We start from the raw sequence: 230,686 nt of genomic DNA, 5'->3' as shown, positions 1-230,686 counted from the left end.
AGTCGCCGTCGAATGCCAGGCGCAGTGCGGCGTACCACCGGGTGAAGACGCCGACCAACGGCAGCTCGTACCGTTCGGCCAGGCGGTCGGCGGCACGCGCGTGCGCGTCGGCGGCGGGTCGGTCGGCCAGCGCACAGTTGGCCTGGACCAGAACGAGGTGGCCGAGCACCTCGAAGGTCACCAGGTGGTGCCGGGCGGCAAGCTCGACCAGTTCGAGGCCGATCCGGGCCCGCGTGTCGGCCAGACCGACGCGGTGGAAGGTGTGCATGAAGCGGGCGTTGAGCGCGAAGGCCACCAGCCCGGGATCGCCGATGTCGCGGGCGATCGTCTCGGCCTCGGCGGCGGCGCGGCGGCCACGATCGGTGGTGGTGCCGCGTAGCTCCAGCGCGAGGGTGCTCAGCAGCCGGCTGCGTTGCGCCGAGCCGGTCGGGCCGAGCGCGGTCAGGGCGTGTTCGGCGGCTCGGACGATGTGCCCGGAGAGCAGGTCGTCGTCGTTGCGCGTCCAACTGGCGGGCACGTCGAAGCCAGCCAGCGCCTGCTGCATCAGCAGGGGGTCGCCGGTGGTCTCGGCGACGGTGATCGCCTCGGCACGCCGTAGCCGCGCCTCGGCCAGCCGGCCCGTCACGGCCAGCGCCCGCCCCAGGCCGAGCAGCGCTGTCACCCGCCCACGCGGCTCGACACCGCCGGCCCTGTCGTACGCCTCGATCGCCTGGCCCCACAGGCGGGCGGCCTCGTGCGGGTTGCCGCCCCGTTCGGCCCGCTCGGCCGCCACCCGGGCGTACGTCGATGCCTCGGCGGCGTACACCGGCCCGCCGGCGCGCAGCAGGTGGTACGCGAGGGCCGCCGGCTCGACGGGTTCCCGCTGTCGCAACACCTCGGCGACGGCCGCGTGCCAGGCGGCGCGGCGCGGCGCGGACAGGTCGGCGTAGAGCGTGTCGCGGACCAGGATGTGGGTGAAGCGCAGCCGCCCGTCGGGCTCCCGTTCGGTGAGGAACCCGGCTGCCAGGGCGCCGTCCACGGCGTCCAGCGCTGTCGTCGGGTCACCGGCCAACACGCCCAGCACGTCCGGGTCGAGGTCCCGGCCGAACACTGCCGCCTGCCGCAGCACGGTACGGGTGGCGGCGGGTAGCTGCGCCAACCGGTGCCGGATCACGTCGCGTACCCCGGGCGGCACGGCGGCCAACCCCGCCTGCCCCGTGCTCTCGTAGAGCTGGGCCAGTTCGCGGACGAAGAACGGGTTACCGCCGCTGCGCTGGTGGATCGACCGGGCGGTGGCCGGGTCCAGTTCCGCCCCGACGATGGTGCCGGCCAGCTCGCCGGTCGCCGACGCGGGCAGGCCGGCAAGATACTCCCGGACCGGCTCCAGCCCTGCGGCGCGGGCCAGGGTGGCGGTCAGCTCCGGGCTGATCTCGGTGGCCCGGTAGCTGCCGAGGATCAGCACCGGCCCGCTGGCCGGCTGCGGGCCGGTGAGCAGTGCGGTCAGCAGGTCCAGGGTGTCGCCGTCGGCGCGGTGCAGGTCGTCGAGGACCAGCAGGACCGGCTTCCGGTCGGCGACCGCCGAGATCAGCGAGGCCACCGCGCGGTGTCGACGGAACCGCACTGTGGCGGGGTCAGCCGAGCCGTCAGCCGGGTCGGCGGCGGGGGCGGTTGGGGCGGCGACGGCGGGGGCGGGCCCGGCGAGCGCGTCGGTGATCTGGGTCCACGGCCACGCCGGTGGCGCGCCCTCGTACTCCGGGCTGCGCCCCCATGCCGTGGTCCAGCCCTCGGCCGCGAGCCATCGGGCCAGGGCCTCGGCCAGTGCCGTCTTGCCGGCGCCCGGGTCGCCGCTGAGCAGTACGAGCGTGGGCTGGCGGCGGCGGGACGCGGCCTCGGCGGCGCGCAGCAGCCGCTCCAACTCCGCGTCGCGGCCGACGAAGGGGCGCTGCTCGGCCTGGACGGGTCGAACGGGCTCCCCGAGCCCGGGGGTGGCGGCCCGGTCGAGGGCCGGGGCGAGGTGCGGCGCCTGGGCCAGGATGTCGGCTTCCAGTCGTCGCAGCTCGGGCCCCGGGTCCACGCCCAGCTCGGTGACCAGGACGTGGCGGGCCTCCCGCAGCGCGGCCAGCGCGTCGCCCTGCCGGCCGGCGCGGTACCGGGCCGTCGCGAGCAGCCGCCAGGCGTCCTCGCGCAGCGGATGGCTGGCCAGGTGTGCCGGTAGGTCCGCGGCGGCCTCGTCCGGTCGGCCCACCGCCAGGAGCGCCTCAGCCCGCCGCTCGACGGCGAGCATCCGCAGCTCGTCCAGCCTGTTGATCTCCGCGACCGCCCAGGACTCGTTGGCGCAGTCGGCGTACGCGGGCCCGCGCCAGAGCCCGAGCGCCGACTCGAGCGCGGCCAGGGCCGGCGCGGGACGCCCGGCCGCCAGCAGCCGGGCCGCCTCGCCGACGGCCGCCTCGAACTGTCCGGCGTCCACAGCGTCCGGGGCGGCCTTCAGCGCGTACCCGGGCGGCTCGGTGACCAGGATCCGGGGTGCCTGGCGGGGTGGCCGGTCGGGTTCCAGGGCCCGGCGCAGGTCGGCCACGAAGGTCCGGATCGCGCCGACCGCGCCGTCCGGTGCGACCTCCCACAGGTCGTCGACGAGACGATCCACCGGCACCACCCGACCGTGGGCGATCAACAGCCGGCCCAGCACCAGGCGCTGCCGGTGTCCCCGCAGCGGGAGCGGGCCGCGCTCGGTAGCGGCGGTCACCGGCCCGAGTACGCCGAAGGTCACCGCGACGGGCGCCGTCAGCTGCCTGGTCATGGCACCAATCTAGGCCCGTGGCCTGGCCGGCACTGATCCGACGCTGACCGGCTGCTGATCACCGCCGGGCAGGCTCGGTGAGGTACGACGGCGACGGGCCGCTGCCCCCGCCGGCACTGCTCACCAGGAAGGTTCCCCGTGGACCCGAAGATCAACGGATTCGACTACCGACGCGTCACCGTCGCCGACGGGGTGACGCTCAATGCCGCCGTGGGCGGTTCCGGACCGGCGATCGTGCTGTTGCACGGCTTTCCGCAGACCCACCTCATGTGGCGGCACGTCGCCGCCGATCTGTCCGCCGACCACACTGTCATCTGCCCCGACCTGCGCGGCTACGGCGACAGTGACAAGCCCCTCGACACCGACGGCACCGGGTACGCCAAGCGCACAATGGCCGCCGACATCGTGGCGCTGGCCGGCGCGCTCGGTCACGAACGGTTCGCGTTGGCCGGGCACGACCGGGGCGCCCTGGTCGCGTTCCGCGCCGGCCTCGACCATCCGGCGGCGATCAGTCACTTGGCCCTGCTCGACGTGCTACCCACACTGGACATGTGGGACGTGTTGCACGGCGCCAGCGCCGCTGTGGCGTTTCACCTCTATCTGATGGCGCAGCCACCCGGCCTGCCCGAAGAGCTGATCGCGGGCAGCCCGGACGCCTTCTTCGGTCACTTCCTGGACGTCTGGACCCGTGATCCGGGCGCCCTGTCGGCGGAGGTGCGGGCCGCGTACCTGCGCGCGTCCCGCGACGCCGTTCCCTCGATCGTCGCCGACTACCGGGCGTCCGCCGGGATCGACGTGACCCACGACGCCGCCGACCGGGCGGCCGGCAACCGGCTGCGGATGCCGGTGACGGTGCTCCAGCAGGACTGGGGTGCGGCGCTGGGCTACGACGCGGCGGCGGTGTGGCGGGCGTGGGTACCCGACCTGGACCACCAGACGGTCACCTGCGGACACTTCATGGCGGAGGAGGCCCCGGCGGAGGTGCTCCGGGCGCTGCGCGCCCTGCTCGCCCGTTGATCGATTGGCGACCCGGCCGCCGCCGTCACCCTGGGCAAGATATCCGACACTCATCGTCACCAGGTGGTCGTGCGGCCGGGTCGCCGCGCTGCACCCGTCCCACAGCCCCAAACCAGCCAGCAACGGACTCTGACCTGCGGGAATGCGACGTTACAGCAGGTGGACGCCAACCGGCCATCGGTGATACACAGGCAGATACCGGCAGCCAACGACGTCGAGTCCGCTCCATCTTCTCGCCCAACGACCGTCCACAGGCAACGCACCACTGGCCTCCGCCGCACGGACCGCAGCTCGACAGTCGCGACCCACCGAACGGCACTGGTCCACCGGGCGCTGCCGGACGCCGGTCCTCGACCAAGGAGTTGCCGTGGGAAACCTACGAATCCGATCCCGCCACCAGCCGTACGAGATCGCTGTCCTGGCCGCCGCACCGCTCTGCGGCATTCTCATGATGGCCCTCAACGTCCGGCCGACGTCCGTACAGACGTCGATGCCGCATCCCATCCAGGTCGCCTGGGAGTTGGGTCTGATCGCGGTGGGCGTGGGTGGACTACTGGGCATCCTCTGGCCCGGCCGGCTCTCCACCGGGCTCGGCCTCGAACTCGCGTCGGTACTGGTGCTCGGCACGCTCACCGGCATGTACTCGGTAGCCCTGTTGGTCATGTCGGGTCGAAATTCCATCGTCGCCACGTCGTTCGTGATCGCGGTGACGGTCGGGTCGCTCTGGCGGGCCGCGCAGATCGCCATCGATCTGCGTCGCCTGGCCCGAGCGTGCGAATTTGTGACCTACGAACAGTTGCAGGCAGGTGTCACGTGATTACCGCACCCGCACCGGCTGCACCCCACTGGGTGCAGGTGGCGCTCAGCGTGCTCGGCATCCTCGGCGGAGGCACCGGCTTGGCCGCCATCGCCACCGTCGTGGTGCAGCGCGGCAAGTTCAAGGCCGATGCCGCCGACACGCTCACCGAGGCCGCCCTCACGCTCGTGCAGCCGTTGCAGACACGGATCACCCAGTTGGAGGGCGAGGCGTTCAGCGCCCGGTCCGAGCTGGGCATGCTCCGCGAGCAGGTCAACCAGTTGCAGTTCGTGGTCCGGGTGCTCACCCGGACGCTGGACCGCTGGCGCGCCGCGATCCGTGCCCCCGACGCCACGCTCCGCAAGGTCCGAGCGGCGGTGGCGGAGTCCGACCGGATTCCCGGGATGGACCGTTGACCGCAGTGGGGTCCCCGTACCGCCCGGCCCGCGGCCGGCAGGCTCAGCCAGCACCACGAAGACGTTCGGCCAGTTCGCGCACCGCCGCCCGGAACTCGGGGTCGGTCTCGCCCGGATGGTGCCCCCGTAGCGGCGGCGCGGACCGCTCCCCCGGCGCCGGCAGCAGGTTCGGTGGGTCCCGCAACCGCCTGTCGACCTGGCCCGCCGGATCGGTCGGGTCCGGGGGTGGATCGCCGGGGCGGTGTGCGGCGAAGATCCAGCCACCGACCGGGTCGGTGTCCCGCCAGAGGTTGAGCCACCGCCACTCGACCCGCTCCCCTATCTCACGTAGCACCTTCTCATTGAGGTAGGCCGGGAAGAGCCGGGCGTACAGGCGGTCCAGCGGTGACCCGTAGGTGAGCAGCGCGACCCGTTGACGTACGCGCGGGGGCAGCCGCAGCACCGCGAGAGCGAGCAGCGCGGAGCCGTGGCTGTGCCCGCAGAGCAACACACCGACGTGCCGTTCGGCCAGTTGGCTGATCCGGTCGGCCAGTTCCGGCACCGCGCGGTCGGCGTAGCTCGGTGGTGCGAACGGGTGCGCGGCCCGGGGCCAGAAGGTGCCCAGGTCCCACAGGATGCCGACGTGCCGGCGGAACCACGCGGTCCGGTAGGCGAACACGCCGCCGGCCACCAGCGTGAGCAGCAACGCGGCGAGGAGAAAACTGCCCCCGCTGAGCCCCATCTGGACGGCGCCGGCCGGCAGCCCGAGCAGTTGCCGGGTCAACTCCTCCGGTTCGCGCCCGGTACGCCCCACCAGACTCGTGGCCAGTCCGACCACCGCGAGCACCGCGTACGCGGCGGCCAGCAGGCCCAACCACTCGGTGAACCGAGCCCGGGCGATCGTCTTCGTGGCCAGCCGTAGCCGCCCGACCGCCTCCGGTGGCACGACCGGAAAGTCACGGGCGGTGATCGCCGCCGCCGCACGCCGCCGGCGCCGCCGCGACACGACCGTCAACGCGCCACACACCAGCACCGCCGCGACCACGTGCAGGAAGAACGCCAGCAGCGTCCAGCGGTACGGCGACGGTGGCCCACCGTCACCGCGGTAGCCACCGAGCAACTCCCCCGTCTGGTAGACGAGGCCGGCGGAGAGCGCGCCGGTCAGGCCGACCGCGATGGCGGCGAGGACCGCCGCGCCCAGGCCACCCGGCAGCGCGGACCGGCCGCCCACCCGACCGCGCTGCCACAGCACCACCGCGCTGAGCAGCACCAGCAACATCATCTGGCCGAACAGCGCCACAGCCGCGAGCCCGTCGTAGCCGGGAAGCCCGGTCGCCGACGACCAGTCGCGCCGGTCGCTCGCCACCGTGGCGAGGGTCACCACGCTCAGGACGGCCGCCACGACGCCCGCCGTGCGGGCGGTCCAGGTGGCAGTTCGCGCGGTAGCCGCCCGGTCGATCAGTCCCGGAGCGGCGAGCAGACCGACGCAGGTCAGCAACACCGCCGCGCTGAGCGCCAGCAGCAGGGTCGTGGAGAACGTCGCGCCGCTGGCACGACGGGCCGTGAGCAGCACGACATCGAGTGCGGCGAGGGCTGCGGCCACGTGGATCGCGCGCAGCCGGTGCACCAGGGGCTCCACGGCCCACAGTGGGTTGTCGGCCGGGCCGGACCGACGGGTGCCGAGCAGGCGCAGGAGCGCTATGGCGGCGATCGGCAGGAACGCCAGCACTGCCAGTCGCTGCCCGACGTGCCGGCCGTCGAGCCCGGCCATGGTGTCGAAGGGCGGGCGGCAGCGGGCCGCACCGAGACACTGCCAGGCGAGCAGGTCGAGGGCGACTCCGGCGATGGACACCACGTACAGCACTGTGAGGTTGAGTGCGAGGAGCCGACACAGCACGCTGACCGCGGCGGCGCGGCGGCGACCGGTCGGGCGCATCCACACGGCCACGTTGCTGAGCATGAACGGCAGGAGGAAAACCATGGCGAGGGTCCGGCCGACGGTGCCCGAGGGCAGGTCCCCCCAGCGGTACGCCTCCAGCGTCACCCCGTCCGGGCCGACCCCGTCCGACCCGGCGGACCGGTGGAAGCCTCCGCTGCCGTCGCCGGCGACCTGCCGGACCTGCGGCTGGTCGAGGATGACCGTCGGGTCCGCCCCGGACACACCGTGCACCCGCAACTCCACCACGTCGTCTCGTCGCGGTTGGTCGCCGGCCATCGCCATCCTTCAGGCGATCAGGCCGGACGCCACGGTCCAGAGCCGCTCGGCGTTGCCCGGATCGACCGCGTACGCGGCCACGCCGCTGTAGTCGGCGGGCCGCTCGGTGACGACCGGGGCCTCGGCGCAGTCCTCGAAGTAGCGACCGCCGACGCCGTCCAGCAGCGGGGACGCCGCGAGCAACACCGAGGTCGCGGCGCCCTGTTGCGGGGTCTTGTGCATCTCCTTGGGCGACTTGAGCCCACCGGTGTGCTTCTGCAGGCCGGTCGCGATGGCGCCCGGGTTCAGCGCGTTGGAGTAGATGCCCTCGCCGGCCCAGCGGCGGGTGGCTTCCACGGCGAGCAGGGCCTCGGCGCTCTTGGACTGCCCGTAGGCCAGCAACGGGTCGTACGGCCGGAACGCGAAGTGCAGGTCGTCGAAGATCACCGGGGAGAAGAGGTTGCCGCTGGAGCTGACCGACACCACCCGGGCGCCGCCGGCTGCGGCGAGGGCGTCGTGCAGGCCGACTGTCAACGCGAAGTGCCCCATGAAGTTGGTGGCGAACTGCATCTCCCAGCCCTCGGCGGTGCGCTCCAGCTCGGGCAGCGCCATGATCCCCGCGTTGTTGACAAGGATGTGCAGCGGCTGGTCCCAACCGGCGACGAACTGGCGTACCGACGTCTGGTCGGCCAGGTCCAGCGCACGGACGGTGACCCGCTCCGCGCCGATGCTGGCCGCGATGTCGGCGGCGGCCTGCTCGCCCGCCGCGACCCGGCGGACCCCGAGCACGACCTCGGCGCCGGCGGCGGCGAGCGAACGGGCCGTCTCGATGCCGATACCGGCGGCGCCGCCGGTGATGATGGCCCGCTTGCCGCTCAGGTCGACCCCGGCGATGACCTCGTCGGCGGTCGAGGCGAAACCGAAGGGGGTCGTGATGCGCTCTGTCATTGCTGTCCCGTCTCTCGATCACGCTTACTCCGACACTGTCACCCCGACGGCAGGCGCTAGCCGGTTCCCTGTTTTTCCTGGTAGTGGCAGGACCAGGCTGGGCGGTCGGTGGCGGCTCCTACGATGGGCGGGTGAGCACGGCCGGCCCGCTGGGCGAATACCTGCGTGCCCGGCGCGAGCTGATCGGGCCGGGTGACGTCGGCTTGCCCGCGCACGGCCGTCGGCGGGTGCCGGGCCTGCGCCGCGAGGAGGCGGCGCTACTCGCCGGCATCAGCGCCGACTACTACCTCCGCTTGGAGCAGGGGCGCGACCGGCACCCGTCGACGCAGGTGGTCGAGGCGCTGGCGCGCGCGCTGATGCTGGACGCGGAGGCCGCGGCACACCTGCACGGCCTGGCCCGGCCGGTGCCGGCCCGCCGCGCGGCGCGACCCTCGGAGCGGGTGCCGGTGGGCATCCGGCAATTGGTCGGTTCGTGGGCTGAGACTCCCGCCTTCGTGCACGGTCGACACCTGGACGTGCTCTTCGCCAACCCCGCCGCGACCGCGCTGGCGCCGATCTTCACGACCGGGGTGAACCTGCTGCGCGCGGTCTTCCTGGACCCGAGCGTGCCGGCGCTCTATCCGGCTCTGACGGCGGTCGCGGCCAACGCGGTGGCTGGACTGCGCGCACAGGTCGGCCCCGAGGTGGACGACCCCCGCCTCATCGAGCTGGTAGAGGAGCTGACGGCCGGCAGTGAGCGGTTTCGCCGGTTGTGGGCCCGGCACGACGTCACGGCCCGTGCGGGCGGCGGGGTGCGGGTGTTCCAGCACCCGGAGCTGGGCGAGTTGGCGCTGCGCTACGAGAAGCTCACGATCAGCGGCACCACCCAGTCGCTGGTGGTCTATCACGCCGAGCCGGGCAGCCCGTCGGCGCGCTCGCTGGCCCGGCTGGCTCGACGGGCAGCACGCTAGGGCCGGCTATCGGTTGGCCGCCCGCTCGGCGACCACCACCGCGATCCCGTCGAGAACACGTTGCAGCCCGAACTCGAACGCGTACTCCGGGCCGTACGCGGCGCCGTGCTGCTGGCCGGCCGCAGTGCCGACCCGGGACGCGGTCGGGTAGGCGCCGGGCTTCAGGAAGGTCTCCAACCAGGGCGCGTGCGACTGCCACCACTGACCGTCGGTCATGCCCGTCTCGCGCTCCAGGTCGACCACCTCGGAGGCGGCCCGGGCTGCGCTCTTGACGTGACCCAGCACAAGGGTGAGCACCGCGTCGACCTCGACGTCGGTGAGCCCGATGTCGACGATCGCGCCGAGCTCGTAGTCGTACTTGGCCATCAGGTGCGGGCCGAGCACCGGTCGGGTCGTCTCGGCCCGCAGCATCCAGGGATGCCGCTGGTAGAGCGCCAGATTGTCGCGGGCGATCCGTTCCAGCCTGGTCCGCCAGTCGCCCTCGACGGTGGGGCGCGGCATCTCGCCGTACGCGGTGTCGATCATGACGGCGACGAGTTCGGTCTTGCCCGGCACGTAGGTGTAGACCGACATCGTGCCGACCCCCAGCGCCTCACCGACCCGACGCATGGTCAGCGCGTCGAGCCCCTCGGCGTCGGCGATGTCGATCGCGACCCGGACGATCCGGTCGACGCTGAGCGCCGGACCCGCGCTGCGGCTGGTCGGCTCCCGGGTGCGCCAGAGAAGGGCCAGGCTGCGGGCCGGGTCCGCTGTCGCCTTGCGCTCACTCGCCATGGTGCGGCCATCCTAACAACGCGGCCGTACGCAGTACGCCCTCGCCGGCCCGCTCCCGGGTGGTCCGCGCTGTCGCGCCAAGGCGTGCGTCAGAGCGCCTCGCGGTCGTCGGACAGCGTCGGACCGGCAGCGGCGGGCACCAGGTGTCGGACCTCCGGCTCCCCGTCGGTCAACTCCCGGGCCCGTTGCTCGGCCGCGCGGTCCTCACCGGTCAACCGGCCACCGTGCTGGCGCAGGTGCTCGTCCCAGGACGGCACGAGATACACCTCGACGAACCGGTCCACCGTCTCGGCCGGGCGGAACAGCCCCCAGCGCATCGCGCCGGTCCGCTGCCGCGCGCCACGCACCAGGTCCATCGCCGCCAGGAACCGTTGGGTCCGCTCCGGGCGGACGGTGTACTGCACCATCACCAGCACCGGTCCCACCCCCGGGTCCGGCTCGTGCGCCAGGTGCAGTTGCGGCCAGTAGGCCGCCGGTTCCCGGTCCACCGACCGCAGGTCCGGCAAGGGCCAGATCCGACTCGTCAGGGTGCCGACGAGCATCAGCGCCGCCGCCGCCAGGTACGCGAGGAGCAGCCCGGCCATCTCGGCCACCAGACCCCACAGCAGCGCGCCGGCGGCCTGTCCACCGGCGAAGCACACCTGGTAGACGGCCAGGCCCCGGGCCCGTACCCAGCTGGGCAGGAAGAGCTGCATCTCGGCGTTGACGTTGGCCAGCACCGTCACCCAGGCCATCCCGGCGGGCAGCAGGGCCAGCAGCACCAGCGGCACCACCCGCACGGTGCCGACCACTGTCAGCGCCACTGTGAACAGCGCCCCGGCGATCAGCAGGAGCTGGTTGGCCGACAGCCGGGCGCGGATCACGGCCAACAACACGCCACCCGCGATGGCGCCCACGCCGAGGGCGGCCAACAGCACCCCGTACCCGCCCGAGCCCAGCCCCAGCCGCCGACTCGCCACCAACGGCAGCAACGCCCACAGCGCGCTGGCCGGAACCACGAATACCAGCGCACGGCGCAACAGCCGGCGGACGGTTGGCGAGTGGCGTACGTAGCGGCTGCCGGCGCGCAACGCGGCGGTGAACCGCTCCGGCACCTCGACCGCGCGCGCGTTACCGGGACGCCAGCGCCACAACGCGTACGCGAAGATCCCGAAGGCGACCGCGTTGCTACCGAAGACCGGGGCGACGCCGGTACGGGCGATCAGCACGCCGGCCACCGCGGGCCCGACCGCCCTCGCCACGTTCACGCTTATCGAACCGAGCGCGGACGCCGACCGCAGTTGGTCCTGCGGCACCAGCTCCGGGATCACCGCCGCCCAGGCCGGCAGGGTCAGCGCCTGCCCGACCCCGAACGCGAAGGTGAGGGTCAGCAGCAGCGCCGGCGGCATCCGGCCGGTCAGGGTGAGCAGCGTCAACGCCACCGCCACCGCCACCAGGAAAAGCTGCACGGCGATCAGCAGGTGCCGGCGGTCGAAGCTGTCGGCCAGCACCCCGGCGGGCAACGCCAGCAGCAGCACCGGCAGCAGACTGGCGGTCTGCACCAGCGCGACAAGGGCGGAGGCGTTGGAGTGGTTGATCAGCAGCCACTGCGCGCCGACGGTCTGCATCCAGGTGCCGATGTTGGCGGCGAGCAGGGCAAGCCACAGGTTGCGGTAGACCGCCGTCCGCAGCGGCGCCCAGGCCGAGGCCGGACGGTCGGCGGGTCCGGCTGCGGCCGTCACCACCGCCCGTCCGCGCGCAGCACGCGCTCACCGGAGACGTAGAGGTCGTCGGGTTCGAGCAGCAGCAACCGGACGACCTCGGTGGCGACCTGTTCGGGCATGGCGTACACCTCGTCCAGGAACTCGGCGCCCACCCGTTCCTGTAGCCGCGTCGGCATCGGCCCGGGATGCAGCTGCATCACCTTGACCCGGTTGCTGTGCTGGGCCTCGGCCAGCGAGTCGACAAGGCTGTTGCCGTAGCTCTTGGTGGCCCGGTAGACGGGGATGCCGGGCCGGGGGGCCGCCAGCGCCAGAGCGCCGATGTAGACGACGTTGCCGTGGCCCTGTCGGTGCAGGTGCTGCACCGACTCCCGCAGCAGGTACGTGATGCCCAGAACGTTGATCTCCACGGCCCGGCGGATGTGTTCCACCGACAGGTCCCCCAGGTCGCCGCCCGCCCACATGGAGGCGCAGGCCGCCACCCCGTCGATCGTGCCGTAGCGCCCGACCACATCGGCGAACCCGTCGCGGACCTGCTCGTAGGAGGAGATGTCGCAGACGGCGCCGTCGCAACCCAGCTCGTCGGTCGCGGCGGCGACCTCGGCCGGCACGTCGCCGAACACCACTACCTGATGCTCGTCGACGAGCAGTCGGGCCACCGCGAGGCCGAGACCGCTGGTCCCGCCGACCACCACGAAGGTTCTGGCACCCATGTCTCTCCAGCCGCCGCCAGCACAGGTCACGCGGGCCGCGTGACGGCGCGTTCTTCCCGTTTCCGAACCCCGCACACCCGTTCGCGGGTATTGCTGGGCATACCCCGAAGAGTGGATCTGGACGGCTGGGGCACCCGGTCGCACCCGATTAGCGTCTTCTGCATGACCACGGAACACCCTTCGCACCTGGCCGAGGCGCTGCGCCGCCGCCGCTGGCTGATCTCCGCGTGGCCCTGGCGCGCGCTGGCCTACCTGGTGACCACAGTGCCGATCGCCGGCGTGCTCGGCGTCGGGCTGCTCGTCATCGGCGCGCCACTGCTGGCCGCCGTCAACGGGCTCCGCCAGCACGGCCGACCGCCGAGCATCGCACTGATGCTGTTCCTGGCGACCGGCAGCCTCACCCTGTTGGCGTTGGCCCCGCTGGTGAGCTTCCCGGTGGCCATCGTCGAGCGGTGGCGGGTCGGGCTCGTCGACGGTCGTCCACCGTCGCCGTCGCCGTGGCCGGGCCTGGTCGCCCGCTACCGCAGCGCCGCGACCTGGCGGGAGGTGGCGTACCTGTTCTGGCTGGGCGGGTTCGCTCCGGTCGCGTACTGGGTGTTCCTGGTGCTGGTGCTGCTCGACCTTGGAATGATCTCCAGCCCCTGGCTGGCCGGCGACGCCAACCAGCCGGTGGTGATCTGGCAGCCGATCGACAGCACCGGCGAGGCCATTCCGTACGCGATCGTGGGGGTGCTGCTCATCCCGGTTCTCTGGTATGCCGTCGGTCTGCTCGCCGCCGTCCAGGCAGCCGTGGCCCGGTGGTTGCTGGCCCACCCGGTGGACGCGGCGGCGCTGCGTGAGGTCACCCGCTCCCGCACCCGACTGGTCGGCGCGTACGAGGCCGAACGCCGCCGCATCGAGCGCGACCTGCACGACGGCGCACAGCCCCGGCTCACCAGCCTCACTCTCCAGCTGGGGCTGGCCCGGCTGGACGTACCCGAGGACTCCCCCGCCTCCCGACCACTAGCCGTGGCGCACGACCAGGCCCGGGGTCTGATGGTGATGCTGCGGCAGTTGGTGCACGGCATCCGCCCGCAGAGCCTCACCGACCTCGGCCTGGCCGGCGCGGTACGCGAGCTGGCCGACGCCGCCACCATCCCGGTCGCCGTGCACGCCGACCTGCACGACGAGTTGCCGGAGATCGTGGAGACCACCGCCTACTTCGTGATCTCCGAGGCGCTGGGCAACCTGGCTCGGCACGCCCGGGCGACCCGCGCCGACGTACGCCTCACCCGGGTCGGCGGTGACCTCGTCGTCGAGCTGACCGACGACGGCCACGGCGGTGCCGACCCGGCCCGGGGTACCGGCCTGACCGGGCTCGCCGACCGGGTCGCCGCCGTGGACGGCCGGCTGCTGCTCTCCAGCCCGCCCGGCGGGCCTACAGTGGTCCGGGTGGAGCTGCCATGTCGTCGGTGACCCGGGTCGTGCTCGCCGAGGACGAGGTGCTGCTGCGGGAGGGTCTGGTCGCGCTGCTGACCCGCTTCGACTTCACTGTGTGCGCGGCCGTCGGGTCCGCACCGGACCTGCTGGTGGCGGCCCGCGACCACAGACCGGACCTGGTGCTGACCGACATCCGGATGCCGCCGGGCCGCCGCGACGATGGGCTGCGCGCGGCCGTCGCGCTGCGCACCGAGCGACCTGACCTCCCGGTCGTGGTGCTCAGCCAGTTCGTGCAGACCGGGTACGCGGCGGCGCTGCTGGACAGCGGCGACGGCCAACGCGTCGGCTACCTGCTCAAGGACCGGGTCGCCGAGGTCGCCGAGTTCGTCGACACGCTGCGCCGGGTCGCCGATGGCGGCACCGCCATCGACCCGGACGTGGTCCGGCAACTGCTGCACCGCCCCCGCGACCCGCTCGCCGCGCTGTCCGCCCGGGAACGCGAGGTGTTGGCGCTGCTGGCCGAGGGGCGGTCCAACGCGTCGATCGCCGGCCGGTTGCACGTCAGCGAGGCGGCGGTCGGCAAGCACGTCGGCAACATCCTGCTGAAGCTCGACCTGCCCCCCAGCGACGACACCAACCGGCGGGTGCTCGCGGTCCTCACCTACCTGCGCGCCGACCCGGTGAGCTGACGGGCCGAGATCGGGCCCGACCGCCCCCGGCGTAGATTCCTTTCAGCGGTACCGGCGCCAGGTCAGGGCGCGGACCAGGGAGATGGGGGCACGGCATGGCGAAGGCGCTGCGGGTTGGTCTGCTGGGGTACGGGCTGGCGGGTCGGGTGTTCCACGCGCCGCTGATCGCCGCGACTCCAGGGCTGCGGCTCGACGCCATCGTGACCCGTGATCCGCAACGACGCGAGCAGGCGCGACAGCACTTCCCGGACGCCCGCCTGGTGGACGACGCCGACGATCTGTGGCGTACCCCGGACGCCCTGGACCTGGTCGTGGTGGCGACGCCGAACCGGCAGCACGTGCCGATGGCGCGCGCCGCGCTCGCCGCCGGCCTGCCGGTCGTCGTCGACAAGCCCCTCTCCCCGACCGCCGCGGAGGGCCGCGTGCTGATCGACGAGGCCACCGAGCGAGGGGTGCCGCTGACGGTCTTCCAGAACCGGCGCTGGGACGGCGACTTCCTGACCGTCCGCCGCCTGGTCGAGCAGGGCGAGTTGGGGCAGGTGCTGCGCTTCGAGTCCCGGTTCGAGCGGTTCCGTCCGACGATCAAGCCGGGCTGGCGGGAACTCGCCGGTCCGGAGGAGGCCGGCGGCGCCCTCTTCGACCTCGGCGCCCACCTCGTCGACCAGGCGGTGCAGTTGTTCGGTCGGGTCGAGCGGGTCTACGCGGAGGTGGACCGCCGCCGCGCGGGCGCGGCCGTCGACGACGACGCCTTCGTGGCGTTGACCCACGCCAACGGGGTCCACTCGCACCTGTGGATGGGCGCGGTGACCGCTCAGCTCGGGCCGCGCCTGCGGGTGCTGGGCGACCGGGCCGGCTACACCAGCTACGGGCTGGACGTGCAGGAGGCGGCGCTGCACGACGGTGGTCGACCGGACCAGCCGGGTTGGGGCGAGGTCCCGTCGGACCGCTACGGCCTGCTCGGCGTCGACGGTGACCTGCGGCCGGTGCCGACCGAACCTGGCGCGTACCAGAGCTTCTACGCCCAGGTGGCGGCTGCGCTGCGCGACGGCACGCCGATGCCGGTGGACCCCCGGGACTCGGTCCACACTGTCGAGTTGATCGAGCTGGCCCACCGGTCGGCGGCCGAGGGTGTGGTGCTGCCGGTCCCGACCGTCTGACCGGGCCGGAACACCCGGCCGGTCGGCACCTCCCGCCACCCGGGCTCCTGACGCGTACGCGAAAACCAGTGGAGCGGCGCCGTCGTGCGCCGTTACCGTGCTGCGCAACGTGGTCGTCTAGGCAAGGACGTGCCGTTGTACACCCTGTGAGACCTCCCGAGAGCTGATCTGTCGCGCGTCGCGCAGTTGCGCCGCGCTCCTTTTTGCTGCGGACTTCTCACTGAGACCGGTGTACTTCTGTGCTCAAAAATTGGGCCGTCGTGCCCACCTGCCTGCCCATCGTTCACCGCCGTTGCCACGCGTGCGCGTCCCACCGCCTTCGGGCGAGCGGCAAGTTCCGTGTCAACGCCAACCACAAGCTCCTCGACGTCTGGCTTCTCGCGCTCTGCACCGGGTGCGGGGAGACGGCCAAGCTCACAGTCCTGGAGCGGATGACGGTGCGCTCCATCCCACCCGAACTGCTGGACCGGCTCCATGCCAACGACCGGGGCCTGACCGCCGAACTGCTTCAGGATCCGGCCGTCCAGCACCGGAACCGGTTCGTCCTGGACTGGGACAACGCCTGGCGTCTCGACACCGGCGGATCGGAGCACCTGGACCTCGACGTGATCGACGTCGCGGTCCGCAACGCGGCACGGATCCCGGTCCGGCCGACCCGTCTGATCGCTGAGGGTTGCGGTCTGTCGCGGGGCGAGGTCGACCGACTGATCATGGATGGGACTGTCGTTTCGGCGTTCCGGTTGAGCGGCAAGCTCTCCGGCGACTTCACCTTCACGCTGAAGCGCTGAGCCCCTCGCTGGCCGACAGTGGGCCTGTCCGGCAGGACGCCGGGCAGGCCCTGTTGGCGGCGGGGTTGGGCGGCCAGCACGTTGATCGACTCGGTTTCCCTGAAAGCGCGGGGTCGGACCGCCTCCAGCACCGCAGTTTCACGGAAACCGAGTGGATCTTGCCTGCTGTCCGGTTCCGGTGGCCTCAGTCGGCGTTCTGCTCGGAGCGAGCGTCGTCCGGCGCGCGGGCGTCGTCGTCGGTCAAGGCGTCATCCGACGTCGTGGCCAGGTTGGCGAGCCGGCGCTCGGCCTCCCGGACCTCCTCGTCGAGCCTGGGGTTCTCCTCGTCGGGGCCCTGCGACATGTGCGACCTCCATCGGGCGCGACCGGCAGACCCACGTGTACCCGACCTGAGGGCGGAGACACGGAGGTAGCCACGACGCCTTGGTCACGTGATGGGAAGTAGCCGGGTGCTGGGCACGCACTGAAGGGCTCTGGAGAGGCCGTGGCGAGCTGGCGGCTGCCGTGTCGCGACAACTGCTCGCAACTGGATTCGGCATTGGTGCTTCTGGCCGACGTTGCTTCCGTCATGCTTCAGAAGCGGTGACCTGCGAGCTGGACATTCGGCAGCTGAACCACTGAGCGGTTGCGGCGGACCAACGTACCGAGCGCCGGGCCGGTCGGCGGGCGCGCCGGGCTGGAGCCCGGGAGCGTTGCCGACCCGGCCCGGTGCCGGATCAGCGCTGCTTTAGCTCGCGCCAGGATGGGTGGGTGCCGCGCCAGGCGTCGGCGAGGATGGCCGCCGAGGCCCGGCTTGGGCACTGCTGCACCCGCTCACGACCCGACGCCCCACCGATCTGGGCGCGGACCTCCCAACCCTGCCCGTCAGTACGGATGTACACGTCCCGGCGCCCGCGCGGGGTCGTGTCTCCGTTCCACCAGTGCTCCTCCACCTTCATTCGCCGACCGTATAGCAATTCCCGCGCCGAGGGTACGGCGCAGGTATGCCCGGACCGGGGCAAGGGCGACAATCCAGGCGCATTTCGGGCCAACCGTTGACGGTTCGAAACCATAACGGGCGGTTCTCCCGCTCCTGACTTGCGAATCAGGAACCCCGCCCCACTCTGCACCCTCCCCGCAACTCCCACCCCCAGACCTTGTTGATCAAGAGGTTCGCGTCACCAATCGCGTTCCCGGTGACGCGAACCTCTTGATCAACGCGAGACCGGCAGGGAGAGGGGGCGGCGCGGTCAGGTTTGGGTTGTCAGGAGGTAGTCGTCGGCTTCGGGGCTCCAACGCAGGTCCAGTACGCCGGCGGTGGCGGCGGCCTTGCAGAACTGCAGAAAGCTGCGGTAGCCGAGCTTCTTCTCGCTGAAGTCGGGGCGGGCCCGGCGTACCTGGTTCTTCAACCCGGACAACGCCACCGGGTTGCCGCCGCTACCCAGGTCCGCCACGACGCCCCGGAGTAGGCCGAACGCCACCTCGCGGTCGCCGTGCTCGGGCAGCGAGACCTCGGGGTCACCCTTCGCCGGGCCCTCGGCCAGCTCGATCACGTTGCGCTCGGCGAGGTGGCGCAGCAGTTCGCCGAAGGTGCGGAAGCCGTAGTCGGACTCGCTGAAGGTGGGGTCCTTGCGCAGCAGGGTGCGCTTGAGCCGGGAGGCGGTGACCTCACCGTTGGCACTGCCCTGCAACCCGGCGACCGACTGGGCGACGAGCACGGCGAGGGCGTCCACGTCGCGGCCGGGCTCCTCCCCCGCCGGCCGGCGGTCCACCTCCGGCTCGTGCTCCCGCTCCGGCTCGGGTGGGCGTTGCTCCGCGCCGGCCTGGCGGGTGGCGGGACGGGCGCGGCGACCACGGGCCGGCGGGATGTCCACGCCCTCCAGCCGGTCGTAGTACAGGAACTCGTCGCACGCCGGGGGAAGCAGTCCCGAGGTTGACCCCTCGACCCCGACGCCGATGACCCGCTTGTTCAGCTCGCGCAGCTTGTGCACCAGCGGGGTGAAGTCGCTGTCACCACTACAGATCACGAAGGTGGAGATGTAGTCGCGTTCGAACGCCAACTCGATAGCGTCGACGGCCATCTTGATGTCCGCGGCGTTCTTACGGGACGCGCCCATCCGCTGCGGGATCTCGATCAGCTCGACGTGGGACCGGGTGAGCATCCGGCGGTCCTCGTCGAAGTAGGACCAGTCGGCGTACGCCCGGCGGACCACCACCCGACCTCGTTCGGCCAGCGCGTCGGCGATGGGCCGGAAGTCGAAGGCCGCGCCACCGCGATGGTCGCGCGCCCCCAACGCGAGGTTCTCGTAGTCGAGGAAGAGGGCAATCCGGTCTTCTTGATCCACGCGGATCAGCCTACGCCGGGCGTGAGCTGGCTGGGGCGGGCGACGCGCGACACCTCAACTCGACGACCGTCCATTTCTTGCGGCCTGATAGTCGTTTATTTTCGTTGTTCGATAGGCGTCTTGCAGTGCCCTGTCTGGTGCTGCATCATGACGATCAATGTCGGGCGTCGGGGGAACGCCGGGCGGACCTCCACCACCACCCACCCAGGAGGGTCACCGATGTTTCGCAGCCTCACGCCGGCGCGGGGACGCCCCGGCCGGCCCAGCGGCACCGCCGTCGCGCTCGCGGCCGGTCTCGCCGTGCTGGTCGCCGGGCCCACCGCGGCCGCCGCCAGTCCACCCGGGTCCGCCGGCGCGCAGCCGGTGGTCACCCGGGCCGCCCTCGATCCGGCGCTGGTAGCCGGACGCGGCGCGGACGTCGACTTCCTCGAGCAGGAAGCGGAGAACGCCCGCACCAACGGCGAGATCATCGGGCCCGACCGGTCCGCCTACACGTTGCCCGCTGAGGCTTCCGGCCGCCGCGCGGTCCGGCTCACCCCCGGGGAGTACGTGGAGTTCGTCCTGCCCAGCGCGGCGAACGGGATCACCGTGCGGTACAGCATCCCGGACGCGCCGCAGGGCGGTGGGATCACCGCGCCGCTCAAGGTCGCCGTCAACGGCAAGCACCTGCGCACCATGACGCTGACCTCGCAGTACTCGTGGCTCTACAACCAGTACCCGTTCACAAACGACCCGCAGGCCGGGCTGCTGCACCCAGACTGGTGGATCACCGAGTGCCAGTGCGTGCCGTCGGCCACCACGCCGTACCCGAGCATCGACAAGCCGTTCCGGCCCACCCACTTCTACGACGAGCAGCGGCTGCTGCTCGGACGTACCTACCGGGCCGGCGACACGGTCCGGCTCACCGCGCCGCCCGGTAGCGCCGCCGCCTGGACCGTCATCGACCTGCTCGACTCCGAGTTGGTCGCGCCGCCGCACGTCCGGCTGCTTGCCGCGAACGTGCTCGCGTTCGGCGCCGACCCCACCGGCCGGCGGGACTCCGCCGACGCGCTGGACCGGGCCATCGCCTTCGCTCGGCGCGCCCACCTCAAGGTGTACATCCCGCCGGGCACCTACCAGGTCAACCGGCACATCATCGTCGACGACGTGAGCATCGAGGGCGCCGGCAACTGGTACACCACCATCAAGGGCCGCGAGGTCGCCCTGCCGACCCCCGCGCCGGATGGCTCGGTGCACACCGGAGTCGGGTTCTACGGACGGGACGCCGCCGACGGCGGAAGCCGTAACGTGCACCTCTCCGGCTTCGCCATCGAGGGCGACGTGCGGGAGCGCATCGACACCGACCAGGTCAACGCGATCGGTGGGGCGATGAGCGACTCCACCATCGACGGGCTCTACCTGCACCACACCAAGGCGGGCCTGTGGTTCGACGGCCCGATGCGCAACGTCCGGGTCACCAACAACATCATCGTCGACCAGATCGCCGACGCGCTCAACTTCCACACCGGCGTGACCGACTCCCTGGTTGCGCACAACTTCGTCCGCAACACCGGCGACGACGGCCTGGCGATGTGGTCGGAGAAGACGGCCAACGCGCGGAACACGTTCGACCACAACACAGTGCAGTCACCGACACTGGCCAACGGCATCGCCATCTATGGCGGCACCGACACCACCGTCTCGCACAACCTGGTCGCCGACCCGGTACGCGAGGGCAGCGGTCTGCACGCCGGGGCCCGCTTCGGCGCGGAGCCGTTCACCGGGTATCTGCGGTTCACCAACAACACCACAGCCCGCGCCGGCACGTACGAGCTGAACTGGAACATCGGGTTGGGCGCGATCTGGGTCTTCGCCCTGGATCGCAGCATCGAGGCGCCCATCGAGGTGACCGGCGACGCGTACCTGGACAACACGTACAACGCGATCATGCTGGTCAGCGACTGGCCCGTGAAGGATCTCTACTCGATCTCCGATGCGCGCTTCCGGGACGTCCGGGTCGACGGCACCGGCACCTCGGTGGTCAGCGCCCGCGCGGCCGGGTCCGCCTCGTTCGCCAACGTGGACGCCCGCAACGTTGGCGCGGTCGGCGTGAACAACTGCGGATCGTTCCACTTCACCCCGGCCGGTTCGGAGTTCACACTGACCGACCTCGGCGGCAACGACGGCGGGTGGCTCGCGCCGTGGCTGCTGCCCAACACCATCACCTGCGACGACCGGCCGCCCGTGTCGCCGCCCCCGCCTCCCGCGCAGTGGTGACAGCGGTGGGCGGCCCGAGCGATCGGGCCGCCCACCGCACACAGATCAGCGGGTCCTGACGTACGCCAGCGGCACGGTCGTGGACTGACCGTCCCACCTACCGCTCAGCATGCCCCCCGCCGGCCCGTCGACCCCGGTCCCCGGCCGGCGCACGACGACCAGCTCGACGGTGTCGGTGTCGATGAGCGTGCGGTCCTCGTCGACCACCCGCCGCACCGCGCCGACGGCCGGCACCTGGGCTTCGGCGGGGCCGTCGACGACGACGGTCACCGTCGGCTCACGCACCTCACGCCGGCCGTCGACCTCGAAGTACTGCTCCGCCTGGCCGCTGCCGGTGAGGATCGCGTGGGCGAGCGCGGCCGCGTACACCGGGTCGACGCAGCCGTCGTACACCCAGCGGCGGCCGAGCACCGAGTGCTCGGTGGTGCCGACCAACCAGCCGTCCGCACCGTCGAGGGGCGCGGCGCGGTAGGTGAGCGGAACATGGTGGACCGGCCCGTCGGCGACGCCGACCAACATCGTCTCGATGCCGACCTCGCCGGCCGGGTCGTCGAAGCGGTAGGCGCCCCGGCTCACCACCTCGACGCCAGCAGGTCCGGCGAACCACTGTCGGCCGGGCAGCCAGGCCGTTAGCAGGTCCAACTTCGTGGGGTGCAGGGTCGCCCTGTGCAGCAGTGCCATGACGGCAGCCTAGTCAGAGGCCCGCGCACTGTTGCCCGCCGATCGTGCAGCTCTCCGGCTCCCGGGCGTTCGGCCGGCTGTCGCGGACGTCGAAGCTGATCGTCTGCGATCCCCCGGCCGCCACGGCGGCTCCGGTGAAGGTGATCACCCGTCCGTCCTGTCGCCAGTTCGCGCCGTCGACGTCGTCGACCGTGGTGCCTTCGGCGAGGGTGACCACCACGGCCCAGTCCGACACCGGGGCGCCGCCGGGGTTGCGGACCACGATCTCGCCGGTGTAGCCGAACAGCCGGTCGGAGTCGGTCTCGTATCGGGCGGTGACGGGCGCCGGTGGTGGAGGTGGAGGTGGCGCGGCCGACGCGGCTGTCCGTGAGGGCTTCGCCGACGGGGTCCGACTCGGCGAGGTGGTCGCCGACGCGGTGGTCCGGGAGGGGCGCGTCGAGGGGCTCGCCGTGGGGGCGACTGTCACTGGGCCGGCCGTCACGGTAGGCGACGCGGTCGCGGTCGGTGCGGGCGCGGCGGCCGGCTTCGGGTCGGACGGCAACGTCACCCATGCCGCCGTCCCCGCCACCATCGCGGCCCCGACGACAACGGCGACGAGCGTACGACGCCGACGAGGGTTGCGGCCGGTCCTGCCGCGTACGCCGATCAGCGGCAGTTCCCTGGTCATCCCACCATCGGCCTGGCGCAGGTCGACCTGCTGGAAGGCGAGCCAGTCGAGGATGGCGGGCAGCCGTACCGTCAGCGCCTGCCGGAGCTGTTGCTCGCGCGGCTCGTGCTGCTCGGCGGACCACGCGCCGTGCGTGCTGACCTCCCGTAGCTCCAGCCGACAGCCCTGCTTCGTGGTTGTGACCGTGCAGGTCAGCTCGCTGAGCCGGCCGGCCTCGTCGCAGGCGAGCACGAGCAGGTCCGGCTCCTGCCGCTCGGTCACCTCGACCTCGACGTTGGCCTCGAAGCCGGGCAGGTCGGCGGTGTGCAGCAGCATCCGGTCCGGTACGCCCTCGACCACCTCGGCCTCGGCGAACCACCGGCCGAGCAACTCCCGATCGGTCAGAGCGCGCCAGACCCGCTCAGCCGGGTGGGACAGGTCAACCTGCGCACCGATCTCGATCACGGCGAGACTCTAACGGGTTGCCCGCCTAACCTGCCCCGCCCGCCCGAGCCGGTTGTCGGCGTCCTGGTCAGCCCCAGCGACTGGACCGCTCGACCACTGTGGCCAGCGCGGCCCGAGCGTCGGCGCTCACCTCGGCGATGACCTGCGCCGCCGGTACGTCCCGGGCCAGCGGGTGCGCCTGCCCGGCCCACAGGTTGGCCACCGACGCGTCCGCGTCGCGCCGGGCGGCGGCGAGCAGGGGACGGGTCAGGTGCAGCACCTGGGGGTAGCCGCTCGGTGCCGCCGCGTCATGCTGGCGCAGGAAGTCGTTGGCCACGCCACGGGCCCGCTTACCGGTGAATGCCCGGGTCAACGCGGTCGGCGCGGCACTGGCCACCGCCGCCCGGTGCATCGGCGAACTGCCCGCCTCCGGGCAGCGCAGGAAGGCAGTGCCGAGTTGCGCGGCGGCGGCGCCGGCAGCCAGCACGGCGGCCACCGAGGGGCCGTCGACGAGGCCACCCGCGGCCACCAACGGCCGGTCACAGCGGGCGGCGGTCAGCCGGAGCAGCGGCAGCAACCCGTAGTCGTCGTCGTCCGGCAGGCCGCCGCGATGCCCACCGGCCTCGGTGCCCTGCACCACCACCGCGTCCACACCCAGGTCGGCGGCGGCGGTCGCGGCCTCCGGTCGGGTGACTGTGGCCCACACCTCGGTGCCCCGTTCGCGCAGGGCGGTCACCGCCGCCCGGTCGGGCAGCCCGAACACGAAGGACACCACCGGGACCGGGTCCGCGAGCAACGCGGTCAGCTTCTCCGGGTACGAGTCGTCGCCGCCCACCGGCTCGCCCAGGCTCACGCCGCGTCGCGCGGCCTGCGGGGCGAGCCGTTCCGCGTACGCCCGGACGGCGGCCTCGTCGACGCCGCCGGGGTCGGGCAGGAAGAGGTTCACACCGAACGGCCGATCGGTACGCGCGCGGACGTCGGCGACGTCGGCGACCAGCCGATCGGTGTCGATCATCCCGGCGGCGAGGAAGCCCAGCCCACCCGCCGCGGACACTGCGGCCACCAGCGCGGGCGTGGACGGGCCACCAGCCATCGGGGCGGCGACGATCGGGTGGCGCAACGTGGACAGGACGGACATCCCCCCATCCTGCCGCAGGGCCGGCCCGCTCACCGGCGCGCGGTGTGCCTCCACCACAGCACGCCGGCCACCCCGAGCAGGACCAGCAGTGTTCCCGCGCCGAGGGCCAGCGGCCAGGTCCGCCCGCCCCCTCCGCCGACCTCTCCGGCGGCCGGACGGACCGCAGTGGGCGACACCGGGTCGACGGACTCCGTGGAGGGCGCCGCGGTGAGAGTGGTGGCAGTGGCCGGGTAGCGCAGGATCGTCGAGCGGGTGCCCGCTGGTTGACCGGCGGACTCGGAGACGGTGAGCAACGAGCGGCCGTCACGGCTGTAGGTGATCGACTCGCCCTGCGGCTCGTCCGGCAACGGGGTGATCCGCGGGGTGCCGGTGGTCAACGCGCGGACCACGTCGCCGTCGGGCACGTCGTACTCGAAGGCGTCGGCGTAGCTGCGCAGCACCACCCGCCGTCCGTCGGGCGCGCTCGCCGCGCCGGTGATCACGCCGCGCCCCAGGAACGAGAACGGGTTACTGGTCGTGGTCGACGGCACTGTCACCTGGCCGAGCGCGGTCAGAGGCGTCGACGCGTCCGGCCGCAACGCGGTGGCCGGCGCGTACAGGAAGACAGTGCCACTGCCGCCCTTGGTGACGATCAGCGGCCGACCGGACGCGTCGAGCAGCAGCGCCTCGGCGTCGTGCGGACGGTCCGGGTAGGTCATCCGGTGCAGCACCGGCTGCTTCGCCCCCGGCGCGAGCCGCCACACGCCGACCGTCGGCCGGGAGCGGTCGTTGTCGCCGATGTCGGCGACCCAGACGGTGCCGTCCGGGCCGATGGCCAGGTCCTCGGTGTCGCGGGGCCGGGACGGGAAGGAGACGGTGCGCACCACCGCGCAGCGCTGGTCGAGGAAGAAGATCCGGCGGCGGGCCTCGTCGTCGGCCCCGTCGTTGATCACCACGTACCCGTCGTCGGTGGCGACCATCCCGGAGATCTCGCGCAGCCGGTCGTCGCGCACCTGGCAGACCGCCGTCCCCGCTGCCGCGCCCGCCGTGGCAGCGCCCGGCACCAGCACCACGGCCGGCGTTAGCGTGCCCGCGAGCATCGCGGTCACCACCGCCCCCGCACGAGCGCGCCGCCCCCAGGTCAACCGTCCACGTACCCGCATCGCCCACCCTCCTCGTCGCGGCCGTGACCGGCCACCCGCCCATCCTGGCCGATCCCGGCCACGGTCGACGGCCATCGGGGGGACGCGCCGAAACCCCTGGTCGATGTACTGTCGCTCCGCCTGATCTTCAACCCGGGGGGTGGACATGTCCGTGAGCGACACCGCGCCGGCCACCCGGTTCGGACGGCGGCTGCTGCGCCGCCTCGGCCGCCCGGCCGGTCGCGCCGCCGTCGCGTGGGTGCCGCTCGCCGCGGTCGTCTGCGGCCTCTTCGCCGGCGCGCTGGCCAGCCGGGCCGCCTGGGAGACGTCCCGACCGCAACCCGACCGCGCCGAGGCCGCCGCCATCCTCACCGAGACCTTTCCCGGCCACGACCTCGGCGAGATCGACACCCCACCGGCGCTCTTCGTCGTCTACGGGCACGCGCTGCGCCTGGGGACCGTCAAGACCCTGGTGTTCGGTGACGGCGGCGAGTATCAGGAGAGCGCCACCGGCGCGGGCGCCCTCGGCGCGCCACCGGTGCCCGCCGAACAGATCGTCACGGTGGCCCGGGAGCGCCTGACCGGCTCCGGCTGGCGGGTGTACGACCCACAGGTGTCCGATCGCGTGAGCTGCGCGGACAAGATGTGCGCCACCCCGCGGGCGGTCGCCGACACCGCGCTGACCGCCCGACGTGGCGACACCATCCTGAACGCCTCGATCTCCTCGCAGACGGCAGTCGACGCCAGTTACCTCTCGGTCGAGCTGCACCGCGCGCCGCCGTCCCTTGTGGTCCCCGCCGGAGTGCTCGGCACTGTGCTGGGCGCGGTGGCCGGTTGGCTGGTCTTCGGCTGGGTCAGCCGACGCACCGAGGGACGCCGCAGCCGCGGCACTGTGAACGGCCTGATCGGTGTGGCAACGGTGCTGTGGTGGCTGCCGGTGCCGCTGGCCGCACCGCAACTGCTGCACCATCACCTCGGCGAGCCACACCCGGCCTGGCACCCGTACTGGGAGTGGCTGGGCCAGCCGGCCGCGTCGCTGCTCTTCCTGGTCGGCGCGGTGTGCGTGCTGCTGGCGCTGGGGCTGGCCGCCGGAACCCGCCGGCACACCGCCCCCGAGGCGACGGCCGACTGACCTGTCACGGTCCGCCCGGGGCCGGCCCCGTCGGGGTACGACGTGAACCGGCCCGGGCGGTCAGTCAGCGGACGGACCAGCGCTGTGCGCCGGTGCCGTTGCAGGGCCAGAGCTGCGTGGTAGTGCCGTTGGCAGTGCCGGCGGAGGTCACGTTGACGCACTTGCCGGCCGAGGTGAGCACGATCGAGCCGTCGGTGCGGAACGTGAAGCGCTGCGCGGCGGTGCCGTTGCAGGTCCAGATCTGCACCCTCGTGCCGTCGGCGCTCGCTCCGCCGTTCACGTCCAGGCACCGGTCGCCGTAGACCCGAAGCTCCCCGGCGGTCGTACGGGTCCAACGCTGGTTGGTTCCCCCGTGACAGTCCCAGATGATCGTGGCGGCGCCGGCGGTGGTGCTGGCGCCGTTCACGTCCAGGCAACGTCCGGAGGCGCTGTTGACCAGGCCGACGGCGGCGCCCACCGGCGGCCCGCCCGTCGGGACCAGGCTGCCGGGCACCGACTGCAGCGCGGCGTACCAGCGGGCCGCCATCTTGTCGTACCCGCCGCCGTTGGGGTGGACGCCGTCGGCGAGGTCGGCGGTGGTGAGCGCGGCGTGCATGTCGACGAGGTGCACCCGGCTGCCCTTCTGCGCCACGATTCCGGGGATCGCCGCGTTGTACGCCTGCACCCGCGCCTCCAGGTTCGGGTCGGACTCCGGAGTGATGGTGGCGACGAAGACGTCCGCCTCCGGAGCCGTCGACCTGATCTTGTCGATGAGACCGGAGAGCCGGGCCGGAGCGGTGGCGAGGTTGTAGTTCTGGTTCACGTCGTTGGTGCCGATGTGCAGCAGCACAGTACGCGGATCGGTGGCCCGCAACCAGGTGACGATGTTGGCGTCGAGCTGGTCGATGCGCCAACCGGAGTGGCCCTCGTGGTCGTGGTCACCGAGGCTGGCCGGCCCGTTGAACCCGGAACCGACGAAGTCGACCGTGTAGCCGCCGCCAGCCAGCCGCTGCCACAGGTTGATCCGGTACCCGCCGGGCACGTTGAACCCGTCGGTGATCGAGTCACCGAGTGGCATCACGCGTACGCCACCGTTCGACTCGGCCTGAGCGGGTGCGACCTGGGTTAGTGCCAGCGCGGCGCCGAGGACGAGCCCGAAGGCCCCGGCGGCGGCCCGTCGTGCGTTCCATCGCATTGTTGATCCCTCTCCTCGAAGGTAGCCCGGGACCGTCGGTGGTACGCCGTCCGCCGAAAACGACGACCACGCCCGGACAAGTCCATAGATGATGAGCGATGCATTGGCCTGGCTGGGTCGACCCCGGCACTGGCGCGAGCCGAACGCCGAGCTGGCTGCGCCGAGCGGTCCACGGGTCCGCGCTGCGTCGGGCACCGCCGCCGAACCTGTCGTACCCGTGGTCCATGATCGTGTCGTCGCAGCGGCGCCGGGAGGGGCCGACATGCGCATCACCCTGGGGATTCGATGGTGGGAGGGCGTGACGTGACGGACGCCGACAGCGCCGGATGGCGACGGCGCAGCGTGCTGGCGGTGGTGCCACCCGCACGGCCTCGCAAGCTGACCAAGGTGCCCTTCGTCGAGCTTGCCGACGGACGGTTGCAGGGCGTTGTCTCCAGCGGGTCGGACGTCGAGCGGGTCTACGTCTCGTCGGTCGCCGCCGGCACCCACGCGTACCAGTGCAGCACCAACAACAACCGGCCCTGCGGCGGTCTGCGCGGCGCCCCGTGCAAGCACCTGCAGGCGCTCACCGATGAGGCTCTGCTCCAATACGGTGTCGACCGGGTCGCCCGTTACCTCCGGGTCGACGTCGGCGACGGGGTGTCCGGCGGCACCGACCTGCTGGCCCGGCTGAACGGCCAACCCGAGCCGGCCTCGGCGGCGGTGGTGTTCAGTCGCTTCCTGCGCCACCTGTCCTATCTGGAGCTGCCGGGCAGTACGGCCACGCTGCCCGAGCTGCACTGGTTCCCGGCCACCGGGGCGGGCCGCTGATGCGCGGCGTCCAGGTCGCACAGCTGCGCGAGGTTCCGGCCGGGTTGGTCGACACGCTCGAGGTGGTCGCCGGCTTCGACGACGCGCTCGCGGGCGGCTTCGGCCGGGTCGGCGAGCGCGGCGCGACGGCGCTTGCCGCGTTCGCCAGCGCGCTGGCCGGCACCCCGCTCGCCGACCCGGTGGCCGCCGCGGTCGACGCGGTCATCGCCGGATCGGTCACCCCGGAGCACATCGCCGCGCTCGCCGGGGCGCGTTCGGCGTTGTTCGGCGCGGCGCACGACGCCCTGCTCGGGCAGCTCGACACCGCGCTGGGCCGGGCCCGGTCACCATGGACGGCGCCGGGCGTCCGGCCCGCCGAGACGCCGTCCGCCCTGGCCGGGGCGCGGGCGTGGTGGCACGAGGTGGCGGTCACCGGCTGGCACGGCGTCGACGACGAGCTACTCTCCGCCGCCGCCACAGTGATCGAGGCGACACTGGCCGTTCCGGAGCTTCGCCGCATCGCGGTGCTGCTCGACGGTTTCGCCGCGGAGCTGCGGGCCTGCGTGCCGATCGCCACCATGACCGAGGTGCCGGCCCGCCGGTGGGCCGATCTCTGGGCCCGCGGCGTGCTGCTCACCGAGGGCGTGCCGCCGCCCGAGGAAGCGCCACTGGTGTCCGGGCGGCTGCTGCCGCTCGGCGTGGACGTGCACACCCACGACACGGCAGTGCAGGTCCAGTTGCACGCCATCCTGGAACCGGCAGGCGGCGGGCCGACGCGGTTGGTGCGCGCCGCGGTCGCCGCCGCGAAGGTGGACACCATCATCGGTCCGGCGGTCTGGCGACTGCTGTCGGGGCACCCGACGCTACTCACCGCGTTGGCCGAGCGGCGGGCGCTGACAGTTACCGACCTGCCGCTGCACGGCGGCGACCTGGGCTGGGCAGACGATCGGGTCCGGCTCGACGAGCCTGCCGACCCGTTCGCCACCGCCCGGGTGGTGTTGCCCGCGGCGAGTACGGCAGCGACCGCTCCGCTGGACCGGCACCCGGCGAGCATCGCCGAGCCGGTCCTCATCGAGGGCGCCCCGGTGCGCGACGACGACGGCGGGCTCGCCGTCGAGGTGGACGGCGAACGGATTTCGCTGGCCGTCGACCGGTTGCCGGCCGCCGGTCCGCTCAACGCCGACCTGCTCGGCGCCGCGTCGGCCATGCTGGGCCTGCTGCGCTGGGACGACTGTCAGTGGCAGCTCCAGCCGTTGGCCGTGTCCACCACTGTGAAGCGGCGGGTCGTGCAGGCGCACAACGGCGACTGGGCGTGCGGCGTCACGGATCCGAAGATCGCCAAGGAGGAGGCCCGGACGGGCGACGCCGTGGCCGTGTTGCGCGAGCGCGCGGGACGGTTGCTGCGCCGATGAACGCGCCCATCCCCACCAGCGGGCTCGCTGACGCCAATCGCCGCCAGGTTCTCTACTGGCGATTGCTGTCCCGCCTGTTCGACAGAGACGAGCAACCCAGCCTGGAGTCGGCGAGCATGGCCGTGGTCGACGACCTCGATCTGCCGGCCGCACTGCTGGACCCGGCGGTCTCGGTGGACACCATCGTGCAACGCTTCCCGGCGCTCACCGCCGAGCTACGCGGGCTGCTCACCCCCGACGGCGCCCAGCCGGACGACGACGGGCCGGCCTACCGTCCCGGTGCGGCCGAGGTACGCCGGGCCGCGCTGGTGTCGAAGGTGCTGCTCAACGTCTTCGCCACCGGCTCTGGTCCGGTCAGCGCCACCCAACTGGCCCGTTGGCAGTCCGACGCCGGCTGGTTCGAGCAGGCCCTCGGGTGCGAGCCCGGCGACCTACGCCGCCAGGGCGGCGAACTGGCTGCCACCCTGGGAGGGCTGGAGGGCGACCTGGTCCGGCGGATGCACCTGCGGGAGGTGTTGGCGAACCCGGCGCTGGCCAGCAGGCTGACCCCGAGCATGTCACTGATCGAGCAACTGCTACGCGACAAGGCCAACCTCTCCGGAGTGGCCCTGGCCAACGCCAAGTCGCTGATCCGGCGCTTCGTCGACGAGGTCGCCGAAGCGCTCCGGACGCAGGTGCAGCAGACCAGTGTGGGGGCCCTGGACCGCTCGGTGCCACCCAAGCGGGTGTTCCGCAACCTGGACCTCGACCGCACCATCTGGCAGAACCTGACCAACTGGAGCCCGGAGGACGAGCGACTCTACGTCGATCGGCTCTACTACCGACACACCGCCCGGCGCACCACCCCGGCTCGGCTCATCGTCGTGGTCGACCAGTCCGGCTCCATGGTCGACTCGATGGTCAACTGCACGATCCTCGCGTCGATCTTCGCCGGGCTGCCGAAGGTGGACGTGCATCTGGTGGCCTACGACACCCGGGCACTGGATCTCACCCCGTGGGTGCACGACCCGTTCGAGGTGTTGCTGCGTACCCGGTTGGGGGGCGGCACCGACGGCACGGCAGCGCTGGCGCTGGCACGGCCGAAGATCGCCGAGCCGAAGAACACGGTGCTGGTGTGGATCTCCGACTTCTACGAGGCAAACAACCAGGCGGTCTTCGACGGTCTGCAGGCCGTCCACCGCTCCGGTGCACGGGTCATCCCGGTCGGCTCGGTCAGCAGTTCCGGGCAACAGAGCGTCAACCCCTGGTTTCGGCAGCGCCTCAAAGACCAGGGCACCCCGGTCATCTCCGGCCACATCCGCAAGCTCGTCGTCGAGCTGAAGAACTTCCTCACCTAGGAGACCCATCCCTCATGTCCGAGATGCTGCGCGCCCCCGCCGAGGTCACGTACGCCGACGAGCTGGATTTCCTCGAGTCGGTCGACACCGGCCCGAAGCCGTTCTCGTGGCGCCTGAGCCCGCGCATGGTCCGGCTGTTCGTCCTCGGCTCGGAACGGGCCGACGGCCTGTCCCGGGAGATCCCGCAGAAGTGGTTCGGCGACCGCAGTTTCGTCGAACGCGCCATCGTCACCCTTGCCTCGGATCGTGGGCTGCTGCTGATCGGCGACCCCGGCACCGGCAAGAGTTGGCTGGCCGAGCTGCTGGCCGCCGCGATCTGCCGCAACTCGACCCTGGTCGTGCAGGGCACCGCCGGCACTACCGAGGACCACATCAAGTACTCGTGGAACGTGTCCATGGTGATCGCCAAGGGGCAGTCCCGGGAGTCGATGATCCCGTCACCGATCATGACGGCGATGGAGCGCGGCGTGGTCGGCCGCTTCGAGGAGCTGACCCGCTCCACCAGCGACGTCCAGGACGCGCTGATCTCGATCCTGTCCGAGAAGTACGTCGCCATCCCCGAACTGGACCAGGACAACATCGTCTTCGCCCAGCCCGGCTTCTCGATCATCGCGACGGCGAACAGCCGCGACCGGGGCGTCAACGACCTCTCCTCGGCGCTCAAGCGACGGTTCAACTTCGTCCGCATACCGGTGGTGACAAACAAGCGCAGCGAGGCCGAGATCGTCCGTTTCCGCACCGAGGAGCTGCTGCGCCGGCACCGTATCGAGCTGGATGTGCCGCCCACCCTGCTGGACATCCTGTTGCAGAGCTTCGCCGACCTGCGAGCCGGCGCCGCCTCGGCGACCAGTGACGACGAGAAGCTGGAATCGGCGCTGTCCACCGCTGAGCAGATCGGTGTTCTGGAGGACGCCATCCTGCACAGCCAATTCTTCGGCGACCGCACACTGCGCGCCGCGACCCTCGCCGGGTCGCTGGTCGGCTCGCTGGCCCGCCGCAGCCCGGAGGACCTGGCGATCCTCAACAAGTACCTGCACGGTGTGGTCGAGCCGCGGGCACGCAAGGACGACGACGGGTGGGCGGGCTTCCTCGACGGCGGTCGCCAGGCGATCGCGTCCCTGTCGTGACCGCACCCACCGTCGCCGGTGCCTTCGGCGCGCTGCGCGAGCAGCTCACCGACGCGGCCGCCGCGTTCGCGGGCAGCCCCGACGCGCTCGGCGCGATCCTCTCCGGGATGGTCGAGGACGTCGACCGCGCACTCGGCGAGCGGCTGGAGATATTCCCGGTCTGCCACCACTCGCCGGCCTCCGCGCTCGCCATGGTGCGCCGGCTGCGGGCCAAGCAACCCCGGGTGATCTACCTCGAGTTGTGCGAGGACCTCCAGCCCCTGCTCGGGGAGCTGCGCAACTGCCGCCTCCCGGTAGCGGTGCAGGCGTTCGCCTCGGAGCTGTCCGGCTTCCCCGCCGACTGGGGGCCGCTCAGCGTCGTCGCGCCGGTAACCGAGGCGTCGGCGGAATACCAGGCCATCGCGTACGCGCTGGAGACCCCGGGCGTGGAGCTGGTCCTGGTGGACCGCTCCACCGACCACGTCTTCCAGTGGTCACCGAGGGCCCAGCCGGCCTCCGACGCGGGCCCGGCTGCCGAAGGCGGGGACGTGGCGACGGCTGCGGTCACGGGCGAGGAGTCCGCGCTGCACGGCGACGCCGTCGGGGTGGAGATCGGTGACCTGCGGCCCCGGTTCGCGGAGTTGGAGGCGTACCTGCTGCACCACGGCAAGGTGCGGCACTGGTCGGAGTGGTGGGACCAGTACATCGAACGCCCGCTGGCTGACGCCGACCACGACACCTACCGGCAGGTGATGGTGCTGATCGGCAGCCTGTTCCGGCGGCTACGCCCGGCCGGCTCCGACCGGCTGGACCGTGACGAGGACCGCGAGCGGTACATGTGGACGCGGATGCGTCAGCACCTGGCCACCTCCGGTGTCGATCCGACCGACTGCCTCTATGTCTGTGGCGCGTTCCATGCCGCCAGCCGGGTCGAGCAGTTCGGGTTGGGCGCCACGGCCGACGATTTCGAGATCACCCCGCGCACCGGTACCCGCTGGCGGTACGGGCTCATCCCGTCCAGCCATTCCGCTATCGAAACGCAGTTCGGCCTGGCGCCCGGCTCTGTGTCGATCGCGGCAGCGACCTGGACGAAGGCGGTGAGCAGGCACGGGCTGTCCCCGTACCGGCTCGACGGCCAGCGCACCTCGACCACCCGGAGGCGGCAGGGCCAGGCCCCAGCGGCACCTTCTCAGGCCGCCGGGCCGGTCAGCGACCGGCTCACCGGCTTCCTCGCCGCGCCGCCCGACCTGAACGGCCTGGACGAGGCGGAGCTGCGCGGCTGGTGCGTCGACATCGTCCGGTTGGCCCGGCGTAACGGGTACCTGGCCAGCACCGCCGACGCGATCGCCGTCTTCGAGACCTCGGTTCTGCTGGCCGGGCTGCGCAACCGGGCCCGACCCACCCCCTACGACTTCGCCGACGCGGCTGTCACCTGCATCGAGAAGGACGTGGTGCCGGGCCGGCGCGACGTCCGGCGGCTCTGCGAGATCCTGCTGGGCGGCGACCGGCTCGGTCAGGTCGGCTACGACGCCCTTCCGCCGTTGGCCCGCGACGTGCTCGACCGGCTTCAGCCGCTCGGCCTGGCCCTGGAGAAGCGAACCGTCCAGCGGGCGCTGCTGGATCTGGCCGGCCAGCCGGAGCTGGCCCGCTGCTCGGACCTTCTGTGGATCCTTCGGCACCTGCTGCCCCCGGACGCGGTCCGTCCGATCATGGGTGAGCGTCGGCTCGGGCACCGCTCGATCCAGGAGAGCTGGGACCTGGCACTCGGCCGCAACCAGCGCGCGCTGATCGAGCTGGGCTACGAGGGGGTGACCGTCGAGCAGGTCCTGGAGCAGCGGCTGCGCCGGGCGGTACGCGGCCCCGCCGCCACCGCCGCCGGTGCGCTCACCGCCGTCGAGGACGCCATCCGGCTGCTCGACAGCCCACGGCTGGTCGACGAGTTGGGCGCCCGGGCGGTCGACCTGCTCGCCGCCGAGCGCACCGTCGACGACGCCCCGGACGTCCTTCGCCGCGTCCGTCGCCTGCTGGCCCACTACCGGGCCACCTCGCCGACCCTGCCCGCCTGGTGCGAGGCGTTCGTGACCACCGGATACGCCCACTACTGCACCCTGCTGCCGACCGCCATCGCCGCCGAGGAGACGGAGGTACGGCAGGTCGCCGCGATGCTCGGCTTCCTGTTCTCCATGGAAGGCCTCGCCCTGTCGCTGGGTTGCGACCGGTCGCAGTTGGAGCTGGCGGTGGCACAGGCGCACCCGACGGCGCCGCCGAAAGTCGCCCTACTCTGGGCGGGTCAGCACCAGCTCGGGCTGCTGCCGCTGGCCGAACTGCGGGCCCGGTGCGCCGAACTGCTGGCCAATCCGCTGGTGCTGCCCGCCTTCCCGCAGTATCTGGCCGGCTTCGTGCACGCGCTGGAGCCGGTGCCCGGGCTGGCGCCGTTCGTCGTCGAGACGATGTCGAACGCCTTCGCCCGGCTGCCCGACCCGGTCCTGCTGCCCTGGCTGCCCACCCTGATCTCGACCCTGCGGGATCAGGGGCCGGAGCTGGTCCCGCTGCTGGTCCGCGAGGCGGGGCGCACCTTCCCGACCGCGCTGCCCGAGTTGGATTCCTGGGTGCCGCCGTGGGTGGCACCCTCGTCACCCGACCGGACGCTCACCGTCGCCGCGCCGCAGCGATCGGTCGGTACGCTGCTCGCCGCCCATCCGGAGCCGGTCGACGCTGTCGCCGCGCTGCTCGGCTGCCCGGGCGGGTGGCAACAGTTGCCCGATCCGCCCACTGACCGATCCGCGATGTCAGCCCTGCTGAACGGGCACCCCGACACCGCCGCGGCGGTGGCCGCACTCCTTGGGGTGTGACCGGCCCCGACGTCGATCGAAGACCGCCGAGGGTTACCTGTTGGTGCGCAGACCGGTACGGTCCGAGATGTCCACTGTCACGGCAGGCCCGGACGACGGCGCCACCGCCGGGTCCGGCACCCGGCGCCGACAGGCCGACCGGCGATGGAAGGGGCGCAGAGTGCGGATCAGAGCGGGGTTGTGTGTCGCGGCGCTCGTCGCGGCGGGACTGGCGGTCGCCACGCCGGCCGCCGCCACACCGGCCGCCGTGCCGGTGGCCAGCGCCACAGTGGTGCCGATCCAGGTCACCGGTGCCCCGACGACGCGGTTCAACCTGGTGCTGCTGGGCGACGGTTACACCGAGGCCGACCTGCCCACCTTCCGAGCACACGTGGACCGGCACCTCAACACCCTGTGGACGATCGAGCCGTTCAAGTCCTACCGCAGCTACTTCAACGTCTACGCGGTGGAGATCGTCTCGGCGGAGTCCGGGGTGGACTGCGACCCCGGCCTGTCCGCGCCGCGACGCGACACAGCGCTGGGCATGGGCTTCTGGGGTGGTTGCAACCCGGCGAGCGTGCAACGCCTGCTCACCGTCGACGGCACCGCCGCGAACGAGTACGCCGACCTGGCCGTCGGCACCAACCCCGGCAACCGGCAGTTGATCGCGCTGGCCAACAGCGGCACCTACGGCGGGGCCGGCGGCAGCAACGCCACCGCCTCCGGCGGCAACGCGCTCTCCGCGCTGATCAGCCCGCACGAGCTGGGGCACTCGCTCGGTGGCTTGCAGGACGAGTACGACTACTACGGCCGTGGGGTGCCGGGCGACACCTACAGCGGGTCCGAACCGGACTCGGTGCACCACACAGTGCTGACCGAGGAGCAGATGCGCGACACCCGGGCCAAGTGGTGGCGCTGGCTGGGTGAGCCGAGCGAGTCGGGCGGGACGATCGGCCGCTACGAGGGCGGCCTGTACCTCCAGCGTGGCGTGTGGCGACCGAGCCGGCACTCGATGATGAAGTCGCTGGGCTTCTACTTCGACCAGGTCGGACGGGAGCGGATGACCGAACGGATCGCCGCCCGGGTCGGCATCGTGCAGGGCGGCACGGCCACCGATCAAGCGGTTGGCGTGGACCGACTGCTCTGGGTGGACACCCTGCACCCGGTGAGCCACGCGCTGACAGTGACGTGGTCGGTGGACGGCACTGCGGTGCCGCGCACCGGCAACGCCCGCCACCTGGACCTGCGGAAACCACGGCTCTCCCCCGGCCGGCACACGGTGACCGCCACGGTGACCGACCCGACGGAGTTCGTCCGCGACCCGGCGATCCGCAGCTCACCGGCGCTGACCCGGACCCGCACCTGGACCGTGGACACCGCGCTGCGTACCCCGGCGGTGGCGTCGCCGCTGGCGATCACCGCCTCCACCGCTACCGACCGGCCGGTCGGCGCGCAGGACGTGGTGTACGTGGAGACCAACCAGCCCACCGATCGGGTGCCACGCGTGCGCTGGACGCTCGACGCCCGGCCGGTGGCCGACACCGGCACCGACCGGGACGTGGACCTGAGCACCCTGCGCCTGTCGCGGGGTACCCACCGGCTGACCGCCCGGGTCACCGATCCGGGCACCGGGAGGGCGGTGACCCGCACCTGGACGGTCGACGCGACGCGGCCGGAGGTGGCGTACGCCCTCTCCGAGCCGCTGCTCGCCGTCACCCGGCCCGGCCGACCCACCGAGTACGTGTACAACGGCCCGTTCACCATGGGGTTGACCGGCACCGACGACGGCGCCGGCCAGGTCACCTCGGAGTTCCGGCTCGACGGCGACGGGTGGCACAACTACTACGGTTGGCCTACCGACGCCCGATCGCCGTTCCTGTTCTCCGCCACCGGCACCGACGTGGACGGCCTGGTCTACGGCAACCTCGGCTCGGGCGGCCTCTCCGTGTCCCCGTTCGCCGAGCGGTCTCCCGGGTACGGCCGGCACCGCGTCGAGTACCGGGGTATCGACGCCGTCGGCAACATCGGGCCGGCCCGCGCGTTCGTGGCCACGCTGATCCCGCCACCACCGGCCTGCACCACGGTGGTCACTGGCCAATACGCCGGCCCGCTGGCCGTCACCGCCGGTGTCACCTGTCTGCGCGCGGCCACCGTGACCGGCCCGGTCACCGTCTCGCCGGGCGCCGCCCTGGTCGCCCAGGGCTCCTCGATCGCCGGAAACCTGACGGCGTCCCGCGCCACCGCCGTCGAGGTGCTGAACACCGAGGTACGCGGCGCGGTGGCGCTGACCGGCACCACCGACCACGTCACGATCGTGGGGGCGCGGATGGCCGGGCGGCTGACGATAACCGGTACGGCGTCGGCGCCCATCCTCGCCGGCGGCCAGGTGGGCATGTTGGCCTGCTCGGGCGGCCCGATGCCGGTCGACCTGGGGACGCCCACCACGGTACGGAATCCGGCAGCGGGCCACTGCCGCCGGGCGTGACGCCAGACCCTCTCTAGATCCGCGCAACTACCGGGAAGGTGCTGCCTCCACCGCTGCGGAGGCAGCACCTTCCCGGAAACTGCCCAGATCTTGACCGGCGTGGCGGCCTGACTGCGGCGGTGGCGGGTAGGCAGCGGCCCGGCGGCATGTCGACACCCGCCGGGTGGGAGGCTCCGATGAGCACATACCGGGATGAACAGGGCAACACGTTCCCTCCGCCGGAGGCGGATGCCCTGGAACAACGACAGGACGCGTTCGACGTCGGGCCGCCGGACCGGGTGTCGGGTGACGTGGACCCGGAGGCGTCCGAGGCCGACCTGGCCGAGCAGGGCGCCTTCCCGGCGGGCACGCTCGAGGAGGTGACGTCGCTGCCTGCCGACGCCAACCCGGCGGACGCCCTCGAACAGCGCCAGGAGATCCCGGCCCGCGACGAGGGGCGTCGCACCTGATCACACCCGCCCCGCTGGCCCAGCCGGCTCAACCGGCGACGCCGACCGGCCGGCTCAACCGGCGACGCCAACCAGCCGGCTCAACCGGCGACGCCAACCAGCCGGCTCAACCGGCGACGCCGACCGGCCGGCTCAACCGGCGACGACCTGCCAGAGGAGGAACGCGTTGAGCGCGACCACCAGCACTGCCACCACTGACGCGGCGGCGGTGGTGAGCGGGTGGTTGACCAGGTTGCCCATCAGGTCACGTCGGCGGGTGAAGGCGACCACCGGGATCAGCGCGAACGGGATGCCGAAGCTGAGGATGACCTGCGACAGCACGAGCGCCCGGGTCGGGTCGAGGCCGATGGCGAGCACTGCCAGGGCGGGCAGCAGGGTGACCAGCCGACGCAGCAGCAGCGGTACCCGCCGACGCAGGAAACCCTGCATGATCACCTCTCCGGCGTAGGTCCCGACGCTCGTGGAGGCGAGCCCCGAGACCAGCAGGGCGACGGCGAAGCCGAACGCGGCGGCGGTCCCGATGGTCTGGCCGAGCCCGGCGTGCACCCCTTCCAGGCTGTCCGCACCGCCCGGACCGCCGCCCCGGAAGCTGGCCGCGGCGATCAGCAGCATGGCGAGGTTGACCGCGCCGGCCGCGCTCAGGGCGAGCAGCACGTCGGTGCGCTGGCCGCGGAACAGGATCCGACGCTCGGTGTCGTCGGCGGCGGGAATGCGGTCGCGGGTGAGCGCGGAGTGCACGTAGATGACGTGCGGCATGACTGTCGCGCCGAGGATGCCGGCGGCCAACAGCACGCTGTCAGTGCCCTGTAGGCGCGGCACCATGCCGGCCATGGCCGAGCCGGGATCGGAGCCGGAGGCGAGCAGGTTGGCGGCGAAGGCCAGCACGATCACCCCGAGCAGGACGGCGATGGCGACCTCGAAGGCGCGGTACCCGCGTGAGCGCAGGGCGAGCACGGCGAACGCGGCGGTGCCGATGATGATCCCGCCGGGCAGCAGAGGGATGCCGAAGAGCAGGTACAGGGCGACCGCGCCACCGATCACCTCGGCCAGGTCGGTGGCCATGGCGACCAACTCGGCCTGGACCCACATCACCCGGTTCACCGGCCGGGGTAGGCGTTCCCGGCACAGCTCGGGAAGGCTGCGCCCGGTGGCCAGACCCAGCTTCGCGGTGAGCGTCTGCACCAGCATCGCCATCAGGTTGGCCACCACCACGACCCAGACCAGCAGGTAGCCGTAGCGGGCACCGGCGGCGGAGTTGGTGGCGAAGTTACCGGGGTCGACGTAGGCGACGGCGGCGACGAACGCCGGGCCGAGCAGGATCAACCGCCCGCGTACGCGGCCCCGGGCGCGAGCGGCCTGCAGTGGAGTCGCCCTCGACGTCGTCAGTTCGTTGGTGACCATCGAACACCTCCCCGTCCACGCGGATCGCTGCCGGTCCCTTCCCGTCGGGCTGACCCTTGGGTGCCAACCGGTGGCCTGCCGGTGCCAACGGGCTCCGCCCGCCGCGCCGGGCAGGACCTGCTGCGCCAGCCGGACAGCACGCGGCGCGCCGGCCGTGACGCGCCGTGCCCGGACAGAACCTGCCGCAGCGGGCTTGACAGCGGGTGGGTCACCGATGAAGCTGTCTATTAGTCCTACTGTCGTAGGACAACAGGAAGGATCATCGGGAGTGATCGAGTTCGTACTGGACAGCCGGTCGAAGGTGAACACCTACATGCAGCTCGTGCAGCAGGTGAAACAGGCGCTGCGAGTTGGCCTGCTGACACCGGGCGACCAGTTGCCGAAGGTCCGGGACGTCGCGCAATCCCTGGCGATCAACCCGAACACGGTGCTGAAGGCGTACCGGGAGTTGGAGATCGAGGGTCTGGTCGGCGGCCGACCCGGGGTGGGCACGTTCGTCCAGCGCACCCTGGCCAGCGCGTCGCTGCCCAACCAGGCCGAGCTACGCGACGACCTGGTCGCCTGGCTGCACCGGGCGCAAGTTGCCGGCCTCACGGCCGAGGACGTCATCGCCCTGGTGGAGACGACGCTGCGCGCCACCCTCGCCGACGACGCCCCGCACAAGGAGAACGCATGAGCGGAACGAGAGGACAACGGATGGACATGGTCTTGGAAGCAGACCGGCTCGGCAAGCGGTACGGCAGCACCTGGGCGTTACGGGACTGCTCGCTGCATCTGCCGGCCGGCCGGATCGCCGCGTTGGTCGGGCCGAACGGCGCGGGCAAGAGCACGCTGTTGCACCTGGCCGTCGGGCTGCTCAAGCCCGACGCGGGCGCGGTCCGGGTGTTCGGCCGGTCCCCCTACGGTGACACGGAGGGCCTGGCCGACATCGGCTTCGTCGCCCAGGACACCCCGCTGTACCGGGACTTCACGGCGTCCGAGTTGGTCGTCGCCGGCGGCAAGCTGAACAAGCGGTGGGACGCGGCGTTGGCCCGCCAGCGGCTGGCACAGCTCGGCATCCCGCCGGACAAGCCGGTCGGCAAGCTCTCCGGCGGTCAACGGGCCCAGGTGGCGCTTGCCCTGGCACTGGCGAAGCAGCCGCGGCTGCTGCTGCTCGACGAACCGGTCGCCAGCCTCGACCCATTGGCTCGACGGGAGTTCCTCCAGTCGTTGATGGGCAGCGTCGCGGAGTCGGGCACCACAGTCCTGCTCTCCTCGCACCTGCTGGCCGACCTGGAACGGGTCTGCGACTACCTGATCGTGCTCAACGCCTCCCAGGTGCAGCTCACCGGCGCGGTCGACGACCTAGTCGCCGAGCACCGGCAACTCGTCGGGCCGCGCCACGACGGCGGCGCAATCGGGGGCGTCGCCGCAGTGGTCCGGGCCAGCCACACCGATCGGCAGTCCACGTTGCTGGTCCGCACCGACGGGCCGGTCACCGATCCGGCCTGGACGGTCCGCGAGGTCAGCCTGGAGGACGTCGTGCTGGCCTATCTGGCCGACGGCACCACGAAGACCAATCACAGCGAGTGGGGGGTAGCGGCATGATCTGGTTGACCTGGCGGCAACACCGCAAGCAGGCGCTCTACACCCTGCTGGGGTTCGCGGTGCTGGCCGCCGTGCTGGTGCCGATCGGTTTGTCGATGCGGAACACCTTCGCCGACCTTGGGCTGACGGACTGCGTCAACCAGCTCGCCCGTGCCGATGTGGCGCAGACGACCCGCGAGACGTGCGATGCGGGCTTCCACCGCTTCACCAACCAGTACGGCAACCTCAACCTGCTGGCCGTACTCCTGATCACCCTGCCGGTGCTTGTCGGTCTGTTCTGGGGAGCCCCGCTGGTCGCCCGCGAGGTCGAGCAGGGCACGCACCGGTTCGTCTGGACCCAGGGTGTCGGCCGGAACCGGTGGGCCCTTGTGAAGTTCGGCCTGGTCGGCGCGGGCGTGCTGGTCCTCGCGGTCGGCTACGGGCTGGGCATGTCCTGGTGGGTCGAGCCGCTCACCCAGACCGCGCGCGAGGGCCGGTTCGGTCTGATCGTCTTCGACCTGCAGGGTGTCGTCCCGATCGGTTACACCCTCTTCGCCGTGGCGCTCGGCATCTTCGCCGGCACCGTGTGGAAACGGATGCTGCCTGCCATGGGCATCACCCTCGCCGGGTTCATCGGCGTTCGGGCGGCAATCGCCGTCCTGGCCCGACCGCACTACCAGCCGGCCCGCACCCAGACATTCCCGATCGACGGGGGCGGGATACCGGAGGGGAACCGGGGCGACTGGGTCCTCTCCGTGGGCATCCGTAACGCCGACGGGGCGATGGTGGCGGAGGACACCCGGATCCAGTGCCCGCCGGGTGGCAAGGGCCCGGACGGCCGTGCCTGCGGCGCCGAACTGGGCCTCAAGCCGGGCGCGTACAACTGGGAGCTGTACCAGCCGGCGGATCGGTTCTGGCTGTTCCAGGGCATCGAGACGGGCATCTTCGTCGCCCTCGCCCTGCTGTTGGTCTACCTGGCTGTGCGTCGGGTTCGCCGCATCGCCTAGGCAGGACGGGTGCTCGTCGGGGCGCGGGGGCCTCGGCGAGCATCCGTCAGCGCGGGCGCTCGACGGTCAGCGTGAGCCAGGACGCAAGGTCGTGCAGCTCCTCGTGCACGGCCCGGGTCACCTCCGGGGTGAAGGGCACGTCCTCGTGAACGGCGTGCACGGTGAGCGTGCCGCGCCGACGCTCGGCCGTGGCGTCCACCTTTCCGACCAGCCGATCACCGTGCAGGATCGGCAACGCGAAGTAGCCCCACCGTCGACTTGCCCTGGGCTTGTACATCTCCAGCACGTACTCGTACTCGAAGAGGTCCGCGAGGCGGACCCGGTCGTGCACCAGCCGGTCGAACGGCGACAGCAGCGCCGTACGCCCGGTGAAGGGCTGCCCGAGCGCGGCCTGGTCCACCCGCCACTCCCCCGCGACGCCCTCGATCACCGCGGGCTCGCCGGCGTCGCCGACCTCGGCCGGCTCGCCGGGCACGACCACCGCCTTCGCCCGAGCGATGCCCAGCGCCCGCAGCCGTCGCTCGTTACGGAGTCGGCGCGCCTGCTCCAGCTCGACGACGGGTGTGCCGGCTGGGTAGACCCGCTCGGCCACGTCCCAGAGCCGCTGTCGGCCCTGACGCCCGGCGATCGCGGCCTCGCCGCCCAGGACCAGGAACTCCAGCATCTGGGTGACGTTGCGGTTGTTTGTCCAGCCCGACGACGGCCACGGCACGGCGCTCGTGTCCGGGATGTCGCGGGAGAGCAGCGGACCGGAACGGCCGAGCAGGTCGAGCACGTCCCGCCGGAACGAGTCGTTGGCGCGCAGCCACTCGCGGTGGCGCTCGTGACCGGGCGACGCCGCCATCGCCGCGAGGAAGAGCCCCAGGTCGTCCATCGGTCGCACCATCGCCTGGTGCTCGAAGAGCGTCCGGTGTTGTTCGAGGGCCTCGCGCATCTGGGTGGGCTGGTACGACGAGCCGAGCCGGCTCCAGCAGACGAGGTCGGCGCTGGGGGCGACGGCGGCGGTCGGGTCGATCTGCACCAGGGTCAGCTGGCGGACCACGGTCAGCAGGTCGGTCGGACGCGGAGCGGCCAGCAGCTGGGCCCGGATGGCGATCCGCCGCGCCTGGGCCCGATCGAGTCGGTGCACACCCACGCCGGCGAGCCTAACGGCGACCACCGACAACGAGCGGACCCAGAGAGTTGGATCGCCATCCGGGCCGGGTCCGGGCCCCGAGACCTGGCCGCGGAAGTCCCGCCGGGCAGCGGCAACTCCGCAGAATTTCATGACAAGAGAGGCATTCCCGACACGCTCTGGGGTCGCGAAGCGTGCAGGACGCCAAAATTTGAGAAAATTGCATTACCCACATGACCAGCGGTAATGCCGGAGTTGGGTCGGGCGATTGGCCTCGGCAGTGATGACGGATTCGTCGGGACGGCGGTACAGTGAGATTCGTCATTAGCCGGAATGATCCAAGAGCCGACGCAAGGGAGCGCGGGGATGAGAAAATTCCAACAAGCTATGCTGGCTATGCTGATCACACTGACCGTGGCGATCGGGGGGGTCGCGAGTCAACCAGCACCGGCCGGTGCGGATCCGACCGGGCAGTACACCTCCTATTGCATTGGCACAAACGGAGTCAGTTTCTTGTGGACCACCGATTACTATCGGTGCAATGGTTGGATCGACCGGTACATCAACGGCAACCAGGTCGCGCATCTCGACTACCGGAATCATTACGCTGAATGGCAGCGAGGCATTCCCGGCGTGGTGATTTCCGTGGATTGCGCTGTTGCGGGTGCCCTCGTGGGGCTGACTCTGGCGTTCACACCGGTTGGCTGGGTCAGCGTGGGTCTAAGCCTCGTCGGGCTCGGCTGGTCCTGCAGAAACGGGTTTGAAGGTGCCGTGGAGGCTTAGCGCCTCACCGCTGGTCGCCGCGCGGACACCATCGCGCGGCGACCAGCCGCAGTTTCGGGACGAGCGGTCTCTTATGTCGCCCACTCCGGGGCGGACTGGCACATCCAACAGAACCGCCCGGCCGTTCGAGACGTCGTCGTCTCGGCGGCTCAATCGCTCACTCCCGATTACAGTTCACGGCACGAGCGGCGCTTCGCAATGGTAACTCGTGTCGCTGGCCGAGAATTGCGCCGCAGTCTCGGCCCGCCCCGAGCGGGCCCGACGCGCACCCGACCAACAAACAACTCTTGATATCGGCGCCTCATCGACGACTGGGCACTCCGGGACTGCTCCGGACATCGGACGGACACAATCACGATCTCGCGTTCGATTTTCGAACTGCGGCGACGGCCCTTTCACTCGTGAACCACTCGGCGATCCCGCGAGGTGAATGGGCTGTAGGCGTTCTCCCGCGCAGAGGAAGGAAGCACCAGCGTGAGGTAAAGCGGCGTGGTTCGCGAAAAGCCGCTCGTATAACGTGTACGAGTGGGTGCTGGGCCGTCACCGGAGGCGTTATGCCTCCGAAAAACAGTTCCGTCCTGTGCCCGTGCCAGTTCCTTGGCTCGGCGGCGCACTACTGCGGACCACGTCCGGCTCATCTGTTCGCACCTGGCCCGCCACGCCGACGTTCAGCGGATCGGCCAGCAGTTTGTCGAACGCCAACTCGGCGGCACCGATCAGGACCGCGTCGCGGCCAAGTGCCGCCGCGCGCAACCGCAGGTGCTCGCGGGAGGCGGGCAGTGGCATCGTGTCCAGTCGGTCCCGGACCACGTCCGCACCGGCGGTGAAGATGTCGCGCAGCGAGCCACCGAACACCACGGCGTCCGGGTTGACCACGTTGACCAGGTTCGCCACGCCGAAGCCGAGCCAGTCCGCCACCTGCTCGACGGCCGCGCGGGCGGTGGGGTCGCCGTCCGCCGCCGCGCGCAGCACCTCGGCCACCGCCGCGCGGTCGCTCGGGTCACGGCCGGCGTGCCGCAACAGCGCGGCTTCGGAGATCTCGGTCTCCCAGCAGCCGCGTGATCCGCAGCCGCAGGGCAGGCCGTTGGGGTTCACGACCATGTGGCCGACCTTGCCGCTGTGACCCCGGTGGCCGATCACCAGGCGGCCACCGACGATGATGCCGGCGCTGATGCCCAGGTCCCCGTGCAGGTAGATGACGTCGTCGATGCCGGCCGCGACGCCCCGGACGTGCTCGGCGAGGCCGGCGATGTCGGCCAGGTCACCGGCGACGAAACCGGGGCCGGCGCTGAACTCCGCCTCCAGGGCGGCGCCGAGCGTCTCGTCGATGCTGGCGATCCGGATCCTGCCGTCCGGGTCGCGGGTGGTGTCGGTGACCGCAGCGGCGCCGCCGACAAGCAGCGCGTCACCGGCCACCGAGCGTTCCATGTCGCGGACCAGGTCGGCGAGGGGCCCGACGGCGTCGATCGCCGACATGCCGCTGGGTCGGGGGATCTCCCGCAGGTCGAGGATCTGCCCGCCGAGGCCGACCCGTGCGGCACGCAGCCGGTCCGCGTCGATGCTCAACGCCTGTGTGTAGACCCGGTCGGAGCGAGGGCTGACCACCAGCGAGGGACGGCCGGCGCGGCGGGCTGTGGTCGGCGCCTCCTCGGTGACCAGGCCGCTGGTGACCAGGTCGGCCGCGAGGGCACCGATGGTGCTTCGGTTGAGGCCGAGCCTGCTGGTCAGCTCGGCGCGGGACGTCGGTCCGTGCAGGTGGACGTAGCGCAGTACAGCGCCGAGGTTCTGCCGCCGGATCTCCTCCTGGCTGGCGCCGGGGACCGGCGGCAGCGGGGACTCGGCGTTGCGGCCGACGCCGGCTGGCCTGGCCCGTACTGGTGTCGCCACGGTCAGACCTCCTTCCGGGTCGGTGCCGGTTGGTGCGGGGGTGCAGGGACGACGATGGGTCCCGGTAGAGGAGACCCGGGACCCATCGTCGTTACTACCTACCGTGCGGTGATTACTTGGTGAGCGGCGCGAGCTTCGGGTCGCTGGCGTACGCCTCCACCACGTTCGCCTTGGTGACGGCGACCGGCGGGAGCAGGAACGTGTCGACGACCTTGCTGCCGTTGTTGTAGGACTTGGTGTCGTTCACCTGCGGCTTGTCACCGGCCTGGAGAGCCTTGACCATGTTGATGGTCTCCTTCACCAGGTTGCGGGTGTCCTTGTTGATCGTCATGTACTGCTCACCCTTGACGATCGACTTGACCGACTCGACCTCGGAGTCCTGACCGGTGACGATCGGGGTCGGCTTGCCGGCGCCCTTGACCGAGGTCAGGATGGCGCGGGCCAGGGTGTCGTTCGGGGAGAGAACGCCGTCCAGCTCCTTGTTGCCGTACGTCGAGGTCAGCAGCTGGTCCATGCGGGCCTGCGCACCCTCGGCCTTCCAGCCCTGGATGGCGGTCTGCTTGACCTCCTTCTGACCGGAGGCGACGACCACGTTGCCCTTGTCGATCTCCGGCTTGAGCACGTCCATCGCGCCGTTGAAGAAGACACCGGCGTTGTTGTCGTCCGGCGAGCCGGAGAACAGCTCGATGTTGTACGGGCCGTTCGGCTTCTTGGCCTTCATGCCGTCCAGCAGGGCCTGGCCCTGGAGCTGGCCGACCTTGAAGTTGTCGAACGCGACGTAGTAGTCGAGGTCCGGCGTGTTGGTGATCAGCCGGTCGTAGGCGATGACCTTCACCCCGGCGGCGTGGGCCGCCGCGACCTGGGTGGACAGCTGCGCGGCGTCGGTCGCGCCGATGACGATGACCTTGGCCCCCTTGGTCACCATGGCGGTGATCTGGGCCTGCTGGTCGGCGACAGTGGTCGACGCGCCGGCGTACTGCACGTCACCCTGGAAGCCGGCCTCCTTGAGGCCGTTGCTGAACAGGTCACCGGCGAGGACCCAGTTCTCCGAGGTCTTGGCCGGCAGGGCCACGCCGATCAGCGAGTTGGCCGCGAAGCCCTTGGCGGCCTCGCCGCCGGAGCCGCTGTCGCCGTCGCGGCCGGAGCCGCAGCCGGCGAGGGCCAGCATGGCGGCGGCGCTGATGGCCACCACCGACGTGCCGAAGAATTTACGCATGGTGAGGACTTGCCTTTCTAGATGGTGAGGCGGGTAGAGAGGTCGGTGGCCGTCAGCCGGACACCGCTGCCTTGGCGGGCTCGCGCTCCGCGTCCGGCGGTGAGGCGGGTGGGACGGAGTCCTCGCGGCGGAACGGCCGCATCAGGCTCCCGACAATGGAGAAGCGCCCCTGGCTCTTGTTGTAAACGTCGATCGCGACGGCCAGCAGCAGGACCAGGCCCTTGATGATCTGAACCTTGTCGGTGCCCACGCCTTGGAGCTGGAGGCCGTTGTTGAGCACGGCCATGACGAGACCGCCGACGATCGAGCCGCTGATGGTGCCGATACCACCAGCGACGGCAGCTCCACCGATGAAGACCGCTGCGATGGCGTCCAGTTCCCAGCCGATGCCGTCCTGGCCACTGGAGGCCGCCGAGCGAGCCACGAAGATCATGCCGGCCAGCGCGGCCAGGATGGACATGTTCATCATGACGAAGAAGTTGACCCGCTTGAGCTTCACACCGGACAGCTCGGCCGCCCGGGAGTTGCCGCCCACCGCGTAGATGTGCCGGCCAGCGGCCGTGTTGCGGGTGTAGAAGGAGTAGGCGATGACCAGGACCAGCAGGATGATGCCGGAGATCGGGAAGCTGGTGCCGACGCGACCGCTGGCGAAGCGCAGCGCCGCGAAGGCGATCACGCCGACCATGATGGCCATCCGAAGGACCGAGATCCACATCGGCGTGGGGTCGGCGTCCATCGCCCGACGGGTCTTGCGGGCCCAGAGCTCGCGCCACACCACGGCCACCGCCGCGGCCAGACCGAGCAGCAGCGTCGCGTTGTTGTAGCCGGTGTTCGGCCCGAACTCGGGCAGGAAGCCGGAGCCGATCTCCCGGAAGCCCTCCGGCACCGGAATCGCCTGCGCGTTGCCGATGTACTGGTTGCCACCGCGGAACAGCAGCATGCCGGCCAGGGTGACGATGAACGCCGGCACCCCCATGTAGGCCACCCAGAAGCCCTGCCAGGCTCCGATGAGCGCACCGATGGCGAGGCCGAACAGGATGCCGACAGGCCACGGCAGACCCCACTCGGCCATCGACTTCGCCGCCAGGATGCCCGCGAAGGCCGCGACGGAGCCGACCGAGAGGTCGATATGCCCGGCGACGATCACCATGAGCATGCCGATGGCCAGGATCAGGATGTACGAGTTCTGCTGGAACAGCGCGATCAGGTTGTCCGACCGCAGGGTCAGCCCGTCAGTCCAGATCTGGAAGATCAGGACGATCGCCACCAGAGTGAAGATCATTCCAAACTGGCGAGCGTTGGAGGTGGTTCCTCCGAACAGGTTCTTCTGAAGGTCCTTCAATCGGCTCATCGTGTGGCCATCTTCTTCGTAGAGGTCATCTGCTTCATGAGGGTTTCCGGGGTGGCGTCCGCCCGGGCGATCTCGCCCGTGATGGCGCCTTCGAACACGGTGTAGATGCGGTCGCAGAGCCCGATCAGCTCAGGCAGCTCCGAGGAGATGACGATGACGCCCTTCCCCTGGTCGGCGAGCCGCTGGATGATGCCGTAGATCTCGTACTTGGCACCCACGTCGATGCCGCGTGTCGGCTCGTCGAGGATCAGCAGGTCGGGGTCGGTGAACATCCACTTGGCCAGGACGACCTTCTGCTGGTTGCCGCCGGAGAGCTTCGAGACGCTCTCGTCGACCGTCGGGGCCTTGGTCCGCAATTCCTTGCGGTACGCCTCAGCCGCCTGGTACTCCTCGACCTGGTTCAGGACGCCGTGGTGCGAGATCTTGGACAGCTTGGCGGCCACCGTCGACGTCTTGATGTCGTCGAGCAGGTTGAGGCCGATCGCCTTGCGGTCCTCGCTGACGTAGGCGAGACCGTTGTCGATCGCGTCGGCGACCGACTTCAAGACGATCTCCTTGCCGTCCTTGATGATCGTGCCCGACTCGAACACCCCGTAGGAGCGGCCGAAGACACTCATCGCGAGTTCGGTACGGCCCGCGCCCATGAGACCGGCGAAGCCGACGATCTCGCCGCGGCGCACCACGAAGCTCTCGTTCTTGCAGACCTGCCGGTCGGCGGAGATCGGGTGCCGGACGTTCCAGTCGCGAACCTCGAAGAAGATCTCACCGATCTTCGGCGTGTGTTCCGGGAACCGGCTGCTCAGCTCGCGGCCGACCATGCCCCGCACGATCCGGTCCTCGTCGACCCCGTCCGCCTTGACGTCGAGGGTCTCCACGGTCCGGCCGTCGCGCAGGATCGTGATCTGGTCGGCGATCGCCTCGATCTCGTTGAGCTTGTGCGAGATCATGATCGAGGTGATGCCACGGGAGCGGAACCCCCGCAGCAGGTCCAGCAGGTGCTTGGAGTCGGCCTCGTTGAGCGCCGCAGTGGGCTCGTCGAGGATGAGCAGCTTCACGTCCTTGGCGAACGCCTTCGCGATCTCGACGAGCTGCTGCTTGCCGACCCCGATGTCCTTGATCAGGGTGTCCGGGTCCTCTTCCAGGCCGACCCGGGCCATCAGGTCAAGCGCCATCCGGTTCGCGGCCTTCCAGTCGATCGCGCCCCGCTTGCGCGGTTCGTTGCCGAGGAAGATGTTCTCGGCGATCGACATTCCTGGAATGAGCGCGAGTTCCTGGTGGATGATCACGATGCCGGCGTTCTCGCTCGCCCGGATGTCGGAGAACTTGGTCTCCGACCCCTGGTAGACGATCTTGCCGTCGTAGGTGCCGTGCGGGTACACCCCGCTGAGCACCTTCATCAGGGTGGACTTGCCCGCGCCGTTCTCGCCGCAGATGGCATGGATCTCGCCGGCGCGAACCACCAGGTTGACGTCGGAGAGGGCCTTGACTCCGGGGAACTCCTTGGTGATGGAACGCATCTCAAGGAGGATGGGCACGTCGCTCATCGCTCGTACCACCTCGCCAACGTCATCGGTTACCTCCGGAAGGTTGAACCTTCACTTGGTTTTGTTGTTGACGGCAACGTATTGCGGCCGAAGGGCCATCCGCAAGGCGAGGGACTGTTGAAAAAGTAACAATCCGGTAATATAGATGTCGCACAGTGTTCGTCCGCCACAGCGGCAACGACAGCCCCTCGCGGTACCCCAGGCCTGACCGCAGCACCTGCGTCCACCTGCGTCAACGCGCCAATCGACCCCGGCCATTCCCGCAGCTTTCCCACCAGGAAAGATGCCTCAGGGACGGTGGATTCGGTAACGCAGCGCACACGTCACGCCATCGAGTGATGGGAATCGGGCGTCAGCCCAGCGCCGTACGCGAGGCGCACCACGGGCCTCTGGCGGCTGATGTGACCCACGCCTCTAACGGCCGCATGCATCGATGGTCACCATTCCGCAGCGATGTGCACCGGACGACGGGTCAGTGCCCTGAAGTCCCTTACGCGCAGTTCGTGACGGCACACCGCAACCCGCAGGCCGGGGGCGTCGACTGGTCAGCTCGGGTGCAGCACCGCCTTGATCACGCCGTGCTCCCGCCGGTCGAAGTGGCGATACAGCTCGGGGGCGTCGACCAGGGTGCCGTGGTGGGTGACGATCACACTGGGCCGAGCCCGGCCCGCGACGACCAGGTCCCGCAGCAGGACCGTGTAGCGGCGGTCGTGGGTGCGACCGAACCGGACGGCGACCCCCTTGCTGAACAACGCCCCCCAGGGCGCGACCAGGTCCTCGTGACCGTCCGCACCGGGCCCGGGGTGCGGGTCCCGGTCCGGGTACACACCCGCGACCGCGATCGCGCCGGCGGCGTTGACCAACCGGGCCGCGTCGGCGATGACCTGGTTCGGACGCTCCCGGTCGGGGTGCTCCCGATCGCGGGCCTGGAACCCGACCGCGTCGATGACCTTGTCGACCCCGCCCAGTTTCTCCTCGCCGAGCGGCAGCCCGGTCCGGGCCCGGTCGGCGCGGATCTGCTCGACCGGGTCGCCCCGGCGGAAGTCGATCGGCACGGCACCGATCTCGCCGGCCTTGTCGAGTCGGGCGTCGACCCCGTCGACGGAGTACACCACCCGGGCGCCGCGGAGCAGCGCCGCGTGGGCGCCGAGCAGGCCGACGGCGCCGGCGCCGAACACCGCCACAGTGTCACCGGGCCCGACCTCGGCGAGGGTGGCGGCGGCGTGCCACCCGGTGACGAACGCGTCGGCCAGCAGCACGAAGTCGTCCTCGTACGCGTCCCCCGGCTCGCCCGGCAGGGGTACGCAGTTGGCGTCGGCCCACGGCACCCGCAGCAGGTCGGCCTGCGCACCCCGGTACGGACCCATTCCCGCGTACCCGTACGCCGCGCCCGGCCCCTCGGCCCGGGCCCGCAGACAGGCCGCCGAGAGCCCGCGGCCACACATCACACACGTCCCGCAGAACAGGTGCGTGGGGATCACCACCCGGGTGCCCGGCCGGACGGTCTGCACCGCGGCGCCCACCTCCTGCACGATGCCAAGCGGTTCGTGACCGAGCACCAGGCCGGGCTCGGCGCTGGTCCGTCCGTCGTACATGTGCAGGTCGGTGCCGCACAGGGCGGTGGAGGTGACCCGCACGAGCGCGTCGGTCTCCGCCTCCAGTGTCGCGTCGGGCACCTCCCGCACCGCGACCGTCCGGACGTCCGCGTAGACGACGGCTCTCATCCCGGCTCTCCTGTTCGGCGGTGGAACGGCCGGTCTTCCCCCGACCGGGCCCTTCATGCCTGTCCGACCCCGCAGCCGGCGGCGATGACCGCGGTACCCGCTGCCTAGCCGAGCCGCCCGAGCACCTGACCGCCGTCAGCCCATCGAACGCACCCGGTCGGGCTCGATGGTCAGGATGATCCGGACCTGTTCCTGGCCACCGAACCACGGGTACGGCCCACCGAGGTAGCGCTGCGCCAACTGGTCGATGTGCTCGGCGGCGCCCTCGGTGCTGGTGCGCACCACCCGCCCCCGGACCTCGTGGTAGCGGCCCGGCTTCTGCGGGTCGGAGATCGCCACCGCCACCCGCGGGTCCCGCCGGACGTTTCGGGTCTTCTGGTGGGTCTCCACGGTGTTGATCAGGATGTGCGTGCCGTCGGTGTCCACCCAGGTCTGGGTGAGCTGTGGTGAGCCGTCGGGCATCAGCGTCGTGACGAAGCAGGTGCTCGGCTCGCGCAGCAACATGAGCAGCTCGTCGGGCAGATCCACGACAGGGTCTCCTTCCGGATGACCAACCTCGTGTTGATCACCCGCCAACGGTCGCACGAAATGATCAACGCCGCCGGCTGGCGGCGGCCGGTGATCCACCGGCGTGCGAGGCGGTAGCCGTGTCACCCACGTACCCCACGCGCGGGGTGTCTCACCGGCCGCCGGGCAGGATCCGCGACGGCGAAGATCCTGCCCGGCACATCGGTGTGGCGGTGGGATCAGTGACCGGCGTTCTGCCCGCCGTCGACGTGCAGGATCTCGCCGGTGACGAACGGGGCGGACTCGAGGTAGAGGACGGCGTCGACGACGTCGCTGGTCTCGCCCATCCGACCGACCGGGTGCAGGCCCGCGAGCGTCTCGTGCGTCTCGACCGGGTGCATCGGGGTCTTGATGATGCCGGGCGCGACGGCGTTGACCCGTACGCCGCGAGCCGCGTACTCGATGGCCAGGGACTTGGTGGCCGAGCTGAGGCCGCCCTTGGTCAGCGACGCGAGCACCGACGGAACGTGCGCACTGGGCTGGTCGACGAAGCTGGTCGTGATGCTGACGATGTGCCCCGCGCCCCCGGCCAGCAGGTGCGGCAGGACGCGTCGGGTGAGGTGGAAGAACCCGGCCAGGTTGACCCCGGTGACCAGGTCGAACTCCTCGTCGGTGTAGTCGGTGAACGGCTTGGCGACGAAGACGCCGGCGTTGTTCACCAGTGTGTCGATCCGCCCGAAGCGGTCCAGCGCGGCGCGCACCACCCGCTCGGCGGTGTCGGCCTCGGCGATGTCGCCCCGGACCGTGACGATCTCCGGGTCGTCGGACGCGCCGATCGAGCGCGAGGTCGCCACGACGCCGTAGCCGAGCTTGCGGTAGGCAGCCACGAGGTCGGCACCGATGCCCTGGGAGGCGCCGGTGATCACAACGACCTTCGGGCCCTGACTGCTGTTCATGGGGCTGCTGTTCATGAGGGAATCACCTTCACTAGACGACTGGTCTACTAAAAGCTAGCCGACCGGTCGTGTATCGTCGAGGCATGGGTCGGACCAGTGACGCGAAGAACAAGATCCTCGACGCGGCCGCCACGCTGATCGAGCAGCGCGGCTACACGGCGCTCGGCGTGGCCGAGATCTGCGCGGCGGCGGGCGTGCCGAAGGGCAGCTTCTACTACTTCTTCGAGTCCAAGCAGGCGCTCGCCCGCACGGTCATCGACGAGCACTGGGTCACCCAGCGACGCCAGTGGGAGCAGTTGCTCGGCAGCGAGCGCGACCCGCTACAGCGACTCCGGGACCTGTTCGAGGCCACCGAAGAGGTCCAGCGCGTCGGCCAGCAGAAGGCCGGCGTGGTCGCGGGCTGCCTGTTCGGCAACCTCGCCCTCGAACTCAGCAACCAGGCCGAGGAGATCCGCGGCCGGCTCCAGGAGATCTTCGAGGAGCAGATCAGTCTCATCGAGCAGGTCGTCGCCGAGGCGAAGGAGCGCGGCCTGGCGGGCCCCACGGTCGACAGCCGGGAGGCCGCCCGATCGATCGTCGCGCAGATCGAGGGGCGGGTCCTGCTCGCGAAGTTGCTCAACGATCCGACCCAGCTGGAGACGCTGTGGCGCAACTGCCTCGATCTCCTCCAGGTGCCGGCGCAGGCACGGACCACCACCGGCTGAACGGACGACTGTCGCTGACCGTCCACTCCGGGTGGACTGCGCGGCCCGCTCAGTAGCATCGGCGAGGCACGATATTCAGGCGGACCACTCCCCGACCGGATCGAGCACTCGACATGACTACCGAGCAGACCACGTCTCCCCCGCGTGCCGGTGTCGGCATCGCCGCTCAGGGGCTGGGCCAGAGCGTCCGGAGCGGTCGCCAGATCCTGACCGACATCTCAGTGAGCATCGCGCCGGGCGAGCTGGTCGCGATCATCGGCGCCAGCGGCGCCGGTAAGACCACACTGCTGGAGATCCTCGCCGGGGTACAGCGACCGGCATCGGGCACCGTGACGTACGACGGCACCACCGCGGCCGGCACCATCGGTGTCGTTCCGCAGGACGACATCATCCACCGCGAGCTGCCCCTGGCCCGCACCCTGCGGTACGCCGCCCGACTGCGCCTGCCCTCCACCGCCGGGCCGGCCGAGATCAGTGACCGGGTCGCGGAGGTGCTCGCCGAGCTGCGACTCACCGACCGGGCCACCACGCCGGTCGGCCTGCTCAGCGGCGGTGAACGCAAGCGCGCCAGCATCGCCGTCGAGCTGCTCACCCGGCCCGGCGTGTTCTTCCTGGACGAGCCCACCTCCGGACTGGACCCGGCGATCGCCGTGGAACTGCTCCGGGTGCTCCGGGCGCTCGCGGACACGGGCGCCACCGTCGTGCTGACCAGCCACCAGATCACCGACGTGGACCATTGCGACCGGGTCGTCGTGCTGACCCGTCAGGGCCGACTGGCGTTCACCGGCACCCCGGCCGCCGCCCGAGAGTTCTTCGGCGTGCGGTCCCTGGCCGAGGTGCACCTCCGGCTCGACGAAGCGACGCAACCCGCCGAGTGGCCCGATCGCTTCGCCGAGCAGCGCGCGGCCGCACAGCCGTCCCGCTCCTCCGACGACAACGACACTGACGTCGCCGCGACGCCGCCCCGGCGCGTCGGCCGGCTGCGCCAGTGGGCGGTCCTCACCGCGCGCAACACGGAGATCGTCGTCCGCAACCGGCTGACCCTGGCCATCCTGCTCGGATCGCCGCTGATGGTGCTCGGCATGTTCGCGCTGCTGTTTCGCCCGGGAGCGTTCGAGCCGACCAGACCCAGCCCGACGGTGACCGTGATGATCCTGTTCTGGATCGCGTTCGGCGGGTTCTTCTTCGGGCTGACCTATGGGCTCCTCCAGATCTGCACCGAGCTGCCGATCCTGCGCCGGGAGCGGCTCGCCGGTGTCCGGCTGGTGCCGTACCTGTTGGCGAAGGTCGCGGTGCTGCTGCCGCTGCTGGCCCTGGTGGACCTGGCCCTGCTCGGGGTGCTGCGCGGCATGGACCGGCTGCCGCCGGTCGGCGGTGCCGACTTCGCCGCCCTGTACGCGACCCTGCTGCTCTCCTCGGCGGCGGCGCTCGCCCTCGGTCTGCTCTGTTCGGCGGCCGTGTCCGACGCGGCCCAGGCGACGCTCATGCTGCCGATGCTCTGCTTCCCACAGGTGCTGTTCGTCGGCGCGATCCTGCCGGTGCCGGCCATGGCTGTCGGCGGTCAATGGCTCAGCTACGCGATGTCGAACCGGTGGGCGTTCGAGGGCCTCGGGCACACCGCCGGGGTGGAGCGGCTCTGGCGCGACGGCGGCTCCCCGCTCGGCCCGCCGCTGCTGGCCACGTACGGCGACAGCTTCTCCCGGCCGCTGTGGGTCGACTGGCTGGTGCTCGGCGGTTTCGTGCTGCTCTTCCTGGGCGCGGCCTGGGCGGTCCTGCTCCGACGGGATCCCCGTCGTGGGTCCTGACCCGACGCCGCCCGCCTCCCCCACGGCGCTGCCGGGATACGCCGCCACCGGCCGGATCGACGAGTTGCGCGCCACCGAGTACCGACACCTGGACACCGACGGACAGGTGTACCTCGACTACGCCGGAGCCGGGGTGGCCGCCCGGGCGCAGGTTCGCGCCCACCACGACCGGTTGCTCGCCGGCCTGTACAGCAACCCCCACTCGGAGAACCCCACGAGCGTGGCGGCGGGCTCGCTGGTGGAGTCGGCGCGACGCGCGGTGCTCGACTTCTTCCGCGCCGACCCGGCCGAGTACGCGGTCATCTTCACCCCGAACGCCAGTGGCGCCTGTCGGCTGGTCGGCGAGGCGTACGACTTCGGCCGGGCCGCGAAGCTGGTGCTCACCTGGGACAACCACAACTCGGTCAACGGCATCCGCGAGTACGCCCGGTCGGCCCGCGCGTCCGTACGCTACCTACCGCTGAACGGGCCGGAGCTGCGGGTCGCCGAGCCGGACCTGGTCGCGGCGCTCGACGCCGGCAGTGGCGGCCTGGCCCGTCGGTGGGGCCGGTCCGGTCGGCGCGGGCTGTTCGCCTATCCGGCGCAGAGCAACTTCTCCGGTGTGCAGCACCCGCTGGGCTGGGTGGAGCTCGCCCACCAGCGCGGCTACGACGTGCTGCTCGACGCTGCCGCCTTCGCGCCGACCAATCGCCTGGACCTCAGCGTCGTACGGCCGGATTTTGTCTGCCTGAGCTGGTACAAGCTCTTTGGCTACCCCACCGGTGTCGGGGCGCTGCTGGCCCGCCGTTCGGCGCTGGCCCGGTTGCGCCGGCCGTGGTTCGCCGGCGGCGCGATCCGCGCGGTGAGCGTGCAGGGCGACTGGCACCGGCCGATGGACGACGAGTCGGCGTTCGAGGACGGCACGCTCAACTTCCTGAGCATCCCGGACGTGGAGTTCGGGTTGCGCTGGCTCGACTCGATCGGCGTGGACCTCGTTCACGCCCGGGTCGGCCTGCTCACCGAGTGGCTGCTGGAGCGGCTGGCCACCCTGCGACACGACACGGGTGGGCCGCTGGTCCAGGTGTACGGGCCGGCGACGGGTGCGGGGCGCGGTGGCACTGTGACGTTCAACCTCCGCCACCCGGACGGCACGCTGGTCGACGAACGGCTCGTGGCGCGGGAGGCGGCGGTGGCCGGTCTCTCCCTGCGTACCGGCTGTTTCTGCAACCCGGGCGCGGCCGAGGGCGCGTTCGGGATGAGCCGGACGTCGATGCGGCAGCGGCTGTTGGCGGGCGTCGACACGATCGACCAGTACCTTGACGCGCTGGGGCTGCCGACGGGTGGTGCCGTCCGTGTCTCGTTCGGACTGGCCTCGATCGCGACCGACGCGGAGCGCCTCGTCGACTTCGTCCAGTCGACCTACCTCAACCGGGGCGCCGGTACGGAGTCACCGCTGCCACCTCGGCTGCGCTGCTGACCTCCCGCCCTCGCCGACTAGCTGACCTGGGCCACCGGTGCCGGGCGGTGCTTGATCTCCTCCATGAACGGGAACCGGGCGGTCAGCTCGGCGAACGTCAGGCCGGCCCGCCAGGCGGCGGCCACCTGGGCGACCTGCACCAGGTCCATGACGTCACCGCGGGCGAGAACCTCTCCCGAGACGCGCAGGTCAATCATGAAGTACCGGGCCTGCGAGCCCAGCCCCACGCAGACCACGCCCTCGTCGGAGTGCAGCTCGGCGCAGGTGAACCGGGCCCGCCCCTGCTCCGGCGCGGTCACCCGACCGACGTCGAGCCCGTGGCGGGCAGCGGTTTCGATCAGTGCGGGGGCCAGGCCACCCCGCTCGACCAGATCCGGGTAGAGGCGCACACCCAGCGCCGTCGACGCCTCGCTCATGACTGACTCCCACTTCCTTGTGACAGAGACCAGCAGCGCGCAGGTTACGGGAAAGTTTCCGGCACGCCTCGTCATCCTGTCCCGGGTGGACGCCCCACGGCAATAGGAAGGGTCGATTCGACCGCTATCGAGTAACCCTCGGCCGCGCCGAACTCCTTCGATGGGTCGGCGTCGTCCATCTCGGAGGCATCGAGCATTGCCATGGCGAGGACCGGCGTCGGCGCTCCGCCGCTCACTGGTCAGCATCGGGCGGTAACGGACGGTCGTGATATTGGAAACACTCTTGACAGAAAGACATGATATCGACATGCTTCGCTCTAGAGAGCGCTCTCTACCCTGGTAGACCGCCTCCACCACCACCCCCCAAGCTGAGGAGCCTCCCGTGTTCACAGCCCGGCCCAGCCTCCGCTTCCGCCCCCTCGTACTCCTGGCGGCCGCCCTCGTCGCGACAGCGACGGCGCTCGTCGTCCCGGCGCACCCCGACCGGGCCGAGGCCGCCATCGGCCCCATCAGCTGGCAGGACGAGTTCAACTCCGCCGCCGGCACGCCCGTCGACCAGAACAAGTGGCGGTTCGACACCGGCGGCGGCGGTTGGGGCAACAACGAGCGGCAGTACTACACGAGCAGCACCAGCAACGCCGTCCACGACGGCCAGGGCAACCTGGTCATCACCGCCCGCCGGGACAACCCCGCCAACTACCAGTGCCACTACGGGCGCTGCGAGTACACGTCGGCACGGTTGCTGACGGCGGCCACCTTCACCCAGACGTACGGGCGGTTCGAGGCCCGGATCAAGGTCCCACGTGGTCAGGGCATCTGGCCGGCCTTCTGGATGCTCGGCACCGGCGGCGGGTGGCCCGACGCCGGCGAGATCGACATCATGGAGAACATCGGCCGGGAGCCCAACACCGTCTACGGCACCGTGCACGGGCCTGGCTACTCCGGCGGCGGCGGCATCACGGGCAGCCGCACCCTCGGCGCGCCGCTCGCCGACACCTTTCACACCTACCGGGTGGACTGGGAACCGAACGTCATCACCTGGTACGTCGACGGGGTGCAGTACCACCGGGTCGATCCCGCTCGGCTCGGCGGCAACCGCTGGGTGTTCGACCACCCCTTCTTCATGATTCTCAACGTGGCGGTCGGTGGCAACTGGCCCGGCTACCCGGACGGCTCGACCCAGTTCCCGCAGCAGATGCTCGTCGACTACGTCCGGGTGTCCAGCTACACCTCGGGTGGCGGGGGTGACCCGACTCCCGGCACCAACCGCATCAGGGGTGCGCAGAGCGGTCGCTGCATCGACATCCCCGGTGCCAACCCGGTCGAGGGCGCCAAACTCCAGATCTGGGACTGCAACACCACTGCGGCCCAGAGCTGGACCTTCGCCTCCGACGGGACCATCCGCGCGATGGGCAAGTGCATGGACCCGGCCTGGGCCGGCACCGCCAACGGCACCGAGGTCAACCTGGTCAGTTGCAACGGCAACACCGCGCAACGCTTCACCCTCAACGCCGCCGGCGACCTGGTCAACCTCAACGCCAACAAGTGCGTGGACGTACGGGAGGCCAACCCCAACAACGGTGGCAAGCTGCACCTGTGGGACTGCCTCGGCGCGGCCAACCAGAAGTGGTCTCGCATCTGACGATCCGAGCTCGAAGGCGTGGGCCGTCCGAGGAGACTCGGGCGGCCCACCGCCGTCGGAGGGCTCCCGCTCACCTCGTGGAACCGAATTACCTCGATGGGCGGGGAGGCTCGGCTCATGACCACTATGTTCGGATTAGTCCAGAATCCGGCAGTTCCGGGAGTGAGCTCATGTCGCACCACCTCGATACGCCCCTGGCCGCCCAGGGTGGCCAGTTGTACATCGACGACCTGTACGTCTTCAACGGTGACCGCGCCACAGTCTTCGTCATGGACGTCAACAGCTCGGTGACCAAGGCCGACATCAAGCGCGGCTTCCACGCCGAGGCGCGTTACGAGATCAAGATTCACATCAACGGCACCGAGGTGGAGGACCTCACCTACCGGTTCGCCTTCGGCGAGCCGGACGGCGAGGCCCGGCAGGCCCTCCAGTTGTACGAGCTCACCGGAGCGGACGCCCGCGACGACGCCGCCATGGGCACCCCCATCGCCGAGGGGCGAACCGGCGAGGTGACGACCGGTGGCAACGTCCGGATCTGGGCCGGCCGGATCACCGACCCCTTCTACGTCGACCTCGACGAACTCGCCACCATCAACGGCGCGGTCAAGAGCGGTTCGCCTGTGGACCGCTCCGCGTGGCGGGTCGATCAGGCCAAGAACAGCTTCGCCGGCACCACAGTCGAGTCGATAGTCCTCGAGGTCTCCCACGACGAGCCACTGCTGCGCGACGGCACCGAGATCGGCGTGTGGTGTCGCACCATGCTCGCCACCGACGCCGGCGGATGGCGGCAGATCAACCGCGCCGGCCACCCCATGATGTGGCCGATCTTCTGGCCCCACGACACCGACTTCTCCGACCCCGCGAACTTCCGGCACCCCAGCAACGACCTCACCGAGGGCGGCGAGGAGATCGCGAACGCGGTCGCCGGGGTGGTCAAGGCGAACGGCACCGCACCGGACCCGCAGGCGTACGGCTGGAGCGTCGCCCGGCAGCTCTACCCCGACCTGCTGTCGTACAAGGTCGGCACGGCCGCGAACTTCGGCTTCGCGGTCCGCAACGGACGCACCCTGGCCGACAACGCGCCCGAGGTGATGTTCTCCCTGGTCCTCAACACCGGCACCACGGCCGGCCTCACCTCGGAGGTCACCAAGGCGGCCCGTTCCGCCACGTTCCCGTACGTGGTCGCGGCCTGAATCCGCTCTGGGGGCTCGGCGGCCGGCACGGGCGCCGATGCCCTTGCCGTGCGCGCCCTCCGTGACGGCCGAGCGGGCGTGACGGGCCCCTCCCGCGCACCCGACGCCACTACATCCAGCAACGAACACGATCATCGAACGCCCACCGGGTGATGCTCGCACCATTCGGTCACTTATGGGCGTTTTGCGTAGTTAGTCTTCTAAGTGCTTCCCAGGGTTCTTTAGGACAAAGGAGACTCGATGCGTAGAAAGATTCTCGCGGGCTTGGCCGGCGTCGCCGCCGTCGTCGCGCTCGCCGGACCGGCCGCCGCGGACACGACGGGCGACACGATCGTGACCCTCACCGTCGACGCCGCCGGCGGTCTGTCGATCACGGTGCCGGCGACGGCGAACATCGGGAACGGCGTGGAGGGCACGACGGTCTCCGGTCAGCTCGGCCCGGTCACCGTGCTGGACCAGCGCGGGGCGCTCACCCCCAACTGGACCGCCAACGTCGTCTCCACCGACTTCGTCACCGGCGGTGGCTCCTCCGGGGAGACGATCCCCAACATCAACGTCCAGTACTGGTCCGGCCCCGCCACGGCAACCGCCGGTGGCGGCACCTTCACACCGGGTCAGCCGACCGCCGCCCAGCAGGTGATCATCAACGTTCCCCGCACGGCGATGAGCCACACCGGCGGCACCGGCAACAACTTCGCCACCTGGAACCCGACCCTGGTGGTGGACGTGCCCGTCGGCACCGTCCAGGGTGTCTACACGGGAACGGTGACACATTCGGTGTTCTGAGCCGCTCGGCCGGCTGGTGCTGCTGGCCTCGGTCGCCCTCGTGGCGCTCGGGGTTTCGGCGGCACCAGCCGTTGCCGTGCGGGAGCAGCGACAGGACCCGGCAGAGGAAGCCGCGATCAGCATCCGGATGCTGGACATCCCGGCCAGTCGGGTACAGGACCCCCGGGCCCAGGTCTACATCGTGGATCACCTGAAGCCCGGGACGACGATCAACCGCCGGGTCGAGGTGCAGAACACCTCCACCGAGACGCAGAAGATCGAGTTCTATTCCGGCGCCGCGTCGGTCGAGAACAACGCCTTCACAGTGCCCCAGGGGCGTACGGGCAACGAACTGAGCGGATGGATCCGGCTGAAGACCGCCACCATGGAACTGGACCCGGGCGAGCGACAACCAGTCGAGGTCGAGCTCGCCGTGCCGAGGAAGGCATCCAAGGGCGAGCGGTACGCCGCGATCTGGGCGCAGGTCACCAGCGCGAAGGAACGCACCGGCAACGTCACCCAGATCCACCGGGTGGGCATCCGGGTCTACCTCGACGTCGGTCCGGGTGGTGAGCCGCCGACGGACTTCCGGATCGAAGGGTTGGCCGCCGAGCCGGGCACCGGTGAGTTCCCGGTGGTCACCGCGAAGGTCACCAATACCGGCGAACGCGCGCTGGACATGACCGGCACCCTGTCGCTGACGAAGGCGGCGGTCCAGGCCGGCCCCTTCAAGGTGACAAACGGCGTGACGATCCTGCCCGGCCAGAGCGGTCAGGTGCGGATCGAGGTCAACCAGGCCCTGCCCGCCGGGACCTGGGACGTGCACGCGAAGCTCGCCAGCGGCACCGTGGAGCGCACCGCGACCGGGAAGATCGTCCTCCCCGTGGCGGCGCCGATGACTGTCGCGACGTCCAGCGGGCCGAGTTGGCTGGTCTACACGGTCGGCGGCATCGCCGGGCTGGTGCTGGTCGCCCTTGGTGGCTGGTACCTCGTCCGGCGGCACCGGACCCAGCTGGCCTGACGTTTCCCGACCAGAGACTGCCCGGCCGTTCCCCCCGGAACGGCCGGGCAGCACCGTCTGACCGAGTTGATCATGGACTTGTGGTGGCCGACTTGGGAACAATCAGACTGATTTGTCCCCCACCACAACTCCGTGATCCACGAGGCGGGGCGGCGGGCGAGGGGTGTGGGCGGGAGTTAGATGACCGAGTGCGTCACGACCGCCACGTAGTCGCCGACCACCACCCCGGACGGGAGGGTCACCAACAACGTGGGGTTCCAGGTGGCGGAGTTCGGGCCTCCCGTTTCGCCGGACCACCCGGCGGCCGTACGCGGCGTGTTCAGCACCGCCCCGGGCTGTGGGACGAATGATCCGACCCCGGTGCTGGCAAGGGCGGGCCCGGAGGCGTAGGTGATGTTGCTGTTGGGGATGGTCTCGCCACCCGAGCCGGAGCCGGTGGTGAAGCTGGTGCTGGAGACGACGCTGACCCAGTTACCGGAGAACGGTCCACGATCGTCGGTGACGGTCACCGGGCCGAGTCGGCCCGAGACGCCTGTCGTGCCCGAGGTGACGGTGCCGAGCGCCGAGATCGCCGGGACGCTGATGGAGAGCCCACCGAGCGGGGTGATGACCAGGTCGACCGGGCGGCTCGCGGACTGGTCGAACGAGTCGGTCACCCGGACGGTGAACGGGAACGTCCCGGACACTGTGGGAGTGCCGGAGAGCAGGCCGGTGACCGGGTCGAGGGTCAGCCCGGCCGGCAGGCTCCCAGCGCTGACCGACCAGGTGAACGGGGCGGTGCCGCCGGTCACTGTGAGCTGGTACTGGTACGGCTCGTACGCCTTGCCGGGTGGGGGCGGTGGGAAGGTCAGCGTCGGCGACGCGTTCACGGTCACCGACCCGGAGGGGGCCGACTGCGGGCCGGTGCCGCCGGCGTTCGTCGCGGCCACCCGGAAGGTGTACGTGGCGCCGGCGGTCAGCCCGGTGACGATCTGGGTCGTGGCGGTTCCGCTGAAGACCCGAGGTGTCTGCGCCACCCCGCCGAGATACGGCGTCACTGTGTAACCGGTGATCGGCGATCCGCCGTTGGCCGGGGCCGTCCAGCTCACAGCGGCGGCGTTGGTTCCGGGGGTGGCCGCTGTGTTCGTCGGCGCTCCCGGGAGTGTGTAGGGGACCACCGCCGCCGAGGGCGGACTGGCCGCGCCGGTCCCGAACGCGTTCACCGCCGCCACCCGGAAGGTGTACGACGAGCCCGCGGTCAGCCCGGTCAGGGTGCGGCTGGTGGTGGAGGCGTCGAAGGTGAGTGTTGGTTGGGTGACGCCGTCCCGGATCGGGGTGATCAGGTAGCTGGTGATCGGGCTGCCGTTGTTCGCCGGCGCGGTCCAGCTCACTGTGGCGCTGGTGACGCCCGCGACAGCCGTGGGCGCTGTCGGTGTGCCCGGTGTGGACGCGTAGACGTAGTTCGCCGATCCGGCGGAGCCCCGGGTGACGACGCTGACGGTGACCGTCGCCGGGCTGGACCGGGCGGGCATGGCGGAGATGGCGAGGGTGCCGTCGGGGTTCACAGTGAAACAGCCGGCGGCCGGGCCGGAGGTGCACGGCACCAGCAGCACCGACGTGCCGGCCTGCTGCTCGGCGGCCGTACCGATGGTGATCGCTGTCGCTCCGGTGAGGTTGCTGCCGCCGACGGTCACCGGGATGCCCCCGGAGATCGAGCTCTGGGCCGGGGTGACTGTGACGCCGCTGGGTGCGGTGGCCGGCGCGATCGGTGTGGTGCTGGTGGCCAGGCCCGGGTTCGCGTCGATCGACGACGAGGTCGCCACCGTCGCGGTCTGGATCTGCGTCGGTGTCACGCCGGTGCCGATGACGGTCGCGACGACGGTGATGGGCGGCAGGGAGGTGCCGCCGGCGAACGGGCCGTTGCTGTTGGTGCAGGTGACGGTCTGTCCGGACGGTGCGGCGCAGACCCAGCCGGAGCCGTACGCGGCGCGTGGGACGACACCGGCGGGCACGGTCTGGGTGACCGAGATGGGTGACGTCTCGGTGGCGCCGGCATCGACCCCGGCGGTGATCGCGTAGGTGACCGGGTCACCGGGCTGCGGGGTGGCGCCGACCGCGCTGGTCTGCGTGACGTTCAGGTCCGGTACCGGGTTGAAGCTGACCGCCCGAGCGTCGTCGACCTCGTGGAAGTCGGTGACCGAGCCGGTCGAACCCACCCAGCCGAAGGCTAGTTGCCGGGGGTAACCGCTGGCGTTCAGCCAGGTCGGCGACGGGTAGAGGCCGGACGCCACGACCGGGAGGCTGCCGGCAAGCGTTCGTGCCGTTCCCCCGACCGGGGTGAACCTGATCCGGTACTGGCCGGCGGGAGTGGTGATTCCGGAGTCGGTGGTGAACGGCGAGGCGGTGGTGTTGATGACCACCTCGACCGGCACCACTGACGCGGCCCGGGTGGCGGCCCGCAGCGCGAGTGCCGCCGAGGATGTGGTGGTGGCGGTGCTGTTGATCGCGCAGTAACCGACAGCGTTGCGGCCCGGCCCCCGGACCACGACCTGGCCGGGGACCCGGCCGTTCGTGGTCGAGATGTACGGCGGGTTCGTACAGCCGGTCCCCTGGTAGGTGCTGTTGCTGAAGTTGCCGAAGACGTCCAGCCCGATGCCGAGGTAGCCGTTGGAGAGGCCCGCCGACACTCCGTTGAACGCCGCCGAGTAGCCCAGCGAGCCGCCCGGCTGGCCGAGGGTGGACGGGGGTCTCGGGTTGGCCGGGTCGACGGCGGCCAGGACGAAGGCGAGGCCGTCCGCCCCGGGGTTGATGCCGCCGTACTGGTAGGTGTTGAAGGTGACGTGCAACCCCTGCGAGGTAGGCACGCTCACCGCGCCGAACACTCCACCCTGGCGGGTGATGGCGGCGGGGGTGAGGCGCAGCTTGCCGGAGCCCTGCGGGTCGGTAGAGGTGGTGCAACTGAGCAGCGGGCCGATCGTGGAGTTGCCCGCCGCGCTCAGGCAGGCGGCGTTGGTGGCGAGGAGACCGGGCACTGCTGGCACCGCCACCGCGCCGACGCCATTCGCGGTGTTGTTGTGGAAGGGTTGGTCGAACAGCACCGAGCCGGCCGCCGAGGCCGGGAGCGGCGCTACCGCGAGAACTCCCACTGTCACGGCTACCGCCAGCGTTGCGATTCTGCTCGGACGACGCCGGCCCCGAAACGACATGCCCACCCCCAGCTTTCACTCCAGTCCCGAGCCGGACTATATCCGCCAAAACCACCCAAATTTCTCGTACGGGGATAAAGACGACTGGGGTGCTCGAGCACGCAAAAGCGGACCGACCCCCTCGGTCACGCCGGGGAGGTCGGTCCGCTGAGACTGGAAGCTGTCAGCCCTCGATGTCCCGAGGGTCGCGGCTGCGGGGGTAGGTGTTCTTCTCCCCGATAGTGCCGTCCTGCTTCTTGATCACGTGTTCGACGCCGCGGTCGGCCGCCATCTCGCGGCCCTGGGCCTGCGCGTCGGCCTTCACGTCATGCGTGCTGCTGGCGCGCTCCTGGCCCTCCGGCTTGTTCTTCCACTGCCCGTCCTCGTGGTACGTGTCGACGTCACCCTTGGCCATGGCCGGCTCCCTCCCTGCGTCTGCACTGTCCCCCCAATCAGTGCCCCGAGCCGGGCCGGGCAAACCGCCGTCCTCAGGAGACGGCGGGGCAGTTGTTGCTCACCCGCCGCAGGATCTGCTCGCGTTCGTCGGTGGTGATGCCCGACGGCGTGCCGTCGAAGTGAGTCTCGACCTTGTCCCAGCCGCGGCGCTGCTCGTAGTGCAGGTGCGGGGCCCCGGAGTTCCCGGTGCTGCCGAGCCGCCCGATCTGGTCACCCTGGGCGACCTTCTGACCGACGGTGACCAGCGGTGGTTCGAGCATGTGCAGGTACTGCGTCTCCCACTTGCCGCCGTGGTCGATCTTCACCCAGTAGCCGCCGCCGCGCCCCCGTGGACCCTCCGGGTTCTCCGGGGTCCGACCACCCAGCGAACCGTTGATGCCCGCCACAGCGACAGTGCCGGCGTACGAGGCGAGCACCGGCCGCCCCCACGTCTCACCCTCGACCGGGAAGAAGTCGACGTCGTAGTCGTCGTGACCGGGGTAGGTGCTGAGCTGCCACGTCTCGCCGCAGGTCACCGGCATCTGGAAGAGCGGGCGCGGCCCGGCCGGTCGCAGCATCGGCACCGCCACCACCGCGACACCCAGGACGGCCGCCGCCGCGACGAGCGCGAGCAGGACGCGGATGGCGCGGCTTCGAGGGCGGCGGTGGGAGCGGGATCTGGTGGGGCGACCGGTCGTCACCGGCCCGAGCATGGCAGATCCCGGCAACATCCCCGCTCCGAGGGCGCACCCCCACAGCCTTGACATTGCAGTCGCATCGCAAACGAGATACCGTCAGATGCAATGCAGTCGTATTGCAACGAGAGTGGGCTCCCATGCACGTGATCGCGTTGTCCGAGGTGACCGCCGCCATGACCGCCCTGGTCGGCGGTAAGGCGGCCGGGCTGGGCGAGCTGATCAGGCACGGCGAGCGGGTCCCCGACGGTTTCTGCGTCACCACCGAGGCACACCGGCTCGGCGTCGTGCCCACTGCCGAGGTCGTCGCCGCGTACCAGCGACTCGGCGCGGGCCCGGTGGCGGTGCGCTCCAGCTCGACCGCCGAGGACCTGCCGGACGCGAGCTTCGCCGGGCAGCAGGACACCGTCCTCAACGTCACCGGCACCGCCGAGCTGATCGCCGCCATCGAGAAATGCTGGGCATCGCTGCACGGTGACCGCGCGACCGCCTACCGCGACGCCCGCGGCATCGATCACCAGACGGTGCGAATGGCCGTCGTCGTGCAGCGCATGGTCACACCCGCGGTGGCGGGAGTGCTGTTCACAGCGAACCCGCTGACCGGGCGCCGCGACGAGATGGCCGTCGACGCCGCTGCCGGCCTCGGCACGACAGTGGTGGACGGCGCCGCCGCCGTCGACCACTACGTCCTCGACGACGTCGCGCGCACCGAGGCCGGTTGCCTGACGTCCGCGCAGCTGGCCCGCCTCCGCGCCACCGGCGAGCGGTTGCAGGCCCACTTCGGCGGCCCGCAGGATGTGGAGTGGGCGATCGACACGGACGACGTGCTGTGGCTCCTCCAGTCCCGGCCGATCACCAGCCTGTTCCCCGCCCCGCCGCTCAGCGAGAAGCCCCTCCCCCGCGTCTACCTGGAGTTCGGGCACGTTCAGGGCATGCTCCAACCGGTCACTCCGATGGGTATGTCGACACTGCGGACGCAGATCGCCGCGATGCTCGCCGCGCTCGGGGTACGGGTCGAGATCGTCGACATCGGCGGCCGCCTCTACGGTGACCTGACCGACCTCGCGCGCGACCGGTCGTCCCGCAAGCGACTGGTGAAGCTCCTGGCCGTCGACTTCGGGCCGCGCGCCCAGGCGGTGATGCAGCACGTGCTGGCGGATCCCCGGTTCGCCCCGACCAGCGGCGGCGCCCGGCGCGGTGGGGCACCGGGAGCCGCGTCGCTGCGGACGGCCCGCCGCGCGGTGGTGGGGATCCTGCGGGCGCTGGCCCGTCCCGAGGCCGCGCGGACCCGGATGTTCGAGGCGATCGAGCAGCTGAGGGTGAGCTCGGCAGCCCCCGCCGATCTGCGTACCACCGCCGACCGGCTGCGCTTCGTGCAGGCGCAGGACGACGACGCCGACGACAGCGCCGACGCGATCATGTGGCCGATCGTCGCCGGGATGCTCGCCGCCGCCCTGCCGACCGCGCTGCTCAAGGGCATCGCCGGCCCGGACGAGATCCACACTGTGCTCGGCGGCATGCCGCACAACGTCACCATCGAGATGGACCTGGCCCTGTGGCGGCTCGCCCAGGGCGTGGGCGACCACCGCCAGCTTCTCCTCGACACCCCGCCGGCCGAGTTGGCCGCACGCCACCTGCACGGGACGCTGCCCGACATCGGCATGGCGGCCTTCCTGGACACCTACGGGCACCGGGGCGTCGCCGAAGTCGACCTCGGAGTGCCGCGCTGGGCGGAGGACCCCACACCGGTCTTCGCCGCGGTCGTCAACTACCTGCGGGTGACCGATCCGCAACAGGGTCCCGACCAGCGCTTCCAGCGGGCCGCCTCAGCGGCGGAGACAGCGCTGGAGGAATTGGTCACCCGAGCTCGGCGTCGGCGGCCGGTGCGGGGCAGGATCGCCGGTTTCCTGTTGCGCCGGGCGCGGTCGTTGGCCGGCCTGCGCGAGGCCGGCAAGTTCGCCGGGCTGTACCCGCTGGGCGAGACCCGTCGCCAACTGCTGCTCATCGGCGCCGACCTGCACGCCCGCGGGTTGCTGGACCAGCCCGACGACATCATGTTCCTGACCCTCGACGAGGTGCACACGGTCGTACACCAGGGTGTTGACCTACGCGGCACCGTCACCGCCCGACGGGCCGTGCACGGCCGGGAGCTGCGGCGTCGGACGGTACCGGTGGCACTGCTCTCCGACGGTACGGATGTCGAGACCGTCCTGCCGGCGGCATCGACCGGCGACGGGACGCTCACTGGAGTGGGTGCGTCGGCGGGCCGGGTGACCGGCCCCGCCCGGGTGGTGCGCGACCCGGGCACCGCCCACGTCGAGCCCGGCGAAGTCCTGGTGGCCGCGACCACGGACCCGGGCTGGACCCCGCTGTTCCTCACCGCGTCGGCGCTCGTCACCGAGACCGGCGCGATCATGGCGCACGGCCCGACGGTGGCCCGTGAGTACGGCATTCCCGCCGTCATCTGCGTGCCGGACGCCACCCGGACCATCACCACCGGGCAGCTCGTCACGGTGGATGGCGGCGCCGGCACCGTCACGCTGCACCGACCCTCGGCCTCCGAGCGAGAAGGACGACAATGACCGACACGAAGACACCGACCAGGGCGCGGGTGGGCCCGCTGCTGCGCCGGGCGGCCGAGGCCGAGGCCGCGACGTGGCGCAGCCTGTACGTGTGGGCCCGGCGTCGTCCACTGCCGCTGGGGCCCGGCGACGAGCCGTTCGGCTACCTCGGGGTGGTCAGGCCGATCCTGGGCATCTTCATCGGCCTCTCGGTCGTGGAGATCCCGATCTTCGACGTGGTGGTCACCCACGTGGTGCCGTGGCGGCCCGCCCGCTGGATCGTGTTGGGCCTCGGCATCTGGGGTCTGCTCTGGATGATCGGCCTGTTCGCCAGCATGACGATCCACCCCCACGTCGTGGGTGACCGGGGCCTGCGGGTGCGGCTCAGCTGGGGCATCGACGTCTGGATCCCGTGGACCGAGGTCGAGGCGCTGCGCAAGCGCTACCGTTCGCTGCCGTCGAGCAAATCGGTGCAGGTCGAGCAGGAGGGCGACCGGCGGGTGGTGTCCATCTCGGTCGGCAGCCAGACCAGCATCGACGTCCTGCTGCGCCGGCCGCTGACCTTCGACCTGCCGAAGACCGGGTCCACGCCGGTCAGCGAGCTGCGACTGTACGCCGACGACCCGGACGGCCTGCTGCGCAGCGCGCGGGGCACTCCGGTGAGCCAGACCGTCAGCCGGTGACCGCCGCGCTGGCGGAGTCTCCGGGCCACCCACTGTGAAACGATCGAGGCCATGCCCAAGAAGGTCGATCACCAGGAGCGACGCACCCTCATCGCGGACGCGCTGATGCGGGTCGCCGCGGATCAGGGCCTGGAGGCCGTCAGCCTCCGACACGTGGCCGCCGAGGCCGGTGTGTCCGCCGGGATGGTCCAGCACTACTTCCGGACCAAGGACGAGATGATGGCGTTCGCGTTGAGCGTGGTGCGTGAGCGCAGCCAACTCCGGGTCACCGAGGCGGTGGCGCGGCTGGGCGAGAACCCCTCGCCTCGGCTGCTGCTGCGCACGATGCTCGCCGCGCTGCTGCCGCTCGACGAAGCCGCCCGCGACAACGGGCGGGTGGCGCTCGCGTTCCTCGCCTACACGGCGGTGCGACCGTCGGCCGCGCCCAGCCTGCACGAGGACACCGCGCAGTTCACCGGGTTCATCGCCAGCGTCCTGCCCGACCGCCACCGCGCCGCCGCCGCGGCCGGCCTGCTGGCGCTGATGGAAGGGCTCGGCGTCTACCTGCTGGGCGGGCAGTACACCGCCGAGCAGGCGCTGGGCGCGCTGGACGCCCACCTCGACCTGCTCTTCGACTGATCCCGTCGTAGCTGGCCGTTGGCCCCCGAACGAGGGGCGGCACCGACCAGGATGAGCGGATGAGCCGCGTCCACCGGGCCCGGCCGGTGCTGGTCGAGGAGGCACACCGGGCCACCACCTTCGAGATCTTCTTCGACCTGGTCCTGGTCTTCGCGCTGACGCGGCTCATCGGTTTCATGGCGGAGTCGCTGGGACCGCTCACCCTCTACCAGGGCCTGCTGCTCCTGCTCTGGTTCTGGTACGCGTGGAGCTGCTACGCCTGGCTGGGTAACCAGGTCCGCGCGGACAACGGCCCCGTGCTGGCCGGAATGCTCGCGGCGATGGCCGCCATCTTCGTGGCCGCCCTGGTGATCCCGGAGGCATGGCAGCGCCACGACGGCGCGTTGAGCCCGCCGCTCACACTGGCCATCGCCTACATCGTGGTCCGCGGGGTGCACCTCGCTCTGATGACCTACGCCTCGTCCGGCAACCCGCAGTACCGCCGGCAGACAGTGCGCTTCGCCGTGTCCACCACACTCGCCTGGGTTCCGCTCCTGGTGGGAGCCGTCCTCGGCGGGACCGCGCAGACAGTGCTGTGGACAGTGGCGTTCCTCGTCGACTACGGCGGCGGCCGGATCGCCACCGCCGCCAGCTTCGGCGAGGTCCGCAGCGGCGCCCACTTCGCCGAACGCCACGGTCTGGTGCTGATCATCGTGCTCGGTGAGTCCCTGCTGTCGGCCGGGGCCGGCGTGGGCCTGGCCATGATCGCCTGGCCGATGCTGGTGGCCGCGGTGTTCGGCTTCGCCGCGACCGTGTGCCTGTGGTGGCTCTACTTCGTGGGCGTCGCCCCGGAGGCCGCGAAGGTGCTGACCTCGGCCTCGCCGCGTACCCGACGCCGCCAGCAGTTGGCGTCGGACGCTTACACGCTGGCGCACCTGCCGCTGGTCGCCGGGGTCGTCTACTTCGCCCTGGGCATCCACCTGATCCTCGCAAGCCTGACGGATCAGCCTCGGCACCCCGCCGGGGAGCCGATGGGATGGCCGGCGACGACAGTGCTCTACGGCGGTGCCGCGCTCTACCTCATCGGTCGTCTGCTGTTCCTCCGGCTGACCGTCGGCGGCTCGCCGGGCCATCTCGTCGCGATCGGCGTCGTCCTCCTGCTGCTGCCGGTGTCCCGGATCCTGCCCGCGCTGGCCGCCCTCGGCCTGCTGACTGCCATCCTCACCGCCCTGGTCCTGTACGAGCGGCTGCCCCGGGCCGTCTGACCCCTCCCATGTCAGACGACCCGGGTCGACGTGTTCAGCTCGCCCTGGTGCCCCGCGCCTTCAGTCGGCGCAGCTCGTCGGCGGACATCAGCCAGGTGGAGTTCGTCGTGCCCAGGCCGAGGAGCACCTGGTCGAAGGTGTTGCCGTCGTTGTCGTCGGTGTAGCAGACGCTCACCTCGCCCCAGGGCGACGCGGCGACCGCGAAGTGCTCCTGGCGGCCCGTCGTGGTCTGGCTCAGCGCCTGGGCCGCCAGCCGGCCGGTGGACGTGCCGTCCGGGTTGAGGCCCCGCGCCCAGACGTCCGGATTGGCGCCGGACACCGTCCAGCCCACCACCACGTTGTCCTGGTCGTCGATGCCGACAGCGGGAGCGGTGGCGCCGGTGCCGGTGGAGACCGGAACCTCGTCGTGCCGGGCCGCGCCCGCGGCGGTGAACGATCGGGCCCAGACACCCCGGGTGCCGGTGTGGTCGGATTCCCACCCGACCGTGAAGCCACCGGCGAAGTTCGCCGCCACCGAGGCGCGCTGCTGCTGCCCGCCGCTCTGCGCGTTGGCCGTCCGCCGCGACAGCGCCACGGCACCGTTGGACCGGGCCAGCCGGGTCAGCCCGATGTTGTACGAGCCGTTCGCGTCGGCGTCCTCGTCCCAGACCACCAGCGCCTCGCCGGAGGCGGACACCGCGACGTCGGGACGGTGGTGCGCGCCAGTCGTCTGCGAGGCCGTCACCTCGTACGCCTTGGTGGTGGCGGTGGTGAAGCCGGCGGCCTTGACGGTGGCGGGAGCGGTGCCCTGCACGTCCTCCCAGACCACTGTGAAGCCGACGGCGGCGGCGTTGGTGGGCGCGCCGTCCGGGTCGACCGACACCTTCGGCCAGATCTGCTGCCCGGCGTCGCTGGCGTTGGCCTGCCCCGAGCCGAGCACCGCGCCGGTGGGTGACACCACCCGGTACTGGATGTTGAAGACGCCGTTGCCGTCACCGTCGGCGGCCCAGACCACCACGGCGTTGCCCCGGTCGTCGAGCCCGACGTCGGGGCTGAGGTGCCGCCAGGCGGCCCCGCTGGTTCCCCCGGTGGAGAGCTTCAACTCGTACGCGGGGGTGCCGTCGCGGAACAGCCGCAGGTAGGTCTCGCTGTGGGTGTCGTCCTCCGGTGCGGTGCTGTCCCGGTCGTCCTCCCAGACCACTGCGACGTGGCCGTTGCGGTTCATGGCGATGGACGGCAGGTCCTGGTCGCCCGTGGCGACGCTGTTCGCTGTGGTCCAGGTGACCGCCTCGGCGGTCATCGCGGTCGGGCCGAGAACCACGCTCGGGACCAGCAGGGACGCGGTGAACAGTGCGGTGATCGCTGTCATGGTGGCTCTCTCCCTTACCCGGCCTGCAGGCCGGGCTGGCCGTCGAGGATGACGAACGAACGCACCGTGGACGCCGCCGCGCCGTGCTCGGTCACGGAGTTCACAGCGCGGAAGTCCGCGCGGACCTGGCTGCGGCTGATCGTGGTACGGACGTAGCCGCGCCGGTCCGAGTAGAACTTCAGGTGCGGGTTGGCCGCCGCGTTCGGGACCGTGGTGCTGCCACTGCCGTTGCCGGTCGAGCTGATCGAGGTGCAGACCAGCTCGGTGCCGACGGTGGCCGAGGAGGGGTTGGCGTAGTCGGCCTTGAGGTCGTTGGCCCACGACCGGTGCACGTCGCCGGTGAGCACCAGCGGGTTGCGCACCCCACGCTGCTGCCAACCGTTCTGGATGCGGCTGCGGGAGGCCCGGTAGCCGTCCCACACGTCCATGCTCGCCGCCCCGTTCGCGTCGAGCTGCTGGGCGAAGAAGACCTGCTGGCCGAGGATGTCCCAGGTGCCGTAGCGCTGGGCCAGCCCGTCGAGCAGCCACGCCTCCTGGGTGGCGCCGGTCAGCGACCGGGAGGCCAGGTCCGCGTCGGCGCAGACCTTCCAACCATCGCCGCAGGCCTGGTCGTCGCGGAACTGGCGGGTGTCGAGCATGTGGAAGGTGGCGAGTTGTCCCCACCGGACCCGTCGGTACAGCGGGATGCTGTTGCCGATGGCGGCGGACGCCGGTCGCAGCGGCATGTTCTCGTAGTAGGCCCGGTACGCGGCGGTGCGCCGCGCGGTCCACTGGGCGGCGGTCAGCGTCGGGCTGCTGTCGTTGCGGACCATGTTGGCGTAGTTGTTCTCCACCTCGTGGTCGTCCGGGACCACCAGCCAGGGTGCCGCCGCGTGGGCCGCCTGCAGGTCGGGGTCGGACTTGTACAGCGCGTACCGGCGGCGATAGTCGGCCAGCGAGACGATCTCGGAGCCGACGTGCTGCCGCACAGTGGAGCTGCCGACGCCGCCCTCGTAGATGTAGTCACCGAGGTGCAGGATCAGGCCGGGGTTGTCCTCGGCCATCCTCCGGTACGCCGTGTAGTAGCCGGCCTCGTAGTGGGCGCAGGAAGCGAAGGCCATCACCAGGTCACGGCCGAAGGCGCTGGGCGCCGGGGCGGTCCGGGTCCGCCCGACCGGCGAGATCTGGCCCTGGGCCCGGAACCGGTAGTAGTAGTCGGAGTCGGCGGCGAGCCCGCCCGCGATGGCGTGCACGGAGTGCGCGTCGGCGTACCGGGCGACCACCGAGCCGGAGGCGACCAGCGAGGTGAACCGGTCGGTGGTGGACACCTGCCACTCCACTGTCACGTCGGCGTTGGCCATGCCGCCCTGCCCGTCGGCATTGAGCGGGGAGGGTGCCAGCCGGGTCCAGAGGACCACGCTGTCGGGAGCCGGATCACCGGAAGCGACACCAAGTTTGAAGGGGTACGGCACCGCGGCGCGGGCACCCTGGCGGGGTGTCACAGCGACTCCGGCGGTCACCAGTCCACCGAGGACGAAGATGCGACGGCTCAGCCTTTTCATGGTCAACAGCCTCGGGAACGTCGATGAACGGCAATGACTGCGGGGCGGAATCCGACATGACGGAATGCTGTCCACGCCAAGGCGTTCAGGTGTCCGGACCGCCGGGGGCGGGGATCGGACCGTCAGGTGAGCGGGGAGGGCGACTCCGCGCCGGGGATCACCAGCGTCGGCGTGCCGGACCCGTCCGCCGGAACGCTCCAGACGTCGGGCTGGCCGTCGTCCCGACGCAGCGCGTAGGCCAGTCTTCCGTCGTCCAGCCACGCGGCCTGGTCATCGACGCTACGGACCTCGGCGGTCGGGGTGACCCGCATGCTCGACAGGTCCAGGACCGACAGCCGCCAGCCCTTCGCCGGATCGGCGTCGACCGCCTCCTTGAACGCGAGCCGGGCGCCGTCCGGTGACAGCGACGGGCACTCGACGTTCTCCTTCAGCGTCTCGACAGTACGAGCCGCGAGGTCGCCCCGGACGAGGTACCGCCTACCACCGGTCGCCATCGTCGCGTAGAAGCTGTTGTCGTCGGCGGTGAAGGTGACGCCCCAGTAGTTGACGTCCGCGTTGCGATAGCCCCGGCCGTTCCGGGTGATCGCGAACTCTTCGAGCGAGGCCACAGTGGTGCCGGTACGGGTGTCGAGGATCCCGGTGCGGGTGGAGAAGCCACTGGAGGTGTACGAGTCGCCACCGACGAACGTCGTCCAGGAGACCATCCGGCCGGACGCCGAGACCCGGGCCCGGTTCGGCAGCCCTGGCACACTGACCGCCTTCGTCTGGCGCAGCGTCGCGTCGAGCACGACAACCTGGTACGACCACGCGGTCTCCGGCTTCAGACAGACCCCGGTGCCGGCCGCCGCGTACACCCGGAGGCACTCCAGGCCGGCGACGGTGCGCGGCCCGGCCGGGTCGGTCGCGGCGACCGTGGAGACGTGCCGGTCGGTGATCGCCAGCAGGCGGGGCCCGGGTGCCAGGGTGACCGCCTGCTCGCCGCTGGCGGGTGGCGGCGTCCGGGGAGCCTGCGCGGCAGTGGCGGCGTAGCCGGCCGCCACCGCGCCCAACAGCACGGCCGAGGCGACCACCACGCCGAGCTTCCCTCGGGTCGACATCGCGGTCATCGGGGCACCTTCCGGGTGGTGAGTCGGGACGGGGAGGCCAGCAGGAGCAGCGTGCCGACCAGGACGCCGGCGACGGCCACGGCCGCCACGCGAATCGCGTTCTCCGGCCCCCACGCCTGCCAGGCCAAACCGAACAGCACTGAGGAGACGAGGTACGCGAGGGCCTGCCCGGTCTGCACCAACGCGATTCCGGTGGTCCGCAGGCGCGCCGGCAGCACCGGACCGGCGAGCGCGATGAGCACGCCGTCGGTGGCCGCGTAGAAGGCCCCGTACAGAGTCAGCGCCAAGGCGATCAGCGGCCAACCGTCGACCGGGCCGGCCAGCAGCAGGTACGTCGCACCGAGGGCGGTGTAGCCGCCGATCACCACGGGCAGGCGACCGATCCGGTCGGCGAGTACGCCGAGCGGAGCGGCGAGCAGTAGGTACGCCAGGCTGGTCCCCACCGCGAGCAGCGGGAACCAGCGCAGGCCAAGGTCCATCCGGCGTTGCAGCAGCAGGTAGACGAAGCCGTCGCCGATGGTGGCCAGCCCGAGCATCGCGGCGGCCAGCACCAGCCGCCGGGCCGGGCCGTCGCGCAGCAGCCCGAACGCCTCGCGGACGGAGACCTTCGGGTCGTTGGTCTCGTCCGCCGTCTCGCCGTTCGCCGTCTCGCCGTCCGCCGTCTCGCCGGGCGGGTGCTCCCGGACGAAGAGCACGAGCACCACGACGGCCAGGGCCGCGATGCAGAAGCTGGTGACGAAGACCGCGTCGTACGACTGCCCGACGACCAGCAGGACCGCGAACGCGGCGAGCGGCCCGAGGAACGCGCCGACGCTGTCCATCGCCCGGTGCACCCCGAACGCCCGACCCAGCGCCTCGGGTGGCGTGGAGAGCGTGATCAGCGCGTCGCGCGGCGCGCTGCGAACACCCTTGCCGAGCCGGTCGACGGCGATGACGGCGCCGATCGCCGGGATCGAGCGACCGGCGAGCAGCAGGCCGAGCTTCGCGACCGCCGACAGCGCGTAGCCGATGCCGGCGATCAGCTTGCGCCGCCGGAACCGGTCGGCGGCGAAACCACCGACGACCCGCAGCAGTGCTGTGGCGCCGGTGTGGACGCCGTCCAGCACACCGAAGGCCACCGGGCTGAGGTGAAGGCCCAGCACCAGATAGAGCGGAAGGACCGCGGCCACCATCTCGGCCGACACGTCGGTGATCAGACTGACAGTGCCGAGCGCGACGACGTTGCCGCTGACCATCGCGAGCCGACGGCGTCGGGGCCCCGACCCGGGTTCCTCGGCGACCGGTCGGGAGACCGTCGACAGGTACACGAGCATCTCCTCTGATCGACAGTCGACGGGCAGCCATCGTCCGTACTCAGTGGAGAGGGCACAACGGACCGCGGGTGGCATCCGGGCGAGGGTCGGGTGAACGGGCTGACAACACCGAGGTGTTCGCCTGCCGGGACGCACTGTTCATCCGCCCGTCGCCCGCCGGCTCATCGACCTTCCTACATTCCTTGCGCTTCTCCCACGAGGTAAGGAGTCCTGGATGGACATTCGATTCCCCCGTCCGTCGCTGACGCTGGGGGTGGTCACGGTGATCGTCGCCGCGACCGCCGCCGTCGTCGTGACCGGCGCTGGCGCGGCGTCGGCGGCGAGCGTGACCTTCACGCCGGTCGCCGACACCTACGTCCAGAGCGACACGGCTGCCACCAACTACGGCACGTCCACGCAGGTGGTGGTCGACAACTCGCCAGTGCGGCGCTCGTTCCTGCGCTTCACGGTGAGCGGTGTGAGCGGCACGGTGACCGGCGCCAAGCTGCGACTGCGCACGATCAGCGGCAACAGCGGCAGCGACGCCGGTGGCACGTTCCGCCGGATGTCCAACACCACCTGGTCGGAGACCGGCACCACCTGGAACAACCAGCCGACCATCGACGGGGCCACGCTCGGCACGATCGGCGCGGTCAGCGGCAACAGCTGGTACGAGGTCGACGTCACGGCCGCCGTCACCGGCAACGGCACGTACAGCTTCGGTGCCACCTCGACCAGCGGTGACGGCGCCTACTACGACACCCGAGAGAGTGGCGCTGACGCTCCGCAGCTGGTGGTCACCACCGGGAGCACCACGCCGCCTCCGTCGGGCGACCCGGTGTTCGTCGGTGCAGGGGACATCGCCGACTCGGGCTCCGGCGACAGCGCCACCGCGACGCTGCTCGACAGCATCCCGGGAACTGTCTTCACCACCGGCGACAACGTCTACGACAGCGGGACGGCGTCGCAGTTCAACAGCTACTACGAGCCCACCTGGGGTCGGCACAAGTCCCGCACCCGCCCGTCGCCGGGCAACCACGACTACAACACGTCGGGCGCGACCGGCTACTACAACTACTTCGGTACGTCGGCCGGCCCGAGCGGTCGCGGCTACTACTCGTTCGACCTCGGCAACTGGCACGTCGTGTCGCTGAACTCGAACATCAGCATGTCGGCCGGATCGACGCAGGAGCAGTGGCTGCGCGCGGACCTGGCCGCCAGCAGCAAGCCGTGCACCATCGCGTACTGGCACCACCCGCTGTTCACGTCCAGCTCCAACCACGCGCCGTCGACGTCGACGCGTCCGCTGTACCAGGCCCTCTACGACTACAACGCAGACGTCGTGGTCTGGGGGCACAACCACGTGTACGAGCGGTTCGCCCCGATGAACCCGGCCGGTGGCGCCGATTCCAGCCGGGGTCTGCGCAGCTTCGTCGCGGGGATGGGCGGCGCCGGCCACTACGGCTTCGGCACCATCCAGCCCAACAGCGAGGCGCGTAACAGCTCAGCCTGGGGCGTCCTGAAGTTCACACTGCACTCCAACAGCTACGACTGGCAGTTCGTGCCAGTAGCCGGCCAAACCTACGCAGACACCGGCACCAACACCTGCCACTGACGGACGCGTGCCCCCTGTCCGCGAGGCGGGCAGGGGGCACGTGCGTACCGGCCGAGCGTCAGCGGGCGGTGCCGGCGCGACGCTTGTTGTAGACGTCGAAGGCGACCGCCACGAGCAGGACGAGACCCTTCACCACCGACTGGGTCGACTGGTCGATGCCCATGAGCTGCATGCCGTTGCTCATCACCGCCATGATCAGACCACCGACCATCGCGCCCACCACCGTGCCGACGCCACCGGTGACCGCCGCGCCGCCGATGAAGGCCGCGGCGATCGCGTCCAACTCGAACATGTTGCCGGCGGCGGGCTGGGCGCCGTTCGACCGCGACGAGTAGATGACGCCGGCCACCGCCGCCAGGAAGCCCATGTTGACGAACATCCAGAAGTTGACGGTGCGGACCTTCACCCCGGACAGCGCCGCCGCCGACAGGTTGCCGCCGATGGCGTAGACCTGGCGACCGAAGACGGTACGCCGGGTGAGCAGGCCATAGACCAGCACCAGGACCGCCAGGATGATCAGCACGATCGGCAGCCCTCGGGCGTGCGCCAGCTGCCAGGCGAAGTACATGAGGACCGCGCCAACCAGCACGACCCGGGCGACGAACAGCGGGAACGACTCGACGGGCTGCTGGTAGCGGATCCGCGCCACCCGGGTGCGGAAGCCACTGACCGCGTAGCCGGCCACGGCGACAGCGCCGATCAGCAACGTGAAGGCGTCGAAGCCCTGCCCACCGAGCAGGCCGTTGAGGAAGCCCGCCGCGACCTGCTGGTACTCGGACGGGAACGGCGACAGCGAGATGTTGTCGAGCACCCGCAGGGTCAGACCCCGGAACAGCAGCATGCCGGCCAGGGTCACGATGAACGCCGGAATGCCGGCGTACGCCACCCAGAACCCGTGCCACGCGCCGACCGCGACGCCGACGACCAGCGCGGCCACGACGCCGATCCACCAGGGGTGACCCTGCTGGATCACCAGGACGGCGGAGACCGCTCCGGTGAGCGCGACGACCGATCCGACCGACAGGTCGATGTGCCCGCCGATGATCAGGATGACCATCCCGATCGCGAGGACCAGGATGTACGAGTACTGGAGGACGATGTTGGTGATGTTGCCGGGGCTCAGCAACACCCCGTCGGTCAGGACCGCGAAGAGCGCGACGATGACGACCAGGGCGACGTAGATCCCGCTCTGCCGCAGGTTGTTCAACACCAGCGCCCGAAGGTCGCTCGTCCCGCTGTGCAGGGCGGCGGTGGGCGTGCTGTCCGGGGGCGTGGGGCGCTCCGTCGAAGGGGTCTTGATGCTGGTCATCCGACGAGCTCCTTGTCCTTGGTCATCAGCTCCATGAGGCTCTCCTGAGTCGCCTCGGCCACCGGCATCTCGCCGGTGATCCGGCCGGCGGCGAGGGTGTAGATGCGGTCGCACATGCCGAGCAGCTCCGGCAGCTCGGAGGAGATGACGATCACCGCCTTACCGGCGGCCACCAGGCGGTTGATGATCGTGTAGATCTCGTACTTGGCGCCGACGTCGATCCCGCGGGTGGGCTCGTCGAGGATCAGCACGTCCGGGTCGGTGAACAGCCACTTCGACAGCACGACCTTCTGCTGGTTGCCGCCGGAGAGCTTGCCGACCACCGCCATGACGCTCGGCGTGCGGATGTTCATCTCCTTGCGGCTGGCCTCGGCAACCTTGATCTCCTCGTTGCCGTTCACCCAGCCCAGGCGGGACAGCCGGTCCAACGCGGCGGCGGACACGTTGCGCCGCACGTCGTCGATGAGGTTGAGGCCGTAGCGCTTGCGGTCCTCGGTGACGTAGGCGATGCCGTTGTCGATCGCCTCGGCGACGGTGCGCGCCTGCACCTCCCGCCCGTGGACGAAGAGTCGGCCCCGGATGTCGCGCCCGTAGGACCGACCGAACACGCTCATGGCCAGCTCGGTCCGCCCGGCCCCCATGAGGCCCGCGATGCCGACGACCTCACCGGCGCGTACGGACAGCCCGACGCCCTCGACGACCATCCGGTCCTGGACCGGGTGCCGCACCGTCCAGTCCTCGATGCGCAGGACCTCGTCACCGGGGGACGACTCGCGGTCGGGGTAGAAGCTGTCCAGGTCGCGCCCGACCATGCCCCGGATGATCCGCTGCTGGGTCACCTCGTCGGACCTCATGTCGAGGGTCTCCACGGCGCGCCCGTCGCGGATGACTGTGGTCGAGTCGGCGATGGCGGTGATCTCGTTGAGCTTGTGCGAGATCATGATGCAGGTGATGCCCTGCTCCTTGAGGGCCCGCAACAGGTCGAGCAGGTGCGCCGAGTCGATGTCGTTGAGCGCGGCGGTGGGCTCGTCCAGGATGAGCAGGCGCACCTTCTTCGACAGCGCCTTGGCGATCTCCACGAGCTGCTGCTTGCCGACGCCGAGCTGGATGACCGGGGTGACCGGGTTCTCGTGCAGCCCGACGGACGCCAGCAGCTTCGCCGCTTCGGCGTTGGCGAAGTTCCAGTCGATGAGCCCGCTGCGGCCGCGCCGCTCGTTGCCGAGGAAGATGTTCTCCGCGATCGACAGGTACGGCACCAGGGCGAGCTCCTGGTGGATGATGACGATGCCGTTGGCCTCGCTGTCGCGGATGCCACGGAACTGCATCGGCTTGCCGTCGAAGAGGATCTCGCCGTCGTACGAGCCGGACGGGTAGACGCCGGACAGCACCTTCATCAGGGTGGACTTGCCGGCGCCGTTCTCACCACAGATGGCGTGGATCTCGCCGCGGCGCACTGCGAGGGTGACGTCCTCCAGCGCGGTCACGCCGGGGAAGGTCTTGGTGATGCGACGCATCTCGAGGATGGTGTCGTCCATTGTCACTGTCCTCCGTCAGGTCTGGACGGGTACACGCCCAGGCGTCGGGCCCGGCGGGTGACCGCCGGGCCCGACGAGTGGCTTACTTCTTGGCCTGACCGGCGGCGACCTCGTCCGCCGTCCAGTAGCCGGAGTCGATCAGCGTCGCCTTGATGTCGTCCTTGTAGACGGTAGCGATCGGCAGCAGGTACGCCGGGACGACCTTGACGCCGTTGTTGTACGTCTGGGTGTCGTTGGCCTGCGGCTGCTTCTTCTGCAGGAACGCCTCGGCCGCGTTCACGGCCTGCTCGGCCAGCAGCCGGGTGTCCTTGAAGACCGTGGAGCTCTGCACGCCGTCGTTGATCAGCTTGATCGAGGCGATCTCAGCGTCCTGGCCGGTCACCACGGGGAGCTTCTTCGCGCCCTTGCCGTAGCCGGCGTTCTGCAGGGCCGTGATGATGCCGCGGGAGATGCCGTCGTACGGCGAGAGCACCCCGTCGACCTTCGAGCCGTCGTTGTAGCTGGAGGTGAGCAGGTTCTCCATCCGCTTCTGCGCGGTCTCCTGCTGCCACCGCAGGATGGCTACCTGCTCGGGGGTGGTCTGCTTGGACTTGACGACCAGCGTGCCGTTCTCGATGAACGGCTTCAGCGTGTCCATCGCGCCACCGAAGAAGTACTGGGTGTTGTTGTCGTCCAGCGACCCGGCGAAGAGCTCGACGTTCAGCGGCCCCTTGGCCGTGCCCTTCGAGCCGTCCTTGTTCAGCAGGCCGAGACCGACGAGCAGCGCGGTGCCCTGGGCGACGCCAACCTTGTAGTTGTCGAAGCTGACGTAGAAGTCGACGTCCTTGCTGCCACGGATCAGTCGGTCGTAGGAGATGACCGGGATCTTCGCGGCGGCGGCGGCCTGCAGCTGGCTGCTGAGCGCGGTGCCGTCGATCGCCGCGAGGACCAGAACATCGGCACCCTGGGTGATCATCTGATCGACCTGCTGCGACTGCGTGGGGATGTCGTCGCCGGCGTACTGGAGGTCGACCTTGTAGCCCTTGGCCTCAAGCTTCGACTTCACCGCGTTGCCGTCGGCGATCCACCGCTCCGAGGTCTGGGTCGGCATCGAGACACCGATGGTCAGATCGCTCGGCTTCTCGTCGCCGGACTTCTCACCGCTGCCCGCACCCCCGCCGCTGCACGCCGCCAAACTCAGCGCGAGTGCCGCGCCGCCGAGAGCAACCAGGAATTTCCTGCCCACGGGCTTCTCCTCTCTGGACTCCCCCGCCGACTGCCGGGGCCAAGTGTCATCTTTCGGGTAGTGTTAGCGCTCACATAGACTGCGTCAACACCAGATCCGAAATACCGGTGTCACGGTCTCGTAACGGAGCATCCAGGCGAGCGTAGCCATGTGACCGATCCGCCGGAAGGGCAGGACGCGGCAACTCAGCGTGGTCGTCCGCAGCACTCTACAGACCGATGCCCGCGGACGACATCTGTCGTCCGCGGGCACTGGCACTACCGTCGGATCAGGTGGGTCGCCGCGACCTCGGCGGTCGGCGGTCCCGGTCGACTACCGCTGCGACCACCGCTGGTTCGCCGCCGCGGTGCAGGTCCAGAGGATCACCGTGGTGCCGTTGGCAGTGGCGTTGGCGTTGACGTCCAGGCAGAGCCCCGACTGCACGTTGCTGATCGTGCCGTTGGCGTTGACAGTCCATTGCTGGTTGGTCCCGCCGTTGCAGTCCCAGATCTGCACCTTGGCGCCGGCTGCGGCGTTCGGCGGCGCGTCCAGGCACTTGCCCAGGGCCTGCAGGGTCTGACCGTTGCTGGTCCAGCGCTGGTTGGCGGCGCCGTTGCAGTCCCAGATGACCGGCTGCGTGCCGTTGGTCGTGCTGCTGTTCGGCACGTCGAGGCAGCGGCCGGAGGCGGCGCTGGCGTACGCGCTCGACGTGGTCGGCGGCGGCGTCGTCGGAGGAGTCGTTCCGCCACCGCTGACCCGGTACACCACGGTGCCGTGCGCGGGGACGCTGGCGCTGATGGTACCGCTGCTGGTGCTGGTGCCACCGGTCCACGCGTCCACCAGGGTGAACGACGAGCCGGACTTGCCGATGGCCGCGGCCGTGGTCGAGATCGTGGTCGTCGAGCCGCCCTGGTTGAACAGGGCGACGGCGACGTCACCGTTGGCGAGCCGCTTGGCCAGCACCCGACGCGTGCCGTCGAACGACACCTGCGCCCCCTGCAACCCGAGCGAGTCCTGGTTGATCGCGATCAGGTTGGCGTTTTTGAGGATTGTCTGCGTCGCGGCGTTCATGTTCCGCACGTCGTTGCCGGCGATCAGCGGAGACGCCATGATCGCCCACATGGCGAAGTGGCTGCGCATCTCCGTGTCATTCATGCCGCCCCGGCCGACCTCCATCATGTCGGGGTCGTTGAACCCGCCCGGCCTCGCGTACGACGCCAGCGGAACCGTCACGTTGATGATGTTCTGGATGCCCATCGGGTAGCCGTTGCTCTGGCCGGTGTCCCACGCGTTGGTGATGTCCTCGGTGGTTCGCCACATGTTCGCCACGTCGCCCCAGTTGCGCTGCGGGCCGGTCTTGGCGTGGATGCTGTTGGAGTTGATGCTGTAGACGATCGGTCGGCCGGTGGCGGCCAGTGCGTCACGCATCTTGGCGAAGGTGGCCACCTGGTCGTTGATGCTGCCCTCCGGCGAGCACCAGTCGTACTTGAGGAAGTCGACACCCCAGGCGGCGAACTGGCGCGCGTCCTGCACCTCGTGGCCGCGGCTGCCGGTCGCGCCGGGGTAGGCGCCGAAGTACTGCGCGCAGGTCTTGTCGACCGGCACCTGGTAGAGGCCGAACTTCAGGTTGCGGGCGTGCAGGTAGTCGCCGAGCGCCTTCATCCCGCTGGGGAACCGGCTGGGGTCGCCCTGGATGTTGCCGGAGCTGTCCCGGTTGGGGTTGAACCAGCAGTCGTCGACCACTACGTAGTTGTAGCCCAGGTCCCGCATGCCGCTGCTGACGATCGCATCCGCCGTCTGCCGGATCAGCGCCTCGTTGATGTTGCAGCCGAACGAGTTCCACGAGTTCCAACCCATGGGGGGAGTGCGCGCCACGCCGTTGTCCAGTGCCTGCGCCGTCGGGGCGCGAAGGCCGACCAGGGCACCGGCGAGCAGAATTCCTGCCGCCAGTGCGCTCCCCCAGCGACGACCTCGGGTATTGCGGTTCATCGAGCCTCCTTGTCGGTGACGCCCGCCCGTGTTTACGATCGCTGGTCGGTACGCCGATAGTTGGACGCCAATTTTTGTTAGCGTTAACAGAGACGCCCATCATGTTACGGCGACATTTCACGAGGTTCAATACCTTCACCGCGTCGCATCGCTCGACATCGATTGGCTACGCTCAGCAACCCATCGAGTCGCGTCTTATTCGGCGACGAAGCCGAAAACGGGCGCGCGCTGGCGCGACCCCCGCGCGTGCACCGCTGGGCGGCGGCGGCAGCGGGACCGCTCCCCGCACTACGCTGGGGCGACCTCAGGTTGGTCCGACCGTCAGTGACGAGGTGGAGCGACGCTCTCGCGGGCGACCAGAGCCGGGGCGATTGTCTGCCGCAGCGCCTCACCGGTGCCCGACTCGATCTGGGACAGCAGCATCTGCAGGCTCGCTCGCGCCACCGCGTCGAAGTCCGGTCGGACGGTGGTCAGCGGCGGAATGAAGTACGCCGCCTCCGGTACGTCGTCGAAGCCGACCACACTGATCTCGTGCGGCACCCGTCGACCGAACTCGTGCAGCGCCCGCAGCACGCCCAGCGCGAGATGGTCGTTGGCGGTGAAGACGGCGGTGACCTCCGGCATCCGAGCCAACATCTGCCCGCACCGGTAACCCGACGCCGCGGACCAGTCCCCCGGCATCGGCGGCGGCGGATCCAGCCCGGCGGCCAGCAAAGCCTGCCGCCAGCCGTCGATCCGACCCACGCTGTCGAACCAGTCGGTCGGCCCGGAGACGTGCCAGACGGTGCGGTGCCCGGCGTCGAGCAGATGCTGCGTCGCCGCCCGGGCACCCGCCACCTGGTCGACAGTCACCAGCGGCACCGGCCGGCTCGGGTCACCGTCGACAGTGACCAGCGGGACGTCCTTGGGCAGGCGCTCCAGCGCCTCACCGGCCGACTCGACCGGGGCGATGACCACGATGCCGGCGACCCGGTGCGACAGGTGCCGCTCGACGGCCGCCGAGATGGAGCGGTGGTCCAGGTTTCGGACGCTGCCGACGCTGACCGCGAAGCCCTCTTCGGCGGCAGTCTGCTCGAGGGCGGCCAGCAGTGATGCCGGACCGTAGAGCGTCGTGTTCTGCGCGACCACACCGATGACCTGTGACCGACCGGTCACCAGGGCGCGTGCCGCGCCGTTGGGACGGTAGCCGAGTTCGGCGATCGCCGCGCGTACCCGAAGCCGGGTCTGCTCACGGACGTTGGGGTGCCCGTTGAGCACCCGCGACACCGTCTGATGGGAGACACCGGCGAGACGAGCAACGTCCGTCATCGCGGGACCGTGGACGGCCATTTCACTCCCCCCGCTACATCTCCGGCCCGCGGCCCGTCGACGTCGACTGGAGCGGCCCGGCCCGATCCCCCTCGCTCAGTCACCACGCCGGTGCTGAATCCCAGGTGACCAGCGCTGGATCGCCGACAGTCTACGCCAGCAACGGCCCCGAACACGGCACGCCTGTGCGGGGACCGCTTGAGGCGCCGAAGCCGTACAACGCGGTGCCCGTTGGAAGCCCCCAACCAGCTGGCACGGGACGCGGTCCGGATGTGGTGGTGCGCCGGCCTGCCCTCGCTCCTGGACAGAGCGTGGAACAGGCCGGCGAGGACCTGACGCGGTGGCGCGGACTTCACATGCCGCCAGGGCTGCGTCGCCAGCGCCACCGCTTAGATCGATCGTCGTGTGACCGGTGTCACGGAGTGGTCAGGTCGAAGCGCCGCACGGTGACCGCGCCACCGAGCGCCTGCGTCGCGTGGTTGAAGATGGCGAATCGGTACCCCATGAAGAACTGCCAGTTGTTCGCCAGCGTCAGGGCGTTGCCGAACGAGGTGAAGTTGACCCCGTCGGTGCTGTACGAGAAACGGGCCTGTCGGCCTGAGCCGGGTCTGATGTCGGCGTTGGCGCGCAACCAGATCCGGCCACCGGAGACGGCGGTGCTCGCCACCTCGCTGCCGGTGCTGGTGGTGTTCCAACTGCCGTCCATCGTCAGCCCGTTCTGCATGACCAGTCGGGTGGACCCGTTGTCCCGTCGGACTCCGATCCAGGCCGACGAGTTGCGCAGCACCGCCAGGCCGGTGCGATCACCGTCGCGCATGGTGGAGTAGTCCAACTCGATCGTCGCTGTCGAGGTGGGGCCCTGGATGCGGTGGGTCAGCGTGTTACGCGCCTTGTACAGGTCGCCGGTGACGGTGGCGGTCTGGAGGTTCAGCCCGTTGTTGACCGACCACTTGCTGTTGTCCGGGTTGTGGTTCCACTCCCACTGCGGGCCGAGCGTGGTGCCGGCGAACGTGTCGCTGCCGGTGAGCGGCTTGACCGCCCGGGGCGGCGCGGGCAGGTTCGGCTTCGGGTACGAGCTGCCCCACGTGCCGTTGACCGTCTGCAGCACGGGCCAGCCGTCGCCGGTCCAGGTGATCGGGGCCATGGCCGGCATCCGACCACCGGGGTACGCGTCGACGAAGGACATGTAGTACCAGTCGCCGTTCTGGGTCTGCACCAGCCCACCCTGGTGCGGCACACCGCCACCGGAGATCGGACCGGGCAGGTTGAGCAGCACCTGCCGCTGCTCGTACGGTCCGAACGGGCCGTTCGTCGACTTCAACACGTACTGGCCGTTGGCCGGGCGGGTGAGCCAGATGTAGTAGGCGCCGTTGCGCTTGTAGAAGCGGGCGCCCTCCAGCGTCCCGATGCTCGACGGCGTCTGGTACACCTGCTGGGCACGGACCTGGGACTTCCCGTCCGCGGACAGCTGCGCCACGCTGATGGTGCCGTTGCCGTACGCCACGTACATGGTGTCGTTGTCGTCGACCAGCATCCCCGCGTCGTAGTAGCAGTTGGGGATGGTGGCGTGCTTGCTCCAGGTGCCGTCGACGGCGGACGCGGTGTAGATGTGGGTCTGCGCGAAGTCGATGCACCCGGCCCAGTAGTACGTCCGGTTGCTCGGCCGGTAGTTCAGCGTCGACGCCCAGATGCCGTCGACGTAGGCGTTACCACCACTCATGTCGTACTTCGAGCCGAAGTCGAGCTTGGGTACGGAGTGCCCGGCGAACTCCCAGTTGACCAGGTCGTACGAGCGCAGGACCGGCGCGCCAGGCGAGTAGTGCATGGTGGACGCCGACATGTAGTAGGCGTTGTCCACCCGGATGATGTCGACGTCGGCGAAGTCCTGCCAGACCACGGGGTTCGGGTACGACGTGCCGGGGGTGCCCGGGTTCCCGCTGCCCACCTGGACGAGTTGCCACTGCTGGTTGGTGCCACCCCAGTCGGCGTACTGCACCACGTTCCCACCGTCAGCCGTGGACGCGCCCTGCACCTCCACCGCCTTGTTGCTGTTGCGGTTGATCAACCGAACATAACCACCGTCAGAGTCAGCCAACCGGAACTGCTGATTCGTCCCGTTCAGATCAGCCCACTGCACGATCGCCCCACCGTCAGCGGTCGAGAACCCACTGACGTCGAGCACCTTGCCCGAATGCCGCGACTTGATCCGGTAGTAACCACCCCCGGAATCCACGAACTGCCACTGCTGATTGACCCCGTTGTTACGCGTCCACTGACTGATCCGCGCCCCATCGTTCGTAGCCGAGGCATACAGATCCAACGCCTTACCACTGTTGCGATTCACCAGCACATAGGAGGCGTTGGTGTCGACAGTCGCCGCTGACGCGGCGGTCGGCGCGACAGCCGCCAGAGCGCCGCCGACCACCACCGCTACCGCGGCGGCGACGAGTCGCGACAGCCGACCACGCCCCCGCGCTGGTGTTGTCCAGGGAACCCGACCGATGGCAACCATGATCCTCCTCTGACGATGCGTTCCGAACGGCCCGGGTCGTCATCCGCGGCACTGGGCGGTGTGCCGAGCTGGCCTGATCGCAGAATGTGATCGCTAACATCACTCACCGTGGTCCACGGTCTTGATCTACGGAGCACGGGGAGAGAGATGATCGCGGCCGGGCCAGCCACAGACATCGACCGTCTTGGTTATAGACTGTGAGCGATAACACGGCCTTAGTCAAGACGTAACCCAATCAGCTCGCGGACGTGCTAACGGATACGCGAACGGGTGGTCCGCCCCTGCCCGAGGGATGTCAGGCAGGGACGGACCACCCGTCCGAGGTGCGGCCGAGCCGCGCGAATCAGAAGCCGCGGGCCAGCCGGTAGTAGGCCTGGTTCCAGCGCAGCTCGTCGGCGAAGCGGCGGGGCTCCGTGGCGGCGTCGATGACGACGAGCTCGGTACGGCTCATCTCCGCCAGGTCGTGCAGCTCCTCCACGCCCACCGCCTGCGACAGCACTGTGTGGTGCGGGGCGCCCGCGGTGATCCATGCCTCGGCCGAGACCGGCAGGTCGGGGCGCGGACGCCAGACGGCACGGGCGACCGGCAACCGGCGCAGCGGCTGCGGCGGCGCCACCACGTCGATCTCGTTGGCCACCAGCCGGAAACGCTCCCCCATGTCGGACAACCCGAGCACCACTGCCGGACCGGGTGCGGCGTCGAACACCAGCCGGACCGGGTCCTCCCGGCCACCGATGCTCAGCGGATGGATCTCCACGTTGGGCACGTCGGAGGCGATCGTCGGGCAGACCTCCAGCATGTGGGCGCCGAGCACCAACTCGTTGCCCGGGGTGAGGTCGTAGGTGTAGTCCTCCATGAACGACGTGCCGCCGCTCACGCCCACCGACATCGCCTTGAGGGTGCGGACCAGGACCGAGGTCTTCCAGTCGCCCTCACCGCCGAAGCCGTAGCCGTCCGCCATCAACCGCTGCACGGCGATGCCCGGCAGCTGACGCAGCCCCCCGAGGTCCTCGAAGTTCGTCGTGAACGCCCGGAACCCGCCCGCGTCCAGGAAGGCACGCATGCCCAACTCCACCCGCGCGGCGTACCGCAGCGAGTCGTGCTGCTCGCCGCCGGGCAGCAGCTCGCCGACGATGCGGTAGGTGTCCTCGTATTCCTTGACCAGGTCGTCCACCTGCGCGTCGGTGACCTCGCCGACCACCTCGACCAGGTCATTGACGCCGTAGGTGTTGACCGAGACCCCGAACCGCAGCTCGGCCTCGACCTTGTCGCCCTCGGTAACCGCGACGTCGCGCATGTTGTCACCGAAGCGGGCCAGGCGCAGCGACCGCATCGCCGACCAACCCAGCGCGGCACGGGCCCATGCCCCGATCCGAGTGGTCACCCGCGGATCGCTGACGTGTCCGGCCACCGTCTTACGGGCCACACCGAGACGCGTCTGGATGTACCCGAACTCACGGTCGCCGTGGGCGGCCTGGTTCAGGTTCATGAAGTCCATGTCGATGTCGTTCCACGGCAGCAGAACGTTGGCCTGGGTGTGCAGGTGCAGCAGCGGCGTCTGCAACGCGTCCAGACCGGAGATCCACATCTTGGCCGGCGAGAACGTGTGCATCCAGGCGATGACCCCGACGGCACCCTGAGCGGCCGCGTCCCGGCAGACCTGCAGAATCTCACCGCTGTTGGTCAGGACGGGCTTCCAGACCACGCGGGCGGGAATCTGCGGCGAGTCGTCGAGCGCTGCCGCGATCTGGCGAGACTGCTCGGCCACCTGGCGGAGCGTCTCCTCGCCGTACATGCCTTGGCTGCCGGTGAGGAACCAGATCTCGGGTTCGGTGTGTGGTGCCATGGAGTTGCCTTCCGCGAGAGGGGCGGTCACTTGTAACGGATTCCGATGAGGCGCTGGAGGAGGATGAACGCGAAGAGCAGACCACCAATCACGATCTTGGTCCACCAGGAGTTGAGGCTCCCGTCGAAGGTGATGAGAGTCTGGATCACGCCGAGGACCAGCACGCCGAGCACCGTGCCGAAGACGTAACCCGCGCCACCGGTGAGCACAGTGCCACCGATGACGACGGCGGCGATGACGTCCAGCTCCATCCCCACGGCGATCAGCGGCGCGCCGGAGAGGGTGTAGAACGACAGCAGGATCCCGCCGATGGCCGAGCACAGACCACTGATCGTGTAGACGGCGATCCGGGTCCGCCCCACGGGCAGGCCCATCAGCAGCGCCGACTGCGGGTTGCCGCCGATGGCGTACACGTTGCGTCCCAGCCGGGTGTAGGCCAGCGTGTACGCGGCGATGACGACCACCACGAAGGCGATCAACACGCTGATCGACACGAAGTTGCCCCGGGGATCCCCGATCCGCTCCTGCGACATCGAGGTCCAGAAACCGTCGGTGATCGGGATCGACGCGCCGGAGATGAAGGTGCACATGCCCCGGGCGAAGAACATCCCGGCGAGCGTGACGATGAACGGCTGGATCTCGAAGAAGTGGATGACGCAGCCCATCAACAGGCCGAGCGTCGGACCGATGAGAAGGGCGATGACCAGCACCAGCGCCGCCGGCATGCCGTCCTGCAGCAGCGCGGCCGACACCATCGCCGTCATCGCGACGACCGAACCGACCGACAGGTCGATGCCACCGGTGAGGATCACGAAGGTCATACCCACCGCGACGACGAGCAGGAAGCCGTTGTCGATGAAGACGTTGAAGATGACCTGGACGTTCGAGAACGCCGTGTACTGCGAGACACCGATGGCGTACATCACCAGCAGCAGAGCGAGCGTCGCCAGGACCGGTATCTGCTTCCTCGGCAGCCGGAACCGGGTACGACCGGCGGTAAGCGTTCCAGTGGTCATGCCGGCACCTGCTCCTTCGGCTTGTCGGCGATGGTGGCGGGCGGCGGGACGTTGCGCCTACGTCGGCTGAACCGGGCCCGGAAGGCCGGCGCCTGGATGAGGCAGACGGCGATGACGACGACCGCCTTGAACAGCAGCGAGGTCTGCGGTGAGATGTCCATGGCGTACACAGTGGTGGTCAGGGTCTGGATGATCAGCGCGCCGATGATCGTGCCACTCAGGAAGAACCGGCCGCCCGCGAGGGACGTACCGCCGATGACGACCGCGAGGATCGCGTCCAGCTCGACCCAGAGGCCGGCGGCGTTGCCGTCGGCGCTGGAGACGTTGGCCGTCATCATGAAACCGGCGACCGCGGCGCACGCGGCGCTGATCACGTACGCCAGGAAGATGACCCGACCGGACCGGATGCCGGCGAGCCGGCTGGCCATGGCGTTGCCGCCCACCGACTCGATGATCATGCCGAGTGCGGTGCGACGGGTGAACGCGGCGACCAGCAGGGCTGCGGCGAGCGCGATGAAGATGGCAAGCGGCAGGGTCAACGCGTGGCCCAGGCCGATCGCCCGGTACGGCTCGGAGTTGATGGTGATGATCTGACCCTCGGTGATCAGCTGGGCGAGACCCCGGCCGGCGACCATCAGGATCAGGGTGGCGATGATCGGTTGGATCCCGATCACGGCCACCAGCACCCCGTTCCAGGCACCGAGCACGAGCGAGACGCCCATCGCCATCGCAAGGGCGGTCACCACCACGCCGACGCTGTTCTGGTCGGGCTGCTTGCTGATGTACATGCAGGCGATCGCGCCGCTGATCGCACAGAGCGAGCCCACCGACAGGTCGATGCCGCCGGTGGAGATGACCAGGGTCATGCCCAGCGCGACGAGGATCAGCGGTGCGCTCAGCCGCAGGATGTCGATCGGCGTGCCGTACAGGTGCCCGTCCTTGAGCTCGATGGACAGGAACCCGGGCCGGTAGATCGTGTTAGCGGCGAGCATGACGAACAGCACGGCGGCGGGCCAGAACAGCCGGTGACCGATCATCGTCCGATAGCGGCTCATGGTGTCGTTCATCGGTCTGCCTCCTCCCGGTGGGATCCGCTGGCGATGGTCTGCATGATGCGGTCGGCGTCCAGGCTCTCGTCGTTGGCGAGCTGCGCGACCATCTGCCGGTCCCGCATGACGGCCACCTTGTGGCTGAGGCGCAGCACCTCCTCCAGCTCGGCGGAGATGAACAGCACCGCCATGCCCCCGTCGGACAGCTGCGTCACGAGCTTCTGGATCTCGGTCTTCGCCCCGATGTCGATGCCCCGGGTCGGCTCGTCGAGGATCAGCAGTCGCGGCTCGGTGATCAGCCACCGCGCCAGCAGCACCTTCTGCTGGTTACCGCCGGAGAGGTTGCGTACCGGCACCTCCGGGTCGGCGGGCCGGATGTTGAGGGCCTTGACGTACTTGTCGACCAGCTCGTCCTGACGGCGACGCGGAATCGGCCGCAGCCAGCCGCGGGCCGCCTGCATCGCGAGGATCATGTTCTCGCGGACCGACAGGTCCGCGACGATCCCCTCGGCCCGGCGGTTCTCCGAACAGAAGCCCACGCCGTGGTCGATGGCCTGCGCGGGGGTGCGCAGGCTGCTCGCCGTGCCGTCGATCGCGACCTGGCCGCCGTCGGTCCGGTCAGCGCCGAACAGCAACCGCGCGACCTCGGTACGCCCCGAGCCCAGCAGGCCGGCCAGGCCCACCACCTCGCCGGCGTGGATGGTGAGGCTGAACGGCTCGACCGCACCCGCCCGACCGAAGTTCGACACCGCCACCAGGGGGGTGCCCTCCTCCAGCGCGGCCAGGTCCCGCCGGGAGTGCTCCTCGATGCCCTCCAGGACGTCGAGCTCCTTGCCGATCATCTTCTCGACCAGGGAGAGCTGGGGCAGCTCGGTGGTGAGGTACTCGCCGACGAGCCCGCCGTTGCGCAGCACCGTGATCCGGTCGGCGATCTCGTAGACCTGGTCGAGGAAGTGGGTCACGAACAGGATCGCGATGCCCTCGTCGCGCAGTTGCCGCATGATGCGGAACAGTTGCGCCACCTCGCCGGCGTCGAGGCTGGACGTCGGCTCGTCCAGGATCAGCACCCGGGCCTTGATGTCGATGGCGCGGGCGATGGCGACCATCTGCTGGATCGCGAGCGAGTACGAGCCGAGTGGCGCACTGACGTCGAGGTCGAGGTCGAGGCGGGCCAGCAGGGCTCGGGCGCGGCGCCGAACCTCACCCCAGCGGACGGCGCCGAAGACCCGAGGCTCACGGCCGATGAAGATGTTCTCCGCCACCGAGAGGTTGGTGCAGAGGTTGACCTCCTGGAAAACGGTGCTCACGCCGGCGGCGGTCGCCTGCATCGGCCCGGTGAACGACACGGGCTCGCCGTCGAGGGTGATCGAGCCCCCATCGGTGTCGTAGACGCCGGTGAGCACCTTGATGAGGGTGGACTTGCCGGCGCCGTTCTCGCCCATCAGGGCGTGCACCTCGCCGGGGAAGAGCCGGAAGTTGACGTCGTGGAGTGCGCGCACCCCGGGGAAGGACTTGCTGATCCCGGTCATCGTCAGGACCGGACGGCTATCCGTCATCCCATCAGACCTCTTCTGGGTCGTCGACACGGAAGGGCCGCTACGCTCCCGCCACGCCCGCCCGGTCGTCCCTGGGAGGGCCGCTCGGGCGGGCGTGGTACGGGGTCGTCGCGGGCCAAGCCCGGTCCGTTTCGGGTAGGAAGGCGACGCGGCGGGGCCGCCACGCGAACGCGGCGACCCCGTCGTCGATCAGTACTTACGGTTGGGCAGAGCTTCCTTGGCCTGCTCGGTCGTGAAGGTGGTCTCCTCGGTCTCGATCCGAGGCGGCACCTCCTCGCCCGCGTGGACCTTCTTGGCCAGGTCCATCAGCTGCGGGCCGAGCAGCGGGCTGCACTCCGCGATGAAGTTGAACTTCCCGTCGGCGAGAGCCTGCATGCCGTCCTTGACAGCGTCGACAGTGATGATGGTGATGTCCTTGCCGGGCACCTTGCCGGCGGCGTTGATCGCCTCGAGCGCGCCCAGACCCATGTCGTCGTTGTGCGCGAACAACACGTCGATCTTCTTGTTGGCCTTGAGGAACTGCTCCATGACCTGCTTGCCGCCGGCCCGGGTGAAGTCACCCGGCTGGGAAGCGATGATCTTCAGGTTCGGGTTGGCGGCGATCGCCTCACCGAAGCCCTTCTTGCGATCGTTCGCCGGCGCCGCACCGGTGTTGCCCTGCAGCTCGACGATGTTCACCGGGCCCGAGGCGGTCTTCTTCTGCTCGACCAGCCACTCACCGGCGAGCCGGCCCTCCTTGACGAAGTCCGAGCCGAGGAAGGTCTTGTACAGCGTCTTGTCGGCCGAGTCCACCGAGCGGTCGGTCAGGATGACCGGGATGTCGGCGTCCTTGGCCTCCTTGAGCACGGTGTCCCACCCGGACTCCACCACCGGCGAGAAGGCGATCACGTCGACCTTCTGCTGGATGTAGTTGCGGATCGCCTTGATCTGGTTTTCCTGCTTCTGCTGGGCGTCGTCGAACTTCAGCTCGACACCCGCCGCAGCCGCGGACTCCTTGATCGAGGTGGTGTTCGCGGTACGCCACCCGCTCTCCGCACCGACCTGCGAGAAGCCCATCGTGATCTTGCCGTCGTCCTTGGTGCCGCCGCCGCCCGTGTCGCTATTGCCGCAGGCCGCCACGCCGCCGACCAGCAGCACGCTGGCGAGGACCGCGGCAGCGCGCCACGGAGCGGACTGCGTTCGCATCTTTCCCATCGAATCTCCTTGGCTGGATGTGGTGGGTAACCGCGCCAACCGCCGAGGTGCGAAAGAGCGGCGTACGCGGGTGGTGCGTGCTGGTGCGTCGTGGTGCAGACCGACGGGCCCTGGATGATCGGTGCAGGGTCAGGAACCCACCGGTGCGACTGGTTGTTGGCCGTAGACGTTCTGGTAGCGGTCGTAGAGCGAGTCGATGTCGGCCTGTGCCATCGGGACCGGTTGCCCGAGGGTGTGGGCCAGGTGCGCGGTGCGGGCCACGTCCTCGCACATGACGGCCGCCTTGACCGCCGCGCGGGCGTCGCGACCGATGGTGAAGACGCCGTGGTTGCGCATCAGCACCGCGGGCGAGCGGTGCCCGGCGAGCGTGGCGACGATGCCCTTGCCGATGTCGTCACCGCCGATCAGCGCGAACGGGCCGATCGGGATCTCCCCACCGAACTCGTCGGCCTGGGCGGTGAGGTGGCAGGGAATCGACTCCCCACACGCGGCCCAGGCGGTCGCGTACGAGCTGTGCGTGTGCACGACCCCACCGACCTCGGGCATGGCCCGGTAGACGTAGGCGTGGGCCGCGGTGTCGCTGGACGGGGCGAAGTCGCCCTCGACGAGAACGCCGTCGAGGTCGCACACCACCATCGTGGCCGCGGTGAGGTCGTCGTAGCTCACCCCACTCGGCTTGATCACCATCAGGTCCTGGCCGGGGACCCGCGCGGAGACGTTGCCGGACGTCCAGGCGACCAGGTTGTACCGGGTCAGCTCGGCGTGCAGGCGGGCGACGGTCTCGCGCAGCTCGGCGACCTGTCGGGTCACCTCGGCGTTCACGCCACCACCTCCAGCGGGGCCTCGTGGGTGGTGACGGCGGTCTCTACGGCCGCGTTGCGGATCGCCCGCAGGCGGAGCATGACGTCGTTGCCGCCACGACCGAAGTGGTCGTGCAGCGCCCGGTACTCGGCGTAGAGGGCGTCGTAGGCGCGGGCCCGCTCGGGGTCCGGACGGTAGACGGCCTCGTGCACCCGACCCATCGCCTGCGACGCCTCGTGGATCGAGGGGAACTCACCGGCGGCGACGGCGGCGTGGATCGCCGAGCCCAGCGCCGGCCCCTGCGCCGAGGCGATGATGTTCAGCGGTCGCCTGGTCACGTCGGCGTAGATCTGCATCAGCAACGCGTTGTTGGTCAGACCACCGGCGATCACCAGGTCGTTCACCGGGACCCCGGCGTCGACGAACGCCTCGATGATCATCCGGGTGCCGTACGCGGTGGACTCCAGCAGGGCCCGGTAGATGTCCGCTGGCCGGGTGGCCAGGGTCATGCCGACGATCATCCCGCTGAGGTCGTGGTTGACCAGCAGGGAACGGTTGCCGTTCCACCAGTCCAACGCGATCAGGCCGTGCGCGCCGACGGGCTGACTCGCGGCCAGCTCGGTGAGGCGCTCGTGCGAGTCGACACCGGCCGGAGCGGCGTGGTCGACGAACCAGCCGAAGATGTCGCCGACGCCGCTCTGCCCGGCCTCGTAACCCCAGGCGCCGGGGCTGATGCCGCCGTCCACCACACCGCACATGCCGGCCACCTCGGCGACCTCCGCGCCGTTGACGACATGGCAGGTCGAGGTGCCCATGATGGCGACCAGCCGACCGGGCTGCACCGCCTGCGCGGACGCCGCGGTGACGTGCGCGTCGACGTTGCCGACGGCCACCGCGATCCCCTCCGGCAGACCGGTCCAGGCGGCGGCCTGGGCGGTGAGCGCGCCGGCCCGGGCCCCGAGGGGCAGCAACGGGCCGTCCAGCTTGGCCACGAAGTCGCCGAAGTTGGGGTTGAGCGCGGTCAGGAAGCCCTCGGAGGGGTAGTGACCGTCCTGCAGGATGCCCTTGTACCCGGCAGTGCAGACGTTGCGGGTCTCGGTGCCGCAGAGCTGCCAGACGATCCAGTCGGCCGCCTCGATGAAGCGCTCGGCCCGGTCGTAGACCTCCGGATCCTCCTCCAGGATCTGCAGGCCCTTGGCGTACTGCCACTCGGCGGAGATCTTGCCGCCGTACCGGCCGATCCACGGCTCGGCCCGCTCATGGGCCAGCGCGTTGATCCGGTCGGCGTGCGGCTGCGCGGCGTGGTGCTTCCACAGCTTGACCCAGGCGTGCGGTCGGTCGCGCAGCTCGGGCGTCTCGCACAGCGGGGTGCCGTCGGCGAGCGTCGGCAGCACGGTGCAGGCGGTGAAGTCGATGCCGATGCCGACCACCGCCGCCGGGTCCACCCCCGCGGCGGACACCGCCGCCGGGACGGCGTACCGCAGAACGTCGCGGTAGTCCTGCGGGTTCTGCAGGGCCCAGTCCGGGGGAAGCGTTCGACCTCCCGGAAGCGCCGTGCTGATCACGCCATCGCCGTACTCGTGCACCGCGGTCCCCAACTCGGCACCATCGCCGACACGGACCACCAGAGCTCGCCCGGACAGGGTGCCGTAGTCGACACCGACGACGTAGCGGTCGTCAGCTCCGTCCACACGGTTCATGTTCACCTCCACCGTTAACGGGGATAGTGTTAACGCTCACATCCAGGCTCGTCAAGACATCTACCCGCAACAGCTCCGTAACGGAACGCGGAAGGCGGACCGACTTGGGAGGGTAGATAGCGGACCGGTCCAAACCTGGATATTCCCCCCTCAACTGCCGCAGCCATCCGACGAATGGGGCCCGCGTCCGGTACGACCGCCACCCGGAGACCCGCCATCAGGCGACGCGACAGGTCTAGTGCGCCGCATATTGCGGCATCGCCGTCCGATAGCGACCAGTTGTTCCCCCGTCGATGATGGCAGCGATAACATTCCCGGGTTGCAGCGGTCGCGTGCTCGGATCCGCCCGACAGCCATAGACGACCATGCGGGCTCATGGCTGAGCGCTCCGGAGGGCGATCCACCCGACGCGAAGCCGGACGGCGGCCCTGTGTTATCGATAACATTCAACGTCTTGGTGTGCCCGCGTCACCCGGTCGGCCCGCACGCCCAACGGCGCGTCGGGCGACCCCTGAAGCAAGATCCACTCGCGCTCCTTGACGTCGCGGGGTCCCCGGCGGCGTGATCGGGCGACTTCACGAAAGCCGAGTCGATCACGCACTCGCGCCGGCAATCCGCCGCCCTTTCACGCACTCGCCCCGCCGGCCCCACGACGCCTGACCACGCACTCGCGCCGCCGGCCCCACGACGCCGGACCACGCACTCGCGCCGCCGACCCTCCGGTCCCACGACGCCACGAGCCGGCGGCCCGACCCCCTGTGGGCCGAGTCGCCGGCTCTTTCTTGCGTTGGCAGGACCGAGCGCGCCGGTCGGATCAGGCCGTCCGGTTGCGGTTGTACAGGGCCTTGGCCCACAGGAAGCAGCCCACTGTGATGACGGCACACCAGGCGACCGCGATGATCCCGTTGGCGCCGATCCCGGTGCCCAGGAGCAGGCCGCGGAGGGTCTCCATGACGGGCGTGAAGGGCTGGTAGTCAGCGAACAACCGCACGGCGGTCGGCATCGAGTCGGTGGGGACGAACCCACTGCCGAGGAACGGCAGGAGGATCAGCGGCATGGGCAGGTTGCTGGCCGTCTCGACACTGTCACTGACCAGACCGAGGGCGACGGACAGCCAGGTCAGCGCAAAGGTGATCATGGCGAGCACGCCGATCGCCGCGAGCCACTCGACCGCGTTGGCAGTGGGCCGGAACCCGACCAGCAGCGCCACGACGGTGACGGCCGCGAGGCTGAGCATGGTCTGCACCAGGCTGCCCAGTACGTGACCCGTCAGGACCGACGGTCGGAAGATCGACATCGTGCGGAACCGGGCGATGATCCCCTCGGTCATGTCCATCGCGACCGAGATGGCGGTGCCCTGCGCGGCGCTGACCACTGTGATGAGCAGGATGCCGGGGGTGACGTAGTTGGCGTACTGGGAGCGGTCGCCGGACGGGCCGAGACCGGCGCCGAGCGTGCCGCCGAAGACGTAGACGAAGAGCAGCAGGATGATGATCGGGATGCCGATGAGCAGGAACGTCATCGACGGGTACCGCCGCATGTGCAGCAGGTTTCGCCGCAACATGGTGCTCGAGTCGCGGACGGCGAGGGAGAGGGTGCTCATCGCGCGGGAGCCCTTTCGTGGTCGGGTCGGCTGGCCCGGGTGTCGGGCTGACCGGTGAGGGTGAGGAAGACGTCGTCGAGGTCGGGGGTGTGCACGGAGAGCCCCGCCACGCTGATCGAGGCGCGGTCGAGCTGGTCGAGCAGAGATCGCAGCGACCCGACCCCGCCGTCACTCGGCACCTGGAGGGTGAGCGCCGCGTCGTCCCGGGTGGCGGCCTCGAACGTCCGGGCCGCCACGTCGAGCCCTTCCTGGTCGGCGAACTGCAACACGACGTGGCCGCCCGGGATGAGCCGCTTGAGTTCGCGCGGCGTGCCCTCGGCGATCAGCCGGCCGTGGTCGAGGAACGCCACCCGGTCGGCGAGCTGATCGGCCTCCTCCAGGTACTGCGTGGTGAGCAGGATGGTCACGCCCTCGGCGGCGAGCGCGCGGATGATGTGCCACATGGCCCGGCGGCTGCGCGGGTCGAGGCCGGTGGTCGGCTCGTCGAGGAAGATGACGCGGGGCTCGCCGACCAGGGTCATCGCGAGATCGAGCCGGCGGCGCATGCCGCCGGAGTACGTGGACACCGGTTTGCCCGCCGCCTCGGTCAGGTCGAACTGGTCGAGCAGGTCGGCGATGCGCCGCCGACCGGCGGCCCTGTCCAGGTGGCACAGGTCGGCCATCAGGGTCAGGTTCTCCCGGCCGGTGAGCAGGTTGTCGACGGCGGAGAACTGGCCGGTGACGCCGATCAGCGCGCGTACCGCGTCGGGTTCGCGGGTCAGGTCGTGGCCGAAGACGCGGGCGTTACCGCCGTCGGCGTCGATCAGGGTGGAGAGGATCTGCACTGTGGTGGTCTTGCCGGCGCCGTTCGGACCGAGCAACGCGAAGATGGTGCCCTCGGTGATCATCAGGTCGATGCCGTCCAGCACGACCTTGTCTCCGTAGGACTTGCGCAGGTCGGTGGCGACGATCGCGGGGTTCATGGAGCTGGTCATGGTCTCCTCATTTGTGGTCGCCGGGGCGGTGGGTCAGGCGCGGCGGATCATGATGTCGCCGTAGGAGGTGTTCGCCCGGACCTCGACCGTCTCGTCGGTCTGCGCCGGGCTGTCGGTCGACTCCAGCGCGTTGTGCACGCGGCCGTGCTTGGAACTGACGTCGAGCCAGGCGGCGGTCCCGCGACGGATGCCGACCTCGATCGCGCCGTAGGAGGTCTGTACGTCGACCGCGCCGCGGGTGACAGCGCCCAGCCGGAGGTTGCCGTAGGCGGTGCGCGCCGTCACCGAGGCCTGCGAAGCGTCCACTGTGATGTCGCCGTAGGCAGTGTTGATCCGGACGTCGCCACCGCTGTGACCGATCCAGCAGTCGCCGGACGAGTTCTTGATCTCGGCGGTGCCGTCGACAGCACCGATGCGCACCTTGCCGGATGATGCCTTCACCCGGGCGGGGCCCAGCACACGCTCGACCGCGACCTCGCCGTGGCTACTGTCGATCTCCAACGGCCCGGTCTCGTCGAGTCGGATGCCGCTGCCGGTCTTGATCCGACACTCGCCGAGCCGACCCTCGCAGCGGAACGCCGCCCACGCCGCCTCGGCGTACACCCGTGACCCGGTCGGCACCTCGATCTGGACGTCGACCGACGGACCGGGGCCGAACCCGTAACGGCGCCAGCTCTTCGGCACCCGGATCACCAGTCGCCCGGCGGCGAACTCGACGGTGCTCTGTTCGGCGGCGCTCACGTCGGCCTTGCTCGACGGGTCTCGGGGCCGCACCGTCACCACTGTGTCGGTGCGGTCGCTCGCGGCGATCCAGGCGTCGCCGATCGGCAGCTCGATCTGGACGGAAATCGGTTCTGGCGTCTCGAAAACAGGCATGGTGGTCTCCCGAGATGTGATCGGCGGAGGTCACCGCTGGTCAGCGGCGTGGTGGTGGGAGGGGTACGGGGAGTTAGCGGGCCCAGCCAGTGAAGTGCTGGCCGGAGGTCGGCTCCACCCGGCGGGGTGGACGACGCTGTGTGTCGCCCGCCCCGATGGCACCGGCGACGGCGCGCACAAGCCAGGCGTTGACCGAGAGCCCGGCGCGGCCGGCGGCGTCCTCGACGCTGGCCTTCAGGTGGTCGGGGAGCCGCAGGTTGATCCGCGAGGTGCCGCCCTCGTCACCGTCGGGCGCGGACACCGGCGCCGACAGCGGTGGCGGGCCACCGGGCTCGCTCGCCACCTCGACCGGCGGGCTGGCCGGCGTCACCACGAAGTCGGGCTCGCGCCCGCGCAACCGGACGTGCACCGAACCCGGTGCGAGGTCGCGGGTGATCTCGTCGGCCGCGTCGGACAGCGCTTCGAGCAACGTGAGACGGGTGGCCGCCTCCAACTGCGCGAAGAGTCGTTCGGCAAGCGCCCGGCCCTCCGGGTCCACGCCCTCCGCGGCCACGGCGAACTCGTTACGCAGGTTCTCGACGTATGACCTCAGCTCCATGGCACCATCATGGCACCATTTTGGCTCAGAGTGCAACCTTCATGGCTCAAAAGATGCCGCCACCTGGCTCCGCTGCGGGTCACCTGGCTCTCAGAGGTCCCCGAAAAGCCTCCTGACCAGGTGATTCGCGTCCTCCTGAAGCAACCCGGAGGCGACCAGGAGGTCACTGACGGTCGTCCGGACCTGTGCCACCACCACTGCACCCGAGAAGCCAACGCCGTCCCGATAGGCGTGCCCGGCCGTCCGGACCGCCCGCAGCGCCTGCTCCCGGGCCCGGTTCGGCTCGGCGCCGGCGGCGAACTGCCGCTCGAGCAGGCGGACCGCCTCGGCGAGATCGGCCACCGCCGTCGGCAACGACTCCGGCACCGGCTCGCCGTCCTCGATGAGCGTCACCGACCGTCGGATCAGGGTGCCGCTGTTGCGCATCGCCCGGTCGATCGGCTCCGCCGCCTGCGCGTAGCGGCCCACCGGCCCGTGCCGTTGATGCCAGTACACCGGCGACAGGGTGCTCGCCTCCCGGGCGCCCTGGGTCGCCTCGACGAATGCCTTCAACCGCCCCGCGCTCTGCCGCAGCTCACCCCGAGCGGCACGGGCCCGAGCGGCATCCCGCTCGGTCAGCGCCTCGGCGGTGGCGTCGAGCTGGGTCGCGAGGAGATCCAACGCCGGCCGCGCGGCTCGGTTGAGCACGCGCAGCGGGTTCAGCGGCAGCAATACGGCGGTGACCAGCAGCGCCACCCCTCCCCCGACGAGCGCGTCCACGAACCGGGGGATCTCCAGATCCCGGACGGCCGGGCTGAGCGTGGCGATGAGCACCGCCGTCGCTCCGGCCTGGACCACCACCGCCGCGCTACCCGCGAGGAAGAGCGCGACGACGATCGCCAGCGTGACGATCAGGGCGAGCTGCCACCACCCGGTGCCGATCACCAGGAGGAGCAGGTCGCCGATCAGCACTCCGACGGTGACACCGATGATCAGCTCGACGGTGCGACGCAACCGCTGGCCGACCGACGCGGCGAGCGTCGAGACGGCGGAGATCGGCGCGAAGACAGGCTGCGACACCTGCAGCAGCGAATGCGCCACGAACCAGGACAGCCCCGCGGCCAGGCCGGCCTGGAGGGCGAGCCCGCCGATGGTTCGTACCCGACGGACCCGGTCGCGCAACGCGGCCACCAAGCGGTCCCACCACCGGTCGACGGTCGACGGGCCCGCGTCCGCTCCGCGCCGACCGGCAGCGACCATGGCGGCACCTACCCCGCCACGACCGGATCAATCCTCGCCGGCACGACCCGGCCGTCCTCAGCGCGAGGCGAGCGCCTTCTCGGCGTACGCCCAGAGCCGGTCCGCCGCGGCCGGGTCCAGCGCGTGGGCGGCGACTCCGCCGGTGGCGTCGGGGCCACCGGGAACGACCTCGGCCTCCTGGTTGTCGTCGAAGTACCGGCCGCCGACGCCGTCGAGCAGTGGTGAGCCGGCGAGCAGCACCGTGGTCGACGCGCCCTGGTCGGGCTTCTTGTAGTACTCCGCCTCGATGAGGTTGCCCGCTTCGTCCATCGCGCCCATCGCCCGCATCGTGTCGTCGTCGATGTGGCGCTGGAGGTTGGTGAAGATGTATCCGGGGTTGAGGGCGTTCGCTGTGATCCCGTCCTCCGCCCACTGGCGGGTGATGCCGACCGCGAGCAGGACCTCCGCGGTCTTCGACTGGCCGTAGGCCGACCACGGGTCGTACGCGCGCCGCTCGAACTGTGGGTCGTCGAAGTCGAACGGCGCGGCAAGGTGTGCTCCGGAGCTGACCATCACGACCCGGGCCGCCTGGGCGGCCCGCAGGTTGTCGTGCAGCCCCCGGGCCAGCGCGAAGTGGCCGAGGTGATTCGTCGCGAGCTGGAGTTCCCAGCCCACGGCGGTCAACTGGCGGGTCGGGATCGCCATGATTCCGGCGTTGGCCACCAGCACGTCGAGCGGGCCCTGCCAGGCCGCGACGAAGGCGTCGACCGACGCCAGGTCGGAGAGATCGAGGGCGGACGACCGGATCGTGCCCGGGGTCGCATCGGTGGCGAACTCCTCGGCGAGCCGGTCGGCCGCTCGAGGATTCCGGGTCGCGATGGTGACCTCGGCGCCGGCCCCGGCCAGCGCGCGCACCGTCTCCACACCGATGCCGGAGGCACCCCCGGTGACGATCATCCGGCGTCCGGTGAGGTCGACACCGTCGAGGACCTCGGCGGCGGTGGTGCGCGCGTGGAACGGGGTGGTGAGGCGTGGGTTCGCTGTCATGAAACCCAGGCTACGAACGCTCGGATCGGACTGCCTATAGTCTGGAGTCCTTCATACTTTCGTGAGCGTCCAGAAGAGGTGGGGATGGATCCGTTGGAGGATGTCCTGGCCCTACTCGGCGCGACGAGCCACGTCTCCGCCGGCCTGGTCGGGGGCGGACGCTGGGCCGTCGGTTTCGAACCACCGGCCGGGGCCAAGTTCAACGCCGTCCGGCGGGGCCGATGCTCGCTGCGGGTCGACGGCCACGCCGAGCCGGTCAACCTCGGTACGGGCGACTGCTTCCTGCTGACCCGACCAGCGGCCTACACCCTCTACAGCGACCCCGACGTGCCGGTCCAGCCCGCGTACCCGATCTTCGCCGCCGCCACCGACGGTGTGGCGCACGTCGGCGACGGTGACGAGGTGTTCCTCATCGGCGGTGCCTTCGCCCTGGGCGGACGGGCGCGCAGCCTCCTGCTGGACAGCCTCCCGCCGGTCATCCACGTGCCCGCCGACACCCCGGAGGCCAGTACCGTCCAGTGGGCCCTCGGCGAGATCGACGCGGAACTGCGATCCACGCGACTCGGCTCCCACCTCGTCGCCGAGCACCTGGCGCTGGTCCTGCTGATCCGAGTCCTGCGGCTGCACCTGGCCCGCCACGAACAGCCCACCTCCGGGTGGCTGGCCGGTCTCACCGACCCGGTGGTCGCTCCCGCGCTACGGGCGATGCACGCACGACCCGCGCACGCGTGGACGGTGGACGAGGTCGCCCGGGCGGCCACCGTCTCCCGGTCGACGCTGGCGGCCCGATTCAAGAGGGTCGTCGGGGTGGGCCCACTGGAGTACCTGACCGGGTGGCGGATCGAACTCGCTGCCGACCGCATCCGGCGCAGCTCGGACACTGTCGCCACCATCGCCCAGGCCGTCGGTTACGGCTCGGAGAGCGCGCTCAGCGTGGCCTTCAAGCGCACCACCGGCCTCTCGCCGCGCGCTTACCGCACCGAGCTGGCGAAGGAGGGCCGGAACGACGTACCAGAACCGACGGTGACCGCCGGTCGGGCCCGGCCTGGGTGGTAGCGCCCCGGCCGGTCGGGATTGAGCGGGTCTGGTTCGGGTAGAACCCGCTGCCGTCACCGCGGTCGGCGACCCCGGCGCGTGCCGTCGAGGCTGGGTCGCGGGACGGACGGCGAGGCGCCTCGGGGGGACGTTGGATGGACCAGAGCGGTTGAGCGGGCCGAACGACTCCGGTGACGTCGTGGAGCTACGGGTGCACGGAGTCTCCGGCGCGAGCGCCGCGCAGGTGCTGGACCTGCAACAGATCGGGCAGGTCGCCGGTGACCGCAGTGGCGGGTTCTACCGGCCGCGCCCCCGGTACTTGGACAGCACCGGCTCGCACGGGGTGACGCTTGAGGCGTACCGCTGGGGTGACCTGCCCTCCGGGACCGTGCCCCGCACCCTGGCAGTGGTCTTCCTGCTCCCCTTCATGCTTGTCAACGTCGCGATCTGGATGCGCCCGGCGAACCCACGTTCCGAGGCGACGGTCAAGTCCCTGTGCCGGGTGCTGGCGCTCACCCTCACCGTGTTGTACGTGCTCGCCATCGCCGGCGTCGCCCTGGACCTCATCGGCTGGAAGTGCCTGGCCTCGCCGGACTGCCAGGCCGGACGCAGTTGGTTGTCCTGGTTGGGTGGACGCCCGGTCGGACTGCGGCTGGCGGTGCTCGCACTGGTCCCGGCCGCCGCGATCGGCCTGATCTGGCGGGTCAGCTGCCGTCCGGGGCGGACCTTCGAGGCTTTCCGGGCACCCGATCAGGGCACCTCCGCGTCTCGGCTCGGCACCGTCGGCCAGTGGGACGCCGAGCCGCTGGTGGGCCGCTTGCGCGCCATCCACGTCGCGGCGGCCTTCGCGACGCTGGACCTCGTCCTGCTGCTGGCCCGGGGCGCCAGTGACGCCTCGCCGGCCACGATCGCGCTGACGGCGATCACGGGGGTGATCCTGACGGGCTGCGTAGGGCTGCTCTGCACACCGCCGCTGATGGACCGGACACCCGGCGACCAGCGGCTCGATCGGGTCACCCGCACCCTCCGGAACGCTGCCATCGTCCTGACCGTTGTCGTCGTGGCACACGTGCCGACCACCTCGCAGCCGTGGCCGCAGGAGCACGGGCTCCCCGGCTACGACCCGACCCTGGCCGGCCTGTTCGTGGCGCAGACGACACTGTTGGCCGCCCTGGGCGTGGTGCTGCTCTGGCACCGGCGTCGGGAGCACGACGCCACCCCGCTGTTCGGGCTGGGCGCTCTCGTCGTCGCCGCCACCGGGATCAGCATGGCGGTGGCGTACTCGGCCGAACTGGTCGGCCGGGTGGCGGATTTCCTGGATCGCGACGTGCCAACCGCGGAGGGCATCGCCGCCGGCCCACCCCGGGCCTACACCTGGGCGATCTACGGCTTCTTCCGCGCGGTGCTGATCACCGCGATCATCGCCGGCCTCGTCATCCTGATCTCCCGTCGCGGTCGACGGCGGGCCGCCGCGGGGATCGTCGCGCGCGACTTCCCGAACCCGCCGGCCGAGGCAGGGCCCCGGTTGCGGCAGGTCCGAGACGCGATAGCCCGGGCTCGCTTCACCGAGAAGCTGGTGCCGTTGGCAGTGCTCTACGGCTGCCTCGCCGGACTCGGCACGGCCACCACCACCATCGGCCTGCTCGGGCAGGTCCCGAGCGACGTCATCGAGCGGAACATCGGACTGCCGGCGGACGTGATCACGTTCGCCATCGCGTTCGCTGGCTGGGTGGTCGCGGCGATCATCCTCGGCCTGATCATCGGCGGCATCTTCGCGTACCGGACCGAGCCGTACCGCCGGCACGTCGGTGTCCTCTGGGACCTCGGCACCTTCTGGCCCCGGGCCGCCCACCCGTTCGCGCCGCCCTGCTACTCCGAGCGAGCGGTGCCGGAACTGGCCCGCCGGATCACCTACCTCGTCGAGCGCGGCGACGCGGTGCTGCTCACCGGGCACAGCCACGGCTCGGTTCTGCTCGCCGCCACTGTGCTCCAACTGCCGCCGCAGGTCGGCGACCGGGTCGCCCTGCTCACCCACGGATCTCCGCTGCGCCGCCTCTACGCACGGCTCTTCCCCGCGTACGTCGACGACGCCGCACTGCACGAGATCGGCCGGCGGGTGGGTTGGCGCTGGGTGAACCTGTGGCGCGACACCGACCCCATCGGCGGCTGGATCTTCTCGCCGCGTCCCGCACCCGCGCCGGCCACCACCGGTGACCCGGCCGCCGCTGTGGATCGTCGACAGCGTGACCCCTGTGACGTGGTGACACCCGCCGGCGACAGCGTCGCCCCACCCATCCACGGACACTGGCCGGGCGAGTCCGACAAGCCGTTCACCGAGGCGGTACAGGAGTTGGTGCAACGCCTCGGTGGGCGGGCCGGCCCGTCCGGGACGCCGATGTAGCGGACCGGCTCAGTGTCCGCTGCCCGACCCGGTACGCCAGTCGTCCAGGGTGGTGCCGGCGAGGCGGGCACCGTCGGCCGGGACGAGCGAGCGTTCGCCCAGCTTGGCGCCGAAGTACCGGGCGTCGGGGTCGGCCACCACCGAACGACTGTCCTGTTTCTTGGTGAGGAGGGTTCGGCCCAGTTCGTCGAGGCGGAACTGCTCCGGGCCGGCGACCTCGACCACGGAGTTCGTCGGCGCGCCGAGCGCGACCTCGGCGACCGCGGCCGCGACGTCGTTCGCGGCCATCGGCTGGATGAGCACCGGCGCGAGGTGCACTGTGTCGCCCTCCGTGGCGGTGTCGATGATGCCCTGGAGGAACTCGAAGAACTGGGTGGCGTGCACCACCGAGTACGGGAGTCCGGACGCGACGATGAGCTTCTCCTGGGCGACCTTCGCGCGCATGTACCCGCTGTCCGGGATCCGGTCGCACCCCACGATGGAGAGCGCCACGTAGTGGTTCACCCCGGCGTCCGACGCGGCGGCGAGGAGCGTCCGGGTCGAGGTCTCGAAGAACTCCAGTACGGCGGCGGCCTCGAACGACGGCGAGTTCGACACGTCGACGACGACCTCGGCGTCGGTGAGCGCCCCGGCCACTCCCTCGCCGGTCAGGGTGTTCACGCCGGTCTTCGGCGATGCCGGCACCGCCTCGTGGCCCTGGGCCGCGAGGCGGTCCACGAGCTTGGAGCCGATGAGGCCGCTGCCCCCGATGACGACGATCTTCATGGTCGCACCACGTCCTGTCTGCACTGGGTTGAGTCGTGCTGCAAACCAGTAAGACGGAAAGCGTGCGCGGATGCAGGACAATCGCCAGAGAACAGTTCGACGGAGATCAGGAGGTCGACGTGGCCACGGTGTCCCACCCGGTGTTCGCTCGGGTCTACGAGCGGCTCAGCGTCGCCATGGACCGTGCCGGCACTGCGGCGTTCCGCCGGGACCTGGTCGCCGGCCTCTCCGGCCGGGTGATCGAGATCGGCGCGGGCAACGGACGGATGTTCGCCCACTACCCGCCGGGGGTGACCCAGGTCCTCGCTGTCGAACCGGAGCGGCGTCTGCGTGCCGCCGCCGAGCGCGCCGCGTCGGCCGCGCCGGTTCCGGTCACTGTCGTCGACGGTCTCGCCGAGGCGCTGCCCGCCGGGGACGGCGAGTTCGACGCGGCGGTGGTGGCGTTGGTGTTGTGCACAGTGCCCGATCAGGCGAGCGCGTTGGCCGAGATCAGCCGGGTGCTGCGCCCCGGAGGCGGGGTGCGGTTCTTCGAGCACGTGGCCGCCGAGGGGTCCAGCGGTCTGCACCGCGCCCAACGACTCCTCGACGCCACACTGTGGCCCAAGCTGTTCGCCGGCTGCCACACCAACCGCGACACCGTCGCCGCCATCGGCGCGGCCGGCTTCGAGGTCGAGGAACTGCGCAGGTTCCGTTTCCCGGCCACCAGCAACAGCCCCTCCTCCCCCTGCGTCCTCGGCCGCGCGATCAGGCCGCTCCCGGCCGTCCAGCGATAGACCGAGATTCGCTCGATCGTCTGCCGCCCCCGCCCGCCCGTCGCGGAAGCGGCGAACACGAACGCGAAGGTCGATCCAATTCAGAAAGCTACAACCTAGCTATTGTCCCGTTTTGCTGTCATTTGAACACCTGGCGTGATGTGGTGGTCAGCGCGCTCATCGGCGCCATACAGGCCGTATCACGCAGGACGCCACTCGCTGGCCGTCTCCTGCGAGTAGTACCCACGGAGGGTGTTCTGTGACAGCTAAACCCAAGAATTGGCTACGGCGGCGAGTTGTCCTGCCGTCGCTCGCGGCTGGCGCAGCCGCCACTGTGGCAGCCAGCCTGCTGCTCTTCAGCTCGACCGCCGCCAACGCCGCGGAGGCACCGGTCAATCTCGGAACGGCGGCCGACTTCTCCGTCCTGGCCGGAGCGGAGCCCACAAACACCGGAACCAGCTTCCTGGCCCAGAGCCTCGGACGGTACCCCGGAAACACCGCGGCCGGCTTCGGAACGGCAACCATCGGCGGCGAGGTGCACCTCGGCGACGCTGTCGCGCTACAGGCTCAGAGCGATCTGACCATCGCCTTCAACGACGCCGCCGGCCGAACCCCGTTCACCAACCTTCCGGCGGAACTCGGCGGCAACACGCTAAACGCCGGGGTCTACCGGATCGGAGCCGCCCAACTGACCGGACCGTTGACGCTCAACGGCCAGGGCGACCCGTCGGCCGTGTTCATCTTCCAGATCGACTCCTCGCTGACGACGGCGTCGGGCAGCAGCGTCGTCCTGACCAACGGGGCGTCGGCCTGCAACGTGTTCTGGAAGATCGGCAGCTCGGCGACGATCGGCACCGGCACCACCTTCGTGGGCACCATCATGGCTCAGGCCGCGATCACGATGGCCACGGGCGCGACCCTCCAGGGCCGCGCGCTGGCGCGCACCGAGGCCGTAACCCTGCAGACCAACACCATCACCGCACCGATCTGCGCCGGGCCGACGGGCCCGCCCGGACCGACCGGCCCACCCGGGCCCACCGGCCCGCCCGGCCCGTCCGGAAGCCCCGGAGCGCCTGGCAGCCCCGGAGCACCCGGCAGCCCCGGAGCACCCGGCAGCCCCGGAGCACCCGGCAGCCCCGGAGCACCTGGCGCACCCGGTAGTCCCGGAGCGCCCGGTAGCCCCGGAGCACCTGGTCCGTCCGGACCCCCCGGACCTCCCGGTCGACCTGGCGGCGGCGGCAAGCACCCCATCCTGCCTGTCACCGGCAGCGGCGCGGTCCCGGCCATGACCGGCGTCGGAAGTGTGCTTGTCGTGCTGGGCGCTGTCGCGTTCTTCCTGGCCCGGCGTCGACGCTTCGAGTCCTGATCGGTGGCCCGGCCGGTGTGATCCCGGCCGGGCCACGTCACGTCGCCGGCCCGCTCCCCACCGGGAGCGGGCCGGCGACGCGTTCGCAATGGAGGCTCAGCCGGTGAGACCCAACGTGCGCATGGCTTCGTCCTCGCGCTCGTGCGAGAGGTAGAGCAGGATCTGGGGCCGGGGGTCGCCGAGGCGTACCACGTAGGTCTGCGCGAACTGGGCGCTGCCGGCCTTGCCCCCGGGCGGCGCGAAGTCCAACGTCCACCTGGTCGGCACGAGGACGTACCCCGGTGCGAGATCGAGAACGTCCAGGACCGCCACGTTGGCTCCGGTCAGGCCAAACTGCTCGGTCATCGCCGCGTGGCGTTCGTCGAGAGCGGTCCGGTACCCGGCGTCGTTGGTGACGGCCGCCGCCCCGCCCGGGTCACCCTCGATGTACGTCTCGGCGTAGCTCGCGGCAACGGCGTCGTTGTCGCCGGTCTCGACGGCCCTCGCGTAGTCGTGCAGGAAGGCGACGATCTCGTCGCGTACCGGTGTCTCCGTCGACTTCATCCTCGGTCCTCTCAGTTCGGCGAGTGGCCGCGCGGCCTCATCGGCGGGGCAGCCCGGCCAGCCAGACGTCCAGCTCCGCTGGGGAGCGCAGTAACACCACTGGCGGCACGGACGGGTCGGCCTGCCAGGCCCGCATCCGCCGTCGGGCCCGGCCGAACGCGGTGACGTGCCACACCAGGATCGAGTCCGGGGACAGCACACTGCCCAGCGACTCGCGGTTGCCGTTGCAGATCACCTCGCCGGTGACGACCCGGCGGACGGTGCGGCGGAGCAACCGCCCGAACGACAGCCATCGTGGATAGTCCAGGCCGACGACCAGGTCGGCGCGGGCCATCGGGACGTCTCGCCAGCCGTGGTACGCCCCGTCGATGATCCAGCGGTCCCGTCGGCAGATCTCCTCGATCCGGCTGCGTTGCTGGGCGACCGGCACCTCGACCCAGCCCGGTTGCCAGAGCAGATCGTCCACCGGATACCAGGGCAGTCCGAGGTGTTCGGCCAGCCGCGCCGCGAGGGTGGACTTGCCGGAGCCGTACACCCCGTAGACCAGGATGCGACGCGGTGCGCTCATCGCGGCAGCGTACGTCGTGAAGGAAAATCGGTTGTCGTGCCTGGCGCGCCTCGGCCAGAGTGAGTCCATGACGTACTGACGGACTCCACCCCCTGCTCCGCGCCACCGGTGATGCCTCCCGGGGGCCGTGACGCCGTCCGCTTTCACGTTCGCAGCCAGAGATGAGCCTCCTTGTCCCAGCACCACCTCCCTCGGGAGCCCCTGCCCCCGTCCGCCCCGGCCACCGTCACGGTGTTCGCCTCTCCGGCGAGCTGGATCGAGTCCGATGCGCTGGCACAGTGCCAACAGGTCGCCGCCCTGGACGGCATGCGGCACGTCGCCGCGATGCCGGACCTGCACCCCGGCAAGGGTGCGCCCATCGGCGCGGCCATGGCGTCGACAGTGCTGTACCCGTTCCTGGTGGGCTCCGACATCGGCTGCGGCATCGCCGTGTTTCCGGTCAAGCTCAAGCGGGCCGTACCGGAACGGCTCGCCGCCCGGTTCCCCGACCTCGACCAGGCGCTCGACCCGGTACGCGACGCCGACGACCCCGCCTGGGCCGCAGTCGACTGTGACGTTCCGGCCAGTCACCTCGACGGCCTCGGGACGGTGGGCCGGGGCAACCACTTCGTGGAGCTGGCCCGCGTCGACACCGTCTTCGACGTACGGCACGCAGGCCGGCTCGGGCTCGACGCGGGCGATCTCGTGCTGATCGTGCACAGCGGTTCGCGTGGTCTGGGCGAGCGGATCCTGCGGGCGCACACCGAGGTCCACGGTGCCGGGGCGGCGCCCGACCCCGCCGCCTACCTGAGCATGCACGACGACGCCGTGCGCTGGGGTTCGCTCAACCGGCGGGTGCTGGCCGCCCGCGTGGCGCACGCGTTGGGGGCCGAGCCCACCGCGCCGATCGTCGACCAGTGCCACAACCTGGTCGAGGTCCGGGACGGGGCCTACCTGCACCGCAAGGGCGCGGCGCCGGGTGACGGGCGCGATGTCCTGATCGCCGGTACCCGGGGAACGGCGTCCTACCTGGTGGCCGCGCACGCCGGGCCGGAGGCCAACCATTCGGTGGCTCACGGCGCTGGCCGCAAGATGTCGCGGGCCGACGCCCTGCGGCGGGGCCGGGTCAAGCACACGGTCGAGGAGCTACGCCGTACCCCAGTGGGTTCGCTGGTGGTGTGTGGTGACCGGCAGCTCCTCTTCGAGGAGGCGCCCACCGCGTACAAGCGCATCGAGCAGGTGATCGCCGACCTGGTCGAACACCGGCTGGCCACGCCGGTGGTCAGCACGACGCCAGTGGTCACCTACAAGACGCCCGACCTCGGGTCCGCCGCACGGCCGGACCGGCGGGGCCACCGCGGCCGGCGAGGCCGCTCGTGACCGCGTTCCTGCTGATGTCGGCCGGGCGTGGGCCGCAGGAGTGCGCCTGGGCACTGGGTCAACTGCTGCACCGCCTGCGGGGCGAGGGCGTCCGCCGAGGTCTGACGATCCAGCAGGTCGAGGCGGTGCCCGGTGACCGCGCCGGCACCTACCGGTCGGTGCTGATCCGGATCTCCGGCGTCGACGCCGAGCCGTTCGCGGCCTCGTGGACCGGGACGCTGTGCTGGCAGGCCCCGAGCCCGTACCGGTCGAGTGTCGGCCGGAAGAACTGGTACGTCACCGCCCAGCCGCCCGAACGCGACGCTCGGCCGACGACGTTCCGCGAGGCGGACGTCGACATCGTCGCCTGCCGCACCGGCGGGCCGGGTGGTCAGCACCGGAACAAGGCCAGCACCGCGGTACGCGCGACGCACCGCCCCTCGGGCCTGGTGGTCGTGGTGGACGAGGAGCGGCAGTTCAGCCTCAACCGCCGGATCGCAGTGGACCTGCTGCGCCAACGCGTCGAGCAGGGCGACGAGGCGGCTCGGCGTGCCGTCACCACCGCCCGGTGGCGCATCCACGACGGGCTGGTTCGTGGCGATCCGGTGCGGGTGGAACGTCCGACGCCCAGGTGACCGGGAGGCCAGCGACTCAGACCTCCAGCACCGCGTCGGCGAATGCCTGCGGCGCCTCCTGCGGCAGGTTGTGCCCGACACCGCCCCCGACGGTCCGGTGCTCGTACGGGCCGGCGAACTGCTTGGCGTAGACGGTGGGTTCCAGGTGCGGCGCGCCGTTGGCGTCTCCCTCCAGGGAGATGCTGGGCACCGTGATCTTCGGCTTCGCGGCCAGGCGCTCCTCGATCTCCGCGTACTGCGGCTCGCCGTCGGCGAGGGCCAGCCGCCAGCGGTAGTTGTGGATGACGATGTCGACGTGGTCGGGGTTGTCGAACGCCGCCGCGCTGCGGTCGAACGTCGCGTCGTCGAACGTCCATTTGGGCGACGCGGTGTGCCAGATCAGCTTGGCGAAGTCGCGCCGATTCTTGTCGTACCCTTTCCGACCGCGCTCGGTGGCGAAGTAGTACTGGTACCACCACGCGAACTCCGCCTTCGGCGGCAACGGCACGGTGCCCGACTTCTGCCCGTCGATGAGGTAGCCGCTGACCGAGACCAGCCCCCGGCAGCGTTCGGGCCACAGCGCGGCGACGACATCGGCGGTCCGCGCGCCCCAGTCGAACCCGGCGAGCTTCGCGGTGTCGATGTTCAGGGCATCCATCAGGGCGATGAGGTCGAGCCCCATGGCCGCCGGTTCGCCGTTCCGCATGGCGTCGTCGGAGAGGAACCGGGTAGTGCCGTAGCCCCGCAGGTACGGGACGACGACCCGCTGACCGGCGGCGGTGAGCAGTGGCACGACGTCGGCGAAGCTGTGGATGTCGTAGGGCCACCCGTGCAGGAGGATCACCGCGTCCCCGTCGGGCGGCCCGGCGTCCACGTATCCGACGTTCAGCACTCCGGCCTCGACCTGTCGCAGGTCGGTGAACCCGCCAGCGGCCCTTGCCATCGACTTCTCCCCGCGTCCGGACCTGCTCGGGATGTGCTGATCACGCACGAATCTAGCGACCTGCCCGGAGCCTGAGCACCGTTCACACAAGGACCGCTCGACGGCTGCCGAACTGGGTAGGATGCCGGCTTCCGCGGACGTTCCCCGGTGGAGGTCGTAAGGCCGTAGCCGGATGACCGTAGGGTGATGGCATGGCTGAGCGACCTCTGACCCTGATGGCGGTGCACGCCCACCCCGACGACGAGGCGACGAGCACCGGCGGCGTGCTTGCCCGCTATGCCGCCGAGGGGGTCACCACAGTGCTCGTGACCTGTACCGACGGGCGGTGTGGGGACGGCCCGGGTGGGGTCAAGCCGGGCGAGGAGGGGCACGACCCGGCCGCCGTGGTGGCGATGCGCCAGGCCGAGCTGGAGGCCAGCTGCGCCACGCTGAACGTCACCCATCTGGAGACCCTCGGCTACGCCGACTCCGGGATGATGGGCTGGCCCACCAACGACCTGCCCGGCGCGTTCTGGACGACGCCGGTGTCGGAGGCGGCGGCCCGGCTCGCGGAGCTGATTCGGCAGTACCAGCCCGACGTGATCGTCACGTACGACGAGAACGGTTTCTACGGCCACCCGGACCACATCCAGGCCCATCGGATCACCATGGCCGCCGTCGAGCAGACGGACGTCCCGGCGAAGGTCTACTGGACCACGGTGCCGCGTACGGCGTTCGCCGAGTTCGGCCGGATCATGAAGGAGCTCGGCGTCGAGTGGGCCGAGCCGGACGCGGCGGCGGAGCCGGGGCCGCAGCTCGGCCTGCCCGACGACGAGATCAGCACCTGGGTCGACACGAGCAAGTACGGCGCGCAGAAGTTCGACGCGCTGGCCACGCACGCCAGTCAGACCGAGAACATCTTCTTCCTGCAACTCGGCCAGGAGCGGTTCACCGAGCTGATGGGCGTGGAGACCTTCGTACGGGTCCGGGACCGGACGGGCGCACCGACGCCGGAGGACGACCTCTTCGCCGGTCTGCGCTGATCACTGTTCCGTAGCGCCACCAGGCATCGTCGGCCACCGGGTCGACGATGCCTGCGGCGTGCGCCGCGATGACCTCTCCACGCGAACCAGTCGCCGGCCGCCAGCCGCCGGCCGCCGGCCGCCGGCCGCCGGCCGCCGAAAGTTTCGACCGCTGGCCACTCAGCGCCACGCAGGTCATGTGATGAATTTCCGGAAGTTTTCAGCGTTGACGCCCAGACATAGATCGGCTTAACGTTTCGAGCAAGTTTCCGGTTTCCGGCCGGAACTACCGGCGTCACCCACCAGCTTGCGCCTCCACCCGACCCACACCGGACCCTCACCTCCTAGATCGACATCTATCTATTGATCGTCTGGAAGGGAAGGCACATGAAGTTAAGACAGTGGTCGTCCGTCGGCCTGGTCGCCGTCGCGACCATCGCCACGCTGAACACGGTGCCGGCGACCGCGAGTCGACCGTACGACCCCACGACGCAGAGCCTCGGCACCCTCGGCCTGCGCCACGGCCTGCACGTCGGCACCGCGGTCAACATGGATGCCCTCAACGACGCCAGCGACCCGCAGTACCGCAAGCTGGTCGCCTCCGAGTTCGCCTCGGTCACCGCCGAGAACGTGATGAAGTGGGAGAGCCTGGAGCCGACCCGCGGCACCTACAACTGGGCGCCCGCCGACCAGTTCGTCGACTTCGCCAAGCGCAACCGGCAGAGCGTGCGCGGTCACGTGCTGGTCTGGCACAACCAGCTGCCCGCCTGGTTGACCAGCGGCGTCGCCGACGGCTCCATCAGCAAGCAGGAGTTGCGCGAGCTGCTGCGCAAGCACATCACCACAGTCGTCAACCGCTACAAGGGCAAGATCTGGCAGTGGGACGTGGTCAACGAGGCGGTCAGCGACCCGTGGGACACCCCGTCGACCCTGCACTACAAGGGCTTCTGGGCGCAGAACCTCGGTCCCGGCTACATCGCCGACGCGTTCCGCTGGGCGCGTTCGGCCGACCCGAAGGCCCTGCTGTTCTACAACGACTACAACATCGAGGCGTTCGGCTCGGGCAACCCGGCGGACGACAAGACCCAGTTCGTGTACGACATGACCAAGAGCCTGCGCGCCCAGGGCGTCCCGATCGACGGCGTCGGCTCCCAGGGTCACCTGGGCACCCAGTACGGCAACTTCGACACCCTCCAGGTGACCGCCGCGCTGAAGAAGTTCAGCGGGCTCGGCGTCGCGACAGCGTTCACCGAGGTCGACGTCCGCAGCCAGCTGACCGAGGGCGTCCAGGCGGGCAACGCGGAGGAGATCAACCCTCGGCTCCAGGCGTCGGCCGCGAACTTCAGCGTGCTGATGAAGGCGTGCCTCGCCGTGCGGAGCTGCCTGTCGTACACCGTCTGGGGCTTCAGTGACAACCATTCGTGGGTGCCGGGCTGGTTCGACGACCCGCCGGAGGGCCTGGCCACCATCTACGACGAGAACTACCAACCCAAGCGGGCGTACCAGGAGTTGAAGTCCGACCTGATCTTCGCAGGGCCGCCCTACGTCCTGCCCCGCATCGCACCCAGACCCCGCCGCTGACGCCCAGGGCCGTGTGGAGCTTCCCGAAGCTCCACACGGCCCGTGTGCCACCACGGACGTCGACGTTCGACTCACGTTCGGTGGTTCCGCTGTCGCCATCCGGACGCCATCGGAGGGCTGGTGCCGGATCTGCCGGTTTATTGATGGTGTTGGTGTCACTATGGCAGGCGTGGGAACTGCGAAAACTGCCATGCCTGCGATCTCGCCGCTCACCGGCGATCCCATCAAGCGGGCCGATGCCGAACGGCTAGCGGGGGTGCTGAAGGCCTTCGCCGATCCGGCGCGACTCCGGTTGCTCAGCCTGATCCAGTCCGCGCCGGAAGGTGAGGCGTCAGTGAGTGACCTCACCGCGGCGCTCAACCTCTCCCAGCCGACGGTGAGTCATCACCTTCGGATCCTCACCGAGGCCGGCCTCCTCGAACGCGACAAGCGCGGGGTCTGGGCGTACTACCGCCTGGTGCCCTCCGCGATCGCGCAGATCGCCGACCTGTTGACGCCGCCCAGGAAGCGGGCGACGAAGAGGGCCCGCTGACCGGGCCGGAAGGCGGCTCGTCACATCCGCTCCACTGTGCGGATGCCCAGCAGACGCAGCCCCTGCCGCAGGGTCCGGGCGGTCAACTCGGCCAGCAGCAGCCGACTCTCCCGCAGATCATCCGTGGCACGTAACACCGGGCAGCGCTCGTAGAACGCGTTGAACGCTGTCGCGAGTCGGTGCAGGTAACCGGCGAGCTGATGGAACTCGAGGCTCTGCTCCAGCTCGCCGACCACCGCCGCGAAGCCGAGCAGCTCGACCGCGAGCGCCCGCTCCGCCGGCTGCGCCACGACGATGGGGGCGTCCGGCCGCACGGCGGTCCCGGCCCGCCGCAGCACGGACCGGATCCGGGCGTACGCGTACTGGAGGTAGGGCGCGGTGTTGCCGTCCAGCGCCAGCATCCGCTCCCAGTCCAGGACGTAGTCCTTGGTCCGGTCGACGGACAGGTCGGCGTACTTGATGGCGCCGATGCCCACCGCGCGGCCGATCTCCTCGGCGGTCCCGGCGTCCAGATCCGGGTTCCTGCTCCGGGCCAGGTCGGTGGCACGGGCGACCGCCTCCTCCAACAGCCCGACCAGCTTCACCGACTCACCGGCCCGGCTGCGCAGCATCCGCCCGTCGGCACCGAGGATGGACCCGAAGCCGAGGTGCTCGGCCCGTGCCGGCGGGCAGAGCCAGCCGGCCGCCTCGGCGACGGCGAACACCATCGCGAAGTGCTGCCGCTGCGGTAGGCCGACGACGTACAGCAGCCGGGTGGCGCCCAACTCGCCGACGCGCTGCCGCAGCGCGGCCAGGTCGGTGGCCGGGTAGCCGTACCCACCGTCGCTCTTGCGCACTATCAGCGGCAACGGCTCGCCGTCGCGGCCGGTGAACCCGGGCGGAAAGACGCACTCGGCCCCGCCGCTGGGCAGCAGCAGCCCCAACCGGTCCAGGTCGTCGACGACGCCTGCGAGCAGGTCGTTGTAGGCGCTCTCGCCCCGAAAGTCGGCAGCGGACAACGTCACGTCGAGCAGGTCGTACACGGTCAGGAAGTACCGCTCTGACTGCGTCACCAGCAGCCGCCACAACCGGCGGGTCCGCTCGTCACCGCCCTGCAACGCGACCACCCGCAGCCGCGACCGTTCCTGGAACGCCTCGTCGGCGTCGAACGCCACCCGGGCCGCCCGGTAGAAGGTGTCCAGGTCCCCCATCGACAGGTTCTGCGCGGCTTCGGCCTCACCGAGGTCGATCAGGTGTTCGATCAGCATGCCGAACGGTGTCCCCCAGTCACCCAGGTGGTTGACCCGCACCACCCGGTGTCCGAGCCACTCCAGTAGCCGGACCGCAGCATCACCGATGACTGTGGAGCGGAGGTGCCCGACGTGCATCTCCTTGGCCACGTTGGGCGCCGAGTAGTCGACCACCACTGTCTGCGGCGTCGCGGTCGGCGGCACGCCGAGCCGGGGGTCACCGGCCAGCCCGGCGACCAGGTCGGCCAGGGCCTGGTCGGAAACCGTCAGGTTGAGGAAGCCCGGCCCGGAGACCTCCGCTGACACGCCGACGTCATCGAGCACCGCGTGCGCCAGCACCGCGGCGGCGATGTCGCGCGGCGGGCGGCCGAGCCGCCGGGCCAGCGCCAGCACCGCGTCGGACTGGAAGTCCGCGCGCGGGGACCGCCGCACGAGCGGGTCGACCGGGCCGCCGGCCACCGCCGCGAACGCCGGTGCCAGCCGGTCGGACAACAACTTTTCAAGATCCATGAGTACGCCGATCTCGCTCGGACCCACGCTGCCACGTGAGCCGTTGACGGGGAGATACGGGCGGACCGAGGACGACCAGCGAACAACCGGCGGCTCGATCCGCCGGTCGCAGGAAACAGGTCAGCGCGGGCGGGCGACGGATCGCCGGCGTCGCCCCGCACCGACCTGGACGTCACACGACAGTCCGGTGCACTGAGCGATCACGCTGGTCATGCGGGGCAGCCTAGCGGCCCGGCCGAGGCGACGACACGCCATTTCCGCGGTCCCGCCGATGCCCGAGGGGCCCCCTGTCGTTTCGGTCGACTCGGGGCAGGGAACGTCCTCGGGACAAACGAGGGGTGATGATGAGCCGATACACACCACTGTCGATGGCCCGTACGCGACGCGCGCTCGCGCTGCTCGGCACCGTCGCACTGGCCGCTGCCTGCACCGCCACCGAGGATCCGCCCGGCTCGGCCCCGGCGACCACCGCGCCGGCCACCGCGTCGGCATCAGCGCCCCCGACAGACCCGCCATCGCCGAGCGCGAGCACCCGGGTAACCATCCCGACCTCGGCCTTCGTCGAGCTGCCCGCCGAGCTGCGCAAGTCTCCGCGACGGACGACACCCGTCGAGGAGGCCCTGCCGAAGCTCTGCGGCAACGAGTTCGGCACCAGCGGCCGGCAGGTCACCGCGAGCGCTGCCATGACAGTCACCTACCAGAAGGCCGGCGAGCCCTCCAGCAACGTGCCGCAGGGGATGATCCATCAGACCATCTTCACCTTCGACGGCGACGGCGCCTCGGGTTACCTGGGCCGGCTCCGCACCGCCCTACAGGCGTGCCCCTCGTACGACCAGTCCGGAAGCCGCGTCACCGTCAAGAGCAAGGCGCTGCCCGGGGTCGGCGACGAGGCGTTGCTGCTGACCCGGACGTGGCCCGAGACGAGCCTGAACGGCGAACGCACCGGCGGCACCGCGTCCAGCCAGATCGCTGTGGCCCGCGTCGACAGCGCGGTGACGGTCTTCGACGACCAGGGGTGGGAGGGCACCAGCGGCAACCCCGCCATCCTGGACCGGGTCGTCCGCGACGGCGTAGGCACCATCGACGCCTGGCAGCGGTAACCCCGAGGCCGCCGCCACAACGGCTTCCACCGACCGGTTCTGTTCTCCGTCGGATCATGGACACCTGGACCCGAGCCGCCCTCGCGCCCGGAGACTAGAGGATCTCGGTCCACAGTGACGTCGACGACCTGGATGTGGCGGCTGATGAAGGTTTCTCCCCCGGGCAGTGGCGAGCACCGCGACGGTCCACCGCACGCCGGCGAGCTGTTCACCGACCGGGAGAGCGAGTCCCAGGCGTTCAAGTCGACACTGACCCGTTTTCGCCAGCTGCTCGACAGCGACGACGAGGTCGGGGTCGCCCGCCACAACGTACTGACCTTCTACGGCCTGGGCGGCATCGGCAAGACCGCGCTCTCGGAACGGTTGGAGGCCTGGGTCCGTCACGATCTCCCGCTCGTCAACGGCTGGGGTCCACCTCCGGCCACCACCGTCGACGCGACGGCCCGCATCGACCTGCACGGCTCTGCCGGTCGAATGGACCTTCCGGCCGCACTGCTCGCGTTGCGGGCCGGTGCGGCCGGCATCCGCCGCCGCTGGCCGGTCTTCGACCTGGCGTTCACCGCCTACTGGTCGGCCCTCCGTCCCGGTGAGCCGCTGCCACGCTTCCGGGGGCGGGACGAGCTGGAGAACTCCGTGGCGGAGACGGCGGGCGAGGTGCTCAAAGACCTCGGCTCGCTGGCGGACCTCGCCGGTGGCACGGCCGTCTCACTCGGAGTGCGTGGTGTCCGGAAGGTCGTCGGCGTACTTCGGCGCCGACGTGATCTGCGGCTCGCCGTCGACGGGTTCCCGGGCTTCGAGGATTTCCTGCTCCGCTGCGCCGACGAGCCGAGCCCCACCGAGCCTCGACCGGCCCTGGCCTGCGAACTCGCCGCGGCTCTGTCGTGGGAGCTGGCCCAGATCGTTCCGTCGCCCCTGGTGGCGGTGTTCGTCGACACGACCGAGCGGCTCGCCCTGGACCCGCGACGGGTCTCGGAGGGGCACCTCAACCGGCTGATCCACTGCATGCCGAACGTGTTGTTCGTGCTGACCGGGCGCGATCTGCTGGACTGGTACGACGAGAGCCGCGTCGACCTTCCGCACCGCGGTGCCTGGACCTGGCCGGGGCTCGTGCCGGGAGCCTCGGACAATCCCCGGCAGCATCTCGTGGGCAACCTCTCCCCCTCGGACACCCGGGCGCTGATCCTGCGCGGACGTACCCGACTCGACCTGCCGATGAGCGACGACGTCGTCGAGCACCTCGTCCGATCGTCGGCGGGGCTGCCGCAGTATCTGGAACTGGCCCGGCAGGTCGCCATCTCGATCAAGGATGCCGGGGTTGGACGCCAGGTGAAGGCCCAGGACGTCACGGGCTCCCTCGGTTCGCTGGTGATGCGCATCCTCGACGACGTTCCGGCCGACGAGCAACGGGCCATCCGGGCCGCGTGCCTGTTCCGGGTCTTCGACACGCACCTGATGGCGGCCGCGGCGGACGTCGACCACGGGTGCGCCGAGCGGGCCGTTCGGCGTCCGATGATCGACCACCACCACGGCGACCGCTTCCCGTACCGGATACACGACGCCGTCCGGGAGGCGATCCGCCGGTCCGACCACCAGATCTCCGGCGGCTGGGCCGAGCGCGACTGGGAACTGGCCGCCGGCCGGGCCGCCGCGACAGTCCGACGTCTGCATGACGATGCCAAGGATCGTGAGGACAATCGCGAGGTCCTGGACCTGATCGGTGTCGCGGTAGTGCTGGTGTGCGAGCAGAGCACGACGCTGGAGCCAGCTCCGAGCGAGAACTACGCGGACTGGTTGTCACGCGCGATCGTGTTCAGTCCTTCGGTGCAGGGCCTACGGTCCCGGGTGCCGGCCGCGAGCCGCACCGAGTACGGCCGCCTGGTCCTGAACTTCATCGCGGCCAAGTCCATCGAGACGCCCGTGGACGAGCGGCTCAGTCTGCTCCGCGAGATCTTCGACTCCGATCACCCGCTCTGGACGCCCGCGGGCCGGCATCTGGGCTACACCCTGCGGCTGCGCCAGCGTTGGGACGAGGCGCTCGCCGTCTTCGACGAGCTGGTCGCACGTAAGCCCACGCCACTGCACCTGGGGCAGCGTCCACAGGTGCTGAGCCTGGCGCGACGTTTCACAGATGCCGACCAGGCCGCGCACGGGCTCCCGGTGCGGAGCCACATCACAAGGGTGGCCGAGTATGCCCATGGCCGGCCGGAACGCTACTTCGCCGAGGTCCCCGACAACATGGCGAAGCTGCGCGGCGCCGGTCGCCAGCGGGAGTACCTGGAAGAGGTCGGCACACTGCTGATGCGGCGGGCGTTCTTCCGCGGCGATGTGAGCGCCGACGAGATGCTCGACTTCGCCGAGCAGGCCGACCTGTCCGGCCACCTGGTAGCTACCCGCTCGGCGCTGCTGACCACTGTCCTGCTGGGGCACTCGGCACCGACGGACATCGCGCTGGCCATCGACCGGCTACGAACCCTGGACGAGGCGTCGATGGGCGAGATCGGTTACCGCTACGGACTTGCCGAGTCCTGCACCGCACTGATCGACCGCGACCGCGACCGTCTGGAGCGACTACGAGACGAGCTCAGCCGGCTGACGTCGCGACCCCGTTCGATGATCCCGGTCGAGTGCTTCCTGGAGTCGGTCGGCCTACCACTGCCCGCCCAACCAACCCAGTGGCTCGAGCCCGCCGAGGTCGTCACCCGCCGCTGGGCCGATCACTTCGCGGCGTACGCCGCACGTCACAGGTAATGCCAACCCATCATCATCCGTCGCTACGGGAGGTTCACCATGTCGGACGGTCAGGCAACGAAGGCGCCGTGGCTTCCGCCGCGGTGGTTCATCCGGCTGGCCTGGTCGGTGCACCGGGGCCTGTACCGGGTCACCGGCAGCAGAGTGGGGCTGTGGCGACCGCGCGAGCACCGGTGGGGCACGCTGCGGCTGACCACTATCGGTCGCCGCACCGGTCAGCAGCGCAGCGTCATCATCGCGTACTTCGAGGATGGCCCCAACCTGGCCGGGGTGGCGATGAACGGGTGGGGCGAAGGCGCCCCGGCCTGGTGGCTCAACCTCCAGGCCAACCCGGACGCGTCAGTCGAGCTGGCCGACGGGCGGCGGCTGGTGCGCGGTCGCGCCGCCACCGACGACGAGCGGTCGCGACTGTGGCCACGCTGGCGCGAGGCCGACAAGAACTTCGACGCCCACGCGGTGCGGCGCCTCTCGGAGACCACAGTGGTGGTGCTGGAGCCCAGATCGGAGGGTGACTCCCCAACGTCAGGTCAACGGCCGAACGCGAGGTAGCGACCCAGGCCGAAGTTCACGACCAGGACGATCGCGCCGACAACGGCGCGGCTAGCTCGCGCGCCGAGGCCGCCAGCGCGAGTCCTCAACGGGAGGTCGGGTTGTGCCGGTGGCCCTCGGCCAGGTTCGCGTCGTAGCCGGCGGCCTGGAGGGCGAACAGTTCGGCGTACCGGCCGCCGGTGGCAACGAGGTCGGCGTGTGTGCCGGCCTCGACGAGCCGGCCGTGGTGCAGGACGAAGATCCGGTCGGCGTGCCGGACGTTGGCGAGCCGATGCGTGATGAGGATCGTGGTGGCACTACCTCTCCGATCCCGGATGGTCTGGAACAGGGCGTCCTCGGCGCGGGGGTCGAGCGCGGAGGACGGCTCGTCCATGATCAGCAGTTCGGCGTCGCGCAGGAACCCGCGAGCCGCTGTGATGCGCTGCCACTGCCCGCCGGAGAGGTCCTGGCCTCGCGCGAAGGTCCGGTCGAGCAGCGTCTCGTACCCGTGTGGAAGTTCGTTGATCATGTCGTGGGCGACGGCACGGCCGGCGGCGGCCTCGATGCGGTCCTGTTGGGCCTCGCTGTCGACGTCGCCGATGGCGATGTTCGTGGCCGCTGTGAACGGCCACTTGTGGTATTCCTGCGTCACCACAGCGATCCGGGCGCGCAGCCCGTCGACGTTCCAGTCCGACAACGGGCGGCCGTTCCACTCGATGCTGCCCTCGGTAGGGGCGCGAAGGCCGGCGATCATCGCGGCGAGGGTCGTCTTGCCCGAGCCGTTCTCCCCGACGAACGCGACAGTCTGGCCGGCCGTGATCGTCAACGTGACGCCGTCGACGGCGGAGTCGTCCCGATCGGGGTAGCGCAGGCTCACCTCGTTGACTGTCAACTCCCGCAGCCGGTCAGGATCGGCCGCCGCAACGGGTCCGGTGCTGGTCGGTAGGTAGGCGTCGGCGCGGGTCATGAAACCGGTGTAGTCGCCGAAGTGCTGCCCCTGGGTGTAGACGTGGTCGACCTGGAAGGTGGCGATGGACAGCGACCGCTGCGCGGACTGCACCGCGATGACGCAGGTCGCCGCGGCGGCGAGCGGGATCTGCCCGTCCAGGAGCAGCAACCCGAGCAGGGCGTAGACGGTGCCGGTCGCGAGACCGCCGACGATGGCTCCGACAGTGGTGGTAGTGGTGACCCGTCGGGCGAGGGCGAGCTGGATGTCGGTCTCCACCTGCATCACCCGGTCGTACTGGTCGAGCAGGAACCGGCGCAGCCCGTAGGAGCGCAACTCCGGGGCCGAGGCACGTTCGGCCATCAGCTTGTGCAGCAGCCACAGTCGACGCCGACGCACCGACCCGGCGTTGTACGTCTGGTAGCGCAGGTGACCGGCCCGCAGCGACGCCCACGCGTTGGGAACCGTGGCGACCAGCAGTGCCAGCAGCAGCAGCGGATGGATGACGATGACGGCAGCCGCAACGGCGAGCAGCCCGGCCAGCCCGGCGAGCAGGTTCATCGACGCCTGCACCAGCGCGATCGTCGACTCGGTGCCGCGCGAGGCGCGTTCCATGTCATCGGCGAACGCGTCGGCGTCGAACGCCTCCAACCGGACCGCTGTGGACACCTCGAACAGGCCCCGCTCCACCTCACGGCTCACCCGGGGTGTCAAGCCGTTCTGCGCGTACCCGGTGGCGATGCCCATCCCCGCGCGGAGCGCGACAGTCGCCGCCAGCACGGCCAGCGCGGGCAGCGCCGCCCGCACCTTGTCCGCGGTCGGTCCACCGGCGAACAGTTCCACCAACACCCGCTGGGTGGCCAGCAGGCCGAAGGCGGCCATCACGCCCGCGCCGACAGTGGCGGCGGCCACCACACCGGTACGGAGCCGGTCCGCGCGCCAACTGATGCCGAGGGCCGTCCGGACCAGCCTGGGCAGTTCCGCGAAGACGGCGAAGAGGCCGGCCTCCGCCCGTGCCCGCACCCCCGTCTCCCACCACATCTCCCGCAGCTCCGGCAGCACCGACTCCGTACGCCCAGGGCCCGGATGACCCGGTCGCACGCGGCGGGCCTCTGCGGTGGCGGTCTCGATCATGGTCGTACCTCCCGGGGGCGGCAGCCGTCGCCGTCTCAGCCAGGGCAGGCGGATTGGCGGGTTCCTGGAGGATTGGACCACCCGACCATGGCCCTTAGCAATTGACCGATCACCGACTGTCATGGATGACCTGGTGGCCGGATTCGGCGCTACTCCATCGCGTCAGACGCCCGTGCCATGATCGCGCTCACCTCACAGCAAGGAGCATGGCGGCATGGCCACGGCGATCGTTCGGGACGAGACAGCGACAGGGAAAGCCATCGACCACTGGCCGTTGACCGGGCTGCCGGAGCGCATCTCCGCTCGGGAGCTGGTCCGGCTGCGGGTCCGCGAGGAGGTCGCCCGGTTCAACGCCCAGCAGCCCGAGCACTTCCGGGGGTTGGTTCAGCCAACCGACACGGAGGCCACCCTGAACGGCTACCGGGTCACCTCGGGCCGGCGGCTCGACTGGGAGCAGCAGGCGGATGCCGCCTGCAAGGCCTTCGCCCGCAACGGTTTCCTGCTGCTGGTCGGGCACCGCCAGATCGATGACCTCGACGAGGAGATCGACCTGCTCGCCGACCCGGACGTGGCGTTCGTACGGCTCGTTCCGCTGGTGGGTGGCTGACATGGCCGACTGGGCAGGGCTCCTTCCCGCCCTGAGCGATGTGGACCGACGTCAGGTGGAGCGCGGTCTCACCGAGGCCGACGCTCGAATCAGGGCTGTTCTGCACGCCGCCCACACGTACCACTGGCGGTTCTCGGTGACCAACGTGCCGGAGTGGAGCGCGGTCGAGACGTGGCCCGTGGAGCTGCGCCGGAGCGCCGCCCTGGCCATGCACCTGGAGTCGGCGACCAGTTCGACTCCCACCGCGCTCAACGATGTGGTGCGGAGCCTCGCCGACGGCGACCTGCAGTGGACGCGGGAGGACCTCGTCTGGTGCCTGGAGGTCTGCGCGCGCGGAGAGTCCTACGACAACGGGGCGCACCTGGAGCTACCGGCCGTGATCGCCGCGCGTCTCTCGCCGGCCGAGGTGGCCGACCTGGTGCCCGCCCTCGACGCCCTCGTCAGCGAACTGGTCGGTGACCACTTCGTCGCAGCGGAGCCTCGACGACGCGCCTTCCACCTGATCGGTGCGTGCCTCGATCGCGCCACCGGCAGAGCCGTGCCGTCCTGGCTGCTCCACGACGGAGACGGGTTCGGGCCGCTCGCCCGCGCCGAGCTGGGTGACGTCCTCGCCGCGCCGGGCGTACCGGAGTTGCTGGCGCACTGCGCCGCACTGGAGAAGCCGACAGCGCCAGCGAGGTGGCAGCGCCGCGTCGACGACCTTCTCGCCGGCACACCGGGCGGCACCGCAGCCGTGCAATCGATCCTGGAAGCATTCGCCGCCTACGGTCTACCCCTGCATGAAGACACCGACCGCCTCCTCCGCGGCCTGGTCTGGGCGCTGTCGCGCCAGCCGGACAAACGGGCGACGGACCTGTTGGCGCGGGTCACCGCCGCAGCGGCGGCGGCACCACGACAGGCGCCGGGCTTCCCCCATGCGCAGAGGACGGCGGTGGCGGCCGTTCAACTGCTCGCGGGACGCGACGGCGAGGCGCCGGTACGCACGCTGGCGAGGCTGGCGGTAACGGTCCGGAACAAGGCGGTGCAGAGCCGCGTCCAGACCGCACTTGCCAACCTCGGGGCGCTGCGCGGGTGGTCGCTCAACGAGGTGATGGAGCTTGCCGTCGACGACCACGGGCTCGGCAAAGACGGTCGAGTGTGCACACGGGTCGGGCCGTACGAGGCGGCGGTCGAGGTGATCGGCGAGAAGGCGCGCCTGACCTTCGCCCGTGACGCCGTCCCGCTCAAGGGCGTTCCGGCAGCGGTGAAGCAGGCGTACGGCTCGGAACTCCAGCAACTGCGTGACCTCGCCAAACGCGTTGTCGCGACGCTCAGCGGCGAGCGCCAGCGGGTGGAAGGGCTGCTGTCCGAGGAGCGCACCTGGTCGTACTCGGACTGGTCGGTCCGATACCTCGAACACCCGATCACCGCTACCTACGGGCGGCGGTTGGTGTGGGAGACCAGCACCGACGGCCACCGGTGGACGGCGGGCCTGCCCCGACGCGACAGCGGCGGTTGGACGATCGCCGACCTGGAGGGTCGAGCCGTCCCCGGCGACAAGGTCCGGCTCTGGCATCCCGTCCGCGCGACGACGGACGAGGTTTTCGCCTGGCGGGAGCACGTCCTCGCCGCCGGTCTGACGCAGCCGTTCAAGCAGGCCTTCCGAGAGGTCTACCTGCTCACTCCCGCCGAGGAGCGGACGCACACCTATTCCAATCGGTTCGCCGCCCACATCCTGCGCTACCGGCAGGCGAACGCGCTGATCCGCGCCCGGGGCTGGCAGGCCGGATACCTCGGCACCTGGGACGGCGGCTACGAGAGCGAGGCCACCAAGCCTTTCGGTGGTGGCATGTGGCGGGCGTCGTTCCACCACCAACTGGTCGCCAACACTGATGAGCGCCGCTACGAGGTCGAGTTCTGCTCCACCGACCAGGTGCGCTTCGCCCGACGCGACGGCGCGACCTGGCAACCGACGCCGGTCGTCGAGGTGCCACCGCTGGTGTTCAGCGAGGCGATGCGTGACGTGGACCTGTTCGTCGGCGTCACCTCGATCGCCAGTGACCCGCAGTGGGCCGATCGCGGCGAGGATCGCTTCCACGCCTACTGGCACAGCACTGCCATCGCTGAGCTGACCCCGTCGGCGCAGGTGCGTAGGGACGCACTGGCTCGGCTGCTGCCCCGCACGAACATCGCCGATCGGGTGCGCCTCTCCGAGCGGTATCTACATGTCCGCGGCACCATCCGCAGTTACCGGATCCACCTCGGTTCCGGCAACATCATGATGGAGCCCGACGACGCCTATCTCTGCATCGTCGCGGCGCGCGACCGCACGGGCCGGCTGCACCTGCCCTTCGACGACGACCCCATGTTGTCGACGATCCTGTCCAAGGCGTTCATGCTGGCCGCCGACGACACGATCACCGACACCACTGTGCTCGGGCAGCTCGCCAGATGAGCGGAAAGCCCGGTGATCAGTCCTTGCCCAGGACGTCGAGCTGCGCTCGCAGCGCCGTGGCGATCTCGCCCGCCGCGACGATCTGCTCCGGCGTGAGGGCGTCGACGAAGAGCTCCCGGATGGCGCGCAGGTGGGGAAAGGTGGCTCCCCTGAACGCCTCGGTGCCGGCCGCCGTGAGCAGCACCTCCGCCCCGCGGGGAACCGTGGCGCACTCCTGGCGGCGGATGAGGCCGCGCCGCTCCATCCGCCCGAGATGGTGGGAGAGCCTGCTCCGCTCCCACCCGATGTGCGAGGCGAGTTCGGACGACCGCATCGACTCGCCCTCCGCCTCGCTGAGGGCGAGGAGCACTGCGTAGTCGCCGGTCGAGAGCGAGGAGTCGCCCTGTAGTCGGGACTCGAGCCGGGAGCCGAGCGCTGCCGTCGTCTCGATGAAGTCCCGCCAGATTCGCAGCTCGTCGGCGGTCGGGAGTTGGCGTCCGCCCCGCCGGCCTGGTGTGGCCTCCGTCATCTCACTCTCCCGGGAATTGACGTGTCAATCGCTAAGTTAGCATCATTGACACGTCAACCGGTAGGTCCGCTCCCGCGGGTCGCCGGCGGATTGCACCGAGGAGGAGACGATGGCAGCTGCAGACTTCGAGCTGGGGCTCAACTCGTTCGGGGAGGTGGCCACCGACGGCGACCGGGTTCTGAGCGACGCCGAGACCGTACGGCTACTCGTGGACGAGGCACGGCTCGCCGAGTCGGCCGGACTCGACGTGTTCAGCGTCGGTGAGCACTACCGCGAGGGCCACAACGACTCGGCGACACCAGTGCTCCTCGCCGCGGTAGCGACGGCGACCGAGCGAATTCGCCTCGGCACCTCGGTCACAGTGCTCAGCACCAACGACCCGGTACGGCTCTACCACGAGTTCTCCACCCTCGACGCCGTCTCCGACGGCCGCGCCCAGATCGTCCTCGGACGCGCATCGGCTACCGAGTCGTTCCCGCTGTTCGGTTACGACCTGGCCGACTACGAGCGGTTGTTCGAGGAGAAGCTGGACCTCTTCCTGCGGCTTCAGCAGGACGAACCGGTCACCTGGTCCGGGACGGTACGAAGCCCACTGACGGCGCAGCGGCTGCACCCACTGATGCAGCCGGGCGGCATCCCGACCTGGATCGGTGTCGGGGGAAGCCCGAACTCGGTCATCCGCGCCGCCCGGCACGGACTTCCGCTCATGCTCGCGATCATCGGCGGGCGCCCCCAGCGATTCGCCGGCCACGTCGACCTCTACACCAGGGCGCTCGAACAATTCGGGCATACCCTGCAGCCAATCGGGCAGCACTCACTCGGCCTTGTCGCGGACACCGACGAGGAGGCGGTGGAGACGTGGTGGCGATACTGGCAGCCGGTCGTGGCGGCCCTGGCCGCCGAACGCGGCTTCTACAAACCGGACCGCGCGCGCTACGAGGCCGAAATCGACCACGGAGCGCTCTTCGTCGGTTCGCCCGAAACGGTGGCGCAGAAGATCGCCACTGTCGCTCGCGACCTGCGGCTGAGCCGCTTCGACCTGAAGTACGACATTATGCACCTGCCCCGCGAGGCACGCGCGCGCACCATCCAACTGCTGGGCAGTGAGGTCGCGCCGCGGGTCCGGGAGCTGCTGGCTAAGGAGCCCAACCATGTCTGATCTGCTGTTCGGCCTGGACACGTTCGGCGACGTACCGGAGGACGACAACGGCAAGCTCGTCTCCCACGCGGCGGCGATCCGGCAGGTCGTCGACGAGGCAGTGCTCGCCGACCAACTCGGGGTCGACGTCATCGCCCTGGGAGAGCACCACCGACCGGAGTACTCGGTCTCCACACCGGAGACGGTGCTGGCCGGAATCGCCACCCGCACCTCGCGGATCCGGTTGGCCTCCGGCGTGACAGTGCTGAGTTCCGACGACCCGGTACGGGTGTTCCAGCGCTTCGCCACAGTGGACGCCCTGTCGAACGGCCGAGCCGAGGTCATCCTCGGTCGCGGCTCGTTCACCGAGTCGTTCCCGCTCTTCGGCTACGACCTGCGCGACTACGACACGCTGTTCGAGGAGAAGATCGAACTGTTCGTCAAGTTGCTGGACGAGAAGCCGGTCACCTGGAGCGGCACCCTGCGTGCCCCGCTGGAGAACGCCGACGTGTTCCCGAAGACCGAATCGGGTCACCTGGACACCTGGGTCGGTGTGGGTGGCTCGCCGCAGTCGGTCGTCCGCACCGCCCAGTACGGGCTGCCGCTCATGCTCGCCATCATCGGCGGCGCCCCCGAGCGCTTCGCGCCGTACATCGACCTGTACCGGCGGGCCGCCGACCAGCTCGGTACGACCGCGCACCCGGTCGGCATGCACTCGCCGGGCTTCATCGCCGACACCGACGAGCAGGCCAAGGAGATCTACTGGCCGCACTACCGGATCATGCGAGACCGGATCGGCAAACTGCGCGGCTGGCCACCGATCCGCCGTCAGGAGTTCGACTCCGAGGTGGAGAACGGCTCCCTCTACATCGGTTCACCGGAGACGGTGGCCCGCCGGATGGCCCGTGCGATCCGCAGCCTCGGCGTCGGCCGGTTCGACCTCATCTACTCGGCCGGAGCGCAACCGGCCAGCGCCCGGATGCGCGCCGTGGAACTCTACGGCTCGAAGGTGATCCCCATGGTCCGCGAACTGCTGGCCTGATCAGCACTTTCCCAGCGAGAGGACGACATGAACGACAACGACCGGAGCCAGCCGGCGACCCTCGGCATCCTCGGGGCCGGCAAGGTGGGCACGGTGCTGGCCCGGCTCGCCGTCGCCGCCGGCTACCGGGTACGGGTGGCCGGCTCCGGCGACCCGGCGAAGATCGCCCTGACCGTCGAGGTCCTCGCCCCGGGTGCCGAGGCCACGACGGCTGTCGACGCGGCGGCCGACGCCGACGTCGTCATCCTCGCCCTGCCACTGGGCAAGTACCGCAGCGTTCCCGCCGAGGCGTTGCGCGGCAAGCTCGTGGTCGATGCCATGAACTACTGGTGGGAGATCGACGGCATTCGCGACGACCTCACCAACCCGCGTACCTCGTCGAGCGAGACCGTCCAGGCGTTCCTGTCCGGCTCACGCGTCGTGAAGGCGTTCAACCACATGGGCTATCACGACCTGGAGGACGAGGCCCGGCCGGCGGGGGCGACAGGCCGCAAGGCCATCGCGGTCGCCGGCGACGACAACGCCGACCTCACCGAGGTCGCGGCCCTGGTGGACGCGCTCGGCTTCGATCCGGTCGTCGCCGGCCCGCTGGCCGAGGGGGTACGCCTCGAACCGGGCAGCGAGTTGTTCGGCGCCAACGTGAGCGCCGACGAGGTACGCGCCATGCTCGACCGCTTCGGAGAGTCGGAGCGGGGACGAACCATCACCGCTGCCCGCACGGCGTCGTAGCCGTCACCTGGGGCCGCTCAGGTCAGAGATGATCGGGTCGCGGGGAGTCTCCGAACCCGCCCGCCGACCCGATCATCGTCATCGTGCCCCGGAGCTAGTTGTTGTTACGCCACCAGGGCGACCATCCGGAGCAGCCCCAGGCGCCACAGGCCCGGAACCGCACCCGACTGCCTTGATCTTCGTAGCGGTGGGTCGTGCCGTCCTCGTAGAAGTCGTAGTTGCACACTCCCCAGGCACCCTCGCCTTCGAGGTTCTGGCAGTCGCCACTGCGGTAGTTGTGCCAGGTTCCGCCGTAGTAGAGCTGGTTCTGCCATTCCCCGATGGCCGCGTACGGCGTGTCGCGGTCGTAGACCCAGATCTGGTCACCGTAGGCCCGGAAGCAGGCTTGGGCTGGCGACGACGAGCTGGAGGAAGGGCCCGGTGCGTCGACGCAGTCCACGACGTCGGGCGGCCAGCCGGCCGGCGTCGCGATGGTAGCCGCCGCCGGTGCGCCGGCGAGTAGGACGAAGAGGGCCGCCAGGGCCACGATGAAAGCTGGTCGCGTTGCTCTCTTGACTGACATGAGGCGAATCCATCATCGCCACTCGAGCCCCACAAGCCATCAGGGTGTACGGAACAGTGCGGATTCGTTCCGAACGCTGGAAGACCGCTGTCGAACGACGGGCAACACTCCCCGCGGTTCAGCCGTTGCCGAACGCCGCCCGCGGTTCGAGGTGCTGGCCCACGGCGTACTGCTCGTCGAAGTCGGTCGGGCCGAGCGCCTCGGTCGCGGCGGCGCGCATCCGGGCGAGGTCCGCGGCGTCGTCCGGGTCCGGCACCTGGCCGAGCGCCGCGAACGCGGCGTCCGCGACACCGATCATCCGCGCCGCGCGGGAGTGTTCCCCCTCGGCAGTCGCGAGCGCGGCACCGGCGACGCAGACGTACGGCACGAAGTCCGCCCAGCCGTTGTGGAACACCCGCTCGCGGTTCTCGGCGAACAGTGTCCGGGCCACGTCCAGGTTGCCCAGCCCCAACTCGCAGAACGCGAGGTTGTGATATTCGGAGTTGACAGTCTTGGGTTGGCCGAGCGCCTCGTTGAGCGCGATGCTCTCCCGGTACAGGTCCCGAGCGCGGAGCAGGTCACCGGACATCCTCGCGACGCCGGCCAGCACGTGCCTCGGCCGTTCCTCCAGGGCCCGGTCGCCGGAGCGCAGCGCCACCGCGAGAGCCTCCCGGGCCCGTGCCTCTCCGCCCGGCAGGTCACCGCCGCGAATGGCGACCCGGGCGAGGCTGTACCGGGCCTCCACCTCGCCCGCCAGATCGCCGGCCGCCTGGGCCCGCTCGATCTCGGCCTCGCTCATCCGCACCACGGCGTCGGTCTCGCCTCGGCGAAACGCCGAGCGCACGCTCTCACTGAAGGTCATGACTCTCTCCCCCATACCTGACACCGCCCGGTCGACATCGTCAGTCACCGCGCGTGGAACATGGTCCAGGTCTCCACGAGCGTGAAGCCCATCGACTCGTAGAGCGGCCGACCCATCACGCTGGTGTGCAGGTAGGCGGCGTCCGCGCCAGCCGCGATGCCGTCCCGCAGAACCGTTTCGGTGATCATCCGGCCCAGGCCACGACCCCGGGCGGACGGAACGACGGCGATGTTGAACACGCCGACCACCCCGGAGGTCCGCATCCCGAGCCCGGTGCCGACGGGCCGGCCCGACTCCTCGGCCAGGTAGCCGGTGATGGGTTCGGCGTCGAGCACCGCACCACCCATCAGCGAGCCGAAGAGACCCTCGGGAACCTCGAAGCTCCGGGTGAGTGCGTCGGTGTAGAGGTCGTTCTCGGCGGCACCGACCTGACGCACCGAGGGACGCTCTGCCGAGCCGGCACGGAAGGTGAGGTCGTCCGCCGCGCAGGCCAGCAGTGGCAGCTCGGCGCGTTCGAGGAGGCCGTGCCGGGCCGCGAGGTCAGCGACCCGGTCGTCCGCCTCGCCCCTGACGATGATCGACCACTGCGGGGCCTGCCCGCCGACCTCGGTCGCCATCTCGTCGAGCGACCCGAGGTCGGGCTCGGTGGACCTGTCGTAGGCGGCGTTGAGCGTCGCGACGCCGGCCTGCGTCACCCCCGCGCGGGCGGTGCCCCGCTCGGCGTACCCGCCCTTCGGAGTCGCCCTGCACAGCGTCTCGAAGGCGTCGAAGTACGCCGCCGCCATCCGATCGGCGGTGATGTTCATGACGGGACTCCCTAGACCGGTCGTTCTGCTTCGGTCGACAACCTAGTCACCGATCACGCTGACCAGCAAATCACGGGTACGAGGACCGCCACCTGCTGTCCGGCTCCGAACCGATCAGGAATCGAGAAGCCCGACAGGGCCGTCCGGCCTAGCCTTTCCCCAGGTGAACGGCAGCACGACGACCTGGACGACGAGAGGGAGCCCGAGAATGTCCGCGAAGACCACTACCGTGTCCGACGGCTTCAGCCCCGAGGAGCGGGCCGCGATGAAGGAGCGCGCCGACGAGCTGCGCGCCGAGGGCAAGAAGGGCGCCAAGAAGGCGGACGGGCTGCAAGCGGTCCTCGACCGGATCGCGCAGATGGAGCCGGAGGACCGCGCGCTCGCCGAGCGCGTGCACGTGACGGTGACCGCCGCCGCCCCGGGCCTGATGCCGAAGACCTGGTACGGGATGCCCGCCTACGCGAAGGAGGACGGCAAGATCGTCGTCTTCTTCCAGGACTCCGGCAAGTTCAACTACCGGTACTCGACTCTGGGCTTCCAGGACCCGGCCAACCTCGACGACGGCGATCTCTGGCCGGTGGCGTACGCGTTGCGGCAGTGGAGCCCGGCCGTGGAGAAGAAGATCACCGAGCTGGTGCGGAGGGCGGTCTCCTGACCGACGCCCGCCCCCCCTCGTCGGCTCGCTCACGGTGCGATGATCGAGGGCCGTAGCCGACGGAGACAGGTGGTGCGGACGATGCGGTATGGGCCGCCGGCGGTACGACGAGTCGCCCGATGACCGCCCGGGCCGGTGAGGTGTTCGACAGCGGTCGGACGGTGTCCGACATCGAGTCCGTGCTCGCCACGGACCTGCCCACTGGCGGCGTACCGGTCAGCGAGGGAGATCCGGCCACCGGCGAGTGGACGGGCACCCGAGGCGAGGGCTTTCGGATCGTTCCGCTCTGGGAGAGCGACGCCCTGACGGGTGTGTACGGTGCCGAATGGAACCAGGCCGAGGAGGCCGCCGAGGCGAACCTGGCCCTCGTCGTGGCGGAGTTGGACCAGAGGTGGGGCGCGCACCGCACGGTCTCCATGCGGGTGCCGCTGTTTCGGCATCAGGCCGGTGAACCCATGCCGGCACTGTTCCAGTCACTCTGCGACCTGGACTGCTACGGCGACCTGACGGTCTGGGGGCCGACGGTGACCGAGGGTCGGTGGGTAGCGGTCTCGGTCAACCAGTGTGACGGCGACGCTCCCATGATCATCACGGCGGTCGTCAGTCAACCACCGATCATCGAACTGTCGGACTGACCTGCCCGGTGACCCATGGCCGGGCGCGGGGGCTGTCATCGACGTTGCCCACGGCTCCTATGGTTCGGGCATGTCGATCACAGACCAGGCCCTGGCCATCGAGGCGGCGGAAGCTGGAGCCGCGGTCGTCCGCTCCCGGTACGGCTCAACACTGACGCGCGTCATGAAGACCGCCGGCGACTTCGCCACCGCCGCCGACGTCGAGGCCGAGCAGGCCATCCTCGACGTCCTGCGGGCGGCGCGTCCGGACGACGCCGTGGTGGCCGAGGAGAGCGGGCGGACGGGTACCGGCGATAACGGGCGCACCTGGCTGGTCGATCCGCTGTGCGGAACGTTGAACTTCGCCGCGCGGACCATGCTGGCCTCGGTCAACGTCGCGCTGCGGGTCGGGTCGGACGTCACAGTGGCGGCCTCGGTGGACCCGTTCGCCGCAGAGGTGTTCTGGACCGACGGCACCGCCGCGTACGTCCGGGGCGCGGGGACGGACGAGCGACTCGTCCCGTCGGCCGAGTCAACGCTTGTCGACCTGAACCTCGACCCTCCCTTCCCCAACCGGGACGTCTTCCTGGCCGCCCGCATGCTCACCGACGAGGGCTTTCTCGAACAGTTCCGGCCCCGGGTGGTCTCCACCAGCCTGGCCGTGGCCTGGGTCGCCGCCGGTCGCCGCGCCGCCTATGTGACGGACCGCCGCGACCTGCGCAACAGCGTCCACTTCGCTGCCGGAATCGCGCTCTGTCAGGCGGCTGGCTGCGTGGTCACCGGGCTCGACGGCCAGCCGCTGCACGCCGGTGGGGACGGTCTCGTCGTGGCCGCGGACGAGCGGACGCACGCCGCCCTGCTGACGCTCATCCGGAAACAGCGCTCGCGATAGACCCGGCCTTGACATGAAGTGCGGTTGAGGTTCTAGCGTCCCTAGATGATCACGTCCGGGCGACAGTGCCCGGCCGTACGTCAGCCGAGCACCACCGTCGAAGGGATTCCGATGTTCCTGTCCCGCCTTCTCCGCCCGCGTACCGTCGCGAGCGCGCACTGCGACCTCCCCTGTGGCGTCTACGACCCGGCGCAGGCCCGCATCGAGGCCGAGTCGGTCAAGGCGATCTCCGAGAAGTACCAGGCCAGCGACGACCCGGAGTTTCGCACCCGCGCGTTGCTCATCAAGGAGCAGCGCGCCGAACTGGTGAAGCACCACCTCTGGGTGTTGTGGACCGACTACTTCAAGCAGCCGCACTTCGAGAACTACCCCCAGCTGCACGGCCTCTTCAACGAGGCGACGAAGCTGGCAGGTGCCGGCGGCGCGAAGGGCGCCGCGGACCCGGCTGTCGCCGAGCAGCTCCTCGGCAAGATCGAGGAGATCTCGAAGATCTTCTGGGAGACCAAGCAGAGCTGATCAGCCGGCACCGGGTGGCACCCGCCACCCGGTTCGGCGTACCGCGTTCGGGAGGAACCGCATGACGTCGCGCACCGACCTCGTCGAAGAGTTGATGGGCCGTTTCCCACACGTGCCGCGGGAGGCGATCCTCAAGGAGGACCTGCTGCGGGGCGGCCTCGCCTTCGACGACGCGGCACTGACCGACAACGAGCACGGCGACGTCAAGCCGAAGTCGTACTTCATCTTCTCCTTCGACCATCGGACGCTGCCGGAGTTGGGGACGGCGGCGCTGCGCCGGCCACCGGAGGAGATCGTGCTCACCGGGGGCCCGTACGACCTGCGTCGTACCGTCGTGTCGGTCCGCACCAATCCCAGCTCGCCGTACCGCGTCGGCACCGACAGCGACGGTCGACTGCGCCTGTTCCTGGACGGACGGCCGATCGCCGATGTCGGGCTGCCCCCCATGCCGGCGTACTACCGCCACACACTCGGCAACGGCAAGTCGGTGATGGAGGTCGCCCCGACGATCCAGTGGGGCTATCTCATCTACCTCACCGCGTTCCGGGTCTGCCAGTACTTCGGCGCCAAGGAGGAGTGCCAGTACTGCGACATCAACCACAACTGGCGGCAGCACAAGCAGGCTGGCCGGCCCTACACCGGGGTCAAGCCCGTCGACGAGGTCCTTGAGGCCCTGGAGATCATCAACCGGCACGACGTCGATCGCGCGTCGCAGGCGTACACGCTGACCGGCGGCAGCATCACCTCCCAGGTCAACGGGCTGGCCGAGGCCGACTTCTACGGCCAGTACGCGCAGGCGATCGAGGAGCGGTTTCCGGGACGGTGGATCGGCAAGGTCGTGGCACAGGCGCTACCCCGAGCCGATGTGCAGCGGTTCCACGACTACGGCATCCGCATCTACCACCCCAACTACGAGGTGTGGGACAAGCGGTTGTTCGAGTTGTACTGCCCGGGCAAGGAGCGGTACGTCGGTCGGGAGGAGTGGCACCGGCGCATCCTCGACTCGGCCGAGGTGTTCGGCCCGCGCAACGTGATCCCGAACTTCGTGGCGGGCGTCGAGATGGCCGCCCCGCACGGCTTCACCAGCGTCGACGAGGCGATCGTCTCCACCACCGAGGGGCTCGACTACTTCATGTCCCGGGGTATCACGCCCCGTTTCACCACCTGGTGCCCGGAGCCCACCACACCGCTGGGCCGGACGAACCCGCAGGGCGCGCCGCTCGAATACCACGTCCGCCTGCTGGAGGCCTACCGGGCGACAATGGACGCCCACGGTCTGTCCACCCCGCCCGGGTACGGCCCCGCCGGGCCGGGGCGAGCGGTCTTCTCGGTCAGCTCCTTCATGGACACCCTGCCGACCACGGATTCGTGATGGGCGCCCGCGGGCGGGGGCGGCAGACCGAGCCGCTCCCGCCCGCAAACACCTAGCTCGCGTACGTCTCGAACTCGCCGATCCGTGGCGTACCGCTGGAGCTGTTGATCTTGAAGTTGATCTTGCTCATCGCGGTGGCCGAGAAGGTGATCGAACCCGCCCCACTGCCGGATGCCAGGACGGCTCCGTTGTCGTTGTTGATCAGCTGCCAGGACCCGATGGAGCCCTGAGTGCCGGACGGCTCGCGGATCACCACCCGGGACACCTGGGTCGCGGAGCCCCACTTGATCGAGATCGTGCCGGTCGACCCGGCCGGCGACCAGTAGGTGCTCAGGTTGCCGTCGCGCACGTTGCCGTAGCTGGTTCCGCTGGCCTTGCTGGAGCCGTCGGCGCCGGCGCCGAGGCTGAGGTTGGTCCCGCCGGTGGGCGGGGGCGTCGTGGGCGGGGGCGTGGTGGGCGGGGGCGTGGTCGGCGGCGGGGTGGTCGGCGGCGGGGTCTGCGGCGAGCAACTGCCGTTGGACACCTTCAGGCCCGTGTTGGCGCCGACCGTCTGACGGACGATGTCCGGCACGCAGCTCGCCCCGTCGAGGCTGTACGAGTACGGGATGCTGACAGTGGTGGTGGAGGTCGGATTGGGGCCGGCGGGGTAGTTCTCGCTGCCGGCGCTGGACCAGGTCACGTTGTCGAAGACGTTGCCGGCGACCTGCCAGTAGCCGCGCTCGTTGGTGTAGAAGGTCCCCAGGACGTCCTTGGAGTTGCGGAAGTAGTTGTTCTCCACCTTGGCCCTGGCTCCGGCCCGGGAGTTGATTCCGGACTCGCGCAGGCTCACGTAGTGGTTGTTGTAGATGTGGGCGACCCCACCGCGCAGCAGCGGCGTCCGGGAGTCGATGTTCTCGTAGAGGTTGTGGTGGTACGTGATGAAGCCGTTCGACAGGTCGCTCTCGCTGGACCCGACCAGGCCGCCGCGACCGGAGTTGCGCAGGATGCTGTAGGACAGCGTCACGTACTGGGTGTTGTCCTTCATGTCGAAGAGGCCGTCGTACCCCTCGGACTCCCCGCCCGACGCCTCCAATGTGACGTGATCGACCCAGACGTTGCGGACCGTGCTCTCCATGCCGATGGCGTCCCCACCGTTGGAGGTGGGCGAGCCCGACTTCTTGACGTTCCGGATGGTCACGTTCTGGATGATGATGTTGCTGGAGTCGCGGATGTGGATGCCGAGCTGGTCGAAGACGGCGCTACCGACCCCGATGATGGTGACGTTGCTGATCTGCTTGAGTTCGATCACGCCCGCGGCGGTGTTGCAGCTCGACCCGGACACCTTGCTGGTGTTGCCGTGATTGATGGTCCCGGTCACCTCGATGGTGATCGGAGTGCTGCTGCTGGTCCGACCGCACAGCGCGGCGTGGATCGCAGTGCCCGTGGAGGCCCGTACCGTCTGCCCGCCCGCACCGCCGGTGGTCCCGCCGTTCTGGGTGGCGTAGCCGGTGGCGCTGCCGACCGCCGCCGATGCCTGCGGGGTCGGTAGGACCACCCCGACCGCGATCACCATCGCCGCCGCAGCCGCCGCGGCCAACACCGCCTGACGTCGCAGCACGACTGGTCGTCTCATGTCGCCTCACCTTCGCATTCGTCTCGTTCCAGGCTTCGCCCCGACGGACATCGCGACCACACCTACCGACGGACGTCATTCAGAAATTGGCGACAGTCAATCGCGAAGAGTTCATCGAGGTCTCTCGTGCCCTGGTGGAAGCAGGGTTGTGTCGTGCGAGCGGAGTGCGCCCGGTGCCATCGCTCGCCCGACCATCAAATGGAACATCGATGTAACGCAATCGTAGGAAAGCGGTTTCCCTGAAGGCAATAGCTGACGCTTGCAGGTTTGTTGCAGTGCTCGGTATTGACACCGCCAGGCCCGCCATCGATGCTCTGCTAAATCAGTTTAGCGACCGGCTCGCTCCGACCCGTCCCACTCCCGGTCCCCGGGCGGGATCGCTGGCTGAGAGCTCCACCCCCGAGAAAGGACACGCATGAGACTGCGAAGAGGACTGATCCCGCTCGCCGCCACCCTCGTCCTGGCCGGCGCCTCCGGCACGGCGTACGGCAGCGCGAGCGACAGCCGGGGCGCCACCGACGGAATCCGCAGCATCACCCCGATCACCACCGTCTACACCTACGGCCAGAAGGTCTCGGCGGTGGCGATCGAGTACGGGGCCACTGTCAACCCGCGCACCCTCGACACCGCGACGTTCTCGGTGACGGACACCATCTACAACTTCCGCTTCAACCCCATCGAGGACCTGCCGAAGCTCGCCGACCGGACCGTCACCCACACCTACACCAACGGAACACCGGGCACCCGTGCCGACCACCGATCGGCGCCGGGCCGGTACGTCATCGTCGAACTCGACCCCGCCGACACCGGCGGCTCGACGGTCATCGTCTCGAAGTGCCCGACCTTCCTCTGCACGGTGAAGGTCAACCCCGAGCTGCCGACCCGAGTCGTGCAACGCAAGGACGTGCACGGCCAGCCCGGCCGCGGGGCCGGCAAGGGGCCGGTGCTCGCCCGCGCCACCCCACGTGAATCCCGTCCCGTCACGGAGAAGCCGGTCAACGAACTGGTCGACGAGTTCACCTACGGCTCGTTCCTGAGTGGCGGAATGGTGCTGCCGTACCACTACCACCTGCCGAAGAACTACCAGCCGGGCCGCAAATACCCACTGATGGTCGTCCTGCCCGGTCACGGCATGGGCTGGGACGGTGACAACCTCGGCGTCCAACTCGCCGCCGACATCCCGGCGACCGCGTGGCTCCAACCGCTGTGGACCGGCACCGCCGAGGACGTCATCGTCCTGGCGCCCCAGCACCAGCGGGTCGGTGGGGTCGCCGAGGCGGACCTGCTGGTCAAGCTGCTCGACCAGTTCGCCGGCCAGTTCGCGGTGGACACCCGTCGGGTGTACGCGACCACCGTGTCGTACGGCTCGCAGCTGCTCTGGGAGGCGTTCGCCAAGCGTCCCGACCTGTTCGCCGGCGGGTTGGTGACCGGCGGTTTCCCGGTCAACGCCACCCAGGCGACCGCCATCGCGGCGGCCGAGGTGCCGGTGTGGATCACGCACGGCGAGCACGACCACCTGCTCAACGTCTCGGGCGCGCGCAACTCCACAGCGGTGCTGCGGCAGGCGTACGCCGCCCGGGGCAAGACGCCGGAGCAGGCAGCCGACCTGGTGCGCTACACCGAGTACGCCGACGCCGCGTTCTCGTTGCCGGACTACCACGCGGCGTTCGGGCCGACCTACGAGGACGCCAGCATCCTGCGCTGGCTGCTGGGCCGGTCCAAGCCCTGAGGCCGCGGACCGGGCGACGCCTCGCCGCGATCCGGCAGCGCGATTTCCTCGCGCCGACGGGCTATCGGCGGGCGTCGCCCGCGTCGGACTCGGCAGCAGCGGGCGCGCTCCCGACGAGCACGGACTGCCGGCCCTCCTGCCTCGCGCGGGCCAGCAGCCCGGCCAGCCGACGACGCCGGTGCCGGGCCGCCGCCCGCAGCCCCAGGAGCAGGCCGGCGAGCAGACCCAACAGTGCGAGCTGCGCCCACGGCACGACCCAGGTGGTGACGGTGGCGGAGGCCGGTCGGAGTGCGGCCCCGGCCTGGCCGTCACCGAGCAGCGTCGGCGACGTGCTGACTGTCGTACGGAGGCGCCCCAGGGCCCAGACGCCGTCGGCCCGGGTCTCCACCGTCCGAGCACCGCCGGGCAGCAACTCCTCCACGCCGCTGGTGGCGTCGTGGCTGCTCCGGCCCAGGAGGTCGGACATCGCCACCCGACTCGTTCCGCTGACCCAGACGTTGCCGTCGTTCTCGACTGTGTAGCGGACCCGCACCCTGCCACCGGCGAAGGGGTTCCACGACGGGGAGTACGTCGCGCCGAGGCCCCGGATGGCCAAAGCCGCCTGCGCGGAGCCGTTCACCCGCAGCATCACCCGGAAACCGACGCGGCTCTCGACGTTGACAGTGCCGCCGGTGCTGGTGACTGTCGCGGCGATGCCGGCCGGGTGGTCGCCCGGTGTGGCGCCCTCGGGCACCGTGATCGTGAACGGCACCACCCGTGTCTCGTTGGGACCGACGGTGACCTTCTCCTGCACGTCGATCCAGGTGCCGCCGTCGACCGAGGGACGGTCGGACGACAGCATGTTGAAGCGGCCCTTGTCGGTGAGATAGCCGTCGGCGGCCTTCAGGGAGAAGGCGACGGCGGTGCGGCTGAAGTTCCGTACCGCCAGGTGTTCGGTCACCGCCTGCCCCGGGTCGAGGCTGGCGTTGATCCATCGGCGTTGGTCCGGCCCGGTCGCGGTGGCCGGTTGGACCGTCCAGGTCAGGGCCTTCGGGTCCGGCTCCGCCGCCGCCGCGCTCGGCGCGGCCGCAACCGCGAGGGACGCGACGGCGAGGACCACGAGCGCCCGGCGCAGCGGGGTGACGGTCATGAAACGGCCCTTCGGCACGGGGCTGGGCGAGGGCCCGGTCCGGGCCCCCGCCCAGGCCACTACTCGAACAGTGAGAGCGTGAGCGTGGAGCTGTACTCGCCGGCGGCGACCTCCGCGGGGGTCCGCAGGTAGAGGTCGGCGTTGACCGAGTACGAGTCGCTGGCGACGGCCTCGGAGTCGAAGGCCGAGACCAACAGCTCCTGGTCGACGAGGCCGACATTGTTGCCCGGCTGGGTCGGCTCGTCCAGGCTGGTCACCACCTCCTCACCCTCGGTGACCAGGCCGGTCTCCCCGCCGTCGAGCAGGCGCGGCTTCCAGCCGAGGTGGTCGGCGGTGATCGGCGCCTGGCCGGCCCCGCCGGCGAAGTCGGTGGCGCTGCCGAGCACCGCCCAGTTGGCGCCGTCGGGTACCTCGTCGGCGACGCGGGTGTCGGTGACCGTCACCGTCGGCAGCGTGCCGACGAACTGGCGAACCAGCAGGGTCGAGCCGTCCTCGAACAGCGCGACGGCGTCGCCGGCGATCGACAGGGCGAGCACGCCCGGTTCCCTGATCTCGTCGATGTCGACGGTGACCCGCACGCTGGCGTCGTCGCCGGGTTCGGCCAGTGCGGGCGACGGCAGCACCGCCGCCCCGGTCAGCACGGCGCCGACGATGCCAGCCGCGAGTGTCTGCCGCCGTTTGTATGTGTTCATGTGATCTCCGTTCTCCGCCATCAGGGGTTATCCGCCGCAGGTGCCGGCGGGGTGTTGCACGGTGCGGACTGTCGTCACGTCGTGTCCACCGATCGCCCCGGTCACCCGGACCGTCGCCGAACCCGCCGACACCGACACGGCACGGGTGTTGAAGGACTGGTAGGCGTTCGCGCCCGGCGCGACGGCAGTGAACGACCGCTCGCCGTACGGCGTCTCGAGGGTGATGCCCACGGGCGCGTCGTGGTCGTTGCGCGCCTGCACCGCCACGTACGCGTTGCCGCCCACGCACCGCGCGGACGCGGTGAGCGTGACCGGCAGGTCGAGGCTGGCCGCCGCGAAGGCCCAGTTGTCGATCTCGAAGAGGTCGACGCCGGTCGGGCCGGTGTAGGTGAAGTAGACGTCGTGCACGCCGCTGACACCGTCGAGCTCGGCGGTCACCTCGGCCCATTGGCCGACGGCACTGTCCACAGTGGCCGTACCGACGACGGGACCGTTGACGTCGTCCAGCCGGACCTGGATCTGCCCGCCGGCGGCGAGCGCACGCACCCGCGCCGTCAGGCTCTGCGCGCCGTTGTCCCCGAAGTTCACCGAGGACAGCGCCGTCCAGTCGCCGTTGTCGATGTCGCGGACCACGAGGTTGGGTGCCGCGGCACCGAACTGGGCGGAGCTGCCGTCGACCTTCGTGGTCGCGACGCCCTTGCTCCAGCCGAAGGTCTCGGCCTCGAAGACGCGGTACGGGTCGAAGTCGCGGACCTGGTCCACACCGGCGTAGGTGCCGACGACCTGCTGGATGGTGCCGTCCGGGTTGAAGGTCAGTTCCTGGATGTGCGGGCTGCGGTACCCCTGGGTGGTGTTGCCGTTGATGCGCTTGTTCAGAGTCGGGGCGTGGTACGTGAAGTAGTACTTGCCGCCGAACTCGAACACCGACTGGTGGTTGTTGCCACCGGTACCGGCCCCGAAGAACTGCGACTGGTTCGGGAAGAGCACACCGGCGTAGGTCTCCTTCGGCCACGACATCGGCCCGTCGGAGATCATGTAGCCGATCTGGCCACCCCCGGGGTAACCGGGGAGCGGCTGCTGGCTGCCACCGAAGTCGTTCCCGCCGAAGTGCGACGAGTACGAGAAGTAGTACTTGCCCTGGCGCTTGAAGACGTGGCCCGCCTCGAAGGCGACCGGGGCGTCGACCACAGCGGCCGTTCCCTCGGTCGACACCATGTCGTCGCCGAGCTCGATCGACCGGATGTTCTTCGGGTTGTTGAAGCGCTCGGCCGGCGGCATGCTCGTCGACGCGGGGCCGCCACCGAAGTAGAGGTACGGCTGGCCGTCGTCGTCGACGAACGGGGCCGGATCGAACTTCCACGCGACGGCCTCGGCGCCGGGGGTACGACCGTCGATCAGCGTGCTGGTGCGCTCGCTGGTCCACGGGCCGAGCGGCGACGCACCCGTGATCACGTTGCTGGAGCCACCGCCGTTGGCGTAGTAGAGGAAGAACTTCTCCACCCCGTTCACCACCTTCTTGGTGATGCCCGGAGCCCACGAGTTGGCGGTGAACGGTGCCACCCCGTTCGGGCCGGCGACCTGGATCTCACCGTGGTCCGTCCAGTTCACGAGGTCCTCCGAGGAGATCACCGTGATCTGGTTGATGTCGCCGTAGTTGATCCCCGGCGAGACGCCGGTGGTCGGGTTCGGGGCGTAGCCCTGGGTGTCGTTGGTCATGTACATGTAGACCCGGCCGTCGTGCACGAGGCCGAAACCGTCAGCGCCGAACTTGTGCCCGATCAACGGGTTGTGTTCCCCGGGCAGCTTGCCGACGACCTCGATGGTCTTCGACGCGGGCGCGGGCGGCGCGGCGCCGACCACTGAGACGTCGTCGAGCTTGAAGTCCATCAGGTGCAGGGCCGGGTCGGTGGACGGCGTGCTCGTCCAGGGGGTCTCGAAGAACAGGCGCGCCGTCGACACGCTCTGCGTCGTCGGGATCGTGAAAGTGCCGTTGAACTGCGCCCACTGGCCCTTCGTCGCCGTCACGCTGACCAGGTTGGTGTAGGTGCCACCGCCGTAGTGCATGGTGGCGAAGAACTGCTTCGTGGCCGGTCCGCTCTCGTTCTCGTACTTGATGCGGGCCGTCAGGGTGTAGGCCTGACCGGCCTGCACCTTGCCGCTGAGGTCCTGCATCGGGCCGGAGCCGGTGGTCGTCCGACTGGTGACCAGCGCGGCGTTCGCGCCGGAGTAGGCGTCCGACGTGGCCGACAACTGGGCGCCGTCGGTGGCGTTTCCGTTGTTCACGAACCAGCTGGCCAGGCCGTCCTCGAACCCGCCGTTGACGACGAGGTTCGTGTCGGCGGCCTGGACCGGCGACGCCGGGGCGACGAACCCCGTGGCCAGCATCAGGCCGACCGTCGCGAGCGCTGCGACCCGTCCTCGGGTCGCCCGTCGCATTCGTTGTTCCACGAGACATCCTCCTTCATCTCTGACGTGCGGTCATCGGTGTACGGGGGATCGGTGGGTGCGCTTTCCGTGGGTGGTCCGGACATCAGGGGTCGACCGCCGCCACCGGTCCGACAGTGGCCGGCGGCGCGGGACAGGTCCGCTGTGCCGCGCCGCCCGGCCGGTCGCCGGTGGTGCTGGTCGGTGGGCCGAGGGCTCGTGGTGGAGTTATCCGCCGCAGGCGTTGGCGGGGTGCTGCACGGAGTGGACGGTGGTCACGTCCCGGGCGGCGACGGTGCCGCTGACCCGGACCGTCGCCGAGCCGGCCGCCACCGACGCCGCACGCGTGTTGAACGACTGGTAGACATTCGCTCCCGGCGCGACGGCCGCGAACGACCGGTTTCCGTACGGGGTCTCCAGGGTGATCTCGACCGGCTCGGTCGAGTCGTTGCGCGCCTGCACCGCCAGGTACGTCTTGCCGCTCAGGCAGCGCACCTGGGCGGTGGCCGTCACGGGCAGGGCCGCCAGCACTCCGAGTCGGGCCAGTTGATAGCTGAGTGCCCGCTCCGGTGCGTCGATCTGGTTCTGGGTGCCGAACTGGCCGGCCCGTGCCGACGTCGCCGCCGCGAGCGCGGACTGCGTCGCGGCCCAGGCGTCGGCCGGGTAGTGGCGCGCGTCGAGTGTCTGCCCGTGGGCGATGGCCGCGTCGAGGGCTGTGGTGTCCAGCGGCCGGGCCTGCGCGGTCAGCACGTCGCTGAGCAGGTAGTCGTCGAAGTCGACGTGGCCGCCGGTCTCCTGGGTCGCGTAGTTGAACAGGCCCACCCGGTGGCCCATGAAGTGGGCGAGGCTGCCGTCGAGCGCCTGCGGGCCCACCCGGTTGCCCAGCCGGGTCCACTGGACCCCGTCCAGGCTGTAGTAGAACGTCGTCCACAGTTGGCCCACCGGCGAGGAGAAGTCGAGGTCCGCCTTCACGTGCACCTCGGTCGCATCGCCCAGCGACACCGTCGTGCCGGCGATGAAGTTCTCCAGCGTGGACTGGTCGAGGTCGACAGCGAACGGCTGCGACCGGTTCACGACGCCGAGGGTGTTGACGTCACCGACGCGCTTGAGCGCCACGTACGAGAATCCGCGGTTGTAGGCCGCCAGGCCCGCGACGTCGCCGTTCTTCATCCCGGAGACGTCCATCCGGGTCTGGACCGACTGTCGTGGCCCGAACGTCCGCTGCGAGAGCGTGTTGCGTGCCTCCTCGAACCACGCCAGCTCGGCCCGGTTGGACAGCTTCGTGTAGACGTACTGGCCGGTGACCACCTTGCCGGCCGTCAACCGCAGCCAGCCGTCGCGGTCGGTGAGTGACCAGTATCGGTTGTCCGGGGCGTGGTTCCACTCCCACGCCAGGTCCAGCCGTGAGCCGTTGGGAGCGATCTCCGCCGGGTCGAGCGGCGCGGGGACGGTCCACTGCTCGTCCTGGTACGCCTTGTGCGGCGCGTCGTTGGCGAAGTCGTCCGAGGCGACGATGCTCTTCTGCCGCTCGAACAGCTCCTCGGCCGGGCTGAGCCGGATCGGCTTGTCGAACAGGCCGTTGACCGGCACGACCCCGTTGGTGCCGAAGGTCGGCCACCCGTTCTGCCAGGTGGCGGGGATGAGCGCCGGGATCCGGCCGTTCGGGAACGTGTCCCGGAAGAACATGCCGTGCCAGTCGGTCCCACCGCCAGCGCGGCTGATCGGCACCAGGCTGCCCTGCGCGAAGCCGTTGGAGTTGAGCACTCCGCGCGCCTCGTAGGTGTTCACCCCGCCGGCCGAGGTGTAGCGCCCGAGCAGGTCCTTCGACCGGAACATGACCACCTGACGCCCCTGACCGGACGGCCACGTGATGATGACGGCGTAGTACCAGCCGTCGATGTGGTACACCTGCGCGCCCTCGAACAGGCCGCCGATGAACGGCTGCCCGGCGTAGTTGTTGGCGGTGAAGATGTTCGGGTAGTCCTGCGCGATGGCGGTCAGGTCGGCGTTGAGGCGTACGGCGCTGGTGCCGCCGGAGCCGTAGAAGATGTACGGCGTGCCGTCGACGTCGAAGAAGAGCGACGGGTCGTGCAGACCACGGCCGAGGGCGGTGCGCTGCCACGGGCCGTTCTCGATGTCGTCGGTGCGGTAGAGGTACGCCCCGCTGAGGTTGTTGGTGTTGAAGACGGCGTAGAACGTGCCGTCGTGGTAGCGCAGCGACGACGCCCACTGGCCCTGGCCGTACGAGTTCTGGCCGTTGCGCAGTGAGAAGGAGTCGCCGATGCTCGCCCGGTCGAAGACGTAGTTGACGATCTCCCAGTTGACGAGGTCGTACGACTTCATGATCGGCGCACCGGGGCTCAGGTGCATTGTCGTGCTGATCATGTAGTAGAGGTCGCGGCCCTCGTCGTTCTCGGCGGCTGGCACCCGCTCGACGCTGATGTCCGGCACGTCGGCGTTGAGCAGCGGCACCGAGTAGGTGCCGGCACCGGTGTCGGTCGAGGTGTACGACGATCGGGGCGACCATCCGTCGGCGGCGTGCGCTCCGGCGGGGGTGGCCACCAGGCCCGCGCCGACGAGGACGGCCACGGATGCGAGCGCGCACAGTGAACGGAGACGATACGAGAGCACCGTGGACGTCACTCGGGTCATCGTGGTGGTGGCGTGGCGAGCGGCGGCGTTCAGGCTGTTCACAGCGGATGCGCGGGCGATGTTCAGGACACGCGAGCGGACCGACACGACCAAGGCGAGCTCCAAACGCGAGAGCGGCGTGAAGGCCATCGTGTTATCGCTAACAACCCCTGTCAAGACTATCGATGAAACGCGCCCGAAGTATCCCCGTAACACCGCCGGCCTTCCACAGTGGACGGTCACACCGCAGCTCCGACCCCGGTGATCATGAAGTTGTTGCCATGACACGCCGTCATTGACGGTAACAACTTCATGATCACCGGGGAGCGCGGCGGCTCGAGCGCCTCAGGCGGTCAGGCAGGCGCGGAGGGCGGCCGTTAGGCGGTTAGCGCGCTCGTCACCCATCCCGCGCATCTGGTTGACCACGTAGCCGAAGCCCACCTGATGCTCAGCGTCGGCGAAGGCCAGGTTCCCGCCCGCGCCGTCGTGGCCGAAGCTGCGCTCACCCAGCAGGGGCCGGGCCGGTGGCGAGTGCAGCAGGAAGCCGGTGCCCCAGCGTTGCCCAGTGTCCGGCGGCCCGTGCCGCTGCTGACCACGCGAGCGGACCACTACCGCGTCGTCCACCGACGCCGCCGCGAGCAGCGGTCCACGGTGGAGTTTCGACACACAGGCGGCGTAGAGGCGCGCGAGGCCCTCGGCGGTGCTCACCGCGCCCGCGCCGGGAACACCGGCGGCCCGGATGGCGTCGTCGTTGAAGCTGACCAGGCCGTCGGCGTCGGCGGGGAAGGCGAATGCGCCGCCCATGGTGATGCCCCGTTCGGCCACCGGGTCCACGAACGGGTCAGGGTCCGGGGGCGGTGCCAGGCCCCAGGCGACGGTGTCGCTCTGGGCGGCCGGGAGCCCCAGCCAGGTGTGCAGGCCGAGCGGGCCCGCGACGGTGTCGGCGAAGAACGCGCCAGGTAGTTGGCCGGTGATGCGGTGGATCACCTCCCCGACCAGCCAGCCGTAGGTCATCGAGTGGTAGCCGTGCGCCGTACCCGGCTCCCACAGCGGTGCCTGCGCCTCGATCGCCTTGATGACCGGATCCCACGCCAGCACCTCCTCGAGGGTCAGCGGGCGGTCCACAGCGGGCAGACCTGCCTGGTGCGTGAGCAGCCAGCGCACCGGGATGCCCGCCTTGCCGTGCTGTCCGAACTCCGGCCAGTAGCGCGTCACGGGAGCGTCGAGGTCGAGCCGGCCCTGCTGGGCCAACAGGTAGGCGCAGATCGCCAGGATCCCCTTGGTGCAGGAGAAGACGACGACCGGCGTGTGCGCGTCCCACTGTCGGCCGGTGCGGGTATCGGCCACCCCGCCGTACAGGTCGACGACCTTGCGGCCCCGGACGTAGACCGTAACCGCGGCGCCGACCTCGCCCCGGGAGGTGAAGTTGTCGCGGAAGACGTCGGCGACACGCCCGAAGTGATCGTCGACGTCGCCGTGGATCTGCGGCTGTGTGACCACTGCCTACCCCTTCACTGACCCTTGGATCAGGGCCTTGATGAACTGTCGCTGGAAGATCAGGAACACGATGAGGGTCGGAGTGAGGATCAGCAGCGACCCGGCGCACAGCAGCACCAGGTCGGTGCCCCACTGGCCCTGGAACGCTCCGAGCGCCCCGGCCATTGTGCGTTTGGTGGCGTCGTCCACGAGGACGATGGCGAGCAGGAACTGGTTCCACGTCCAGAGGAACATCAGGATCGTCAGCGAGGCGATCGCCGGCCGGGCGAGCGGCACCTGGACCCGCCAGAACAACTGCCACGTGCTGCTGCCGTCCACCCGGGCCGCCTCGGACAACTCGACCGGCACGTTGGTGAAGTGGGCCCGCATCCAGAACACCGCGAACGGCATGTACAGCCCGATCAGCGGCAGGATGATGGCCCAGCGGGTGTTGAGCAGGCCGAGGTCCTGCATCTGGTAGTAGAGCGGCGTGACCACTGCCTCGAACGGCAGGGTCAGACCCAGCAGGAAGAGACCGAAGACGAGTCGGCCACCGGGCACCCGCAGTTGACCGAGCCCGAAGCCGGCCATGGTCGCGATGAGCACCGACACCGGTACGACACCGGCCACGATGAGCAGGCTCGAGCGGAGCAGGGCGCCCATGTTCGCCGCGGTGAAGGCGTCGGCGAAGTTCCCCCACTGCGGGTCGGACGGCCACTCGAGCCCGCTGGGCACCGTGCCCCGGGGCTGCAACGCCGCCGAGAGCATGCTCACGAACGGCAGCAGGGTGACGACGATCAGGGCGATCAGGAAGACCCGGCCGGTCAGCTGTTCGCGTCGACTCAGGTTCACGGCTTCTCCCCTCGGCTCAGACGCTGGATGGGCAGCACGCACGCCAGCACGAGCAGCATGAGGACGACAGCGAGCGCAGAGGCGAGCCCCACCTGCCGCTGCGAGAAGGCCAGCCGGTAGATCTCCAGGCCCGGCACTGTGGTCTGGAGGCCGGGGCCGCCGCTGGTGGAGATGTAGACGATGTCGAAGCTCGCCAGCGCCGCGATGATCGTGACGGTGAGGCAGACGCCGATCTCCTGGCGCAGGCTGGGCAGGGTCACGGCGAGGAACTCGCGGACCGGACCGGCACCGTCGAGGCGGGCGGCCTCGTACAGCGCCGGATCGATCTTGCTCATGCCGGTGACCAGCAGGATCGTGCAGAGACCGAGCAGGACCCAGGCCCCGATGACGCCGACGGCGGGCAGCGCCGTGTCGAAGTCGCCGAGCCAGGCGCGGGCGACGCCACCCAGGCCGACCGCGCGCAGCGCCTGGTTGACCAGACCGTTCGACGAGAGCAGCCAGCTCCACGCGATGCCCGCCGCCACCAGGGGGATGACCTGCGGCAGGAACAGGATGGTACGGACGACGGTGCCGAACGCGCCGGTGGTGATCCGGCGAACCATGCTTGCCACCAACAGCCCGAGCGCGACAGGGATGAAGCTGAAGAAGACGATCAGCACCATCGCGTTGCCGATGATTTTCAGCAGGTCGCTGTCGGTGAAGACGGTGAGGTAGTTGTCCAGGCCCACCCAGCGGGCCACCCCGATGCCGTTCCAGTCGTAGAGCGAGTACTGGAGCGTCAGGACGAGCGGACGCAGGACGAACACCGCGTACATCACCAGGGCGGGCAGGACGTACAACCAGCCGGTCCCGGCCGCGCGGGCCCACCGGAATCGGTGGGCCCGCGTCGGGGTGGGGCGGGCACGACGATCGTCGCGCCCGGTTGGTGCGCTGCCGAGGGCAGACGTCATCGGGACAGTTCCTTCTGATACTCGGCCTGGACCGCCTTCACGTACCCCTCGGGCGTCTGCTGACCGGCGATCAGCTTCTGCATCTCCGGCGTGATCGCGGCGGCGAAGATGCCGCCGGTCGCGTTCGCTGTGAAGTCCACGGCGCCGTTCTCCGCACCGAGCTGCTGCGACGCCTTCAGGGTCTCAGCCAGCACCGTGTTCGGGGCGGCGCTCGGCACCGGCAGGTCACTCGGGCCGCCAGGGCTGGAGCCGCCGACGGTCACCGAGATCTCGCGGGCCTTGGCGTTGGTGTGCACCCAGTTCAGGAAGTACGCGGCGGCGTCCGGGCTCTTGGCCTTGGCGGAGACGCCGAAGGTGTTGGGGGCGGACATCGCCACGTGCTTTCCACCGGGAGACTCGGTGGGGAAGAGGAAGAAGCCGACGTTGCCGGGCATCGACTTGTCGAGGTTGGCTGACTCCCAGTCGCCGTTGAACATGAACAGGCCGTTGCCCTTCTGGAACTCCCCCACCATGCCCGCGTAGTCGAGGGCGTTCGCGTCCTTTGTGAAGTAGCCGGCCTGGGCCCACTTCTGGATGGTCTGGGTGGCCTTCAGGGCGGCCGGGGTGTCGAACGTGGCCCCCGGCTTCTGGAAGATCCAGTCGGCGACCTGGGTCGGGTCGCCGAACTGGTTCTGTAGCGCCTGGTGCGGGAAGTTGATGCCAGCGGTGTTCTTGTTGAACTGCATGATCGGCTGGACCCCGCCGGTCTTCGCCTTGGCCAGCAGCTCCTCGAACTCGGCGACAGTGGTCGGCGGCTGGGTCATGCCGATCTGGCTGGCCAGCTTCTTGTTGTAGAACACGCCGGTGACGCTGTAGCCGAGCCCCATCCCGTACAGCGAGCCGGTGCCCCGGGTGTTCTCGCCGACGCGCAGCTGCATGAGCTGCGAGGCGGGGAACTTGTCCCAGCCGTACGCGGTGAAGTACGGGTCGAGGTTCTTGAGCAGGTCGTCCTTGACCAGGTCGACCATGGTCGGGAGCCGGATGATGTCGGGCGAGTTGTCCGAGGCCATCACCCGGGGCGCGTTCTCCACGATCACAGTGAACTGGTCCTCGCGGATGTTGAACTTGACGTTCGAGTGCTGCTTGGAGAACTCGTCGGCCAACGCCTTGGCCAACGGGAAGCCGGTCTCCGCGTACATGTCCAGGGTGATCGGGTCGGTGCCCAGCTCCGTCTTGACGGCGGCATCGGACTTCTGGGTCGACGACCGGTCCTCGCCCGGCGCGCTGCATGCCGTCGCGGTCATCCCGACCGCCAGGAGCGACGCCAGGAGCAGCGTTCTCCGTCGCGGAAACTTTGTCAGTAATTCTGCCATTTCATGACTCCTTGACATCTCCACGCGTCCCGCGACCCATGGCCGCGCGACGGCTCCACCGGGACCACCGCGACCGCGCGACCGCCACGACACGTACGCCGTGACCTGTCGCCCGGGCGCAGCACCCGTACCGTCAGCAGAAAAGAACCCGGCACGGCCACCGAAGGCGCCTCTGGATGCACCAGAAGTGGTCGCTAAACTGATTTAGCAGAGCATGCGCGCGGCGCGGGGAGCTGTCAAGGACAACTTGGCAACGGTGCGGAAACGTCGGGTTCACACCACGCCGACGTGACCGGCGCTCGATCCCGGACGGCGACGCATCATGATGGGCGGGAGCGGCGCCTGTGGCACCGCGCCTGATTCGGAGGACTGATGGGCCGCAACAGAGCAACACTCGCCGACGTCGCGCGGAAAGCCGGGCTGTCCAAGACCGCCGCGTCGATGGTGCTCAACGGCAGGGAGGGCACCCGACTCTCGGCCGAGGCGCACCAGCGGGTGTTCGCCGCCGCCGAGGAGCTCGGCTACCGGCCCAACCTCGCCGCGCGCAGCCTTCGCACCCGCAAGACGGCCACCATCGCGTTCGTCTCCGACATCGTGGCCACCACCCGGTTCGCCGGTGACCTCATCCGCGGCGCCCTCGACGCGGCCCGCGAACGGGACCACGTCCTGCTCATCACCGAGACGCAGGGCGACGCCACCTTCGAGCAGTACGCCATCGAGGCCGTCCTGGACCGGCAGGTCGACGGGGTGATCTACGCGGCGATGGCGACCCGACGGCTGACGGTGCCCGCGGCCATCCTCGGCGGCCCGGTGGTGCTGCTCAACGCCACCAGCCCCGACGGCCTGCCCAGCGTGGTCCCCGACGACGAGGGGGCCGGCCGCTCCGTCGCCACCGCCCTGCTGGAGCTTGGCCACCGCGACGCGATAGCGCTGATCGGCCGCAACCGACTCAAGGAGGACGACCCGGAGGTCTCCCTCGCCGCCAGTGCCCGCCTGCACGGCATCCGGCAGACACTGGACGAGGCGAAGGTCGGCCTCCTGGCCGAGTGTTTCTGCACCGAGTGGTTGCCCGAGCACGGGTACGCCGCCATGCGCAGCCTGCTGAGCAAGCCGAAGCGACCCAGCGCGATCATCTGCATGAACGACCGGCTGGCCTTCGGGGCCTACCAGGCACTCGGCGAGGCGGGACTGACCGTCCCAGAGGACATCTCGGTCATCTCGTTCGACGACGACCCGATCGCCGCCTGGTTGCGTCCGAGCCTGGCCACCACGGCGCTGCCGCACGAGCAGATGGGGCGGCGAGCGGTCGAGCTGCTCCTGGACGGGGGCATCGCGGAACCCTCGCTCGTTCCGATGCCGCTGCGCCGACGCCGGTCCCTCGCGCCTCCGGTCGGCTGACCACCGGCTGTCCCGATCCGTGCCGACGGGTTGGCGTTGGCCGACGCTAAAACGGTTTAGTGCTAGGTTTCCGACCATGCTTCGCCTACCCGACCACTGGGTGTGGGACAGCTGGTACGCGCGGGACGACAACGGCCTCTGGCACGTGTTCTTCCTGCGCGCGTCCCGCGCCCTGCACGACCCGCACCGCCGCCACCGCCGGGCCACGATCGGCCACGCCGTCTCGGCGGACCTGCGCTCGTGGCGCCTGGTCGCCGACGCCGTGGTCCCCGCCGACGCGCCCGGCTGGGACGACCTGGCGACCTGGACGGGCTGCACGGTCCGCGGGCCGGACGGGCTGTGGTACCTGTTCTACACCGGGGTCGGTCACGCCGAGGACGGGCTCGTCCAACGCATCGGACTGGCCGTCTCCGACGACCTCATGACCTGGCACCGGCACGGCACCGAACCGATCGTCGAGGCGGACCCCACCTGGTACGAGCTGCTGGACAAGGAGCTGTGGTACGAGCAGGCGTGGCGTGACCCGTGGGTGTTTCCCGACCCCGACGGCGAGGGTTGGCACATGCTCATCACCGCCCGCGCCAACACCGGTCCGGCGGACACCCGTGGCGTCGTCGGCCACGCCACCTCCACCGACCTCGTCACCTGGACCGTCGCGCCGCCGTTGTCGACTCCGGCCGGCTTCGGTCACCTGGAGGTGCCCCAGGTAGCGGTCGTCGACGGGCAGCCGCTGCTGCTCTTCTCCGCCGAGGCCACCGGCAGCGCTCGGCGCGACGACCACCGGATCTGGGTGGTGACCGGCGAGACCACCCTCGGGCCGTGGGACATCGCCTCCGCCCAGCCGTTCGCCCACCCGCACCTGTACGCGCCCCGGCTGGTCCCCGGCCCCGCCCACGACTGGTCCCTCATCGGTTTCCTCGACCACGTCGACGGAACGTTCGTCGGGGAACTCACCGACCCAATCTCCGTCCGCTACCAGGCCGCGACCGGGCTGACAGTGGACCCGGCGAGGGCGAACCAGGCGCGGTAGACCAGACAGGCCCGGGTCGAGGCGTGTGTCGCCCCGACCCGGACCCGTCGGTGTCCAGCTACCGGATCAGCTGCGCACCTGCCACTGCTGGTTGGTGCCGCCGCTGCAGGCCCAGAGGATCAACTTCGTGCCGTTCGCCGTCGCAGCACCGTTCGCGTCGAGGCAGAGACCCGACTGCACGCCCGTGATCGTGCCGTTGGAGTTGATGTTCCACTGCTGGTTGACACCACCGTTGCAGTCCCAGATCACCACCTTCGTGCCGTTGACGGTGCCCTGGCCGGAGGCGTCCAGGCACTTGGTGCCGTAGATCATGAGCTGCCGGCTCGCAGTGTGGGTCCACCGCTGGTTGGCGACGTTACTGATGCAGTCCCAGATCTGAGCCTGCGTGCCATTGGTGGTGCTGGAGTTGCCGATCTCGGCGCACCGGCCCGACTGGGCACCCACGATCTGCACGTTCGTCGGGTTGGTGCTGCCACCGCTCTGCACGCCGGCCGTGTTGATCACCGTTTGCGCGCCCGACGGCCAGTTGCCGTTGCTGACCGTGACGTTGCTGTTGACCACGTTGCCGCGGTCGCCGTTGGTCACGTTCGTGCTGTTGTTCGTCGACCAGTTGTTGGTGACTGTGTAGTTGCCCATGTTCTCCGCGTACCAGTAGTTGGCGGTGGCCCAGGTGCCGGTGGAGGAGAACACATTGTTGCGGGCGGTGTAGTAGCGCGAGCCCTCGTCGAAGTAGAGCCCGAACCAGCCGTTGGTGCGCAGGCAGTAGTTCTCGGCGATCAACCCGCCCGGGTTCGCCGACAGCGAGTAGATGCACCCGCCGTCGGTCATCTGCTGCATGACGTCGTGCACATAGTTGCCGATGACCTGGTTGTTGGCCGCGGTGGTCGCCGTGGTGTAGCGCGGCTGGTAGTTGTACAGACCCCGGTTCGCGTAGTGCTGGCTGCCGCCGGCGTCGTTGGCGCCCCAGCCGTAGCCGACCGACAGGCCGGTGTACGGCATGTTGTAGACCTCGTTGTGCGAGACCAGCGAGGTGTTCACGTAGGTCGTGAGGATCGAGACGACGCCCCGGTACTCCAGACCGAGATCGTGCACCTTGTTGTTGCTGATGGTGACGTTGCGGTTGACCATCCGCTGGTCACTGGGGTGGTGGGCGTCGGCCCGCACGCCGCCGACCACGACGCCACCGGCCGAGTTGCGGGCGATCTCGGAGCGGGTGACGGTGATGTTGTTGGCGCCCAGGCCGACACCGCTGGCGTGGGCGTTGGCGTCGTTGCCGATGCCGATCGCGGTCTGCCCGAGGTTGACGAACTGGGAGTCGCTGAAGCTGATGGTGTTGGCGGCGGAGACCTGCACGGCGGCGGGCATCTGGTTCCAGTTCGGCCGGGTGGCCTCGAACTGGGGGCAGCCGGCCTGGCAGGAGGTCAGCGCGTCGGACGGACGGGACCAGGTGCCGGTGATGTGGGCGCCGGTCTGCTGGTCGGCGAAACCGTTGCTGCTGCTCGGGCCGAGCCAGCTGGTGCCGGTGAAGGTGATCCCGCTGAACGAGATGTGGTGCGCGGGCGCGTCGTAGGTGCCGCCGACGTTCACCAGGGACTGCAACTGCGGCAGCTCCACGCTGACCGAGCTCATGTTCTGTCCGGCGAGCGGGATGTAGTTGAGCTGGCCGTTGCTGGGATTGAGGTACCACTCCCCCGCCGAGTCCAGGAACTCGTACGCGTTGGTCAGGTAGAAGGGACCGGCGCGGTGCGGGCTGGAAAGGGTGTCGAACCCGAAGGTGTTGTTGTTCCACGCCGGCTGCTGCATCGTCAGGAAGTTCCCGCTGATGCTCTGCACCGGCGAGTACCGGTCGGTGAACGAGCCGACGCTCTCCACCTCGACCCGGTTCTGGTTGCCGAGGTTGTTCAGGTAGTTGAGCGCGCCGTTGGTGAACCGCATGCCGGACGTGGTGAAGGTGAAGTCGGAGCGGTTCACAGCGGTGCGCGCCCGGGTGGCGACGGCCCCGTTGACGTAGAGCTGACGGGAGTCGAGCCCGGCGCCGACGTTGGCCCGCCAGATGTTCTTCCCGGAGTCGACGAGCGACCAACCGGTGACAGCGCGGGCGCCGGTGACCGTCGGACGTGCGCCGGAGGCCGCCCGCCAGATCACCTGATAGCCGTTGTTGCCCGAGTCGGCCGCTGTGAACCGCAGCGGCGCCGAGAGGCGGTACGCGCCGTTGGCCAACTCCACGACGATGTCACCGGACATCGCGCTGTTGATCGCCCGCACCGCGGTCTGGGCGGCGGTCAGCGAACACGGTTGGCTGGCGGAACACGTGGTGCCGGTGCCGGAGGGTGACGCGTAGAGGGTGGTGGTGGCCGCGAGGGCCGGGGACGCCGAGGCGGTTACCGCGACCACTGCGGTCACCGCTGACGCGGCGGCGCCGGCCAGCAGTCGGCGCAGCGCCGGAAGGGACGAGGACACGGGACGGTGCTCCTGACGTGAGAACGGGGTGGGGGTGGCGGAACGGCCTCGACCAGCGCGGGGGTGGCGGGTCGAGGCGGTCATCCGAGGATCTCCCGGAGATAGCGCAGGCCGTCCGTGGCGAGACGGTCCTGCGAGGGGGCCAACGGACGCCAGATCGCCGCAGCGGTGGCGATCGCATCGTTCTCCGCGGTGAACGACTCGATGCAGATCGCGCCCTGATAGCCGGTGTCCCGCAGGACGGCGAAGAAGCGGGGCCAGTCGAAGTGGTCAGCACCGGGAGCGCCCCGGTTGGTGCCGCTGACCTGCACGTGCTTGATGTGCGGGCCAGCGACCGCGAGAGCCGCGTAGGGGTCGGCCTCCTCGATGTTCATGTGATAGGTATCGATCATGATGCCGACGTTCGACGGTAGCCCGTCGATCAACTCGATCGTCTGCTCGATCGTGTTGACGACGCTCGTCTCGTAGCGGTTCAACGCCTCGACACCGATGCTCACACCCACCTCGCCGGCCTGGTCGGCAACCGGCGCCAGGGCCCGCCGGAAGTCCGCGTAGCAGGCCGCCCGAGCCGCCGGCGACATCCGCCAGGTGCGGCCGACCGAGGCGTACGCGGGACCGCCGACGCATCCAGCGCCGACGGCCGCCGCGCTCGCCACGCAACCCTTGAGGTACGCCACCGTCGACTCGACGACCGCTGGTGGAGCGTCGACCAGTTCCCGCCCCGGCGAGGTGACCGCGCAGACGCCGGCGGCGACGAGGCCGTGCGCCGCCAACAGGTCCCGGGTACGGATCGGGTCCCAGTCGCCGGGCTGCTCGATCGGCAACTCGACAGCGTCGAAGCCGAACGAGGCGATCCGCGGGATCAGCTCGGCCAGGGCCTCGTCGTCGACCGGCGAGGCCCAGACCCAGGGGTTGACGCCGATGGCGTACATCAGGCCCTACTTCCAGCGCTGCGGGTAACCGGGCAGGTCGGTGCAGCCGCACATCGCGTAGTGCAGCGGCGGCATGCCCGCGTCGAGGTACTGGTCCAGGTTGTCCTGGGTGACTGTCGGCTGCGGCAGCTTCCACGGGCTGGAGACCTGCTGGCCGTCGAGGATCCGCAGCGCGGCGATGACCGGCGTACGCCACTGGTAGGTCGGGTAGGTCGGTGCGATGGCGGTGAGCTTCTTGTCCTTCCAGATCTTCAGGAAGTCGAGCTGGTCCTCACCGTTCATCGGCGGAACCGGCTTGCCCGCGTCCTGGAACGCCTCGACCGCCGCGACGGCCACCGCTCCGGCGTCCATCCAGACCCCGTCGATGGTGCCGTACCGCTGGATGTAGTCGTCGACGATCTTCTTGGTCTTGGCCGGGTCACCATCGGTGAACTCGACACCGACGACGTCGACCTTCGCCTTGTCGAACGCCACCTTCGCCGCCGACCAGCGGGTCTCCAGGACGTCGACGCCGGGCAGGATCCGCAGGGCGAGGACCTTGCCGCCGGGCTTCATCTTCTGGCTGACGAACTCGGCCCCGACGTGGCCGAACCCGTAACCGCCGATGGGGTTGATGAACGTCACCGGGCACTTCGTGTTGACACCACGGTCGAAGACGACGACCGGCAGCCCGGCCTTGCAGGCCGCCTCGACGGCCGGGGTGAGCGTGGCGGTGGTGTTCGGCGAGACGATGAGCGCGTCGCAGCCCTTGCCGAGCAGATCGTTGATGTCCGCGATCTGCTTCTGGTCCTTGCCCTCGGCGTCGACGTGCACGAACTCACTGATGCGGCTCTTCTGCGCCTCGACCTCCGCCTGCATGGTCTTGAACCCGACCTGCCGCCACGGGTTGTTCAGGGCCGCGTTCGAGAAGCAGATCTTGTGCGGGCCGCTCTTCTTGAACTTGGCGGTGTCGACCATCGTCGGGTTGAGCACCTGCTCCCACGGCTTGTCGGCCGGGCCTGTCGGTGCCGCGTCGAGCAGCGCAAGCTCGGCGTCGTAGTCGGCCTGCACGAAGAACTTCGACTGGTCCCCGGTGCCGGACCCGGCGGCGGCGGACGCACTACCCGACGGGCTCGCGGCCGGCTCGTCGGTCGCACAGGCGGCGAGGGACAGTACTGTGACAGCGGCAATGGCCGCCATGGATCGTCGCACTATGGTTTCCCCTTTATCTCGAAGAAGAACGCGTTGCCGAGACCGCCACGGCGAGCAGGATGATGCCGCCCTGGACGGTCGACCTGAGGGCGCCGGAGACGCCGTAGAAATTCATGAGGGCGAACAGCAGTTCAAGGGTCAGCGCGCCGAGCATCGCCCCGACGACCGCGCCGCGACCCCCGCCGAGCGCCACCCCGCCGAGGACGACAGCGGTGATCGCACCGAACTCCAGGCCCGCGCCGGCCTGGAACGACACGCCGCTGTAGCCGCCCAGCAGGATGGCCGCCACCGCCGCCGCGAGTCCGCTGAGGATGAAGGCGAAGGTCCGGGTACGCCACACGCGTACGCCGCTGAGCTCGGCGGTGCGTGGGTTGTCGCCGACGGCGACCAACGTCCGGCCGAAATCGGAGCGCATCAGCAGCACGGCCGCCACCGCCAGGACCACAAGGACCAGCAGCGCGTACGGCACGCGGCCCAGCACCGGCACGTCCTCGAAGGCCCGCCGGCCGAACCGCCGGAACTCCTCGGAGAGCCCGCCCTTCGGAGCGCCGTCGGACCACAGGTAGACCGCGCCGACGAGGATCAGGAACATGCCGAGGGTGGTGATGAACGACGGCACCCGCAGCCGTGTCGTGATCAGGCCGTTGACCAGCCCGACCAGGGCGCCGAAGGCGAGCAGGAGCAGCACCACCGGCCAGGTACGCGCCGGGTCGCTGTCGATCAGCCGGGCGGCGACCACCACCTGAGCGGTGACCAGGGAACCGACCGAGAGGTCGAACTCGCCGGACACGATCACGAAGTACTGGCCGGCGGCGAGCAGGATGATCGGCGCCGAACGACCGAGGAAGGACATCAGCGACTGCGGGGCCAGGAAGTCGGGCTGCCGGATGCCGACGAGCACCAACAGCACCGCGAGGATCGCGAGGATCGGCAGGACGCCGCCGGGACGAACCCGCGGCAGACGCAGCGGCAGGGAACGGGGCTGGACGGTCTGCATGGCTAGGCCGCCTTTCGCATGGCCCGGCGGGCGTAGACGGCGACCGCGGCGATGATGATGACGCCCCGGATCACCTGCTTGAAGAAGGCGTCGACCTCGAGCTGGTTGAAGATGGCGTCGATGCTGGCCAGCAGCAGCACCCCGCCGACAGTGCCGATGACGCCGCCGCGCCCACCGGCGAGGGCGGTACCACCGATCACTACCGCGGCGATCGACTCCAGGTCGTAGAGGCCCTCGGTGCCGACGCGCGGAGCGCCCGAGCCGAGCCGACTGGCGAGGTAGATGCCGGCGAGCCCCGCGCACATCGAGCACAGCATGTGGGCGGTGATGAGGACCCGGTCGTTGCGGACGCCGGAGAGCCGGGCCACCTCCGGATCCCCGCCGACGGCGACCAGGTGGTGGCCGAAGCGGGTCCGCGAGAGCGCGAACCAGGCCGCCGCGGTGACCGCCATCAGCAGCAGGAACGACACCGGCACCGGACCGACGCGCTGATAACCGAGCGCCTGCACCAGTGAGGGTGCTGTGGTGCCGGCCGGGCCGTCGTAGCCGTTGTCGAGGTAACCCTTGAGCAGCAGCCCGACGCCGAGGGTCGCGATGAACGCGTTGACCCGGAACCTGGTGACGAGGAGCCCGTTGAGCAGCCCGACGCCGGCGCTGACGACAAGCACCAGGCCGATCGCCGGCAGCACCGCGCCGTCGCTGCCGTTCATCGTCTCGGCCGCGACGAGGGTGCTGAGGCTGATCACGAACGCCACCGAGAGGTCGAGCGAGCCCCCCAGGATGACCAGGGTCTGGCCCACCGCGACCAGCCCGAGGCCGGCGGCGACATGCAGCAGACTCACCGTCGTGGACTGGTTGAAGAGCTGACCCCCGTCGAGCAGGACGACCAGCCAGCCGATCGTCAGGGTCAGGGTCAGGGCCACGAACACGCCCGGTACGGAACGCCGGGCCGGCAGCAGCGACAGTGCGCTCACTGGACGGTCTCCCGCACGGTGCCGACCGCCAACGCGACGACCTCCTCCTCGGTCGCGCCGGCGGGCAGCTCGCCCGCGACGTGGCCATCCCGCATGACGACGATCCGGTCACTCATCCCCAGCAGCTCCGGTAGATCGGACGAGATCATCAGCACGGCCGCGCCGTCACGGGCGAGGCGGCGGACGAGGTCGTGAATGGCTGACTTCGCGCCCACGTCGATGCCCCGGGTCGGCTCGTCGAAGAGCAGGATCCGCGGGTTGAGCGCGAGCCATCGGGCCAGCACGACCTTCTGCTGGTTGCCGCCGGACAGGAAGCGGATCTCCTGGTCGTCGCCGGCGCCGCGGATCTCCACGGCGGCCAGCAGCTCGCGTACGCGGGCGGTCCTCGCGGCCCGGCCGGACCGGGCGGCGAAGACGGCCCGGCTGGCGAGCAGCGCGTTGTCCAGCACCGACTGCCGGGGGACGATCCCCTCACCCTTGCGGTCCTCGGTGACGTAGGCGATGCCGGCCCGCATGGCGGTGCGGGGTGAGCGCAGTCGGATCGGCCGGTCGTCGAGCGTCACGTCGCCGGTCGTGAACGGCGACACCCCGAAGATCGCGCGGGCCAGCGCCGAGCGTCCAGAGCCCTGAAGGCCACCGATGCCGAGCACCTCGCCGGCGCGCAACTGGAGGTTGACGTCTCGCAGCTTCCGGTTTCCCGCGTCGCGAAGGTTGAGCCGCACCGGGCCCCGGTCCTCCGGGACGGCCCGGTCAGGGTAGTAGCTGGACAGTTCCCGGCCGACCATGTGCCGCACCAACGCGTCGGCGGTGGTGTCAGCGGTGTCCACTGTGGTGACACGACGGCCGTCCTTGAGCACTGTGATCCGACTGGACAGGTCGAAGACCTCGGCGAGCCGGTGTGAGACGTACAGCAGCCCGATGCCCCGCTCCTGGAGTCGACGCACCAGCCCGTAGAGCAACTCGACCTCGTGGTCGGCCAGCGCGGCGGTCGGCTCGTCCATGATGAGCAGCCGCGCGTCCAGGGCGAGCGCCTTGGCGATCTCGACGACTTGCTGCTGTGCGACACCCAACTGCCCCACCCGGGCGTCGGCCGGCAAGGTGGTCTCGCCGATCGAGGCGAGCAGCCGCGTGGTGCTGTCGAGCATCCCCCGACGATCGACGAGCCCGCGCCGGACCGGCTCGTGCCCCAGGTAGACGTTCTCGGCGACGGTGCGCTCCGGGAGCAGGTTGAACTCCTGGTGGATGATGCCGATGCCGGCCCGCTGCGCGTCGCGCGGGCCACGGAACGTGCGCGTCGCACCGGCGAACTCGACAGTGCCCCCGTCCGGGGCGTACCCGCCCGAGACGATCTTCATGAGGGTCGACTTCCCGGCGCCGTTCTCACCGACCACGGCGTGCACCTCGCCCGGTGCGACATCGAGGTCGACGTCGTCGAGGACGCGGACTCCGAGGAAGGACTTGCCGATGCCCCGAAGGGTGAGAAGTGGCGTCGGCGGCGGATCTGACATCCCGAAAGCCCTCACAGACAGTAGTCATCGACATGATTAAATGCCACACTACGGCGGCTTCGAGGCGCCGAACAACAAGCTTTCGTGCCAACAACGAGGACTTACGTTCTTGCGTTGCAAACATTTCCTTGACACCGGCGAAACATCACACGTATGAAGATAGATGTTTGGATGCGGGTCCGCAATCCTCGATCAAGCCCGACCGCCAGGCCGGGTCGCGATCGGCAGGCGGTGCCGCGTCAAGGGGGCCGAGCGCGACCGCCGTCCACCGGGCAGGACGTCGGACGTTACTTCGTGCATTGACAGTCTTCGATCTCTAGCTCATCCTGACCTCGTGGACCACGGGACGAGAACCACAGCCACCATCACGCTGTGTGACGTCCCGCAGGTCTGACTGCCGTTGCGGCGAACGGCATGAGGACAGACCAGCGCGCCCGTGTCCCTCGCGTGTCCAGGTCAACCTGACGCGTCGTAGGACCCGTGTCCGCAATCCCAACGCCCGCCCAACTAGGAGACGGCATGCGTCGTAACACATTGCTCATCTCAGTGATCGCCGGTCTGTTACTGGCGCTCGGACTCGCTCCACCCGCGTCGGCCGCCCCGGCCTTCCGCGCCCTGGTGTTCAGCAAGACCACCGGCTACCGGCACGACTCGATCCCCGCCGCGATCGCCATGGTCCAGCAGCAGGCCGCCGCGAACAACTTCGAGGTGGTGGCGACCGAAGACTCGAGCGTCTTCACCGCCGCCAACCTGGCGACCTTCGACGTGATCGTGATGCTCCAGACCTCCGGCATGGTCTGGACCTCGGCCGCCCAACGCCAGGCGGTGGAGGGCTACCTCGCCAGCGGCAAGGGCATCGTGGCGGTCCACAACGCCACCGACATGGGCATCGAGTCCGAGTACCCGTGGTGGGACAACACCATCAACGGCGGCGCCCACATGCCCGAGCACTCCCCCGGCGTGCTGCAGGGCACCGCCATCGTCGCCGACAAGAAGCACCCGTCGACGGCCAGCCTGCCGGATCGGTGGACCCGCAGCGAGGAGTGGTACAACTTCGACGCCAACCCGCGCGGCAAGGTGCACGTCCTGGTGACCGCCGACGAGCGCACCTACAACCCGGGATCCCGGGCGATGGGCCCGGACCACCCGATCTCCTGGTGTCGGGACACCGGCGGCGGGCGGGTGTGGGCCACCGCGATGGGCCACGCGATCGCCTCCTACAGCGAGACGAACTTCCAGAACCACGTCCTCGGTGGCATCAAGTGGGCCGCCGGGAACGCTGCCGGCGACTGCGGCGGCACCGTCTGGGGCAACTTCGAGAAGCGCACCCTGGACGACAACACGGTCGACCCGATGGCGATGGCCGTGGCCCCGGACGGGCGCGTGTTCTACGCCCAGCGCGGCGGGCAGCTGAAGATCTTCAAGCCCTCCACGAACAGCACGGTGACCGCCGGCACGCTGAGCGTCTACACCGGCGGTGAGGACGGCCTCACCGGCATGGCGCTGGACCCCAACTTCGCCACCAACGGGTACGTGTACCTCTACCACTCGCCGGCGAGCAGCTCGACCGACGTCAACCGGGTCTCCCGCTTCACGATGAGCGGCGACACGCTGAACACGTCCAGCGGGGTGACGATCATCGACATCCCGGCTTACCGCGACCGGACGTTCCCGGAGCCCGGCCACACCGGCGGTTACATCGAGTTCGGCCCGGACGGAAACCTCTACATCGGCACCGGCGACGACACGCCGCCGAACCTCGACCCCAACTGGCAGGGCTACGCCCCGCTGGACTGGCGCTCGGGCAAGTCCAACCTGGACGCCGCCCGGACCGCTGGCAACACCAACGACCTGCGCGGCAAGCTGCTGCGTATCCGTCCCGGGGCCAGTGGTAGTTACACCATCCCGAGCGGCAACCTCTACCCCCAGGGCACGGCGCAGACCAAGCCGGAAATCTACGCCATGGGCTTCCGCAACCCGTTCCGGTTCTCGATCGACGCGGCCACCGGCTGGGTCTACCTGGCCGACTACGGACCGGACCGCAACCCGCCCACCACCAACCGCGGCCCCGAGGGCCTGGTCGAGCTCAACGTGATCAAGACGCCCGGCAACTACGGCTGGCCGTTCTGCCACGGCAACAACCAGCCCTACGCGCCGTTCAACCCGGACACCGGCGCCGTCGGCTCGAAGTTCAACTGCTCGGCGCCTGTCAACAACTCGCCGAACAACACCGGCCTGACCAGTCTGAAGCCGGTCGTCATGCCGAACATCTGGTACGGCTACCCCACCTCGACGACCTTCCCGGAGCTGGGCTCCGGCGGCTCCGCCCCGATGGGCGGCCCGGTCTACCGGTACGACGCGTCGAACCCGTCCCAGACGAAGTTCCCGCCCTACTACGACGGCGTGCACTTCTTCTACGAGTGGTCGCGCAACTACATCAAGGAGGTGCACTTCGACTCCTCCACGGCGGTGACCCGCACCAACCCGTTCCTGCCCAGCGGTGGGTTCAACAAGCCGATGGACATGGAGTTCGGCAAGGACGGCTCGCTCTACCTGCTGGAGTGGGGCACCAACTTCGGTGGCGGCAACAGCGACTCCGGGCTCTACCGGATCGACTACATCCAGGGCGGCCGGTCACCGATCGTCAAGGCCACCGGCACACCCACCAGCGGCTCCTCGCCGCTGACCGTCCAGTTCAGCAGCGCGGGCACGTCCGACCCGGACGGCAACACGCTGAGCTACCTGTGGACGTTCGGCGACGGCACCACCTCGACGGCGGCCAACCCGTCGAAGACGTACACCTCCAACGGCAACTACACGGCCCAGTTGAAGGTCACCGACAGCACCGGCAAGACCGGCTTCGCCAACGTCCCGATCACCGTCGGCAACAGCGCCCCGGTGGTCACCATCACCACACCGGGCAACGGAGGCATGCTGACCTTCGGCGACAAGGTGTCGTACCAGATCACCGTGACCGATCCGGACGGCGGCACTGTCGACTGTTCGAAGGTCATCCTCAATCCGGCGCTGGGTCACGACGACCACGCGCACGAGACCACGGAGTACCCGGGCTGCTCGGGCACCATCTCCACCGACCTGCTCGGCGGTCACCCGGATGGCGCCAACCTGTTCTACGTGCTGAACGCGCGGTACACCGACAACGGCGGCTCGGGAGGCGGGTCCCCGCTCACCGGCACCGCGCAGGCGATCCTGCAACCGAAGCACAAGCAGTCCGAGTACTTCAGCAGCCAGTCCGGCATCCGGGTCGTCGACCAGGCCGCCGCGGAGAGCACCAAGCGCATCGGTGACATCTCCACCAACGACTGGATCGCGTTCAGCCCGATGAACCTGTCGGGCATCTCGACGGTCAGCTACCGGGTGTCGTCGCCTTCCGGCGGCGGTTCGATCGAGCTGCGCGCCGGCTCGCCGACCGGCACCCTGCTGGCCACCACCACGGTGCCCAATACGGGCGGCTGGGACAACTACCAGTCAACGACTCCGGTGAGCGTCGCCGCGCTCAGCGGGACACAGACGCTCTACATGGTGTTCAAGAACAGCAGCAACTCGTTCGATCTGGACTCGCACACCTTCGGCGGGAACGGCGTCGGGACACCCGGCACCGGTACCGGCGGTGGCCTGGCGGGCAAGACCTACACGGTCACGGCGCAGCACAGCAACAAGCTGATGGACGTCAGCGGTGTCTCCACCGCCGACGGCGCCCAGATCACCCAGTGGGCGAACACCGGTGCCAACAACCAGAGGTGGCAGGCCGTCGACGCCGGTAACGGCGCGCTCTACCTGAAGGCGGTGCACAGCGGCAAGTGCGTCGAGGTGGTCGGCAGTTCGACCGCGGCGGGTGCCTTCCTCCAGCAGGCCACCTGCAACAACGGCAACCAGCAGAAGTTCACCGCCACCGCGACTGGAACCTCCGGCGTGTACACGGTGAAGAGTGTGCTGAGCGGCCTCTGCGTGGACGTCAACGGTGCTGCCACCACCGACGGCGCCCGACTGTTGCAGTGGACCTGCCACAGCGCCGCCAACCAGCAGTGGCGGTTCACCGCAGTGTGACCCCACGGCTGTCGCGGTAACAGATGACGTCCCGGTCGGGACCGGTGTCCGAGTAACGGAACCGGTCCCGGCCGGGACGTCGTCGTCGGTCAGGCAGGCCGACCGGGCGGGGCGGCGAGCAGCCCGGCCGCGGCCAGGTCGTCCCACAGTTCCTCGGGTACGACGATCCCGGACCGTCGCACCGTCTCGACCGCCTGCGCCTCGTTGCGGACGCCGACCACCGTCGACACCACGGCCGGGTGCCTGCGGACGAAGGCGAGGGCCGCCTGCGGCAGGGTCACACCGTACGTCTCGCAGACAGTGGCGATCCGCCGCGCCCGCTCGATCAGCGCCTCCGGGGCCTGCTGGTAGTTGTAGACGGCGTCGGCCGGCGGCCGGTCCCGCGAGAGCAGCCCCGAGTTGTAGACGCCAGCGATGACCACGCCCACCCCCCGGTTCTCGGCGGCCGGCAGCAGGTCGGCTGCCGCGCCCTGTTCGAGCAGGGTGTACCGCCCGGCGCACATCATCACGTCGACGTCGGTCTCCCGGACGAACCGCGCCAGCATCGCCGACTGGTTCATGCCGGCGCCGATGGCGCCCACGACGCCCTCGTCCCGCAGGTCGATCAGGGCGGGTACGGCCTCGTGCGCGGCCTGCTCCCAGTGGTCGTCCGGGTCGTGCAGGTAGACGACGTCGATCCGGTCCAGCCCGGTCCGCTCCAGGCTGGCCTCGATGGAGCGGAGCACGCCGTCGCGGCTGAAGTCCCACACCCGCCGGTGGGTCGCTGCCACGTCGAACCCGTCGGAGTCCCGCAGGTGCGCGTCCTGGGGCGAGGGCACCAGGAGTCGCCCGACCTTCGTCGACACCACGTACTCGTCGCGCGGCCGTTGGCGCAGCGCGGCACCGAGGCGGCGCTCGGACAGCCCGAGACCGTAGTGCGGCGCGGTGTCGAAGTACCTGACGCCCGCCTCCCACGCGGCGTCGACCGCCGAGGCGAACTCCTCGTCCGTCGTCGTCCGGTACAGGTTGCCCGCCTGCGCCGCGCCGAAGCCCAGCTCGGTGAGCCGTAGCTGCGGGCGGCGCGGCAGTGCGCGCGCCATCATGACGGCCCCAGCCCGTAGACGCGGCGTGCCGTCCCGCCCCAGACCGACGCCTGGTCGGCCCCGTCCTGGCCCTTCAGCAGCTCCGCCAGGGTGTCGACCCACCGCTGGTACGAACTGGCGAGCAGACAGACCGGCCAGTCCGAGCCGAACATCAATCGGTCCGGCCCGAACGCGTCGAGGGCGTCCTCGACGGCCTGTCGGAGGTCGGCCGGCGTCCAGTGCGGGAGCGGCACCTCGGTCACCAGCCCGGAGAGCTTCGCTGTGGTGTTGGGCGAGGCCGCCAACGACCGCAGGTCCCGGCCCCACTCGGCCATCTCCGGACTGCCGAGTGCCGGCTTGCCCAGGTGGTCGAGGACGAAGTCCACCTCGGGCAGATCGCGCGTGAGACGCGCGGCCATGGGGAGCTGGTGTTGGCGTACCAACAGGTCGAAGACGAGGCCGGCGGCACCCACCGCCGCGATCCCCCGACGGACGTCGGGACGGTCCAGGTACGCCGGGTCGCTCTCGGACTGCACGAGGTGGCGGATGCCGACGAGGCGTTCCCCACCTCGGGCTGCCCGCAGAGCGTCGAGGCGCTCCGCGACGTCGGCGGCGGTCAGGTCCACCCAGCCGACGACCCCACTGACGACTGTGTCCTCGGCCGCCACTCCCAGCAGGTCGACCGTCTCCGTGTCGGAGGCGATGGACTGCACCACCACTGTCGCGGTGACCCCGGCCGCCCGGGCCAGCGGCGCGAGATCGGCGGGTTCGAAGTCGGCGTCGATGGCGGCCATGGTCACCGGGTCGATCCACGGCTGCGGGTGCCGGGCGCGGACCCAGAGGTGGTGGTGCGCGTCGACGATCCCGGTGTGCCCGGGCTCCTGTGCGCCAGTCATCGGCCCAGCCAGCCGCCGTCGACGGGCAGCACGACGCCGTTGACGTAGTCCGACGCGGTCGACGCCAGGAACACCGTTGCGCCGCCGAGATCGTCGGCCCGGCCCCACCGTCCGGCCGGGATCCGGCCGAGGATCGCCTGGTTGCGGTCGGGGTCGTCGCGCAGCGCCTGGGTGTTGTCGGTGGCGATGTAGCCGGGCGCGATGGCGTTGACGTTCACCCCGTGGGCAGCCCACTCGTTCGCGAGCGCCTTGGTGAGGCCGGCCACACCCGACTTCGACGCGGCGTAACCGGGGACGGTGATCCCGCCCTGGAAACTCAACAGCGACGCTGTGAAGATGATCTTCCCTCGGCCGCGCTCGACCATCGTCCGGCCAATCTCCCGGCTGAGGATGAACTGGCTGCTGAGGTTCACCTCGATCACGTGGTCCCACATCTCGTCCGGGTGCTCCGCGGCCGGGGTCCGGGCGATCGTGCCGCCGTTGTTCACCAGGATGTCGACCGGCCCGAGAGCGGTGATGTCGCTGGCCAACCGGTGCACGGCCGCCCGGTCACCGAGGTCCGCCCGCAGCGCTGTGAACCGGCGGCCGGTGGCGCGCACCCGGCGTTCGACCTCGCTGCCCTCCGCTTCGAGCTGGGCGGAGACGCCCACGATGTCGGCGCCGGCCAGGGCCAGCGCCTCGGCCATGGCGAGGCCGATACCGCGCCGCGCCCCGGTCACGACAGCGGTCTGGCCGGACAGGTCGAACAACGCCGTCACTGGTTGACCTCCCGCACATCGAGCAGCACCTTCATCACGCCGCCACCCTCCAGCGCCTCGAAGGCCGCGCTGGCCGCCTCGACCGGCTCGACCCGGGAGATCAACTGACGTGCCGGGATGGCACCCGAGGCTACCAACCGGATCGCCTCCACCATGTCGTCGCGCTGATACAGCCGGGCACCCAGGAGCTCCAGCTCACGCCAGAAGAACCGGTGCAGGTTGACCTCGCGGGGCTGAGGATGGATCGCCACCATGACCAGCCGCCCGCGAGTGGTGAGGACATCGACAGCCGTGGTGACACCGGCCGGTGAGCCGGACACCTCGAAGGCGATGTCGGCGCCCGCGCCATCGGTACGGTCGTTGACCAGCGCCACGACGTCGGTCGCTCGCGGGTCGACGGCCTCGATCCCGATGCCCTCCGCCACCTCGCGTCGGAACGGGTCCGGCTCGACGAGGAGCACCCGCGCGCCACGGCCCCGCGCGACGGTGGCGATGAGGACGCCCACCGGCCCACCACCGACCACTACCACCTGGTCGTCGGCGGTCACGTTGCCCCGGCGGACGTCGTGCACGGCGACCGCCACCGGCTCGACGAGCGCCGCGTGGTCGAGGGGCAACTCCTCCGGAAGCGGCAGAACCAGCTCCACCGGAACGGTCCAGGAGGACTGCATGGCACCCGGTGAGTCGATGCCCAGGAAGTTCATCGCGTGGCAGACGTGGGAGTTGCCCCGCTGGCAGGCGGCGCAGCGCCCGCAGGGCCGGGTCGGCATCACGGTGACGGCCTGACCGATGTTCCAGCCGGTCACGCCCTCGCCGATGGCCGCGATCCGCCCGGACATCTCGTGCCCGATGATCGCGGAGTCACCAACCCGGGCGTCCATGTCGCCGTGGTAGATGTGCAGATCCGTACCGCAGATGCCGGTGTACGCCACCTCGATCCGTACCTGGCCGGGGCCTGGTGGCTCCGGGTCGCGGTTCTCGATTCCGAGGTGTCGCGCTCCCCGGTAGACGACTGCCTTCATCGTTCCTCCGTCTCGACGGTCGGTACGTCGGTCGTGCCGACCGGGCATGGTCGTGGGTGCACCGCCGTCGCGATGCACCCACGCCTTACCTGTTCTGGTTGTCAGCTCAGTGCCGAACGGTCGGCGACACCTCGTTGTGGGAGTTCAGCGACACGACAGGCACCTGGCGGGTGGGGATCACCCCGTCGACCCCGGCCAGCAGCCGTCGTCCGGCCCGCTCCGGCCGGACGTTCGGGCTGTCGGCCGTCTGCGCCTGCGGACGGCGGTTGACCGCCCGGATCCGCTCCTCGTCCACCCGGACCCCGAGCCCGGGTGAGTTGCCGAGGATGAAGGCGCCATCCTCGACGTGCAGGTCGATGGAGACACCAACGGGTGAGTGCAGGTCCTGCAACTCGCTGGTCAGGTGGTTCGGCACCGAGGTCGCGGCGTGCAGCAGCCCGACCGGGCTGTTGCCGATCGGGCTGACCGGCAGATCGTGGGCGTGGGCCAGTGCGGACGCCCGCAGGAAGTGGGTGACCCCCCAGACAGCCGCCATCTGGACGATGTCGACCGCGCCGGCGGCGATCAGCGGACGGTACTGTTCGAGCCCGGTGAGGTTCTCACCGGTGGCGACCGACGCGGACACGCCTCGGCTGACCGCTGCGAGACCCTCGGCGTCCCAGCGCCGGACCGGCTCCTCGATCCAGATCAGATCCAGGGTGCGTTCCAGTTCGCAGACATGCCGGACCGCCTGCTTGCGGGTCCACGCCTCGTTGACGTCGAGCATCAGGCCCGGCCGTCGACCGTGCCCGGCCTCGGTCAGGACCTCCTTGACCAGGCTCAGGCGGTGCCGATCCCGCTCGATGTCGAGGCCGCCCTTGAGCTTGGCAGCTCGCAGGCCGTGGCTGGCGTAGACCTCGTACTCCGCGACGAGTTCGTCGTCGGTGAGCCCGATGTCCAGCCCGGACGCGTAGGCGGTGACCCGCCGGTCCCGTCCGCCCAGCAGCCGCCACAGCGGCTCGCCTGCGGCCTGCGCCTTGATGTCCCACAGCGCGGTGTCCAGAGCGCCGATGGTGCCGAACACCGGCCCCGCGTGGCCAGCCTTGAAGGTGTGCCGCAACATGCGGTCGTACAGGGACGTCACGGCCCGGGGGTCTTCACCCTCGATGGCTGGGAAGATCCGCTCGATCTCGACGTGCGGCCCGAGGCCGACTCCCGAGATGCCCTCGTCGGTGTCGACGATGACGATCGAGACCGGGACCACCCCGTCGGCGAACACACCGTTGGCGTCGCCGACTGGTCGGCCCCATTCCTGGACCGTGGAGAGCGTCCGATATCCCGTGATCCGCATGTCAACCCTTCGTGGAACCGGCGGCCACGCCGTCGGCAATTTGGCGCTGGAGGAACAGGTAGACCAACAGGACGGGTATCGCGGCGATCAGCACCCCTGAGGCGAAGGTGGGGATGTTGTCGGAGTACTGCCCGCGCAGCGAGGTCACCCCGATCATGAGCGTCCGGTGATCGGCCGAGGGCATCATCACCAGCGCCATGAGAACGTCGTTCCAGCAGAACAGGGCATTGAGGATGCCGACCGACAGCAGCGCCGGGGTGCCCAGCGGCAGCATGATCCGGCGGTACACGCCGTACACGGTGCTGCCGTCGATCCGTGCGGCGTCGACGATCTCCGGCGGAATGCCCTTGTAGTAGCTCGTCATGAGAAAGACCGTGAAGGGCAGGAACTGGGCCACGTAGACCAGGATCAGGCCCGGGTACGTGTCGATGAGCGCGGTGTCCGCCATGATCCGGGCGAGCGGCACCATGATCACCTGGAACGGGATGAAGAGCCCCGCGAGGCAACCCAGGAACAACGCCGACGAGCCACGGAACCGCAGTTGGCTCAGGGCGAAGCCGGCCATCGACCCGAACAGCAGCAGCAGGAGCACCGACACCGTCACCACGAACAGCGAGTTGACGAAGTAACGGCCCATGCCGACGCTGTTCCACGCCGTGCTGATGTTCTCGAAGCGCAGGGCGTCGGTCAGGCCGAACCGGTCGAGGATGTAGTCACGCCGGGTCTTCATCGCGACGTTGGCGGTGAACAGCAGGGGGTAGATCGTCGCCAGGGCGAGCAGCGACATGGGGATGGCGACCAGCCACCGTCCCAGGCGGAGGCGAGACATCAGTCCTCCTTTCCGGATCGTTCGAGCAGCTTGATCTGGAGAAGCCCCACGACAAGCATGATCATGAAGAGGATCGTCGAGGCTGCCGACGCGAGAGCCGGACGGTTCATCTGGCCCTGCTGCTTCCAGATGTAGAACTCCGGCAGGTACGTCGACCCTTCCGGCCCGCCACTGGTCATGATGTAGAGGAGGCCGAACATCGAGGTCAGCATCCCGATCATCGTGGTCACGAAGACGAACTGGATGGTGCGCGAGAGAGCCGGGATGATCACGTGCCAGACGACCTGGCGGAGCGTCGCCCCGTCCACCCGGGCGGCGTCCAGGAGCGCGGCGTCCAGCGTGGCGAAGCCGGCGAGAAACACCACCAGGGCCATCCCGAAGGTGGCCCAGATATGCACGCCCACCACCATGAACATCGCGATGTCCGGGTCACCGAGCCAGTCCACCGGACCGACACCGAACGACCCGAGCACGGCGTTGAGTGGGCCGTCAAAGGCGAGCAACAGGTTGAAGATCGCACCGACGATGACCGGCGACAGCACCGCCGGGAAGAAGTAGACGCTGCGGTAGAAGCGGTGGCCCGGCACCCGAAGGTAGATGAACGTCGCGAGCAGACCGGGGATCGCCACCGCCACCGGCAGCAGAAGCACCAGCAGGCCGACGTTCTTCAGCGCGGTCTGGAACAACGGGTCGGCGAAGAGCTCACGGTAGTTGCCGAAACCGACAGCCGTCCCGTTCTGCTCACCGTCGCCGGTGAAGGAGAAGTTGACGCCGAGGAGCAGCGGGTAGAGCCGCAGCAGCACGATGATCAGGACGGCCGGGAGGACCAGGATGTAGGGGGCGTATCGCTCGGCCCTCAGGCCACCACGGGTGCGACGGGGTCGTGCGCCACTCCGATGCGCGGCGGGGGTGACCGCCGCCCCGCCGGCCCGTCCGGCCGAAGCCGGACGGACCGACGGTTGCGTGTTTCCCATCGGCACGAGGTCAGCCCGCCTGGTCGGAAGCGGCCAACTGCTTCACCACCTCGTCGACGGTGATCGACCCGCTGAGCAGCTGCTGAGAGAGGCGCCCCATCAGGTCCAGCGTCTTCGAGGAGAGCGCCACGTGCAGAGCGGGCTTGCCACTCTTCAGCTCGCTGACGAGCGTGCCGACGGCCGGCCCGGCCTGCGACACGTCGATGGTGGTGTCGGCGGCGATCGCGCCGGCGTCGGCGTAGAAGGCCTTCAACGCGTCGGCCGAGCTCAGGGCGCGCACCAGGTCGGCCGCCACCTTCGGGTCCTTCGTCCACTTGGCGACCGCGTAGCCGATGCCACCGTCGTACGGGAGGGTCGGGGTCGTGCCGGCGGTGACGACCGGGGCCTTCATGACGCCGAGCTTCTCCGGGGTGAGGAACTCGTTGAAGTCCTGCCAGTGCCCCACGTCCGACATCAGACCCATGACGTGGGCGGCCTTGCCGGACTGGAAGAGCGCGAACGAGTCGTTGAACATGGCGGTCGAGTTGGCCCCGTCGCTGTTCATCTTCTTGTCGCCGGCCTCCTTCCAGGTCTGGAAGATCCGCTTGACGTTGGGCGAGTTCCAGTCGCGCTTGCCGGCGATCCAGGCGTCGTACTCCGCGGCGGTGAGGGTGGTCGAGCCCAGGCTGGAGAGCCAGAACTGGATGCCGACGCCCTCCTTGTTGCCGAGGGCGAAGCACTTGGCGCCGGCCTTGGCGATGGCGGCGCAGTCGGCGACGAACTTGTCCCACGTGGTGGCCGGGCTCGCCGGGTCGAGGTTCGCCTTCCGGTAGATCTCCTTGTTGTAGTAGATGGGGTAGCCCTGGAGCGTCACCGGGGAGGCGTAGGTCTTGCCGTCCTTGGCGAACGCCTCCCAGCCGGCCAACCGCTGCTTGTCCTCGGCCACGTAGTCGTCGAGGGGCACCAGCGCGTCCACCCGGTCGCGGATCTGGCCACCACCGTTGAACAGCATGACGTCCGGGCCCTTGCCGGACTGGATCGCCGCACCGAGCAGGGTGTAGTACTGGTCGAAGGGCTGCGCGACGAACTCGACCTCGACGTCGGCGTGCTTCTTCTTGAAGTCGGCCTTGGCCTTCTCCAGATAGGATTTGGCGAACGGCTCGCCGGACTTCCAGTCCCACACGACCAACTTGCCGTCCGAGCTGGTTGACTTGCCCGAATCGCTAGCACTTCCACAACCGGCCAGGGCCAGGCCCACAACGAGGACGGCCGACCATATTGCGCGCTGTCTCATCGATTGTCACCTCTATATGGGGGGTGGCCGGCGGGTGTCCCGCGAGCCAAATGTTGACCGGAAGGTAACTCGTATGACGTGTGACGTCAACAGTCGGCCGTACACTGACCCAGACGTCGTGCCACGGCGAGCCATTCGGAGGGGGACATGACGCCACCGCAGGAGACAGCCCTGAACAGCCCGGCTACCCCGGCGTGGGTGCGTCGGCCGACCAACCTCGCCAGGGCGGTCACCGCCGAGCTGGTGGAGCGCATCGTCCGCGGCGTACACCCGTCCGGGTCGTCCCTGCCTCCCGAACCGATCCTCTGCGAGACCTTCGGCGTGAGCCGGACCGTCGTCCGGGAAGCAGTGAAGATCCTTCAGGAGAAGGGGCTGGTGCAGGTCCGTCAGGGCGCCGGCACCATGGTCACCCCACCGTCACACTGGGACATGCTCGACGAGCTCGTCCTCGCGGCCACCATCGCCGTGGACGACAGCCTCGCCATACTCGACGACCTGGTCGTCACCCGGCGGGTGCTGGAATCCGACATGGCGAACGTCGCCGCCCGCCTCGCCGACAGCGGGACAGTCGATCGACTGCGGGCCATGGTGGACCGGATGGACGAACTCGTCGACGACCACGTGACCTACCACGACCACGACCGGGCCTTCCACGACACGATCATGCAGGCATCCGGGAACCGGATCGCCCGCGGCGTCGTACGCGCGCTGGAGAGCCAGGTCATCAACACCGCCCGGTACATGGGCCGGACCGAACGGGCGTTGTGCGTGGCGTCCAATCAGGGCCACCGACGCATCTACGAACGCATCGCGGCCCACGACCCCAACGGCGCCGCCGAGGCGATGTTCACCCACATCACCGAGGCCTGGTTGGTCCGTCGCAGTGGCTCGGGGAGCCCGGTCCGCCTCGAACGCTGATCATCGCGGGCAACGGACGGCGCCCGCCCCCGAGGTACGGGAGCAGGCGCCGCCAGCTGTGGCCGACAAGAGTCACGAGAACTGGGCGAAGAACCTCCAGATCTCACCCTTGGTCCAGGTGGTGATGCCGCTCTCGGCGTAGGTGCCGTCCACCGGGCCGGGCATGTGGCCGTTGTCGTACGCGGCCCACTGCACCGGGTAACCGGACCGGCAACCCGAGTACGTGGTCGTGACGTGCGTGCGGCTGCCGGCCGCCGGCTCGCGCGGGCTCTGCGCGGTGCAGCCGTTGTTCCGGACGAACGTGTCGCGCAACGCCCGGCCACCCGAGATGCCCAGGACATTGTCCGAGATGCCGTGCAGCCCGAAGTACGCGATGGGCTGCGTACCGCCACTGCAGCCGCTGATCTGCCCACCGGAGATGACGGCGACGGCGCGGAAGACGTTGGCCCGCGCACAGGCGACGGCGTAGCTCATGCCGCCACCCCAGCTGAAGCCGAGCGCGAACCGCTGCCTCGGGTTGACGCAGAGGCTGCTCTCGATCCGGCTGATCATGTCGTCGACGAAGACGATGTCCTCACCGCCGGAGTTGCCCCAGCCGTTGCCGAATCCCTGGGGCGCCACCAGGATCGCGCTGTTGTTCGACTGCTCCTGCTGCCCGTAGTAGGACCACGGGGTCCCGCTGGTGCCGCCGGAGGAGATCTCCTGCATGGTGCCGCCCCGCCAGTGGAAGGCGAAGATCAGCCGGTAGGGGTTGCTGTTGTTGTAGTTGGCGGGCACCCTCAGGATGAAGGTCCGGCTCTTGCCGTTGCTCTGGATCGTGTGCGTGCCGCTGGCCAGCGTCGGCGCCTTGCCGCACCCGCTACCACCCGACGGCGGCGGGTTACTGCCGCCCACCTGGACGAGTTGCCACTGCTGGTTGGTGCCACCCCAGTCGGCGTACTGCACCACGTTCCCACCGTCAGCCGTGGACGCGCCCTGCACCTCCACCGCCTTGTTGCTGTTGCGGTTGATCAACCGAACATAACCACCGTCAGAGTCAGCCAACCGGAACTGCTGATTCGTCCCGTTCAGATCAGCCCACTGCACGATCGCCCCACCGTCAGCGGTCGAGAACCCACTGACGTCGAGCACCTTGCCCGAATGCCGCGACTTGATCCGGTAGTAACCACCCCCGGAATCCACGAACTGCCACTGCTGATTGACCCCGTTGTTACGCGTCCACTGACTGATCCGCGCCCCATCGTTCGTAGCCGAGGCATACAGATCCAACGCCTTACCACTGTTGCGATTCACCAGCACATAGGAGGCGTTGGTGTCGACAGTCGCTGCCGCCGCGGGCGCCGCGTTGACCGCGACGAGTGTGCTGGCTGCCATGACCGCGGCCGCCGCCGCGGCCAACCCTGACCGCCAGCGAGATCTTTGTCGAGAGGCGGGACGAGCCTCACCGAGGGCTTTCATGGTCCACTCCTTCGATCGGGGTCACCCACGAGCGGGAGCGCCCGCGCGTGCCCTGGCGTGCGTGCCGGCGTCGTGGTGGTGGCGTCAGCACGTCTGGGGTGTTGTGCGGGCAGCTAGCGGCCAACGGCGCACGTCGATGGCGATGGCGATGCCACGATCCGGGCTTCGTGACAAGCCGCGCCGAACCCCCGCGGTGCGACGTCGTGGCTCCCGGTGACCGGGTGGCCCGCGGGGTGAAAATTAGCGGGTAAGACGTCATACGTCAAATGATTGGTGTCGATCCGAGGAGATGTCCGACAGTGGCAACCTGCCGGTCACGGCGGCCCGCCCCGTCCGGGGCGGGCCGCCACTCGTCACACCTCGCCTGGGCGGGCGCCGGCCGGATCCCGTACGGCCGGCAACTCCCCACTCCCCCAGTCGATGACGGCGATCGTCAGCCGATTCGGACCAGTTGCCACTGCTGGTTGTTGCCGCCCCAGTCGGCGTACTGGACGACGTTTCCACCGTCGGCGGTGGACGCGCCCTGCACCTCGACGGCCTTGTTGCTGTTGCGGTTGATCAGGCGTACGTAGCCGTCGGCCGAGTTCGCGAGTCGGAATTGCTGGTTCGTGCCGTTGAGGTCGGCCCACTGCACGATCGCGCCGCCGTCGGCGGTGGAGAAGCCGCTGACGTCGAGCACCTTGCTGGAGTTGCGCGCCTTCAGCCGGTAGTAGCCACTCCCCGAGTCGACGAACTGCCACTGCTGGTTGACGCCGTTGTTGCGCGTCCACTGGCTGATCCGCGCCCCGTCGTTGGTGGCCGAGGCGTAGACGTCCATCGCCTTGCCGCTGTTCCGGTTCAGCAACACGTACCAGGCACTGGTGTCCACCCCGGAGCCCGGCGGGGGCGTGGTGGGCGGGGTCGAGCCGCCGTTGAGGGCGTCCAGGACGGCGGTGTACGCGGCCTTCTTGTTGCCGTTGCAGTCGAACAGCAGTGCGTTGTCCGAGCCGCGCCACGAGTCGCAGTCCCGTACGCCCCAGGTGGTGATGCCGGTGCAGCGCGAGACGGCCAGGCAGGCGCGGGTGACGGCGCCGAAGATGTTGGCCTGGTTGCCACCGGTCATCACGTCCAGCTCGGTGATCTGCACATCAACACCGAGATCGGCGAACCGCTGCAGGTTGGCCTGGTAGTCACCGGCCAGCGAGGTGCCCAGGTGCGACTGGAAGCCCACGCAGTCGATCGGCACGCCACGGGACTTGAAGTCCCGCACCATGTTGTAGATGCCCGTCGACTTCGCGTTGATCCCGTCGGTGTTGTAGTCGTTGTAACACAACTTCGCACCCGGATCCGCCGCCCGCGCCGCCCGGAACGCCGCCTCGATCCAGTCATTACCGGTGCGCTGCAGATTCGAATCCCGACGCCCGCCGCTACCACCGTCGGCGAACGCCTCGTTCACCACATCCCACGAGTGGATCTTTCCCCGGTAGTACGAGGCGACCTGGGTGACGTGGTTGATCATCGCGCTGCGCAACGCGCTGCCCGACATGCTTTGCGCCCAGCCCGGCTCCTGTTGGTGCCACAACAACGCATGGCCTCGCACACTCATGCCATTGGCCTGCGCGTGACTGACCAGACGGTCACCACCGGTGTACCGGAACTGGCCCTGCTGCGGCTCGGTGGCGTCCCACTTCATCTCGTTCTCGGCCACGACACTGTTGAACTCACGGTTCAAGATCGTCGTGTAGGCGCTGGTGGAGAGCTTGCCGGTCGCGACGGCGGCGCCGAAGTAGCGGCCCTTCTCGGCGGCGGCCGCCTTCAAGGTCGTGCCGGCACCGGATGCGGGAGTCAGCGCCACCGTCATACCGGTGGTGAGGGCGACGGCGATGGTCGCCGCCGCCAGCATCGTTCTCATGGGTTTCATGGCGTTCCTTTTCAGTGGTTGCATCGGTGGTGGTGATGTGCCACTTCACTCGGGGCGACCGATCGGAACGGTCTTCCTGGCCACCCGGCATCAGCACGCGCGGTTGGTCCGAGAGGGCTGTCGCCGGCGACCGCCGGTCCCGAGGTGACGGCCGCATGCCCTTGCGGACGTCGTGATCCGAGGTACGACCCGTGCGGCTCGCCCGGTGAGCCACGGGAACGATCGTCCTCTATATCGAGAGTGAGCGATAACATGCCGTTCGTCAAGACGTAACGGGCCGTTCACGCCGATCTCCCGGAACGCCGCGTTTCGCCCGGCACCAAACGCCCAGTGCAACAGTGCTCAGCCGCCGCGCGACCAGCGGAAGAGTCGTACCACCGCACCGCTCGGGCCACGCCGGAGGGCAACCCTGTTATCGCTCACAGTCGTGGCCGCGACTCCTGACCGTTCACGAGCACCCGGTGTCGGAGCCACTCGGAGACGGCTGCGCCGGATCCACGTCGGCGCGCACTCCGGCGACCAGGTCGGCTGTGGTGTGGGCGGCGATGCCGGGCTGCGCGGCGTCGGCGAAGCGCTCGACGACCGCTCGGACGTGTCGCTCGGCGGGTGTGGCCAGGCCGTCGTAAACGGCCGCGAACAACTCCCGCGCCGGACGCCTGAGCCAGTCCCGTGGAAGCAGCTCCACTGGCAACTGCGGATCGAGGACGGGAAAACGCCGGAAGGTGTCCATCACCTCGGTACGGGCCCGCACCGCGGCGGCGCCGTCGATCTGCCCGGACAGCACCCCGGACAACAGCGGCGTCCAGCGCCGGAGGAACGCGTCGTAGCTGCGACCGATCGCCTCGATGTCCCAAGCCTCGATCGGCGCACGGTGAGTGGCCGAGGCGAGCGCGCTCTGCCGCCCGCGAAACACCGTCACGGCGCCGAGGGTGAGCCGGTCGAGCTCGGCCCGAGCCGCGGGAGTCAGCTCCTGCGGCGAGATCCAGAGACCGTCGTACAGCGGCGCGTAGCCGAGCCACCGGAGTTGCGCCCGCAGGGCTCGGCGCTGCGTACTGTGATCCTGCGGCAGCGAGAAGGCGACGATCGTCCAACACCCGTCCCACAGCGCCGTCGAGGTGCTGGCGGCGAGAATCCACTGCCCGCCGGCGGAAAGGTTGGCGGCGGCGGCGCGGCTGAGCCGGTAGGAGCTGCGCCGCCCCAGTCGACTGCCCTCCAACACACCACGGCGGGCCAACCGACTGATCGCGGTCCGCGCTCCGGCCGTCGTCACGCCGGTCTCCCCGAGCAGCGCGACGATGGCCGCGGACGGCAGGGCGACCCGGGTCCGCAGCGTGTAGTCCGCCAGCAGGGTCACCGCGACGCCTTGGGGCGAGCTACCGACCTGCCGGCGGGGCAGCCGCAGTGGCTGGTCTCCGTCGTCCGGATAGATGTCGTCAATGTCGAAAGGACTTGCCACAGGCGCTCCGCGCTGCTCGGGGACGGCACGACGACTGTAGACGGACGGCCACCACTCCCCGTAAATCGAAGGCTTTCGATTGACACTTCCTGGCTCGGCGGGAACACTAACTGCCACGCGACGCCATCCGAAGCCGGGCTGGGCGAGCCACAGGTAGCGGGCATCGTGCGATCACCGCGGGAGTCGGGCACACCGCGACCGGGTCGCACGGCCAATCCAGCCTGCACAGGCAATCGAAGGAGTCGTCCGTTGAGAATCAGAAGGAAACTGCTACTCGCCCTGGCCGCGGCACTGGTGGCGGCCGGCCTGGTGGCCCCCACCGTCGGGCCCGCGTATGCGGCGTCACTGACCGAGGTGACCAGCTTCGGTGACAACCCGGGCCGGATGCGCATGCACGTCTACGTGCCGGACAACCGCCCGGCCCGGCCGGCGGTCGTGGTGGCCATGCACGGCTGCGGCGGGTCCGGCCCCGGCTTCTACTCCGGGAGCGAGTTCGCCAGCCTCGCGGACCGCTACGGGTACATCGTGATCTACCCGTCCGCCACCCAGCAGGCCGGGTTCGGCAACTGCTTCGACGTCTGGTCGGAAGCCGCCAAGCGTCGTGGCGGCGGCAGCGACCCGGTGTCGATCGTCTCGATGGTCCGGTACGTGCAGCAGCAGTACGCGGCCGACCCGGAGCGGGTCTACGCCACCGGCAGCTCGTCCGGCGGCATGATGACCAACCACATGCTCGCCCTCCACCCCGACCTGTTCAAGGCCGGCGCCGCGTTCATGGGCGTGCCCTTCAACTGCTTCGCCAACGCGGCGGACTTTCCGCCCACCAGCAGCCAGTGCACCGGCGGAAACATGAACAGGACCCCGCAGCAGTGGGGCGACGCGGTCCGGCAGGCGTACCCCGGTTACTCAGGGCCCCGCCCGCGCGTGCAGCTGTGGCACGGCACCAACGACACGCTCGTGCCGTACTCGCTGTTGCAGGAGGCGATCGAGCAGTGGACCAACGTGTTCGGGCTGAGCCAGACACCCACCTCCACCGACACGCCCCAGGCCAACTGGAACCGGCGTCGGTACGCCGACAGCGGTGGCACCGTCCAGGTCGAGGCGTACAGCATCCAGGGGGCCGGACACAGCCTGCCCTCCGGCGGCATGGCCGCGTCCGCCATCGCGTTCTTCGGACTGACCGACCCCACGACGCCGCCCCCGACCACGCCGCCCCCGACCACGCCGCCCCCCACCACGCCACCGCCGACCACCCCGCCGCCGGCTTCCGGCGCCTGCCGGGTGACAGTCGCCGTCAACGCCTGGAACAGCGGTTTGACCGAGAACATCACGGTCACGAACACCGGCACCAGCGCCGTCAACGGCTGGTCAGTGGTCTTCACCCTGCCGGGTGGGCAGACCATCACCTCGGGCTGGAACGCCACCTACTCGCCCAGTTCGGGGCAGGTGACGGCCCGCAACGTCGCCTACAACGGCGGCATCCCCGCCAACGGCTCGGTGAGCTTCGGCTTCCAGGCCACCCACACCGGTGACAACGCCCGACCGTCCTCGTTCACTCTCAACGGCGCGTCCTGCACCGTCGTCTGAGACCCTGTCGACGTCCACGCGCGTGCGCCGGTCACCACCTGGTGGTGACCGGCGCACGACTCGTACGGCGTCGCCAGGATCAGCGGTAACCGGCGGTCACCACGCTGGCCTGCACGGCGCTCTCGGTCGCGTCGGACGGATAGCCCGCGACCATCGCTCCCTCGTAGAAGGTGCCGGCGCTTAGGTTCGCGCCGCCGTCGGGCTTGCAGCAGTCGCCGCCGCTGCCCAGGATGATGGCGCCCTGCTTCTTCATCGGGCTGTAGCCCGGCGGGAGCGAGCCGTCGTACAGCGTGTAGAGGCTGCCAGCCTGCGCGTCGCTGCCCTTGATGGCGAACCGGGTCGTGCCGTTGTTCTTCAGCGTCGCGGTGACGAACTTGCTGGTGAACGCGCGCTGGTTCGGGTTCCAGGAGCTGCTGCCGCCCGGGAAGAGACCCCACTCGAGGTCGGCCTGCACCCAGGGCCCGCTGCCGGAGCAGCCGCCGAACCAGCACTGCTTGCCGAAGTTGATGGCGTCCATCGCGCCGGCGGCGTCGGCCTTCCTGGTCGTCTCGCTGTTGCCGTAGTCGAAGCAGCAGCCGCTGTTGACGTGGGTCCCGCTGGTGACCATGTACATGCCCTCGGGTGCCGCGCCGGTCGGCACGCCGGTGAGGTGCCCGTCGCGCCAGTAGCTGTTACCGGGATTGATGTAGAGCGAGTACGCCTTCGCGCCGCCCACTGTCAGCGACTCCGAGGTTGCGATCGCCGGCTTGCTCTGCGGGGAGCCCGGAACGACGCTCGAACCCTGGTACCAGAGGTCGTTGCCGCGCCCGGACTGGTCGAAGACGACAGTGATCACGCAGGACGTGCCAGAGCAGAACGAGTCCTGCGTCGCCGCGTTGGCGGTGCCGCCGGTGCCCGTCAGCCCGATGTTGCGGGTCGTGTTGTCCGACGAGCGTCGGACCTGGTAGAGGTTTCCGGCGTACGCCTCGTAGAGCGCCCGCGTGGTGCTGTGCGCCGCGATGCACGGGGTGCCGCCGGAGGCGTAGATGTCGCACGGACGCGCGCCGGTCGGCGGGTTGGTCGGCGGCGGGGTGGTGGTCGGCGAGGCCCACTGCTGGTTCGCGCCGCCGTTGCAGGCCCAGAGGATGATTTTGGTGCCGTTCGCGGTGGCGGCGGCGTTGGCGTCGAGGCACAGCCCGGACTGCACGCCGGTGATGGTGCCGTTGCTGTTGACGTTCCACTGTTGGTTGTTCTGGCCGTTGCAGTCCCAGATGATCACCTGGGTGCCGTTGGCGGTGCCGCGGCCGGAGGCGTCCAGACACTTGTTGCCGTACGCCTGGATTTGCTTGGTGGACGTCCAGGTCCAGCTCTGGCCGGCGCTGCCGTTGCAGTCCCAGAGTTGCGTCTGGGTGCCGTTCGTGGTGCTGGAGTTGGGCACTTCGAGGCAGCGGCCGGACGGCGTACCGACGATCGGGGTGCTCTGACCGACGACGATGGCGGCAGCCGAGACGGGTGCCGCGGCGGCGGAAAGTGATGCGCCTTGTAGGGCGCCGACGCCGACGAGCACTCCGACCAGCGCGGCCGCCAGGGCGGCCAGACGTCGGGTGCGATGACGTCTCGGGACGAGATCACGGGCTGTTCCTGGCCCGGTGGGGGACGGGGTTCGCACGAGGTGGCTCCTCGGAGTCGTGGAAGCGCGGTGGGGGTGTCGACGCGCCACGGGGGTGATGGCGATGGCGAATCGATTCGCAGCGAATCGTATGACCTTTAATTAATTTATGTCAATGAATGCGGTGGCGAGGTGGTGTGCTGGCCATTGGGCGGACGGCCAGCACACCACCTCCCCCGGGACGCCTACCGCCCCAGGAGCCGCCACGTCTGGTTCAACGGGCTGCCCTGATTGACCGCCCTGCAGGTCCACTGGTGGACCAGCGCGCCGGCCGCCGTGGAGACCGCGTTGACATCGACGCACTTGCCACTGTGCCGGGCGACGAGTTGGTAGTCGTGCGAGTCGTTGCCCGAGTAGGTCACCTTTCGCAGCGTGAACTGCTGGTTGAGGCTGTTCAGGCAGGTCCACTGGTGCACCGCCGCACCGTCGGCGGTGGAGACGCCGCTGACGTCGAGGCACTTGCCGCTCTGCTGGTTGACCACCGTGAAGGTGTTCGCCACTCCGGTTACCGGGCGGAAGTTCCAGAGCTGCTGGTCACCACCGTCGCAGTAGTTCTGCTGTTGGACGTTGCCGTCGGCGGTGCTCAGGCCGGCGTTGTTCAGGCACTGCTGGGAGTGCTGGGCCACCGCCACCGACTGGAAGCCACCGTCCGAGGGAGGCAGCAGCGTGACGGTGTACGTGTCGGTCTGGTTGGTGTACGGCACCGTCACAGTGGCGTTGTTGTTCGACACCCCGACCACGCTGTTCGAGACCGTGACCGGCCCCGCCACCGCGCCGCCACCGTTGTGCGGGATGCGTTGGGTGAGGACCCGGACCTGGTTGTTCTGGACGATGCCGCTCGTGGTGTCCAGGCGTTGCAGGTTGACTGTCAGGTTCCCGGTGGTACGACCACCGCCGATGAGCACCTTCGCCACCCCGGCGGCCTTCGTGGCGTACGCGTCGTACGACTGGCTGGGGGTCACCGCGACGATCTCCCCGACCTGGGAGGCGTAGTAGCGGTAGTTCCACCACTCCCCCTTGGGCTGGTGCTGGCCGGCCGAGTTACGGATCAACAGGTTGCCGAGGTCGTTGTGCAGGCTGCCGCCGCTGGCCCAGTTCGCCCGCAGGCCGTCGGCCCGGGCCCGCTCCAGCCGTGCGATGTACCAGGCGCCGTCGGCCGGGTTCTGCTCGTCGGGCGCGCCGTACTCGTTGATCTGGTACGGACGCGGGTGGGCGATGCCACGCGGGTCGAGGGTGGCGTTGGCGGCGGCGACGTTCGCGACCGGGTCGCCGGGCAGCGAGTGCCAGCTGATGATGTCCGGCACCGTGTTCGTCGAGCGGACGAAGTCCAGGTACTGGTTCCAGAAGGCGTGGTTGGTCGACGGTACGCAGGCGCAGCTCGGCCCGACGATGAGCTGGCTGGGGAACTCCGCCCGGATGCGCTGGTAGGTCCGCCGCCACAGTTCGAGGTACTGGGAGATCGGCCTGTTCCAGAAGATGGTGATGTTGGGTTCGTTCCAGATGTCCCACTGCACCGACAGGCCCGAGGCCCGGACGTCGTTGATCAGGCGGGTCAGGAAGTTGTCGTAGTCGGTCCAGTTGCCGTTGTCACCGGGGAAGCGGGAGATTCCGGCGCCGTCGGCACCCCAGAGGTCGTGCGGCAGGATGATGAACTTCCCGCCGAGGGCTGTGGTGCGACGCGCCTGGGCGACTGTGGAGTTCCAGCGGCGGTCGTAGGTGCCGCCGACCCAGCCACTGCCCGGGAGCTGCGCGCCGCCGGCGCGCATGTACTGGAACTTGACGTCCCGGTAGAAGTGGTCGGCCGGACCGCTGGCGTTCTCGGTCATGCCGTAGATCCAGCCGGAGGCGCGGTAGGTCGGCGCACCGTTGGTGGTGGCGAAGTTGACGCTGATCGACTCGTCGGCGGCCTGCGCGGGGGACGGGACGACGGTGACTGCGGCAGCGGCGGCGAGCAGGCCGACGACGAGGCGGGCCACGAACACGCGGGCTCGTCCTGACCTGCTGCGGGACGGGGTTTTCACGGGCGGCTCCTTGGTGGGGCGCGGGGGACGCTCTCCGGAGGGCAGCACTTGCGAATCGATTCGCACGGATCGTAGGGCCGGGAACTGAACCATGTCAATGAAGTGCCGGCGCGGTGACGCCCGTGTTGCCCAGCGAACCTCCCGGATCGACCAACTGACCCTTGACCCCCGGGTATGGCCAGACCTATCTTCGGGCGAACCGATTCGTCGAATCGATTCGCCGCGTGGTTGGACTGTTTCGAGCCGCGACGATCACCGACACACCCCCACCTGACGATCGATGCGAAGTGAGGCACCACATGACCGGACTCAGTCGTCGGCGGCGCCTGGCCGCCGTCGCCGTGATAGCTCTCGCCGCCGTGACGGGCAGCGCCTGCTCGTCGTCAGCCGACGGTGGCGCCGACGGTGGCGCCTACCTCGTCTGGGACCCGTATCCGCAGTTCGCCGACGACTCCGAGTGGGTCGCGCTGCTCAAGAAGTGCGGCACCTCCGCCGGGGTGACTGTCGAGCGGACCGGCTACGACACCACCGACCTGACCAACAAGGCGCTGCTCGCCGCCCAGCAGGGAAACTCACCGGACGTGCTGATCGTGGACAACCCGGTCATCTCCACTCTTGCCGAAGCCGGTGCGCTCACCACCACCGACGACAACAAGCTGGACGTCTCGGCCATGGAAAAGAACCTGCTCGGCGCAGGCCAGAGCGGGGGCAAGACCTACGGGGTGCCGATCGGGGCGAACACCCTCGCCCTCTACTACAACAAGGATGTGCTCACCTCCGCCGGCGTCGATCCCGCCGCCGTCAAGGACTGGACCTCACTGACCGCGGCACTGACCAAGGTCAAGGCCAAGGGCAAGAAGGGCATCACCTTCTCCGCGATCGGCACCGAGGAGGGCAGCTTCCAGTTCCTGCCCTGGTTCTGGGGGTCGGGCGCCCAACTGACGAGTCTCGACTCGCCGCAGGCGGTGTCCGCGCTGACGCTCTGGACCGACTGGCTCAAGCAGGGCCACGCCCCGAACTCCGTCATCAACAACACCCAGACCACGAGCTGGCAGGAGTTCGCCACCGGCGACTACGCGTTCGCCGAGAACGGCACCTGGCAACTGGCCAACGCGGAGAAGCTCGGCTTCTCGTACGGCACTGTCGCGATCCCGGCCAGCGCGGGCGGCCCGGCCCCGGCGCCCACCGGCGGTGAGTTCGTCTCCATTCCGGTGCAGAAGAAGACCGGCCGGTACGAGACGTCGCAGAAGCTCGTCACCTGCCTGACCAACGCCGACAACCTCCTCACCACTGACACCACGCTCTCCTACGTCGCGCCCGTCGCCGCCGTACAGGATCGGCAGGCCACCGCGGACCCCAAGCTCAAGGTCTGGGTGGAGGCGGTCCGGGCAGCCAAGGGCCGCACCGGTGACGACCTCGGCACGAAGTACCCGAAGATCTCCGAGGCGCTGTGGACCGCTGTGCAGTCGGCACTCAGCGGCGGGAAGTCGCCACAGGAGGCGCTCGCCGCCGCGCAGACCGCCGCCACTACCAGGTAAGCGATCCGAAGCGACACCATGCCCTCCACGACAGAGACCAACACCGCCGTACGAGACCACTGTGGGGCGGCGACCGCCGCCCCACCCGGGCCTCCCCCGTCCCGTGCCCGCCGGCCCAGCCGATGGTGGGCTTGGGGCTTCCTGGCACCTGTGACCATCTACCTGGCGGCCTTCTACGCCTACCCGCTCTACCGCAACGTCGAGTTGAGCCTGCGCGAGTACACCGTCCGCTCGTTCGTGCAGGGCGGAGCACCCTTCGCCGGCCTCGACAACTACCGGACCGTCCTGACCGACCCGGCATTCGGGCCGACACTGACGCACACAGTGGTCTTCACAGTGGCCTCGCTCGCCTTCCAGTTCACCATCGGCATGGCCCTTGCCCTCTTCTTCTACAAGCACTTCCCCCTGTCGCGCACGCTGCGGGCACTGATCCTCGTACCGTGGCTGCTGCCGCTGATCGTCTCGGCATCGACCTGGTCGTGGCTGCTCAACAGCGACTCGGGGCTGGTCAACACGGCGCTCGGCGTCGTCGGGATCGACCCGGTCAACTGGCTCACCTCACCGGGCTGGTCACTCACCTCGGTGATCATCGCGAACGTCTGGATCGGCATCCCGTTCAACCTGGTGGTGCTCTACAGCGGCCTACAGGCGATCCCGACCGAGATGTACGAGGCGTCAGCACTCGACGGCGCGACGGGGTGGCAGCGGTTCTGGGGAATCACCTTTCCGTTGCTGCGTCCCGTCTCCCTGATCACGCTGCTGCTGGGGCTGATCTACACGCTGAAGGTCTTCGACATCATCTGGATCATGACGAAGGGCGGCCCGACCGGCTCCTCGGCAACGCTTGCCACCTGGTCGTACCGGCTCGGCTTCGGCAACCTGCTGCCCGAGTTCGGCCCGGGCGCGGCCATCGGCAACCTGCTCATCGTGCTGGCTCTGATCGCCGGCCTCGTCTACATCCGGATCGAGCGGAGGCAACAGCTGCGATGACCACCTCGACGCCTCGGGCCTGGTGGAAGACCGGCGTCGGCCTGGTGCTGACCGGGCTGATGCTCTTCCCCGTCTACTGGATGATCAATGTGTCCTTCACCCGGGACCAGGACATGCGGGCCAGTCCCCCGCACCTGTTCCCCACCAACGGCACCCTGGACGGCTACCGGGCGGTGCTCGACCAGCAACTGCCCTACCTCGGCACCAGCTTCCTGGTCGGCCTCGGCACCGTGGTGCTGACCGTGGCGCTGGCCGCCCCCGCCGGTTACGCGCTGGCGAAGCTCCGGCCACCCGGCGGCCCGGCGCTGAGTTTCCTGCTGCTGATCGCGCAGATGATCCCGGGAATCATCATGGCGATGGGCTTCTACGCCATCTACCTCACCCTCGGCGTCCTCAACACGCTGCCCGGCCTGATCCTGGCCGACACGACCCTCGCGGTGCCGTTCGCTGTCCTGATCTTCACGGCGTTCATGTCCGGCATCCCCGACGAGCTGCTCCAGGCCGCCGTGGTCGACGGCGCCAGTCGGCTGCGGGCCTTCTGGTCGGTAGTGCTGCCGGTCAGCCGCAACTCGATCGTCACTGTGTCGCTCTTCGCGTTCCTGTGGTCCTGGTCGGACTTCATCTTCGCCTCGACCCTGGCCGGCGGCGGCGACTACCAGCCGATCACCCTCGGCATCTACCACTACATCGGCAACAACAACCAGCAGTGGAACGCCATCATGGCCACCGCCGTCGTCGCCTCGATCCCCGCCGCCGTGCTGCTGATCCTGGCCCAGCGGTACGTCTCGATGGGCGTGACCGCCGGCGCCGTCAAGGACTGACCATCCGCGGCGGTCGAGGACCGACCACCCGCACCACAGAAAGGCACTCGCCACCCATGACCGTCGCCCCGTCCGGTCCGGAGTTCTCCATCCAGGACATCCCGTTCAGCTACCGCGGATCCTGGTTCAACATCTCCCCGGTGGTAGCCGAGAAGACGTATGCCGACGACCTGCACCTGGTCTCGCACCAGACCGGGCTGCACCCCGTGCTGCGGCTCACCCCCACCGTCGCCGGCACCACTGTCGTTGCCACGCCCGCGTTGCTGACCTGGCACAACGGGGCCGACCGGATCGAAGCCGTCTACGACGGGCCGGACACTCTGCGGATCCGGGGCCACCGGCTCGGCCTGCGGGTGGCCGCTGCCGCGCACACCCTCACCCCCTTCAGCGGCACCTACCTGTACGCCGACCCGGTCGACGGATCACACGTGTTCACCTCGTACGAGACCGGTCGCCGCTACCGGATCACCGTGCTCTCCGGCGCACTGCCGCGGACCGACGGCGCGCAGGCGCTCGGCAGCGCCGAAAGATCCCTGGACCTTCCCGGCGACCAGCCCTGGGAGATCGCGGTCGAGGAGTACGCCACTGCCCGCCGCCCGTACGCCGGTTCCGTCACCTTCGAGCAGTTGTGCCGCGATCGCTTCGCGGAGTTCACCGCGTTCGTCGACGCGATAGCGCCCTGGCGCGGCCCCGAGACCCCGGCCGCCGAGCTGGCCGCGTACGTCCTGTGGTCGGCCACTGTCGCCCCGGCGGGTTTCGTCACCCGGCCGGCCGTCCTGATGTCCAAGCACTGGATGGACAAGGTGTGGAGCTGGGACCACTGCTTCAACGCGATCGCCCTGGCGGCCGGCGAGCCGGAGTTGGCCTGGCACCAGTTCCAGTTGCCCTTCGACCACCAGGACGAGGCCGGCGCCCTCCCCGACTCGGTCACCCACTCGGAGGTCCTGCACAACTACGTCAAGCCTCCCATCCATGGCTGGGCCCTCCGGCACCTGCGCCGACGCCTTCCCCAGCCGCCGGACCGGGCGGCGCTGGCGCAGACGTACGACAGGCTCGCCCGCTGGACCGGGTTCTGGCTCGACGCGCGACGCGCCCCCGGCCACGACCTGCCGCACTACCAGCACGGCAACGACAGTGGCTGGGACAACGCCACCACCTTCGACGACAACAGGGTCCTCGAGACGGCTGATCTCGCCGCGTTCCTGGTCTCGCAGCTCCGCTGCCTCGCCGACCTCGCCACCGAGCTGGGTGAGCCCGCCACCCGCTGGTCGGAGGAGGCCGACCGGATCCACGGGGCGATGCTGCGCGACCTGTGGGACGGCGAACGCTTCTGCGCCCGGGACCCCCACACCGGGCAGCGGCGCACCAGCCGCAGCCTGCTCGACCTGATGCCCGTGGCACTCGGGGCCGACCTGCCCGCCCCGGTCGCCGCTGCGCTGGCGCGCGGCGTCGAAACGCACCTGACCACGCACGGGCTGGCCACCGAGCCGACCGACTCGGCGCACTACCTCGCCGACGGCTACTGGCGTGGCCCGATCTGGGCGCCCTCCACAGTCCTGGTCGAGGACGGCCTGCGCCGGGCCGGGCAGACCAGGATCGCCGACGACATCAGTCGGCGGTTCCTCGCGCTGTGCGAGAAGTCCGGCTTCGCGGAGAACTTCGACGCCGAGACCGGCACCGGGCTGCGGGACCGTGCCTACACCTGGACCGCCAGCAGCTACCTCATCCTCGCCGCCGCCCAGGAGGAACGGCGGGTCAGGGGCGGGTAGCGCCGTCGGATCAGCGGCCGCGGACCGGGCCGGTGCTGGAACGCAACGAGATGGGCGGGCTGTACAGGCGGTGTCGCGGCACGGCATCGGGTGCCGCGATGATCTCCAGAAGAAGCGACACCGCCTCGGCGCCCATCTCGACCATCGGCACGTCGGCGGCGGTCAGCGGCGGGCGGAAGTCCTCCGCCCAGTGCTGCGCGGCGACTCCGGTGACGGAGAAGTCGCGTGGCACTGACAACCCTGCGCCGGTCAACGCGCGCTGCATTCCGGGCAGTGCGGCCTCGTTGATGGTGGCCACCGCAGTGACCTCCGGATGCGTCGCCAGCAGTTGCTCCATACACGCCTCGCCGGAGGCGGTGTCGTCGCCGCTGCAGACCTCCACGCCGGTCAACCCCCGCTCCACCGCCGCTGCCCGAAAACCGGTCAGCGCGCGATGGCTGGGGCCGTACCCGGCGGCCACCAACTCGGCGGACCGGTTCACGAGTGCCACGTGCCGGTGCCCCAGGTCGGCCAGGTGCTGCACGCACCGGGCGATCAGCCCGGCGTAGTCGATGTCGATCCAGCTCATCCCGTGCGGCTCGGCAGTCCGGCCGATGGTGACGAACGGCAGCCCGGCCTTGGTCAGTCGGGTCACCCGGTCGTCGGCCAGCCGGATCTCCATGAGGACCACGCCGTCCACCCGACGCCCGGTGACGATCCGCTCGAACGACCGGTCATGGTCGCCACCGGAGGGGGACAGCAGCACGTCGAGGTCGTGGCGGGCCGCGGCCTCGACGACGCTGGCGACGAAGCCCAGCTGCATGTCGGTCAACCGCTGGCTCGCTGGCGGGATGACCAGCCCGAGGGTGCGGGTGCGCCCCTCCTTGAGAGCACGGGCGCTGGCGTTCGGCCGGTAGTCCAACTCGTCGATGACCGACTGGATCCGTTGCCGGGTCGCCTCCGACACGCTGCGTTTTCCGCTGAGCACGTAGGAAACGGTGCTGCGGGACACCCCCGCCCGGCGAGCGATCTCCCCGATGTTCATCAATCGCCCTCGAATCGATTTTTGCCCCGATACGGGGACGCACCGTGCTCCGCCGACCAGCATATCCGTCCTCAGGCTCGTCGATCGATGACCAACGCGTGCCAACTAGCGCTTATAGATGGACGACCATTAATGTCACAGGTATGACGTGTGACGTCAATTCCAGCACCGCACACCACTCCCGCCACGCACCCGAAAGGATCCGATGAACGTGAAGAGAAAACTGGGTCGCCTGATGGCCGCCGTCGGGACCCTGTTCGTCCTCGTCGTCGGCGCCGGCGCCTATGTGGTCTCGGACGCGCCGGGCGTCGCCCACGCCGCCGGCACGGGTCCGTGTGACATCTACGCCTCCGGCGGCACGCCGTGCGTGGCCGCGCACAGCACCACCCGCGCGCTGTACGGCGCGTACAACGGCCCGCTCTACCAGGTCCGACGATCGTCGGACAACACCACCCGCGACGTCGGCGTGCTCAGCGAGGGCGGCTACGCCAACGCCGCCACCCAGGACACGTTCTGCGCCAACACCAACTGCGTCATCACGATCATCTACGACCAGTCCGGCCGCAACAACCGTCTGACCCAGGCGCCCCCCGGCTACTTCGTCGGCCCTGCCCCCGGCGGATTCGACAATCTCGCCGACGCGAAGGCGGCACCGGTCACCGTCGGCGGCCAGAAGGCGTACGGCGTCTACATCGCCCCCGGCACCGGCTACCGCAACAACAACACAAACGGTGTCGCGACCGGCGACCAGCCCGAGGGCATCTACGCGGTCGTCGACGGCACGCACTACAACCAGTGGTGCTGCTTCGACTACGGCAATGCGCAGACCAACAACCTCGCCGACGAGCGCGCCATCATGGAGACCGTCTACTTCGGCGCCAACAAGCAGTGGGGCTACGGGGCGGGGGCCGGCCCGTGGATCATGGCCGACCTTGAGTGGGGGCTGTTCTCCGGCGTCAACGCGGGCTACAACAACATCGCGTCGATCAACCACCGGTTCGTCACCGCCATGGTCAAGGGCGAGCCGAACCACTGGGCGATCCGGGGCGGCAACGCCCAGTCGGGCAGCCTGACGACCTACTTCGACGGGCCACGCCCCAACGGCTATCACCCGATGAAGAAGGAAGGCGCCATCCTGCTCGGCATCGGCGGTGACAACAGCATCACCGGTCGCGGCACCTTCTTCGAGGGCGTGCTGACCTCCGGCTACCCGACGGCGGCCACCGAGAACGCCGTCCAGGCCAACATCAACGCCGCCGCCTACGCCCCGGCCGGCGGCGGCAACCCGCAACAGAACGTCCAGGTCGTCGGCGCCCAGTCCAGCCGCTGCATCGACGTGCCCAACGGCAGCACCACCAACGGCACCCAGGTCCAACTCTGGGACTGCGTCGGCAACACCGCGCAGCGCTGGACCTACACCGCCGGCAAACAACTCCAGGTGTACGGCAACAAGTGTCTCGACGCCTCCGGCCAGGGCACCGCCAACGGCACCCAGGCCATCATCTGGGACTGCCACAGCGGCACCAACCAACAGTGGAACCTCAACTCCAACGGCACCATCACCGGCGTCCAGTCCGGGCTCTGCCTCGACGCCAACGCTGCCGCCACCGCGAACGGCACCAAGCTCATCCTCTGGGCCTGCAACGGCGGCACCAACCAGCGGTGGTCCACCCGCAGCTGACCCACCGCTAGATCGGTCGGTCGTGCCACCCTCGCGAGCCGTGCGAGGGCGGCACGACCGGCGACCCCACTCCGCCGATGACGGCCCTGCCGCTCCATCGCGCAACGTCGTTGCTTTATATATCGTGGTGCGATATATATCGTGTATGGACATCAGTGAGCAGACGTTCCTGATCCTCTCCGCCCTCGCCGACCAACCCCGGCACGGCTACGCCGTGGTGACGGAGGTCGACGAGATGACCGACGGCCGGATCCGGTTACGCGCCGGCACCCTCTACGGTGCCCTCGACCGCCTCGTCACCCAAGGGTTCATCGCCCCCGACCACGACGAGGTGGAGAAGGGCCGGCTGCGCCGTTTCTACAGACTGACCGACGCGGGTGCAGACGCCATCCGCGCCGAGAGCCGACGGATGGCCGACGCCGTCCGGCTCGCCGAGGAGCGCCTCAACAAGCGTGCCGCCCGCAACGCCCCGCGTCTCGGGGCCACCGGATGAGCCCGGACATGAGCCCTCTGGAACGACGCTATCGACGTCTGCTGCGCCTGCTACCGGCCACGCATCGCACAGCCCGCGGTGAGGAACTGCTTGGACTGCTTCTGGACCTCGACGACGGCCGTCGACACCCGAGCCCGCACGAGACACTGAACATCATCGCCCTGGCGATCCGGCTGCGGCTCACGACGCCCGTCACCACCGCGGCCCTCACCACCGGGCTCAGTGCCCTGCTCGTCGCCGCCGGCACCCGGCCCGCCGGTGACACACTGGACCTGTTCACCGGGGCCGTCCTCGCCACCGACATGCCGGCCGTCATCTCCAGTTGGCCGGAGTTGGTCGCTCTCGGCCTGCTGCCCCTCGCACCGCTGATCGCCTGGCTGTGCGGCGCGACCCGGACCGCCCTCACCCTGCAGGCGATGTTCCTGACGGTCACCGTTGGTTGGTTCGTCATCGACACGCTCAACGGCGCCGGCATGGGCGCCAACCTCGGCCAACAGCTCTTCGCGTACGCCGTACCGGTCTCTATCCTCGTCCTGCTCGCGATCGCCGCCCGCGAGCGGTGGACCGCGCCCCGGCCGCGCCTGTTCTGGTGGGCCCTCGTCCCGCTCGGGATCCTCGCCTGGAAAGGCACCGGAGAATGGGGACGCCACGGCGTCTACGTTGTCGACGCCGTGCCGACGGTGATCGGGATCCTCGCCGCCACCACCGCCGCTGTCGCCGCCGCATTCGCGGTCCGCCGTCACCGGCCCGCCGTCATCGTCGGCGTCGCACTCACCGGCTTCCTCGCCGGATGGCTCATCCCCGACCCACTGCTCGTCAATGGGGCGATGCGGCACTTCGACGGTCAGCCGCTACCGCTGGCGGTCCTCATCGCGGTGGCCGCAGCCACCATGACGGGCATCGGCCACCTCGCCCGTCGACCGATGAGCTCGTGACGCGCTGAACACCGGCTCCGGTCAGACGAGTGGCTACCGCAGCAGAACACGATCCGCTGCGGTAGCCAGGTCGCGGCGGTGTCACGAACAGGCGATCACTCGCGGCCCGGGCCGGGTAGGTTTCTCGGGGCTGGGCGAAAAGCGGGGGTCGCATGGTCAAGGGTTGGCACGGCTGGCTCGGTACGTTCAACGGCGTCGTCCTCATCACGGCGATCGTCCTGCCGTTGGCCGCCCTTGCGGTGTGGGCCCTGGCGCGCCGCCGACGTGCCGTCGGCGCCACGTCGGCGTGGCGGACGTCGCTGGCCGACGTCGGCATCGTGTACGGCACCGTCCCCTGGGTCTGGATGATCATGTTGCCGGGTGAGCAGGCCGGCGCCGTCTCCGGCCGGGTGACACTGGTGCCGCTGCGCGACCTGCTCACGATCTTCTCCGATGGGGGTCCGGTGACGGCGACGTTCCAGATCGTCGGCAACCTGCTGGTCTTCGCGGCCCTGGGGTTCTTCGCCCCGCTGCGGTTCCCGGCGCTGGCATCGGTGCCGCGGATCCTGGCCCTCGCGGCCGGCTGCTCGGTCCTGGTCGAGACCGCCCAGTACGTCCTGCGGCTGGACCGGGTGTCGTCGGTAGACGACGTCCTGCTCAACGCCGCGGGCGCCGGGCTGGCGGCGCTGGTATCCCGCCGCTGGTGGCGCGACACACCCGACAGGTCCACTGATCGTCGACCTCAGCCGGCCCCGGCAGCGGGACGCTGAGCGTCGGAGGGGGGAGCTACCATCCGCTCGTGATCGAGGAATTGATCAGGAGAGCGGCGGACGAGGACGACGACGCGATCGAGGAGTTGAGCGAGATCGCCGCTGCCGATCCGGAGAGGCTGTCGCCGTACCACGGGGCCCTGCTCGACCTCGACCTGCTGTGGCCCGCGACGTTGTACCGGTCGGCGGGCGCCGACGTGGTCGGCCGGGTCATCGAGCAGGTCGACGGCGGGCAGACGCCGGACCGACTCAACAATCTGCTCCTCATCCTGGCCCACAGCGCTCACCCGCTCGCCGAGGACGCCCTGCGTCGCTGGTCGACCCGCCCTCCGGCCGGCGCGGACGACCTGCACGTGGGGGTGCTGAGCTACGCGGCCGAGGGCGGTTGGACGATCGGCCCGGACGGCAACCGACGGGGCCTGTGCGCTGACGTCGCGTACCGGTGGGTCATGCGGGACACGCCCGCACCGGCGGACCGATCCGCCTGCCCCTGGTGCGCGTCGCCGCTCTGGGTCGCCGCCGACCTCGACACCTCCGACCCCGCCGTCGGTGCCGCGCTCGCCCACACCGGTTGGTCCGGCCGCCTCGTCATCGAGACCTGCCACTTCTGCGCCTGCTACGCGACGTTGTACAGCCGGGTCACGCCGGCCGGCACCACCGGCTGGTGCGCCGACAACACCCGGCCGAGCTATCTGGGCGGCGATGCCGGGCCGGAGGACCCGCCGACACTGCTCCCGGTTGCGGGGCCGGCACTGGCGAGCCCGTACCAGGCCAGTGCCTGGCACCAGGGCGGTTCCACGCTGGGCGGCCGACCGGACTGGATCCAGGACGCCGAGCACGCCGACTGCCCCGGGTGCGGGGAGCCGATGGACTACGTGGGTCTGCTCGGCGGCGCGGACCTGGACGAGTTCGGCGAGGGCGCCTACTACCTGCACCTGCACCAGCCGTGCGGGTTCGCCGCGGTGAACTACCAACAGAGCTGACAGTCGATCAGGTGGACGGCTCTGCCAGCCGCTCCAGCCGCGCCAGACCATCCCAGCCGCGCTCGCGCATCAGACCCAGTAGTCGCTTCACCCGCGGGTCCGCCTCGACGGCCAGCGCATCCAGAAGGTCGAACGGTAGATCGTCCTGCGCCACCTCACCCAGGTCGATCTCGCCAGAGCGGTACGCCTGCTCGGGGAGGCTGGCCAAGATGTCGGCCGCCTCCACCAGACGCGCGTCGTCGGCCCTGAGGAGCGTGGCCAGGATCCTCACCACTGTGGTCTTGCCGGCACCGTTCGAGCCGAGCAGGGCGAAGATGCTGCCCCGCGCGACGTCGATGTCGACGCCGCGCAGCACCTTCAGCTGCTTGAACGACTTCTCCAGGCCGTGCACGTGGATCGCTGGCTGCTCGGCCTGAGCTGGCGTGTGCGAATTGCTCATGGCGGCAGCATGGAGGGTTGTCACCTCGTGTTGACCACCGTCGCGCACGCCGACCGCGGCACCGGCATCCCGCACTACGACAGCAAGCACCTGGTCGAGCGGCACCTGCGCACCTCGACAGTGCCCTGGACGATCATCGCGCCGGCCGCCTTCATGGACAATTACGCCAGTGGCTGGACGCTCGACGGTCTGGGCAGGGGCACCTTTGCCTGGCCGATGCCCGCCGACCGGCCGCTCACCCTCATCCCGGCTGTCGACATCGGCGCCTTCGCCACGCTCGCCCTCCAACGCTCGAGCGAGTTCGCCGGCCGACGCGTCGACATCGCCTCCGACGAACGCACACCCGCCCAGCTGGCCGAGATCCTCGCCGGCGCCATCGGCCGCCCGATCACCCACACGCAGGTGCCGCTGGCCCAGGTTCGACAGCGGTCCACCGACCTGGCGGCCATGTTCGACTACTTCAGCACGGTGGGCCTGACCGTCGACGTCGCCGCGCTGCGCCGCGACTACCCGGGGGTCGGCTGGCACAGCTTCGCGGACTGGGCCATCACCCAGGACTGGCCCGCCCTGCTGCCAGCGACGCGTGCGCGACCCTGACTCTTAACTCCGATGTCACCGCCCGATCCCACTGGTGACGTGTCGCTGTCCGCCCGAAGGAGTTGGCTGCCAGTCGTCGCACTACGTCTTGACCAGGAGTTGATCCACGTGCCTTCCTCTCGTCGTACCTTCCTCGCCAGCGGCGCCGCCGCCGGCGTCGGCCTTGCCGTCGCGGGCGGCCTGCCGTCCCTGGCCCAGGCCAGCCCGGCCCGGCCGCACCCGCCGGTGAAGCCCGGTAACGTGCCCTTCCCGCCGCTCGTGGACGACCCCAAGGGAATCCTGGCCCTGCCCAAGGGCTTCAGCTACACGGTGGTCACCCGTACCGGCGTCACCCGGCTCGACCGCGGCCAGGGCACCACCCCGTCGGACCATGACGGCATGGCCGTCTACGACGCCGGCCACGGCCGGTACACCTTGATCCAGAACCACGAGATCGACCCGGGCGCCGAGTTCGGCGTGCCGCACGTCAAGGGAACTGTCTACGACGCGGGCGCCGTCGACGCCGGCGGTTGCACCGTGATCAAGACCGACCTCGCCGGCCGCAACCTGGGTGAGTTCGTGGCACTTTCCGGCACCATCTCCAACTGCGCCGGCGGGCCGACCCAGTGGGGCACCTGGCTCACCTGCGAGGAGACCGAGGACCGGGCCGGCGACACGTGGGAAGAGGGCGGCCGGTCCGGCGTCTACCAGAAGGACCACGGCTACGTCTTCGAGGTGTGGGCCGACGGCAGCGCCGACCCGAAGCCGATCAAGTGCCTGGGCCGCTACTCCCACGAGGCCCTTGCCGTCGACAAGGACCGCACCCGGATCTACCTCTCCGAGGACGCCGACGAGCCCAACGGTCTCTTCTACCGCTGGACGGCGCCACACGGCGTCAAGCTGGGCCCGGGCGTGCTCACCCGCCTCGCGCCGAACGCCGGCGTTCTCGCCGCGATGCAGATCATCATGGATGACGGTTCGGTGCTGCCGGACGTCGCCTACCTGACCTCCGCCCAGCTGGGCCGCCCCTTCCCGGTCCGCTGGATCGAGGTACCGGACCGCGACGCGCGCACCAAGTCGGTACGCGAGCAGTTCGCCGACGGCCAGGTCACCCGCGGACGCAAGTTCGAGGGCGTGTGGGCCACCGACGAGGGCGTGTACGTGGTCAACTCCTACGCCTGGGACGAGGGTGACCTGCCGGCGGACGCGGCGCCGCACGACGGAATGGTCTGGTTCTACAACTACAAGAACCAGACCATCCAGCTGGTGACGTACTTCCCGCACCAGACCGCCTCGGAGGAGGGTGCGCCGGTCAAGTACACCGACCTCACCTTCGACGGCCCGGACAACGTGACGGTCACCCCGTGGGGAAGCCTCGTGCTCGCCGAGGACGGCACGGGAGCCTCGCACGTGCTCAGCACCATCCCGGGCGGGCCGACGTACGCGATCGCCCGCAACCAGCTCAACGACTCGGAGTTCTGCGGGCCGACCTTCAGCGCGGACGGCAAGGTGCTCTTCGTCAACATGCAGGACCCTGGCCTCACCCTGGCCATCACCGGTCCGTGGGAGAAGTACCTGGGCTGAGCGAGCCCGCAGGTGGGGGCCAGTCGATTTCGCCTGGCCCCCATCAGGCGCGGCCGCGCTCAGGAGACGCGCGGCAACGCCAGCCAGTCCTGCCAAGTGATGTCGCGGCCCAGATAGCGGGGCTGGCGGAACGGCCAGTCCGCGGCGATCCACTGCGGCACCAGCGCGTCGACGGCAGCCTCCACCTCGCTGCCCACCAGGTCGTCCACCACCCACCAGGAGACCTCGCCGTCGGAGCCGGTGCGCTCCGGCGGGTCGATGTAGACGCAGCCGAGGATCGCCGTCTCCCCCTCGTCCAGCAACGCGTAGTTGAACGACTGGTGCGCGGCTATCTCCTTCTCGTGCCGCAGCAGGTCGACGCGGTCCTCGTCGTACGTCATCGTCTCGCTGGGCCAGGCCCAGGCCGGGCCGAAGATCTCCCACAGGCGTTCGCGGGATCCCATCACGGCGGGGTAGTCGAGCGGGGTGTCCGCCTCGCGGATCGGCCGCAGGTGCAACGCGGTATCAGGCACCGGCACGTGGACGGGGTGGACGAACTCCTCGGGCAGCCAGGTCATGAGGGCCGAGGCTAGCGCCCCCGGCAGGAGCCCGGCAGCCTAGTCGAGACAGAACTCGTTGCCCTCGACGTCCTGCATGTTGAGGCACGACTCGTTCTCGCCGTCGGCGAGCAACAACTGCCCGCGTACCGCGCCGAGCGGGATCAGCCGTGCGCACTCGGCCTCGAGGACGGCCAGGCGCTCTTCGCCCACGAGCCCGGTGCCGACCCGCACGTCGAGGTGCACCCGGTTCTTGACGACCTTGCCCTCGGGCACCCGCTGGAAGTACAGCCGCGGGCCCACCCCCGACGGGTCACTGCACGCGAACCACGAACCCTGCTCGAAATTGACGTCGTCCCAGGTGGCTAACCCCTCCGGGGGCGGCGGCGGGACGTACCCCAACACCTCACACCAGAAACGACCGACGCGCACAGGCTCGGCGCAGTCGAAAGTCACTTGGACCTGCTTGACCGACATCCGTTCACCTTATGAGTCGCGCCGCCGCCGCTGTTTTCCGTACCCCTGCTCCTGACGCTAGGCGGTAGGGGTGACGCGCTGGCGTTGGTAGTGGCGGGCGGCCTTGGCGCGAGCGCCGCAGCCGTCCATCGAGCACCAGCGTCGGGTGCCGTTGCGCGACGTGTCGTAGAAGTGCAGGACACAGGCCGGGTTACCGCAGCGTCGGATGCGGTTGGGCTGCTGGCGTAGCAGGTCCAGGTAGTTGATGGCCGCTCGCCAGGAGGGTAGCCAGCCCGCGTCGACGTCAGGCTGCTCATGCACGGCACCCGCACGAAGCGTGTGGCGCGAGGCACCACGGGCGAGGATCGCGTTGACCCCCTGTTCGGCGGCCTCGTCGGGCTGTTCGAGGACGCGGCGCAGCGCCGAACGCGTCTCCCGCAACGGTGTCTCCACCGCTGCGGGGTCACCCTCCAGATGGTGTTCGGCGAGCCATCCCCGCAGCCCGTCCGGCTCGTCGAAGAGGTCGACCAGGCTGCCCCGCTCGACCCACTGGGTGTTGACCAGGTCCAGCGCGAGGGGTTCGCCCACCAGTGGCCGACGTGTCATGCCGCCAACCTTACCATCGTCCGCCGTTTGACAGGTTAGTCGTCGCGACGTATCTTCTTACCGGTAAAAGTCGTAACGATGGTTAGGTGACCCCTGGAAGGTACTCGTCATGCCACACCGCTACCTGCAGGAACTGACCACCGCGTCGGTGGTCGCCGCGCAACAGCGCTACGGCAGCCGGCCCGCCATCCAGCGCATGACCGCCAACTGGGACACGGATGCGACATTCAGTGACGAAGAGGCGGCTTTCATCACCGAACGCGACAGCTTCTACCTCGGCACTGTCGGCGAGAACGGTTGGCCGTACCTACAGCACCGCGGCGGCCCACCCGGCTTCCTGCACGTCCTCGACCCCGTCGACGGGCACAGCGTCCTCGGCTGGGCCGACCTGCGCGGCAATCGGCAGTACCTGTCGGTCGGCAACCTCGCCACGTCACCGCGGGTCTCGCTGCTGCTCATGGACTACGCCCACCAGCGCCGGCTCAAAATCATCGGCACGGCGCACGTCACCGACGCGCGGGACAGCGGGTTCGAGGGGCTGCTGGCAAGGCTGAGCGCGCCCGGACCAGCGGGCCGGGTCGAACGGTTGATCACCGTCAAGGTGCAGGGCTACGACTGGAACTGCCCCCAACACATCACGCCCCGCTTCACCGAGGCGGAACTCTCCGACGCGCTCGCGCCGGTACGCGACGAACTCGCTCGCCTGCGCGCCGAGAACCAGGCCCTGCGCGAGCAGGCGCGTCAACAACCAGGGAGAACACCATGAACAAGCTGACCGTACGCACCGTCGGCGGCCCCACTGCCGTCCTCGACTACGCGGGCCAACGCGTCGTGCTGGATCCGACCTTCGACGATCCGCGGACGTACCAGAACGGGCCGGTCACGGCCACCAAGTTCGCCGGCCCGAGCGCGGCGCCCACGGACCTCGACCCGGTCGACGTGGTGCTCGTGTCGCACGAACACCACATCGACAACCTCGACATCTCCGGGCGGGAGTACGCCCGCCGGGCCCGACGGGTGTTCACCACCACGGCGGGGGCGCCGAATCTCGGGCCACTGGCGACCGGCCTGCGGCCCTTCGAGTACGCCGAGGTCGGCGACGTGCGCGTCACAGCGGTTCCGGCGCTGCACGGTTCTCCGGAGATCGGCGTGGTCAACGGCCCGGTGATCGGGTTCGTGTTGGAGGCGGCCGGTTGGCCGACCGTCTATGTCAGCGGCGACAACGCCTCGCTGGATGTGGTGGCGGTCGTCGCGGAGCAGTTTCCGGCGATAGAGATCGCGATCCTCAACCTCGGCGCGGCCCAGATCGTGGCCCGCGGCGAGGCGTTCCTCACCCTGACCGCGGAACTGGCGGCCCGAGCGGCGACAGTGCTCGGCGTCCGGGCGGTCATCCCGGTCCATCAGGACGGCTGGGGGCACTACACCCAGGGCGCCGACGACGTCGTGCGGGCCTTCGAGGCCGCGGGCCTGACGGACGTGCTCGTCGACCTGCGACCCGGCGACTCAGCCACCGTCTGACCACGGCCTGCGGATATCTCACTCCACCTTGGTGAGAAGTGGTTTCCCCTTCTCGACGACGTACGTGGCCAGTTCGACAGCAACACCATCGCCGACGTTGCGGGCCTGGTGGTGCACACCGTACGGGACCGTGAGCGCGTCGCCGGGATTGCACACAATGGGTGGCTGCCCCTCCAGCCGATATTCGAGCGTTCCCTGCAGAACACAGATGATTTCCTCGCCGGGGTGGAAATGCTTGAACGGTGGCGAATCCGGGGTGAACTCCACCCGCGTCTGAATGACCTCTCGCCCGGGGATGCTGAGGTCGTGCCGTTGCAGATCGATCCGCCACAGCCCTGGTGCTGACTCCACCGCCGTGGGGCTGATCCCCTCGGGTCGATCCTTGGTGCTCATGACGGCCTCCTGTTAGCCGTCGGGCCGACGGCCATTACTCGGATTGGTGCATCCCCGTCGAGAATAGGGAGTCACAGACGATCGGGGGCGGGGATGCCGACACGGAGGTCCGCTTCCGCGAAGCGGGCCTGTGCCGGGCGCGTAATTCGGCTTGTGCTGTTCCCTGAGGACTGCTTCGCTGTTGCCCGTGACCGAGCTTCGTACGCCGCGACTGCGCCTGCACCCCATCGACACCGCAGAGGGGGAACGCATCGTCGGGCGGCGCGCCGGGGCCGGGGACGACTGGGCCGAGGACTTCCCTTTCGACGGCGACGTCCTCGGCGTGCGGGGCTTTCTCGCCGCCACCGCTGCCTACGGCGACCGACGTCCGTTCGGGCACTACCGGATCACCCGCACCGCCGACGGAAAAGCCATCGGAGGAATCGGTTTCAAGGGCCAGCCGGAGGACGGACGCATCGAGGTCGGTTACGGCCTCGCCGCGTCAGCCCGGGGAAACGGCTACGCGGCGGAGGCACTGGCCGCCCTGCTCGACCTCGCGACCGCGCACGGGCTGTCCTGCGTTGTCGCCGAGACCACCGGCGACAACGTCGCCTCCCGGCGGACCCTCGAACGTGCCGGCTTCCGGCACACCGGCACCAACGACGATCTCTACCGGTACGAGGTACTCCTCGGCGCCCCCTCGCGACCGACTCGGACGCGGTAGTCCGATCCGGCGGCGGCCCGCGGCAGCCGAGGTCACCGACGAGGCAGCAGCCCTCGATCGGTCATGTAGGCGCGCAACGTCTCGACATCCTCGGCGGACATCAGCCAGCGGGGGATCACGGTCGCCGGCATGCGGCCGACGTACACGACCCAGAAGTCTCCCGCGTCCCGCACCTGGGCAACCCCGTCCCAGGCGATGCCGCCGGACTCCGAGCCGCTGCGCATCATGATGTTGTCATCGGTGATGTCGTAGGCGCCCTCGACGGCGTAGCTGCCGGAACGGCGTCGGGCGCGAGCCAGCACCCACGGCCGGTACAGCATCGACAGCACGCCGGCCACTACCAGCGCGGTCCACAGCGGTGAACTCCGCTCGCCCCACCCGAAACCCCGCGAGACGACGAGACCGATGACCCCGACCGCCGTCAGGACCGCTCCGATGTAGCCGAATCTGCGGAGCCGGACGTTGCCGAGCGCAGCGGCCACCCGGCTCGGGTAGGCGGGATCGGCGGGGACGTCAAAACGGATGTGCACGCCAGAACGATAGTGCCTCCACCCGCCCCTGAAGTCGCCTTGCCCCGCCCCACCTGACAAGCCGCGGGCATCCTTGTGCGGCAGTCTGACGAGGTGAACGCCGACGACGTCCGAGTGCCCCGGGCCCAGGCGGGGTCGAGCCCGCAGCATTTGCTGACGACAGTGCTCGGCGAGTACCTCGACTCCTCCGACGCCGATCTGCCGTCGACGGCGGTCATCGCCATTCTGCGCGAGTTCGGGATCAGCGAGTCCAGCGCCCGTGCCGCGCTGTCCCGGCTGGTCAAGCGTGGTCTCATCGCGACGCGAAGGAAGGGCCGGTCGCCGGTCTACCACCTCACGCCGCAGGCGATCGCCAAGCACCGCTCCCGGATGCGGCACTTCCTGAACTTCGGCTCCCACCCGGCGCCCTGGACCGGCGAATGGGTGCTGGCCTCCTTCTCCGTTCCGAACGCCGGCCAGGCGTCTCGTCATGCGCTCCGCAGGTCGTTGACCGCACTGGGGTTCGTGGGCCTGTACGACAGTGTGTGGATCCGGCCGGGATCCGACGCGGCGCCGGCGCGGGAGGCGCTGCGCGATCTCCTGCACGACGTCGAGGGTGCCCGGTGGTCGGTCCTGCACGCCCGGTTCGACGAGGAGGCAGGACCACACGGGCCGGCCTCCGCGTACGACCTGACCAGTCTCGCCTCCGCGTACTCGATCTTCATCGAGCAGTACGCCGAGCTGCGGGCGGCCGCGCGCAACGGGGCGGTGGACCCGGCCCGGGCGCTGGTGGCTCGGACCTCCGCCATGGATTCCTGGCGTAAGTTCGCCGACGTCGACCCGGATCTCCCCCCGCACCTGCTGCCGGAGCCCTGGCCTCGCCAGGAGGCCAGGGAGACCTTCCTGGACATCCACACCACGCTCGGCTCGCTCGCTCAGGCGCGTCTGGTCGAGGTGGCGACGCCGCACTGGTCGGATGCCGGCTCGTGGATCACCCACTTCCAGGCGTCGAGGGATCCCTCGCGGCCGGAGCCGACCGGCGGAAAGCACGGCAACGGCCCACTCGCCGGCTGACGACGTCGCGGCCGGTCAGAGCCAGCAATGCATTGACACTTTTCGTTGCGACAGTGATAGTAACTGCACACAGCTCCCATCGGAGCGCCTGTAGGGACCGCGGCCGGGCGGTCGCCGGCGCCGAATGAGCGGGCAGTGGCGACCGAGGGCACGGCCGCCACCCAGGCCGCGACGCGCCCACGTCGACCAGACCCGTGGCCAGCGCTGACCACTCTCGTCGGGGCGCGAGTGACACCCCCGCCGCCGCTGGGAGCGCCACCGTGACCGTTCCTGGAGGGTTCAATGAGAAGGCGAGCAAAGATCTACGCGGGGCTGGCGGCCGCCATCGTCCCGGTCACCTCGGTGATCATGGCGCTGGGCGGGACACCGGCGTCCGCCGCCATCGGCGGTTCCGGCCCCTACCCCGCCGACTACGAAACCTCGACCACCCTGGCCAACCACACCATCTTCCGGCCGCAGACCCTCCCGTCCGAGCGCCTACCCATCGTCGTGTGGGGCAACGGCGGCTGCTCGGCCAACGGCCTATCCCAGGGCAACTTCCTGCGCGAAATCGCCTCCCACGGCTTCCTCGCCATCGCCAACGGCGCCCCGAACGGGTCCGGCTCCACCACCTCCCAGATGCTCACCCAGTCCATCGACTGGGCGGTCGCGGAGAACTCCCGGCAGGGCAGCAAGTACTACAACAAGATCGACACGAGCAAGGTCGCCGTCGCCGGCTTCTCCTGCGGAGGCCTGGAGGCGTACGCCGTCTCTAACGACCCGCGCGTCACCACGACCGGCATCTTCAGCAGCGGTCTGCTGAACGACGCCGACGACTACCAGCTCAGGAGACTGACCAAGCCGATCGCCTACTTCGTCGGCGGGCCCAGCGACATCGCCTACCCGAACGCCATCGACGACTGGGGCAAGCTGCCCGCCGGCCTGCCCGCCTTCATGGGCAACCTGAATGTCGGGCATGGCGGCACCTACGACCAGGCCAACGGCGGCGAGTTCGGCCGGGTGGCGACTCTCTACTTCAAATGGCGCCTGAAGGGCGACGCCACCGCCGGCCGCTCCTTCGTCGGCGCCGACTGCGGTCTGTGCCACAGCCAGTGGAGCGTCCAGCAGAAGAACCTGACGCTCGACGACGGCACGCCACCTCCCACCACCCCGCCTCCGACCACGCCGCCGCCCACCACCCCGCCGCCGACCGGCACACCCGGCTGCACCGCTGTCTACGCCGTCCAGGACCAGTGGAACGGAGGATTCGTCGCCAACGTCAGCGTCACCGCGGGAACAACCGCGCTGACCGGCTGGCGGGTGACCCTCACCCTGCCGAGCGGCGCATCGGTCAGCTCGCTCTGGAACGGGGTCAGCAGCGGCACCAGCGGGACCATCACTGTCGCGAACCAGAGCTACAACGGGCGACTGGCCGCAGGTCAGGCCACCAGTTTCGGCTTCCAGGGCACTGGCAGCGGCAGCGGGACCACAGCGAGTTGCACCGGAAGCTGACGCCCCGGGCAGATCGAGTCGTTCGGCGGTCCGGTGCCGGGGCACCGGACCGCCGAGGCACGGCGGGTAGGGAAGACTGGCGCGCATGGCTGATCTGAGCGATGCGAAGGCCGCGCTGCACAACTACCTCCGGGAGAACCGCGAAGACCTCATCTGGAAGCTCGAAGGACTCAGCGGACGGGAGGCCAGGCTGCCCCGCACGGCAACCGGCAACAACCTGCTGGGTGCGCTCAAGCATTGCCTCAATGTCGAAGCCGGCTACTTCGGGCCCACGTTCGGTCGCGAATTCCCGACGCCCGACGAGCTGGTCCCCATGGCGGCGTTCGACGAGGACCCGCAGGCAGACTGGTATGCCCGTGAGGACGAGACGAAGGACGGGCTGATCGACCTGTACCGCCGGGTCGGCGCGTTCGCCGACCAGACGATCGACGAGCTACCACTCGACGCCCCGGGGCAGGTGCCGTGGTGGCGGCCAGGTCGGCAGGACGTGACGCTACAGCGGATCATCATCCACGTGACCTGCGATCTGGCCCGGCACGCCGGTCACGCCGACATCATGCGCGAGCAGCACGACACAGCGGTCGGCCTCCGGCGGACCAACAGCAACATCCCCGACGACTACGACTGGCCGGCGTATGTCAGCAAGCTGACGAAGCTGGCCGACCACTTCGAATGATCGGCAAAGCTGTCCGCGTGCGAGACGACCTCGAGCAGATCGAAGCGGCCTTCCTGGGCACGCCACTGGCTGGCCTGCCGATCGGGCACGGCCCGTCGGGCACCATCCTCGTCGCCGGCGTCGACCCCGACCGTCTGTACGAGTTCTGGCAGGCCGCCGAGGCGCTGGTGCCGGTCATCGGACGCCGGCCCGTCATGGTCACCGACGACTTCGACGACGCACTGACGATCCGGTCCGAGCCCGAGCAGGGTCCGTCGGAGACGGAGCTGCACGCGTTCGTCGAGGCGGCGGCGTCTTCCGAACCCTGGCTGACCTACCGCCACTACAGCGAGGACCAGCAGGTCGACGAGGACGAGATCGAGTTCTACACGCGTGGCACGACCGGCATCGACCTGACCGCCCTGGTGCCGGACATGGTGCTGCCGACACCACTCCCGGTGCTGGAGCGGGCGCTGTACGACAGGCTGCTCGCCGACGCCGACCTGCACGCCCAGGTACTCGGCAACGTGCGGCTCGTGACGCAGACCGACTACTGGTACACGCCGGACAGCGTCCTGCTCATGTTGCTTCCCACCAGCGATGTCCGCGCCTCGACGTACTGGGTGGACTTCTACGGTGCGCTCACCGAGGAAGAGCGCCAGCAGCTCGCCGAGGTGCTGGCGCAGTGGCGGCACCGGTGGGACGCCCGCCTGGTCGCATCGTGGGACACCATGCTCCAGTTCCAGGTGGGTCGTCGCCCGACGCCGGGTGACGAGGCGTGGGTTGCCGCCGGACAGCTCAAGGCGCTCGCCCCGGATCTCGAACTGAGTCAATGGGAGGTCGCCGTCGCCCTACCGGCCGGTGACGCGTGGTTCGTCCACAACCGGCCCTGACGGACGTGGCTCGGTTACTGGCCTCGCGGTCTGTGTGACCCCTTCCTGACGTAGTTCGAGGACAAAGGGCTGATCATCGCTCCGGACGAACCGGATCTCCAGATCGAGGTCCGGGTGTCGGTAGCTACCGTCCGGCTCCGCCAGCAGGACAACCGGTTGCTGGGTCGAGGCGGCGAAGGTCAGTTGGCCGTCGGTGAGGGCGATGTCGATCGGGTAGTCGTCGCGCAGGACGTAGCGGCCCGTCACGTCGGCAGGCGGCGCGGGGGTGATCCTCGTGGTGGCGTACCGACGGTCCACGGCGGCGCGAACGCTGACCAACAGCTCCCAGCCATCCTCGGAGTTGGTCATCGCCGCGACGGCCGCGCCGCTGTCGGGCCAGACGTAGGAGAAGCAGGTGTAGCCGACGTTCAACCCGGTGTGGCCGAAACGCCGACGCTCGGCGCTGTCGTCGAGTTCGGTACCGAGCCCGTAGCTGCCGCCCGGAATCTGCGGTGTGCACATCTGGGTGGCCAGATCGCTGTCGAGCAGCTTCGAACGTCCCGAGACGGCTCGGGCGATTTCGAGGTCGAGCCGGAGCAGATCGGTAGGGGTGCTCCACAGTCCTGCCGCGGCCAGCTCCGGTTGCGTTCGCCAGCCGCCAGAAATCCTGGTGCCCCCGCCGTGGTGGCCATGCGCCACCTGATCCGGTCGCTGGCGCGGAAACTGCTGGTCGAAGCTGCTGTCGGTCATGGCCAGCGGTTCCAGCACCAGATCTCGCAGGAGATCCTCGAACGGAGTTCCGGTCGTGTCCGCCATCAGCTGCTGGAGCACCGAGTAGTGGCTGCCCGAATACCGGAAGCGGCTACCCGGTAACACTGTCGGCCGAACCGGTGGAGTGGTCGTCGCGCCGCTGCCTCGCAGGACCTGCAACAGCGATGGGGCGCGATCCGTGGCGTAGCCGCGGTACCAGGTGTCGGACAGCCCGGCAGTGTGCGCCAGCAGCTGTCGTACCGTGACCTCCTGCTGGTCCTCACGGCCGGGCAGGTGCCACGAGGTGAGGTACTCGCCGATGTCGGCGTCGAGGTCCAGGACACCGGTCTGGACCAGTCGCAGCGCTCCGAACGCCGCGACGTGCTTACTGATCGAACAGGCCGCGAAGGCGGTGCTCGCGGTCACCGGAGTCGACCTCCCGACCGCCGTGACGCCAAACCCTGCCGCCCACACCTGCCCGCTCACGTGGCCGACGGCGATGCTGACCCCCGGCACGTCGTAGCTACTCATCAGCTCGGGCAACGCCGCCGTGTCCGGTGAAAGCCGCCCGGACGACACCTGCCGGTCGAGCTCGCCCAGCAGCGAGACCCAGTCCTGAGGCAAATCCACGACGTCGATTCTCGACCGCGGCTACCGGTGGATCAACTCTCGTCAACCGGTGGGGCTCGTGACGGTGCGGGAGACTTCGCGGATCAGATCGAGCGGTTCTTCGGTCCAGTGGGAGGCGAGGACGAGTTCCCGGGCCGGGTCGACCCACAGCAGGTGTCGTCCGCCGTTGCCCCGGGCGCTGCGGCCGGTCGTCGGGGCTCCGGGCCACGGCACCTGTTCATCGTTGAGCCACCACAGATAGCCGTACTCCCGTTTCACCTGGCACGGAGCCCAGGACTGGTCGACCCATTCGGCGCTGAGCAGCCGGGTCCCGGCATGGGTCCCCCGGTCCAGGAAGAGCTGCCCGATCAGGGCCAGGTCCCGGGCCGGGACGATCAGTCCCCCGCCCCAGTGCGCGCCGCCGGAGACCACCTCGACCCGGCGGCCGTCCAGGTCGACGACGCTCGTCCGGTACCCGTGCCACGACCACCGGTCGGAGGCACCCAGCGGGTCCATGACCCGCTCCCGCAGCACCTCCGGCAGCGACCGGCGCAACAGCAGCGTCAGCGCGTACGCGAGCAGGTTCATCCGTACGTCGTTGTACGCCCACCCCTGTCCCGGGGGTGTGCCGTGCACCTCGGTCCGCTCGCGGAAGCTCTGCGCGTCGACGGCCGTCGGCTTGCTCCACAGCTCGCCCTCCCACTGGCTCGACTGCTGCAGCAGATGACGCCAGGTGATCTGCTCGTTGTGCGGCCCCCGGAACTCGGGAACGTCGACGACCTGGTGCACCGGTTGGTCCGGCACCAACAGCCCGTCGTCGAAGGCGAGACCGGCCACCACCGACACGACCGACTTGGTGACGCTGAACGCCATCTCCGGGACGTCCGGGTCGCCCCAGGCCGCGACCTCCCGATCGCCGACTCGGACGACACCACTGGCTCCACTGGCGGCACGTAGCGGGCCGACGACCTCACGGTGGCTGGCGTCGGAGACCTGTGCGGCGAGGTAGGTCTCGATGTCGGCGGCGTCTCTGGTCCACCGGGCACCGAACTCCTGGACGGTCCGCTCCAGCCGCTGCTGATCCACCGACATGTCACCCATGCCGAGCAGTGTCCATCACCCCAGCCGTCGGCAGGGCGAGCCGTAACCGACCACATAGGATCGGGCGACCCTCGTACGCCGGCCCTGAGGAGCGTCAGGTGACCCTGCTGGAGCGTCTGCGCCTGGCCGGTATGCGCGAGGTCGTCTCGGTGCAGCCGGTGTCCGGCGGGCTCGCGGCGCTCGCGGGCATCGCCACCCGCCGGGACGCCCCGCCGGTGTTCGTCAAGGCGTTCGACAACCCGCCGGCCGACGACGTCTTCGTCGCCGAGGCCGAAGGGCTGGCCGCCCTGCGCGAGTTGGGCGGTGTGGCGACACCCGAGGTCATCCTGGCGGATCGGGACGTCCTGGTGTTGTCGGTGTTGAGTGAGAGGCCGCGCAGCGAGGCATTCTGGGAGCAGTTCGCACACCTGCTCGCCCGCCTGCACCTGAGTACTACCCATCTCCGTTTCGGCTGGCACCACGACAACTGGTTGGGCCGTCGCCGCCAGGTCAACACGTGGAACGACGACGGCTTCGCCTTCTTCGCAGAGCACCGGCTGCTGCGTTGGCTCGACGAGCCGCGCGTCGAGGCGGCGCTCGACGCGGAGGACCGGTCGGCGTTGGAGCGGCTCTGCGACCGCCTGCCCGACCTGTTGCCGGAGCGTCCCGCCTGTCTAACGCACGGCGACCTGTGGGCACAGAACGTCCTGGCCACCGCGGAAGGAGAGCCGGCGCTGATCGACCCGGCCGTGTCGTACATGTGGGCCGAGGTCGACCTCGCGCACGTGTGGTCCACCTCGCCCCCGCCCGAGGCACGACGGATGTTCGAGGTCTACGCCGAACTGACCTCGCTCGACGCCGACTGGGAGGCCCGGATGCCGGTCATCCAGCTGCGACAACACCTCGCCGTGCTGGCCCAGTTCGACGACGACTGGGGCGCGGCCGACCAGATCCGCGCCGTCCTTGCCGCGTTCCGGACGCGATCCTGACCACAGGGCCGGCCGTCGACCGCGGCGATCGGCCCGGCCAGCCGATCCGGTCGACGGCAGCCGAGGCCCGCGCGCGGAGCGGGGGTAGGGCCCTCCATTACGGTGACCCCCTGGAATGGGGGGTGGGCCATGGCACCGGAGGTGTCGCCGCGAAGGGCCAGGGCCGTGCTCGTCACGCTCTCCCTCGCCGCGTTCGCGTTCATCACGACCGAGCTGCTGCCCGTCGGTCTGCTGACCCGCATCGCACCCGATCTGGACCGGTCCCGCTCACAGGTGGGCCTGCTGGTCAGTGGGTACGCAGTCGTGGTGGTGCTGGCATCCGTGCCGCTGACCCGACTGACTCAGCGGGTCCCCCGGCGGCACCTGCTCGGCGTCACGATGCTCCTGTTCGCCGCCGCGAACGCCGCTGCCGCGCTCGCGCCGACGTACGCCGTGCTGGCCGGCACCCGCCTGGTGACCGCCCTCGCCCAGGCGCTGTTCTGGTCCGTCGCCACGGCGACAGTGATCGGTCCGTTCCCGGTCGCGGTGCGCGGTCGGGCGGTGGCGCTGTTCGCGACCGGGGCGACGCTCGCCCCGGTGCTCGGCGTACCTCTCGGCACCTGGCTCGGGCAGCAAGCCGGCTGGCGCGCGGCGTTCGCGGTGCTGGCCGGTATCGGTGTGGCGATCGCCGCCGCTGTGCTGCTCCTTCTTCCCTCCTATCCCCCGGCCGCCGGCGGCGCCGCCCGGGGCACCGCACCGGACGGGCGGCGCTTCGCCGTCCTGCTGATCGCCACCGCCCTCGGCATCGGCGGCTTCATGACCCTGCAGACCTACGTGACACCGTTCCTGCTCGACGTCAGCGGCTTCGCCGACGCGGTGCTGGCGCCGCTGCTGTTCGTCTCCGGCGCGGCCGGCGTCGTCGGCACCCTGGTCGCGGCCCGGACTCTGGACACCCGACCGATCGGTTCGCTGCTGACGCCGCTGGCCATCGGGATGGCCTCGCTGCTCGGGCTCTACGCGCTCGGCGCGCTCAAGCCGGGCGTGGTGGCGCTTCTCGCCGGGATCGGCCTCGCGTACGCGGCGTTCGGCTCCGCGGTGCAGAACCGGATGCTGCACCTGGCCCCGGGCAGCACCGACATCGCGTCGGCCGGAGTCAGTATCGCCTTCAACGCCGGCATCGCCGGCGGATCACTGCTCGGCGGCGCCCTCCTGCCCACCTCGGGGGCACGCCCGCTGGCGCTCGCCGGCGGGCTGCTGGCGCTGGCCGCGCTCACGCTGCTCGCCGTGGACGCGCGTCGCGGCCGCGTCGTCGCGCCGGAGCCGACCGTCGCCCCGGCCCGGGTGGTAGGACCGCACTGACGTCCGTGCGGGTGAGCGGCGGGACAGCAGGTATCCGGTGCCCGCGGCGGCGAGGCCGGCAAGGCCAGCCGTCGCGAAACCGCCCGCCGGCACGGAGAGGTCGATCGCCACGCCGACGAGCGGGGCGCCGAGTGCGAACCCGGCGCTCTGCGCCGACGATTGCAGACCCGTCACCTCGCCGCGCACTCCGGGCGGCGCCAGGCGGCTCACCGTGTCGGCCACCGTGCCAAGGGTCGGCGCGGTGAGTAGTCCGCTGCCGACGACGGCCACGCACAACCACTGCCACTCGTGGGCCAGGCTGGCGGGGATCGTCACGAGCCCGAGCAGGGCGAGCAGCAGCCAGGTGGGCAGTGGTCGGGTCAACGCGCCGTAGATCAGCCCGCCGATGACCGACGAGACGCCGAACACCACGACGACCACGGCGGCCCAGGACACCTGACCTGCCTCCCGCAGGGTGGCGACGATGGCGAGATCGACGCCGCTGAGCAGCGTCGTCGTCCCGAACGCCATCGTCAGCGCGGCGATCATCCTGGCGTCCAGCCACTGCTGGCGTGGGGGTCGGTCCGCAGCGGCAGCGTCCGCCTCGTCCTTAGCGTGCATCGGTGGGTTGAGCGCGGCGATGCCGACACCGCCGGCCAGGATCGCGGCGCCGACCCCCCACGCCACCACGTCGGGGGACACCGTCGCCGCGCCCAGGATCACCACCGCGGGCCCCACGATGTACGACAGTTCGCCCTGCACCGATTCCAGCGCGAACGCGGCCCGGCGCTGCTGCGCCGTCGTCATCGCGGCGATCGCCTGTCTGCTCACCGCCTGGGCCGGCACCATCAACAGGCCCGCCGCGAAACTGGCGACCAGCAGGAACCCGTACGGCAGGACCGGCACGCCCAGCCAGAACACGACCTGCGCGGTGACGGTCACCAGCAGGACGAGGCGCAGGCCCCGTGAGTCGATCATGCGGCCGAGCAGCGGCCCGCCCAGCGCCACTCCAGCGGTCAGGGCCGCCGCGACCCCACCGGCTGCCGCGTAGCTCAGCTCCAGGCCGAGGACGACGACGAGGGTCAGCGCCATCACGTCGGCAGTTATCGCGGTGCGGGCGAGCAACGAGACACCCAGCAGCGGCGCCATCCCTGGCACGGCGAGCACCTGCCGGTAGCTGGTCACCCGATTGACGCTAGTTCCGCCAGCATGCCATAAGAAGACGTCATTTCGTTGAGGCTGGCATAATGATTGCTTATGGCAAGGGACTTGGAGACCGCCCTGCTGCGGTCGTTCGTCGCCGCCGTGCGGGAGGGCAGCATCAGCCGTGCCGCTACCGCTCTCGGGCAGACCCAGCCCGGTCTCAGCCAGCAGCTACGCAAGCTCGAAAGCGTCGTCGGTCGTCCGCTGCTGCACCGGTCGTCGTCTGGTGTCTCGCCGACAGGGGCGGGCGAAGAACTTCTGCCGTACGCCGAACGCATCCTCTCGCTCTCCGCACAGGCACTCGCCGAAACCGGACGCGCGCTCACCGGCCACTGTGGCGTCGGGTTGCTCGAAGACCTCGCCGCGGCCCACCTTCCGCAGGCCCTCGCCGACCTCGCCCGGCTGCATCCCGGGGCGACGCTGGAGGTGCTCAGCTGCTCCAACGCCGCCATGCGGGAGGCCTACGACGCAGGCCGCGTGCAACTCGTGCTCGACGCGGTACCGGACATTCCCGGGCCGCCGCGCTGGACGGTGCGCGCCCCGCTGGTCTGGGCGACCGGGCAGGGCGTGGACGTGACCGCCGATCCGCTGCCGGTGGTCCTCTTCTCCAACCCGTGCTCCTGGCGTACGTCGGTGCTGGACGCGCTGGAGCGTGCCGATCGACGTTGGCGGGTGGCCTTCGAGAGCAACAGCCTGGTCGGAGTGCTCGCCGCGGTACGGGCGGGGCTCGGCGTGGCGGCGCTGATGCCCGCGAACCTCGAACCGGTCATGATCTGCCGTGACACGGCTGCCCTGCCCGTCCTGCCGGACGTCGAGTTCGGTCTCGCCCGGCACCCACGGACCGAGGGTGATCCGCTGATCGACGCTGTGGAGACGGTGCTCCGTCGCATCGTCTGAGCACCTGGCCCGGAGTCGAGGGCGAAGACACCGTCCTGTTTTCCAACGGTGGGCGTGGTCATCGGCTCGCCCGTCCCGGGCGCGACCGGGGCAGACCGATGATGAGGACGACGCCGACGCTCAGGTGCAGCAGCGCGAGGGTAGCCTTCGCTCCCCCGCCGACGCCACTCGGCGGCCCAGTCACGAGTGACAGCAGCAGGACGACGACAGCGATCGAGGTCCACCAGACGCGGGAGCGGTTGGTACGGCGTTCCAGCACCGCGAGCAGTGCCCAGCCGGCCAGTGCCGCGACAGCGGTGGCCACGATGACAGCGGCCACAGTGACCTGCCGGGTCGAGTCTGCGGACCTGACCGCCAGGTCGACGCCGGCCGCCGAGTGCAGGAGCGCGAACTCGACCACCGCCACCACAATCGCGCCGGCCGCCACAGCGGCCCGTCCCAGGAGAAGGTTGTTCGTCATGGTCTGAGTCTCTGGACCGGGCCGGGCCGGACGCGTCGGTCCAGACGCCGCGGCGGGTACGTCCGCTGGCGGCTCGGCGTACTACCAAAGGAGGTGGTCCGGGCGGCCGTGAGCCCAGTAGCGTGCGCCGTGTGGATGCGGCGACGTGCGAGGTCAAGCCGCCGCGGACGTGGCGTTCCGTCCCGGTGGTAGTGACGACAGTGGCGATCGGCGCCCTCGTCGCGACCATGTTGTGGTCCGCCACCCGGTCCAGCTCCGCCGGCCTGGTCGGCGTCGACGTCGCGCTGGCGGTGGCCGCCCTGGCCCTCGTCCCGGTGGTCGTCCGCAGCCCGCAGATCGGTGGCGTGCTGGCCGGCCTGCTCGTCGCGCTGTCTCCGGTGGCCACGCCGGTGGCCAGCTTCGCGGTGCTGTTCATCGCCCGCAACCGCCCGTTTCGGCAGGCGGCGGCGGTGGCGGCGGTCGGCGTGGCGGGCGAGGCGGTGCAGGCGCTCTGGCGGCCGGTGTCCAGCCTGCCGTACGGGTGGCGGCTGGTGCTGATGACCATCGCCTACGCGGCCCTGCTCGGCTGGGGCACCTGGGCGCAGGCCCGCAACGCCCTGCTGGCGGCGCTGCGGGACCGGGCCCGGCGGGCCGAGCAGGAGCAGGAACGACGGGTCGACGAGGCGCGGGCGGCGGAACGCAACCGGATCGCGCGGGAGATGCACGACGTGCTTGCCCACCGGCTGTCCCTGCTGGCGGCTGCCGCTGGCGCGATGGAGTACCGGCCGGACGCGCCGCCCGAGCGGCTCAGCGCCGCCGCCGGGGTGATCCGGGCCAGCGCACACCATGCCCTCGACGAGCTGCGCGAGGTCATCACCCTGCTGCGCAGCGACGACACCGAGTCGCCGACCGACGCGCCACCCGGGCAGACCCTCGACGACCTGCCGCGCCTGGTCGACGAGGCGCGGGCTGCCGGGCAACAGATCGAGGTCGACGACCCGCTCGGCCCGCCGGTCGAGATCCCCCCGACGGTTGGACGCACCGCGTACCGGATCGCGCAGGAGGCACTGACCAACGCCCGCAAGCACGCCGCCGGTCAGCCGGTCCGGCTGGTGCTCGGCGGCGCGCCCGGCTCCGGCCTGAGCATCGCTGTGAGCAACCCGACCACGCCCGACTGCGGCGCTACCGGTAGCGCCGGTACCGGCCTGATCGGCCTCGCCGAACGGGCTGCGCTCACCGGTGGCCGGGTCACCCACCACGTCGACGCCGCGGGCCGGTTCCACCTCACCGCGTGGCTGCCGTGGCCGACGTGACGGGTCCGATCCGGGTCGTCATCGTCGACGACGATCCCCTCGTACGGGGGATGCTCACGCTGATGCTCGACGGCGCCGACGGGATCGTCGTGGTGGGCGAGGCCGCCGACGGTGCCACGGCGATCAGGGCGGTGGACCGGCACCTGCCGGACGTGGTGCTGATGGACATCAGGATGCCCGGCGTCAACGGCATCACCGCCACCGAGCGCCTGCGCCGCCGCCACCGGCCACCCGAGATCATCGTGCTCACCACGTTCGACACCGACGAGCACGTGGTGCGAGCCCTCCGGGCAGGCGCGAGCGGCTTCCTGCTCAAGGACACCCCGCCCGAGCAGATCAGTCAGGCGGTCCGTGCGGTGGCGGCCGGCAACCCGATGCTGTCTCCGGGCGTGACGCGCCGCCTGATGCAGCGGGTCGCGTCGGGGGCCGAGTCCTACGAGCAGGCGCACGAGCGGTTGGCAGTGCTCACGCCCCGGGAACGCGACGTCGTGCTGGCCATCGCGCAGGGGCGCTCCAACGCCGAGATCGCCAGCGAGCTGCTGATGAGCGTGACGACTGTGAAGGCCCACGTCTCGCACATCCTGACCAAGCTGGATTTCGACAACCGCACCCAGATAGCCCTGCTCGCCCACGACGGTCGGCTCCTCTGACCGGGGAGCCGCGGTCAGGCCAGCACCGCTGGCAGGACGAGCACTGCGAAACGGATCACCCGCCCGGAAAGGCAGGCGACGGCGAACTCCCAGCGTCGAAGGCCTGCGGTGCCGGCGGCGAGGCTGACGACGGCCAACGGTGGAACCCCGACCGCGGCGGAGGCCAGCACTGTCGGTAGGGCGGTGCGGCGGCGGGAGAGCCAGCGTCGGATCGGCTCGGTCCACCGCGCGGCCCGAGTCGCCGCGCGACCTTTCTTGCCCCGTTTCGCGACCTTCCGGGCCAGTCGCCCCGATCCGCGACGCGCCGACTCGAACAGCAGCAGCTTGCCGGCGGTCTGCCCGAGCGCCAGGGCGACCACCACGGCGACGAGAGCGTGGCCGCCGCGTTGCCCGGCGACCACGGCGAAGGCCTCGGCGTTGACGATCGGGACGAGCGCCGAAGCGACACCGTAGCCGAGCGCCACCACGGCCTCGACGAGGCTGCTCATGCCCGGCCGTCCCGTTCGAGCAGCCGGACCACCGCTGCGACCGACCACAGCTTGACCACGACGGCGGCGACGGCGACGCCCAGCGCGAGCAGGTACTGCCCGAACGCGATGGCGCTGATGACGCCGGCGGTGTTGGCGACCTTGGCCACTGGTGACCAGTTCAACGCCCACACCCGCCGGTCGACGAGGTGGAAGTAGTTGGGGCTGAGCACCGGCCAGCACAGGAACGCCAGCGACAGCATGGTGTCCAGCACCAGGAACGAGAGCAGGAAGACAACTGCCACGACAGCGACGTCCGGCACGAGGGAGACCAGGCCCACGCAGAGTACGGCGGTGCACGCGCGGTCACTCACGATGTCGAAGACGGCCCCTGCGCGGGTCTCCTGTCCGAGCCGGCGGGCGGCCCAGCCGTCGAGCACGTCACCGAGCCAGTAAATACCGTACGATATCGCCATCAATGCCACCGAACCGGAGACGAGGGCCACGATACCGACGGTGACAGCGGCGACCGTGCGAACGGCGGTGATGTAGTTGGGAACCGTACGAAGCGGGCCGACGGTGATGGCGGCGCGGGAGTCGACGAGAGTCACCTCTGAAGAGTCGTCCGGCAGGCGTTTTCGCGGAACATGCCGCGGTGCCGATCTGGTTCCGAGGGCGGTACCGGGGTGCCGGCCGATTCGGTACCTGGGTACTGGCCGGCCCTCCGGCTGGTCACGGAGACTGTGCGGATGACGACTGGAATCCGCGAACGGTTGCGCGACCCCGAGCGGGTGCGCCGGCTCGCGTACGGTGCGGTTGGTCTGATCATCGCCGCCGTGGTCACCACAGTCGAGGACGGCGTCTCCGTGCCGGCGGGCTGGGCGTGGCTGGTGCTGCCTGTCGGCCTCGGGGCCACGGCGCTGCGCCCCCACTACCGAACCCTGGTCTTCGCGGTCTGCGCGGGGTTCGTGGCGATCGTGAGCACCGGCGAGTCGGTGCAGTTGGGCCTCGCGGCCGCCGGCCTGGTGTTCGTCTCGGTCTGCGAGGACCCGGCCCGACACCCGTGGCTGGGGTGGGTGGGTGGCTTGATCGGCGCGGCGGGCGCCCTCACCACCGCACTGTTCAACGAGCGCGGGGTGTACGAGCAGCCGTTCTTCTTCGTGACGGCCGGCTACCTCCTGGCGATCCTGTTGCGATCGTGGTCACGCGGCCGCGCCCTGACCCGGGAAACGGACGACCTGCGCGGCCAGGCCGCCTGGCTCGAACAGCGCACCAACCTGGCCCGCGAGCTGCATGACGTGGTCGGCCACCACGTCACCGCGATGGTGGTGCAGGCCGAGGCGGGGCAGCTCAGTGACGACCCGGGGGCGGCGCTGCGGGCGATCGCGGGCAGTGGCCGCACCGCACTGAGCGAGCTGGACACGCTGGTCGTGCACCTGCGCGATCCGGACGCGTCGATAGCGGTGAGCGCACCCCCGCGCCTGTCCGACATCGACGAGTTGCTCGCCCAGCCGCTGCGCCAACAGGGCGTGACGGTGCGGGTCAAGTTGGACCCGGAGCCGGGCCTGGACGAGATCGGCGTCTTGACCGCCTACCGCATCGCCCAGGAGGCCCTCACCAACATCGCCCGCCACGCGAAAGCCCGAGAGGCGTGGGTCGAACTGGCCCGCGTCGGCGACCACGCCCGCCTGCGGATCAGCGACGACGGCGTCGGGCCGCCCCGCGCACCCACGAGCGGCTCGGGTCTGCTCGGCATCGGGGAGCGCGTTGCCGCGCGCGGCGGGAGCTGGGAGCTGAGCCAGCGCCCCGGCGGCGGCACCGTGGTGCAGGCCAACCTGCCGTTGACGACCAAATGATCCGCGTCGCGATCGCCGACGACCAGGAGTTGGTCCGGGACGGCTTCAGCCTGATCCTGCGGTCCCAACCCGACATCCAGGTCGCGGCCGAGGCGGCCGACGGCCGGCAGTTCCTCGACGCCGTACGTCGAGACTCCCGCATCGACGTCGCTCTCGTCGACATCCGCATGCCGGTGCTCGACGGCCTGCAAGCCACCCGCGAGCTGGCCACGATCCCGCACGCCCCGGCCGTCATCGTCGTCACCACCTTCGACGACGACGCCTACGTCCTGGACGCCATCGCCGCCGGAGCACGAGGGTTCCTGCTCAAACGGTCCAGCGCCCGCGACCTGATCGCCGCTGTGCGCACCGTCGCTGCCGGCGAGGCGGTCCTCTCCGCCGAGGTCACCGGTGCCGTGCTCGACCGGGTCCGCGCCACCGGGCCGGCCACCCGCGTGGAGTTGGCGGCCTACCAGCTGACCGCTCGGGAGACCGACGTGCTCGCCCTGATCGGCGCGGGGCTCAACAACAACGAGATCGCCGAACGCCTCTACCTGTCCATGAGCACCGTCAAGACCCACGTGACAAACGTGCTGGCCAAGACCGGCAGCCGCGATCGCGTACGAGCCGCCATCCTGGCGATCCAGGCCGGCCTGACGCCGTGAGTCAGGGATCGGTGCGCACCAGCCGACGCTGCGGGCTGGCCTGCCAACCCCCGAACAGCCCCTTCGCCACGAAGGCGATGAAGAGGGCCGACGCGATGGTCAGCACCACTGCCACAGGAGCGACGTGCTCGGCCTGCCACTCGAGATCGCCCGCCGTGATGGCCGTCTGGTCGATGCCGAAGACATCGAACCACGGCAGCAGCGAGGCCGGATACCACAACGGCGCGTATGAGTACGGCAGGCCGACACCACCGTTGAGCGTCCAATAACCGGCCCCGTCGTAGATCAACGCACTGTCGACGACGACCGCCACATCGCAGGCAACCAGGGCCGCAACGCACAGCAGCACAGTGGCACTCTTGCCGTGCCCCCACCTGGCCAACCTGCTCGACAGGATTGCGCCCGTGCCGAGGAGTGCGGCCCAGACGCTGCCGGTTAGCGCCTCGATCGGCAGGTACTCGACACGCAGTCCGTGCGCGAACAACACAAGCAGGAGCACCGTCGATATCCACATCAGGCTGAGCCGCATGGTCGTCGACGAGGTTGAACCCATGCCGCGAGGCTACCGTGGATCGCCTCGGGTTAGGGGCCACGGACTCTGCCGACGGCCCGGTCAGATCAGATCGGGCTCGGGAGCGCTAGCTGACGCGGTCAGCGGCCGATCGGTCGTAGGGTTGCGGTATGGCACAACGACTCGTCAGCGTGTGGCAACCGTTCTTCCTGGCCAGCGAGAGTCGGGGCGCGGCCATCGACGCCGCGACCGAGTTGGAGGATCTCGGCTACTCACGTATCTGGTTCTCCGGTGGTTTCGGTGAGAACGTCGCCCCCCGCTTCCGGGAACTCCTGGACGGGACCACGCGCATCGGGGTCGCAACCGGGATCGTGAGCATCTGGCATTCATCGCCACCCGAGGCGGCGGCGTTCGCGCAGGACGCGGAGCAGGCGCATCCCGGCCGGTTCCTGCTCGGTCTCGGCGCCAGCCACGCGGTGGTGGTGGAAAGTGGCGGCACCGACTATCGCAAGCCGTACTCGCGGATGGTGCAGTACCTCGACGGCCTCGACGCGGCCGGGCTTTCGCCCGAGCGACGCATCCTGGCGGCACTGGGCCCGCGAATGCTCGAACTCTCCCGCGACCGCTCCGCCGGGGCGCACCCGTACTTCGTCCCTGCCGAGCACACCGCGGAAGCCCGAGCGGCGATCGGGCCCGACCGGCTGCTCGCCCCCGAGGTCGCTGTGGTCCTCGACGCGGACGCCACCACCGCGCGCGCCACCGCCCGCCAGTACACGAGCGGGTACCTCGCACTGCCGAACTACACAAACAACCTGCGGCGATTCGGCTGGACCGACGAGGACTTCGCCGACGGCGGCAGTGACCGCCTCGTCGACGCCCTGATCCCGTGGGGCAGCGTCGAGAAGGTGGTGGCGGGGTTGGAGAAGCACTACCAGGCCGGCGCGGACGAGGTGGCGATCCAGGTGCTCAACGGCGGCGACGACAAGACGTTCCCCGCCGACGCGTTCCGCGCCCTCGCCGCAGCCCTGATCTGACCTCCGACTGGTGGCATCATCGAGCCATGCCTGTGGTCGAAGTTGTTCGTGGCGACATCACCAGCGAGGACGTCGACGCCGTCGTGACCGCAGCGAACGAGTCGCTGTTGGGTGGCGGCGGTGTCGACGGGGCGATTCACCGTGCGGCGGGGCCGCGTCTGGCCCAGGCGGGGGCAGCACTGGCTCCGTGTGATCCCGGCGATGCGGTTGCCACGCCAGCCTTTGACCTGGATCCACCAATACGTCATGTCATTCACACCGTTGGCCCGGTCTGGGAAGGCGGCGGCTACGGCGAGGCTGACGTCCTGGCGTCGTGCTATCGGCGCAGCCTTGAGGTTGCCGATGAGATTGGCGCTCGCAGCGTCGCCTTCCCCGCCATCGCCACCGGCGTGTACGGATTCCCGGCCGACCAGGCAGCGAAGATCGCAGTCTCGACCATCAGAGCAACGCCGACGAAGGTTGAGCGTGTTCGCCTTGTCGCCTTCGACGACGCCACGAGCGATCTGCTGACTGCGGCGCTTCAGGGTTGAGGTTGGTGGCTGTTCGGGCGACGGGTTGCGGTGCCTGGTTGGTGGGTAGGACCTGAAGGTCGGGCAGGTGGGTACGCTGCACCGGCGGTGGCCTCAGCCAACTCCCGCCGCACCGAGGCCCCCATCACCGACGGGTGACACCACCGGCGATCCCGTATGCGCAGACGAGAGGCGAGACCCACACCATGACCGCCGTACCAGGCCAACGGTCTACTGCTGCTGCGGGTTCGGCGGCTGCCGAGCAACCAGCGGAGGAGGACCTGCGGGCGTTGTTCGGGCAGTCCATCGCCGTCTTCGCGTCTCTGGCGGGGCCGTCGCACCTGGTGGAGACGGCGAACCCGGCGTTCTTCGCCAGCATCGGCGAAGAGCGGGCACGGGTCGGGGTGGCGATCGCCGAGCTGATGCCCGAACTGGCCGGTCAGGGATTCATCGCGCTCCTGGACCAGGTCTTTCAAACTGGTGAGCCGTACACCGGCCGTGACGTCCGGGTCGTGCTGGGCAGCGGCCCGCAGGCGCGGGAGGCGTTCTTCGACTTCACCTACGAGCCGCGGCGGGACGCCGACGGCAACGTGACCGGGATCCGTGTGCTCGGCGTGGAGACCACACAGGTCAAGCATGCCCAACGGCTGATGGCCGAACACCGTGCCCTGCTGGAGCAGATCGCCCGTCAGGCACCCCTGACCGAGGTGCTCGACGGGATGGCCCGCTGTATCGAGAACCTCGCACCGCAGGAGGTGCTGGTTTCCGTCCTGCTCGCCGATCCCGACGCCCGGCACCTGCGCCACGGCGCCGCACCGAGCCTGCCCGACTTCTACAACCAGGCCATCGACGGCATCGCGACCGGCGAAGGTGTCGGTTCGTGCGGCACCGCCGCCCACCGGCGCGAACCCGTCATCGTCACCGACATCGCCACCGATCCGTTCTGGGACGACTTCCGGGACCTGGCCGACCAGGCCGGACTGGCCGCCTGCTGGTCCACGCCGATCCTGGCCCGCGACGGCGGCCTGTTGGGCACCTTCGCGATGTATCACCGCACCCCGCGCGTCCCGCAGGACACCGACCTCGCCCTGACCCGGCTCTTCGCCGGCACCGCAGCCCTGGCCATCGAGCGCCACCACATCGAGCAGGCGAAGCTCGCCGCCGAGGCACGCGCCAAGTCGGCCAATGACGAACTGGCCAAGGTGCTGCGCGTGGAGCGGGAACTGCGCGCCGAGGCCGAGCAGCGCGCCGCTGCCGCCGCGGAACTCGCCACCCAGATGCGTGCCGCCGCGGTCGCGCAGGCCGCCGCGCCGCACCCCGAGCACTGCCAGCTCGGCGGCGCCGCCGGGTGCACCGCGCCGGCCGAGGTCAAGATCGCCGATTCGTGGGGCGACGCGGCGTGGGGCTGCCCCGCCCACGTCGAAGAGGCCATCCTCAACGTGCGGTCGGTGTTCATCGCCAGCGAGGAACTCGGTGGCCTGACCGCCTACCTCAACCGCTGATGGCACCCGACGCAGCGCTCGGCTTCGGCTACAAGATTGATTGGCTCGCCATACGTGACCGCGACGCCGATGCCGTCGCGGCCGCGCTGAACCTCAGCCGTCCCACTCCCGCCACCTGGCGTGATGCGGTCACCGCTGCGTATGACGACCAAGGCCAGTGGCTGCTCACGCCGCCGCTTGACCGGTGGACGCTCGCCGCTTCGAGGGACGTTCCCGTACCCGAAGACGACCGATTCACCCCTTGGCTGGCGGCGCTCAGCCAGTTGCTCGGTGAGGTGCAGTACTTCGGCACTCATCGCGTCGTCGAATATCACGGGTGGGGGCGCGCCAGGGGCGGCGTGGTGGAGCGAGCATTCGCCTACCTCGGCGAACGCGGCGAGGTGCTGTTCGACGTCGGCGAACGCACGCTGGAGGAGCAGGCGCTCGGAGTCGTGACTGTCTCCGACGACGAGGACGAACCGTGGGGCGACGATGACGAGACGTCGCCGTGGCCGGATGAGGAAACCGTGCTCACGCTCGCCGGTCAGTGGAGTATCGACCCACGGACGCTGGAGAGCGCCGTTGTCCCCGGGCATCCGTGGATCGCGTCAGCTCGGGATAGCCCGAGAGCGAGCGCGTACCCCCCCTTGTCACCCAGCAGGAGACGCACCTCGCGCGTCTCGATCCGCCTCACCGGTGACGACCTCTGCGCAACTAGGGACGCCACTCCTTGCGGTAGTCACCTGCTGATTCGCGCCCGCCGCCCGATAGGTGCTCGGCGACGGATCGTGGCCGCTGCCCGAGCGGTCTTGGCAGAGGCCAGGAACCGTCGCCGCGCGCCCGGCGCAGGGTCAGGGCGTCCACCGTACGCCCGGGTTCACCCGCCCGGACCAGTCGAAGACGGCCATGTTGTCCCACTGGTTTCCGGTGCCGTTGATGTTGGCCGGGTCCCAGCCGTTGCCGCGGACGGCGTACCAGGTGGGTTCCCAGTAGAAGACGCCGATGGCACCCGCGTTGCGGGCGGTGTTCTGCACCCAGTCGAACTCCTGGGCCTGCCCGGACCAGGTCGCGCTGATGCCGTCACAGGTCGCGTCGCCGATGGCGTTCGGCTCGCTGTCCGCGTTGTTCCGGGTGAAGGGGTACGCGGTCTCCACGATCACCACCGGCTTGCCGTAGCGAGTGCGCAGGTCGACGATGTTGTTGTAGAGGTTCGCCAGGCTGCCGTGCCACATGCAGTAGTACGACTGGGCGGTGATGTCCCACTGCACACCCTGGGCGCGGATGCCGTCGTAGAACCATCGGGCGTTGGCGTTGCTGTCGGCGTTTGCGGTATGGATCATCACCGGGATGCCGCTGCCGCACGCCTTGGTGGCGTTGTAGCCCTGCTTCAGCAGCCCGGCCAGCGGGGCGAAGTCGTTGTTGACGACCCTGCCCTCGTTCCACAGCATCCCGACGTTGATCTCGTTGCCGATCTGCACACTGTCCGGTGGGGTGCCCTGCCCCCGCAGGCTTGAGCAGACGTCGTAGGTGAAGGTGTAGACGTCGGTACGCAGTTGGCTCAGGCTGTGGCCGGCCCAGGCGGCTGGCTTGTACTGCTTGCCAGGGTCCGCCCAGGTGTCGGAGTAGTGGAAGTCGATGAGCACCTTGAGGCCCTTCGCCCTGGCCGCCCTCGCCTGACCCAACACCGCGCTCTTGTTGTTGTATCCGCTGATCGGGTTGTTCCAGACGCGCAGCCGGACGTAGTTGACGCCGACGGACTTCAGGATGTCCAGCGGGTCCCGAGCGACGCCGCCGGCGTCGTAGTACTTGGCGCCGAGATCCAGGCTGCGCTGCAACGAGGAGACGTCGGCACCCCGCATGGTGAGCGTGTTCGCTGCGGAGACGGGCGCGGGCCCAGCGGCGAGCGTGGTGGCGACGACGAGGAGGCCGGTCGCAATGGCCCCGAGCAGGGCACGCGCGCGGCGATGGTGGGGTGTGGCCGGATGTGTGTTCACGAGGCCCCTTCAGCCCACTGTGCAGGAAGCGCCGTTCAGCGAGAAGCCGGTCGGCGGCGCGTCGCTGACACTCCACCGTCCCTGGACGCCGAAGGTCGCGGAGCCGTTCGGCGCGAGGACGCGGTTCCAGTCGACGTTACGAGCGGTCACTGTGGTCCCGGTCTGGCCGATCGTGGCGTTCCACCCCGAGGTGACCTGCTGGTCTCCCGGGAAGCTGAAGGTGACGGCCCAGCCGTCGATCGGTGCCGCCCCGGCGTTGTGGACCGTCGCCGTGGCCACGAAACCGCCCTGCCACTCGGACTGGTTCCGGTAGGTCACCCGGCAGGTCGAGGGCGGCGGGGGCGTCGGAGTGGTCGTCGTCGTGGGCAGAGTGACAGTGTTCGACGCGATCGACACGTTGCCCACCGCGTCCCGCGCCCGCACGTAGTACAGGTTCCGCAGCGGCGTCGACGCGGGTAGCGGCGTCGTGTACGTCGTACCCGGCACTGTGGCGACCAGTTGCGAGGTGAACCAGCCGTCGAACCGGTAGACGTTGTACCCGAACACGCCGACGTCGTCCGTCGACGGCGACCAGGACAACGTGCCGGTCGAGGCGGTCACCTCGCCGACGGTCAGGTTCTGCGGCGCGGTCGGCGGGGTGGTGTCCGGGCCGGTGTCCGTCACCGGGGTGACCACTGTCAGCGCGTTCGACCAGTTCGAGCGTTGCCCGAGGCTGTCCCGGGCGATCAATCGGAACGTGTACTGCTGGCCCGCCCCGAGGGAGCGGGTGATCGTGGTGCTGGTGACGGCCCCGACGCTGGCGCTGAAGACGATGTCGCCGAACTCCTGGTAGTACGTGATGTCGTACCCGGCGATGGCGCAGCAGCCGGACGTGGCGGCCGTCCAGGTGAGGGTGACCGACGCGCTCCGGACCTCGCTGGCGGTCAGGTTCGTGGGCGCACTCGGCAGGACGGGCGAGGTGCTCGGCGTACTGGACGGCGTTGTCGGCGTCGGCGTTGGCGGTGCGGTTCCGGCCGGCGCTGCGACGGACACCGCGGCCCCTCCGGGCGCTGGGGCGACCCCCGGGTACGCGGCGGGCGTCATGGTGCCGGCGTCGGCCGCCGGTGCGCCGCTCAGAGCGGTGCCGAGCACCGCAGTCCACAGCCCGACGGCAGCCAGTAGGCCCGGCCGCAGACGGCGGAACAGCGAGGACGAGCGAACGCCTGTCATACGTCGACGATGCCGCAACAGATCGATGATCGCCAACGTGTCTCACGCCTCGGCCGGTGATCGGCGCGGCTCATGCCCGACTTCTTACCGAACCGTGACGTGCAGGGTGACCGCTGACCGTTGACCGCCCGTTGGCCCGTACCGAGGGGAGACAGCACAGCACCGGAGCCCTTTCCGGCTTTGAGGAGATTCCGATGAACCGCAGAAAGAACGGGACCGCACTGGTCCAGACCCGGCCGGCCCGAATCGCCATGGCCGCGCTCGTGCTGGCGGCCACCGGCGCGCTCACCGCCACCTTCGTCTCCAGTGGTGGCAAGGGCACCGCGGATGCCGCCACCAGCCTGGACCAGTTCGTGTCGATCGAGAACGTGCCGCCGAACGTGCAGAACCCGAGGCCGGCCGCCGGTGCGTCGACCGGCCGGTTCACCGTCGACTGCGGCACGAACGGCAACGGCAAGTTCAGCCCGGACAATCCGGTGGCGCAGCCCGGCATCCGCAACGGCGCCGAACACGTCCACGACTTCGTCGGCAACCTGGCCATCACCGCGAACTCCTCCGACGCCGATCTGGACGCCTCCGGCACCACCTGCCGCAACGGCGACAAGTCGTCCTACTTCTGGCCGGTGGTCCGTATCGACAAGACCGTCCGCGGCGGCAAGCAGGTCCAGCAGGCCCTCGCCCAGACCCAGCCGATGGTCGTCTGCCCCTCGGTCGGCAAACGGCTGCGGGCCATCCCCATCGGGGCCCGCGGCACCGTCGACCGTCTGCTGGCCGAGTTGGATCGCCAGCAGGCCGCCGCGAACCAGCGGATGACCGCCAGCCGGGGCCGCATCGACGCCGCATTCAACCGGGAGGTCATCGACTCTCTCCGGGCCCGCCGCGCCGCGATGATCAAGCAGATCAGCACCACGATCACCACCGCCGGCGGTAGCCAGCCTGGCCTGGTCTCGCTTGTCGACTGTGACGTCAGCTACGACGACATGCACGCCCGGATGCCCGGCAGCGCCCACCGGGAGAGCGTCGAGGCAGCCCAGGCCGCGAATCCGCGAATCCAGTGCCCGGCCGTGCGGGACAGGTTGCCCGGCGTACCCGATCGTGCGCTCGCCGAGGTGAACCGCAACCTCGACGACCTCGACCGGCAGATCTCCGAAGCCAACGAACGCCTCGTCACCAGTCGCGGCCAGGGCGGACCGGCGTTCGTCGACAACGCCATCCTCGGACCGCTACGCGCCAAGCGGGTCGCCGTGCTCAACCGGATCGCCACCGCGATCGGGCGGCAGGCCTCCCGCCCGCAGGGTCTCGAAGCGCTCGCCGGCTGCACGCTGGACCAGGCCCCCAGCACCCCGACGGCACCGAGTAGCGCGCCCACCACCGCCGCCGCTGCGCTCCCCGACCCGCAGGGACCCAACCTTGAGCTGCCCGGCAACACCGGCGGCATCGTCCGCCCGGCGCAGGTGCTGATCGAGTACCGCGGCAACCCCGTCAGCGCTGTGGTGCCGATGCCGAAGTTCCTCCGGGCCCTCACCGGCGACGCCAAGCCCACCAGCCGGGGCCCGGCCAACGCCCGTGCCACCTGGACCTGCTCGGGCTTCACCGACCGGCTCTCCGACAAGTACCCGATCTGCCCCGCCGGCAGTCAGGTGCAGCGCGTCCACGACTTCCCCGGCTGCTGGGACGGCCGGAACGTCGACAGCGACAACCACCGCAACCACGTCGCGTTCGCCGACAAGGCCACCGGCGCCTGCCCGCAGGGCTTCCGGGCGATCCCGCAACTGCGGATCACCGTGGCCTACGACATCGCCCGCGACGTGCAGGTCAAGGGCCAGTACGCCCTCGACTCCTTCCCCGAGGAGAACCACAACCCCTTCTCCGACCACAACGACTTCGTCAACGTCAACTCCGCCCAGACGATGCAGCGCATCGCCACCTGCATCAACAAGGGCAAGAACTGCTCCTGAGACCGGGGCCGCGTCGCTCGGGCGGGGCGGGTCGCGGTCGGCTGCCGGCCGCGACCCGGTGTGTCGCCAATACCGAGGGGACGATTCACTGGGAGCGATACCAGTGGGGCAAAATTCGATCCTCGCGATCGTTACACTCGCCGGAACGCCGGCACCGCCGCAGACCTCGACCTGCGCCAATCCCCATCGAACGGAGACGCCTGTGACCCGCGACAAGGCGGCACCCCCCGGTATCGACCCCAACATCCCCAGCGTGGCCCGGGTCTATGACTTCTTCCTAGGCGGCAAGGACAACTTCGAGGCCGACCGGAAGGTCGCCGAGCACGCTCTGCGGATCACACCGGACGGGCCGGCAGCCGGCCAGGCCAACCGGGCCTTTCTGCGTCGAGTGATTCGCTTCCTCGTCAGCGAGGCCGGCATCGACCAGTTCCTCGACATCGGTTCGGGGCTGCCCACCCAGGGCAACGTGCACGAGGTCGCCACCGAGCAGAACCCGAAGGCTCAGGTGGTCTATGTGGACAACGACCCGATAGTTCTGTCGCACGGACGGGCCCTGCTCGCCGCGGAGGGCACCGCGACGGTGATCCAGGCGGACATCCGTGAGCCTGATGCGATCCTCAACCACCCGGACGTACGCCGGTTCCTCGACTTCGACCGGCCGATCGGGCTGCTGCTCTTCGCGATCCTGCACCACCTCGGCGACGACGAGGACCCGAAGGCGGTGGCGGCCGCGTTGATCGACGCGCTGCCCTCCGGCAGCTACGTGGCCATCTCGCACTTCCGCGACCCGGGCGAGCGAGACCCGGAAGGCTCCCGCAAGGCCCGCGAGGTCGAGCGGGTCTTCAACGAGTCGCTGGGCACCGGCCGCTGGCGTACCGACGAGGAGATCCTCTCGTTCGCCGACGGGCTGACGGTGCTGGAGCCGGGGCTGGTGCCGCTGGCCGAGTGGCGCCCAGAGCCAGATGCACCGGCAACGGTGCAGACCGACACCTACCACACCTTCGTCGGGCTCCTCGCCCGCAAACCGTAGGCTCCGTCTGCCAATGAGGTCCGTGGGGGGGGGGGGGCCCCCCCCCGGGAGCAACCCAAAAAAAACATTTTAGGTGGAAAGCAAACCCCCGCGGTCACAGAAAAACACCCCGATAAAGCGGGGGGGGTTAAG

General features: G+C 70.0%; 195 protein-coding genes and 1 pseudogene (1 of these 196 cut by a window edge). 91 read left to right on the top strand and 105 right to left on the bottom strand.

The genetic code is table 11. From position 1 onward, the window contains the following. A protein-coding gene (locus tag AB0C19_RS09845; RefSeq protein WP_357182155.1) for a BTAD domain-containing putative transcriptional regulator crosses the window boundary here: on the bottom strand, positions 1-2,776 show its 5' portion. 566 nt of this gene lie to the left of the window's left edge; 2,776 of the gene's 3,342 nt are visible here — the first part of the coding sequence; the start codon lies at positions 2,774-2,776; its stop codon lies beyond the left edge, outside the window. 138 nt (positions 2,777-2,914) lie between these two features. Between AB0C19_RS09845 and AB0C19_RS09840 the strand changes: the two genes are divergently transcribed. The 3 genes from AB0C19_RS09840 to AB0C19_RS09830 all read left to right on the top strand — a co-directional run bounded on the left by AB0C19_RS09840 (position 2,915) and on the right by AB0C19_RS09830 (position 5,005). Further along, positions 2,915-3,793, top strand: coding sequence for an alpha/beta hydrolase (locus AB0C19_RS09840; protein WP_357182152.1), 879 nt, complete (start codon positions 2,915-2,917; stop codon positions 3,791-3,793). Between the two features lie 367 nt (positions 3,794-4,160). Further along, the gene (locus AB0C19_RS09835) at positions 4,161-4,610 is read left to right on the top strand and encodes a hypothetical protein (RefSeq protein ID WP_266303147.1); all 450 of its coding nucleotides are present in this window, start codon (positions 4,161-4,163) and stop codon (positions 4,608-4,610) included. Then, a complete protein-coding gene (locus AB0C19_RS09830; protein WP_357182148.1) occupies positions 4,607-5,005 on the top strand; it encodes a hypothetical protein in 399 nt (132 codons plus the stop codon). Before AB0C19_RS09835 ends, AB0C19_RS09830 begins: the two co-directional genes overlap by 4 nt. 43 nt (positions 5,006-5,048) lie before the next feature. Here AB0C19_RS09830 and AB0C19_RS09825 read toward each other — a convergent pair whose 3' ends face one another. Both AB0C19_RS09825 and AB0C19_RS09820 read right to left on the bottom strand, forming a co-directional pair. Continuing rightward, entirely contained in the window at positions 5,049-7,199 is a 2,151-nt protein-coding gene (locus AB0C19_RS09825) for a hypothetical protein (RefSeq protein ID WP_357182145.1), read from the bottom strand. 9 nt (positions 7,200-7,208) lie between these two features. Further along, on the bottom strand, positions 7,209-8,126 hold the full coding sequence (locus AB0C19_RS09820; protein WP_238686323.1) for an SDR family NAD(P)-dependent oxidoreductase: 918 nt from the start codon (positions 8,124-8,126) through the stop codon (positions 7,209-7,211). A gap of 131 nt (positions 8,127-8,257) precedes the next feature. On the opposite strand from AB0C19_RS09820, the gene AB0C19_RS09815 reads away from it, so the two are divergent. Then, positions 8,258-9,076, top strand: coding sequence for a helix-turn-helix transcriptional regulator (locus tag AB0C19_RS09815; protein ID WP_357182140.1), 819 nt, complete (start codon positions 8,258-8,260; stop codon positions 9,074-9,076). 6 nt (positions 9,077-9,082) lie between these two features. Here the strand turns inward: AB0C19_RS09815 and AB0C19_RS09810 are convergent, their stop codons facing one another. From AB0C19_RS09810 to AB0C19_RS09800, 3 genes are all read right to left on the bottom strand, one after another. Next, positions 9,083-9,850 carry a TetR/AcrR family transcriptional regulator gene (locus AB0C19_RS09810; RefSeq protein ID WP_357182137.1) on the bottom strand — a complete coding sequence of 256 codons (768 nt, stop codon included), beginning with the start codon at positions 9,848-9,850 and terminating at the stop codon, positions 9,083-9,085. A gap of 89 nt (positions 9,851-9,939) precedes the next feature. Continuing rightward, a complete protein-coding gene (locus tag AB0C19_RS09805; RefSeq protein ID WP_357182134.1) occupies positions 9,940-11,574 on the bottom strand; it encodes an MFS transporter in 1,635 nt (544 codons plus the stop codon). Then, the gene (locus AB0C19_RS09800; RefSeq protein WP_357182131.1) at positions 11,568-12,263 is read right to left on the bottom strand and encodes an SDR family oxidoreductase; all 696 of its coding nucleotides are present in this window, start codon (positions 12,261-12,263) and stop codon (positions 11,568-11,570) included. The genes AB0C19_RS09805 and AB0C19_RS09800 overlap by 7 nt, the downstream gene beginning before the upstream one ends. Before the next feature lie 162 nt (positions 12,264-12,425). Between AB0C19_RS09800 and AB0C19_RS09795 the strand changes: the two genes are divergently transcribed. From AB0C19_RS09795 to AB0C19_RS09780, 4 genes are all read left to right on the top strand, one after another. Next, on the top strand, positions 12,426-13,718 hold the full coding sequence (locus AB0C19_RS09795; RefSeq protein WP_357182127.1) for a sensor domain-containing protein: 1,293 nt from the start codon (positions 12,426-12,428) through the stop codon (positions 13,716-13,718). Continuing rightward, positions 13,706-14,371, top strand: a complete 666-nt coding sequence (locus AB0C19_RS09790; RefSeq protein ID WP_357182125.1) for a response regulator transcription factor — start codon at positions 13,706-13,708, stop codon at positions 14,369-14,371. Before AB0C19_RS09795 ends, AB0C19_RS09790 begins: the two co-directional genes overlap by 13 nt. Before the next feature lie 95 nt (positions 14,372-14,466). Then, positions 14,467-15,528: a Gfo/Idh/MocA family oxidoreductase gene (locus AB0C19_RS09785; protein WP_357182123.1), complete on the top strand. Its 1,062-nt coding sequence runs from the start codon at positions 14,467-14,469 to the stop codon at positions 15,526-15,528. 239 nt (positions 15,529-15,767) lie between these two features. Then, complete coding sequence (locus AB0C19_RS09780; protein ID WP_357182121.1) at positions 15,768-16,316, top strand: DUF1062 domain-containing protein; 549 nt, start codon at positions 15,768-15,770, stop codon at positions 16,314-16,316. Positions 16,317-16,500: 184 nt separating this feature from the next. On the opposite strand, the gene AB0C19_RS09775 is transcribed toward AB0C19_RS09780, so the two are convergent. The 3 genes from AB0C19_RS09775 to AB0C19_RS09765 all read right to left on the bottom strand — a co-directional run bounded on the left by AB0C19_RS09775 (position 16,501) and on the right by AB0C19_RS09765 (position 18,640). Beyond that, complete coding sequence (locus tag AB0C19_RS09775) at positions 16,501-16,659, bottom strand: hypothetical protein (RefSeq protein ID WP_357182118.1); 159 nt, start codon at positions 16,657-16,659, stop codon at positions 16,501-16,503. Positions 16,660-17,032: 373 nt separating this feature from the next. Further along, on the bottom strand, positions 17,033-17,254 hold the full coding sequence (locus tag AB0C19_RS09770) for a hypothetical protein (protein WP_030335934.1): 222 nt from the start codon (positions 17,252-17,254) through the stop codon (positions 17,033-17,035). 291 nt (positions 17,255-17,545) lie between these two features. After that, a complete protein-coding gene (locus tag AB0C19_RS09765; protein WP_210784064.1) occupies positions 17,546-18,640 on the bottom strand; it encodes a PIN domain-containing protein in 1,095 nt (364 codons plus the stop codon). A gap of 219 nt (positions 18,641-18,859) precedes the next feature. Between AB0C19_RS09765 and AB0C19_RS09760 the strand changes: the two genes are divergently transcribed. Further along, positions 18,860-20,896 carry a glycosyl hydrolase family 28-related protein gene (locus AB0C19_RS09760; protein WP_357182113.1) on the top strand — a complete coding sequence of 679 codons (2,037 nt, stop codon included), beginning with the start codon at positions 18,860-18,862 and terminating at the stop codon, positions 20,894-20,896. A gap of 45 nt (positions 20,897-20,941) precedes the next feature. Here AB0C19_RS09760 and AB0C19_RS09755 read toward each other — a convergent pair whose 3' ends face one another. The 4 genes from AB0C19_RS09755 to AB0C19_RS09740 form a co-directional block, all read right to left on the bottom strand. Then, positions 20,942-21,577: a hypothetical protein gene (locus AB0C19_RS09755; protein ID WP_357182110.1), complete on the bottom strand. Its 636-nt coding sequence runs from the start codon at positions 21,575-21,577 to the stop codon at positions 20,942-20,944. A gap of 13 nt (positions 21,578-21,590) precedes the next feature. Continuing rightward, on the bottom strand, positions 21,591-22,688 hold the full coding sequence (locus AB0C19_RS09750) for an SRPBCC domain-containing protein (RefSeq protein ID WP_357182106.1): 1,098 nt from the start codon (positions 22,686-22,688) through the stop codon (positions 21,591-21,593). Between the two features lie 67 nt (positions 22,689-22,755). Next, the gene (locus AB0C19_RS09745; RefSeq protein ID WP_357182103.1) at positions 22,756-23,805 is read right to left on the bottom strand and encodes a nitronate monooxygenase; all 1,050 of its coding nucleotides are present in this window, start codon (positions 23,803-23,805) and stop codon (positions 22,756-22,758) included. A gap of 29 nt (positions 23,806-23,834) precedes the next feature. Continuing rightward, complete coding sequence (locus tag AB0C19_RS09740; RefSeq protein WP_357182100.1) at positions 23,835-24,947, bottom strand: hypothetical protein; 1,113 nt, start codon at positions 24,945-24,947, stop codon at positions 23,835-23,837. A gap of 151 nt (positions 24,948-25,098) precedes the next feature. On the opposite strand from AB0C19_RS09740, the gene AB0C19_RS09735 reads away from it, so the two are divergent. Continuing rightward, positions 25,099-26,058 carry a hypothetical protein gene (locus AB0C19_RS09735; RefSeq protein WP_357182097.1) on the top strand — a complete coding sequence of 320 codons (960 nt, stop codon included), beginning with the start codon at positions 25,099-25,101 and terminating at the stop codon, positions 26,056-26,058. 64 nt (positions 26,059-26,122) lie between these two features. Here AB0C19_RS09735 and AB0C19_RS09730 read toward each other — a convergent pair whose 3' ends face one another. Next, positions 26,123-27,232 carry a ricin-type beta-trefoil lectin domain protein gene (locus AB0C19_RS09730; RefSeq protein ID WP_357182095.1) on the bottom strand — a complete coding sequence of 370 codons (1,110 nt, stop codon included), beginning with the start codon at positions 27,230-27,232 and terminating at the stop codon, positions 26,123-26,125. 342 nt (positions 27,233-27,574) lie between these two features. Between AB0C19_RS09730 and AB0C19_RS09725 the strand changes: the two genes are divergently transcribed. From AB0C19_RS09725 to AB0C19_RS09695, 7 genes are all read left to right on the top strand, one after another. Beyond that, a complete protein-coding gene (locus tag AB0C19_RS09725; protein WP_266305190.1) occupies positions 27,575-28,042 on the top strand; it encodes a hypothetical protein in 468 nt (155 codons plus the stop codon). After that, positions 28,042-29,433 (top strand): hypothetical protein, encoded by a 1,392-nt coding sequence (locus AB0C19_RS09720; RefSeq protein WP_357182093.1) that lies wholly within the window; start codon positions 28,042-28,044, stop codon positions 29,431-29,433. The genes AB0C19_RS09725 and AB0C19_RS09720 overlap by 1 nt, the downstream gene beginning before the upstream one ends. Continuing rightward, positions 29,430-30,770 (top strand): VWA domain-containing protein, encoded by a 1,341-nt coding sequence (locus AB0C19_RS09715; protein ID WP_357182090.1) that lies wholly within the window; start codon positions 29,430-29,432, stop codon positions 30,768-30,770. Before AB0C19_RS09720 ends, AB0C19_RS09715 begins: the two co-directional genes overlap by 4 nt. Positions 30,771-30,784: 14 nt before the next feature. Then, entirely contained in the window at positions 30,785-31,897 is a 1,113-nt protein-coding gene (locus AB0C19_RS09710) for an AAA family ATPase (RefSeq protein WP_091401268.1), read from the top strand. Continuing rightward, entirely contained in the window at positions 31,894-34,728 is a 2,835-nt protein-coding gene (locus AB0C19_RS09705) for a hypothetical protein (protein WP_357182087.1), read from the top strand. The genes AB0C19_RS09710 and AB0C19_RS09705 overlap by 4 nt, the downstream gene beginning before the upstream one ends. A 160-nt stretch (positions 34,729-34,888) precedes the next feature. Continuing rightward, complete coding sequence (locus AB0C19_RS09700) at positions 34,889-37,192, top strand: M64 family metallopeptidase (RefSeq protein WP_357182085.1); 2,304 nt, start codon at positions 34,889-34,891, stop codon at positions 37,190-37,192. Positions 37,193-37,368: 176 nt separating this feature from the next. Then, positions 37,369-37,641 (top strand): hypothetical protein, encoded by a 273-nt coding sequence (locus tag AB0C19_RS09695; RefSeq protein ID WP_357182082.1) that lies wholly within the window; start codon positions 37,369-37,371, stop codon positions 37,639-37,641. 132 nt (positions 37,642-37,773) lie between these two features. Here the strand turns inward: AB0C19_RS09695 and AB0C19_RS09690 are convergent, their stop codons facing one another. Next, complete coding sequence (locus AB0C19_RS09690) at positions 37,774-39,042, bottom strand: Nramp family divalent metal transporter (protein WP_357182079.1); 1,269 nt, start codon at positions 39,040-39,042, stop codon at positions 37,774-37,776. Positions 39,043-39,310: 268 nt separating this feature from the next. On the opposite strand from AB0C19_RS09690, the gene AB0C19_RS09685 reads away from it, so the two are divergent. The 3 genes from AB0C19_RS09685 to AB0C19_RS09675 are packed head-to-tail and all read left to right on the top strand — an operon-like array spanning position 39,311 to position 41,615. After that, complete coding sequence (locus tag AB0C19_RS09685) at positions 39,311-39,718, top strand: GntR family transcriptional regulator (protein WP_357182076.1); 408 nt, start codon at positions 39,311-39,313, stop codon at positions 39,716-39,718. Positions 39,719-39,738: 20 nt separating this feature from the next. Next, positions 39,739-40,629 (top strand): ABC transporter ATP-binding protein, encoded by an 891-nt coding sequence (locus AB0C19_RS09680; RefSeq protein ID WP_357182407.1) that lies wholly within the window; start codon positions 39,739-39,741, stop codon positions 40,627-40,629. Further along, a complete protein-coding gene (locus tag AB0C19_RS09675; RefSeq protein ID WP_357182073.1) occupies positions 40,626-41,615 on the top strand; it encodes a transporter in 990 nt (329 codons plus the stop codon). Before AB0C19_RS09680 ends, AB0C19_RS09675 begins: the two co-directional genes overlap by 4 nt. A 46-nt stretch (positions 41,616-41,661) precedes the next feature. Here AB0C19_RS09675 and AB0C19_RS09670 read toward each other — a convergent pair whose 3' ends face one another. Then, a complete protein-coding gene (locus tag AB0C19_RS09670) occupies positions 41,662-42,750 on the bottom strand; it encodes a crosslink repair DNA glycosylase YcaQ family protein (RefSeq protein ID WP_357182069.1) in 1,089 nt (362 codons plus the stop codon). A gap of 345 nt (positions 42,751-43,095) precedes the next feature. On the opposite strand from AB0C19_RS09670, the gene AB0C19_RS09665 reads away from it, so the two are divergent. Further along, the gene (locus tag AB0C19_RS09665) at positions 43,096-43,512 is read left to right on the top strand and encodes a hypothetical protein (protein ID WP_357182066.1); all 417 of its coding nucleotides are present in this window, start codon (positions 43,096-43,098) and stop codon (positions 43,510-43,512) included. Positions 43,513-44,064: 552 nt separating this feature from the next. On the opposite strand, the gene AB0C19_RS09660 is transcribed toward AB0C19_RS09665, so the two are convergent. The 7 genes from AB0C19_RS09660 to AB0C19_RS09630 all read right to left on the bottom strand — a co-directional run bounded on the left by AB0C19_RS09660 (position 44,065) and on the right by AB0C19_RS09630 (position 52,712). Next, entirely contained in the window at positions 44,065-45,399 is a 1,335-nt protein-coding gene (locus tag AB0C19_RS09660; protein WP_357182063.1) for an ROK family transcriptional regulator, read from the bottom strand. 112 nt (positions 45,400-45,511) lie between these two features. Continuing rightward, entirely contained in the window at positions 45,512-46,615 is a 1,104-nt protein-coding gene (locus AB0C19_RS09655; protein ID WP_327032033.1) for a sugar-binding protein, read from the bottom strand. 52 nt (positions 46,616-46,667) lie between these two features. Further along, on the bottom strand, positions 46,668-47,966 hold the full coding sequence (gene mmsB, locus AB0C19_RS09650) for a multiple monosaccharide ABC transporter permease (RefSeq protein ID WP_357182059.1): 1,299 nt from the start codon (positions 47,964-47,966) through the stop codon (positions 46,668-46,670). After that, the gene (gene mmsA / locus AB0C19_RS09645) at positions 47,963-49,510 is read right to left on the bottom strand and encodes a multiple monosaccharide ABC transporter ATP-binding protein (protein WP_357182056.1); all 1,548 of its coding nucleotides are present in this window, start codon (positions 49,508-49,510) and stop codon (positions 47,963-47,965) included. Before mmsA (AB0C19_RS09645) ends, mmsB (AB0C19_RS09650) begins: the two co-directional genes overlap by 4 nt. Before the next feature lie 545 nt (positions 49,511-50,055). Then, positions 50,056-51,234 (bottom strand): alcohol dehydrogenase catalytic domain-containing protein, encoded by a 1,179-nt coding sequence (locus AB0C19_RS09640; RefSeq protein WP_357182053.1) that lies wholly within the window; start codon positions 51,232-51,234, stop codon positions 50,056-50,058. Between the two features lie 135 nt (positions 51,235-51,369). Next, a complete protein-coding gene (locus AB0C19_RS09635) occupies positions 51,370-51,762 on the bottom strand; it encodes a PPOX class F420-dependent oxidoreductase (protein WP_357182050.1) in 393 nt (130 codons plus the stop codon). Positions 51,763-51,980: 218 nt separating this feature from the next. After that, positions 51,981-52,712 carry an SDR family oxidoreductase gene (locus tag AB0C19_RS09630; protein ID WP_357182047.1) on the bottom strand — a complete coding sequence of 244 codons (732 nt, stop codon included), beginning with the start codon at positions 52,710-52,712 and terminating at the stop codon, positions 51,981-51,983. 68 nt (positions 52,713-52,780) lie between these two features. Between AB0C19_RS09630 and AB0C19_RS09625 the strand changes: the two genes are divergently transcribed. The 3 genes from AB0C19_RS09625 (at position 52,781) to AB0C19_RS09615 (ending at position 56,662) form a co-directional block, all read left to right on the top strand. Beyond that, a complete protein-coding gene (locus tag AB0C19_RS09625) occupies positions 52,781-53,401 on the top strand; it encodes a TetR/AcrR family transcriptional regulator (protein WP_357182044.1) in 621 nt (206 codons plus the stop codon). A 113-nt stretch (positions 53,402-53,514) separates the two neighbouring features. Then, positions 53,515-55,206, top strand: coding sequence for an ATP-binding cassette domain-containing protein (locus AB0C19_RS09620; protein ID WP_357182041.1), 1,692 nt, complete (start codon positions 53,515-53,517; stop codon positions 55,204-55,206). Beyond that, positions 55,196-56,662 carry an aminotransferase class V-fold PLP-dependent enzyme gene (locus tag AB0C19_RS09615; protein ID WP_357182038.1) on the top strand — a complete coding sequence of 489 codons (1,467 nt, stop codon included), beginning with the start codon at positions 55,196-55,198 and terminating at the stop codon, positions 56,660-56,662. The genes AB0C19_RS09620 and AB0C19_RS09615 overlap by 11 nt, the downstream gene beginning before the upstream one ends. 17 nt (positions 56,663-56,679) lie before the next feature. On the opposite strand, the gene AB0C19_RS09610 is transcribed toward AB0C19_RS09615, so the two are convergent. Further along, positions 56,680-57,078, bottom strand: coding sequence for a hypothetical protein (locus AB0C19_RS09610; protein WP_112585399.1), 399 nt, complete (start codon positions 57,076-57,078; stop codon positions 56,680-56,682). A 382-nt stretch (positions 57,079-57,460) separates the two neighbouring features. Here AB0C19_RS09610 and AB0C19_RS09605 point away from each other — a divergent pair, with 382 nt between their 5' ends. The 4 genes from AB0C19_RS09605 (at position 57,461) to AB0C19_RS09590 (ending at position 61,699) form a co-directional block, all read left to right on the top strand. Next, positions 57,461-58,720 carry a family 16 glycosylhydrolase gene (locus tag AB0C19_RS09605; protein WP_357182035.1) on the top strand — a complete coding sequence of 420 codons (1,260 nt, stop codon included), beginning with the start codon at positions 57,461-57,463 and terminating at the stop codon, positions 58,718-58,720. A 170-nt stretch (positions 58,721-58,890) separates the two neighbouring features. Continuing rightward, a complete protein-coding gene (locus AB0C19_RS09600; RefSeq protein ID WP_357182032.1) occupies positions 58,891-59,913 on the top strand; it encodes a DUF4331 family protein in 1,023 nt (340 codons plus the stop codon). A gap of 240 nt (positions 59,914-60,153) precedes the next feature. Then, positions 60,154-60,699: a hypothetical protein gene (locus tag AB0C19_RS09595; RefSeq protein ID WP_357182029.1), complete on the top strand. Its 546-nt coding sequence runs from the start codon at positions 60,154-60,156 to the stop codon at positions 60,697-60,699. A 76-nt stretch (positions 60,700-60,775) separates the two neighbouring features. Further along, positions 60,776-61,699: a hypothetical protein gene (locus tag AB0C19_RS09590; protein WP_357182026.1), complete on the top strand. Its 924-nt coding sequence runs from the start codon at positions 60,776-60,778 to the stop codon at positions 61,697-61,699. Between the two features lie 176 nt (positions 61,700-61,875). Here the strand turns inward: AB0C19_RS09590 and AB0C19_RS09585 are convergent, their stop codons facing one another. The 3 genes from AB0C19_RS09585 to AB0C19_RS09575 form a co-directional block, all read right to left on the bottom strand. Then, complete coding sequence (locus tag AB0C19_RS09585) at positions 61,876-64,830, bottom strand: fibronectin type III domain-containing protein (RefSeq protein ID WP_357182023.1); 2,955 nt, start codon at positions 64,828-64,830, stop codon at positions 61,876-61,878. A gap of 217 nt (positions 64,831-65,047) precedes the next feature. Continuing rightward, positions 65,048-65,278 carry a DUF2188 domain-containing protein gene (locus tag AB0C19_RS09580; RefSeq protein WP_091401205.1) on the bottom strand — a complete coding sequence of 77 codons (231 nt, stop codon included), beginning with the start codon at positions 65,276-65,278 and terminating at the stop codon, positions 65,048-65,050. Positions 65,279-65,351: 73 nt separating this feature from the next. After that, positions 65,352-66,011 (bottom strand): M23 family metallopeptidase, encoded by a 660-nt coding sequence (locus AB0C19_RS09575; protein WP_357182019.1) that lies wholly within the window; start codon positions 66,009-66,011, stop codon positions 65,352-65,354. Positions 66,012-66,133: 122 nt separating this feature from the next. Here AB0C19_RS09575 and AB0C19_RS09570 point away from each other — a divergent pair, with 122 nt between their 5' ends. Genes AB0C19_RS09570 through AB0C19_RS09555 form a run of 4 tightly spaced genes read left to right on the top strand, consistent with a single transcriptional unit; the run spans position 66,134 to position 71,099 of the window. Further along, a complete protein-coding gene (locus AB0C19_RS09570) occupies positions 66,134-68,575 on the top strand; it encodes a PEP/pyruvate-binding domain-containing protein (protein WP_357182016.1) in 2,442 nt (813 codons plus the stop codon). Beyond that, complete coding sequence (locus tag AB0C19_RS09565) at positions 68,572-69,237, top strand: hypothetical protein (protein WP_357182013.1); 666 nt, start codon at positions 68,572-68,574, stop codon at positions 69,235-69,237. Before AB0C19_RS09570 ends, AB0C19_RS09565 begins: the two co-directional genes overlap by 4 nt. Positions 69,238-69,288: 51 nt before the next feature. Continuing rightward, a complete protein-coding gene (locus tag AB0C19_RS09560) occupies positions 69,289-69,855 on the top strand; it encodes a TetR family transcriptional regulator C-terminal domain-containing protein (protein WP_357182009.1) in 567 nt (188 codons plus the stop codon). 59 nt (positions 69,856-69,914) lie between these two features. Next, on the top strand, positions 69,915-71,099 hold the full coding sequence (locus AB0C19_RS09555; protein WP_357182006.1) for a low temperature requirement protein A: 1,185 nt from the start codon (positions 69,915-69,917) through the stop codon (positions 71,097-71,099). A 34-nt stretch (positions 71,100-71,133) separates the two neighbouring features. Here the strand turns inward: AB0C19_RS09555 and AB0C19_RS09550 are convergent, their stop codons facing one another. The 4 genes from AB0C19_RS09550 to AB0C19_RS09535 form a co-directional block, all read right to left on the bottom strand. After that, positions 71,134-72,447, bottom strand: coding sequence for a hypothetical protein (locus AB0C19_RS09550; protein ID WP_357182002.1), 1,314 nt, complete (start codon positions 72,445-72,447; stop codon positions 71,134-71,136). Between the two features lie 14 nt (positions 72,448-72,461). Then, positions 72,462-73,988: an alkaline phosphatase D family protein gene (locus AB0C19_RS09545; protein WP_357181999.1), complete on the bottom strand. Its 1,527-nt coding sequence runs from the start codon at positions 73,986-73,988 to the stop codon at positions 72,462-72,464. Between the two features lie 122 nt (positions 73,989-74,110). Further along, complete coding sequence (locus AB0C19_RS09540; RefSeq protein ID WP_357181996.1) at positions 74,111-75,094, bottom strand: hypothetical protein; 984 nt, start codon at positions 75,092-75,094, stop codon at positions 74,111-74,113. Further along, positions 75,091-76,401, bottom strand: coding sequence for an MFS transporter (locus tag AB0C19_RS09535; protein ID WP_357181993.1), 1,311 nt, complete (start codon positions 76,399-76,401; stop codon positions 75,091-75,093). Before AB0C19_RS09535 ends, AB0C19_RS09540 begins: the two co-directional genes overlap by 4 nt. Positions 76,402-76,621: 220 nt before the next feature. Here AB0C19_RS09535 and AB0C19_RS09530 point away from each other — a divergent pair, with 220 nt between their 5' ends. Then, the gene (locus AB0C19_RS09530; protein ID WP_357181990.1) at positions 76,622-78,001 is read left to right on the top strand and encodes a DNRLRE domain-containing protein; all 1,380 of its coding nucleotides are present in this window, start codon (positions 76,622-76,624) and stop codon (positions 77,999-78,001) included. A gap of 58 nt (positions 78,002-78,059) precedes the next feature. On the opposite strand, the gene mmsB (AB0C19_RS09525) is transcribed toward AB0C19_RS09530, so the two are convergent. From mmsB (AB0C19_RS09525) to AB0C19_RS09435, 19 genes are all read right to left on the bottom strand, one after another. Continuing rightward, a complete protein-coding gene (gene mmsB / locus AB0C19_RS09525) occupies positions 78,060-79,310 on the bottom strand; it encodes a multiple monosaccharide ABC transporter permease (RefSeq protein ID WP_238686374.1) in 1,251 nt (416 codons plus the stop codon). Continuing rightward, entirely contained in the window at positions 79,307-80,845 is a 1,539-nt protein-coding gene (gene mmsA / locus AB0C19_RS09520) for a multiple monosaccharide ABC transporter ATP-binding protein (protein ID WP_112585361.1), read from the bottom strand. Before mmsA (AB0C19_RS09520) ends, mmsB (AB0C19_RS09525) begins: the two co-directional genes overlap by 4 nt. A gap of 82 nt (positions 80,846-80,927) precedes the next feature. Next, positions 80,928-82,070, bottom strand: coding sequence for a multiple monosaccharide ABC transporter substrate-binding protein (gene chvE, locus AB0C19_RS09515; RefSeq protein WP_112624825.1), 1,143 nt, complete (start codon positions 82,068-82,070; stop codon positions 80,928-80,930). Positions 82,071-82,382: 312 nt separating this feature from the next. Continuing rightward, entirely contained in the window at positions 82,383-84,038 is a 1,656-nt protein-coding gene (locus AB0C19_RS09510; RefSeq protein ID WP_357181984.1) for a ricin-type beta-trefoil lectin domain protein, read from the bottom strand. Between the two features lie 321 nt (positions 84,039-84,359). Beyond that, positions 84,360-85,346, bottom strand: a complete 987-nt coding sequence (locus tag AB0C19_RS09505; protein WP_357181981.1) for a LacI family DNA-binding transcriptional regulator — start codon at positions 85,344-85,346, stop codon at positions 84,360-84,362. Positions 85,347-85,761: 415 nt separating this feature from the next. Continuing rightward, a complete protein-coding gene (locus AB0C19_RS09500; protein ID WP_357181978.1) occupies positions 85,762-87,858 on the bottom strand; it encodes an RICIN domain-containing protein in 2,097 nt (698 codons plus the stop codon). Between the two features lie 343 nt (positions 87,859-88,201). Then, the gene (araA, locus tag AB0C19_RS09495; protein ID WP_091401160.1) at positions 88,202-89,704 is read right to left on the bottom strand and encodes an L-arabinose isomerase; all 1,503 of its coding nucleotides are present in this window, start codon (positions 89,702-89,704) and stop codon (positions 88,202-88,204) included. A 26-nt stretch (positions 89,705-89,730) separates the two neighbouring features. Further along, positions 89,731-90,720 carry a galactofuranose ABC transporter, permease protein YjfF gene (gene yjfF / locus AB0C19_RS09490; RefSeq protein WP_357181975.1) on the bottom strand — a complete coding sequence of 330 codons (990 nt, stop codon included), beginning with the start codon at positions 90,718-90,720 and terminating at the stop codon, positions 89,731-89,733. After that, positions 90,717-91,787: an ABC transporter permease gene (locus AB0C19_RS09485; protein ID WP_357181972.1), complete on the bottom strand. Its 1,071-nt coding sequence runs from the start codon at positions 91,785-91,787 to the stop codon at positions 90,717-90,719. Before AB0C19_RS09485 ends, yjfF begins: the two co-directional genes overlap by 4 nt. Next, complete coding sequence (locus AB0C19_RS09480) at positions 91,784-93,325, bottom strand: sugar ABC transporter ATP-binding protein (protein ID WP_357181969.1); 1,542 nt, start codon at positions 93,323-93,325, stop codon at positions 91,784-91,786. Before AB0C19_RS09480 ends, AB0C19_RS09485 begins: the two co-directional genes overlap by 4 nt. A 189-nt stretch (positions 93,326-93,514) precedes the next feature. After that, entirely contained in the window at positions 93,515-94,510 is a 996-nt protein-coding gene (locus tag AB0C19_RS09475) for an ABC transporter substrate-binding protein (RefSeq protein ID WP_357182404.1), read from the bottom strand. Between the two features lie 138 nt (positions 94,511-94,648). Continuing rightward, complete coding sequence (locus tag AB0C19_RS09470) at positions 94,649-95,341, bottom strand: L-ribulose-5-phosphate 4-epimerase (protein WP_357181966.1); 693 nt, start codon at positions 95,339-95,341, stop codon at positions 94,649-94,651. Further along, a complete protein-coding gene (gene araB, locus AB0C19_RS09465; protein WP_357181963.1) occupies positions 95,338-97,020 on the bottom strand; it encodes a ribulokinase in 1,683 nt (560 codons plus the stop codon). Before araB ends, AB0C19_RS09470 begins: the two co-directional genes overlap by 4 nt. A gap of 814 nt (positions 97,021-97,834) precedes the next feature. Further along, positions 97,835-98,623 (bottom strand): ABC transporter permease, encoded by a 789-nt coding sequence (locus AB0C19_RS09460; protein WP_357181960.1) that lies wholly within the window; start codon positions 98,621-98,623, stop codon positions 97,835-97,837. After that, complete coding sequence (locus AB0C19_RS09455) at positions 98,620-99,597, bottom strand: ATP-binding cassette domain-containing protein (RefSeq protein WP_357181957.1); 978 nt, start codon at positions 99,595-99,597, stop codon at positions 98,620-98,622. The genes AB0C19_RS09460 and AB0C19_RS09455 overlap by 4 nt, the downstream gene beginning before the upstream one ends. Positions 99,598-99,630: 33 nt before the next feature. After that, on the bottom strand, positions 99,631-100,473 hold the full coding sequence (locus AB0C19_RS09450) for a DUF4097 family beta strand repeat-containing protein (RefSeq protein WP_357181954.1): 843 nt from the start codon (positions 100,471-100,473) through the stop codon (positions 99,631-99,633). A 73-nt stretch (positions 100,474-100,546) separates the two neighbouring features. Beyond that, positions 100,547-101,071, bottom strand: a complete 525-nt coding sequence (locus AB0C19_RS09445; protein ID WP_357181951.1) for a hypothetical protein — start codon at positions 101,069-101,071, stop codon at positions 100,547-100,549. Between the two features lie 90 nt (positions 101,072-101,161). Further along, positions 101,162-102,310: an FUSC family protein gene (locus tag AB0C19_RS09440; RefSeq protein WP_357181948.1), complete on the bottom strand. Its 1,149-nt coding sequence runs from the start codon at positions 102,308-102,310 to the stop codon at positions 101,162-101,164. A 57-nt stretch (positions 102,311-102,367) separates the two neighbouring features. Further along, positions 102,368-103,336 carry an SDR family NAD(P)-dependent oxidoreductase gene (locus AB0C19_RS09435; protein WP_357181945.1) on the bottom strand — a complete coding sequence of 323 codons (969 nt, stop codon included), beginning with the start codon at positions 103,334-103,336 and terminating at the stop codon, positions 102,368-102,370. Between the two features lie 84 nt (positions 103,337-103,420). On the opposite strand from AB0C19_RS09435, the gene AB0C19_RS09430 reads away from it, so the two are divergent. Both AB0C19_RS09430 and AB0C19_RS09425 read left to right on the top strand, forming a co-directional pair. Continuing rightward, entirely contained in the window at positions 103,421-104,392 is a 972-nt protein-coding gene (locus tag AB0C19_RS09430) for an AraC family transcriptional regulator (RefSeq protein WP_357181942.1), read from the top strand. Positions 104,393-104,540: 148 nt separating this feature from the next. Continuing rightward, positions 104,541-106,772 carry a hypothetical protein gene (locus tag AB0C19_RS09425; RefSeq protein WP_357181939.1) on the top strand — a complete coding sequence of 744 codons (2,232 nt, stop codon included), beginning with the start codon at positions 104,541-104,543 and terminating at the stop codon, positions 106,770-106,772. Positions 106,773-106,781: 9 nt separating this feature from the next. Here the strand turns inward: AB0C19_RS09425 and AB0C19_RS09420 are convergent, their stop codons facing one another. After that, a complete protein-coding gene (locus tag AB0C19_RS09420; RefSeq protein WP_357181937.1) occupies positions 106,782-107,537 on the bottom strand; it encodes an SDR family oxidoreductase in 756 nt (251 codons plus the stop codon). A gap of 119 nt (positions 107,538-107,656) precedes the next feature. Here AB0C19_RS09420 and AB0C19_RS09415 point away from each other — a divergent pair, with 119 nt between their 5' ends. Together AB0C19_RS09415 and AB0C19_RS09410 are read left to right on the top strand one after the other, a co-directional pair. Continuing rightward, positions 107,657-108,310, top strand: coding sequence for a methyltransferase domain-containing protein (locus tag AB0C19_RS09415; RefSeq protein ID WP_357181934.1), 654 nt, complete (start codon positions 107,657-107,659; stop codon positions 108,308-108,310). Positions 108,311-108,548: 238 nt separating this feature from the next. Then, on the top strand, positions 108,549-109,655 hold the full coding sequence (locus tag AB0C19_RS09410) for an ice-binding family protein (RefSeq protein ID WP_357181931.1): 1,107 nt from the start codon (positions 108,549-108,551) through the stop codon (positions 109,653-109,655). A 96-nt stretch (positions 109,656-109,751) separates the two neighbouring features. Here the strand turns inward: AB0C19_RS09410 and AB0C19_RS09405 are convergent, their stop codons facing one another. Both AB0C19_RS09405 and AB0C19_RS09400 read right to left on the bottom strand, forming a co-directional pair. Beyond that, positions 109,752-110,198 carry a hypothetical protein gene (locus AB0C19_RS09405; protein WP_357181928.1) on the bottom strand — a complete coding sequence of 149 codons (447 nt, stop codon included), beginning with the start codon at positions 110,196-110,198 and terminating at the stop codon, positions 109,752-109,754. A gap of 37 nt (positions 110,199-110,235) precedes the next feature. After that, positions 110,236-110,766 carry an adenylate kinase gene (locus AB0C19_RS09400; RefSeq protein ID WP_357181925.1) on the bottom strand — a complete coding sequence of 177 codons (531 nt, stop codon included), beginning with the start codon at positions 110,764-110,766 and terminating at the stop codon, positions 110,236-110,238. A 171-nt stretch (positions 110,767-110,937) separates the two neighbouring features. Here AB0C19_RS09400 and AB0C19_RS09395 point away from each other — a divergent pair, with 171 nt between their 5' ends. After that, positions 110,938-112,125 (top strand): RNA ligase RtcB family protein, encoded by a 1,188-nt coding sequence (locus AB0C19_RS09395; protein WP_357181922.1) that lies wholly within the window; start codon positions 110,938-110,940, stop codon positions 112,123-112,125. Then, positions 112,122-112,739 (top strand): peptide chain release factor H, encoded by a 618-nt coding sequence (gene prfH, locus AB0C19_RS09390; RefSeq protein WP_357181919.1) that lies wholly within the window; start codon positions 112,122-112,124, stop codon positions 112,737-112,739. Before AB0C19_RS09395 ends, prfH begins: the two co-directional genes overlap by 4 nt. 16 nt (positions 112,740-112,755) lie before the next feature. Here prfH and AB0C19_RS09385 read toward each other — a convergent pair whose 3' ends face one another. Continuing rightward, complete coding sequence (locus tag AB0C19_RS09385; protein ID WP_357181916.1) at positions 112,756-113,661, bottom strand: alpha/beta hydrolase; 906 nt, start codon at positions 113,659-113,661, stop codon at positions 112,756-112,758. A 191-nt stretch (positions 113,662-113,852) separates the two neighbouring features. On the opposite strand from AB0C19_RS09385, the gene AB0C19_RS09380 reads away from it, so the two are divergent. The 3 genes from AB0C19_RS09380 (at position 113,853) to AB0C19_RS09370 (ending at position 116,775) form a co-directional block, all read left to right on the top strand. Further along, complete coding sequence (locus AB0C19_RS09380) at positions 113,853-114,683, top strand: PIG-L family deacetylase (RefSeq protein ID WP_357181913.1); 831 nt, start codon at positions 113,853-113,855, stop codon at positions 114,681-114,683. Between the two features lie 366 nt (positions 114,684-115,049). Then, positions 115,050-116,243 (top strand): endo-1,4-beta-xylanase, encoded by a 1,194-nt coding sequence (locus AB0C19_RS09375; protein ID WP_357181910.1) that lies wholly within the window; start codon positions 115,050-115,052, stop codon positions 116,241-116,243. Positions 116,244-116,433: 190 nt separating this feature from the next. Beyond that, complete coding sequence (locus tag AB0C19_RS09370) at positions 116,434-116,775, top strand: metalloregulator ArsR/SmtB family transcription factor (protein WP_238686609.1); 342 nt, start codon at positions 116,434-116,436, stop codon at positions 116,773-116,775. A gap of 20 nt (positions 116,776-116,795) precedes the next feature. Here the strand turns inward: AB0C19_RS09370 and argS are convergent, their stop codons facing one another. After that, on the bottom strand, positions 116,796-118,514 hold the full coding sequence (gene argS / locus AB0C19_RS09365) for an arginine--tRNA ligase (protein WP_357182400.1): 1,719 nt from the start codon (positions 118,512-118,514) through the stop codon (positions 116,796-116,798). A 344-nt stretch (positions 118,515-118,858) separates the two neighbouring features. On the opposite strand from argS, the gene AB0C19_RS09360 reads away from it, so the two are divergent. The 3 genes from AB0C19_RS09360 (at position 118,859) to AB0C19_RS09350 (ending at position 122,911) form a co-directional block, all read left to right on the top strand. Beyond that, positions 118,859-119,614 carry a hypothetical protein gene (locus AB0C19_RS09360; protein ID WP_357181907.1) on the top strand — a complete coding sequence of 252 codons (756 nt, stop codon included), beginning with the start codon at positions 118,859-118,861 and terminating at the stop codon, positions 119,612-119,614. Positions 119,615-119,758: 144 nt separating this feature from the next. Continuing rightward, positions 119,759-122,362, top strand: coding sequence for a hypothetical protein (locus tag AB0C19_RS09355; RefSeq protein WP_357181904.1), 2,604 nt, complete (start codon positions 119,759-119,761; stop codon positions 122,360-122,362). Between the two features lie 39 nt (positions 122,363-122,401). Further along, positions 122,402-122,911, top strand: coding sequence for a nitroreductase/quinone reductase family protein (locus tag AB0C19_RS09350; protein WP_357181901.1), 510 nt, complete (start codon positions 122,402-122,404; stop codon positions 122,909-122,911). Positions 122,912-122,996: 85 nt separating this feature from the next. On the opposite strand, the gene AB0C19_RS09345 is transcribed toward AB0C19_RS09350, so the two are convergent. Next, positions 122,997-124,877 carry an ABC transporter ATP-binding protein gene (locus AB0C19_RS09345; RefSeq protein ID WP_357182397.1) on the bottom strand — a complete coding sequence of 627 codons (1,881 nt, stop codon included), beginning with the start codon at positions 124,875-124,877 and terminating at the stop codon, positions 122,997-122,999. Between the two features lie 307 nt (positions 124,878-125,184). Here AB0C19_RS09345 and AB0C19_RS09340 point away from each other — a divergent pair, with 307 nt between their 5' ends. Both AB0C19_RS09340 and AB0C19_RS09335 read left to right on the top strand, forming a co-directional pair. Then, complete coding sequence (locus AB0C19_RS09340; RefSeq protein ID WP_357181898.1) at positions 125,185-125,577, top strand: hypothetical protein; 393 nt, start codon at positions 125,185-125,187, stop codon at positions 125,575-125,577. A 1-nt stretch (position 125,578) separates the two neighbouring features. Beyond that, the gene (locus AB0C19_RS09335) at positions 125,579-128,011 is read left to right on the top strand and encodes a DUF4132 domain-containing protein (RefSeq protein ID WP_357181895.1); all 2,433 of its coding nucleotides are present in this window, start codon (positions 125,579-125,581) and stop codon (positions 128,009-128,011) included. 16 nt (positions 128,012-128,027) lie between these two features. Here AB0C19_RS09335 and AB0C19_RS09330 read toward each other — a convergent pair whose 3' ends face one another. Then, entirely contained in the window at positions 128,028-128,519 is a 492-nt protein-coding gene (locus AB0C19_RS09330; RefSeq protein WP_357181892.1) for a MarR family transcriptional regulator, read from the bottom strand. A gap of 109 nt (positions 128,520-128,628) precedes the next feature. On the opposite strand from AB0C19_RS09330, the gene AB0C19_RS09325 reads away from it, so the two are divergent. The 3 genes from AB0C19_RS09325 to AB0C19_RS09315 are packed head-to-tail and all read left to right on the top strand — an operon-like array spanning position 128,629 to position 131,428. Next, positions 128,629-129,678 carry an LLM class flavin-dependent oxidoreductase gene (locus AB0C19_RS09325; RefSeq protein ID WP_357181889.1) on the top strand — a complete coding sequence of 350 codons (1,050 nt, stop codon included), beginning with the start codon at positions 128,629-128,631 and terminating at the stop codon, positions 129,676-129,678. Further along, complete coding sequence (locus AB0C19_RS09320) at positions 129,671-130,699, top strand: LLM class flavin-dependent oxidoreductase (RefSeq protein ID WP_238686411.1); 1,029 nt, start codon at positions 129,671-129,673, stop codon at positions 130,697-130,699. The genes AB0C19_RS09325 and AB0C19_RS09320 overlap by 8 nt, the downstream gene beginning before the upstream one ends. 27 nt (positions 130,700-130,726) lie before the next feature. Continuing rightward, a complete protein-coding gene (locus AB0C19_RS09315) occupies positions 130,727-131,428 on the top strand; it encodes an NAD(P)-binding domain-containing protein (protein ID WP_357181885.1) in 702 nt (233 codons plus the stop codon). 94 nt (positions 131,429-131,522) lie between these two features. Here AB0C19_RS09315 and AB0C19_RS09310 read toward each other — a convergent pair whose 3' ends face one another. The 3 genes from AB0C19_RS09310 to AB0C19_RS09300 all read right to left on the bottom strand — a co-directional run bounded on the left by AB0C19_RS09310 (position 131,523) and on the right by AB0C19_RS09300 (position 133,637). Further along, positions 131,523-131,990: a hypothetical protein gene (locus tag AB0C19_RS09310; RefSeq protein WP_357181882.1), complete on the bottom strand. Its 468-nt coding sequence runs from the start codon at positions 131,988-131,990 to the stop codon at positions 131,523-131,525. Between the two features lie 118 nt (positions 131,991-132,108). After that, a complete protein-coding gene (locus AB0C19_RS09305; RefSeq protein ID WP_357181879.1) occupies positions 132,109-132,831 on the bottom strand; it encodes a tetratricopeptide repeat protein in 723 nt (240 codons plus the stop codon). Positions 132,832-132,875: 44 nt separating this feature from the next. Continuing rightward, entirely contained in the window at positions 132,876-133,637 is a 762-nt protein-coding gene (locus tag AB0C19_RS09300; protein ID WP_357181876.1) for a GNAT family N-acetyltransferase, read from the bottom strand. Between the two features lie 208 nt (positions 133,638-133,845). Between AB0C19_RS09300 and AB0C19_RS09295 the strand changes: the two genes are divergently transcribed. The 5 genes from AB0C19_RS09295 to AB0C19_RS09275 all read left to right on the top strand — a co-directional run bounded on the left by AB0C19_RS09295 (position 133,846) and on the right by AB0C19_RS09275 (position 137,686). Beyond that, positions 133,846-134,292, top strand: a complete 447-nt coding sequence (locus tag AB0C19_RS09295) for a hypothetical protein (protein WP_357181873.1) — start codon at positions 133,846-133,848, stop codon at positions 134,290-134,292. Between the two features lie 119 nt (positions 134,293-134,411). Beyond that, on the top strand, positions 134,412-134,927 hold the full coding sequence (locus AB0C19_RS09290; RefSeq protein WP_357181870.1) for a hypothetical protein: 516 nt from the start codon (positions 134,412-134,414) through the stop codon (positions 134,925-134,927). A gap of 70 nt (positions 134,928-134,997) precedes the next feature. Next, positions 134,998-135,798: an inositol monophosphatase family protein gene (locus AB0C19_RS09285; protein ID WP_357181867.1), complete on the top strand. Its 801-nt coding sequence runs from the start codon at positions 134,998-135,000 to the stop codon at positions 135,796-135,798. Positions 135,799-135,909: 111 nt separating this feature from the next. Next, the gene (sodN, locus tag AB0C19_RS09280; RefSeq protein WP_357182395.1) at positions 135,910-136,314 is read left to right on the top strand and encodes a superoxide dismutase, Ni; all 405 of its coding nucleotides are present in this window, start codon (positions 135,910-135,912) and stop codon (positions 136,312-136,314) included. Between the two features lie 61 nt (positions 136,315-136,375). After that, positions 136,376-137,686, top strand: a complete 1,311-nt coding sequence (locus AB0C19_RS09275; RefSeq protein ID WP_357181864.1) for a radical SAM protein — start codon at positions 136,376-136,378, stop codon at positions 137,684-137,686. A 52-nt stretch (positions 137,687-137,738) separates the two neighbouring features. On the opposite strand, the gene AB0C19_RS09270 is transcribed toward AB0C19_RS09275, so the two are convergent. After that, positions 137,739-139,298, bottom strand: coding sequence for a pectate lyase (locus AB0C19_RS09270; protein WP_357181861.1), 1,560 nt, complete (start codon positions 139,296-139,298; stop codon positions 137,739-137,741). A 415-nt stretch (positions 139,299-139,713) separates the two neighbouring features. Between AB0C19_RS09270 and AB0C19_RS09265 the strand changes: the two genes are divergently transcribed. Next, complete coding sequence (locus AB0C19_RS09265) at positions 139,714-141,027, top strand: hypothetical protein (protein WP_357181858.1); 1,314 nt, start codon at positions 139,714-139,716, stop codon at positions 141,025-141,027. Between the two features lie 61 nt (positions 141,028-141,088). Here AB0C19_RS09265 and AB0C19_RS09260 read toward each other — a convergent pair whose 3' ends face one another. The 8 genes from AB0C19_RS09260 to AB0C19_RS09225 form a co-directional block, all read right to left on the bottom strand. After that, complete coding sequence (locus AB0C19_RS09260; protein WP_357181855.1) at positions 141,089-142,156, bottom strand: hypothetical protein; 1,068 nt, start codon at positions 142,154-142,156, stop codon at positions 141,089-141,091. 59 nt (positions 142,157-142,215) lie between these two features. Further along, entirely contained in the window at positions 142,216-142,848 is a 633-nt protein-coding gene (locus tag AB0C19_RS09255) for a hypothetical protein (protein ID WP_357181852.1), read from the bottom strand. 27 nt (positions 142,849-142,875) lie between these two features. Continuing rightward, entirely contained in the window at positions 142,876-145,296 is a 2,421-nt protein-coding gene (locus AB0C19_RS09250) for a family 43 glycosylhydrolase (protein ID WP_357181849.1), read from the bottom strand. A gap of 204 nt (positions 145,297-145,500) precedes the next feature. Next, positions 145,501-147,861 (bottom strand): glycoside hydrolase 43 family protein, encoded by a 2,361-nt coding sequence (locus AB0C19_RS09245; RefSeq protein WP_357181846.1) that lies wholly within the window; start codon positions 147,859-147,861, stop codon positions 145,501-145,503. A 387-nt stretch (positions 147,862-148,248) separates the two neighbouring features. Then, entirely contained in the window at positions 148,249-149,403 is a 1,155-nt protein-coding gene (locus tag AB0C19_RS09240) for a serine hydrolase domain-containing protein (RefSeq protein WP_357181844.1), read from the bottom strand. Positions 149,404-149,406: 3 nt separating this feature from the next. Next, on the bottom strand, positions 149,407-150,231 hold the full coding sequence (locus tag AB0C19_RS09235; protein WP_124860646.1) for a carbohydrate ABC transporter permease: 825 nt from the start codon (positions 150,229-150,231) through the stop codon (positions 149,407-149,409). After that, the gene (locus AB0C19_RS09230; RefSeq protein ID WP_357181839.1) at positions 150,228-151,181 is read right to left on the bottom strand and encodes a sugar ABC transporter permease; all 954 of its coding nucleotides are present in this window, start codon (positions 151,179-151,181) and stop codon (positions 150,228-150,230) included. Before AB0C19_RS09230 ends, AB0C19_RS09235 begins: the two co-directional genes overlap by 4 nt. Then, the gene (locus AB0C19_RS09225) at positions 151,178-152,533 is read right to left on the bottom strand and encodes an extracellular solute-binding protein (protein ID WP_357181837.1); all 1,356 of its coding nucleotides are present in this window, start codon (positions 152,531-152,533) and stop codon (positions 151,178-151,180) included. The genes AB0C19_RS09230 and AB0C19_RS09225 overlap by 4 nt, the downstream gene beginning before the upstream one ends. Positions 152,534-152,905: 372 nt before the next feature. On the opposite strand from AB0C19_RS09225, the gene AB0C19_RS09220 reads away from it, so the two are divergent. Together AB0C19_RS09220 and AB0C19_RS09215 are read left to right on the top strand one after the other, a co-directional pair. Beyond that, on the top strand, positions 152,906-153,931 hold the full coding sequence (locus AB0C19_RS09220) for a LacI family DNA-binding transcriptional regulator (protein ID WP_357181833.1): 1,026 nt from the start codon (positions 152,906-152,908) through the stop codon (positions 153,929-153,931). Between the two features lie 19 nt (positions 153,932-153,950). Beyond that, a complete protein-coding gene (locus tag AB0C19_RS09215) occupies positions 153,951-154,961 on the top strand; it encodes a family 43 glycosylhydrolase (RefSeq protein WP_357181830.1) in 1,011 nt (336 codons plus the stop codon). A 66-nt stretch (positions 154,962-155,027) separates the two neighbouring features. Here the strand turns inward: AB0C19_RS09215 and AB0C19_RS09210 are convergent, their stop codons facing one another. The 6 genes from AB0C19_RS09210 to AB0C19_RS09185 all read right to left on the bottom strand — a co-directional run bounded on the left by AB0C19_RS09210 (position 155,028) and on the right by AB0C19_RS09185 (position 163,023). After that, positions 155,028-157,421 (bottom strand): RICIN domain-containing protein, encoded by a 2,394-nt coding sequence (locus tag AB0C19_RS09210; protein ID WP_357181827.1) that lies wholly within the window; start codon positions 157,419-157,421, stop codon positions 155,028-155,030. Positions 157,422-157,501: 80 nt separating this feature from the next. Next, complete coding sequence (locus AB0C19_RS09205) at positions 157,502-158,353, bottom strand: sugar phosphate isomerase/epimerase family protein (protein WP_357181824.1); 852 nt, start codon at positions 158,351-158,353, stop codon at positions 157,502-157,504. A 6-nt stretch (positions 158,354-158,359) separates the two neighbouring features. Next, on the bottom strand, positions 158,360-159,544 hold the full coding sequence (locus tag AB0C19_RS09200; RefSeq protein WP_357181821.1) for a substrate-binding domain-containing protein: 1,185 nt from the start codon (positions 159,542-159,544) through the stop codon (positions 158,360-158,362). Between the two features lie 13 nt (positions 159,545-159,557). Then, entirely contained in the window at positions 159,558-160,541 is a 984-nt protein-coding gene (locus AB0C19_RS09195; RefSeq protein ID WP_091401048.1) for an ABC transporter permease, read from the bottom strand. A 2-nt stretch (positions 160,542-160,543) separates the two neighbouring features. Beyond that, positions 160,544-161,515 (bottom strand): ABC transporter permease, encoded by a 972-nt coding sequence (locus AB0C19_RS09190; RefSeq protein WP_357181818.1) that lies wholly within the window; start codon positions 161,513-161,515, stop codon positions 160,544-160,546. Then, entirely contained in the window at positions 161,512-163,023 is a 1,512-nt protein-coding gene (locus tag AB0C19_RS09185; RefSeq protein ID WP_357181815.1) for a sugar ABC transporter ATP-binding protein, read from the bottom strand. The genes AB0C19_RS09190 and AB0C19_RS09185 overlap by 4 nt, the downstream gene beginning before the upstream one ends. Positions 163,024-163,542: 519 nt before the next feature. Between AB0C19_RS09185 and AB0C19_RS09180 the strand changes: the two genes are divergently transcribed. After that, entirely contained in the window at positions 163,543-167,091 is a 3,549-nt protein-coding gene (locus AB0C19_RS09180) for a ThuA domain-containing protein (protein WP_357181812.1), read from the top strand. Between the two features lie 89 nt (positions 167,092-167,180). Here the strand turns inward: AB0C19_RS09180 and AB0C19_RS09175 are convergent, their stop codons facing one another. From AB0C19_RS09175 to AB0C19_RS09140, 8 genes are all read right to left on the bottom strand, one after another. Further along, complete coding sequence (locus AB0C19_RS09175) at positions 167,181-168,173, bottom strand: aldo/keto reductase (protein WP_357181809.1); 993 nt, start codon at positions 168,171-168,173, stop codon at positions 167,181-167,183. Next, entirely contained in the window at positions 168,170-169,048 is an 879-nt protein-coding gene (locus AB0C19_RS09170) for an amidohydrolase family protein (protein ID WP_357181806.1), read from the bottom strand. The genes AB0C19_RS09175 and AB0C19_RS09170 overlap by 4 nt, the downstream gene beginning before the upstream one ends. Next, complete coding sequence (kduD, locus tag AB0C19_RS09165; RefSeq protein ID WP_357181803.1) at positions 169,045-169,806, bottom strand: 2-dehydro-3-deoxy-D-gluconate 5-dehydrogenase KduD; 762 nt, start codon at positions 169,804-169,806, stop codon at positions 169,045-169,047. Before kduD ends, AB0C19_RS09170 begins: the two co-directional genes overlap by 4 nt. Next, positions 169,803-170,828: an alcohol dehydrogenase catalytic domain-containing protein gene (locus tag AB0C19_RS09160; RefSeq protein WP_357181800.1), complete on the bottom strand. Its 1,026-nt coding sequence runs from the start codon at positions 170,826-170,828 to the stop codon at positions 169,803-169,805. Before AB0C19_RS09160 ends, kduD begins: the two co-directional genes overlap by 4 nt. 106 nt (positions 170,829-170,934) lie before the next feature. Then, complete coding sequence (locus tag AB0C19_RS09155; RefSeq protein WP_357181798.1) at positions 170,935-172,158, bottom strand: mandelate racemase/muconate lactonizing enzyme family protein; 1,224 nt, start codon at positions 172,156-172,158, stop codon at positions 170,935-170,937. A gap of 1 nt (position 172,159) precedes the next feature. Continuing rightward, on the bottom strand, positions 172,160-172,987 hold the full coding sequence (locus AB0C19_RS09150; protein ID WP_238682275.1) for a carbohydrate ABC transporter permease: 828 nt from the start codon (positions 172,985-172,987) through the stop codon (positions 172,160-172,162). Then, positions 172,987-173,961 (bottom strand): sugar ABC transporter permease, encoded by a 975-nt coding sequence (locus tag AB0C19_RS09145; protein WP_238686464.1) that lies wholly within the window; start codon positions 173,959-173,961, stop codon positions 172,987-172,989. The genes AB0C19_RS09150 and AB0C19_RS09145 overlap by 1 nt, the downstream gene beginning before the upstream one ends. Positions 173,962-173,971: 10 nt before the next feature. Next, positions 173,972-175,234: an extracellular solute-binding protein gene (locus AB0C19_RS09140; protein ID WP_357181795.1), complete on the bottom strand. Its 1,263-nt coding sequence runs from the start codon at positions 175,232-175,234 to the stop codon at positions 173,972-173,974. A 147-nt stretch (positions 175,235-175,381) separates the two neighbouring features. On the opposite strand from AB0C19_RS09140, the gene AB0C19_RS09135 reads away from it, so the two are divergent. After that, positions 175,382-176,152: a FadR/GntR family transcriptional regulator gene (locus tag AB0C19_RS09135; protein ID WP_210781643.1), complete on the top strand. Its 771-nt coding sequence runs from the start codon at positions 175,382-175,384 to the stop codon at positions 176,150-176,152. Between the two features lie 72 nt (positions 176,153-176,224). Here the strand turns inward: AB0C19_RS09135 and AB0C19_RS09130 are convergent, their stop codons facing one another. The 3 genes from AB0C19_RS09130 to AB0C19_RS09120 form a co-directional block, all read right to left on the bottom strand. Next, entirely contained in the window at positions 176,225-177,610 is a 1,386-nt protein-coding gene (locus AB0C19_RS09130) for an RICIN domain-containing protein (protein WP_357181791.1), read from the bottom strand. 433 nt (positions 177,611-178,043) lie between these two features. Then, entirely contained in the window at positions 178,044-179,501 is a 1,458-nt protein-coding gene (locus AB0C19_RS09125) for an endo-1,4-beta-xylanase (RefSeq protein WP_357182392.1), read from the bottom strand. A 457-nt stretch (positions 179,502-179,958) separates the two neighbouring features. Next, positions 179,959-180,966, bottom strand: coding sequence for a PaaX family transcriptional regulator C-terminal domain-containing protein (locus AB0C19_RS09120; protein WP_357181788.1), 1,008 nt, complete (start codon positions 180,964-180,966; stop codon positions 179,959-179,961). Between the two features lie 249 nt (positions 180,967-181,215). On the opposite strand from AB0C19_RS09120, the gene AB0C19_RS09115 reads away from it, so the two are divergent. Continuing rightward, entirely contained in the window at positions 181,216-182,550 is a 1,335-nt protein-coding gene (locus tag AB0C19_RS09115) for a PHB depolymerase family esterase (protein ID WP_357181785.1), read from the top strand. A 79-nt stretch (positions 182,551-182,629) separates the two neighbouring features. Here the strand turns inward: AB0C19_RS09115 and AB0C19_RS09110 are convergent, their stop codons facing one another. After that, entirely contained in the window at positions 182,630-184,198 is a 1,569-nt protein-coding gene (locus AB0C19_RS09110; RefSeq protein WP_357181782.1) for an arabinofuranosidase catalytic domain-containing protein, read from the bottom strand. A gap of 185 nt (positions 184,199-184,383) precedes the next feature. Continuing rightward, the gene (locus tag AB0C19_RS09105) at positions 184,384-186,219 is read right to left on the bottom strand and encodes an RICIN domain-containing protein (RefSeq protein WP_357181779.1); all 1,836 of its coding nucleotides are present in this window, start codon (positions 186,217-186,219) and stop codon (positions 184,384-184,386) included. A 299-nt stretch (positions 186,220-186,518) separates the two neighbouring features. Between AB0C19_RS09105 and AB0C19_RS09100 the strand changes: the two genes are divergently transcribed. The 4 genes from AB0C19_RS09100 to AB0C19_RS09085 all read left to right on the top strand — a co-directional run bounded on the left by AB0C19_RS09100 (position 186,519) and on the right by AB0C19_RS09085 (position 191,337). Then, a complete protein-coding gene (locus AB0C19_RS09100; RefSeq protein WP_357181776.1) occupies positions 186,519-187,757 on the top strand; it encodes an extracellular solute-binding protein in 1,239 nt (412 codons plus the stop codon). A 150-nt stretch (positions 187,758-187,907) separates the two neighbouring features. Continuing rightward, positions 187,908-188,747: a sugar ABC transporter permease gene (locus AB0C19_RS09095; RefSeq protein WP_357181772.1), complete on the top strand. Its 840-nt coding sequence runs from the start codon at positions 187,908-187,910 to the stop codon at positions 188,745-188,747. Continuing rightward, positions 188,744-189,568, top strand: a complete 825-nt coding sequence (locus tag AB0C19_RS09090) for a carbohydrate ABC transporter permease (protein WP_357181769.1) — start codon at positions 188,744-188,746, stop codon at positions 189,566-189,568. The genes AB0C19_RS09095 and AB0C19_RS09090 overlap by 4 nt, the downstream gene beginning before the upstream one ends. Positions 189,569-189,624: 56 nt before the next feature. Then, positions 189,625-191,337 (top strand): trehalase family glycosidase, encoded by a 1,713-nt coding sequence (locus tag AB0C19_RS09085; RefSeq protein ID WP_357181766.1) that lies wholly within the window; start codon positions 189,625-189,627, stop codon positions 191,335-191,337. Between the two features lie 10 nt (positions 191,338-191,347). On the opposite strand, the gene AB0C19_RS09080 is transcribed toward AB0C19_RS09085, so the two are convergent. Next, positions 191,348-192,361, bottom strand: a complete 1,014-nt coding sequence (locus AB0C19_RS09080; protein ID WP_357181762.1) for a LacI family DNA-binding transcriptional regulator — start codon at positions 192,359-192,361, stop codon at positions 191,348-191,350. A gap of 205 nt (positions 192,362-192,566) precedes the next feature. On the opposite strand from AB0C19_RS09080, the gene AB0C19_RS09075 reads away from it, so the two are divergent. The 5 genes from AB0C19_RS09075 (at position 192,567) to AB0C19_RS09055 (ending at position 197,202) form a co-directional block, all read left to right on the top strand. After that, the gene (locus tag AB0C19_RS09075) at positions 192,567-194,042 is read left to right on the top strand and encodes an arabinofuranosidase catalytic domain-containing protein (RefSeq protein ID WP_357181760.1); all 1,476 of its coding nucleotides are present in this window, start codon (positions 192,567-192,569) and stop codon (positions 194,040-194,042) included. A gap of 145 nt (positions 194,043-194,187) precedes the next feature. Continuing rightward, entirely contained in the window at positions 194,188-194,535 is a 348-nt protein-coding gene (locus AB0C19_RS09070) for a PadR family transcriptional regulator (RefSeq protein ID WP_357181757.1), read from the top strand. 8 nt (positions 194,536-194,543) lie between these two features. Beyond that, complete coding sequence (locus AB0C19_RS09065) at positions 194,544-195,470, top strand: hypothetical protein (protein WP_357181754.1); 927 nt, start codon at positions 194,544-194,546, stop codon at positions 195,468-195,470. A 152-nt stretch (positions 195,471-195,622) separates the two neighbouring features. Continuing rightward, positions 195,623-196,219 (top strand): VanZ family protein, encoded by a 597-nt coding sequence (locus tag AB0C19_RS09060; protein ID WP_357181751.1) that lies wholly within the window; start codon positions 195,623-195,625, stop codon positions 196,217-196,219. A 29-nt stretch (positions 196,220-196,248) separates the two neighbouring features. Next, complete coding sequence (locus AB0C19_RS09055) at positions 196,249-197,202, top strand: hypothetical protein (RefSeq protein ID WP_357181748.1); 954 nt, start codon at positions 196,249-196,251, stop codon at positions 197,200-197,202. A gap of 7 nt (positions 197,203-197,209) precedes the next feature. Here the strand turns inward: AB0C19_RS09055 and AB0C19_RS09050 are convergent, their stop codons facing one another. Beyond that, complete coding sequence (locus AB0C19_RS09050) at positions 197,210-197,641, bottom strand: ATP-binding cassette domain-containing protein (protein ID WP_357181746.1); 432 nt, start codon at positions 197,639-197,641, stop codon at positions 197,210-197,212. Between the two features lie 27 nt (positions 197,642-197,668). Here AB0C19_RS09050 and AB0C19_RS09045 point away from each other — a divergent pair, with 27 nt between their 5' ends. Then, positions 197,669-198,238 carry an NmrA family NAD(P)-binding protein gene (locus AB0C19_RS09045; protein ID WP_357181743.1) on the top strand — a complete coding sequence of 190 codons (570 nt, stop codon included), beginning with the start codon at positions 197,669-197,671 and terminating at the stop codon, positions 198,236-198,238. Between the two features lie 108 nt (positions 198,239-198,346). Further along, a complete protein-coding gene (locus tag AB0C19_RS09040) occupies positions 198,347-199,801 on the top strand; it encodes an alkaline phosphatase PhoX (RefSeq protein WP_357181740.1) in 1,455 nt (484 codons plus the stop codon). 59 nt (positions 199,802-199,860) lie between these two features. On the opposite strand, the gene AB0C19_RS09035 is transcribed toward AB0C19_RS09040, so the two are convergent. The 3 genes from AB0C19_RS09035 to AB0C19_RS09025 are packed head-to-tail and all read right to left on the bottom strand — an operon-like array spanning position 199,861 to position 201,399. Then, positions 199,861-200,358 carry an N-acetyltransferase gene (locus tag AB0C19_RS09035; protein ID WP_357181736.1) on the bottom strand — a complete coding sequence of 166 codons (498 nt, stop codon included), beginning with the start codon at positions 200,356-200,358 and terminating at the stop codon, positions 199,861-199,863. Positions 200,359-200,397: 39 nt separating this feature from the next. Then, on the bottom strand, positions 200,398-200,814 hold the full coding sequence (locus AB0C19_RS09030; protein WP_357181733.1) for a VOC family protein: 417 nt from the start codon (positions 200,812-200,814) through the stop codon (positions 200,398-200,400). Positions 200,815-200,871: 57 nt separating this feature from the next. Continuing rightward, a complete protein-coding gene (locus AB0C19_RS09025; RefSeq protein ID WP_357181730.1) occupies positions 200,872-201,399 on the bottom strand; it encodes a CGNR zinc finger domain-containing protein in 528 nt (175 codons plus the stop codon). 109 nt (positions 201,400-201,508) lie between these two features. Here AB0C19_RS09025 and AB0C19_RS09020 point away from each other — a divergent pair, with 109 nt between their 5' ends. After that, positions 201,509-202,165: a pyridoxamine 5'-phosphate oxidase family protein gene (locus AB0C19_RS09020; RefSeq protein ID WP_357181727.1), complete on the top strand. Its 657-nt coding sequence runs from the start codon at positions 201,509-201,511 to the stop codon at positions 202,163-202,165. Next, complete coding sequence (locus AB0C19_RS09015; RefSeq protein ID WP_357181724.1) at positions 202,162-202,917, top strand: MBL fold metallo-hydrolase; 756 nt, start codon at positions 202,162-202,164, stop codon at positions 202,915-202,917. Before AB0C19_RS09020 ends, AB0C19_RS09015 begins: the two co-directional genes overlap by 4 nt. Positions 202,918-202,935: 18 nt before the next feature. Here the strand turns inward: AB0C19_RS09015 and AB0C19_RS09010 are convergent, their stop codons facing one another. Further along, positions 202,936-203,310: a cupin domain-containing protein gene (locus tag AB0C19_RS09010; RefSeq protein ID WP_238686500.1), complete on the bottom strand. Its 375-nt coding sequence runs from the start codon at positions 203,308-203,310 to the stop codon at positions 202,936-202,938. A 187-nt stretch (positions 203,311-203,497) separates the two neighbouring features. On the opposite strand from AB0C19_RS09010, the gene AB0C19_RS09005 reads away from it, so the two are divergent. Next, a complete protein-coding gene (locus AB0C19_RS09005) occupies positions 203,498-204,013 on the top strand; it encodes a GNAT family protein (protein WP_357181719.1) in 516 nt (171 codons plus the stop codon). Between the two features lie 32 nt (positions 204,014-204,045). On the opposite strand, the gene AB0C19_RS09000 is transcribed toward AB0C19_RS09005, so the two are convergent. Beyond that, positions 204,046-204,543 (bottom strand): YcxB family protein, encoded by a 498-nt coding sequence (locus AB0C19_RS09000; protein ID WP_357181716.1) that lies wholly within the window; start codon positions 204,541-204,543, stop codon positions 204,046-204,048. Positions 204,544-204,636: 93 nt separating this feature from the next. Between AB0C19_RS09000 and AB0C19_RS08995 the strand changes: the two genes are divergently transcribed. From AB0C19_RS08995 to AB0C19_RS08980, 4 genes are all read left to right on the top strand, one after another. After that, on the top strand, positions 204,637-205,596 hold the full coding sequence (locus tag AB0C19_RS08995; RefSeq protein WP_357181713.1) for a PaaX family transcriptional regulator C-terminal domain-containing protein: 960 nt from the start codon (positions 204,637-204,639) through the stop codon (positions 205,594-205,596). Positions 205,597-205,878: 282 nt separating this feature from the next. Continuing rightward, on the top strand, positions 205,879-207,087 hold the full coding sequence (locus AB0C19_RS08990) for a cellulose binding domain-containing protein (protein ID WP_357181709.1): 1,209 nt from the start codon (positions 205,879-205,881) through the stop codon (positions 207,085-207,087). Positions 207,088-207,172: 85 nt separating this feature from the next. Further along, entirely contained in the window at positions 207,173-207,763 is a 591-nt protein-coding gene (locus AB0C19_RS08985; RefSeq protein WP_357181706.1) for a DinB family protein, read from the top strand. Positions 207,764-207,780: 17 nt separating this feature from the next. Further along, the gene (locus AB0C19_RS08980) at positions 207,781-208,635 is read left to right on the top strand and encodes a DUF4253 domain-containing protein (RefSeq protein WP_357181703.1); all 855 of its coding nucleotides are present in this window, start codon (positions 207,781-207,783) and stop codon (positions 208,633-208,635) included. Here the strand turns inward: AB0C19_RS08980 and AB0C19_RS08975 are convergent. Continuing rightward, positions 208,594-209,994 (bottom strand): serine hydrolase domain-containing protein, encoded by a 1,401-nt coding sequence (locus tag AB0C19_RS08975; protein WP_357181701.1) that lies wholly within the window; start codon positions 209,992-209,994, stop codon positions 208,594-208,596. The genes AB0C19_RS08980 and AB0C19_RS08975 overlap by 42 nt on opposite strands. A gap of 42 nt (positions 209,995-210,036) precedes the next feature. Beyond that, a complete protein-coding gene (locus AB0C19_RS08970; RefSeq protein WP_357181698.1) occupies positions 210,037-211,074 on the bottom strand; it encodes a serine hydrolase in 1,038 nt (345 codons plus the stop codon). Between the two features lie 98 nt (positions 211,075-211,172). Here AB0C19_RS08970 and AB0C19_RS08965 point away from each other — a divergent pair, with 98 nt between their 5' ends. After that, positions 211,173-212,042, top strand: a complete 870-nt coding sequence (locus AB0C19_RS08965; protein WP_357181695.1) for a fructosamine kinase family protein — start codon at positions 211,173-211,175, stop codon at positions 212,040-212,042. A gap of 129 nt (positions 212,043-212,171) precedes the next feature. After that, a complete protein-coding gene (locus AB0C19_RS08960; protein ID WP_357181692.1) occupies positions 212,172-213,380 on the top strand; it encodes an MFS transporter in 1,209 nt (402 codons plus the stop codon). A gap of 306 nt (positions 213,381-213,686) precedes the next feature. On the opposite strand, the pseudogene AB0C19_RS08955 reads toward AB0C19_RS08960, so the two are convergent. Next, positions 213,687-214,508 (bottom strand): annotated as a pseudogene (locus AB0C19_RS08955) (MFS transporter); the annotation flags it as partial. Positions 214,509-214,616: 108 nt separating this feature from the next. Here AB0C19_RS08955 and AB0C19_RS08950 point away from each other — a divergent pair. After that, positions 214,617-215,459 carry a LysR family transcriptional regulator gene (locus AB0C19_RS08950; RefSeq protein ID WP_357181689.1) on the top strand — a complete coding sequence of 281 codons (843 nt, stop codon included), beginning with the start codon at positions 214,617-214,619 and terminating at the stop codon, positions 215,457-215,459. A gap of 58 nt (positions 215,460-215,517) precedes the next feature. Here the strand turns inward: AB0C19_RS08950 and AB0C19_RS08945 are convergent, their stop codons facing one another. Continuing rightward, the gene (locus AB0C19_RS08945) at positions 215,518-215,919 is read right to left on the bottom strand and encodes a DUF6069 family protein (protein WP_357181686.1); all 402 of its coding nucleotides are present in this window, start codon (positions 215,917-215,919) and stop codon (positions 215,518-215,520) included. A 131-nt stretch (positions 215,920-216,050) separates the two neighbouring features. On the opposite strand from AB0C19_RS08945, the gene AB0C19_RS08940 reads away from it, so the two are divergent. Together AB0C19_RS08940 and AB0C19_RS08935 are read left to right on the top strand one after the other, a co-directional pair. Further along, a complete protein-coding gene (locus tag AB0C19_RS08940) occupies positions 216,051-217,211 on the top strand; it encodes a histidine kinase (RefSeq protein ID WP_357181683.1) in 1,161 nt (386 codons plus the stop codon). Further along, positions 217,199-217,861: a response regulator transcription factor gene (locus tag AB0C19_RS08935; protein ID WP_357181680.1), complete on the top strand. Its 663-nt coding sequence runs from the start codon at positions 217,199-217,201 to the stop codon at positions 217,859-217,861. The genes AB0C19_RS08940 and AB0C19_RS08935 overlap by 13 nt, the downstream gene beginning before the upstream one ends. A 14-nt stretch (positions 217,862-217,875) precedes the next feature. On the opposite strand, the gene AB0C19_RS08930 is transcribed toward AB0C19_RS08935, so the two are convergent. Then, positions 217,876-218,349 (bottom strand): VTT domain-containing protein, encoded by a 474-nt coding sequence (locus AB0C19_RS08930; protein WP_357181677.1) that lies wholly within the window; start codon positions 218,347-218,349, stop codon positions 217,876-217,878. Continuing rightward, the gene (locus AB0C19_RS08925) at positions 218,346-218,939 is read right to left on the bottom strand and encodes a CDP-alcohol phosphatidyltransferase family protein (RefSeq protein ID WP_357181675.1); all 594 of its coding nucleotides are present in this window, start codon (positions 218,937-218,939) and stop codon (positions 218,346-218,348) included. Before AB0C19_RS08925 ends, AB0C19_RS08930 begins: the two co-directional genes overlap by 4 nt. 138 nt (positions 218,940-219,077) lie before the next feature. Here AB0C19_RS08925 and AB0C19_RS08920 point away from each other — a divergent pair, with 138 nt between their 5' ends. Both AB0C19_RS08920 and AB0C19_RS08915 read left to right on the top strand, forming a co-directional pair. Then, entirely contained in the window at positions 219,078-220,184 is a 1,107-nt protein-coding gene (locus AB0C19_RS08920; protein WP_357181672.1) for a sensor histidine kinase, read from the top strand. Further along, positions 220,181-220,828, top strand: a complete 648-nt coding sequence (locus AB0C19_RS08915) for a response regulator transcription factor (RefSeq protein WP_112585182.1) — start codon at positions 220,181-220,183, stop codon at positions 220,826-220,828. Before AB0C19_RS08920 ends, AB0C19_RS08915 begins: the two co-directional genes overlap by 4 nt. Position 220,829: 1 nt before the next feature. Here AB0C19_RS08915 and AB0C19_RS08910 read toward each other — a convergent pair whose 3' ends face one another. Then, a complete protein-coding gene (locus AB0C19_RS08910) occupies positions 220,830-221,357 on the bottom strand; it encodes a hypothetical protein (RefSeq protein WP_357181669.1) in 528 nt (175 codons plus the stop codon). A 152-nt stretch (positions 221,358-221,509) separates the two neighbouring features. Between AB0C19_RS08910 and AB0C19_RS08905 the strand changes: the two genes are divergently transcribed. From AB0C19_RS08905 to AB0C19_RS08895, 3 genes are all read left to right on the top strand, one after another. Beyond that, a complete protein-coding gene (locus AB0C19_RS08905) occupies positions 221,510-222,373 on the top strand; it encodes a TIGR03620 family F420-dependent LLM class oxidoreductase (protein WP_357181666.1) in 864 nt (287 codons plus the stop codon). Positions 222,374-222,399: 26 nt separating this feature from the next. Then, positions 222,400-222,903 (top strand): O-acetyl-ADP-ribose deacetylase, encoded by a 504-nt coding sequence (locus AB0C19_RS08900; RefSeq protein ID WP_357181663.1) that lies wholly within the window; start codon positions 222,400-222,402, stop codon positions 222,901-222,903. Positions 222,904-223,088: 185 nt separating this feature from the next. After that, positions 223,089-224,384: a GAF domain-containing protein gene (locus tag AB0C19_RS08895; RefSeq protein ID WP_357181660.1), complete on the top strand. Its 1,296-nt coding sequence runs from the start codon at positions 223,089-223,091 to the stop codon at positions 224,382-224,384. On the opposite strand, the gene AB0C19_RS08890 is transcribed toward AB0C19_RS08895, so the two are convergent. The 3 genes from AB0C19_RS08890 to AB0C19_RS08880 form a co-directional block, all read right to left on the bottom strand. Beyond that, positions 224,369-224,959 (bottom strand): hypothetical protein, encoded by a 591-nt coding sequence (locus AB0C19_RS08890; protein ID WP_357181657.1) that lies wholly within the window; start codon positions 224,957-224,959, stop codon positions 224,369-224,371. The two genes, AB0C19_RS08895 and AB0C19_RS08890, sit on opposite strands and share 16 nt — an antisense overlap. A 255-nt stretch (positions 224,960-225,214) precedes the next feature. Beyond that, positions 225,215-226,357 carry a glycosyl hydrolase 53 family protein gene (locus AB0C19_RS08885; RefSeq protein WP_357181653.1) on the bottom strand — a complete coding sequence of 381 codons (1,143 nt, stop codon included), beginning with the start codon at positions 226,355-226,357 and terminating at the stop codon, positions 225,215-225,217. Between the two features lie 9 nt (positions 226,358-226,366). Further along, positions 226,367-227,566 carry a cellulose binding domain-containing protein gene (locus AB0C19_RS08880; RefSeq protein WP_357181650.1) on the bottom strand — a complete coding sequence of 400 codons (1,200 nt, stop codon included), beginning with the start codon at positions 227,564-227,566 and terminating at the stop codon, positions 226,367-226,369. A 194-nt stretch (positions 227,567-227,760) separates the two neighbouring features. Here AB0C19_RS08880 and AB0C19_RS08875 point away from each other — a divergent pair, with 194 nt between their 5' ends. Together AB0C19_RS08875 and AB0C19_RS08870 are read left to right on the top strand one after the other, a co-directional pair. After that, the gene (locus AB0C19_RS08875) at positions 227,761-229,524 is read left to right on the top strand and encodes a DUF1996 domain-containing protein (protein WP_357181647.1); all 1,764 of its coding nucleotides are present in this window, start codon (positions 227,761-227,763) and stop codon (positions 229,522-229,524) included. Between the two features lie 202 nt (positions 229,525-229,726). After that, the gene (locus AB0C19_RS08870) at positions 229,727-230,554 is read left to right on the top strand and encodes an SAM-dependent methyltransferase (RefSeq protein WP_357181644.1); all 828 of its coding nucleotides are present in this window, start codon (positions 229,727-229,729) and stop codon (positions 230,552-230,554) included. The last annotated feature ends 132 nt before the right edge of the window (positions 230,555-230,686 follow it).

Origin of the sequence: Micromonospora sp. NPDC048842 (genome assembly GCF_040649935.1) — a bacterium.
GTDB classification, from domain to species: domain Bacteria; phylum Actinomycetota; class Actinomycetes; order Mycobacteriales; family Micromonosporaceae; genus Micromonospora; species Micromonospora hortensis.
Note: the sequence above shows the minus strand (reverse complement) of the source record. Positions and strands in the feature narration are given on the sequence as shown.

Bases quoted from the DNA above. Each gene is read 5' to 3' on its own strand.
- AB0C19_RS09630 (WP_357182047.1), bottom strand. From the start codon at position 52,712: ATGAACAGCAGCCCCATGAACAGCAGTCAGGGCCCGAAGGTCGTTGTG.
- AB0C19_RS09610 (WP_112585399.1), bottom strand. From the start codon at position 57,078: ATGAGCGAGGCGTCGACGGCGCTGGGTGTGCGCCTCTACCCGGATCTG.
- AB0C19_RS08930 (WP_357181677.1), bottom strand. From the start codon at position 218,349: ATGAGCAGCCTCGTCGAGGCCGTGGTGGCGCTCGGCTACGGTGTCGCT.
- araA (WP_091401160.1), bottom strand. From the start codon at position 89,704: ATGGCACCACACACCGAACCCGAGATCTGGTTCCTCACCGGCAGCCAA.
- AB0C19_RS09270 (WP_357181861.1), bottom strand. From the start codon at position 139,298: ATGAGACGACCAGTCGTGCTGCGACGTCAGGCGGTGTTGGCCGCGGCG.
- AB0C19_RS09355 (WP_357181904.1), top strand. From the start codon at position 119,759: ATGAAGGTTTCTCCCCCGGGCAGTGGCGAGCACCGCGACGGTCCACCG.
- AB0C19_RS09785 (WP_357182123.1), top strand. From the start codon at position 14,467: ATGGCGAAGGCGCTGCGGGTTGGTCTGCTGGGGTACGGGCTGGCGGGT.
- araB (WP_357181963.1), bottom strand. From the start codon at position 97,020: ATGAACCGTGTGGACGGAGCTGACGACCGCTACGTCGTCGGTGTCGAC.
- AB0C19_RS09545 (WP_357181999.1), bottom strand. From the start codon at position 73,988: ATGAAAAGGCTGAGCCGTCGCATCTTCGTCCTCGGTGGACTGGTGACC.
- AB0C19_RS09015 (WP_357181724.1), top strand. From the start codon at position 202,162: ATGAACAAGCTGACCGTACGCACCGTCGGCGGCCCCACTGCCGTCCTC.
- AB0C19_RS09825 (WP_357182145.1), bottom strand. From the start codon at position 7,199: ATGGCCGGCGACCAACCGCGACGAGACGACGTGGTGGAGTTGCGGGTG.
- AB0C19_RS09745 (WP_357182103.1), bottom strand. From the start codon at position 23,805: ATGTCCGTCCTGTCCACGTTGCGCCACCCGATCGTCGCCGCCCCGATG.
- AB0C19_RS09370 (WP_238686609.1), top strand. From the start codon at position 116,434: ATGCCTGCGATCTCGCCGCTCACCGGCGATCCCATCAAGCGGGCCGAT.
- AB0C19_RS09565 (WP_357182013.1), top strand. From the start codon at position 68,572: ATGACCGACACGAAGACACCGACCAGGGCGCGGGTGGGCCCGCTGCTG.
- AB0C19_RS09100 (WP_357181776.1), top strand. From the start codon at position 186,519: ATGACCGGACTCAGTCGTCGGCGGCGCCTGGCCGCCGTCGCCGTGATA.
- AB0C19_RS09255 (WP_357181852.1), bottom strand. From the start codon at position 142,848: ATGAACACATACAAACGGCGGCAGACACTCGCGGCTGGCATCGTCGGC.
- AB0C19_RS08945 (WP_357181686.1), bottom strand. From the start codon at position 215,919: ATGACGAACAACCTTCTCCTGGGACGGGCCGCTGTGGCGGCCGGCGCG.
- AB0C19_RS09320 (WP_238686411.1), top strand. From the start codon at position 129,671: ATGTCTGATCTGCTGTTCGGCCTGGACACGTTCGGCGACGTACCGGAG.
- AB0C19_RS08950 (WP_357181689.1), top strand. From the start codon at position 214,617: ATGGCAAGGGACTTGGAGACCGCCCTGCTGCGGTCGTTCGTCGCCGCC.
- AB0C19_RS09385 (WP_357181916.1), bottom strand. From the start codon at position 113,661: ATGGCAAGGGCCGCTGGCGGGTTCACCGACCTGCGACAGGTCGAGGCC.
- AB0C19_RS09640 (WP_357182053.1), bottom strand. From the start codon at position 51,234: ATGAGAGCCGTCGTCTACGCGGACGTCCGGACGGTCGCGGTGCGGGAG.
- AB0C19_RS09675 (WP_357182073.1), top strand. From the start codon at position 40,626: ATGATCTGGTTGACCTGGCGGCAACACCGCAAGCAGGCGCTCTACACC.
- AB0C19_RS09575 (WP_357182019.1), bottom strand. From the start codon at position 66,011: ATGCTCGGGCCGGTGACGACCGGTCGCCCCACCAGATCCCGCTCCCAC.
- AB0C19_RS09290 (WP_357181870.1), top strand. From the start codon at position 134,412: ATGACCGCCCGGGCCGGTGAGGTGTTCGACAGCGGTCGGACGGTGTCC.
- AB0C19_RS09720 (WP_357182093.1), top strand. From the start codon at position 28,042: ATGCGCGGCGTCCAGGTCGCACAGCTGCGCGAGGTTCCGGCCGGGTTG.
- AB0C19_RS09160 (WP_357181800.1), bottom strand. From the start codon at position 170,828: ATGAAGGCAGTCGTCTACCGGGGAGCGCGACACCTCGGAATCGAGAAC.
- AB0C19_RS09455 (WP_357181957.1), bottom strand. From the start codon at position 99,597: ATGACCAGCTCCATGAACCCCGCGATCGTCGCCACCGACCTGCGCAAG.
- AB0C19_RS09170 (WP_357181806.1), bottom strand. From the start codon at position 169,048: ATGACTGGCGCACAGGAGCCCGGGCACACCGGGATCGTCGACGCGCAC.
- AB0C19_RS09295 (WP_357181873.1), top strand. From the start codon at position 133,846: ATGTCCGCGAAGACCACTACCGTGTCCGACGGCTTCAGCCCCGAGGAG.
- AB0C19_RS09050 (WP_357181746.1), bottom strand. From the start codon at position 197,641: ATGAGCAATTCGCACACGCCAGCTCAGGCCGAGCAGCCAGCGATCCAC.
- AB0C19_RS09760 (WP_357182113.1), top strand. From the start codon at position 18,860: ATGTTTCGCAGCCTCACGCCGGCGCGGGGACGCCCCGGCCGGCCCAGC.
- AB0C19_RS08880 (WP_357181650.1), bottom strand. From the start codon at position 227,566: ATGACAGGCGTTCGCTCGTCCTCGCTGTTCCGCCGTCTGCGGCCGGGC.
- AB0C19_RS09325 (WP_357181889.1), top strand. From the start codon at position 128,629: ATGGCAGCTGCAGACTTCGAGCTGGGGCTCAACTCGTTCGGGGAGGTG.
- AB0C19_RS09790 (WP_357182125.1), top strand. From the start codon at position 13,706: ATGTCGTCGGTGACCCGGGTCGTGCTCGCCGAGGACGAGGTGCTGCTG.
- AB0C19_RS09140 (WP_357181795.1), bottom strand. From the start codon at position 175,234: ATGAGACAGCGCGCAATATGGTCGGCCGTCCTCGTTGTGGGCCTGGCC.
- AB0C19_RS09505 (WP_357181981.1), bottom strand. From the start codon at position 85,346: ATGACGGACGTTGCTCGTCTCGCCGGTGTCTCCCATCAGACGGTGTCG.
- AB0C19_RS09230 (WP_357181839.1), bottom strand. From the start codon at position 151,181: ATGACGTCTGCCCTCGGCAGCGCACCAACCGGGCGCGACGATCGTCGT.
- AB0C19_RS09330 (WP_357181892.1), bottom strand. From the start codon at position 128,519: ATGACGGAGGCCACACCAGGCCGGCGGGGCGGACGCCAACTCCCGACC.
- AB0C19_RS08985 (WP_357181706.1), top strand. From the start codon at position 207,173: ATGGCTGATCTGAGCGATGCGAAGGCCGCGCTGCACAACTACCTCCGG.
- AB0C19_RS09485 (WP_357181972.1), bottom strand. From the start codon at position 91,787: ATGAACGACACCATGAGCCGCTATCGGACGATGATCGGTCACCGGCTG.
- AB0C19_RS09740 (WP_357182100.1), bottom strand. From the start codon at position 24,947: ATGCGGGTACGTGGACGGTTGACCTGGGGGCGGCGCGCTCGTGCGGGG.
- mmsA (WP_357182056.1), bottom strand. From the start codon at position 49,510: ATGAGCGACGTGCCCATCCTCCTTGAGATGCGTTCCATCACCAAGGAG.
- AB0C19_RS09800 (WP_357182131.1), bottom strand. From the start codon at position 12,263: ATGGGTGCCAGAACCTTCGTGGTGGTCGGCGGGACCAGCGGTCTCGGC.
- AB0C19_RS09305 (WP_357181879.1), bottom strand. From the start codon at position 132,831: ATGACCTTCAGTGAGAGCGTGCGCTCGGCGTTTCGCCGAGGCGAGACC.
- AB0C19_RS09405 (WP_357181928.1), bottom strand. From the start codon at position 110,198: ATGAAGTCGACGGAGACACCGGTACGCGACGAGATCGTCGCCTTCCTG.
- AB0C19_RS09715 (WP_357182090.1), top strand. From the start codon at position 29,430: ATGAACGCGCCCATCCCCACCAGCGGGCTCGCTGACGCCAATCGCCGC.
- AB0C19_RS09225 (WP_357181837.1), bottom strand. From the start codon at position 152,533: ATGGCAGAATTACTGACAAAGTTTCCGCGACGGAGAACGCTGCTCCTG.
- AB0C19_RS09070 (WP_357181757.1), top strand. From the start codon at position 194,188: ATGGACATCAGTGAGCAGACGTTCCTGATCCTCTCCGCCCTCGCCGAC.
- AB0C19_RS09020 (WP_357181727.1), top strand. From the start codon at position 201,509: ATGCCACACCGCTACCTGCAGGAACTGACCACCGCGTCGGTGGTCGCC.
- mmsB (WP_238686374.1), bottom strand. From the start codon at position 79,310: ATGACCAGCATCAAGACCCCTTCGACGGAGCGCCCCACGCCCCCGGAC.
- AB0C19_RS08910 (WP_357181669.1), bottom strand. From the start codon at position 221,357: ATGCGGCTCAGCCTGATGTGGATATCGACGGTGCTCCTGCTTGTGTTG.
- AB0C19_RS09680 (WP_357182407.1), top strand. From the start codon at position 39,739: ATGGACATGGTCTTGGAAGCAGACCGGCTCGGCAAGCGGTACGGCAGC.
- AB0C19_RS09430 (WP_357181942.1), top strand. From the start codon at position 103,421: ATGGATCCGTTGGAGGATGTCCTGGCCCTACTCGGCGCGACGAGCCAC.
- AB0C19_RS09205 (WP_357181824.1), bottom strand. From the start codon at position 158,353: ATGTACGCCATCGGCGTCAACCCCTGGGTCTGGGCCTCGCCGGTCGAC.
- AB0C19_RS08905 (WP_357181666.1), top strand. From the start codon at position 221,510: ATGGCACAACGACTCGTCAGCGTGTGGCAACCGTTCTTCCTGGCCAGC.
- AB0C19_RS08915 (WP_112585182.1), top strand. From the start codon at position 220,181: ATGATCCGCGTCGCGATCGCCGACGACCAGGAGTTGGTCCGGGACGGC.
- AB0C19_RS09030 (WP_357181733.1), bottom strand. From the start codon at position 200,814: ATGTCGGTCAAGCAGGTCCAAGTGACTTTCGACTGCGCCGAGCCTGTG.
- AB0C19_RS09135 (WP_210781643.1), top strand. From the start codon at position 175,382: ATGACGCCACCGCAGGAGACAGCCCTGAACAGCCCGGCTACCCCGGCG.
- AB0C19_RS09440 (WP_357181948.1), bottom strand. From the start codon at position 102,310: ATGGTCGCTGCCGGTCGGCGCGGAGCGGACGCGGGCCCGTCGACCGTC.
- AB0C19_RS09695 (WP_357182082.1), top strand. From the start codon at position 37,369: ATGAGCACATACCGGGATGAACAGGGCAACACGTTCCCTCCGCCGGAG.
- AB0C19_RS09275 (WP_357181864.1), top strand. From the start codon at position 136,376: ATGACGTCGCGCACCGACCTCGTCGAAGAGTTGATGGGCCGTTTCCCA.
- AB0C19_RS09010 (WP_238686500.1), bottom strand. From the start codon at position 203,310: ATGAGCACCAAGGATCGACCCGAGGGGATCAGCCCCACGGCGGTGGAG.
- AB0C19_RS09625 (WP_357182044.1), top strand. From the start codon at position 52,781: ATGGGTCGGACCAGTGACGCGAAGAACAAGATCCTCGACGCGGCCGCC.
- AB0C19_RS09435 (WP_357181945.1), bottom strand. From the start codon at position 103,336: ATGACAGCGAACCCACGCCTCACCACCCCGTTCCACGCGCGCACCACC.
- AB0C19_RS09060 (WP_357181751.1), top strand. From the start codon at position 195,623: ATGGTCAAGGGTTGGCACGGCTGGCTCGGTACGTTCAACGGCGTCGTC.
- AB0C19_RS09820 (WP_238686323.1), bottom strand. From the start codon at position 8,126: ATGACAGAGCGCATCACGACCCCCTTCGGTTTCGCCTCGACCGCCGAC.
- AB0C19_RS09730 (WP_357182095.1), bottom strand. From the start codon at position 27,232: ATGCGATGGAACGCACGACGGGCCGCCGCCGGGGCCTTCGGGCTCGTC.
- AB0C19_RS09375 (WP_357181910.1), top strand. From the start codon at position 115,050: ATGAAGTTAAGACAGTGGTCGTCCGTCGGCCTGGTCGCCGTCGCGACC.
- AB0C19_RS09550 (WP_357182002.1), bottom strand. From the start codon at position 72,447: ATGACAGCGATCACCGCACTGTTCACCGCGTCCCTGCTGGTCCCGAGC.
- AB0C19_RS09775 (WP_357182118.1), bottom strand. From the start codon at position 16,659: ATGTCGCAGGGCCCCGACGAGGAGAACCCCAGGCTCGACGAGGAGGTC.
- AB0C19_RS09400 (WP_357181925.1), bottom strand. From the start codon at position 110,766: ATGAGCGCACCGCGTCGCATCCTGGTCTACGGGGTGTACGGCTCCGGC.
- mmsA (WP_112585361.1), bottom strand. From the start codon at position 80,845: ATGGACGACACCATCCTCGAGATGCGTCGCATCACCAAGACCTTCCCC.
- AB0C19_RS09530 (WP_357181990.1), top strand. From the start codon at position 76,622: ATGGACATTCGATTCCCCCGTCCGTCGCTGACGCTGGGGGTGGTCACG.
- AB0C19_RS09600 (WP_357182032.1), top strand. From the start codon at position 58,891: ATGTCGCACCACCTCGATACGCCCCTGGCCGCCCAGGGTGGCCAGTTG.
- AB0C19_RS09185 (WP_357181815.1), bottom strand. From the start codon at position 163,023: ATGTCAGATCCGCCGCCGACGCCACTTCTCACCCTTCGGGGCATCGGC.
- AB0C19_RS09380 (WP_357181913.1), top strand. From the start codon at position 113,853: ATGGCTGAGCGACCTCTGACCCTGATGGCGGTGCACGCCCACCCCGAC.
- AB0C19_RS08990 (WP_357181709.1), top strand. From the start codon at position 205,879: ATGAGAAGGCGAGCAAAGATCTACGCGGGGCTGGCGGCCGCCATCGTC.
- AB0C19_RS09350 (WP_357181901.1), top strand. From the start codon at position 122,402: ATGTCGGACGGTCAGGCAACGAAGGCGCCGTGGCTTCCGCCGCGGTGG.
- AB0C19_RS09090 (WP_357181769.1), top strand. From the start codon at position 188,744: ATGACCACCTCGACGCCTCGGGCCTGGTGGAAGACCGGCGTCGGCCTG.
- AB0C19_RS09460 (WP_357181960.1), bottom strand. From the start codon at position 98,623: ATGAGCACCCTCTCCCTCGCCGTCCGCGACTCGAGCACCATGTTGCGG.
- AB0C19_RS09080 (WP_357181762.1), bottom strand. From the start codon at position 192,361: ATGAACATCGGGGAGATCGCTCGCCGGGCGGGGGTGTCCCGCAGCACC.
- argS (WP_357182400.1), bottom strand. From the start codon at position 118,514: ATGGATCTTGAAAAGTTGTTGTCCGACCGGCTGGCACCGGCGTTCGCG.
- AB0C19_RS09420 (WP_357181937.1), bottom strand. From the start codon at position 107,537: ATGAAGATCGTCGTCATCGGGGGCAGCGGCCTCATCGGCTCCAAGCTC.
- AB0C19_RS09620 (WP_357182041.1), top strand. From the start codon at position 53,515: ATGACTACCGAGCAGACCACGTCTCCCCCGCGTGCCGGTGTCGGCATC.
- AB0C19_RS09450 (WP_357181954.1), bottom strand. From the start codon at position 100,473: ATGCCTGTTTTCGAGACGCCAGAACCGATTTCCGTCCAGATCGAGCTG.
- AB0C19_RS09265 (WP_357181858.1), top strand. From the start codon at position 139,714: ATGAGACTGCGAAGAGGACTGATCCCGCTCGCCGCCACCCTCGTCCTG.
- AB0C19_RS09770 (WP_030335934.1), bottom strand. From the start codon at position 17,254: ATGAAGGTGGAGGAGCACTGGTGGAACGGAGACACGACCCCGCGCGGG.
- AB0C19_RS09475 (WP_357182404.1), bottom strand. From the start codon at position 94,510: ATGCGAACGCAGTCCGCTCCGTGGCGCGCTGCCGCGGTCCTCGCCAGC.
- mmsB (WP_357182059.1), bottom strand. From the start codon at position 47,966: ATGAGCCGATTGAAGGACCTTCAGAAGAACCTGTTCGGAGGAACCACC.
- AB0C19_RS09130 (WP_357181791.1), bottom strand. From the start codon at position 177,610: ATGAAAGCCCTCGGTGAGGCTCGTCCCGCCTCTCGACAAAGATCTCGC.
- AB0C19_RS08970 (WP_357181698.1), bottom strand. From the start codon at position 211,074: ATGGGTGACATGTCGGTGGATCAGCAGCGGCTGGAGCGGACCGTCCAG.
- AB0C19_RS09655 (WP_327032033.1), bottom strand. From the start codon at position 46,615: ATGCGTAAATTCTTCGGCACGTCGGTGGTGGCCATCAGCGCCGCCGCC.
- AB0C19_RS09285 (WP_357181867.1), top strand. From the start codon at position 134,998: ATGTCGATCACAGACCAGGCCCTGGCCATCGAGGCGGCGGAAGCTGGA.
- AB0C19_RS09025 (WP_357181730.1), bottom strand. From the start codon at position 201,399: ATGACACGTCGGCCACTGGTGGGCGAACCCCTCGCGCTGGACCTGGTC.
- AB0C19_RS08900 (WP_357181663.1), top strand. From the start codon at position 222,400: ATGCCTGTGGTCGAAGTTGTTCGTGGCGACATCACCAGCGAGGACGTC.
- AB0C19_RS09035 (WP_357181736.1), bottom strand. From the start codon at position 200,358: ATGACCTGGCTGCCCGAGGAGTTCGTCCACCCCGTCCACGTGCCGGTG.
- AB0C19_RS09755 (WP_357182110.1), bottom strand. From the start codon at position 21,577: ATGGCACTGCTGCACAGGGCGACCCTGCACCCCACGAAGTTGGACCTG.
- AB0C19_RS09570 (WP_357182016.1), top strand. From the start codon at position 66,134: ATGCACGTGATCGCGTTGTCCGAGGTGACCGCCGCCATGACCGCCCTG.
- AB0C19_RS09665 (WP_357182066.1), top strand. From the start codon at position 43,096: ATGAGAAAATTCCAACAAGCTATGCTGGCTATGCTGATCACACTGACC.
- AB0C19_RS09560 (WP_357182009.1), top strand. From the start codon at position 69,289: ATGCCCAAGAAGGTCGATCACCAGGAGCGACGCACCCTCATCGCGGAC.
- AB0C19_RS09145 (WP_238686464.1), bottom strand. From the start codon at position 173,961: ATGGGAAACACGCAACCGTCGGTCCGTCCGGCTTCGGCCGGACGGGCC.
- AB0C19_RS09555 (WP_357182006.1), top strand. From the start codon at position 69,915: ATGAGCCGCGTCCACCGGGCCCGGCCGGTGCTGGTCGAGGAGGCACAC.
- AB0C19_RS08875 (WP_357181647.1), top strand. From the start codon at position 227,761: ATGAACCGCAGAAAGAACGGGACCGCACTGGTCCAGACCCGGCCGGCC.
- AB0C19_RS09150 (WP_238682275.1), bottom strand. From the start codon at position 172,987: ATGTCTCGCCTCCGCCTGGGACGGTGGCTGGTCGCCATCCCCATGTCG.
- AB0C19_RS08895 (WP_357181660.1), top strand. From the start codon at position 223,089: ATGACCGCCGTACCAGGCCAACGGTCTACTGCTGCTGCGGGTTCGGCG.
- AB0C19_RS09810 (WP_357182137.1), bottom strand. From the start codon at position 9,850: ATGGCGAGTGAGCGCAAGGCGACAGCGGACCCGGCCCGCAGCCTGGCC.
- AB0C19_RS09075 (WP_357181760.1), top strand. From the start codon at position 192,567: ATGAACGTGAAGAGAAAACTGGGTCGCCTGATGGCCGCCGTCGGGACC.
- AB0C19_RS09195 (WP_091401048.1), bottom strand. From the start codon at position 160,541: ATGCAGACCGTCCAGCCCCGTTCCCTGCCGCTGCGTCTGCCGCGGGTT.
- AB0C19_RS09540 (WP_357181996.1), bottom strand. From the start codon at position 75,094: ATGACCGCGATGTCGACCCGAGGGAAGCTCGGCGTGGTGGTCGCCTCG.
- AB0C19_RS09710 (WP_091401268.1), top strand. From the start codon at position 30,785: ATGTCCGAGATGCTGCGCGCCCCCGCCGAGGTCACGTACGCCGACGAG.
- AB0C19_RS09510 (WP_357181984.1), bottom strand. From the start codon at position 84,038: ATGAACCGCAATACCCGAGGTCGTCGCTGGGGGAGCGCACTGGCGGCA.
- AB0C19_RS09340 (WP_357181898.1), top strand. From the start codon at position 125,185: ATGGCCACGGCGATCGTTCGGGACGAGACAGCGACAGGGAAAGCCATC.
- AB0C19_RS08890 (WP_357181657.1), bottom strand. From the start codon at position 224,959: ATGCCCGGGGACAACGGCGCTCTCCAGCGTCCGTGGGTCGATACTCCA.
- AB0C19_RS09085 (WP_357181766.1), top strand. From the start codon at position 189,625: ATGACCGTCGCCCCGTCCGGTCCGGAGTTCTCCATCCAGGACATCCCG.
- AB0C19_RS09480 (WP_357181969.1), bottom strand. From the start codon at position 93,325: ATGACGGATAGCCGTCCGGTCCTGACGATGACCGGGATCAGCAAGTCC.
- sodN (WP_357182395.1), top strand. From the start codon at position 135,910: ATGTTCCTGTCCCGCCTTCTCCGCCCGCGTACCGTCGCGAGCGCGCAC.
- AB0C19_RS09580 (WP_091401205.1), bottom strand. From the start codon at position 65,278: ATGGCCAAGGGTGACGTCGACACGTACCACGAGGACGGGCAGTGGAAG.
- AB0C19_RS09125 (WP_357182392.1), bottom strand. From the start codon at position 179,501: ATGAGAACGATGCTGGCGGCGGCGACCATCGCCGTCGCCCTCACCACC.
- AB0C19_RS09310 (WP_357181882.1), bottom strand. From the start codon at position 131,990: ATGTCAGTCAAGAGAGCAACGCGACCAGCTTTCATCGTGGCCCTGGCG.
- AB0C19_RS09795 (WP_357182127.1), top strand. From the start codon at position 12,426: ATGACCACGGAACACCCTTCGCACCTGGCCGAGGCGCTGCGCCGCCGC.
- AB0C19_RS09065 (WP_357181754.1), top strand. From the start codon at position 194,544: ATGAGCCCTCTGGAACGACGCTATCGACGTCTGCTGCGCCTGCTACCG.
- AB0C19_RS09175 (WP_357181809.1), bottom strand. From the start codon at position 168,173: ATGATGGCGCGCGCACTGCCGCGCCGCCCGCAGCTACGGCTCACCGAG.
- yjfF (WP_357181975.1), bottom strand. From the start codon at position 90,720: ATGACCACTGGAACGCTTACCGCCGGTCGTACCCGGTTCCGGCTGCCG.
- AB0C19_RS09335 (WP_357181895.1), top strand. From the start codon at position 125,579: ATGGCCGACTGGGCAGGGCTCCTTCCCGCCCTGAGCGATGTGGACCGA.
- AB0C19_RS09155 (WP_357181798.1), bottom strand. From the start codon at position 172,158: ATGCGGATCACGGGATATCGGACGCTCTCCACGGTCCAGGAATGGGGC.
- AB0C19_RS09315 (WP_357181885.1), top strand. From the start codon at position 130,727: ATGAACGACAACGACCGGAGCCAGCCGGCGACCCTCGGCATCCTCGGG.
- AB0C19_RS09445 (WP_357181951.1), bottom strand. From the start codon at position 101,071: ATGGAGCTGAGGTCATACGTCGAGAACCTGCGTAACGAGTTCGCCGTG.
- AB0C19_RS09300 (WP_357181876.1), bottom strand. From the start codon at position 133,637: ATGAACATCACCGCCGATCGGATGGCGGCGGCGTACTTCGACGCCTTC.
- AB0C19_RS09345 (WP_357182397.1), bottom strand. From the start codon at position 124,877: ATGTGGTGGGAGACGGGGGTGCGGGCACGGGCGGAGGCCGGCCTCTTC.
- AB0C19_RS09260 (WP_357181855.1), bottom strand. From the start codon at position 142,156: ATGACCGTCACCCCGCTGCGCCGGGCGCTCGTGGTCCTCGCCGTCGCG.
- AB0C19_RS09690 (WP_357182079.1), bottom strand. From the start codon at position 39,042: ATGGTCACCAACGAACTGACGACGTCGAGGGCGACTCCACTGCAGGCC.
- AB0C19_RS08920 (WP_357181672.1), top strand. From the start codon at position 219,078: ATGACGACTGGAATCCGCGAACGGTTGCGCGACCCCGAGCGGGTGCGC.
- AB0C19_RS09595 (WP_357182029.1), top strand. From the start codon at position 60,154: ATGCGTAGAAAGATTCTCGCGGGCTTGGCCGGCGTCGCCGCCGTCGTC.
- AB0C19_RS09360 (WP_357181907.1), top strand. From the start codon at position 118,859: ATGAGCCGATACACACCACTGTCGATGGCCCGTACGCGACGCGCGCTC.
- AB0C19_RS08960 (WP_357181692.1), top strand. From the start codon at position 212,172: ATGGCACCGGAGGTGTCGCCGCGAAGGGCCAGGGCCGTGCTCGTCACG.
- AB0C19_RS09500 (WP_357181978.1), bottom strand. From the start codon at position 87,858: ATGGTTGCCATCGGTCGGGTTCCCTGGACAACACCAGCGCGGGGGCGT.
- AB0C19_RS09220 (WP_357181833.1), top strand. From the start codon at position 152,906: ATGGGCCGCAACAGAGCAACACTCGCCGACGTCGCGCGGAAAGCCGGG.
- AB0C19_RS09180 (WP_357181812.1), top strand. From the start codon at position 163,543: ATGCGTCGTAACACATTGCTCATCTCAGTGATCGCCGGTCTGTTACTG.